Origin of the sequence: Streptomyces sp. NPDC090106 (assembly GCF_044747265.1) — a bacterium.
GTDB lineage: Bacteria > Actinomycetota > Actinomycetes > Streptomycetales > Streptomycetaceae > Streptomyces.
Genome location: NZ_JBIVDS010000002.1, coordinates 622,288 through 851,610 on the forward strand (window position 1 = coordinate 622,288; position 229,323 = coordinate 851,610).

At 71.3% G+C, this 229,323-nt stretch carries 200 protein-coding genes, 5 tRNA genes, 1 pseudogene and 1 riboswitch (2 of these 207 cut by a window edge); of the genes and pseudogenes, 127 read left to right on the top strand and 79 right to left on the bottom strand.

The window, feature by feature from the left end:
* The 4 genes from ACIPSE_RS08370 to ACIPSE_RS08385 form a co-directional block, all read left to right on the top strand.
* Positions 1–25, top strand: partial view of a DUF4166 domain-containing protein gene (locus ACIPSE_RS08370; RefSeq protein ID WP_401658917.1) — the 3' portion only. 656 nt of this gene lie to the left of the window's left edge; only the last 25 of its 681 coding nucleotides appear in the window; its start codon lies beyond the left edge, outside the window; the stop codon is at positions 23–25.
* Positions 22–669: a TetR/AcrR family transcriptional regulator gene (locus tag ACIPSE_RS08375; protein WP_401658920.1), complete on the top strand. Its 648-nt coding sequence runs from the start codon at positions 22–24 to the stop codon at positions 667–669. The genes ACIPSE_RS08370 and ACIPSE_RS08375 overlap by 4 nt, the downstream gene beginning before the upstream one ends.
* A 378-nt stretch (positions 670–1,047) precedes the next feature.
* Positions 1,048–2,832 carry a glycosyltransferase family 2 protein gene (locus tag ACIPSE_RS08380; protein WP_401658923.1) on the top strand — a complete coding sequence of 595 codons (1,785 nt, stop codon included), beginning with the start codon at positions 1,048–1,050 and terminating at the stop codon, positions 2,830–2,832.
* A 3-nt stretch (positions 2,833–2,835) separates the two neighbouring features.
* Positions 2,836–4,791 (top strand): galactose oxidase-like domain-containing protein, encoded by a 1,956-nt coding sequence (locus ACIPSE_RS08385; protein ID WP_401658926.1) that lies wholly within the window; start codon positions 2,836–2,838, stop codon positions 4,789–4,791.
* A gap of 20 nt (positions 4,792–4,811) precedes the next feature.
* On the opposite strand, the gene ACIPSE_RS08390 is transcribed toward ACIPSE_RS08385, so the two are convergent.
* Both ACIPSE_RS08390 and ACIPSE_RS08395 read right to left on the bottom strand, forming a co-directional pair.
* Entirely contained in the window at positions 4,812–5,810 is a 999-nt protein-coding gene (locus ACIPSE_RS08390) for a glycoside hydrolase family 6 protein (RefSeq protein ID WP_401658929.1), read from the bottom strand.
* 69 nt (positions 5,811–5,879) lie between these two features.
* On the bottom strand, positions 5,880–6,878 hold the full coding sequence (locus ACIPSE_RS08395; protein WP_401658932.1) for a DUF5937 family protein: 999 nt from the start codon (positions 6,876–6,878) through the stop codon (positions 5,880–5,882).
* A 92-nt stretch (positions 6,879–6,970) separates the two neighbouring features.
* Here ACIPSE_RS08395 and ACIPSE_RS08400 point away from each other — a divergent pair, with 92 nt between their 5' ends.
* The 3 genes from ACIPSE_RS08400 to ACIPSE_RS08410 all read left to right on the top strand — a co-directional run bounded on the left by ACIPSE_RS08400 (position 6,971) and on the right by ACIPSE_RS08410 (position 9,419).
* On the top strand, positions 6,971–8,242 hold the full coding sequence (locus tag ACIPSE_RS08400; protein ID WP_401658935.1) for an MFS transporter: 1,272 nt from the start codon (positions 6,971–6,973) through the stop codon (positions 8,240–8,242).
* A 22-nt stretch (positions 8,243–8,264) separates the two neighbouring features.
* Positions 8,265–8,774, top strand: coding sequence for a MarR family winged helix-turn-helix transcriptional regulator (locus ACIPSE_RS08405; RefSeq protein ID WP_401658938.1), 510 nt, complete (start codon positions 8,265–8,267; stop codon positions 8,772–8,774).
* Between the two features lie 165 nt (positions 8,775–8,939).
* A complete protein-coding gene (locus tag ACIPSE_RS08410; RefSeq protein WP_401658941.1) occupies positions 8,940–9,419 on the top strand; it encodes a hypothetical protein in 480 nt (159 codons plus the stop codon).
* A 2-nt stretch (positions 9,420–9,421) separates the two neighbouring features.
* Here ACIPSE_RS08410 and ACIPSE_RS08415 read toward each other — a convergent pair whose 3' ends face one another.
* The gene (locus tag ACIPSE_RS08415; protein WP_401658943.1) at positions 9,422–9,763 is read right to left on the bottom strand and encodes a DUF3817 domain-containing protein; all 342 of its coding nucleotides are present in this window, start codon (positions 9,761–9,763) and stop codon (positions 9,422–9,424) included.
* A gap of 65 nt (positions 9,764–9,828) precedes the next feature.
* On the opposite strand from ACIPSE_RS08415, the gene ACIPSE_RS08420 reads away from it, so the two are divergent.
* Positions 9,829–11,529: a methylmalonyl-CoA mutase gene (locus ACIPSE_RS08420; RefSeq protein ID WP_401658946.1), complete on the top strand. Its 1,701-nt coding sequence runs from the start codon at positions 9,829–9,831 to the stop codon at positions 11,527–11,529.
* A 52-nt stretch (positions 11,530–11,581) separates the two neighbouring features.
* On the opposite strand, the gene ACIPSE_RS08425 is transcribed toward ACIPSE_RS08420, so the two are convergent.
* Positions 11,582–12,205 (bottom strand): TetR/AcrR family transcriptional regulator, encoded by a 624-nt coding sequence (locus ACIPSE_RS08425; protein ID WP_401658949.1) that lies wholly within the window; start codon positions 12,203–12,205, stop codon positions 11,582–11,584.
* A 247-nt stretch (positions 12,206–12,452) separates the two neighbouring features.
* Between ACIPSE_RS08425 and ACIPSE_RS08430 the strand changes: the two genes are divergently transcribed.
* The 4 genes from ACIPSE_RS08430 to ACIPSE_RS08445 all read left to right on the top strand — a co-directional run bounded on the left by ACIPSE_RS08430 (position 12,453) and on the right by ACIPSE_RS08445 (position 16,698).
* Positions 12,453–13,433, top strand: a complete 981-nt coding sequence (locus tag ACIPSE_RS08430; RefSeq protein ID WP_401658952.1) for a tetratricopeptide repeat protein — start codon at positions 12,453–12,455, stop codon at positions 13,431–13,433.
* A gap of 650 nt (positions 13,434–14,083) precedes the next feature.
* On the top strand, positions 14,084–14,716 hold the full coding sequence (locus ACIPSE_RS08435; RefSeq protein ID WP_401658955.1) for a DUF6230 family protein: 633 nt from the start codon (positions 14,084–14,086) through the stop codon (positions 14,714–14,716).
* Positions 14,717–14,861: 145 nt separating this feature from the next.
* The gene (locus ACIPSE_RS08440; RefSeq protein ID WP_401658958.1) at positions 14,862–15,431 is read left to right on the top strand and encodes a DUF6114 domain-containing protein; all 570 of its coding nucleotides are present in this window, start codon (positions 14,862–14,864) and stop codon (positions 15,429–15,431) included.
* Positions 15,421–16,698 carry a hypothetical protein gene (locus ACIPSE_RS08445; protein ID WP_401658961.1) on the top strand — a complete coding sequence of 426 codons (1,278 nt, stop codon included), beginning with the start codon at positions 15,421–15,423 and terminating at the stop codon, positions 16,696–16,698. Before ACIPSE_RS08440 ends, ACIPSE_RS08445 begins: the two co-directional genes overlap by 11 nt.
* A 95-nt stretch (positions 16,699–16,793) precedes the next feature.
* On the opposite strand, the gene pyk is transcribed toward ACIPSE_RS08445, so the two are convergent.
* The 3 genes from pyk to pta all read right to left on the bottom strand — a co-directional run bounded on the left by pyk (position 16,794) and on the right by pta (position 21,643).
* Positions 16,794–18,218 carry a pyruvate kinase gene (gene pyk, locus ACIPSE_RS08450; RefSeq protein ID WP_401658963.1) on the bottom strand — a complete coding sequence of 475 codons (1,425 nt, stop codon included), beginning with the start codon at positions 18,216–18,218 and terminating at the stop codon, positions 16,794–16,796.
* A gap of 99 nt (positions 18,219–18,317) precedes the next feature.
* Positions 18,318–19,526 (bottom strand): acetate kinase, encoded by a 1,209-nt coding sequence (locus tag ACIPSE_RS08455; RefSeq protein WP_401658965.1) that lies wholly within the window; start codon positions 19,524–19,526, stop codon positions 18,318–18,320.
* On the bottom strand, positions 19,523–21,643 hold the full coding sequence (gene pta, locus ACIPSE_RS08460) for a phosphate acetyltransferase (RefSeq protein ID WP_401658968.1): 2,121 nt from the start codon (positions 21,641–21,643) through the stop codon (positions 19,523–19,525). Before pta ends, ACIPSE_RS08455 begins: the two co-directional genes overlap by 4 nt.
* Positions 21,644–21,887: 244 nt before the next feature.
* Between pta and ACIPSE_RS08465 the strand changes: the two genes are divergently transcribed.
* Positions 21,888–22,913 (top strand): ATP-dependent 6-phosphofructokinase, encoded by a 1,026-nt coding sequence (locus ACIPSE_RS08465; RefSeq protein ID WP_401658971.1) that lies wholly within the window; start codon positions 21,888–21,890, stop codon positions 22,911–22,913.
* A gap of 43 nt (positions 22,914–22,956) precedes the next feature.
* On the opposite strand, the gene ACIPSE_RS08470 is transcribed toward ACIPSE_RS08465, so the two are convergent.
* Positions 22,957–23,658, bottom strand: a complete 702-nt coding sequence (locus ACIPSE_RS08470) for a helix-turn-helix domain-containing protein (RefSeq protein ID WP_401658973.1) — start codon at positions 23,656–23,658, stop codon at positions 22,957–22,959.
* 520 nt (positions 23,659–24,178) lie between these two features.
* On the opposite strand from ACIPSE_RS08470, the gene ACIPSE_RS08475 reads away from it, so the two are divergent.
* The gene (locus ACIPSE_RS08475; RefSeq protein WP_401658976.1) at positions 24,179–24,523 is read left to right on the top strand and encodes a type II toxin-antitoxin system PemK/MazF family toxin; all 345 of its coding nucleotides are present in this window, start codon (positions 24,179–24,181) and stop codon (positions 24,521–24,523) included.
* Here the strand turns inward: ACIPSE_RS08475 and ACIPSE_RS08480 are convergent.
* From ACIPSE_RS08480 to ACIPSE_RS08490, 3 genes and pseudogenes are all read right to left on the bottom strand, one after another.
* Positions 24,513–24,692, bottom strand: a pseudogene (locus tag ACIPSE_RS08480) (carbohydrate ABC transporter permease); the annotation flags it as partial. The gene ACIPSE_RS08475 and the pseudogene ACIPSE_RS08480 overlap by 11 nt on opposite strands.
* A 4-nt stretch (positions 24,693–24,696) precedes the next feature.
* On the bottom strand, positions 24,697–25,404 hold the full coding sequence (locus tag ACIPSE_RS08485) for a response regulator (RefSeq protein ID WP_401658979.1): 708 nt from the start codon (positions 25,402–25,404) through the stop codon (positions 24,697–24,699).
* Positions 25,401–27,095 (bottom strand): ATP-binding protein, encoded by a 1,695-nt coding sequence (locus ACIPSE_RS08490; RefSeq protein WP_401658982.1) that lies wholly within the window; start codon positions 27,093–27,095, stop codon positions 25,401–25,403. Before ACIPSE_RS08490 ends, ACIPSE_RS08485 begins: the two co-directional genes overlap by 4 nt.
* A gap of 150 nt (positions 27,096–27,245) precedes the next feature.
* On the opposite strand from ACIPSE_RS08490, the gene ACIPSE_RS08495 reads away from it, so the two are divergent.
* Complete coding sequence (locus tag ACIPSE_RS08495; protein ID WP_401658985.1) at positions 27,246–28,619, top strand: cation:dicarboxylate symporter family transporter; 1,374 nt, start codon at positions 27,246–27,248, stop codon at positions 28,617–28,619.
* Between the two features lie 60 nt (positions 28,620–28,679).
* Here the strand turns inward: ACIPSE_RS08495 and ACIPSE_RS08500 are convergent, their stop codons facing one another.
* A complete protein-coding gene (locus ACIPSE_RS08500; protein WP_401658987.1) occupies positions 28,680–29,306 on the bottom strand; it encodes a TetR/AcrR family transcriptional regulator in 627 nt (208 codons plus the stop codon).
* A 135-nt stretch (positions 29,307–29,441) separates the two neighbouring features.
* Between ACIPSE_RS08500 and ACIPSE_RS08505 the strand changes: the two genes are divergently transcribed.
* Positions 29,442–30,233, top strand: a complete 792-nt coding sequence (locus tag ACIPSE_RS08505; RefSeq protein WP_401658989.1) for a DUF2127 domain-containing protein — start codon at positions 29,442–29,444, stop codon at positions 30,231–30,233.
* Positions 30,234–30,347: 114 nt separating this feature from the next.
* Positions 30,348–32,042, top strand: a complete 1,695-nt coding sequence (locus ACIPSE_RS08510) for an AAA family ATPase (RefSeq protein ID WP_401658992.1) — start codon at positions 30,348–30,350, stop codon at positions 32,040–32,042.
* On the opposite strand, the gene ACIPSE_RS08515 is transcribed toward ACIPSE_RS08510, so the two are convergent.
* Positions 32,021–32,965 (bottom strand): NAD-dependent epimerase/dehydratase family protein, encoded by a 945-nt coding sequence (locus tag ACIPSE_RS08515; RefSeq protein WP_401658994.1) that lies wholly within the window; start codon positions 32,963–32,965, stop codon positions 32,021–32,023. The genes ACIPSE_RS08510 and ACIPSE_RS08515 overlap by 22 nt on opposite strands.
* 45 nt (positions 32,966–33,010) lie before the next feature.
* On the opposite strand from ACIPSE_RS08515, the gene ACIPSE_RS08520 reads away from it, so the two are divergent.
* The 4 genes from ACIPSE_RS08520 (at position 33,011) to ACIPSE_RS08535 (ending at position 36,657) form a co-directional block, all read left to right on the top strand.
* Positions 33,011–33,514, top strand: a complete 504-nt coding sequence (locus ACIPSE_RS08520; RefSeq protein WP_401658997.1) for an Lrp/AsnC family transcriptional regulator — start codon at positions 33,011–33,013, stop codon at positions 33,512–33,514.
* A gap of 29 nt (positions 33,515–33,543) precedes the next feature.
* Complete coding sequence (locus ACIPSE_RS08525) at positions 33,544–33,930, top strand: MerR family transcriptional regulator (protein ID WP_401659000.1); 387 nt, start codon at positions 33,544–33,546, stop codon at positions 33,928–33,930.
* On the top strand, positions 33,927–34,259 hold the full coding sequence (locus ACIPSE_RS08530) for a thioredoxin family protein (RefSeq protein ID WP_401659003.1): 333 nt from the start codon (positions 33,927–33,929) through the stop codon (positions 34,257–34,259). Before ACIPSE_RS08525 ends, ACIPSE_RS08530 begins: the two co-directional genes overlap by 4 nt.
* 181 nt (positions 34,260–34,440) lie before the next feature.
* Entirely contained in the window at positions 34,441–36,657 is a 2,217-nt protein-coding gene (locus tag ACIPSE_RS08535) for a HelD family protein (RefSeq protein WP_401659006.1), read from the top strand.
* On the opposite strand, the gene glgB is transcribed toward ACIPSE_RS08535, so the two are convergent.
* The 5 genes from glgB to ACIPSE_RS08560 form a co-directional block, all read right to left on the bottom strand.
* Positions 36,643–39,126, bottom strand: a complete 2,484-nt coding sequence (glgB, locus tag ACIPSE_RS08540) for a 1,4-alpha-glucan branching enzyme (protein WP_401659008.1) — start codon at positions 39,124–39,126, stop codon at positions 36,643–36,645. The two genes, ACIPSE_RS08535 and glgB, sit on opposite strands and share 15 nt — an antisense overlap.
* A 39-nt stretch (positions 39,127–39,165) precedes the next feature.
* Positions 39,166–40,533, bottom strand: a complete 1,368-nt coding sequence (locus ACIPSE_RS08545) for a phosphotransferase (RefSeq protein WP_401659010.1) — start codon at positions 40,531–40,533, stop codon at positions 39,166–39,168.
* An 84-nt stretch (positions 40,534–40,617) separates the two neighbouring features.
* Positions 40,618–42,318 (bottom strand): maltose alpha-D-glucosyltransferase, encoded by a 1,701-nt coding sequence (gene treS, locus ACIPSE_RS08550; RefSeq protein WP_401659012.1) that lies wholly within the window; start codon positions 42,316–42,318, stop codon positions 40,618–40,620.
* On the bottom strand, positions 42,315–44,462 hold the full coding sequence (locus ACIPSE_RS08555) for an alpha-1,4-glucan--maltose-1-phosphate maltosyltransferase (protein WP_401659015.1): 2,148 nt from the start codon (positions 44,460–44,462) through the stop codon (positions 42,315–42,317). The genes treS and ACIPSE_RS08555 overlap by 4 nt, the downstream gene beginning before the upstream one ends.
* 215 nt (positions 44,463–44,677) lie before the next feature.
* On the bottom strand, positions 44,678–45,880 hold the full coding sequence (locus tag ACIPSE_RS08560; protein ID WP_401659017.1) for a S8 family peptidase: 1,203 nt from the start codon (positions 45,878–45,880) through the stop codon (positions 44,678–44,680).
* A 373-nt stretch (positions 45,881–46,253) separates the two neighbouring features.
* On the opposite strand from ACIPSE_RS08560, the gene ACIPSE_RS08565 reads away from it, so the two are divergent.
* Positions 46,254–48,878, top strand: coding sequence for a glycosyltransferase family 1 protein (locus tag ACIPSE_RS08565; RefSeq protein WP_401659020.1), 2,625 nt, complete (start codon positions 46,254–46,256; stop codon positions 48,876–48,878).
* 36 nt (positions 48,879–48,914) lie between these two features.
* Here the strand turns inward: ACIPSE_RS08565 and ACIPSE_RS08570 are convergent, their stop codons facing one another.
* From ACIPSE_RS08570 to ACIPSE_RS08600, 7 genes are all read right to left on the bottom strand, one after another.
* On the bottom strand, positions 48,915–49,430 hold the full coding sequence (locus ACIPSE_RS08570; RefSeq protein ID WP_401659023.1) for a DUF1990 domain-containing protein: 516 nt from the start codon (positions 49,428–49,430) through the stop codon (positions 48,915–48,917).
* Positions 49,431–49,498: 68 nt separating this feature from the next.
* Entirely contained in the window at positions 49,499–51,163 is a 1,665-nt protein-coding gene (locus ACIPSE_RS08575) for a M4 family metallopeptidase (protein ID WP_401659026.1), read from the bottom strand.
* Between the two features lie 308 nt (positions 51,164–51,471).
* Positions 51,472–53,520 carry a M4 family metallopeptidase gene (locus tag ACIPSE_RS08580; protein ID WP_401659029.1) on the bottom strand — a complete coding sequence of 683 codons (2,049 nt, stop codon included), beginning with the start codon at positions 53,518–53,520 and terminating at the stop codon, positions 51,472–51,474.
* 258 nt (positions 53,521–53,778) lie between these two features.
* Complete coding sequence (locus ACIPSE_RS08585) at positions 53,779–55,548, bottom strand: ABC transporter ATP-binding protein (RefSeq protein WP_401659031.1); 1,770 nt, start codon at positions 55,546–55,548, stop codon at positions 53,779–53,781.
* Positions 55,545–57,329, bottom strand: coding sequence for an ABC transporter ATP-binding protein (locus tag ACIPSE_RS08590; RefSeq protein WP_401659034.1), 1,785 nt, complete (start codon positions 57,327–57,329; stop codon positions 55,545–55,547). The genes ACIPSE_RS08585 and ACIPSE_RS08590 overlap by 4 nt, the downstream gene beginning before the upstream one ends.
* Before the next feature lie 124 nt (positions 57,330–57,453).
* A complete protein-coding gene (locus ACIPSE_RS08595; RefSeq protein WP_401659037.1) occupies positions 57,454–59,310 on the bottom strand; it encodes an ABC transporter ATP-binding protein in 1,857 nt (618 codons plus the stop codon).
* A complete protein-coding gene (locus ACIPSE_RS08600; RefSeq protein ID WP_401659041.1) occupies positions 59,307–61,301 on the bottom strand; it encodes an ABC transporter ATP-binding protein in 1,995 nt (664 codons plus the stop codon). The genes ACIPSE_RS08595 and ACIPSE_RS08600 overlap by 4 nt, the downstream gene beginning before the upstream one ends.
* 196 nt (positions 61,302–61,497) lie before the next feature.
* Between ACIPSE_RS08600 and ACIPSE_RS08605 the strand changes: the two genes are divergently transcribed.
* Genes ACIPSE_RS08605 through ACIPSE_RS08620 form a run of 4 tightly spaced genes read left to right on the top strand, consistent with a single transcriptional unit; the run spans position 61,498 to position 65,046 of the window.
* Complete coding sequence (locus ACIPSE_RS08605) at positions 61,498–62,403, top strand: ATP-binding cassette domain-containing protein (RefSeq protein ID WP_401659044.1); 906 nt, start codon at positions 61,498–61,500, stop codon at positions 62,401–62,403.
* Positions 62,400–63,149, top strand: coding sequence for an ABC transporter permease (locus ACIPSE_RS08610; protein ID WP_401659047.1), 750 nt, complete (start codon positions 62,400–62,402; stop codon positions 63,147–63,149). Before ACIPSE_RS08605 ends, ACIPSE_RS08610 begins: the two co-directional genes overlap by 4 nt.
* Positions 63,150–63,173: 24 nt before the next feature.
* The gene (locus tag ACIPSE_RS08615; protein ID WP_401659049.1) at positions 63,174–64,406 is read left to right on the top strand and encodes a sensor histidine kinase; all 1,233 of its coding nucleotides are present in this window, start codon (positions 63,174–63,176) and stop codon (positions 64,404–64,406) included.
* The gene (locus tag ACIPSE_RS08620) at positions 64,399–65,046 is read left to right on the top strand and encodes a response regulator (RefSeq protein WP_401659051.1); all 648 of its coding nucleotides are present in this window, start codon (positions 64,399–64,401) and stop codon (positions 65,044–65,046) included. The genes ACIPSE_RS08615 and ACIPSE_RS08620 overlap by 8 nt, the downstream gene beginning before the upstream one ends.
* Here the strand turns inward: ACIPSE_RS08620 and ACIPSE_RS08625 are convergent.
* Both ACIPSE_RS08625 and glgX read right to left on the bottom strand, forming a co-directional pair.
* Positions 65,043–66,488 carry a sulfatase gene (locus ACIPSE_RS08625; protein ID WP_401659054.1) on the bottom strand — a complete coding sequence of 482 codons (1,446 nt, stop codon included), beginning with the start codon at positions 66,486–66,488 and terminating at the stop codon, positions 65,043–65,045. The genes ACIPSE_RS08620 and ACIPSE_RS08625 overlap by 4 nt on opposite strands.
* Positions 66,489–66,587: 99 nt before the next feature.
* Positions 66,588–68,822, bottom strand: a complete 2,235-nt coding sequence (gene glgX / locus ACIPSE_RS08630; protein WP_401659057.1) for a glycogen debranching protein GlgX — start codon at positions 68,820–68,822, stop codon at positions 66,588–66,590.
* Between the two features lie 149 nt (positions 68,823–68,971).
* On the opposite strand from glgX, the gene ACIPSE_RS08635 reads away from it, so the two are divergent.
* From ACIPSE_RS08635 to ACIPSE_RS08675, 9 genes are all read left to right on the top strand, one after another.
* A complete protein-coding gene (locus tag ACIPSE_RS08635) occupies positions 68,972–70,189 on the top strand; it encodes an Ig-like domain-containing protein (RefSeq protein ID WP_401659060.1) in 1,218 nt (405 codons plus the stop codon).
* A gap of 166 nt (positions 70,190–70,355) precedes the next feature.
* The gene (locus tag ACIPSE_RS08640; RefSeq protein ID WP_401659063.1) at positions 70,356–71,597 is read left to right on the top strand and encodes an Ig-like domain-containing protein; all 1,242 of its coding nucleotides are present in this window, start codon (positions 70,356–70,358) and stop codon (positions 71,595–71,597) included.
* 117 nt (positions 71,598–71,714) lie between these two features.
* The gene (locus ACIPSE_RS08645) at positions 71,715–72,482 is read left to right on the top strand and encodes an enoyl-CoA hydratase/isomerase family protein (RefSeq protein WP_401659066.1); all 768 of its coding nucleotides are present in this window, start codon (positions 71,715–71,717) and stop codon (positions 72,480–72,482) included.
* A gap of 300 nt (positions 72,483–72,782) precedes the next feature.
* On the top strand, positions 72,783–73,289 hold the full coding sequence (locus tag ACIPSE_RS08650) for an ATP-binding protein (protein ID WP_401659069.1): 507 nt from the start codon (positions 72,783–72,785) through the stop codon (positions 73,287–73,289).
* Between the two features lie 85 nt (positions 73,290–73,374).
* Complete coding sequence (locus ACIPSE_RS08655) at positions 73,375–74,136, top strand: polysaccharide deacetylase family protein (protein WP_401659071.1); 762 nt, start codon at positions 73,375–73,377, stop codon at positions 74,134–74,136.
* A complete protein-coding gene (locus ACIPSE_RS08660) occupies positions 74,136–75,332 on the top strand; it encodes a PQQ-binding-like beta-propeller repeat protein (RefSeq protein WP_401659074.1) in 1,197 nt (398 codons plus the stop codon). The genes ACIPSE_RS08655 and ACIPSE_RS08660 overlap by 1 nt, the downstream gene beginning before the upstream one ends.
* A gap of 61 nt (positions 75,333–75,393) precedes the next feature.
* Positions 75,394–75,987 (top strand): ADP-ribosyltransferase, encoded by a 594-nt coding sequence (locus ACIPSE_RS08665; RefSeq protein WP_401659077.1) that lies wholly within the window; start codon positions 75,394–75,396, stop codon positions 75,985–75,987.
* A gap of 79 nt (positions 75,988–76,066) precedes the next feature.
* Positions 76,067–76,981 (top strand): MerR family transcriptional regulator, encoded by a 915-nt coding sequence (locus ACIPSE_RS08670; RefSeq protein WP_401659079.1) that lies wholly within the window; start codon positions 76,067–76,069, stop codon positions 76,979–76,981.
* 49 nt (positions 76,982–77,030) lie between these two features.
* On the top strand, positions 77,031–77,243 hold the full coding sequence (locus tag ACIPSE_RS08675; RefSeq protein WP_401659081.1) for an EF-hand domain-containing protein: 213 nt from the start codon (positions 77,031–77,033) through the stop codon (positions 77,241–77,243).
* A 48-nt stretch (positions 77,244–77,291) separates the two neighbouring features.
* Here the strand turns inward: ACIPSE_RS08675 and ACIPSE_RS08680 are convergent, their stop codons facing one another.
* Both ACIPSE_RS08680 and ACIPSE_RS08685 read right to left on the bottom strand, forming a co-directional pair.
* Positions 77,292–78,104, bottom strand: coding sequence for an ABC transporter ATP-binding protein (locus ACIPSE_RS08680; protein WP_401659084.1), 813 nt, complete (start codon positions 78,102–78,104; stop codon positions 77,292–77,294).
* The gene (locus tag ACIPSE_RS08685) at positions 78,101–79,714 is read right to left on the bottom strand and encodes a 2-isopropylmalate synthase (RefSeq protein ID WP_401659773.1); all 1,614 of its coding nucleotides are present in this window, start codon (positions 79,712–79,714) and stop codon (positions 78,101–78,103) included. Before ACIPSE_RS08685 ends, ACIPSE_RS08680 begins: the two co-directional genes overlap by 4 nt.
* 258 nt (positions 79,715–79,972) lie before the next feature.
* On the opposite strand from ACIPSE_RS08685, the gene ACIPSE_RS08690 reads away from it, so the two are divergent.
* On the top strand, positions 79,973–80,659 hold the full coding sequence (locus ACIPSE_RS08690) for a FadR/GntR family transcriptional regulator (RefSeq protein WP_401659086.1): 687 nt from the start codon (positions 79,973–79,975) through the stop codon (positions 80,657–80,659).
* Between the two features lie 19 nt (positions 80,660–80,678).
* On the opposite strand, the gene ACIPSE_RS08695 is transcribed toward ACIPSE_RS08690, so the two are convergent.
* From ACIPSE_RS08695 to gcvT, 10 genes are all read right to left on the bottom strand, one after another.
* A complete protein-coding gene (locus ACIPSE_RS08695; protein ID WP_401659088.1) occupies positions 80,679–81,221 on the bottom strand; it encodes an MOSC domain-containing protein in 543 nt (180 codons plus the stop codon).
* A gap of 48 nt (positions 81,222–81,269) precedes the next feature.
* Positions 81,270–81,902 carry a LysE family translocator gene (locus ACIPSE_RS08700; protein WP_401659777.1) on the bottom strand — a complete coding sequence of 211 codons (633 nt, stop codon included), beginning with the start codon at positions 81,900–81,902 and terminating at the stop codon, positions 81,270–81,272.
* Between the two features lie 42 nt (positions 81,903–81,944).
* Positions 81,945–82,502: a glycoside hydrolase family 25 protein gene (locus tag ACIPSE_RS08705; protein ID WP_401659091.1), complete on the bottom strand. Its 558-nt coding sequence runs from the start codon at positions 82,500–82,502 to the stop codon at positions 81,945–81,947.
* 568 nt (positions 82,503–83,070) lie between these two features.
* A complete protein-coding gene (locus ACIPSE_RS08710) occupies positions 83,071–83,658 on the bottom strand; it encodes a hypothetical protein (RefSeq protein ID WP_401659094.1) in 588 nt (195 codons plus the stop codon).
* Positions 83,655–84,038 (bottom strand): hypothetical protein, encoded by a 384-nt coding sequence (locus ACIPSE_RS08715; RefSeq protein ID WP_401659097.1) that lies wholly within the window; start codon positions 84,036–84,038, stop codon positions 83,655–83,657. The genes ACIPSE_RS08710 and ACIPSE_RS08715 overlap by 4 nt, the downstream gene beginning before the upstream one ends.
* Positions 84,039–84,448: 410 nt before the next feature.
* Complete coding sequence (locus ACIPSE_RS08720) at positions 84,449–85,000, bottom strand: Uma2 family endonuclease (protein WP_401659100.1); 552 nt, start codon at positions 84,998–85,000, stop codon at positions 84,449–84,451.
* 172 nt (positions 85,001–85,172) lie between these two features.
* Entirely contained in the window at positions 85,173–86,540 is a 1,368-nt protein-coding gene (locus ACIPSE_RS08725; RefSeq protein WP_401659103.1) for an L-serine ammonia-lyase, read from the bottom strand.
* A 56-nt stretch (positions 86,541–86,596) separates the two neighbouring features.
* A complete protein-coding gene (gene glyA / locus ACIPSE_RS08730; protein WP_401659105.1) occupies positions 86,597–87,862 on the bottom strand; it encodes a serine hydroxymethyltransferase in 1,266 nt (421 codons plus the stop codon).
* A 15-nt stretch (positions 87,863–87,877) separates the two neighbouring features.
* Positions 87,878–88,255 (bottom strand): glycine cleavage system protein GcvH, encoded by a 378-nt coding sequence (gene gcvH, locus ACIPSE_RS08735; RefSeq protein WP_401659108.1) that lies wholly within the window; start codon positions 88,253–88,255, stop codon positions 87,878–87,880.
* Positions 88,256–88,353: 98 nt separating this feature from the next.
* Positions 88,354–89,472 (bottom strand): glycine cleavage system aminomethyltransferase GcvT, encoded by a 1,119-nt coding sequence (gene gcvT, locus ACIPSE_RS08740; RefSeq protein WP_401659112.1) that lies wholly within the window; start codon positions 89,470–89,472, stop codon positions 88,354–88,356.
* Between the two features lie 145 nt (positions 89,473–89,617).
* A riboswitch (glycine riboswitch) is annotated at positions 89,618–89,713 on the bottom strand.
* A 190-nt stretch (positions 89,714–89,903) separates the two neighbouring features.
* Here gcvT and ACIPSE_RS08745 point away from each other — a divergent pair.
* The 10 genes from ACIPSE_RS08745 (at position 89,904) to ACIPSE_RS08790 (ending at position 100,831) form a co-directional block, all read left to right on the top strand.
* Positions 89,904–90,572, top strand: a complete 669-nt coding sequence (locus tag ACIPSE_RS08745; protein ID WP_401659115.1) for an AAA family ATPase — start codon at positions 89,904–89,906, stop codon at positions 90,570–90,572.
* 67 nt (positions 90,573–90,639) lie between these two features.
* The gene (locus tag ACIPSE_RS08750) at positions 90,640–91,434 is read left to right on the top strand and encodes an enhanced serine sensitivity protein SseB (RefSeq protein WP_401659118.1); all 795 of its coding nucleotides are present in this window, start codon (positions 90,640–90,642) and stop codon (positions 91,432–91,434) included.
* A 202-nt stretch (positions 91,435–91,636) separates the two neighbouring features.
* Positions 91,637–92,434 (top strand): enhanced serine sensitivity protein SseB C-terminal domain-containing protein, encoded by a 798-nt coding sequence (locus ACIPSE_RS08755; RefSeq protein ID WP_401659121.1) that lies wholly within the window; start codon positions 91,637–91,639, stop codon positions 92,432–92,434.
* A gap of 346 nt (positions 92,435–92,780) precedes the next feature.
* Positions 92,781–93,791, top strand: coding sequence for an ABC transporter permease (locus ACIPSE_RS08760; RefSeq protein ID WP_401659123.1), 1,011 nt, complete (start codon positions 92,781–92,783; stop codon positions 93,789–93,791).
* Between the two features lie 69 nt (positions 93,792–93,860).
* Complete coding sequence (locus ACIPSE_RS08765) at positions 93,861–95,660, top strand: ABC transporter substrate-binding protein (RefSeq protein ID WP_401659126.1); 1,800 nt, start codon at positions 93,861–93,863, stop codon at positions 95,658–95,660.
* A 110-nt stretch (positions 95,661–95,770) separates the two neighbouring features.
* A complete protein-coding gene (locus ACIPSE_RS08770) occupies positions 95,771–96,769 on the top strand; it encodes an ABC transporter permease (protein WP_401659128.1) in 999 nt (332 codons plus the stop codon).
* Complete coding sequence (locus tag ACIPSE_RS08775; RefSeq protein ID WP_401659129.1) at positions 96,766–97,863, top strand: ABC transporter ATP-binding protein; 1,098 nt, start codon at positions 96,766–96,768, stop codon at positions 97,861–97,863. Before ACIPSE_RS08770 ends, ACIPSE_RS08775 begins: the two co-directional genes overlap by 4 nt.
* Before the next feature lie 11 nt (positions 97,864–97,874).
* Entirely contained in the window at positions 97,875–99,170 is a 1,296-nt protein-coding gene (locus ACIPSE_RS08780) for an ABC transporter ATP-binding protein (RefSeq protein ID WP_401659131.1), read from the top strand.
* A 72-nt stretch (positions 99,171–99,242) separates the two neighbouring features.
* On the top strand, positions 99,243–99,899 hold the full coding sequence (locus tag ACIPSE_RS08785) for a trimeric intracellular cation channel family protein (RefSeq protein WP_401659134.1): 657 nt from the start codon (positions 99,243–99,245) through the stop codon (positions 99,897–99,899).
* Positions 99,900–99,976: 77 nt separating this feature from the next.
* Complete coding sequence (locus ACIPSE_RS08790) at positions 99,977–100,831, top strand: thioesterase family protein (protein WP_401659137.1); 855 nt, start codon at positions 99,977–99,979, stop codon at positions 100,829–100,831.
* Between the two features lie 328 nt (positions 100,832–101,159).
* On the opposite strand, the gene ACIPSE_RS08795 is transcribed toward ACIPSE_RS08790, so the two are convergent.
* Both ACIPSE_RS08795 and ACIPSE_RS08800 read right to left on the bottom strand, forming a co-directional pair.
* Complete coding sequence (locus ACIPSE_RS08795; RefSeq protein WP_401659140.1) at positions 101,160–101,285, bottom strand: hypothetical protein; 126 nt, start codon at positions 101,283–101,285, stop codon at positions 101,160–101,162.
* Positions 101,286–101,560: 275 nt separating this feature from the next.
* On the bottom strand, positions 101,561–102,187 hold the full coding sequence (locus ACIPSE_RS08800; RefSeq protein WP_401659143.1) for a TetR family transcriptional regulator: 627 nt from the start codon (positions 102,185–102,187) through the stop codon (positions 101,561–101,563).
* Positions 102,188–102,331: 144 nt separating this feature from the next.
* Here ACIPSE_RS08800 and ACIPSE_RS08805 point away from each other — a divergent pair, with 144 nt between their 5' ends.
* The 4 genes from ACIPSE_RS08805 to ACIPSE_RS08820 all read left to right on the top strand — a co-directional run bounded on the left by ACIPSE_RS08805 (position 102,332) and on the right by ACIPSE_RS08820 (position 105,466).
* Entirely contained in the window at positions 102,332–102,496 is a 165-nt protein-coding gene (locus ACIPSE_RS08805) for a hypothetical protein (RefSeq protein WP_401659146.1), read from the top strand.
* 35 nt (positions 102,497–102,531) lie between these two features.
* Complete coding sequence (locus ACIPSE_RS08810) at positions 102,532–102,816, top strand: DUF4190 domain-containing protein (protein WP_401659149.1); 285 nt, start codon at positions 102,532–102,534, stop codon at positions 102,814–102,816.
* A gap of 124 nt (positions 102,817–102,940) precedes the next feature.
* Positions 102,941–104,104 carry a cysteine desulfurase family protein gene (locus ACIPSE_RS08815; RefSeq protein ID WP_401659152.1) on the top strand — a complete coding sequence of 388 codons (1,164 nt, stop codon included), beginning with the start codon at positions 102,941–102,943 and terminating at the stop codon, positions 104,102–104,104.
* Positions 104,105–104,314: 210 nt separating this feature from the next.
* Positions 104,315–105,466, top strand: coding sequence for an FG-GAP repeat domain-containing protein (locus tag ACIPSE_RS08820; protein WP_401659155.1), 1,152 nt, complete (start codon positions 104,315–104,317; stop codon positions 105,464–105,466).
* Positions 105,467–105,590: 124 nt separating this feature from the next.
* On the opposite strand, the gene ACIPSE_RS08825 is transcribed toward ACIPSE_RS08820, so the two are convergent.
* Together ACIPSE_RS08825 and ACIPSE_RS08830 are read right to left on the bottom strand one after the other, a co-directional pair.
* A complete protein-coding gene (locus tag ACIPSE_RS08825; RefSeq protein ID WP_401659158.1) occupies positions 105,591–107,165 on the bottom strand; it encodes a multicopper oxidase family protein in 1,575 nt (524 codons plus the stop codon).
* Between the two features lie 239 nt (positions 107,166–107,404).
* Positions 107,405–108,097, bottom strand: coding sequence for an N-acetylmuramoyl-L-alanine amidase (locus ACIPSE_RS08830; protein WP_401659161.1), 693 nt, complete (start codon positions 108,095–108,097; stop codon positions 107,405–107,407).
* Between the two features lie 60 nt (positions 108,098–108,157).
* On the opposite strand from ACIPSE_RS08830, the gene mnmA reads away from it, so the two are divergent.
* Complete coding sequence (mnmA, locus tag ACIPSE_RS08835) at positions 108,158–109,279, top strand: tRNA 2-thiouridine(34) synthase MnmA (RefSeq protein WP_401659163.1); 1,122 nt, start codon at positions 108,158–108,160, stop codon at positions 109,277–109,279.
* 3 nt (positions 109,280–109,282) lie between these two features.
* Here mnmA and ACIPSE_RS08840 read toward each other — a convergent pair whose 3' ends face one another.
* Positions 109,283–109,609, bottom strand: a complete 327-nt coding sequence (locus ACIPSE_RS08840) for a DUF427 domain-containing protein (protein WP_401659166.1) — start codon at positions 109,607–109,609, stop codon at positions 109,283–109,285.
* A gap of 50 nt (positions 109,610–109,659) precedes the next feature.
* On the opposite strand from ACIPSE_RS08840, the gene ACIPSE_RS08845 reads away from it, so the two are divergent.
* From ACIPSE_RS08845 to ACIPSE_RS08865, 5 genes are all read left to right on the top strand, one after another.
* A complete protein-coding gene (locus tag ACIPSE_RS08845; protein WP_401659169.1) occupies positions 109,660–110,199 on the top strand; it encodes a TIGR00730 family Rossman fold protein in 540 nt (179 codons plus the stop codon).
* Positions 110,200–110,225: 26 nt separating this feature from the next.
* Positions 110,226–110,915 (top strand): SDR family oxidoreductase, encoded by a 690-nt coding sequence (locus tag ACIPSE_RS08850; RefSeq protein WP_401659172.1) that lies wholly within the window; start codon positions 110,226–110,228, stop codon positions 110,913–110,915.
* A gap of 207 nt (positions 110,916–111,122) precedes the next feature.
* The gene (locus ACIPSE_RS08855) at positions 111,123–112,124 is read left to right on the top strand and encodes a methionine synthase (RefSeq protein WP_401659175.1); all 1,002 of its coding nucleotides are present in this window, start codon (positions 111,123–111,125) and stop codon (positions 112,122–112,124) included.
* 15 nt (positions 112,125–112,139) lie between these two features.
* The gene (gene ligA / locus ACIPSE_RS08860; RefSeq protein ID WP_401659178.1) at positions 112,140–114,332 is read left to right on the top strand and encodes an NAD-dependent DNA ligase LigA; all 2,193 of its coding nucleotides are present in this window, start codon (positions 112,140–112,142) and stop codon (positions 114,330–114,332) included.
* Positions 114,333–114,624: 292 nt separating this feature from the next.
* The gene (locus ACIPSE_RS08865; protein WP_401659181.1) at positions 114,625–116,856 is read left to right on the top strand and encodes a putative bifunctional diguanylate cyclase/phosphodiesterase; all 2,232 of its coding nucleotides are present in this window, start codon (positions 114,625–114,627) and stop codon (positions 116,854–116,856) included.
* Between the two features lie 63 nt (positions 116,857–116,919).
* Here the strand turns inward: ACIPSE_RS08865 and ACIPSE_RS08870 are convergent, their stop codons facing one another.
* Complete coding sequence (locus ACIPSE_RS08870) at positions 116,920–117,504, bottom strand: TetR/AcrR family transcriptional regulator (protein ID WP_401659184.1); 585 nt, start codon at positions 117,502–117,504, stop codon at positions 116,920–116,922.
* Positions 117,505–117,606: 102 nt separating this feature from the next.
* Here ACIPSE_RS08870 and ACIPSE_RS08875 point away from each other — a divergent pair, with 102 nt between their 5' ends.
* The 5 genes from ACIPSE_RS08875 (at position 117,607) to gatB (ending at position 121,630) form a co-directional block, all read left to right on the top strand.
* On the top strand, positions 117,607–117,978 hold the full coding sequence (locus ACIPSE_RS08875) for a DUF4267 domain-containing protein (protein WP_401659187.1): 372 nt from the start codon (positions 117,607–117,609) through the stop codon (positions 117,976–117,978).
* 89 nt (positions 117,979–118,067) lie between these two features.
* Positions 118,068–118,364, top strand: coding sequence for an Asp-tRNA(Asn)/Glu-tRNA(Gln) amidotransferase subunit GatC (gene gatC, locus ACIPSE_RS08880; RefSeq protein WP_031485327.1), 297 nt, complete (start codon positions 118,068–118,070; stop codon positions 118,362–118,364).
* 6 nt (positions 118,365–118,370) lie between these two features.
* A complete protein-coding gene (gatA, locus tag ACIPSE_RS08885; protein ID WP_401659190.1) occupies positions 118,371–119,864 on the top strand; it encodes an Asp-tRNA(Asn)/Glu-tRNA(Gln) amidotransferase subunit GatA in 1,494 nt (497 codons plus the stop codon).
* A complete protein-coding gene (locus ACIPSE_RS08890) occupies positions 119,861–120,100 on the top strand; it encodes a hypothetical protein (RefSeq protein ID WP_401659193.1) in 240 nt (79 codons plus the stop codon). Before gatA ends, ACIPSE_RS08890 begins: the two co-directional genes overlap by 4 nt.
* A gap of 15 nt (positions 120,101–120,115) precedes the next feature.
* Positions 120,116–121,630 carry an Asp-tRNA(Asn)/Glu-tRNA(Gln) amidotransferase subunit GatB gene (gene gatB, locus ACIPSE_RS08895; RefSeq protein WP_401659195.1) on the top strand — a complete coding sequence of 505 codons (1,515 nt, stop codon included), beginning with the start codon at positions 120,116–120,118 and terminating at the stop codon, positions 121,628–121,630.
* Between the two features lie 90 nt (positions 121,631–121,720).
* Here the strand turns inward: gatB and ACIPSE_RS08900 are convergent, their stop codons facing one another.
* Positions 121,721–122,488 (bottom strand): SAM-dependent methyltransferase, encoded by a 768-nt coding sequence (locus ACIPSE_RS08900; protein ID WP_401659197.1) that lies wholly within the window; start codon positions 122,486–122,488, stop codon positions 121,721–121,723.
* A 148-nt stretch (positions 122,489–122,636) separates the two neighbouring features.
* On the opposite strand from ACIPSE_RS08900, the gene ACIPSE_RS08905 reads away from it, so the two are divergent.
* The 7 genes from ACIPSE_RS08905 (at position 122,637) to ACIPSE_RS08935 (ending at position 130,806) form a co-directional block, all read left to right on the top strand.
* Positions 122,637–122,915, top strand: coding sequence for a hypothetical protein (locus ACIPSE_RS08905; protein ID WP_401659199.1), 279 nt, complete (start codon positions 122,637–122,639; stop codon positions 122,913–122,915).
* Between the two features lie 209 nt (positions 122,916–123,124).
* On the top strand, positions 123,125–125,374 hold the full coding sequence (locus ACIPSE_RS08910; protein ID WP_401659201.1) for an MMPL family transporter: 2,250 nt from the start codon (positions 123,125–123,127) through the stop codon (positions 125,372–125,374).
* Positions 125,352–125,924, top strand: a complete 573-nt coding sequence (locus ACIPSE_RS08915) for a GNAT family N-acetyltransferase (RefSeq protein ID WP_401659204.1) — start codon at positions 125,352–125,354, stop codon at positions 125,922–125,924. Before ACIPSE_RS08910 ends, ACIPSE_RS08915 begins: the two co-directional genes overlap by 23 nt.
* 35 nt (positions 125,925–125,959) lie before the next feature.
* Positions 125,960–126,565: a hypothetical protein gene (locus ACIPSE_RS08920; RefSeq protein WP_401659206.1), complete on the top strand. Its 606-nt coding sequence runs from the start codon at positions 125,960–125,962 to the stop codon at positions 126,563–126,565.
* Positions 126,566–126,765: 200 nt separating this feature from the next.
* Entirely contained in the window at positions 126,766–126,981 is a 216-nt protein-coding gene (locus tag ACIPSE_RS08925) for a hypothetical protein (protein WP_401659209.1), read from the top strand.
* 239 nt (positions 126,982–127,220) lie between these two features.
* Complete coding sequence (locus tag ACIPSE_RS08930; protein WP_401659780.1) at positions 127,221–130,490, top strand: AAA family ATPase; 3,270 nt, start codon at positions 127,221–127,223, stop codon at positions 130,488–130,490.
* 55 nt (positions 130,491–130,545) lie between these two features.
* On the top strand, positions 130,546–130,806 hold the full coding sequence (locus ACIPSE_RS08935; protein WP_401659212.1) for a DUF6191 domain-containing protein: 261 nt from the start codon (positions 130,546–130,548) through the stop codon (positions 130,804–130,806).
* Here ACIPSE_RS08935 and ACIPSE_RS08940 read toward each other — a convergent pair.
* Both ACIPSE_RS08940 and ACIPSE_RS08945 read right to left on the bottom strand, forming a co-directional pair.
* Positions 130,803–132,014 carry a PQQ-dependent sugar dehydrogenase gene (locus tag ACIPSE_RS08940; RefSeq protein WP_401659214.1) on the bottom strand — a complete coding sequence of 404 codons (1,212 nt, stop codon included), beginning with the start codon at positions 132,012–132,014 and terminating at the stop codon, positions 130,803–130,805. The genes ACIPSE_RS08935 and ACIPSE_RS08940 overlap by 4 nt on opposite strands.
* A gap of 115 nt (positions 132,015–132,129) precedes the next feature.
* Positions 132,130–133,128 carry an aldo/keto reductase gene (locus ACIPSE_RS08945; RefSeq protein WP_401659217.1) on the bottom strand — a complete coding sequence of 333 codons (999 nt, stop codon included), beginning with the start codon at positions 133,126–133,128 and terminating at the stop codon, positions 132,130–132,132.
* A 77-nt stretch (positions 133,129–133,205) separates the two neighbouring features.
* On the opposite strand from ACIPSE_RS08945, the gene ACIPSE_RS08950 reads away from it, so the two are divergent.
* The 6 genes from ACIPSE_RS08950 to serA all read left to right on the top strand — a co-directional run bounded on the left by ACIPSE_RS08950 (position 133,206) and on the right by serA (position 143,198).
* Positions 133,206–134,159, top strand: coding sequence for a 2-hydroxyacid dehydrogenase (locus ACIPSE_RS08950; protein WP_401659220.1), 954 nt, complete (start codon positions 133,206–133,208; stop codon positions 134,157–134,159).
* A gap of 417 nt (positions 134,160–134,576) precedes the next feature.
* Positions 134,577–137,603: a putative bifunctional diguanylate cyclase/phosphodiesterase gene (locus ACIPSE_RS08955; RefSeq protein WP_401659223.1), complete on the top strand. Its 3,027-nt coding sequence runs from the start codon at positions 134,577–134,579 to the stop codon at positions 137,601–137,603.
* A 231-nt stretch (positions 137,604–137,834) separates the two neighbouring features.
* Positions 137,835–139,679 (top strand): acetolactate synthase large subunit, encoded by a 1,845-nt coding sequence (locus tag ACIPSE_RS08960; RefSeq protein ID WP_401659226.1) that lies wholly within the window; start codon positions 137,835–137,837, stop codon positions 139,677–139,679.
* Positions 139,680–139,714: 35 nt separating this feature from the next.
* Entirely contained in the window at positions 139,715–140,239 is a 525-nt protein-coding gene (ilvN, locus tag ACIPSE_RS08965) for an acetolactate synthase small subunit (RefSeq protein ID WP_401659229.1), read from the top strand.
* 114 nt (positions 140,240–140,353) lie between these two features.
* Positions 140,354–141,352 carry a ketol-acid reductoisomerase gene (gene ilvC / locus ACIPSE_RS08970; protein WP_401659232.1) on the top strand — a complete coding sequence of 333 codons (999 nt, stop codon included), beginning with the start codon at positions 140,354–140,356 and terminating at the stop codon, positions 141,350–141,352.
* 256 nt (positions 141,353–141,608) lie between these two features.
* Positions 141,609–143,198: a phosphoglycerate dehydrogenase gene (gene serA, locus ACIPSE_RS08975; RefSeq protein ID WP_401659235.1), complete on the top strand. Its 1,590-nt coding sequence runs from the start codon at positions 141,609–141,611 to the stop codon at positions 143,196–143,198.
* 83 nt (positions 143,199–143,281) lie between these two features.
* Here serA and ACIPSE_RS08980 read toward each other — a convergent pair whose 3' ends face one another.
* Positions 143,282–144,796: an MFS transporter gene (locus ACIPSE_RS08980; protein ID WP_401659238.1), complete on the bottom strand. Its 1,515-nt coding sequence runs from the start codon at positions 144,794–144,796 to the stop codon at positions 143,282–143,284.
* Positions 144,797–144,882: 86 nt separating this feature from the next.
* Here ACIPSE_RS08980 and ACIPSE_RS08985 point away from each other — a divergent pair, with 86 nt between their 5' ends.
* Positions 144,883–145,461 (top strand): TetR/AcrR family transcriptional regulator, encoded by a 579-nt coding sequence (locus tag ACIPSE_RS08985; RefSeq protein WP_401659241.1) that lies wholly within the window; start codon positions 144,883–144,885, stop codon positions 145,459–145,461.
* Between the two features lie 22 nt (positions 145,462–145,483).
* On the opposite strand, the gene ACIPSE_RS08990 is transcribed toward ACIPSE_RS08985, so the two are convergent.
* Positions 145,484–146,674, bottom strand: a complete 1,191-nt coding sequence (locus ACIPSE_RS08990) for a PucR family transcriptional regulator (RefSeq protein WP_401659244.1) — start codon at positions 146,672–146,674, stop codon at positions 145,484–145,486.
* A gap of 163 nt (positions 146,675–146,837) precedes the next feature.
* Here ACIPSE_RS08990 and ACIPSE_RS08995 point away from each other — a divergent pair, with 163 nt between their 5' ends.
* From ACIPSE_RS08995 to ACIPSE_RS09005, 3 genes are all read left to right on the top strand, one after another.
* Entirely contained in the window at positions 146,838–147,764 is a 927-nt protein-coding gene (locus ACIPSE_RS08995) for a proline dehydrogenase family protein (RefSeq protein ID WP_401659246.1), read from the top strand.
* A 254-nt stretch (positions 147,765–148,018) separates the two neighbouring features.
* Positions 148,019–149,650, top strand: a complete 1,632-nt coding sequence (gene pruA, locus ACIPSE_RS09000; RefSeq protein WP_401659248.1) for an L-glutamate gamma-semialdehyde dehydrogenase — start codon at positions 148,019–148,021, stop codon at positions 149,648–149,650.
* Positions 149,651–149,969: 319 nt separating this feature from the next.
* Positions 149,970–150,101 (top strand): hypothetical protein, encoded by a 132-nt coding sequence (locus tag ACIPSE_RS09005; protein ID WP_020121043.1) that lies wholly within the window; start codon positions 149,970–149,972, stop codon positions 150,099–150,101.
* Positions 150,102–150,155: 54 nt separating this feature from the next.
* Here the strand turns inward: ACIPSE_RS09005 and ACIPSE_RS09010 are convergent, their stop codons facing one another.
* Positions 150,156–151,730, bottom strand: coding sequence for a purple acid phosphatase family protein (locus tag ACIPSE_RS09010; RefSeq protein WP_401659252.1), 1,575 nt, complete (start codon positions 151,728–151,730; stop codon positions 150,156–150,158).
* A gap of 143 nt (positions 151,731–151,873) precedes the next feature.
* Here ACIPSE_RS09010 and ACIPSE_RS09015 point away from each other — a divergent pair, with 143 nt between their 5' ends.
* Positions 151,874–152,917, top strand: a complete 1,044-nt coding sequence (locus ACIPSE_RS09015) for a 3-isopropylmalate dehydrogenase (RefSeq protein ID WP_401659255.1) — start codon at positions 151,874–151,876, stop codon at positions 152,915–152,917.
* Positions 152,918–153,160: 243 nt separating this feature from the next.
* The gene (locus tag ACIPSE_RS09020) at positions 153,161–154,252 is read left to right on the top strand and encodes a branched-chain amino acid aminotransferase (RefSeq protein WP_401659257.1); all 1,092 of its coding nucleotides are present in this window, start codon (positions 153,161–153,163) and stop codon (positions 154,250–154,252) included.
* A 218-nt stretch (positions 154,253–154,470) separates the two neighbouring features.
* On the opposite strand, the gene ACIPSE_RS09025 is transcribed toward ACIPSE_RS09020, so the two are convergent.
* Complete coding sequence (locus ACIPSE_RS09025) at positions 154,471–155,907, bottom strand: cytosine permease (RefSeq protein WP_401659260.1); 1,437 nt, start codon at positions 155,905–155,907, stop codon at positions 154,471–154,473.
* A gap of 123 nt (positions 155,908–156,030) precedes the next feature.
* Between ACIPSE_RS09025 and ureA the strand changes: the two genes are divergently transcribed.
* The 6 genes from ureA to cimA all read left to right on the top strand — a co-directional run bounded on the left by ureA (position 156,031) and on the right by cimA (position 163,364).
* Positions 156,031–156,708 carry an urease subunit gamma gene (ureA, locus tag ACIPSE_RS09030; RefSeq protein ID WP_401659263.1) on the top strand — a complete coding sequence of 226 codons (678 nt, stop codon included), beginning with the start codon at positions 156,031–156,033 and terminating at the stop codon, positions 156,706–156,708.
* Between the two features lies 1 nt (position 156,709).
* Positions 156,710–158,395 (top strand): urease subunit alpha, encoded by a 1,686-nt coding sequence (locus ACIPSE_RS09035; protein WP_401659266.1) that lies wholly within the window; start codon positions 156,710–156,712, stop codon positions 158,393–158,395.
* A gap of 8 nt (positions 158,396–158,403) precedes the next feature.
* Positions 158,404–159,420, top strand: coding sequence for an agmatine/peptidylarginine deiminase (locus tag ACIPSE_RS09040; RefSeq protein WP_401659268.1), 1,017 nt, complete (start codon positions 158,404–158,406; stop codon positions 159,418–159,420).
* Between the two features lie 43 nt (positions 159,421–159,463).
* A complete protein-coding gene (locus tag ACIPSE_RS09045; RefSeq protein WP_401659271.1) occupies positions 159,464–160,063 on the top strand; it encodes a TetR/AcrR family transcriptional regulator in 600 nt (199 codons plus the stop codon).
* 126 nt (positions 160,064–160,189) lie between these two features.
* Entirely contained in the window at positions 160,190–161,449 is a 1,260-nt protein-coding gene (locus tag ACIPSE_RS09050; RefSeq protein WP_401659274.1) for a TolB family protein, read from the top strand.
* Between the two features lie 310 nt (positions 161,450–161,759).
* A complete protein-coding gene (gene cimA / locus ACIPSE_RS09055) occupies positions 161,760–163,364 on the top strand; it encodes a citramalate synthase (protein ID WP_401659277.1) in 1,605 nt (534 codons plus the stop codon).
* Positions 163,365–163,379: 15 nt separating this feature from the next.
* Here the strand turns inward: cimA and ACIPSE_RS09060 are convergent, their stop codons facing one another.
* The 4 genes from ACIPSE_RS09060 to ACIPSE_RS09075 are packed head-to-tail and all read right to left on the bottom strand — an operon-like array spanning position 163,380 to position 164,987.
* The gene (locus ACIPSE_RS09060; RefSeq protein ID WP_401659280.1) at positions 163,380–163,838 is read right to left on the bottom strand and encodes a hypothetical protein; all 459 of its coding nucleotides are present in this window, start codon (positions 163,836–163,838) and stop codon (positions 163,380–163,382) included.
* A complete protein-coding gene (locus ACIPSE_RS09065; RefSeq protein WP_401659283.1) occupies positions 163,835–163,987 on the bottom strand; it encodes a hypothetical protein in 153 nt (50 codons plus the stop codon). The genes ACIPSE_RS09060 and ACIPSE_RS09065 overlap by 4 nt, the downstream gene beginning before the upstream one ends.
* Positions 163,988–163,995: 8 nt before the next feature.
* The gene (locus ACIPSE_RS09070) at positions 163,996–164,184 is read right to left on the bottom strand and encodes a DUF397 domain-containing protein (protein ID WP_401659285.1); all 189 of its coding nucleotides are present in this window, start codon (positions 164,182–164,184) and stop codon (positions 163,996–163,998) included.
* Positions 164,184–164,987: a helix-turn-helix domain-containing protein gene (locus ACIPSE_RS09075; protein WP_401659288.1), complete on the bottom strand. Its 804-nt coding sequence runs from the start codon at positions 164,985–164,987 to the stop codon at positions 164,184–164,186. The genes ACIPSE_RS09070 and ACIPSE_RS09075 overlap by 1 nt, the downstream gene beginning before the upstream one ends.
* Positions 164,988–165,099: 112 nt before the next feature.
* On the opposite strand from ACIPSE_RS09075, the gene ACIPSE_RS09080 reads away from it, so the two are divergent.
* Genes ACIPSE_RS09080 through ACIPSE_RS09090 form a run of 3 tightly spaced genes read left to right on the top strand, consistent with a single transcriptional unit; the run spans position 165,100 to position 170,004 of the window.
* Positions 165,100–165,534 (top strand): ATP-binding protein, encoded by a 435-nt coding sequence (locus ACIPSE_RS09080; RefSeq protein ID WP_401659291.1) that lies wholly within the window; start codon positions 165,100–165,102, stop codon positions 165,532–165,534.
* A 53-nt stretch (positions 165,535–165,587) separates the two neighbouring features.
* The gene (locus ACIPSE_RS09085; protein ID WP_401659294.1) at positions 165,588–168,584 is read left to right on the top strand and encodes a glycoside hydrolase family 3 N-terminal domain-containing protein; all 2,997 of its coding nucleotides are present in this window, start codon (positions 165,588–165,590) and stop codon (positions 168,582–168,584) included.
* A 46-nt stretch (positions 168,585–168,630) separates the two neighbouring features.
* Entirely contained in the window at positions 168,631–170,004 is a 1,374-nt protein-coding gene (locus tag ACIPSE_RS09090) for a hypothetical protein (RefSeq protein WP_401659297.1), read from the top strand.
* An 83-nt stretch (positions 170,005–170,087) separates the two neighbouring features.
* Here the strand turns inward: ACIPSE_RS09090 and ACIPSE_RS09095 are convergent, their stop codons facing one another.
* Positions 170,088–170,693 carry a YceI family protein gene (locus ACIPSE_RS09095; RefSeq protein WP_401659299.1) on the bottom strand — a complete coding sequence of 202 codons (606 nt, stop codon included), beginning with the start codon at positions 170,691–170,693 and terminating at the stop codon, positions 170,088–170,090.
* A gap of 346 nt (positions 170,694–171,039) precedes the next feature.
* On the opposite strand from ACIPSE_RS09095, the gene ACIPSE_RS09100 reads away from it, so the two are divergent.
* From ACIPSE_RS09100 to ACIPSE_RS09115, 4 genes are all read left to right on the top strand, one after another.
* Entirely contained in the window at positions 171,040–172,623 is a 1,584-nt protein-coding gene (locus ACIPSE_RS09100) for an acyl-CoA carboxylase subunit beta (protein ID WP_401659302.1), read from the top strand.
* Positions 172,624–172,669: 46 nt separating this feature from the next.
* Complete coding sequence (locus ACIPSE_RS09105; RefSeq protein ID WP_401659305.1) at positions 172,670–172,861, top strand: acyl-CoA carboxylase subunit epsilon; 192 nt, start codon at positions 172,670–172,672, stop codon at positions 172,859–172,861.
* A 96-nt stretch (positions 172,862–172,957) separates the two neighbouring features.
* The gene (locus ACIPSE_RS09110) at positions 172,958–173,338 is read left to right on the top strand and encodes a hypothetical protein (RefSeq protein WP_401659308.1); all 381 of its coding nucleotides are present in this window, start codon (positions 172,958–172,960) and stop codon (positions 173,336–173,338) included.
* A gap of 28 nt (positions 173,339–173,366) precedes the next feature.
* Complete coding sequence (locus ACIPSE_RS09115; protein ID WP_401659311.1) at positions 173,367–173,876, top strand: hypothetical protein; 510 nt, start codon at positions 173,367–173,369, stop codon at positions 173,874–173,876.
* Between the two features lie 107 nt (positions 173,877–173,983).
* On the opposite strand, the gene ACIPSE_RS09120 is transcribed toward ACIPSE_RS09115, so the two are convergent.
* The 8 genes from ACIPSE_RS09120 to ACIPSE_RS09155 all read right to left on the bottom strand — a co-directional run bounded on the left by ACIPSE_RS09120 (position 173,984) and on the right by ACIPSE_RS09155 (position 184,538).
* The gene (locus ACIPSE_RS09120; protein ID WP_026248371.1) at positions 173,984–174,565 is read right to left on the bottom strand and encodes an ATP/GTP-binding protein; all 582 of its coding nucleotides are present in this window, start codon (positions 174,563–174,565) and stop codon (positions 173,984–173,986) included.
* The gene (locus ACIPSE_RS09125; RefSeq protein WP_401659313.1) at positions 174,546–175,124 is read right to left on the bottom strand and encodes a DUF742 domain-containing protein; all 579 of its coding nucleotides are present in this window, start codon (positions 175,122–175,124) and stop codon (positions 174,546–174,548) included. The genes ACIPSE_RS09120 and ACIPSE_RS09125 overlap by 20 nt, the downstream gene beginning before the upstream one ends.
* Positions 175,125–175,220: 96 nt before the next feature.
* Positions 175,221–175,634, bottom strand: coding sequence for a roadblock/LC7 domain-containing protein (locus ACIPSE_RS09130; RefSeq protein WP_005479603.1), 414 nt, complete (start codon positions 175,632–175,634; stop codon positions 175,221–175,223).
* 10 nt (positions 175,635–175,644) lie between these two features.
* Positions 175,645–178,884: a nitrate- and nitrite sensing domain-containing protein gene (locus ACIPSE_RS09135; protein WP_401659316.1), complete on the bottom strand. Its 3,240-nt coding sequence runs from the start codon at positions 178,882–178,884 to the stop codon at positions 175,645–175,647.
* A 379-nt stretch (positions 178,885–179,263) separates the two neighbouring features.
* Complete coding sequence (locus tag ACIPSE_RS09140) at positions 179,264–179,839, bottom strand: ATP/GTP-binding protein (protein WP_030793795.1); 576 nt, start codon at positions 179,837–179,839, stop codon at positions 179,264–179,266.
* Positions 179,820–180,215: a DUF742 domain-containing protein gene (locus ACIPSE_RS09145; RefSeq protein WP_016432454.1), complete on the bottom strand. Its 396-nt coding sequence runs from the start codon at positions 180,213–180,215 to the stop codon at positions 179,820–179,822. Before ACIPSE_RS09145 ends, ACIPSE_RS09140 begins: the two co-directional genes overlap by 20 nt.
* A gap of 111 nt (positions 180,216–180,326) precedes the next feature.
* Positions 180,327–180,740 carry a roadblock/LC7 domain-containing protein gene (locus ACIPSE_RS09150; protein WP_003993189.1) on the bottom strand — a complete coding sequence of 138 codons (414 nt, stop codon included), beginning with the start codon at positions 180,738–180,740 and terminating at the stop codon, positions 180,327–180,329.
* Positions 180,741–180,749: 9 nt separating this feature from the next.
* Positions 180,750–184,538, bottom strand: a complete 3,789-nt coding sequence (locus ACIPSE_RS09155; protein WP_401659318.1) for a nitrate- and nitrite sensing domain-containing protein — start codon at positions 184,536–184,538, stop codon at positions 180,750–180,752.
* Positions 184,539–185,108: 570 nt separating this feature from the next.
* Here ACIPSE_RS09155 and ACIPSE_RS09160 point away from each other — a divergent pair.
* The 9 genes from ACIPSE_RS09160 to ACIPSE_RS09200 all read left to right on the top strand — a co-directional run bounded on the left by ACIPSE_RS09160 (position 185,109) and on the right by ACIPSE_RS09200 (position 189,075).
* Complete coding sequence (locus ACIPSE_RS09160; protein ID WP_401659321.1) at positions 185,109–185,303, top strand: hypothetical protein; 195 nt, start codon at positions 185,109–185,111, stop codon at positions 185,301–185,303.
* A 92-nt stretch (positions 185,304–185,395) separates the two neighbouring features.
* Entirely contained in the window at positions 185,396–186,181 is a 786-nt protein-coding gene (locus tag ACIPSE_RS09165; RefSeq protein WP_401659323.1) for a fumarylacetoacetate hydrolase family protein, read from the top strand.
* Positions 186,174–187,658: a glutamate--tRNA ligase gene (gene gltX / locus ACIPSE_RS09170; RefSeq protein ID WP_401659326.1), complete on the top strand. Its 1,485-nt coding sequence runs from the start codon at positions 186,174–186,176 to the stop codon at positions 187,656–187,658. Before ACIPSE_RS09165 ends, gltX begins: the two co-directional genes overlap by 8 nt.
* 81 nt (positions 187,659–187,739) lie before the next feature.
* A complete protein-coding gene (locus ACIPSE_RS09175; RefSeq protein WP_401659329.1) occupies positions 187,740–188,474 on the top strand; it encodes an HAD family hydrolase in 735 nt (244 codons plus the stop codon).
* A 92-nt stretch (positions 188,475–188,566) separates the two neighbouring features.
* Positions 188,567–188,638 (top strand) — tRNA-Gln (locus ACIPSE_RS09180).
* A gap of 21 nt (positions 188,639–188,659) precedes the next feature.
* Positions 188,660–188,732 (top strand) — tRNA-Glu (locus ACIPSE_RS09185).
* A gap of 62 nt (positions 188,733–188,794) precedes the next feature.
* Positions 188,795–188,867: transfer RNA gene (locus ACIPSE_RS09190), tRNA-Glu, on the top strand.
* 20 nt (positions 188,868–188,887) lie between these two features.
* Positions 188,888–188,959: transfer RNA gene (locus ACIPSE_RS09195), tRNA-Gln, on the top strand.
* A gap of 43 nt (positions 188,960–189,002) precedes the next feature.
* A tRNA-Glu gene (locus ACIPSE_RS09200) sits at positions 189,003–189,075 on the top strand.
* Positions 189,076–189,138: 63 nt separating this feature from the next.
* Here ACIPSE_RS09200 and ACIPSE_RS09205 read toward each other — a convergent pair.
* Positions 189,139–189,783 (bottom strand): MerR family transcriptional regulator, encoded by a 645-nt coding sequence (locus tag ACIPSE_RS09205; RefSeq protein ID WP_401659332.1) that lies wholly within the window; start codon positions 189,781–189,783, stop codon positions 189,139–189,141.
* Between the two features lie 88 nt (positions 189,784–189,871).
* Here ACIPSE_RS09205 and ACIPSE_RS09210 point away from each other — a divergent pair, with 88 nt between their 5' ends.
* Positions 189,872–190,411, top strand: a complete 540-nt coding sequence (locus ACIPSE_RS09210) for a DUF4188 domain-containing protein (RefSeq protein WP_401659335.1) — start codon at positions 189,872–189,874, stop codon at positions 190,409–190,411.
* A 72-nt stretch (positions 190,412–190,483) separates the two neighbouring features.
* Here the strand turns inward: ACIPSE_RS09210 and ndgR are convergent, their stop codons facing one another.
* Positions 190,484–191,197: an IclR family transcriptional regulator NdgR gene (gene ndgR / locus ACIPSE_RS09215; protein ID WP_401659337.1), complete on the bottom strand. Its 714-nt coding sequence runs from the start codon at positions 191,195–191,197 to the stop codon at positions 190,484–190,486.
* Between the two features lie 190 nt (positions 191,198–191,387).
* On the opposite strand from ndgR, the gene leuC reads away from it, so the two are divergent.
* The 4 genes from leuC (at position 191,388) to ACIPSE_RS09235 (ending at position 194,697) form a co-directional block, all read left to right on the top strand.
* A complete protein-coding gene (gene leuC, locus ACIPSE_RS09220; protein ID WP_401659340.1) occupies positions 191,388–192,812 on the top strand; it encodes a 3-isopropylmalate dehydratase large subunit in 1,425 nt (474 codons plus the stop codon).
* Between the two features lie 5 nt (positions 192,813–192,817).
* Positions 192,818–193,411, top strand: coding sequence for a 3-isopropylmalate dehydratase small subunit (gene leuD, locus ACIPSE_RS09225; protein ID WP_401659343.1), 594 nt, complete (start codon positions 192,818–192,820; stop codon positions 193,409–193,411).
* A 277-nt stretch (positions 193,412–193,688) separates the two neighbouring features.
* Positions 193,689–193,919 carry a hypothetical protein gene (locus tag ACIPSE_RS09230; RefSeq protein ID WP_401659346.1) on the top strand — a complete coding sequence of 77 codons (231 nt, stop codon included), beginning with the start codon at positions 193,689–193,691 and terminating at the stop codon, positions 193,917–193,919.
* A 136-nt stretch (positions 193,920–194,055) separates the two neighbouring features.
* Positions 194,056–194,697: an HU family DNA-binding protein gene (locus ACIPSE_RS09235; protein WP_401659349.1), complete on the top strand. Its 642-nt coding sequence runs from the start codon at positions 194,056–194,058 to the stop codon at positions 194,695–194,697.
* A gap of 99 nt (positions 194,698–194,796) precedes the next feature.
* Here ACIPSE_RS09235 and ACIPSE_RS09240 read toward each other — a convergent pair whose 3' ends face one another.
* Positions 194,797–195,000, bottom strand: a complete 204-nt coding sequence (locus tag ACIPSE_RS09240) for a hypothetical protein (protein ID WP_401659352.1) — start codon at positions 194,998–195,000, stop codon at positions 194,797–194,799.
* Positions 195,001–195,010: 10 nt separating this feature from the next.
* Positions 195,011–195,649: a 2-phospho-L-lactate guanylyltransferase gene (gene cofC / locus ACIPSE_RS09245; RefSeq protein WP_401659355.1), complete on the bottom strand. Its 639-nt coding sequence runs from the start codon at positions 195,647–195,649 to the stop codon at positions 195,011–195,013.
* Between the two features lie 155 nt (positions 195,650–195,804).
* Here cofC and ACIPSE_RS09250 point away from each other — a divergent pair, with 155 nt between their 5' ends.
* The 3 genes from ACIPSE_RS09250 (at position 195,805) to ACIPSE_RS09260 (ending at position 198,845) form a co-directional block, all read left to right on the top strand.
* Entirely contained in the window at positions 195,805–196,593 is a 789-nt protein-coding gene (locus tag ACIPSE_RS09250; RefSeq protein ID WP_401659358.1) for a lysophospholipid acyltransferase family protein, read from the top strand.
* Positions 196,590–197,600, top strand: a complete 1,011-nt coding sequence (locus tag ACIPSE_RS09255; RefSeq protein ID WP_401659360.1) for an NAD(P)H-dependent glycerol-3-phosphate dehydrogenase — start codon at positions 196,590–196,592, stop codon at positions 197,598–197,600. Before ACIPSE_RS09250 ends, ACIPSE_RS09255 begins: the two co-directional genes overlap by 4 nt.
* Before the next feature lie 93 nt (positions 197,601–197,693).
* Positions 197,694–198,845: a D-alanine--D-alanine ligase family protein gene (locus ACIPSE_RS09260; protein ID WP_401659363.1), complete on the top strand. Its 1,152-nt coding sequence runs from the start codon at positions 197,694–197,696 to the stop codon at positions 198,843–198,845.
* Positions 198,846–198,863: 18 nt separating this feature from the next.
* On the opposite strand, the gene ACIPSE_RS09265 is transcribed toward ACIPSE_RS09260, so the two are convergent.
* Together ACIPSE_RS09265 and ACIPSE_RS09270 are read right to left on the bottom strand one after the other, a co-directional pair.
* The gene (locus tag ACIPSE_RS09265) at positions 198,864–199,373 is read right to left on the bottom strand and encodes a DUF3515 domain-containing protein (RefSeq protein WP_401659366.1); all 510 of its coding nucleotides are present in this window, start codon (positions 199,371–199,373) and stop codon (positions 198,864–198,866) included.
* 20 nt (positions 199,374–199,393) lie between these two features.
* Positions 199,394–199,627 carry an Lrp/AsnC family transcriptional regulator gene (locus ACIPSE_RS09270; RefSeq protein ID WP_029384521.1) on the bottom strand — a complete coding sequence of 78 codons (234 nt, stop codon included), beginning with the start codon at positions 199,625–199,627 and terminating at the stop codon, positions 199,394–199,396.
* A gap of 236 nt (positions 199,628–199,863) precedes the next feature.
* Between ACIPSE_RS09270 and ACIPSE_RS09275 the strand changes: the two genes are divergently transcribed.
* Both ACIPSE_RS09275 and thiD read left to right on the top strand, forming a co-directional pair.
* Positions 199,864–200,832 carry a thiamine-phosphate kinase gene (locus ACIPSE_RS09275; protein WP_401659369.1) on the top strand — a complete coding sequence of 323 codons (969 nt, stop codon included), beginning with the start codon at positions 199,864–199,866 and terminating at the stop codon, positions 200,830–200,832.
* Entirely contained in the window at positions 200,829–201,611 is a 783-nt protein-coding gene (thiD, locus tag ACIPSE_RS09280) for a bifunctional hydroxymethylpyrimidine kinase/phosphomethylpyrimidine kinase (RefSeq protein WP_401659372.1), read from the top strand. Before ACIPSE_RS09275 ends, thiD begins: the two co-directional genes overlap by 4 nt.
* A gap of 116 nt (positions 201,612–201,727) precedes the next feature.
* Here the strand turns inward: thiD and rpmB are convergent, their stop codons facing one another.
* Complete coding sequence (gene rpmB, locus ACIPSE_RS09285) at positions 201,728–201,913, bottom strand: 50S ribosomal protein L28 (protein WP_004924906.1); 186 nt, start codon at positions 201,911–201,913, stop codon at positions 201,728–201,730.
* 255 nt (positions 201,914–202,168) lie between these two features.
* Between rpmB and ACIPSE_RS09290 the strand changes: the two genes are divergently transcribed.
* Positions 202,169–203,836: a DAK2 domain-containing protein gene (locus ACIPSE_RS09290; protein ID WP_401659374.1), complete on the top strand. Its 1,668-nt coding sequence runs from the start codon at positions 202,169–202,171 to the stop codon at positions 203,834–203,836.
* A 12-nt stretch (positions 203,837–203,848) separates the two neighbouring features.
* Here ACIPSE_RS09290 and ACIPSE_RS09295 read toward each other — a convergent pair whose 3' ends face one another.
* Both ACIPSE_RS09295 and ACIPSE_RS09300 read right to left on the bottom strand, forming a co-directional pair.
* Positions 203,849–206,794, bottom strand: coding sequence for a tetratricopeptide repeat protein (locus ACIPSE_RS09295; protein ID WP_401659377.1), 2,946 nt, complete (start codon positions 206,792–206,794; stop codon positions 203,849–203,851).
* Positions 206,794–208,611, bottom strand: a complete 1,818-nt coding sequence (locus ACIPSE_RS09300) for an HSP90 family protein (protein WP_401659380.1) — start codon at positions 208,609–208,611, stop codon at positions 206,794–206,796. Before ACIPSE_RS09300 ends, ACIPSE_RS09295 begins: the two co-directional genes overlap by 1 nt.
* Before the next feature lie 167 nt (positions 208,612–208,778).
* Between ACIPSE_RS09300 and recG the strand changes: the two genes are divergently transcribed.
* From recG to mutM, 8 genes are all read left to right on the top strand, one after another.
* Positions 208,779–211,007, top strand: a complete 2,229-nt coding sequence (recG, locus tag ACIPSE_RS09305; protein WP_401659382.1) for an ATP-dependent DNA helicase RecG — start codon at positions 208,779–208,781, stop codon at positions 211,005–211,007.
* A 147-nt stretch (positions 211,008–211,154) separates the two neighbouring features.
* Complete coding sequence (rsmD, locus tag ACIPSE_RS09310) at positions 211,155–211,739, top strand: 16S rRNA (guanine(966)-N(2))-methyltransferase RsmD (protein ID WP_401659385.1); 585 nt, start codon at positions 211,155–211,157, stop codon at positions 211,737–211,739.
* Positions 211,740–211,765: 26 nt separating this feature from the next.
* Complete coding sequence (gene coaD, locus ACIPSE_RS09315; RefSeq protein ID WP_401659783.1) at positions 211,766–212,245, top strand: pantetheine-phosphate adenylyltransferase; 480 nt, start codon at positions 211,766–211,768, stop codon at positions 212,243–212,245.
* Between the two features lie 58 nt (positions 212,246–212,303).
* Positions 212,304–213,371: a cell division initiation protein gene (locus ACIPSE_RS09320; RefSeq protein WP_401659388.1), complete on the top strand. Its 1,068-nt coding sequence runs from the start codon at positions 212,304–212,306 to the stop codon at positions 213,369–213,371.
* A 154-nt stretch (positions 213,372–213,525) separates the two neighbouring features.
* A complete protein-coding gene (locus ACIPSE_RS09325) occupies positions 213,526–214,179 on the top strand; it encodes a YceD family protein (RefSeq protein ID WP_401659390.1) in 654 nt (217 codons plus the stop codon).
* A gap of 2 nt (positions 214,180–214,181) precedes the next feature.
* On the top strand, positions 214,182–214,355 hold the full coding sequence (gene rpmF / locus ACIPSE_RS09330; protein WP_007493396.1) for a 50S ribosomal protein L32: 174 nt from the start codon (positions 214,182–214,184) through the stop codon (positions 214,353–214,355).
* A gap of 7 nt (positions 214,356–214,362) precedes the next feature.
* Positions 214,363–215,160, top strand: a complete 798-nt coding sequence (gene rnc / locus ACIPSE_RS09335) for a ribonuclease III (RefSeq protein WP_401659392.1) — start codon at positions 214,363–214,365, stop codon at positions 215,158–215,160.
* Positions 215,161–215,244: 84 nt separating this feature from the next.
* On the top strand, positions 215,245–216,105 hold the full coding sequence (gene mutM / locus ACIPSE_RS09340; protein WP_401659395.1) for a bifunctional DNA-formamidopyrimidine glycosylase/DNA-(apurinic or apyrimidinic site) lyase: 861 nt from the start codon (positions 215,245–215,247) through the stop codon (positions 216,103–216,105).
* On the opposite strand, the gene ACIPSE_RS09345 is transcribed toward mutM, so the two are convergent.
* Together ACIPSE_RS09345 and ACIPSE_RS09350 are read right to left on the bottom strand one after the other, a co-directional pair.
* Complete coding sequence (locus tag ACIPSE_RS09345) at positions 216,078–216,485, bottom strand: winged helix-turn-helix transcriptional regulator (RefSeq protein ID WP_401659398.1); 408 nt, start codon at positions 216,483–216,485, stop codon at positions 216,078–216,080. The genes mutM and ACIPSE_RS09345 overlap by 28 nt on opposite strands.
* A 97-nt stretch (positions 216,486–216,582) precedes the next feature.
* Complete coding sequence (locus tag ACIPSE_RS09350) at positions 216,583–217,707, bottom strand: CAP domain-containing protein (protein ID WP_401659401.1); 1,125 nt, start codon at positions 217,705–217,707, stop codon at positions 216,583–216,585.
* A 171-nt stretch (positions 217,708–217,878) separates the two neighbouring features.
* Here ACIPSE_RS09350 and ACIPSE_RS09355 point away from each other — a divergent pair, with 171 nt between their 5' ends.
* From ACIPSE_RS09355 to ACIPSE_RS09370, 4 genes are all read left to right on the top strand, one after another.
* On the top strand, positions 217,879–218,160 hold the full coding sequence (locus ACIPSE_RS09355; RefSeq protein ID WP_401659404.1) for an acylphosphatase: 282 nt from the start codon (positions 217,879–217,881) through the stop codon (positions 218,158–218,160).
* 379 nt (positions 218,161–218,539) lie between these two features.
* Positions 218,540–218,743: a hypothetical protein gene (locus ACIPSE_RS09360; RefSeq protein ID WP_037649730.1), complete on the top strand. Its 204-nt coding sequence runs from the start codon at positions 218,540–218,542 to the stop codon at positions 218,741–218,743.
* Between the two features lie 254 nt (positions 218,744–218,997).
* Positions 218,998–222,552: a chromosome segregation protein SMC gene (gene smc, locus ACIPSE_RS09365; protein WP_401659407.1), complete on the top strand. Its 3,555-nt coding sequence runs from the start codon at positions 218,998–219,000 to the stop codon at positions 222,550–222,552.
* A 218-nt stretch (positions 222,553–222,770) separates the two neighbouring features.
* Entirely contained in the window at positions 222,771–224,186 is a 1,416-nt protein-coding gene (locus ACIPSE_RS09370; protein WP_401659410.1) for a sugar porter family MFS transporter, read from the top strand.
* 138 nt (positions 224,187–224,324) lie between these two features.
* On the opposite strand, the gene ACIPSE_RS09375 is transcribed toward ACIPSE_RS09370, so the two are convergent.
* Together ACIPSE_RS09375 and ACIPSE_RS09380 are read right to left on the bottom strand one after the other, a co-directional pair.
* Positions 224,325–224,702: a hypothetical protein gene (locus ACIPSE_RS09375; RefSeq protein ID WP_401659413.1), complete on the bottom strand. Its 378-nt coding sequence runs from the start codon at positions 224,700–224,702 to the stop codon at positions 224,325–224,327.
* A 62-nt stretch (positions 224,703–224,764) separates the two neighbouring features.
* Positions 224,765–225,736, bottom strand: coding sequence for an LLM class flavin-dependent oxidoreductase (locus tag ACIPSE_RS09380; RefSeq protein WP_401659415.1), 972 nt, complete (start codon positions 225,734–225,736; stop codon positions 224,765–224,767).
* A 222-nt stretch (positions 225,737–225,958) separates the two neighbouring features.
* Between ACIPSE_RS09380 and ftsY the strand changes: the two genes are divergently transcribed.
* A complete protein-coding gene (ftsY, locus tag ACIPSE_RS09385; RefSeq protein ID WP_401659418.1) occupies positions 225,959–227,161 on the top strand; it encodes a signal recognition particle-docking protein FtsY in 1,203 nt (400 codons plus the stop codon).
* 116 nt (positions 227,162–227,277) lie between these two features.
* On the opposite strand, the gene ACIPSE_RS09390 is transcribed toward ftsY, so the two are convergent.
* The gene (locus tag ACIPSE_RS09390) at positions 227,278–227,943 is read right to left on the bottom strand and encodes a bifunctional DNA primase/polymerase (RefSeq protein ID WP_401659421.1); all 666 of its coding nucleotides are present in this window, start codon (positions 227,941–227,943) and stop codon (positions 227,278–227,280) included.
* Between the two features lie 433 nt (positions 227,944–228,376).
* On the opposite strand from ACIPSE_RS09390, the gene ACIPSE_RS09395 reads away from it, so the two are divergent.
* A protein-coding gene (locus ACIPSE_RS09395) for a hypothetical protein (RefSeq protein WP_401659424.1) crosses the window boundary here: on the top strand, positions 228,377–229,323 show its 5' portion. The gene runs 532 nt beyond the window's last position; 947 of the gene's 1,479 nt are visible here — the first part of the coding sequence; the start codon lies at positions 228,377–228,379; the stop codon falls past the right edge of the window.

The following is a 229,323-nucleotide window of genomic DNA, read 5'->3' on the forward strand; positions in this document are numbered from 1 at the left end:
CGTCCGCGAGGAGTCGCGCGCGTGAGCCCCGAGACGGCGAAGTCCCTGGAGACCAAGACCAAACTCCTGGAAGGCGCTCTGCGCACCCTCACCGAACAGGGCATCGCCAAGACCTCGGCCCGCTCGGTGGCGGCGACCGCCGGGGTCAACCAGGCCCTGGTCTTCTACCACTTCGGCTCGGTCGACGAACTCCTTGCCGCGGCCTGCCGGTACGGCACCGAACAACGTGTGGCCCGCTACCGGGAACGCCTGGACGCGGTCGACTCCCTGGCCGAACTCCTCTCCTTCGGCAGGGAGATGCACGAAGAGGAGAAACAGCAGGGTCATGTGGCGGTACTGGGCCAACTCCTGGCAGGAGCCCAGACCCACCCGCCCCTGGCCCCCGCCACGGCGGCAGGCCTGGACCTCTGGATCGAGGAGATCGAGAAGGTCCTCACCCGGGTACTGCCCCGCACCCCGTTCGGCGAGTTCGTCGACCCCACGGGCCTGTCACGGGCGGTGGCGGCGTCCTTCGTGGGGATGGAGCTCTACGAGGGAGTGGACGCCCAGGGCGCGGGAGCGGCCCTGGACGCCCTGGCCCAACTGGGCCGGCTGATCTCGGCCTTGGAAGACCTGGGCCCGGTGGCGCAGAGGGCGATCCGCCACCACCTCCGCAGATCGGGCCGCTAGGGGGTGAGGCGAAAGCCCCGCACAGCACCCGCGGCGCGGGACTTTCGCCACACCCCCTGGCCCCCGGGCAGGACCGGTGGCGCAACGGCGACGAGAGGACGTGCCGGGGGTGTCCGCCCGCGGTGTCGGGTGTCGCACACCGGGTGCCTGTCCCTCTGAGGTCGTCGCCCGACCGGGGACGGACACCTCCCCGGCACGCCCCCGCTCCCCGGCGAAGGGCGGAGCGCGACAGAACGTCCCACGAGGGTCGGCGGGCCGCCGCGGGCAGAGGCATCGAGCCGCACCCCGGTACCCCCCACCTGGACGCCCCCAGTTCGACACGCCCGGAATTCTCCACTTGTGTGTGGGTATCGAGTCGTTCGATCACTGGAGGGCGCTGTGCGGCCGGAGGGCTACCACTACGACACCCACAGCCGGCTGGCCGGACCGCTCACCGAGCCGCCCGCCGAGCCGTACCGGGTGCAGTACACCTCGCTCCTCTCGCGTGAGCCGCACCGCATACGCGCCGTCCTGCTGATGACGCTCGCGCCGCTGCTGACCGGGGTCCTCCTGGTGTACCTCGTGTGGCCGACCCACTGGGTGGAGCGCGAGGGCGGCGAGCGGTGGATGGTCTGGCTGGACGTCACGATGCTCATAGCCATCGGCCTGATCGAGCTGTTCATGGTGGTCAACGTGGCGTCGGTGGCCCACGCGACCCTGGTGGCCCGGGACCCGGTCCCGGTGACCCCGCAGTCCGGTACCCGCGTCGCGTTCCTGACGACGTACGTGCCGGGCAAGGAGCCCCTCTCGATGGTCCGGGAGACCCTCGAGGGAGCGATGAGGATCACCCACACCGGCCCGCTGGACGTATGGCTGCTGGACGAGGGTGACGACGAGCAGGCGAAGGCGCTCTGCGCGGAGCTGGGCGTGAGGCACTTCACCCGCCACGGCGTCCCGGAGTGGAACCGCCCCAAGGGCGTCCACAAGACGCGGACCAAGCACGGCAACTACAACGCGTGGATCGCGATGCACGGCGACGCGTACGAGTTCTTCGCGTCCGTCGACACCGATCACGTCCCGCAGCCCAACTTCCTTGAGCGGATGATGGGTTACTTCCGGGACCCGGACGTGGCGTTCGTGGTCGGCCCGCAGGTGTACGGGAACTACCACAACCCCGTGACCAAGGCGGCGGAGTCGCAGCAGTTCCTCTTCCACGCGCTGATCCAGCGCGCGGGCAACCGCTACCGCGCGCCGATGTTCGTCGGCACGAACAACGTCGTCCGCATCGCGGCGGTCAAGCAGATCGGCGGCCTGTACGACTCCATCACGGAGGACATGGCGACGGGCTTCGAGCTGCACCGCCGCCGCAACCCGCTCACGCGCCGGCACTGGAGGTCGGTGTACACGCCGGACGTGCTGGCGGTGGGGGAGGGCCCGGCGTCGTGGACGGACTTCTTCACCCAGCAGATGCGCTGGTCGCGAGGGACGTACGAGACGTTGTTCAAGCAGTACTGGAAGGCGCCGTTCTCGATGCCGCCGGGCAGGCTGTTCTCGTACAGCCTCATGCTCGTCTACTACCCGATGACGGCGGTCAACTGGTTCCTGGGCATCCTCAGCTGCACGCTGTTCCTCTGGTTCGGAGCCTCCGGCACGCAGGTCGCGGCATCGGTCTGGCTGATGCTGTACAGCGACGCGGCGGCGCTCCAGATCGGCCTGTACCTCTGGAACAGACGGCACAACGTCTCGCCGCACGAGCCGGAGGGATCGGGCGGTCTGGCGGGCATGGCGATGTCGGCGCTGTCGGCGCCGATCTACCTGAAGTCGTTCGGTGAGGCGCTGATCCGCCGCCCGAGCAGGTTCGTCGTCACCCCGAAGGGCGGCGACGCCAGCCCGGACCGCCTGCTCACCTTCCGCATCCACCTGTTCTGGGCGACGCTCCTGGCCACGTCCCTCGCGGCGTCGGTGATCCTCGACCACACGCATGTGGCCATGCGTACCTGGGCGGTTCTGGCGATGGCGATCGCCCTGGCGCCGGTGGGCGTGTGGGTCCACACGCTGCTGAAGGAACGCCGCGAGCGCCGCTCGATCCTCTCCACCGCCCGTTCCGTCGACGGCGCCGAGCCCGCGCTCGCCACGAGCGGCGCGTCCGCCCCCGTCTCAGGATCCTCGACAGGAGGCAACTAGGCCATGGCCTACCAGCCGTCCCAGAAGACGAAGAAGACCGTGCTCGGCATCGGCGGCATCGCCATCCTCGCGAGTCTCAACGCCCCGGCCGCGCTGGACTTCGCCGCCGAGAAGTACCACGCGTACGAGATCGCGCAGCCGGAGTACCGGGCGAAGTACGGGAGTTGGAGCACGGTCGACATCCCGGAGGAGTACCGCACCAACGCGATCCACGCGGCGCTGCTGCACACCGGCAAGGTGCTGATCGTCGCGGGTTCGGGCAACGAGCAGAAGAAGTTCGACGAGGGGTCCTTCGACACGATCCTGTGGGACCCGAGGACGGACACGTTCAAGAAGATCGCCACGCCGGACGATTTCTTCTGCTCGGGACACGCCCAACTCCCCGACGGCCGCCTGCTGGTGGCGGGCGGCACGGCCCGCTACGAGCTGCTCGACGGCGAGGTGGACCGGGCGGGCGGCGGGATGCGGGTGAAGAACGAGAACCCGGACAAGGCGATGGTCCTGAAGAAGGGCACCCGGTTCCGTTCGCCGGCGGGCGTCGAGTACGTCACGAGGTTCGACGTGACGATCCCTAAGGCCAGGAAGAAGTTCCAGATCTCCTACAACGCCCGCGGTGTGATGCAGCCGTGGAAGACGCGGGTCACCGCGGGCGAGGCGCGGGTGTTCGTGGAGGCGGCCGAGCAGGGGCCGATGTCGGTGACGCAGAAGCAGGCCCAGTACGAGATCGTGGGTCTGAAGGGCAAGGACGCGGACAACACGTACGGGCTGAGCGAGAAGATCACCCTGGACAAGCAGGACTTCCAAGGCATCAGAGCGGCCTACGAGTTCGACCCGGTCGCCGAGAAGTACATCCCGGTCGACCCGATGGACAAGGCCCGCTGGTACCCGACGCTCGTCGGCCTCGACGACGGCCGTGTCCTCGCCGTCTCGGGCCTGGACGACGTGGGGATGATCGACCCGGGCGACAACGAGATCTACGACCCGAAGACGAAGAAGTGGTCGCCGGGCCCCAAGCGGTACTTCCCGACCTACCCGGCGCTGTTCCTCACCAAGGGCGGCAAGCTCTTCTACCCGGCGTCCAACGCCGGTTACGGTCCCGCGGACAAGGGGCGCGAGCCGGGTCTGTGGGACCTGGAGAAGAACACCTTCCAGAAGGTGCCGGGGCTGCGGGACGCGGACGAGACGGAGACGTCGTCCTCGCTGCTGCTGCCGCCCGCGCAGGACCAGAAGGTGATGATCCTGGGCGGTGGCGGGGTGGGCGAGTCGAAGAAGTCGACGCCGCGCACGGCCGTCGTCGACCTCACCAAGGAGAACCCGGTCTTCGAGGACGGCCCCAACCTCCCGCAGGGCACGCGCTATCTGAACAGCGTGATCATGCCGGACGACACGGTGTTCACGTCGAACGGGGCCGAGGACTACCGGGGCCGCAGCGCCAGCAACATCCTCAAGGCGCAGTTCTACGACCCCAAGGGCAACTCCTTCACCGAGGCCGCGTCCCCGACGGTGGGCCGCAACTACCACTCCGAGGCGCTGCTGCTGCCCGACGGCCGGGTCGCCACCTTCGGCTCGGACCCGCTCTTCGACGACCAGCAGAACACCAAGCTGGGCCACTTCGAGCAGCGCATGGAGGTCTTCACCCCGCCCGGGCTGCACAGGGCGGGTACCGACAGGCCCGTCCTCAAGGCGGGTTCGGAGCTGCTGGCCGCGGACCGCAGGGCGACGTACCGCACCGATCACCCCGAACGGATCGTCAAGGCACGGCTGATGAGGCCGAGCGCGGTCACGCACACCACGGACGTCGAGCAGCGTTCCATCGCGCTGGGCCTGACGAAGGACGCGCACTCGGTCACCGTCGAGGTGCCGGACGACCCCGCGCTGGTGCCGCCCGGCTGGTACATGCTGTTCGTGTCGGACGCGGACGGCACGACGTCCGAGGCGAAGTGGATCCAGGTGAAGTAGCCGCCGAACGAACGGAGCCGTCAGCCCTGGGAGTTGCGAGCCAGCCCCAGGGCGTACTCCGGCCACCACTGCCCGGCGTCGGGCCCGCCCTCGCAGGTGCCGTCCGACTCGCCGGGCCGCTTGACCCACAGATAGGCGTCGAGGGCGGCTTCGCCGGTGTCGGTGGTGGGCGGGGTGCCGAGGGCCCGGCCGGGCGGATTGCACCACGCGCCCGGCAGGGGCCCTTTGCCGTTGCGGCTGCTGTCGACGACGAAGTGCTTGCCGCCCAGCTCCTTGGAGAGCCCCAGTCCGTAGGTCCTGGTGGCGGCGTCGGTCTGGAAGTTGGAGACGTTGAGGGAGAACCCGTCGGCCCGCTCGACGCCGGCCCGCCGCAGCGGCTCGACGAGTTTGTCCGGCTCCCTGATCCAGGACGGGTTGCCCGCGTCGAGGTAGACCTTGGTGTGCGGCTGCCGCTTGAGCCGGTCGATGGCCTCGCCGAGCAACTGCTCGCGCTCACCGTGGTATTCGCCGGGCGTGCAGCCGTCCACGATGTGCGCGACGGCGTCGGGTTCCAGCACGACGAGCGCCTCGGCGTCGCCGAGGGCGTCGGCGAACTTCCCGATCCAGCTCCGGTAGGTGTCCGCGTCGGCGGCCCCGCCCGCGGAGTGCTGACCGCAGTCCCGGTGCGGGATGTTGTACGCGACGAACAGCGCCGTACGGTTCTCCGCCGTCGCCGAGGACGTCGCCGCCCGGACCGTCGGGGTGGGGTCGATCTCCCCGGCGGGCCAGAGCGCGGCGGGCTGGTCGGCGATCTTCCGCAGCAGGTCGGCGTCCTGGGTGCGGCCCTCCCGCCGCCACAGTTCGATCTGCTCGGCGGCGGGGCTGGCCGGGTCGACCCAGAACGGCGACGCCGCGCCCGGGCTCGCCTTCCTGCTGGCCGCGCCGGCGACGGAGGCCTCGTCGACGTCGGTCGCGGACGAACAGCCCGCCGCGAGCCCGAGCGCCGCGAGTACCGCGAGGGTGTGGGTCAGCCGGGACATGCTGCTCCCTTGCGCGAGAGGGACATCATGTGACCATTCGTCACAATCTGTCACTCATCGTGACATGGGTCAGTTGCCGGTGCCGGGTGCGACACCGGGGGCCAGCGCCATCCCGAGCGGCGTCCGCTCGTACAGCACCTGATGGCCGTAGCGCCGTGACGTCAGCAGGCCCGCGTCCCGCAGGACCGTCAGATGTGCCGAGACCGACGAGGGCGCGAGCCCGAGCCGGTGGGCGAGCGCGCCGGTGCCGGCGGGCTCGTCGAGCGCGGTGAGCACGGCCGCCCGCCCGCGTCCCAGCAGCCGGACCAGGGAATCGGGGGCGCGGCCGGCCGGCTCGGCCCACAGGCCGCCGATCCCGCGCGCCGGGTACACCACCATGGACTGCCAGGGCGGGTCGAAGGAGCTGACGACGTCCGGCCAGACGAAGACGCTCGGCATCAGCACCAGGCCCCGCCCGTCGAGACGCCGCTCGTGCAGGCCCCGGGACTCGACGGTCAGCGTGCCCGCGTCCCAGCCGAACCGCCGGCTGATCTCCGGGAGCAGTCCGCCGAGCCCCACCTCGGCCAGCCGCCGCGAATGGAACGCCACGTCCGCCTCCAGCAGGGCGCGCAGCCGGGGCCAGTCCGGGGCGATCAGCGTGCGCCAGGCCAGCTCCAGGGCGTCCGCCAGCTCACGGACCATCCGCTCCGGATCGGCCAGCCAGGCCCTCCCGTACGACGACTCCAGCGCACCCGGTGTGTCCGCGAGCGACTTCGCGGTGTCCGCGCGGGCCGCCTCCGGGTCGCTCGCGCGCACCGCGGCGATCTCCTCCTCGAACGTCACCGCGGGACCGGTCGGCGGCGGGCTCAGCCAGTCCGGCGAGTGACCGCGCCGCGGCATCAGCAGCCACAGCGGGGTCAGGTCGAGGGTGGCGGCGGTCGCCCGGATGCGGCGCAGCCACGGCACCTGGTAGCCCTGCCGCTCGGGCCGCTTGAGCGTGCGCACCGCGTCCTGCGTCTCCCACAGCGGCGACACCGCGAACCGGCAGCGGAGGAAGTCGTCCTCCCCGAAGTGCAGCCGGGACGGCATGTCCGCCTCCTCCGTCATCGGTCACGGCCCGAAGATTCGGCCGTAGCCGAAACTCTACGCCGCGGGCCCGCTTCCCCCGCACGCTGCTGCCCATGCCCGAACCCGAATCCGAAGCCGACCCCACCCGCTACGGCCGTGTCCTCGCCGTACGCGAGTTCCGCGCCGTCTTCGCCGCGCACACCCTCTCCCTGCTGGGCGTCGTCGTCAGCGAGATCGCGCTCTCCGTCCTCGTCTACGACCTGACCGGCTCCCCCCTGGTCAGCGCCCTGACCTTCGCCCTCGGGTTCCTGCCCTACGTGGTCGGCGGCACCCTGCTCGCCGGGGTCGCCGACCGGTTCCCGGCCCGGCGGGTGCTGGTGGTGTGCGACCTGGTGTGCGCGGTGTGCGTGGCGCTGATGGTGGTCCCGGGCACGCACATCGCGGTGCTGCTCGCGCTGCGCTGCTGCCTCGCGGTCGTCTCACCGGTGTTCACCGGGACCCGGATGGCCACGCTCGCCGACATCCTCGGCGACGGCGACCTGTTCGTCCTCGGACGTTCGCTGCTGCGGATCGTGTCCCAGAGCGCGCTGCTGATGGGGTACGGGCTCGGCGGTCTGCTGCTGACGGTGGTGGCGCCCCGGCACGCGCTGGTGATCACGGTGGGGACGTTCTGCGCGTCGGCCCTGCTGCTGCGGTTCGGCACCGTGCGGCGGCCCGCGCGGGCGACCGGGGGGAGCGCCCTGGTGACGGACTCCCTGAAGGGGGCCCGGGAGGTGTTCCGGGACCGCAGGGTGCGGGTGCTGATGCTGCTGTTCTGGCTGCCGGCGATGTTCGCGGTCGTGCCGGAGGCGCTGGCGGCGCCGTACGCCGACGACCTGGGCGCGGGGTCGGTCGGGCTGGGGCTGCTGATGTGCGCGCTGCCGGTGGGCACGATCACCGGGGAGCTGTGGGCGGGCGCCCGGTTGCGTCCCGCCGCGCGGGAACGGATCGCGCTGCCGCTGGTGTGCCTGACGCTCCTCCCCTATATGGGGTACGCGCTGCGCCCCGGTCTCGGGGTCTCGCTCCTCCTGCTCCTGCTGTCCGGCGCGGGGGCGGCGTACACGCTGGGTCTCGACCAGTGGTTCGTGCGGGCGGTGCCGGAGGAGCTGCGGGGCCGGGCCATGACCTTGCTCACGGCGGGGCTGATGACCATCCAGGGGGTGGGGATGGCGCTGGCGGGCGTCGCGGCGGAGTTCGCGGGCGTGCCGTGGACGGTCGCGGGGGCCGGGATCCTGGGGGCGGTGTGCTGTGCGCTGCTGGCGCTGGAGGCCCGCAGGACCCAGGGGGAACGGGGCCGGGAGACGGTCGGAGGACCGAATGACAAGACGGGGCTGACCGCCATGTGACCGGCGGGTAAGGTCTTGTGCCGTGCCGAAGCCCCTCAGCCTTCCCTTCGATCCCATCGCCCGCGCCGACGATCTCTGGAAGCAGCGCTGGGGAAACGTGCCGTCGATGGGCGCGATCACCTCGATCATGCGCGCCCACCAGATCCTGCTGGCCGAGGTCGACGCGGTCGTCAAGCCCTACGGCCTCACCTTCGCGCGGTACGAGGCGCTGGTCCTGCTCACCTTCTCCAAGGCCGGCGAGCTGACCATGTCCAAGATCGGGGAACGCCTGATGGTCCACCCCACGTCGGTCACCAACACGGTCGACCGCCTGGTCAAGTCGGGCCTCGTCGACAAGAGGCCCAACCCCAACGACGGCCGCGGCACCCTCGCCGTCATCACCGACAAGGGCCGCGAGGTCGTCGAGTCCGCCACCCGCGACCTGATGGCCATGGACTTCGGCCTGGGCGTCTACGACGCGGAGGAATGCGCGGAGATCTTCGCCCTCCTCCGCCCCCTGCGCGTAGCGGCCCACGACTTCGACGAGTCCTGACCCGGGGCCCGGTCAAGGCCCGGCACCGAGTTCGCACCCCGGGGTGAATCCACCCGCGCAAGATCGATTCGGCGGCGTCGGCCGACGGTTTTCCCTGCGATCTTCTTGAGCGCACCGTGATCCGGACGAACGGCGTCCGGGTCCTTGGACGTAGGGAAGATCCTCGTGCTCAAGCTTCGCAACGCCGCCCGCCGCTTAGCCACCGCGGGATGTGCCGCCGCGATCGTCGTGGCCGCAGGTCTGGGTGCCGGGGGAACGGCTCAGGCCAGCGCCACCGGTACGACCCCGATCGGGACCTTCGAGTACGACCTGCACGGCCTTGCCGTGAAGGTCCCGGTGGGCTGCTTCTTCACGCACTCCGTCGAAGGCTCGGGCAAGCGGATCAGCAGCCAGCTGGCCGGGGTGGACTGCATGGGCATCGCCGCGACGTTCTCCCAGTTCTGCAACTGGCGGATCGACTTCACCTACGCGGACACCGACAACCGCAGGTACCGGACCTCACGCGGCAGGACGCACACGGAGTGCAAGGGGAATCCCCTGCGGCGCAACGCGGCGCAGACCCTGCCGAGGTACGGCAAGGCCTGCGCGAGGTTCTACGTGAACGGCAAGCTGCGCGCCACGCAGTGCCACTTCATCACGAAGTGAGATCAGGCCGCGGCGGCCTTGGCGGTCGTGCCCTCGGCGATGAGCGGCGCGACCTCCCGGGTCACCTTGCGCTCCACGAAGAAGGCCGCGGTCGGGACCGTGCCGGCCAGCAGGACCCAGGCGAGACGGCCCAGCGGCATCTTCGCCTTGGTGCCCAGGTCGAAGGCGAAGACCAGGTAGACGACGTACAGCCAGCCGTGGGCGAAGCCCACGCCGGTGACGAAACCGTCGAACCCGTCCAGGCCCAGGACCCGCTTCGCGATCACGCCGATCGTCAGCAGGACGAGCAGAACGGCGGTGACGTAGGCCATCACCCGGTACCGGGTCAGGACGCTCTTCTTCATGCCGTCGAGAGTAACGGGTGGCGTGTCATCGACATTTACTAGGACGTCCTAGTAAATTCGGAGGCATGGACGCTGACGCCATCGAAGAGGGCCGCCGACGGTGGCAGGCCCGGTTTGACGCCTCTCGGGTGCGGGAGGCCGACTTCACCACGCTCTCCGGGGACGCCGTGGAGCCGGTGTACGGGCCGCGGGCGGGGGACCGGTACGACGGGTTCGAGCGGATCGGGTGGCCGGGGGAGTACCCCTACACCCGGGGGCTGTACGCGACCGGGTACCGGGGGCGGACCTGGACGATCCGGCAGTTCGCCGGGTTCGGGAACGCCGAGCAGACCAACGAGCGGTACAAGATGATCCTCCGGAACGGAGGTGGTGGGCTCTCCGTCGCCTTCGACATGCCTACCCTCATGGGGCGGGACTCCGACGATCCGCGCTCGCTCGGCGAGGTCGGGCACTGCGGGGTCGCCATCGACTCCGCCGCCGACATGGAGGTGCTGTTCGGGGACATCCCGCTCGGGGACGTCACCACCTCCATGACCATCAGCGGGCCCGCCGTACCCGTCTTCTGCATGTACCTCGTCGCCGCCGAGCGGCAGGGCGTCGATCCGTCCGTGCTCAACGGGACGCTCCAGACCGACATCTTCAAGGAGTACATCGCCCAGAAGGAGTGGCTCTTCCAGCCCGAGCCCCATCTGCGGCTCATCGGCGACCTGATGGAGTACTGCGCCGCCGGCATCCCCGCCTACAAGCCGCTGTCCGTCTCCGGGTATCACATCCGGGAGGCGGGTTCCACGGCCGCCCAGGAGCTCGCGTACACCCTCGCCGACGGGTTCGGGTACGTGGAACTCGGGCTCAGCCGCGGGCTCGACGTGGACGTCTTCGCACCCGGGCTCTCCTTCTTCTTCGACGCGCACGTCGATTTCTTCGAGGAGATCGCCAAGTTCCGCGCCGCCCGCAGGATCTGGGCCCGGTGGATGCGGGACGTGTACGGCGCGCGGAGCGACAAGGCCCAGTGGCTGCGGTTCCACACCCAGACCGCCGGTGTCTCCCTCACCGCCCAGCAGCCGTACAACAACGTCGTCCGCACCGCCGTCGAGGCGCTCGCCGCCGTGCTCGGCGGGACCAACTCGCTGCACACCAACGCCCTCGACGAGACGCTCGCGCTCCCCAGCGAGCAGGCCGCCGAGATCGCGCTCCGCACCCAGCAGGTGCTGATGGAGGAGACCGGCGTCGCCAACGTCGCCGATCCGCTGGGCGGTTCCTGGTACGTCGAGCAGCTCACCGACCGGATCGAGGCCGACGCCGAGAAGATCTTCGAGCAGATCAGGGAGCGGGGGCTCAGGGCCCACCCGGACGGGCGGCACCCCATCGGGCCGATCACCTCCGGCATCCTGCGCGGGATCGAGGACGGCTGGTTCACCGGCGAGATCGCGGAGTCCGCGTTCCAGTACCAGCGCTCCCTGGAGAAGGGCGACAAGCGGGTCGTCGGCGTCAACGTGCACACCGGGTCGGTCACCGGGGACCTGGAGATCCTGCGCGTCAGCCACGAGGTCGAGCGCGAGCAGGTGCGGGCGCTGAGCGGTCGCAAGGCCGCGCGGGACGACGCCGCGGTGCGGACCGCGCTCGACGCGATGCTCGCCGCCGCCCGGGACGGGTCCAACATGATCGGGCCCATGCTCGACGCCGTACGCGCCGAGGCGACCCTCGGTGAGATCTGCGGGGTCCTGCGGGAGGAGTGGGGGGTCTACACCGAACCCGCCGGGTTCTGAGCCGACGGGGCCGCCGCGTTCCGAGCCCGCGCTCCGCGTTCCGGAACGGGCCTCAGGGCGCCGCGCCCGCCAGGCCGAGGAGCAGCACGCGCGTGAAGCTGTGCACCCATGCCTCGTCGGCGGGCTCGGCGCTGACGAGGGTGCGGTGCACCACCGCGCCCGCCACCACGTCGAAGATCAGGTCGACCGTCCGGGCGGCCTCCGCCGGGTCGGACTCCAGGGGGAGTTCGCCCCGGGCCTCCGCGCGCGCCCGGCCCGCCAGGACCAGCCGCTTCTGGCGTTCCACGATCGAGCAGCGGATGCGCTCGCGCAGGGCGTCGTCCCGTGTCGCCTCCGCGACGACCGCCATCAGACCGCTCTTGGCCTCCGGGCGGGCCAGGATGCGCGCGAACTGAAGGACCACGCCCTCGATGTCGGCGGCCAGGGTGCCGCGGTCGGGGAGTTCGAGCGCGTCGAAGAGTTCCGCGACCGCGTCGACGACCAGTTCGTTCTTGCCCGCCCAGCGGCGGTAGAGCGTCGTCTTCGCGACCCCGGCCCGGGTCGCCACGTCGCCCAGGGTCAGCTTGGACCAGCCCAGCTCCACGAGCGCCTCCCGCGTGGCCGCGAGGATCGCGGCGTCGGCCTCGGCGCTGCGCGGGCGTCCGGAGGCACGGGGGGCGGGGCTGCGGCTCTGCATCCCACGACCATAACCGGCGGGTCGTGTGAGGCCGTGAGGGAGATCACCGGGGAACGGGCGCGCGGGAGCGGGCGATGCCATTACGCTACGACTCGTAGCGAAACCACTGGCGTGGGGTGGGGACCCGGCGCCGAACACGCGGAACCGGCACGAAGAACGCTCTTCGGCCACTTGCCGACCGGTACAGAGCCTGACCGGCTTTCATGATGCTTTTCGCCTGAGCGCGCGGACGGGGGAGGATGGACGCATGCAGCCACGGAACATGTCCATGAGCGGAGTCGTCGACCTCGCCGCGGTGAAGGCGGCCCAGGAGGCCAAGGCGAAGGCGGAGCAGGCGCGCGCCGAAGCGGCCCGTCAGGGCGGCGGCACGGGAGCCGTCTCCCCGGCCGATCTCGTCATCGACGTCGACGAGGCCGGCTTCGAGAGCGAAGTCCTCCAGCGGTCCACCGAGGTGCCCGTCGTCCTCGACTTCTGGGCCGAGTGGTGCCAGCCCTGCAAGCAGCTGAGCCCGGTCCTGGAGCGGCTCGCGGTCGAGTACAACGGGCGCTTCGTCCTCGCCAAGATCGACGTCGACGCCAATCAGATGCTGATGCAGCAGTTCGGGATCCAGGGCATCCCGGCCGTCTTCGCGGTGGTCGCCGGACAGGCGCTGCCGCTCTTTCAGGGTGCCGCGGGCGAGGAGCAGATCCGCGGGACCCTGGACCAGCTCGTCCAGGTCGCCGAGCAGCGCTTCGGTCTGACCGGCCTGGTCGTGGACCCGGAGGCCGAGCCCGGCGCCCCCGCGGCCCAGGCCCCCGAGGCGCCGGCCGGTCCGCACGACGCGCTGCTGGAGGCCGCCGTACAGGCCCTGGACGCGGGCGACTTCGGCGGTGCGGTGCAGGCGTACCGGAACGTGCTCGCGGACGACCCGGGCAACAGCGAGGCCGAACTGGGTCTCGCGCAGGCCGAGCTGCTCCACCGGGTGCAGGCGCTGGACCCGCAGAAGGTGCGCCAGGACGCGGCCGAGAAGCCGGGGGACGCCGAGGCGCAGATCGCCGCGGCCGACCTGGACCTGGTCGGCGGCCATGTGGACGACGCGTTCGGGCGGCTCATCCAGACCGTGCAGCGCACGGCGGGCGACGACCGCAACGCCGTACGGGTGCGGCTGCTGGAGCTCTTCGAGGTCGTCGGGCCCGACGACCCCCGGGTGGTCGCGGCGCGCAGGGCGCTCGCGCGCGCTCTGTTCTGACCGGGGCGAGAGCCCCGTTCTGAGCAGCTCCTAAACACTCCGCCCTGTGGTGCCGGAGTGAAAGATTTGCCGACGAGACGTCACTGCGGCCGCGCTTTACCAAATCTTGGTAATCGCGGCCGCTGTTACTTGCAGTAAGTTGCGGGCGTTGAACTGTCGGATTCTGTCCGCCTGTGGACCACTTTGCACCCCCCTCACAGGGCACCCAGAGTCGTCGGCCGAGACCGGCGGGTCGTTGTTCGGTTATCCGGCCGTTACTACCGAGTAACGAAGCCCCTTGTGCGGGCGGCGAGAATGCACCACGATCGGCGACGCTCGGTCCATTCCCGTACCCCGACAGCCGGTCGGGCGGGCGGGAAACCCTGGGTCCCCACCGAGCAGAGCGGGCGGCGATGTCGCCGGCTCTTGGACAGGGGGGTCTTCGCCCACCGGGTGGAGCCTGTCCAGCAAGGTTGTGCGTGATGCGTGTCAGGCGCGACCAGTGGTTGTCGCTCGGGGGTGATCGCCGGTGATCGGTGCGCGGTACGCGCCTCCGACCTCGGGCGCTCCCCTTCCCGAGGACGTAGCACTTCTCCCATCCCTGCCCGGCTGAGCCGTCGAGTCAGAGGCCCAGTAGGGGGCAGGAGATGTACGTCCGAGAAGGAGGAAATATGGAGTCCCAGGTGCGTGGCGGGACCAGATGGAAGCGGTTCGCCGTCGTGATGGTGCCCAGCGTGGCCGCCACGGCCGCGATAGGTGTCGCCCTCGCGCAGGGCGCTCTCGCCGCGTCGTTCAGCGTGTCCGGTCAGTCGTTCAAGGTGACGACGGACCAGCTCGACGGCACCGGCTTCGTCCAGTACGGAGCCATCGACTCGGGTTACACGCTCGACGGCAAGAAGACGGCTCACCCCGTCGCGGTCTCGGCCTTCAAGTCGGCGACCATCAAGAACCTGTGCCAGTCGGTTGTCACCCCTGACATCCCGCTGCTCGGTTCGGTCAGCCTCATCCTGAAGGCCGGCGGTGGCGACACCCCGGTCGAGGCCGAGAACCTGTACATCGACGTCGAGGACCTCAGCGCCGACGCCACCTTCCGTGGCATCGACATCGGCGTCGCGGCCAAGGACGCCGCGAAGGGCCCCGGCATCGCCAAGGGCGACACCGCGAACCCGTACGGATTCGCGCAGCAGGCCGACTCGGTCACGCTGAAGAACGTGAAGCAGACGGCGTGGGCCACCACCGCCGGAACCTTCAAGCTCAGCGGTCTGAAGATGTCGCTGGCCAGCGGTGTCAAGGAGTGCTACTAAGCACTCCATGACGGGCGGGGGAGCCGACGGCGCCCCCGCCCGTCCACTCCCAGGCCGCTGCTCGCACCTTCCCCACCTGCGGTCGCACGCTTCTCAGCACCACAACTCACCACCACAGCAACGCCGTTACAGGGAGCTGTTTTCCATGAGCGCCGAGACTCCTGCCGTACCCGGCCGCGATGAGCACTACATCCGGGTCGCCAAGCGGAAGTTCCGCGTCTGGCGGGGTGACCGGCCGTTCTGGGCCGGCCTGTTCGTCATTCTCGGCGGCATCCCCATCGCCTACTTCCCGTACGCGAACCTTCAGATCGGTCATCTGACGCTGGCGATGGCCACGACGGCGGGTGCGGGGTCCCTGATCATCGGTGTGCTGCTGGTCGTCCTCGGTGTCAGCCTCTGGTTCCAGAAGCACGTCCGCACCTTCGCGGGCGTCGCGGCGATCCTGCTGGCCCTGGTGTCCATCCCGGTCTCCAACCTCGGCGGCTTCCTCATCGGCTTCCTCCTCGCCCTCGTGGGCGGAGCGATGGCGGTGGCGTGGGCGCCGGGCGCGCCGCCCGAGGCGCAGCCGGCCCAGCACACCACCGCGAGCGAGGGTGACGCGCCCCAGGGCACCGTCCCCACCCTCTCGAAGGACGCCTACGACGTCGGTGAGCCGAACGATCTGTCAGGAACGAGCCCGGCGAACGGGGCGAACGGGAGGCACAGTGCCGGCTGACAAGGTGACACACGGGACTGATGTGGAGGAGTCCCGTGTGAGAACCGGGCCGCGGCATGCGGCACCCAAGAAGCCGCTCTTCACCCGGTTCCACATGCCGGCGGGCAAGGCGATAGCCCTGGCGGCGATGCCGACGGCGGTGCTCATGGGGATGGGCTTCACGCCGACGCTCGCCAACGCCGAGGACAACCCGGCGCAGAGCCTCACCATCGACGAGTACAAGGACTGCGTCGCGGCCCTGGAGGACGACGCGTCCGCGTCCGCCTCGCCGTCCGCGAGCGCGTCGGAGGCCGAGGCGACGCCGACGCCCTCCGCGTCGGAGTCCTCCTCCGGTACGGACTCCTCGGGCGGTGACTCCTCGTCGGATTCAGGTTCCGACGACGAGGCCGAGCCCACGCCGTCCGCCACCGCGTCGGAGAGTGCCGCCGGCGAGGAGCAGTCCGCCACCACGGCCACGCCGACGCCGTCGGCCTCCGAGAGCAAGAACGTGCTGGAGGAGCTCGGCGACGCCATCACGGGCATCTTCACCGGCGGCGAGACCGCGACCGCGACGGCCTCGCCCAGCGCGAGCGCCAGCCCGTCGGCGTCCGCGAGCGCCTCCGAGGAGAGCGCGGACGACGCCGCCGCCGACACCGCCAAGGACACCACCGAGAAGGTCACCGACACGGTCGAGGACACCGTGAAGGACACGACCGACGCGGCGTCCGAGGCGGCGGAGGACACCACCGACGCCGTCGAGGAGGCTGCCGAGGAGGCGACGGCGAGCCCGTCCGCGAGCGCCACCACGGACGTCGACGACTGCCCGGTCGCCACGGACGAGGAGAGCGGTGTCGACAACACCGTCCCGCTGCCGGACGACCCCTGGTACCTGGACGCCAGCTCGCTGCTGCTGAAGGGCGCCGACTACCAGGGCATCGTGAAGGTGAAGACGGCCAACGGCACCACCAAGGACGTGCTGAAGTACGTCATCTCCGACGGCACCGACATCGGCGACCTGCACCAGACGGTCCAGGACGAGCAGTCCGGCAAGACGTACCACGTGCAGGCCGGCAAGGGCACGACGTCGACCATCCGCGACGGCGACACCGTGATGTACACGGAATCCATCTCCGGCAAGCTGTTCGGTCTGATCCCGATCACGTTCGACCCGGAGAACCCGCCGCCGCTCAACATCCCGCTCATCTACTTCACCGACGTGAAGGTCGTGCAGGCCGGCCAGTTCGGCGGGACCCTGTACATCCCCGGGCTGCATCAGTACATCGACTGAGCACCCCCGCGAACCCGTTCCGGGAGCCGCACAAGCGCTGAGGGCGCCCCCTTTCCCAGGGGGCGCCCTCAGCGTCGTACGGTCCGCCGCGCGTGCTACTTCTCGCCGCCCAGGTGGTGGACGCGGACCATGTTGGTGGTGCCGGGGACGCCGGGGGGCGAGCCGGCGGTGATGATGAGGACGTCGCCGTCGCTGAAGCGGTTCAGCTTGGAGACCTCGCCGTCGACCAGGTCGACCATCTCGTCGGTGCTGTTGACGAACGGCACGACGTGCGACTCCACGCCCCAGCTCAGCGTGAGCTGGTTGCGGGTGCCCTCGTCGGTGGTGAAGGCGATGATCGGCTGGGCCGCGCGGTAGCGGCACAGACGGCGGGCCGTGTCACCGGACTTGGTGAAGGCGATCAGGCCCTTGCCGCCGAGGAAGTCGGCGATCTCGCAGGCGGCACGGGCGACCGAACCGCCCTGCGTGCGCGGCTTCTTGCCGGGGACCAGGGGCTGGAGGCCCTTGCTGAGCAGCTCCTCCTCGGCCGCCGTGACGATCTTCGACATCGTCTTGACGGTCTCGATCGGGTACGCGCCCACGCTGGACTCGGCGGACAGCATGACCGCGTCCGCGCCGTCCAGGATCGCGTTGGCCACGTCGGAGGCCTCGGCGCGGGTGGGACGGGAGTTGGTGATCATCGACTCCATCATCTGGGTCGCCACGATCACCGGCTTGGCGTTGCGGCGGCACAGCTCGATGAGGCGCTTCTGCACCATCGGGACCTTCTCGAGCGGGTACTCGACGGCGAGGTCACCGCGGGCGACCATCACGGCGTCGAAGGCCAGCACGACGGCCTCCATGTTCGCCACCGCCTGCGGCTTCTCCACCTTGGCGATGACGGGGACCCGGCGGCCCTCCTCGTCCATGACCTTGTGCACGTCCTGCACGTCGTTCGCGTCCCGGACGAAGGACAGGGCGACCATGTCGCAGCCCATGCGGAGCGCGAAGCGGAGGTCCTCGATGTCCTTCTCGCTGAGCGCGGGCACGTTGACGGCCGCGCCGGGCAGGTTGATGCCCTTGTGGTCGGAGACGACGCCGCCCTCGATGACGATCGTCTTGACCCGGGGGCCCTCGACGTCCAGGACCTTCAGCTCGACGTTGCCGTCGTTGATGAGGATCTGGTCGCCGCGCGAGACGTCGCCCGGCAGGCCCTTGTAGGTCGTCCCGCAGATGGACTTGTCGCCCGGGACGTCCTCGGTGGTGATGACGAACTCGTCACCGCGCTCCAGCTCGACCGGACCCTCGGCGAAGGTCTCCAGACGGATCTTGGGGCCCTGGAGGTCGGCGAGGACACCGACGGCCTTGCCGGTCTCCTTGGCGGCGGCCCGGACCCGGTCGTACCGGCCCTGGTGCTCGGCGTGGGAGCCGTGGCTGAAGTTGAAGCGGGCCACATTCATGCCGGCCTCGATCAGCGACACCAACTGCTCGTGGGAGTCGACCGCGGGGCCGAGAGTACAGACGATTTTCGAACGGCGCATGGGGCGATCCTATCGGTTTGTTTCGCAACGGAATATTCCGTCTGGCGGAAGATACAAATGGGCGCCTGCATGCTCAGGCGTGTTACTCCCGTGTATTTCTCACTGCTTTCTCCCGACCAGCGCGTAAGTCTGTGTCGCGATCTCCAGTTCCTCGTCGGTGGGTACGACGGCGACCGCCACGCGCGCGTTTCCGGGCGAGATCAGACGCGGCTCGTCGCTGCGTACGGCGTTCAACTCGCCGTCCACGGCGAGCCCCAGCTCCCCCAGGCCGGCCAGGGCAGCTTCCCGCACCGGGCTCGCGTTCTCCCCGACTCCGGCTGTGAACGCGACCGCGTCCACATGGCCGAGCACCGCGTAATAGGCGCCGATGTACTTCTTCAGACGGTGAATGTAGATGTCGAAGGCGAGCGCGGCCCGTTCGTCGCCCTCGTCCACCCGGCGGCGGATCTCCCGCATGTCGTTGTCCCCGCACAGCCCGACGAGACCGCTCTTCTTGTTGAGAAGAGTGTCGATCTCGTCCGTGGACATTCCGCCAACACGCGTCAAATGGAAGATGACGGCCGGATCCAGGTCACCCGAGCGGGTGCCCATCACCAGCCCCTCCAGCGGTGTCAGACCCATCGAGGTGTCCACGCACCGGCCGCCCCGCACCGCGGACGCCGAGGCGCCGTTGCCGAGGTGCAGCACGATGACGTTGACGTCCTCCGGCGCCTTCCCGAGGAGCTTCGCCGTCGCCCGGGAGACGTAGGCGTGCGAGGTGCCGTGGAAGCCGTAGCGCCGGATGCGGTGGGCGTCGGCGGTCTCGACGTCGATCGCGTAGCGCGCCGCCGACTCCGGCATCGTCGTGTGGAACGCGGTGTCGAACACGGCGACCTGCGGCACGTCGGGGCGCAGCGCCCGGGCGGTGCGGATACCGGTGAGGTTGGCCGGGTTGTGCAGCGGGGCGACCGGGATGAGCCGCTCGATCTCGGCGAGCACCACGTCGTCGACGACGGTCGGCGCGGTGAAGGTCTGCCCGCCGTGCACCACCCGGTGCCCGATGGCGGCCAGTTCGGGGGAGTCGAGGCCGAGACCGTCCGCGGCCAGCTCCTCCGCCACGGCCTTCAGCGCGGCCTCGTGGTCGGCGATCGGCCCGGTCCGCTCGCGGGCGGCCCCGCGGCCCGCGGCCGAGTGCCGCAGCCGTGAGGTCTCCTCGCCGATGCGCTCGACGAGCCCCATGGCCAGCCGGCTGCCGTCGCCCATGTCGAGCAGCTGGTACTTCACCGACGAGGAGCCGGAGTTGAGGACGAGGACACGGGTGGGGCTCACGGGGCGGTCGCCTTCTGGGTCGGGGCCGCGGGGACGGCGGCGGGTTCCGGGGACTGGGCCTGGATGGCGGTGATGGCGACGGTGTTGACGATGTCCTGGACCAGGGCGCCCCGGGACAGGTCGTTGACCGGCTTGCGCAGGCCCTGGAGCACCGGCCCGACGGCGATCGCGCCGGCCGAGCGCTGCACGGCCTTGTAGGTGTTGTTGCCCGTGTTGAGGTCGGGGAAGATCAGCACCGTCGCCTGCCCGGCCACCTCCGACTCCGGCAGCTTCGTCGCCGCGACGCTCGGCTCGACCGCCGCGTCGTACTGGATGGGCCCCTCGATCCGCAGGTCGGGGCGGCGCAGCCGGACCAGTTCGGTGGCCTCGCGGACCTTGTCGACGTCGGCGCCCGAGCCGGAGGTGCCCGTCGAGTACGACAGCATCGCGATCCGCGGCTCGACGCCGAAGCGGGCGGCGGTCGCGGCGGACTGGACAGCGATGTCGGCGAGCTGCTCGGCGTCCGGGTCGGGGTTGACGGCGCAGTCGCCGTAGACGAGGACCCGGTCGGCCAGGCACATGAAGAACACGGACGAGACGATGTCGGCGTCCGGCTTCGTCTTGATGATCTCGAAGGCGGGCCGGATGGTGGCCGCCGTGGAGTGCACGGACCCCGACACCATGCCGTCGGCGAGACCCTCCTGGACCATCAGGGTGCCGAAGTAGTTCACGTCGGAGACCACGTCGTAGGCCAGTTCCACCGTGACGCCCTTGTGGGCGCGGAAGGCGGCGTAGCGCTCGGCGAAGGAGTCGCGCAGCTCGGAGGTGGCCGGGTCGATCAGCCGGCAGCCGCTGACGTCGATGCCGAGGTCGGCGGCCTTCTTGCGGATCTGGTCGACCGGCCCGAGCAGGATCAGCTCGCACACGCCGCGGCGCATCAGGACCTCGGCGGCGTGCAGGACCCGGGGTTCGGTGCCCTCGGGCAGGACGACCCGGCGCAGGTCGGAGCGGGCCTGTTCGAGGAGCTTGTGCTCGAACATCATCGGCGTGACGCGGTCGCTGCTCGGGGCGCTGACCCGCTTCAGGAGGTCGCCGGTGTCGACGTACCGCTCGAACAGGCCGAGCGCGGTCTCCGCCTTGCGCGGGGTGGCCGCGTTCAACTTCCCCTCCAGGGAGAAGAGTCGCTCGGCGGTGGGGAAGCTGTTGCCGGGCACCGACAGGACCGGGGTGCCGGGGGCGAGGCGGGCGGCGAGGGTGAGGACGTCGTCGCTGGGCGCCTCGCCGAGGGTGAGCAGCACCCCGGCGATCGGCGGGGTGCCGGCGCTGTGCGCGGCCAGCGAGCCGACGACCAGGTCGGCCCGGTCGCCCGGGGTCACGACCAGGCAGCCCGGGGTCAGGGCGGGCAGGAAGTGGGGCAGCATGGCCCCGCCGAAGACGAAGTCCAGGGCGTCCCGGGCCAGTCCGGAGTCGTCGCCGAGCAGCACCCGCGCGCCGAGCGCCTGGGCGATCTGGGAGACCGTCGGGGCGGCCAGCGCGGGCTCGTCGGGCAGCACCCAGCAGGGCACCGGCAGCCGTGATCCCGCCAGCCGTTCGGCGATCAGGTCCCGGTCCTCGCGGTCGACGCGGTTCGCCACCATCGCCAGCACGTCGCAGCCCAGGCCGTCGTAGGCCCGGTAGGCGTTGCGGGTCTCGGCGAGCACCGACTCGGCGGACTGCCTGCGCCCGCCGACGACGGGTATGACGGACGCGCCGAACTCGTTGGCGAGCCGGGCGTTCAGGGAGAGTTCGTCGGGGAGCTGCGTGTCGGCGAAGTCGGTCCCCAGGACGAGGACGACGTCGTACTCCCGCGCGACGAGATGGAACCGGTCCACGAGGGTGGAGACCAGCTCGTCCGTCCCCCGTTCGGCCTGAAGGGCGGACGCCTCGTGGTAGTCCATGCCGTAGACCGTGGCCGGGTCCTGGGAGAGGCGGTAGCGGGCCCGCAGCAGTTCGAACAGACGGTCGGGGCTGTGGTGGACGAGGGGCCGGAACACACCCACCCGGTCGACCTGCCGGGTCAGCAGTTCCATGACCCCCAGCTCGACGACCTGGCGGCCGTCGCCGCGGTCGATACCGGTCACGTACACGCTGCGCGTCACGCCGAGCACTCCTTAGTCGCGGGTCCCCCGTGGTCACGGGTTCCCCCAGTGTCCCGGTACCCCGGTGTCATAAAAATCGCCCACCGAGGTGAGCGGGACGCTCTTGACAATACCCCCAGAGAGGGATAAGGCGCCCGTCAGGGTCGGATGCGGCGGCCCGCTGGGGGACGTGGAACAATCGGACACGGCTCACCGGTATCCACGGGTATTACAGGTATCAACAGCGAGCAGGAGACACAGCACGATGCGCATCGGAGTACTCACCGCAGGCGGCGACTGCCCCGGCTTGAACGCAGTGATCCGGTCGGTCGTGCACCGAGCCGTCACACAGTACGGCGACGAGGTGATCGGCTTCGAGGACGGCTACGCCGGTCTCCTCGACGGGCACTACCGACCCCTCGACCTCGACGCCGTGAGCGGCATCCTGGCCCGCGGCGGCACCATCCTCGGCTCCTCCCGCCTGGAGCGCGACCGGCTGCGCGAGGCCTGCGAGAACGCGCTCGACATCGCCCGCGACTTCGGCATCGACGCGCTCATCCCGATCGGCGGCGAGGGCACGCTGACGGCGGCCCGCATGCTGAGCGACGCGGGACTGCCGGTGGTCGGCGTCCCGAAGACCATCGACAACGACATCTCGTCGACGGACCGCACGTTCGGCTTCGACACGGCGGTCGGCGTCGCGACCGAGGCGATGGACCGCCTCAAGACCACCGCCGAGTCCCACCAGCGCGTGATGGTCGTCGAGGTCATGGGCCGCCACGCGGGCTGGATCGCCCTGGAGTCCGGCATGGCCGCCGGCGCCCACGGCATCTGCCTGCCCGAACGCCCCTTCGACCCCGCCGATCTGGTGAAGATGGTCGAGGAACGCTTCTCGCGCGGCAAGAGGTTCGCGGTGATCTGCGTCGCCGAGGGTGCGCACCCCGCCGAGGGTTCGATGGACTACGGCAAGGGCGACATCGACCAGTTCGGCCACGAACGCTTCCAGGGCATCGGCACGGCGCTCGCGTACGAGCTGGAACGGCGGCTCGGCAAGGAGTCCAAGCCGGTCATCCTCGGCCATGTGCAGCGCGGCGGCGTCCCCACGGCCTACGACAGGGTCCTGGCGACGCGCTTCGGCTGGCACGCCGTGGAGGCGGCGCACCGGGGCGAGTTCGGGCGGATGACGGCCCTGCGCGGGACGGACATCGTGATGGTGCCGCTGGCGCAGGCGGTGACCGAGCTGAAGACGGTCCCCAAGGACCGGATGGACGAGGCGGAGTCGGTCTTCTAGACCGGGCCGGTCGCCGTGCGGGGTGTGGGCGACGGCCGTCGGCTCACTCCGTCGTCAGCTGGACCTGGGCCCAGAAGTTGTCGACGATGCGGTCCAGGAACTCCTGACCCGCCTCGCCCGTCACGCTGTTGCCCCAGCTGAGAGTGGCGGCCATGTGCCCCTGGTACTCCCGGTGCAGCTCCTGGAGCACGTCCTCCAGGAGCCGCCGGTCCAGGGGCACGATCTTGTTCACCGGCCGCACGTACGCCTGCCAGCGCGTCGTCACGGCGCTGCGCAGGTGGTCGGCGAGACGGGGCTCGCGTCCCGTGACGGTGATGAAGTCCGGCAGGGCCAGGCTCAGCAGCTCGGCCAGGATCGCCGACTGGCGCTCCGTGCCCCGCCACTCGTCGTTCTCCTCCATGTGCAGATACGCGAGCAGTTCGAGGCCCAGCGTGTGCGCCACGTAGTCCGGGGCCAGCCCGCAGCTGACGCGATGCTCCCGCAACGTCCGCGGCCTCCCGATGAGTTCACCCGGGGAACACCACAGCACCGCGGCGAGCGCGGTGAGTTCAGGACTGGACGGCGAGACCGTGCCCCGCTCCCACGCGACGACGAGATCCGGGGTCACATAGGGGAACCCGTACGACGCCCGCATCCCGTACGCCACTTGCTCAGGACCCATGTTCAGGGCGGTCCGCAGGCGGCGCGCGGCGGGGGCGTTGAAGGGAGGACCTGGCTGGTTCGGCAGAGCGGGGGGTCGGCGCACGGCCACAACGTAGGGGCGCCCGCGTGCTGTGACTACGGTCTGTTCGGCCAGGATCACGGATTGTGCGAACGTACGGTTCCGGCCGTCCGGGACGGTGGTGCGGGGTGTCTCCGGGCGCCGGGCGCGTGCCCCGCGGCGGGCGCCGCCAGGTGCGTGGCGGGAAGGTGGCCGCTCCATGCAGGGCGTGAACGGCAAGGTGGAGCGGCATATTCGCTCGCGTTTCCCGGCCGGGGCTCTGGGGCGTCAGGGGTGATGGGGGTGGGTGGTGCGGGTCGGGTTTCGCCCGTTCGGGCAGGGCGCGAAGGGGAGCGCGGTGCGGGGGGTGGGGTGATCGGGGGTGAGGGGGCGTGAAAGGGCGGCGCGATTTGTTCGGTTGCCCTTGGGGGAGCCCCGGGAGTCAGGGGGAGATGGCCGGCTTCGCCGGCCGCTGCGACCGCTGGACTGGTTGGATGGCGGTCGGCAGCGAGGTGTTCGGTCCGGGGCGTGCGAGGTTCCCCGCGATCCCGCGTCGGGAGGTCACATGCAGCGCGGTGAGGTCTGGTGGGCGGACTTCGGCGAACGGCGGCCGGTGGTGCTGCTGTCAGGAGACGAGGCGTCCGGGTTCCGGGCCATGCAGGTCGTCGCTCCCGCGGGGACCGGGATCAGCGGTGTGGCCGTCGAGGTCGCCGTGGGGGCACCCGAAGGGCTGCCTCTCGAGGGCGTCCTCCGCGTGGCGCTGCCACGTCCCGGTCTCGTCCCGTGCACGTGGCTGGTCACGCTGGCCCGGGAGGACCTGGCCGAGCGGGTGGGGGTCGTGTCGTCGGCGAAGCTCGGCGAGATCGAGGACGCCCTCCGCGCCGGTGGACTCGACGCCCTCACCCCTTGACCGCCCCGCCCGACGCGAACCCACCTCCCCACCGCCCGGCGACCAGCACGTACAGCAGGATCACCGGTGTCGAGCAGATGACCGAGAACGCGGCCGGCCGGCCGTGGACAGCCGTCCCCCGGTTCCCGAAGGACTCGTCGATGCTCACCGCCGCCGGCATCTGGGGCGGCCGTTCACCGGCTGACCCAGCGGTACTGGAGCTCCGGGCGGCCGACCGTCCCGTACTGCGGGCTGCGGGCGGCGCGGCCCGCGTCGACCAGGTGCTCCAGGTAACGGCGGGCCGTGATGCGGGAGATGCCCACGACCTCCGCGAGGCCCGTCGCCGTCAGGCCCTCCGTGTTGTCGCGCAACGCGACCGTCACCCGCTCCAGCGTCGGTGCGCTCAGCCCTTTCGGGAGGGCCGCGGGGCCCGGTGCGCGCAGGGTGGCCAGGGCCCGGTCGACCTCGTCCTGGCCGCTCGCCTCGCCCGCCGCGCCACGGAACTCGGCGTAGCGCACGAGGCGGTCGCGGAGGGTGGCGAAGGTGAACGGCTTGAGGACGTACTGGACGACGCCCAGCGACACCCCCTCCCGGACGACCGTCAGGTCACGCGCCGAGGTCACCGCTATCACGTCGGCCTGATGGCCCGCCGCGCGCAGGGAGCGGGCGAACTGGAGGCCGTGCACGTCCGGGAGGTGGAGGTCCAGGAGCAGCAGGTCCACGGGGGTGCGGTCCAGGACGCGCCGCGCCTCCGCGCCCGTGTGCGCCTTGCCCACGGCCGTGAAACCCGGCACCCGGCCCACGTACAGGACGTGCGCGTCGGCGGCGACGGGGTCGTCCTCGACCACCAGGACGCGAATGGTCCCTCCGCCGGTCTGCCCGCCGGTCTGTCCGGTCGTCATCTCGTGCCTCCCGCGGCGGACTCGTGGGCCGAAGCCGAAGCCGACGGCGAAGCCAAATCCGGCGCCGCCACCGCTGTCGTGACCGTGCGCAGCGGCATGCGTGCCTCGAACTCGGCTCCGCCCCCGGCGGCCCCGGTCACCCGCAGCGTCCCCTCGTGCCGGTTCACCGCCTGGCGGACCAGGGACAGGCCGAGGCCCCGTCCGCCCGGCCCCGCCGGCTTGGTCGAGAAGCCCCGCTCGAACACGGCCTCCGTGTGCGCGGGGCTCACGCCCTCGCCCGTGTCGGCGACGCGCAGCACCAGCTCGCCGTCCGCCGTGTACGCCGTGACCGTCACCCGGGCCCGGACGCTGCCCTGGGCCGCGTCCACCGCGTTGTCGATCAGGTTGCCGAGGATCGTGACGAGATCCCGGGCGGGCAGGGAGTCGGGCAGGAGCCCGTCGTCGAGACGGCTGTCCTCCGAGACCACCAGCTCCACACCCCGTTCGTTGGCCTGTGCCGTCTTGCCCAGCAGCAGCGCCGCCAGCACCGGTTCGCTCACCGCGGCCACCACCTGGTCCGTCAGCGCCTGCGCCAGCTCCAGTTCGGCCGTGGCGAAGTCCACCGCCTCCTCCGCGCGCCCGAGTTCGATCAGCGAGACGACCGTGTGCAGCCGGTTCGCCGCCTCGTGCGCCTGTGAGCGCAGCGCCATGGTGAAGCCGCGCTCGCTGCTCAACTCGCCCATCAGGGACTGGAGTTCGGTGACATCGCGGAGCGTCACCACCGTCCCGCGCCGTTCGCCGCCGGACACCGGCGAGGTGTTCACCACCAGCACCCGGTCCGCCGTCAGATGCACCTCGTCCACGCGCGGCTCCGACGACAGCAGCGCACCCGTCAGCGGGGTCGGCAGCCCCAGGTCCGCCACCGAGCGGCCGACCACGTCGTCCGAGGCGCCGACGCCGAGCAGCTCCCGGCCGCCGTCGTTGATCAGCGCCACCCGGTACTGGCCGTCCAGCATCAGCAGGCCCTCCCGCACCGCGTGCAGCGCCGCCTGGTGGTAGTCGTGCATGTGGCTGAGCTCGGCCGCGTTCATGCCGTGGGTGTGGCGGCGCAGGCGGGCGTTGATGACGTACGTGCCGATCGCGCCCAGGGCGAGCGCGCCGCCCGCCGCGCCGAGCAGCGCGGTGAGCTGGCCCTGGACGCGTTTGCTGATCGCCTCGACCTTGATGCCGGCGCTGACCAGTCCCACGACCGTCCCGTCCGCCGTCCCGTCGTCCGTGATCGGGGTGACCGCGCGGACCGAGCGGCCGAGCGTACCGGTGTAGACCTCGGTGAACGAGTCCCCGGCCACCGCGCGGTCGATGTGGCCGAGGAACCTGCGGCCGATCTCCGACTCGGTCGGATGGGTCCAGCGGATGCCCTCGGGGTTCATGATCGTGACGAAGTCGACCTCCGCGTCGGCGACCACGCGCAGGGCGTACGGCTGGAGCCGCGCCGAGGGGTCGGACGTCGTGATCGCCTCGCGCACCGACGGCGCGTCCGCCACCGTACGGGCCACCGCCATGGCCTGGCGGCGGGCGGCCTCCTCGGCCTGGTTGCGGTCGCTGACGTAGGTGAAGAGCGCGTATCCGGCCACGAGCACGGCTATCAGCACGGCCTGCATCGCGAAGAGCTGGGCCGCCAGGCTGCGTGGTCGGGGGACGGGGATGCGCATGTCGTCAGTCTGCCTCCTTGGCCGATTGTGAACTAAATGAACGGAAGGGTGACCGCCCTCACACGAAGGGAGATAGTCACCCCATTCCTCAATCGCCCGGACGTGAGCCGCACGCCGGTCAGACCGACGAAGACGTCAAGGAGGGCAGCCGTGGCCGCCAGTACCCCCGAAACGGCACCCGTAGTGAAGAAGGACCGCACTCACTACCTGTACATCGCGGTGATCGTCGCGGTCGCGCTCGGCATTCTGGTCGGCATGGTCGCCCCCGACTTCGCCGTCGAGCTGAAGCCGATCGGTACCGGGTTCGTCAACCTGATCAAGATGATGATCTCGCCGATCATCTTCTGCACGATCGTGCTCGGTATCGGGTCCGTGCGGAAGGCCGCGAAGGTCGGTGCCGTCGGCGGTATCGCGCTCGTCTACTTCACGATCATGTCGCTGGTCGCCCTGGGCATCGGCCTGGTCGTCGGCAACATCCTCGACCCGGGCACGGGCCTCGCGGTCACGGACGCCGTCAAGGACGTGGGCCACGCGCAGGTCGACGCGGAGGCCAAGGACACCACCGAGTTCCTGCTCGGCATCATCCCGACGACCTTCGTCTCCGCCTTCACCGAGGGCGAGGTCCTCCAGACCCTGGTCATCGCCCTGCTCGCGGGCTTCGCGCTGCAGGCCATGGGCTCCACCGGCCAGCCGATCCTGCGCGGTGTCGAGCACATCCAGCGGCTCGTCTTCCGCATCCTCGCGATGGTGATGTGGGCCGCCCCGATCGGCGCCTTCGGTGCGATGGCCGCCGTCGTCGGGTCCGCCGGTGTGGACGCCCTCAAGGACCTCGCGCTCCTCATGGTGGGCTTCTACCTCACCTGCTTCCTCTTCGTCTTCATCGTGCTCGGCGCGCTGCTGCGGGTGATCGCGGGCCTCAACATCCTCACGCTCTTCAAGTACCTGGGCCGTGAGTTCCTGCTGATCCTGTCCACCTCCTCCTCCGAGTCCGCGCTGCCGCGGCTCATCGCGAAGATGGAGCACCTGGGCATCAGCAAGCCCGTCGTCGGCATCACCGTCCCGACCGGCTACTCCTTCAACCTCGACGGCACCATGATCTACATGACCATGGCGTCCCTGTTCATCGCCGACGCCATGGGCTCCCCGATGTCGATCGGCGAGCAGATCCCGCTGCTGCTGTTCCTGTTCGTCGCCTCCAAGGGCGCCGCCGGTGTCACCGGCGCCGGTCTGGCCACGCTGGCCGGCGGTCTCCAGTCGCACAAGCCGGCCCTGGTGGACGGTCTCGGCCTGATCGTCGGCATCGACCGCTTCATGAGCGAGGCCCGCGCCCTGACCAACTTCGCGGGCAACGCGGTCGCCACCGTCCTCATCGGCACCTGGACCAAGGAGATCGACCGGGGCCGGGTCGACCAGGTCCTCGCAGGTCATCTGCCCTTCGACGAGAAGACCCTGCTCGACGACGGCGACGAGGTCCAGGCGGAGCTGCCCGAGCAGGGCGGCGAGAAGGAACTCGCGAAGGCCTGAACCGGCCCGCGTGAACTCCGGACGGCCGAGTCACTCCCCCCGTAGCTCGGCCGTCCGGGCTCAGCACTCCTGGACGTGCGCTTTCGCCACCAGCTCGGTGGCCCGTGAGGCGGGTACGCCCGTCGCGGTCAGCACCATGACCGCGGCGGCGCTGCCCGCCTCCCGCGCTGCCACGAGCCCGTCGTTCACGGCCTCCATCAGCGCGAACAGCATCTGCTCATGCACATGGGCCAGGGCCTTCTCCGGCAGCGGCGAGGCGAGGACGCCCTCGTCCAGGCCGCGCCGCAGCAGCTCCGCGCACGCCTCGCGCACCGGTGCGAGCCGCTCCCGGACGCCCTGCACGGTGACCGTGCGCTGGGCCAGCGCGACCAGGAGGCGGTAGCGGTCGGCGATCGGCCACACCGCCAGCACCGAGCGCGCGATCGCCTCGGCCGGGTCCGCCACACCCTCCCGGCCCGCCGCGTGCGCGGCCGTCACCATGGCCACCGCCTCGTCGACGAGCGTGCCGATCAGCGCCTCGCGGTTCGGGAAGTGCCCGTACACCGTCCGCCGTACGACTCCGGCCGCCCGCGCGATCTGGTCCATCGACGCGTCGGGGTCCCGCAGCAGCTCGGTGAGGGCGACGTCGAGGATCCGGCGGCGGTTGGCGTCGGCACGGCTGGTGTTACCGGTGGTCATGGACGCCATTCTGCCTTCCGGCCCACCCGCTTGCACAGGAATGTGCAACGGCAGCCCTCACCGGACTCTTACCCGCCTCCACTAGCCTGCCGGGCCGGTTCGGTTCGGCAGGCGTAGGCACGGCGGTGCGGAGGTTCGGGGGACATGGCCATCGACTGGGATCGGCGCACCTGCGCGCGGCGCGGCCATGTGACGTACGCGCCGCTGGAGCCCGGGCTGCGGGTGCGGCTGCACGCGGAGACCGCGCTCGGTTCCGCCTGGCGGTGCCTGCGCTGCGGCGACTTCGCGCTCGGCGAGCCGCACGGCTCGGGTCCGGCGGACGAGGCGCCGCTCGTGCCCCGGGGCGCGGTGCTGCGGGACCTGTTCGTGCTGCGCTTCCTCGCTGTCGAGCGGGCGGTGCGCGGCGTGTTCATCGTGCTGGCCGCGGTGGCCGTGTGGAAGTTCAGCAACAGCCAGGACGCGGTGCGGCGCCTCTTCGACGAGTACCTCGACGTCCTGCGCCCGGTGTTCCGGCACTTCCACTACGACCTCGACCACTCGCCCGTCGTCGACACCCTCCGGAACACCTTCGGCTACCGCCATCAGACCCTGCTCCTGGTCGCCGCGCTGCTGCTGGCGTACGCGCTCGTCGAACTCGTCGAGGCGGTCGGCCTCTGGTACGCCCGGCGCTGGGCGGAGTACCTGACCGTCGTCGCGACGGCCGCGTTCCTCCCGCTGGAGATCTACGAACTCACCGAGCGCGTCAGCTGGTTGAAGATCGCCACGCTGGTGCTGAACGTCCTCGCCGTCCTCTACATCCTCCTCACCAAGCGGCTGTTCGGCCTGCGGGGCGGCCACCGCGCCTTCGAGGCGGAGCGGCGGAGCGCGTCGCTTCTGGAGGTGGAGGAGTCGGCGTCGGTCCCGCCGGAGGCCGAGGAGGTCCCGGCTCCCCGATGACACACCTCTGCCCCTTTCCTGGCTCTTCGCGACCACTTGCCCGAAATGCTTTGACCTGTCGCCCTCCTGCCCCCAGGCTGGGGAGCCTCGGCAGAACGGCAAGCGGAGGTGGACATGGGGGACGCGGGCACGGGCGCCGCCGGCACGCAGGATTCCGGCACGGGGGGACCCGGCAGGGTCGAGATTCTCGGCGCTGAGCAGTACCGGCGGACGTACGGCGCCGACCGGCAGCCCTCGCCGCTGCCGCTGGACCGGATCAGCGAGCTCTTCTGGGACTTCCTCAGCGCGGTGGCCCACCCCAAGCGCCCCGAGGACGACGCCCGCGACCTCTCCCGGCGGCTGCGCGCGCACCTGGGCTCCGACCCGTCCGCGTGGCCGGTGGTCAAGGCCGCCTTCCCGCCGTTCGACCTGCCCAACGTCCATCTGGCACTGGAGCGCTGGTTCACCGCCGAGGGCCGCACCCATGAACTGGTCGGGCTGCGCGGCTCCCGGTACCGCGACGACATGGGCCTCGGCGACATCATCGAATCCGCCGAGCGGCACGAGGCGTTCACCGTCGGCGCCGTCGACTACGCGCAGCTGCCCATCGCCCCCGACACCGAACTCGCCTGCGTCTCCTGCGGGTTCTACCTCGGCGAGGCGGACGGCGAACCGTTCGCGGTGCTGCTGCGCGGTCCGGCCGACGAGTACGGGCGCAACAAGGTCGAGGTCGAGGTCATCGCCCGGGAGAAGGAGTTCTCGGACCGGCTGCTCGCCGAGGTCGACGCGCTCGTGCGCGAGCACAACATCTTCCGCGGCCAGGTCCTCTCCTTCGAGGGCGGCGACTTCGGCCACGGCCTCGGCCCGTTCCGCTTCCACCGCCGCCCCGACGTCACCCGCGAGGGCATCGTCCTGCCCGACGGACTCCTGGAGCGTGTCGAACGCCAGGTCATGGGCGTGGCCCGGCGCCGCGAACAGCTCCTCGCGGCCGGCCAGCACCTGCGCCGCGGACTCCTCCTGTACGGCCCGCCCGGCACTGGCAAGACCCACACGATCCGCTATCTGCTCTCCCACCTCCCGCGGTTCACGATCGTGCTCCTGTCCGGCACCGGCATCGAGGCCGTCGGCCCGGCCTGCTCACTGGCCCGGATGCTCCAGCCCGCCCTGGTCGTCCTGGAGGACTGCGACCTGATCGCCGAGGCCCGCGACCACGGCGGCGGCGAACAGCCCCTGCTCTTCCAGGTGCTCAACGAGATGGACGGCCTCGGGGACGACGCCGACGTCGCCTTCCTGCTCACCACCAACCGCGCCGACCTCCTCGAACCCGCCCTCGCCCAGCGCCCCGGCCGCGTCGACCTCGCCGTCGAGATCCCCCTCCCGGACGCCGAGGGCCGCGCCCGCCTCCTCGGCCTGTACGGCGCCGGGCTCGCCCTGGACGAGGAGATCACCGCCGAGGTGGTGACCCGCACGGAGGGCACCACCGCCTCCTTCGCCAAGGAACTCGTGCGGCGCTCCGTCCTCATCGCCGCCGAACGCGCATCGGCGCGCACCGAGGCACGGGACGTCCGGGAGGCCCTGGACGAACTCCTCTCCGACCACGACCGCCTCACCCGCCGCCTCCTCGGCGTACGCGGCGGCGAGGACCTGGAGGACGAGGACTGGCTGACGGACGAGGACGAGGACGGGGGCGAGGACTACGAGGACGACGGCGACAGCGGGCCGCACTTCTACGGCGGCGTGCACCCCGCCCCCGGCCCCCGTCCGGGTCCCCGCCCCGGACGGCGTCCGCCGGGCACACCCCCGGGGCGCTATCTGCCCCCGCTGTCCTGACCGATCGCCTCCGCCACCACTCCCGGCAGCCACTCCCGGACCGTGCCGAAGCGGAAACCGAGGCCGGTGGCGCGGGAGTTGTCCATGCCGTACGAGCGGCGGAAGGCGAACGGGGAGACCTCGCCGCTCTCCACGGTCTGGTACACCACCTCGCCCCCGGGCAGCCCCGCGGCCACCGCCTCGCACAACTCCCCGGTGGTCAGCGTCCCGTGGGAGTTCGCGTTGACCGGACCGGTGAAGTCGGTACCGGCCGTCCAGGCCATGAAGTCGGCGATCTCCTCGACATGGATGTAGGTGGCCGGCCGGTCGGTGACGGGCACGCTGATCGGCTCGCCGTCGCGGACCCGGGTCACGTAGTGGTCCAGGCGTCCGGTGAAGTCGTCCTCGCCGCCCAGCACATGGGCCACCCGCACGGTCACGTACGGGAGGCCGTCCGGGGCCGCCGCGAACACCGCCTCCGCCTGCCGCTTGCCCTCACCGTAGTGGCTGTCGAGGAACTCCGGATCGGTCCAGGGGAGTTCCGGATCGACGGTGACCTTCGACAGGTCGAGCGCGGACTCCGGCAGGGGCGTGGGCCGGTCCTCGTTCCCGTACACCTCGATCGTCGAGGTCATCACATAGCGCCGGGTGCGGCCCGTGAACACGCGGCGGGCGACGGCCGCCTGGCGCGGGGTGTAGCAGACCTGGTCGACGACGACGTCGAAGGTGCGCGAGCCGAGCGCGTCCGTCAGGGACCGTTCGTCGTCGCGGTCGGCGATCAGCCGCTCGGCCCCGGGCGGGGGCGGTGACGAGCCGCGGTTCAGGACCGTCACCCGGTCCCCGGCCGCCAGCAGCCGGGTGATGAGCCGCTTGCCGAAGTAGCGGCTGCCGCCGATGACGAGTACCTCGCGTGCCTTGTCCATGACCAGGACTCTCCCTTCCATGACCATAATTCTCCCGGCGTCACCGCAGGTCATGAAGGGGGAACCATGGGAGTTCGGGGCATCGGGCCGAAAGAACCTCGGCCGCGTCGGGCCGCCGCCGAGGAAACGATGTTCGACGTGCTCGACCGGCAGATCCTCGAACTGCTCCAGACCGACGGGCGCATCAAACTGAGCGAGCTGGGCCGCCGGGTGCGGCTGAGCCCGGCCGCGGTCACCGAGCGGGTGCGGCGGCTGGAGAACGCCGGAGTGATCAGCGGCTACGGCGCGCACGTCGTCCCGGCCCGGCTCGGCTACGGCATCCAGGCCTTCGTCCGGGTCAGCCCGCACGGCGGGTACACCCTCCGGCACCCCAGGACCCTGGAGCTGCTGGCCCGCCCCGAGATCGTCGAGGCGCATCACGCGGTCGGCGAGGACTGCTGGATCCTCAAGGCCGCCGTCCGGGACACCGTCCACCTGGAGGAGGTGCTGGAGCAGATCTCGGCGCTGGGCCGCACGACGACGTCGATCGTGCTCACCTCCCCGGTCGAGCGCAAACCGCTGTTGCCTTGACGCCGACGTCAAGGCTTACCGTCGAGGACATGCGAATCGGCGAGCTGGCCGCACGGGCCGGGACCACGACCCGGACGCTGCGCTACTACGAGTCGCGCGGGCTGCTGCCCGCGCGACGCGGCGAGAACGGGTACCGGACGTACGACGAGAGCGACCTGAGACTGCTCCGGCAGATCAGGACGCTCCAGGACTCCGGGTTCGACCTGGAGGAGACACGGCCCTTCGTGGACTGCCTGCGGGCCGGGCACGCGGAGGGCGACACCTGTCCCGCCTCGCTGGACGTCTACCGGCGCAAGCTGGCGGAGCTGGACGAGCTGATCGGGGAACTCCAGGCGGTACGGGCGAAGATCGGGCTGCGCCTCGCGCTGGCCGACGGCGAACCGCCGCTCTGCGAACTCGGAGGAGAAGGCGAATGATCAAGGCGGCGGGTGTGGCCGAGGTGACGGACGCGGATTTCGCGGCGGAGGTGATCGGATCACGGGTGCCGGTACTGGTGGAGTTCACCGCCGACTGGTGCCCGCCGTGCCGGCAGATGGGGCCCGTGCTCACGGCTCTCGCGGCCGAGGAGGGCGAGCGGCTGAAGGTCGTCCAGCTGGACGTGGACACCAACCCGGAGACCACCAACGCCTACCGGGTGCTGTCCATGCCGACCTTCATGGTCTTCCGCGACGGTGAACCGGTGCGGTCGATGGTGGGGGCACGGCCCAAGCGGCGCCTGCTGGAGGAGATCGCCGACGCGCTCTGAAGCCGGCCGCGCACCGGGCCCGAATACGAAGAAATCCCTCAAGCAATTGTGCTTGGGGGATTTCGCTGCGTATATTGAGTGGTTCGTGACTTCACGGAAAGCAAGTCACAAAGAACTGCACTGAACGCAGTATATCCGGGCGGGAGTGGAATTGTCAAACAGCGAATTTCCGGACGATGAAATGCGCCGTGAGCAGGAATTCATCGACGGGCTGTACGCCCGCGTGGACGCCCTGCGCGGCCACACCGAGGCCTCGGTCACGGACGCGCTGGCCCAGGGCAACACGCCCATGCAGGCGCGCCTGGAGCGGGACATCCTGGTCGCCGAGCGGTCCGGGCTGCTCGCCGCGCTCGACGCGGTGGACGGCTCGCTCTGCTTCGGCCGCATCGACCTGACCTCCGGCACGACCCACCACATCGGCCGCATCGGGCTGCGCACCGACGACGCCGAGCGACGGCCGGTCCTGATCGACTGGCGCGCCGACGTCGCCCGCCCCTTCTACCTGGCCACCGGCCACACCCCGATGGGGCTGCGGCGACGGCGGCACCTCAGCACCGACGGCCGCCGGGTCACCGCCCTGCACGACGAGATCCTCGACCTCGGCGACCACGAGCGCACCGGCCACGAGGACCCCACCAGCGACGCGGTGCTGCTCGCCGCGCTCGACGCCGCGCGCACCGGCCGGATGCACGACATCGTGCGGACCATCCAGGCCGAGCAGGACGAGATCATCCGCGCCCCGCACCGCGGCGTGCTGGTCGTCGAGGGCGGCCCCGGCACCGGCAAGACGGCCGTCGCCCTGCACCGCGCCGCCTACCTGCTGTACGAGCACCGCGAACTGCTAGCCAAACGGGCCGTGCTGATCGTCGGCCCCAACCCCGCCTTCCTCGGCTACATCGGCGAGGTGCTGCCCGCGCTCGGCGAGACCGGCGTCCTGCTCGCCACGGTCGGGGAGCTGTTCCCCGGCGTGCGGGCGAAGGCGGCCGACACCCGCGCGGCGGCCGAGGTCAAGGGCCGCGCCGACATGGCGGACGTCCTCGCCGACGTCGTGCGCGACTGGCAGGCGCTGCCCGACCCGGTGATCGCCGTCGAGCACGACCGGGAGGTCCTGATGCTCGACGACGGGCTGGTGGCGGTGGCCCGGGAGAAGGCCCGCTCGACCGGACTGCCGCACAACGCGGCCCGCGAGCACTTCGAGGGCCACATCCTCAACACCCTCACCGAGCTGTACGCCGAGCGCGTCGGCACCGACCCGTACGACGGCACCAGCCTCCTCGACCCGAGCGACATCACCCAGATCCGCGACGAGATCGCCGAGAACCCCGAGGTGTGGGCCGCCGTCGACCAGTTGTGGCCCCGGCTGACCCCGCAGCGCCTGGTCGCGGACTTCCTCGCCGACCCCCAGGGATACGTCAGCGACGAGGACGCCGACGCCATCCGCCGCCCGGTGACCCGCGCCTGGACCGTCGCCGACGTCCCCCTCCTCGACGAGGCCGCCGAACTCCTCGGCGAGGACGACCGGTTGACGCGGGCCAGGGCGGAACGCGAGCGGGAGACCCAGGTCGCCTACGCGCAGGGCGTGCTGGACGTGTCGTACGCCTCCCGGACCTACGAGTTCGAGGACCAGGACGACGAGGACTCCGAGGTGCTGTCCGCGCACGACATCATCGACGCCGAGCGGTTCGCCGAACGGCAGGAGGAGGACGACCACCGCAGCGCCGCCGAGCGTGCCGCGGCCGACCGCACCTGGGCGTTCGGACACATCATCGTCGACGAGGCGCAGGAACTCTCCCCGATGGCCTGGCGGTTGCTCATGCGGCGCAGCCCCACCCGGTCGATGACCCTCGTCGGCGACCCGGCGCAGACCGCCGAGGCGGCGGGCGTCGGCTCCTGGGAGAAGATCCTCGAACCGTACGTCGAGGACCGCTGGGAGCACACCCGGCTCGGCGTCAACTACCGCACCCCCGCCGAGATCATGGACCTCGCGGCGGCCGTGGTGCGCGCGGAGAACCCCGACTTCGAACCGCCGAGCTCGGTCCGCTCGACCGGGGTCCGCCCCTGGATCAGGGCCACCGACGACCTGCCCGGCGCCGTCGCCGAGGCCGTCGGCGAACTCACCCCCGCCGAGGGCCGGCTCGCGGTCATCGCCCCGGGCCATCTCCACCGCCGCATCGCCGCCCGGCTCGACGGCGTCACGGCGGGTGCCCAGCCCGACCTGACCCGGACCGTCGTCCTCCTGGACCCCCGCCAGTCCAAGGGCCTGGAATTCGACTCGGTCCTGGTGGTCGAGCCGGGCCTGTACGGCACGAGCGACCTGTACGTGGCACTGACCCGGGCGACACAGCGACTGGGGGTGCTGCACACGGGCCGGCTGCCCAAGGCGCTACGCGGGGCGTAGCCAGACGGTGGCCAGGGGCGGCAGCGTCAGCCGGACGCTCACCGGGCGCCCGTGCCACGGGGTCGCCTCCGGTTTGGCGGTGTCCGGGTTGGTGACGTCGCTGCCGCCGTACTTGCCGAGGTCGGTGTTGAGGGTCTCCTGCCAGGCGGGGACGTCGTCGGGGACGCCGAGCCGGTAGTCGTGGCGGACGACGGGGGAGAGGTTGGAGACGGCCAGCAGCGGGGCGCCGTCCGCGTCCAGCCGGAGGAACGCGAAGACGTTGTCGTCGGCGGCGTCGCCCACGATCCACCGGAACCCGTCGGGCGCCGTGTCCCGCTGCCACAGCGCCGGGGTGTGCCGGTACACGGTGTTGAGGTCACGGACCAGGTCGCGGACGCCCCGGTGGTCGGGCTCGGCGCCGTACGCCGGGTCGAGCAGCCACCAGTCCGGACCGTGCGCCTCGGACCATTCGGCGCCCTGGGCGAACTCCTGCCCCATGAAGAGGAGCTGCTTGCCGGGGTGCGCCCACATGAAGGCCAGATAGGCGCGCAACCCGGCCCGCTGCTGCCACCAGTCGCCGGGCATCTTCGACACCAACGACTTCTTCCCGTGCACGACTTCGTCGTGCGAGATGGGCAGCACGTAGTTCTCGCTGTACGCGTACACCATCGAGAACGTCATCTCGTGGTGGTGGAACCTGCGGTGCACCGGCTCGTGCGCCATGTAGCCCAGCGAGTCGTGCATCCAGCCCATGTTCCACTTCAGCCCGAACCCCAGACCGCCGAAGCCGCCGGGACCGGTGTGGTGCGTGGCCCGGGTGACGCCGTCCCAGGCCGTGGACTCCTCGGCGATGGTCACCACGCCCGGCACCCTGCGGTACACGGTCGCGTTCATCTCCTGGAGGAATTCCACGGCGTCCAGGTTCTCCCGGCCGCCGTGCGCGTTCGGCACCCACTGACCCGGCTCGCGCGAGTAGTCGAGGTAGAGCATCGAGGCGACGGCGTCCACCCGCAGCCCGTCGATGTGGAACTCCTCGCACCAGTACACGGCGTTCGCCACCAGGAAGTTGCGCACCTCGCGGCGGCCGAAGTCGAACTCCAGGGTGCCCCAGTCGGGGTGCGCGGCCCGCAGCGGATCCTCGTGCTCGTACAGCGGGCGGCCGTCGAACTCCGCCAACGCCCAGTCGTCGCGCGGGAAATGGGCCGGGACCCAGTCCATCAGCACGCCGATCCCGGCCTGGTGCAGGGCGTCCACGAGGTACTTGAAGTCGTCCGGTGTGCCCATGCGGGCGGTGGGCGCGTAGAAGCCGGTGACCTGGTAGCCCCAGGAGCCGCCGAAGGGATGCTCGGCGACCGGCATCAGCTCGACATGCGTGAACCCCAGATCCCGCACGTACGCGGGGAGCTGCTCGGCCAGCTGGCGGTACGTCAGACCCGGCCGCCAGGACGCGAGATGCACCTCGTACACGGAGAACGGGCCCTCGTGCGCCGGGACCCGGCCCCGCTGCTCCAGCCAACCCCCGTCCCGCCACACGTGGTGCGAGGCGTGCACGATGGACGACGTGTTCGGCGGCACCTCGGTGCGGCGTGCCATCGGGTCGGCGCGCAGCGTCCGCGAACCGTCCGGGCGGGTGATCGCGAACTTGTACAGCTCGCCCTCGCCGATCCCCGGCACGAACAGCTCCCACACCCCGGACGAGCCCAGCGAGCGCATCGGGTACCCGGTGCCGTCCCAGAAGTTGAACGTCCCCGCCAGCGCCACCCCGCGCGCGTTCGGCGCCCACACCGTGAACCGGGTGCCGGTCACACCCTCGTGGACCATCGGCTCGGCGCCCAGCGCCCGCCACAGCTCCTCGTGCCGCCCCTCGTTGATGAGGTGCAGGTCCAGCTCGCCGAGCGCGGGCAGGAAACGGTACGCGTCCTCGACCTCCTGCACGGACTCGTCGTAGGTCACCAGGAGCCGGTACGGGGGGACTTCGGTGAGCGGGAGGAGGGCGGAGAAGAACCCGTCGCCGTCGTCGTGGAGGTCGGCCCGCAGCTCGCCCGCCACGACGGTCACCGTCAGCGCGTACGGCTTGAAGACCCGGAAGGCCGTACCGCCGCCGGGCAGCGGGTGCGCGCCGAGCACGGAGTGCGGGTCGTGATGGGTGCCGGACAGGAGACGGGCGCGGTCGTCGGGGTGGGGAGCGGGGGAGACGGGGGGCAGGGGCACCGGGGCCGGGGCCGGGGCCGGGGCGGGGGCCGGGGCGGGCTCGGGTGCCTTGGCGGCGGCCTTCTTCGCTGTCTGCTTCTTCGGCGTGGCCTTCTTGGCCGCCGTCTTCTTCGCCGCGGCCTTCTTCGTCACGGCCTTGTCCGCGGTGGCCTTCTTCGTGCTCTTGGCGTTCTTGGCGTTCTTGGTGCTCTTCACGGCCTTCTCGGCCGCCTTCGGGGTGGCCTTCCTGGCCGGCTTCTCGGGTTCGGAACCGCTGTCGGGGGTGGGGCGGGGGGTCACGAGCGGAGCCTCCTCGGCGAAGGTGCGGGCGGTGCTGGGTCACATGCCATGCGTCACGTACCGCTCGATCGCGGCCAGCGGCACGGCCAGCCAGTCCGGCCGGTGCCGTGCCTCGTAGACGACCTCGTAGATCGCCTTGTCCGTCTCGTACGCCCGCAGCAGCACCGGGTCGGTCCGCGGATCGCCGCCGCCGGCCTCGGCGTACCCGGAGCAGTAGGCGGCCCGGCAGGCGCGCGCCCAGCCCGGTGCGGGCCGGCCGGCCGAGTGGGCGGCGTAGTCGAAGGAGCGGAGCATCCCGGCGACGTCCCGGACCGTGGGCTGCGGCAGCCGCCGTTCGGCCAGCGGCTTCGACGGCTCGCCCTCGAAGTCGATCAGCGACCAGTGCCCGGCCGGTGAGCGCAGGCACTGGCCGAGATGCAGATCGCCGTGGACGCGCTGAGCGGTCCAGGTGCGGCCCTCGGCGGCGAGGTCGGCCAGCGCGGTGAACGCCGAGCGCAGCCCGGGCGCGTACGGCCGCAGCGCGGGCACCACCTGGGCGGCCACGTCGAGGCGGTCGATCATGCCGTCGACGAGGACGCGCAGTTGGGCGGCGCCGAGCGTCACCGTCGGCAGCGCGCGGGCGAGCGCCGTGTGCACCTCGGCGGTGGCCCGCCCCAGGGCCCGCGCCTCCGCGGTGAAGTCCTCGCCCTTGGCCAGCTCGCGCAGCGCCAGCTCCCACCCGTCGGCGGCGCCCTGCACGAACGGCTGCATCACCCCGAGGACGTACGACTCCCCGGCCAGCTCCGCCCGCAGCCAGGCCGTGGGGGCCGGTACCCGGGGGCAGCCCTCGCGGGCCAGCGCGAGCGGCAGCTCCAGGTCCGGGTTGACGCCGGGCAGGATCCGCCGGAAGAGCTTCAGGATGAACGTATCTCCGTATACGACGGAGGTGTTGGACTGCTCGGCCGTCATCACCCGGGGCACCAGCGTCGGCCGGATCTCCTGCCCCGGGGCGCGGTCGAAGCGCAGCCCGCCGATCCGGGCCCGGGTGCGCAGTGCCTCCAGGAGCAGTTCGGCGGGCCGGGTGTCGAACAGGGCCTCGTACGCGGTGAGTCCGGCGAGCGGGCCCTCGGTGACGTGGCCGATCAGCGCGGGCGCCAGCCGGGGCGGCAGGGCCTCGCGCACGCCTATGAGGAGCTGGTAGCAGTCGCCGGGGCCGGACGGCTGATGGGCCTGGAGGAGCAGGTGGTACAGGCCCGGCCCGCCCTCGCCCGGCAGCAGCCGGGTCGCCTCGACCAGGGTGAACCCGGTGACCGGACGTCCCTTGCCCGCGAACCAGCGCCGGCGGGGCAGCCATTCGCGCAGGAGCGGATCAAGTGACGCGAGCAGGTGCGGACTTGTCGTCGCGCTGCGGACGACTGCTTCGGACATGGGCGCCTCCCCGGGTCGTCGGGGTGTTACTGATGCGTGCCCAGGGCGGGGCGAGGGAAACCGGCCACTCGCCCCGCCGGGGCTCTAGACGGCGTCCTTGCGGAGCCGGAACCAGTAGAAGCCGTGCCCCGCCAGCGTCAGCAAGTACGGCAACTCCCCGATGGCCGGGAACCGTACCCCGCCGAACAGCTCCACCGGGTTACGCCCGGTGAACCGTCGCAGGTCCAACTCGGTCGGCTGCGCGAACCGGGAGAAGTTGTGGACACACAGCACGAGGTCGTCCTCGTACTCGCGCAGGAAGGCGATCACGGCGGCGTTGGAGGACGGGAGTTCGGTGTACGTGCCGAGTCCGAAGGCCGGGTTCTGCTTGCGGATCTCGATCATCCGGCGGGTCCAGTGCAGCAGCGAGGAGGGCGACGACATGGACGCCTCGACGTTGGTGACCTGGTAGCCGTGGACGGGGTCCATGATCGTGGGGAGGTAGAGGCGTCCGGGGTCGCAGGAGGAGAAGCCGGCGTTGCGGTCGGGGGTCCATTGCATGGGGGTGCGGACGGCGTCGCGGTCGCCGAGCCAGATGTTGTCGCCCATGCCGATCTCGTCGCCGTAGTAGAGGATCGGTGAGCCGGGCAGGGAGAGCAGGAGGGCGGTGAAGAGTTCGATCTGGTTGCGGTCGTTGTCGAGGAGGGGGGCGAGGCGGCGGCGGATGCCGATGTTGGCGCGCATGCGCGGGTCTTTGGCGTATTCCGCGTACATGTAGTCGCGTTCTTCGTCGGTGACCATTTCGAGGGTGAGCTCGTCGTGGTTGCGCAGGAAGATGCCCCACTGGCAGTTGGCGGGGATGGCGGGTGTCTTGGCGAGGATCTCGGAGACGGGGTAGCGCGATTCGCGGCGGACGGCCATGAAGATGCGGGGCATGACGGGGAAGTGGAAGGCCATGTGGCATTCGTCGCCGCCGGAGGCGTAGTCGCCGAAGTAGTCGACGACGTCCTCGGGCCACTGGTTCGCCTCGGCCAGGATCACCGTGTCCGGGTAGTGCGCGTCGATCTCCTTGCGGACCCGCTTCAGGAACTCGTGGGTTGCCGGAAGGTTTTCGCAGTTGGTGCCTTCCTGCTGGTACAGGTACGGCACGGCGTCGAGCCGGAATCCGTCGATGCCCAGGTCCAGCCAGAAACGCAGGGCCGAGACCATCTCCTCCTGGACCGCCGGGTTCTCGTAGTTGAGGTCCGGCTGGTGGGAGAAGAAGCGGTGCCAGTAGTACTGCTTGCGCACCGGGTCGAAGGTCCAGTTGGAGGCCTCGGTGTCGACGAAGATGATCCGCGCGTCCGGGAACTGCTTGTCGTCGTCCGCCCAGACGTAGTAATCGCCGTACGGGCCGTCCGGGTGGGCGCGGGACTCCTGGAACCACGGGTGCTGGTCGCTGGTGTGGTTCATCACGAAGTCGATGATCACGCGCATGCCGCGCTGGTGGGCGGCGTCCACGAACTCGACGAAGTCGGCGAGGTCACCGAACTCGGGCAGGACGGCGGTGTAGTCGGAGACGTCGTAACCGCCGTCCCGGAGCGGGGACTTGAAGAACGGTGGCAGCCACAGGCAGTCGATGCCCAGCCATTGCAGGTAGTCGAGCTTGGCCGTGAGGCCCTTGAGGTCGCCGACGCCGTCTCCGTTGCTGTCCTGGAAGGAACGGACGAGCACCTCGTAGAAGACGGCGCGCTTGAACCAATCCGGGTCCCGGTCCTTGGCCGGAGTGTCCTCGAAGGTGTCCGGGACGGGCTCGTTGACGATCATATTGTGGGTGACCCTCCGGTCTGCGGGGTGGACGGTCGCAGGACGGTGAGGATGTGCGCCGGCCGGGTGCCCGGTTCCAGGCGCACGTAGTTGGCCCTGCCCCAGTGATAGGTCTCACCGGTGAGCTCGTCGCGCACCGGAACCGACTCGTGCCATGCGAGGCCGAGTTGTGGCATGTCCAACGAGACCGTGGCTTCCTGGGTGTGGTGAGGGTCGAGGTTGGCCACCACCAGAACCGTGTTCGAACCGCTGCGCTTCGAGTAGACGATGACCGCTTCCTGGTCGGCGTGATGGAAGTGGATGTCGCGCAACTGGCGGAGGGCGGGGCTCTCCCGGCGGATGGCGTTGAGCCGGGTGATGAGGGGTGCGATGGTGTCCTGGGTGTGCCAGTCGCGGGGTTTGAGCTGGTATTTCTCGGAGTCGAGGTATTCCTCGGTGCCGGTGCGCAGGGGGGTGTTCTCGCAGAGTTCGTAGCCGCTGTAGATGCCCCAGGTGGGGGAGAGGGTGGCGGCGAGGACGGCGCGGACCTCGAAGGCGGGGCGGGCGCCGTGCTGGAGGTAGGCGTGGAGGATGTCGGGGGTGTTGGCGAAGAAGTTGGGCCGCATGTAGGCGGCGGCCTCGCCTGCCAACTCGGTGACGTAGTCGGTGAGTTCCTGTTTGGTGGTGCGCCAGGTGAAGTAGGTGTAGGACTGCTGGAAGCCGATCTGGCCCAGGGTGTGCATCATGGCGGGGCGGGTGAAGGCCTCGGCCAGGAAGATCACGTCGGGGTCGGTGGTGTTGACCGCGGCGATGACGCGCTGCCAGAAGACGACGGGTTTGGTGTGGGGGTTGTCGACCCGGAAGATCCGTACGCCGTGGTCCGTCCAGTGCCGCAGGACGCGGACGGTCTCGGTGACGAGGCCGTCGAGGTCGGCGTCGAAGGCGATGGGGTAGATGTCCTGGTATTTCTTGGGCGGGTTCTCGGCGTAGGCGATGGTGCCGTCGGGGCGGTGGTGGAACCACTCGGGGTGTTTGTCGACCCAGGGGTGGTCGGGGGAGCACTGGAGGGCGAAGTCGAGGGCGATCTCCAGGCCGAGTTCGCGGGCCCGGTTCACGAAGTCGTCGAAGTCGTCCAGGGTGCCCAGGCGGGGGTGGACGGCGTCGTGGCCGCCTTCGGGTGAGCCGATGGCCCAGGGCACGCCGACGTCGTCGGGGCCGGGGGAGAGGGTGTTGTTGCGGCCTTTGCGGTACGTCGTGCCGATCGGGTGGATCGGGGGGAGGTAGACGACGTCGAAGCCCATCGCGGCGATCGCGGGCAGCCTGCGCGCGGCCGTCGCGAACGTGCCGTGCGGCTCCTGCGGTGTGCCCTCGGAGCGGGGGAAGAACTCGTACCACGACCCGAACAACGCCCGCTCCCGCTCCACCAGCAGCGGCAGTTCCTCGGAGGCCGTGACGAACTCCCGCAGCGGGCGGGCCGCGAGGACCGCGTCGACCTCCGGGGTGAGCGCGGCGGCCAGGCGGGCGGAGGCGGGGCGGGTCTCGTCCCGCAGCGCCGCGACGGTGGCGCGGAGCGCCCCGGGACGTGAACCGCCCTCGGCCGCCCGCTCGTGGAGGAGCGCGCCTTCCTCCAGCACCAGGTCCGTGTCCATCCCCGCCGGGATCTTGATCTGCGCGTGATGGCGCCAGGTGGCGATCGGGTCGCCCCACGCCTCGACCCGGTACGTCCAGTCACCGGGCCGGTCGGGGGTGACGTCGGCGCCCCAGCGGTCGGTGCCGGGGGCGAGTTCACGCATCGGGGTCCACGGGCCGGGACGGCCCTCGGGGTCCGTGAGGACGACGTTCGCGGCGACCGCGTCATGCCCCTCGCGGAACACGGTGGCCGAGACCTGGAACGTCTCGCCGGTGACGGCTTTGGCGGGGCGGCGGCCCTGCTGGACGACCGGCCGGACGTCGAGGACGGGGATGCGGCCCACGCCGGGGGTGTCGTCCGCGGAGGGTCGCTCCGTGACGGCGGGCGCCGCGGGCTCGGCGGGCTCGGCGGGCTCGGCGGCGGGCGTGGGAGTGGGCGTGGGTGTGGGGGTGGGTGTGCCGGGGGGTCCCGGGGTGTCGGGGGGTGATCCGGGCGTGCTCGTCGGGGGTGCTGACGTGTGGTGCTTGGCGGGCATGACCGCTCCTGTCCGCGTCAACTGGGGGTGGGCGGATGGCTGTGGGGAGGTTGGTCCTGCGTGGGGTTCCCATGGTGTGGCCGGGAGCTGTACCGGTGGAGCCTTCCCACCCTATTCGGGTGAGCAATCCGGCACTTTGTTAACTACTCACGCGTATGTCCACACACAAGTCCGGCCCCGTTCGCGGTGAACGGGGCCGGGCTGCTGATTCCGGCCTACGATCCCGGCACCTGGAGCAGTTCGTCCGGGGAGCCGGGGCCGCGGGCGGAGACTCTTCCGTGGACCGCCTCCGCGACGAGGGCGGCCGAGACCTGCGCGGGCGTCGCCTTGCGGTGATCGGCCAGATAGAGCGCCGCCGCGCCCGCCACGTGCGGGCTCGCCATCGACGTGCCCGAGTAGGTGGCCTTGGCGGTGTCGCTGGTGTTGGAGGCGGACGTGATGGACACGCCCGGGGCGAACAGGTCCAGCGCGGGACCGAAGTTGGAGAAGTCCGCCTTCGCGTCCTTCCGGTCGGTCGCGCCGACGGTCAGGGCCTGCTTGACGTCCGCGGGGGAGTAGAGCGAGGCCGGCAGCCCGTCGTTGCCCGCCGCGACCGCGTACGTCACACCGGACTTGATCGATTTGCGTACGGCGGCGTCGAGTTGGGCGTTGTGATAGCCGCCCAGGCTGACGTTGGCGACCGCGGGCTTCCTCGCGTGCCGGGTGACCCAGTCGATGCCCGCGATCACCCGGGACGTCGTACCGGCGCCCGAGCTGTCGAGGACGCGCACCGAGACGACCTTGGCCTTCTTGGCGACGCCGTACCCGGCGCCCGCGATCGTGCCCGCGACATGGGTGCCGTGGCCGTGGCCGTCGCTTGCGACCCGGTCGCCCCCGACGAAGTCCCAGCCGTAGCTCGCCCGGGTGCCGAAGTCCTTGTGCGTGATCCGGATGCCCGTGTCGATGACGTACACCGTGACCCCCGCCCCCGCGGACTCCGGCCAGGTGTAGCTCCTGTCCAGCGGCAGGCCCGGCTGGTCGACCCGGTCCAGCCCCCAGGACGGCGGGTCGGACTGCGTGTGCTCCAGTGTCACCCGGGTGTCCTGGACGACGGAGGCCACACGGGAGTCGGCCGCCAGACGCCGGGCCTGTCTCTCGGTGGCCTCGATCGCGTACCCGTTCAGTACCGTGCCGTAGGTATGGCTTATTTTCGCCCCGTACGTCTCGGCGAGGCGCTGTCCCGCCGCCGACGGAGCCCGTGTGTCCCCCTTGAGCGTCACCAGGTAGCTTCCGCCGACGGAGCCGGGCTGTCCGGCGCCGAGTATCCGGCCCTCCGGTACGGCGTGCGCGGGCAGGGTGATGGCCGAAAGCGCGGCGGCACAGGTCACCGCGGTCAAGCCCCCCGCCCAGCGCAGACGCCGTGGTCGCGTCCGTGCCATGGTGTGAGTTCCCCTCCTCGACTCGGCGCGCCGGAGTCTCTTTCCATCGGGAGTCGGCCGACGTGACCGGTACGCCACTTGCAGCCTCTCGTGGGGTACGAAGTCACCACAAGGACGCCTGCGGGGGCGGAATCGGCCATATCGGCCGACAGGTGTGCGTGGTTGCGGGACGAGGGTTGCGGCGATTTCCGGACGGTTCGTCTTCTGCTCGGCCCCTGATCGTCCTGTGTCCGGCCGCTGATCGCCCGCCGATCGTCTTCCGGGCGGTGTCCGAGGCGCCGTGGTGAGGACGCCGCTCCCGCCGCTAACGTCGTCGGTGACGACGAGACGCACACCGGCGTGTGTCTGCCGGCGACCCCGCGCTGAGGTGGCAATGAAGGCTATCCGTCGATTCACCGTCCGACCCGTGCTGCCCGAGCCGCTGCTGCCCCTGAGTGACCTGGCGCGCAATCTGCGCTGGTCCTGGCATGCGGACACCCGTGATCTGTTCCAGTCCGTCGACCCCGACCGGTGGGCCGCCTGCGGGGAGGACCCCGTGCGGCTGCTCGGCACCGTTCCCACCAGGCGCCTGGCCGAACTGGCGGAGGACCGCCGGTTCCTGCGGCGGCTGCGCGAGGTCGCCGACGACCTCGACGACTACGTGACCGGCCACCGCTGGTACCAGGCCCAGGGCGGCGGACTCCCCGCCGCCGTCGCCTACTTCTCACCCGAGTTCGGCGTCACCGCCGCCCTTCCGCAGTACTCCGGCGGCCTGGGCATCCTGGCGGGCGACCATCTCAAGGCGGCCAGCGACCTCGGCGTCCCGCTGATCGGGGTCGGACTGCTGTACCGCCACGGCTACTTCCGCCAGTCGCTGTCCCGCGACGGCTGGCAGCAGGAGCACTATCCGGTGCTCGACCCGAACGAACTCCCGGTGGCCCTGCTGAAGGAGGCCGACGGCACGCCCGCGCAGGTGGCGCTGGCACTGCCCGGAGGCAGGCGGCTGCACGCCAGGATCTGGCTCGCCCAGGTCGGCCGGGTCCCGCTGCTGATGCTCGACTCGGACGTCGAGGAGAACGACCTCGGCGAACGCGGCGTCACCGACCGGCTCTACGGCGGCGGCAGCGAACACCGGCTGCTCCAGGAGATGCTGCTCGGCATCGGCGGGGTACGGGCGGTGCGCACGTACTGCCGTCTCACCGGCCACCCGGCACCCGAGGTGTTCCACACCAACGAGGGCCACGCGGGCTTCCTCGGCCTGGAACGGATCGCCGAACTCTGCGCCGGAGAGGCCGCCTTGGACTTCGACGCGGCCCTGGAGTCGGTCCGCGCGGGCACGGTCTTCACCACCCACACCCCCGTCCCGGCCGGCATCGACCGCTTCGACCGGGAGCTGGTCGCCCATCACTTCGGCCAGGACGCCGAGCTGCCCGGCATCGACGTCCAGCACATCCTGCGGCTGGGGATGGAGACCTACCCGGGCGGCGAGCCCAACCTGTTCAACATGGCCGTGATGGGCCTGCGGCTCGGCCAACGCGCCAACGGCGTCTCGCTGTTGCACGGCCAGGTCAGCCGGGAGATGTTCTCGGGCCTGTGGCCGGGCTTCGACCCGGAGGAGGTGCCGATCACCTCCGTCACCAACGGGGTGCACGCCCCGACCTGGGTCGCGCCCGAGGTGTTCCGCCTCGGCGCCCGGCAGATCGGCGCGCAGCGCACGGAGGACGCCCTCACCGTCGGCGGCTCGGACCGCTGGGACGCGGTGGGCGACATCGCCGACCAGGACATCTGGGACCTGCGCCGGGTGCTGCGCGAGCAGCTGGTCGTCGAGGTGCGGGAGCGGCTGCGCGCCTCCTGGCGGCAACGCGGCGCGGGCAGCGCCGAGCTGGGCTGGATCGACGGGGTGCTCGACCCGGACGTGCTGACCATCGGATTCGCGCGCCGGGTCCCGTCGTACAAGCGGCTGACGCTGATGCTGCGCGACCGGGACCGGCTGATGGACCTGCTGCTGCACCCCGAACACCCCGTCCAGATCGTGGTGGCGGGCAAGGCGCACCCGGCGGACGACGGCGGCAAGCGGCTGGTCCAGGAACTGGTCCGGTTCGCCGACGACCCGCGGGTCCGGCACCGGATCGTGTTCCTGCCGGACTACGGCATGGCGATGGCGCAGAAGCTGTACCCCGGGTGCGACATCTGGCTCAACAACCCCCTGCGCCCGCTGGAGGCCTGCGGCACCTCGGGGATGAAGGCCGCCCTCAACGGCTGCCTCAACCTGTCGGTCCTGGACGGCTGGTGGGACGAATGGTTCCAGCCCGACTTCGGCTGGGCGATCCCCACGGCCGACGGCACGGGCACCGACCCGGACCACCGTGACGCCGTCGAGGCGGCGGCCCTCTACGACCTGCTGGAGCAGCGGGTGACGCCGCGCTTCTACGAACGCGGCCAGGGCGGACTGCCCGACCGCTGGATCGAGATGGTCCGCCAGACCCTCACCCTGCTGGGCCCGAAGGTGCTGGCCGGGCGCATGGTCCGCGAGTACGTGGAACGCCTCTACACCCCGGCCGCGCACGCCCACCGTGCCCTGGACCCGTCCGCGGCACGGGAGCTGGCCGCCTGGAAGAGCCGTGTCCGCGCCGCCTGGCACGCGGTGACGGTCGACCACGTGGAGACCTCGGTGACCTCCGCCACCGCGGAACTCGGCAGCACGCTCGCCCTCCGGGTCCACGTCGGCCTGGGCGCGCTCACCCCGGAGGACGTCGACGTCCAGGCCGTCTCCGGCCGGGTCGACGAGGAGGACCGCATCGCCGACGCGCTGTCCGTCCCCCTCAAGCCGGTCGGCGGTCCCGACCCCGACGGACGCTGGCTCTACGAGGGCCCGCTGTCCCTGGACCGCACCGGCCCCTTCGGCTACACGGTCCGCATCCTGCCGTCCCACCGGCTCCTCGCCTCCGGCTCCGAACTGGGGCTGGTGACGGTCCCGCCGCAGGACGTGGTCGAGGGCGCGGGGGTGCTCATGCGGTGACGGCGCGGGGCGCTGACGCGGTGACCGGGACGGGCTCTACTCCTCGAACGGCCCGCACAGCGCCCGCAGCACCGTTCCGCAGCGGCGGGCGTACGCGTGCTGGAGGCCCCGGGCCGCCGGGCCGGCCGCGCGGGAGTACCACTTGGCGGCGCGGCTGAAGGCGGAGACGGTGAGCCAGACCGTGCCGTCGCCGGTGCGGTCGACGACGAAGGACTCCTCGCCGCATTCGGGATGGCCGGAAAGGGTGCCGTAGGCCCAGCCGGCGCGGCGGTGCTCCTCGACGGTCCACACGACGCGGCAGGGCGCCTTGATGAGGCCGCCGAGGGTGACCGTGACGTTCACGTCCGGTGCCGCGCGGTCCGCGCCGACGTCCATGCCGACGCCCATCGCCCGGTGCATCTCCCAGGTCAGCACGGCTTCCGAGGCACGGGCGAAGACGCCGTTGCCCTCGCCTATGCGGGTGCGGACATGGAGCGGGTGGAAGCCGGGCGGGCAGAATCCGGCTCGGCGGGTCGCACCCACCTCGTCGTACGTGAAGTCCTTTTCAGACATGGGACACAAGAGTAGGGCGGCACCCGGAAGATGTTCCTCCCGGGTGCCGCCCGTCACTCGTGTCCGGGCTAGCTCACGTTGACCGCGGACCAGGCCGCGGCGACCGTCGCGTACTCGGTGCTGCTGCTGCCGTACAGGGCCGACGCCGCGCTCAGGGTCGCCGTGCGGGCGCCCGAGTAGGTCGTGGTGGAGGTCATGTACGTGGTCAGCGCCTTGTACCAGATCTGGGAGGCCTTGGCCCGGCCGATGCCCGTGATGGTGGAGCTGTTGTACGTCGGGGAGTTGTACGACACCCCGTTGATGGTCCTCGAACCGCTGCCCTCGGACAGGAGGAAGAAGAAGTGGTTCGCGGGACCGGACGAGTAGTGCACGTCCAGGTTCTTCAGCGACGACGACCAGTAGTTGGCCGACGCGCCGTCCTTGCTCGGCTGGTCCATGTAGCGCAGCGGCGTGCCGTCGCCGTTGATGTCGATCTTCTCGCCGATGAGGTAGTCGCCGACGTCGGAGGAGTTGGCCGCGTAGAACTCGACGGCCGTGCCGAAGATGTCGGAGGTCGCCTCGTTCAACCCGCCGGACTCACCCGAGTAGTTGAGACCCGCGGTGTTGGAGGTGACGCCGTGGGTCATCTCGTGACCGGCCACGTCCAGCGAGGTGAGGGGGCTGGTGTTGCCCTCGCCGTCGCCGTACGTCATGCAGAAGCAGCTGTCGTCCCAGAAGGCGTTGACGTACTGGTTGCCGTAGTGGACGCGGGAGTACGCGGCGACGCCGTTGTTCTTGATGCCGCTGCGGCCGAAGGTGTTCTTGTAGAAGTCCCAGGTGACCTGCGCGCCGTAGGCGGCGTCGACGGCCGCGGTCTGGTCGGTGGTCGAGCTGGAGGCCGCGCCGGTGCCCCAGGTGTCGTCCGCGTCGGTGAACAGGGTGCCCGCCGAGGAGGACGTGCCGTGGGACTTGTTGTACGTCTTGTGGCCGCCGCGCGAGGTGTCGTACAGCTGGTACGTCGAGCCGGACAGGTACGTGCCCAGCGTCACGGTGCCGGAGTAGAGGCTCTTGCCGGTGCCGGTCTCGATGCCCTGGTACTCGTAGAGCTTCTTGCCGGTCGCGGCGTCGGTGATGACGTGCAGCTCGTTGGGGGTGCCGTCCTCCTGGAGGCCGCCCACGACGGTCTCGTAGGCGAGGGTCGGCGCGCTGCCGTTGCCCGCCCAGACGACCTTGCGGGGCGCCTCGGAGGCCTCGGTGGACTCCGAGCCCGCGGCCTTCGCGAGGGACACGGCCTGCTTCTCGGCCTTGCCGGCGGTGACGCCCGCCTTCAGCGACGCGACCTTGATGGTCTTCTTCGTCGCCTTGGTGACGCCCTCGGTCGAACCGGACTTGCTCTCGTGGACCACGAGGTCGCCGCCGAGGACGGGCAGGCCCGCGTAGGTGCGCTCGTAGCGCGTGTGCACCGTGCCGTCGGCGTCCTTGACGACGTCTCTGACGACGAGCGCCTCCTTGGTGCCGAGGCCTATCTCCTGGGCCGTGCCGGCCGCCGCGTCCTGCTGCTTCTGGATCAGCGCGGTGCGGGCGGTCGAGGTGAGCGCCACGGGGGAGGCCGCGAGCGTCGTACGGGTGCTCTCCGCCGGGGTCTGGGCGGCAGCGGTACCGGTGGTCAGACCGGTGGTGAGGAGGGCTCCGGCCGCGACCGCGGTGGCGATGGCCAGGGTGGTGCGCTTGTGACGCGCGTAGAGGGGGGTCACACAAGCTCCTTCGTGGGGGAGCCGGAACCGGCAGTGGGGCGGCCGGCCCGGAGTGGTTGTGAAGTTGTGCGGCGGGTGTGAGGAAGAGTGGCACTTGGGGCGCGTACATGTCATGACCCTCACGTGATGTTGGCCGAAAATAGGCCAGCGGGTGAACATTGCCGCTGTGTAAAAGCACGTGACCTCGGCAAAGCCCCAACAACCCGTCGGTATGCAGCTGGCAAAAAGGCAATGGCGAAGGGCGCCGCTCCGGGGAGGCCTGCCTCCGGAGCGGCGCCCGGTATCGGCGCCGGATCGTGCGAACCGGTCTACGGGAAGGTGAGCTTCCAGCTGTTGATGTAGCCGGTGTCCACCGCCGCGTTGTCCTGAACCCTCAACAGCCAGGTCCCGTTGGCGACTTCGGAGGACGCGTTCACCGTGTAGGTGGTGTTGATGTTGTCGGTGCTGCCGCCCGTGCCGTACGCCTTCAGCGTGTACGCCGAGCCGTCGGGCGCGACGAGCTGCACCTGGAGGTCACCGATGTAGGTGTGCACGATGTCGACCGCGACCGCGAGGTTGGAGGGCGCGTTGCCCGTCCGCCCGGAGACCGTGATCGGCGATGTCACCGCGGCGCCGTTGTCCGGAATCGATACGTCGGCGGTGTTCTCGAACGAGGTGCCGCCACCGCCGCCCCCGCCGGAGCGCGAACCGACCGCGACACCCGCCCACGCGTCCTGCACGGCCTTGTACTCGGCGGACGTGGTGCCGTACAGCTCACCGGTCGCGGCCAGGGTGCCGGTGCGGGCGCCCGCGTAGTTGGTCGTGGAGGTGAACTTCGTGGTCAGCGCGCGGAACCAGATCTTCTCCGCCTTGTCCCGGCCGATGCCGGTGACCGCGAGGCCGTCCGCGGTCGACGAGTTGTAGGTGACACCGTTGATCGTCTTGGTGCCGCTGCCCTCGGACAGGAGGTAGAAGAAGTGGTTCGCCGGGCCCGAGGAGTAGTGCACGTCGACGGAGCCGATCCCGGAGTACCAGGAGTCCTTGGACGCGCCGTCCTTGCTCGGCTTGTCCATGTACCGCAACGGTGTGCCGTTGCCGTTGATGTCGATCTCCTCGCCGATGAGGTAGTCACCGACGTCGGAGGAGTTGTTGGCGTAGAACTCGACGGCCGTGCCGAAGATGTCGGAGGTCGCCTCGTTCAGCCCGCCGGACTCACCGCTGTAGTTGAGCCCGGCCGTGTTCGACGTGACGCCGTGGGTCATCTCGTGCCCGGCCACGTCGATCGACGTCAGCGGGTGCGTGTTGCCCGAGCCGTCGCCGTACGTCATGCAGAAGCAGCTGTCGGACCAGAACGCGTTGACGTAGTTGTTGCCGTAGTGGACCCGGGAGTACGCCCCGACGCCGTCACCGCGGATGCCCGAACGCCCCTGCACGTTCTTGTAGTAGTCCCACGTCAGCGCGGCCCCGTAGTGCGCGTCGGCGCCCGCGGTCTCCAGGTTGGAGGGGCTGCCGTTGCCCCACACGTCGTCGGAGCCGGAGAAGAGGGTGCCGGTGCCGGAGGTGCCGCGGTTGAGGTTGTACGTCTTGTGGCTGCCGCGCGCGCCGTCGGTGAGGTTGTACGTCGAGCCCGACTGGGTCGTGCCGAGTGTCACCGTGCCGCTGTACATGGTGTTGCCGGTGCCGGTCTCGATGCCCTGGTACTCGTAGAGCTTCTCGCCGGTGGCCGCGTCGGTGACGACATGCAGTTCGTTGGGGGTCCCGTCGTGCTGGAGGCCGCCCACGACCGTTTCGTACGCCAGGGTCGGGGTGCCGTTCGCCGCCCAGATCACCTTGCGCGGGGCGCGGTTGACGTCCGCGCTCTCGGCCGCGTCGGCCTTCGCCGCGCTCAGCGCCTGTTTCTCGGCCTTGGCGGCGGAGAGCTGCGGCGTCACGGTGGCGACCTCGATCGCGGCCCGGGTCGCCTTGCGGACGGCCGCGGTCGCGTCGCTCTTCGTGCTGTCGACGACCAGGTCGCCGCCGAGGACGGGCAGTCCGTCGTAGGTGCGCTCGTAGCGGGTGTGGACCGTGCCGTTGCCGTCCTTGACGACGTCACGGACGACCAGCTTCTCCTTGGCGCCCAGGCCGAGTTCGGCGGCGGTGGCCGCCTTGCCGGCGTTGGCGGTGCGCAGCAGCTCGGCCCGCTGGGCCGGGGTGAGCTTGACGGACTCGGCGCCCGGGAGGACCTTGCCGGCGGCGGCCGGTGCCCGCTCCGGGGCGGCGGTGGCGGCGCCCGACTGCACGGCTGCCGCGACGAGGGCGGACACACCGATCAGGGCGACGGAGGCCGCCCGGCGACGCGAGATGTGGGAGGTGCGTCTGTGGGAGGAACTCTCTCTCAACACTGACTCCTTCTGCGGGCCGCGGGTCGCGCGGCCGGGGGAGACCGGAGGGCTGGTGGGCCGTCCGGGCAGAACGGGGCGTGCACGTGCGGGAGTTCTGCCGCGCCGCAGCCGGCGATCCTGTGCCGAAGCTGTGGGGTTGCTGTGACTCGGCCGTGGGAAGAGTGGCAGGGGATCGCGGTTTCTGTCAGGACCGCGTCAGGAGTTTGGCCGAAAATCGTCCGTTGCCCGGACTGTCATGTTCGGTGAGCGGACAGTTCACCCGGCGTTCGGCTCGGTCGGGGTTCGGTCCCGGTCCCCGTGCCACGAGCGCCACAGCGCCGCGTACGCCCCGTCCGCCGCCACCAGCTCCTCGTGCGGGCCGAGTTCGGTCAGCAGGCCGTTCTCCATCACGGCGACCCGGTCCGCGTCGTGCGCGGTGTGCAGCCGGTGGGCGATCGCGATCACGGTCCGCCCCCGCAGTACGGCGGCCAGCGCCCGCTCGGTGTGCCGGGCCGTCGTGGGGTCCAGCAACGCCGTCGCCTCGTCCAGGATCAGGGTGTGCGGGTCGGCCAGCACCACCCGGGCCAGGGCGAGTTGCTGGGCCTGGGAACCGTCGGTCGGGCATCCCCCGTCCCCGAGGCGGGCGTCGAGACCGCCGGGGAGGTCCCGCACCCAGCCGTCCGCGCCGACCGCCGCGAGCGCGTCCCACAACCGCGGGTCACCGGCGGCGGGTTCGGCGACGCGGAGATTGTCACGGACCGAACCGAGGAACACATGGTGCTCCTGGGTGACCAGCACCACCTGGCGGCGCAGCCGCTCCGGGCCCAGCGCCACCACCGGTACCCCGCCCACCGTCACCGTCCCCTCGCTCGGCGCGTCGACGCCCGCCAGGAGCCGGCTCAGCGTGGTCTTCCCGGCGCCGGACGGCCCGACCACCGCGATCCGCTCCCCGGGGCGCACGGTCAGGTCGACGCCGCGCAGCACCTCGCCGCCCCGGTCGTAGGAGTAGCGCGCCCCCGCCACGTCGATCCGGTCGTCCGCCGGAGCCGGGCTCTCCCCGTCCGCCGCCCGGGGCGCGCCCGCCAGGCCCTCCACCCGGGCGAACGAGGCGCTGCTGGCCTGGAGCTGCTCCACCCGCATCAGGATCTGGTCGAGCGGGTTGACCAGCTGCTGGAGATACAGGGCGGCGGCCACCACCGCGCCCAGGCTCATCGCCCCGCGCGCGTGCAGCATCCCGCCGATCACCAGGATCCCGGCCAGCGGCAGGACGTACGACACCTCCACCGCGGGGAAGAACACACTGCGCAGGCGGAGGGTGTGCAAGCGGGTGCGGCGGGCCGTCTCGATCGCGTCCCCGCCGGCCGCGATCCGCCGGTCCGCCAGCCGCAGCGCCTCCACCGTGCGCGCGCCCGCCGCCGTCGCCGCGACGATCTCCGCGACCTCCGAGGTGGCCGCGCCCTCCGCGAGGTAGCCGTCCCGGGCCCGGCGCAGATACCAGCGCAGCGCGTACCGGATCGGGGTGAGCCCGAGGACGCCGATCAGGCCGAGGACCGGATCGAGGAGGAAGATCGCGACCAGGCCGAACAGACACCGGACGCCGTTGATGAGCAGATCGGGACCGGCGTCCCGGAGCGTGGTCCCGACCGTCGCCACGTCCGCCGTGCCGCGCGCGGTCAGATCGCCCGTCCCGGCCCGCTCGACCGTGGACGCGGGCAGCGCGAGCGTGCGGTCCACGAACTCCTCGCGCACCCGGGCCAGTGTCCGCTCCCCGAACCGGTGCCCCACGAAGCGGGCCCAGCGCGCGACCAGCAACTCCACGAGCGAGCACACGACAAGGGCCAGCGCGAGACGGTCCACCGCGCCGACGCCGCTGCCCGCGCGGACCTCGTCGATGATCCGGCCCAGCAGCCAGGGGCCGCCCAGGCCCGCGACCGCCGCGAGCGCGTTGAGGGCGAGGGCCCCCGTGAAGGCCCGCCGGTCCCCGCGGACGATCCTGAGCGCGGCCCGGCGCACGTCCGCCGGTTCGGCGATCGGCAGCCGGCTCATCGGACCGCCTCCTCGGCGTCGTCCCTCGACACGAGGGCCCGGTAGCCCGGCACGGTGTCGAGGAGCCGCCGGTGGGTGCCGGCCGCCTCGGCCTTGCCGTCGACCAGGTACACGACGGTGTCCGCCCGGTCGAGGACCAGCGGCGAGGTGGTGGCGACGACGGTCGTACGGCCTGCCCGGGCGTCCTTGAGGCGCTCGGCGACACGGGCCTCGGTGTGGGCGTCCAGCGCCGAAGTGGGCTCCACGGCCAGGAGGATGTCCGGATCGAAGGCCAGAGCCCTTGCCAGCCGGACGCGTTGGCGCTGACCGCCCGAGAGATTGCGGGCGTGCGCGTCCAGTTCGGAGTCGAGACCGTCGGGAAGGGCCTGGACCACGTCCTCGGCCGCCGCGGCGCGGAGAGCGCGGACGAGGCGGGCGTCCGGTGGTTCCGGGGCGGACCGGCGACCGTCCGGTGGTTGCGGGGCGGGTTCCGTGGCGGGTGGTCGGGCGTACGCCGCACCCTTGCCGGAGGGCGTGAGGGTCGTGCGGAGCCGCTCCGCGAACAGGTCCGCCTCGTGGTCCGCCACCAGGACGCGGTCCCTGATCTGCCCCAGCTCGATCTCGTCCAGCGGTGTGCCGCCCCAGGTGGCCCGCGACGGCACGTACCGCCCGAGCCGGTCCACCACCGTCGCCGCGTCCGCGGGGCGCGCGCCCACCAGCGCCGTCAGCCGGCCTGGGAGGACGTGGACGCCCGACTCCGGGTCGTACAGGGGCGCAGGGCGCGCCGGGGCGTCCCGGGTGCCGGTGTCCCGCAGCGGTTCCAGGGCCAGGAACCGCACGACCCGGCGGGCGGCCACGACACCCCGGTTGAGCATGTACCCGCACTCGACCCAGAAGGCGACCGGGCCGACGAGGACGGCGACATAGCCGTACACCGAGACCAGCTCGCCCACGGTGATGTGCCCTTGGGCGGCGAGCCGGGCCGCCAGCCAGGTGACGACGGCGAGGAAGAGCGTGGGCAGCCCGACGCCCAGCGCCTGGACCCAGCTGGTCACGGCGCCCACCCGGTAGCCCTGCTCGCGCAGCCGCCGCGAGTCGGAGCGGAACGCGTCGGCGAACAGGCCCTTGCCGCCCAGGCCGTTGAGGACGCGGAGCCCGCCCGCGAGGTCGGCGATCCGCGCGGTGAGGACGCCCTGGCGTTCGCGGTACTCGGACTCCGCGCCCTGGAGCCGGGTCAGCAGCGGACCGCACACGCCGATGATCAGGGGCATGCCCAGCAGCACGACCACGGCGATCACCGGGGAGATCGACAACAGGAGCCCCGCCACCACCAGATAGGCCAGAACCGCCCCGACCCCGGGCCCGACCACCGTCAGGGCACCGGCGATCGTCTGCACGTCGCCCACCCCGATCGTGACGACCTCCCCGGCGTCCGCGCGCCGGGAGAGGGCCGCGCCCAGCCGGGCGGCGTGCGCCACGACCACCTTCACCGTGCGGAAGTTGGCGTCCATCCGGACCCGGGTCATCGTGCGGTGCCGCATGATGCTCAGCCACGCGTTGAACGACCCCACGAGGAAGAGCACCCCGGCCCAGAGCGCCAACGGGCCGGGGCGCCCCGGCTCCAGGCCCTCGTCGACGGCTTTCGCCATCAGGTACGGAGTCGCCGCCAGCAGCACCATCCACACCGTGGCGATCACCGCGCCGAGCGCGCACCGCCCCGGCTGGCAGCGCACCAGCCACCACAGGTACCACCAGCCGCCCCGGCGCTCGGGCGTCCCCGGATCCGCGTACGCGTCGATCAATGTTCCCCCGAACGTAGATGCGTTCCTGCCGAGCCGAGCCGAGCCGAGCCGAGCTTGGCTGGGCCAAGCCAAGTTGAGCCAAGCCGAGTTGAGTCCTGCCGAGCCGGACCGGGCCCGTCCGCCCCTAGGCCAGGCTGTCCCGCCAGGCCCGGTGCAGGGCGCTGAAGCGGCCCGTTCCCGCGATGAGATCGGCCGGGGTGCCGTCCTCGACGACGGCCCCGTGCTCCATCACGAGGACCCGGTCGGCGATCTCCACCGTGGAGAGCCGGTGGGCGATGACGACGGCGGTGCGGCCGTCCAGGACCGTCGTCATCGCGCGCTGCACGGCCCGTTCGCCCGGGATGTCCAGCGAGCTGGTCGCCTCGTCCAGGATCAGCACCGCCGGATCGGCGAGCAACGCCCGCGCGAACGCGACGAGTTGGCGCTGCCCCGCCGAGATGCGACCGCCCCGCTTGCGGACGTCGGTGTCGTAGCCGTCGGGCAGCGCGCTGATGAACTCGTGGGCGCCGATCTCCTTCGCCGCCTGCTCGATCTCCTCGCGGCCGGCGTCGGGCCGGCCGATGGCGATGTTGTCGGCGACCGTCCCGGAGAACAGGAACGCCTCCTGCGTCACCATGACGACCCCGCGCCGCAGTTCGGGCACCGACAGCTCCCGCAGGTCCACGCCGTCGAGCAGGACCTGCCCCTCGGTGGGGTCGTAGAAGCGGGCGAGCAGCTTGGCGAGCGTCGACTTGCCCGCGCCCGTCGAACCGACGACGGCGACCGTCTGCCCGGCCGGGAGGGTCAGGTCGAAGCGGGGCAGGACCTCGCCGCCGGTGCGGTAGGAGAACCGGACGCCGTCGAAGACGACCTCACGGCCGGGGTGTTCGGACTCCAGGGGCGGCAGCTCGCGCGGTGTCGCGGGCTCGGGCACCGACGGGGTCTGGGCGAGCAGCCCGGCGATCTTCTCCAGCGACGCCGCCGCCGACTGGTAGGAGTTCAGGAACATCCCGAGCCGGTCGATCGGGTCGTACAGCCGGCGCAGGTACAGCACCGCCGCCGCCAGCACACCGAGCGCGAGGGTGTCGTCCGCGACCCGGTAGGCGCCCCACAGCACGGTCAGCGCGACCGCCGTGTTGGCGATCAGCCGGGAGCCGATGACATAGCGGGCCATCTCCAGCAGCGCGTCGCCGTTGGTGCGCTCGTGGCGCCGGTTGAGGACGGCGAAGTCGGCCTCGTTGGCCGCCTCCCGCCGGAAGGCGCGCACCGGGCGGATGCCGTTCATCGTCTCGACGAACTTCACGATGACGGCGGCGATCGCCGTCGAGCGGAGCGTGTACACGCGGCCCGCGCGCCGCTGGTAGAGACGGACGAGGGCGTACAGCGGGACCAGGGACGCCAGCGCCACCGTGCCGAGTCCGAGGTCCAGCCAGAGCAGCATCGCCAGGATGTAGAACGACGACAGGACGACCATGATCAGCTCTTGGAGGCCCTCGTTGAGCAGTTCGCGCAGCGACTCGACGTCCGTGGTGGAGCGGGAGATGAGCCGGCCCGAGGTGTAGCGCTCGTGGAAGTCGACGCTGAGGGCCTGGGCGTGGCGGAAGATCCGGCCGCGCAGATCGAGCAGCACGTCCTGGTTGATCCGGGCCGCGACCCGGACGAACACCAGTTGCAGCACGCCGGAGGCCACCGCGCACAGCAGATACGCCACGGCGACCGCGATCAGCGGTCCGTGCCGGTCGTCGCGGAACGCGGGCACCGCGCTGTCGATCGCGTACGCCACCAGCAGCGGGCCCGCCTGCACCGCCGCCTGCTGGACCAGCAGGAGCAGCGCGGTGAGGGCGACGCGCGCCTTCATCGGGGCGAGCAGCGAGCGCAGCAGGGTGGCGGTCGCGCGGGGCGGGGTGGGCAGGACGTCCCGGTCGAAGGGGTCACCGGCGGTCCTCGGGACGTCCGGTTCCTCCTCGGCGGTGGCGGGCGCGGTCGTCGTCGGCGCCGTCATCGGGCGGCCTCCTCTTCGAGAGCGGTCCCGGCGGTGTCCTTGGCGGTGTTCTCGGCGGTGCCCCCGGCGGACGGCTCGGCGGCGTCCCCGGCATCGCGAACGGCATCGCGAACGGCATCGCGAACGGCATCGCGAACGGCGTCGCGAACGGCATCGTGACCCGCACCGTGACCGGCATCGTGTCCGGCGGAGTCCTCGGCGCCGGACATGAGATGGGCGTACTCGGCGTTCGTGCGCAGCAGTTCGTGATGCGTGCCGACGGCGGTGACCCGGCCCCGGGACAGCAGCGCGACCCGGTCCGCGAGCAGCACCGTCGAGGGGCGGTGGGCGACGATCAGCGCGGTCGTCTCCGCGAGCACCTCCCGCAGGGCGGCCTCCACGGCGGCCTCCGTGTGCACGTCCAGCGCGGAGAGCGGGTCGTCGAGGACCAGGAACCGGGGTCTGCCGACGACCGCGCGGGCCAGCGCGAGCCGTTGCCGCTGCCCGCCGGAGAGACTGAGCCCCTGTTCGCCGATCCGGGTCCCGGTGCCCTCGGGCAAGGTGTGCGCGAAGCCGGCCTGGGCGATGGACAGCGCACGGTCCAGCTCCTCCTGCCCGGCGCCCGCGGGCTCCTCCTGCCCGGCGCCCGCCGGCTCCCGCTCCCCGGCGCCCATGAGCACGTTCTCACCGACGCTCGCCGAGAACAGCGTGGGCTCCTCGAACGCCATGGCGACCTTCGCGCGCAGCTCCTCGCGGGGCATGGCGGTGATGTCCTCGCCGTCCAGCGTGATCCGCCCGGACGTCAGCTCGTGCAGCCGGGGCACGAGCGCGGTGAGCGTGGTCTTGCCGCTGCCGGTCGCGCCGACCAGGGCCATGGACTCGCCGGGGCGGATGTGCAGGTCCACACGTTCCAGGACGGGCGGGGAACCGGCGGGCGCGTCGGGGTAGCGGAACGCGACGTTCTCGAACCGCAGCCCCCTGTCCCCGTCACCGGGGGTGTCCGTGCGCACGGCCGGGTCCTCGGGCCGCTCGTCCATCACCTCGAAGTAGCGTTCCGTCGCGCTGGCCGCGTCCTGGCTCATCGCCAGCAGGAACCCGATGGAGTCCACCGGCCAGCGCAGCGCCAGCGCCGTCGACAGGAACGCCACCAGCGTGCCCGCCGACAGCTCGCCGTCCGCGACCTGCACACAGCCCAGCACCAGCGCCGCGCCGATGGCGACCTCGGGGAGCGTGACGATGACACCCCAGATCGTCGACAGCAGCCCCGCCTTGCGCAGTTCGGTCCCGCGCAGGGTGCGGGACAGGTCCCGGAAGGCGCGCGCCTGGCTGCGGTGCCGGCCGAACCCCTTGATGATGCGGACGCCGAGGACGCTCTCCTCGACCACCGTCGTCAGATCGCCCACCTGGTCCTGCGCGAGCCGCGCCACCTTGGAGTACCGCCGCTCGAACACCACGCACGTGACGATCACCGGGATCGCGGGCCCCAGGATCACCAGCCCCAGCGTCCAGTCCTGAAGCAGCATGATGATCACGCCGACCAGGATCGTCACCCCGTTGACCAGCAGGAACGTCAGCGGGAAGGCCAGGAACATCCGCAGCAGCATCAGATCGGTCGTGGCCCGCGACAGCAACTGCCCCGACGCCCACCGGTCGTGGAAGGCCACCGGCAGCCGTTGCAGATGCCGGTACAGGTCCGCCCGCATCTCCGCCTCGACATGCGACAGCGGGCGCGCCACCAGCCACCGCCGCAGCCCGAACAGCAGCGCCTCCCCGACACCGAGCAGCAGCAGGTACAGCGCGCCGAGCCACACCCCCGCCGGGTCCCGGTCCGCCACCGGACCGTCGACCAGCCACTTCAGGACGAGCGGGATCACCAGCCCCAGACAGGAGGCGAGGACCGCGACGAACGCGGCGGTGAACAGCCGCGCCCGCACGGGCCTCACATACGGCCAAAGGCGCAGCAGCGTGCGGACGGCGGAGCGTTTCCCGGTGGGTGCGTGTGTAGTGGGCATCAACAGCGAGCCTACGGATCGCCACTGACAACGCCCACCGAGTTTTGGCCGGACCGCGCTCCGCCCCCGCTCCCGCGACCTGCGCGTTCGGCCCGCCGCACGGGCCTGTCGTATCCCGGGGTCAACCGATCGGCTGATGCCGCTTCGAGCGCGACGGCCGATGCGGAAGCCCCGCGCGGCCCGCGACGCTGGAGCCATGTCCGTCATCGAAGTCAGCGAACTGCGCAAGTCCTACGGCGGCCGGCCCGTCGTCGACGGTGTCTCCTTCACCGTCGAGGAGGGCGAGATCTTCGGCGTCCTCGGCCCGAACGGGGCCGGCAAGACCACCACCGTCGAATGCGTCGAGGGACTGCGCGTCCCCGACGCCGGCCGGGTCCGGGTCACCGGGCTCGACCCCGTCGCCGACCACGCGCGCGTGGCCCGCGTCCTCGGCGCCCAGCTCCAGGAGAGCGAACTCCAGGCCAAGCTGACCGTGCGTGAGGCGCTGGAGCTGTACGCCTCCTTCCACGAGCACCCCGCCGACTGGCGGCCCCTCGCCGAACGCCTCGGACTCACCGGCCGCCTCGGCACCCGGTTCGCGAAGCTCTCCGGCGGCCAGAAGCAGCGCCTGTTCATCGCGCTCGCCCTCGTCGGCACCCCCCGGATCGTCGTCCTCGACGAGCTGACCACCGGCCTCGACCCGCGTGCCCGCCGTGACACCTGGGAACTCATCGAGGACGTCCGCGCGGGCGGGGTCACCGTCCTGCTCGTCACCCATTTCATGGAGGAGGCGCAGCGGCTCTGCGACCGCGTCGCCGTCATCGACAAGGGCCGGGTCGCCGCCCTGGACACCCCGGCCGGGCTGATCCGCCGCTCCGCCGGGGCCACCGTCATCAGCTTCACGCCGTCCGCGCCGCTGGACGAGAGCGACCTGTGCGCGCTGCCCGCCCTCGCGTCGGTCGAGCACAAGGACGGCCGCGTCACCCTCTCCGGCACCGACGACACCGTCAACGCCGTCATCACGCTGCTCGCCCGCAGCCGTGTCACCGCCCACCAGCTCCGCGTCACCGAGGCCACCCTCGACGACGCGTTCCTGGACCTGACCAAGGAGGTCACGGCATGAGCGCGAACACCGCCCCGCTCGCCGTGCTGCGCACCGAGATCCGGCTCTTCCGCCGCGAACCCGGCGCCGTCTTCTGGATCCTGCTCTTCCCGACGCTGATCCTCGTCGTCCTCGGCTCGATCCCGTCGTTCCGCACCCCCGATCCCGACCTCGGGGGCCTGCGGACCATCGACGTGTACGTCCCCGTCACCGTCCTCCTCGGGCTGATCGTCGGTGGCCTCCAGGCGATGCCGCAGACCCTCACCGGCTACCGCGAACGCGGCATCCTGCGCCGCATGGCCACCACCCCGGTCCGGCCCTCCGCGCTGCTGACCGCGCAGATGCTTGTGTTCGGCGGCGCCGCCCTCGCCTCCGCGCTGCTCGCCCTGGCCGTCGGCCGCCTCGCCTTCGACGTCCGCCTGCCTGAGCAGCCCTTCGGCTACCTCTTCGCCCTCGTCCTGACCGTCCTGGTGGCCCTCGCCCTGGGCTCGGTGGTCTGCGCGCTGTCCCGGACCACGAAGATCGCCGGCGCCGTCGGGTCCGTGGTCTTCTTCCCGGCGATGTTCTGCGCGGGCCTGTGGGCGCCGGTGCAGACCATGCCGGACGGGCTCGCCCGGGCCGTCGGGTACACCCCGTTCGGCGCGGCGGCCCGCGCGCTGAACGAGGCCGCCGCCGGGGACTGGCCCGGCTGGGGCCACGTGGGCGTGCTGGCGGTGTGGACGGTGCTGCTGACGGCCGCCGCCGCGCGCTGGTTCCGCTGGGAGTAGGCGGCCCACGTGCACACTGGGGACATGACCGCGTCCGACGCAGCGATCGAACGGCGCTGGGACCAGTTCCACACCTGGGGCCCCTACGGGCTCCTCGCCATCGGCACCTTCCTGTCCGCCGCCACCGCCGGGGAGGTCATGTCGGGCCCCGGCGAGTGGTACGCGGCGGCGGCCCTCGTGGCCGTCGCGCTCTGCCTCCAGCTGTGGCACGGACCGCGCCGGGGCCGTCGTACGCCGTCCCGGCGCGGGGTCCTCTACTACGCCGTCCGCTGGGCCCTGGCCTTCGCGCTCACCTGGCTCAACCCGTTCTTCGCGTTCTACGCCGTCGTCGGCTACTTCGACTCCGACGAACTGCTGCCCGGGACGCGGTGGCAGCGGCTCGGACTGTTCGCCACGTCCGTCGTCGTCGCGGGCTCGCAGTCCGGCGGGCTGCCGTTCCGCAACGGGGGCCAGGTGGCCGTGTTCTGCGGGCTGCTCGTCGCCAACAACGCGCTGCTGATGGCCGTCGCGCATCTGACCTACCAGGAGGAGCAGCGCTCCCGGGAGCGCGCCGAGACCATCGAGGCGCTGCGGCAGGCGCTCGACGAGAACGCCGCCCTTCACTCCCAACTCCTCGTCCAGGCACGGGAGGCGGGGGTGGCCGACGAGCGGCGCCGGCTCGCCGCGGAGATCCACGACACCATCGCCCAGGGCCTGACCGGGATCATCGCCCAGCTCCAGGTCGTCGCGAACGCCCCCGACCTGGAGGTGGCCCGCCGTCATCTGGGCCGCGCCTCCGACCTGGCCCGGCACAGCCTCGGCGAGGCCCGCCGCTCCGTCCACAACCTCGCCCCCGTCGCCCTGGAGAACGCGGGGCTGCCCCAGGCGCTGCGGGAGACCGTCGCCGAGTGGGGCGAACGCACCGGGGTCCGGGCCGAGTTCACCGTCACCGGCACCGCCGAGGAACTCCACGACGAGGTCGCGGCGACCCTGCTGAGGATCGCCCAGGAGGCGCTGTCCAACGCCGCCCGCCACGCCGGGGCCGACCGCGTCGGCGTCACCCTGTCCTACCTGGTCGACGAGGTGGCCCTCGACATCCGCGACGACGGGCGGGGCTTCGACGCCGGGTGCGTTCCCGAACGCACCAGCACCGGCGGCTTCGGCCTCGACGGGATGCGGGCCCGCGCGGAGCGCATCGCGGGCGCCCTCACCGTCGAGTCCGAGCCCGGGCACGGCACGGCGCTGTCGGCTCGCGTACCGTTGGTACGCCATGAGTGACCAGGTGTCCGTACTGATCGTCGACGACCATCCCGTCGTACGGGACGGGCTGCGCGGCATGTTCGAGTCGGCGCCCGGCTTCCGGGTGCTCGGCGAGGCGTCCGACGGGATCGAGGCGCTGGAACGGACCGCTGCCCTGGACCCGGACGTCGTCCTGATGGACCTGCGCATGCCCGGAGGCGGGGGAGTGGCCGCGATCCGCGAGCTGACCCGCCGGGGCGCCCGCGCGAAGGTCCTCGTCCTGACGACGTACGACACCGACTCCGACACGCTGCCCGCCATCGAGGCGGGCGCGACCGGTTACCTCCTCAAGGACGCCCCGCGCGAGGAGCTGTTCACGGCGGTCCGTGCCGCCGCCGAGGGCCGTACGGTCCTGTCCCCGGCCGTCGCCTCCCGGCTGGTCTCGGCGGTCCGCGCCCCCGGCAACGAGCCGCTGTCCGCGCGCGAACGCGAGGTGCTGGCCCTGGTCGCCAGGGGCACGTCCAACCGGGAGATCGCCCGGGAGCTGTTCATCAGCGAGGCGACCGTGAAGACCCATCTCACCCACCTGTACGCCAAGCTGGGCGTCAACGACCGCGCGGCGGCGGTCGCGACGGCGTACCAGCGGGGCATCCTCGGCGCGTCGGGGCACACCCCCTAACCCGGGTACGGCAGCAGGGTGTCGTCGATCCGCTCCCAGGACGCCTTCAGTTCGGCCAGCAGCTCCGGTTCGTCGGCGGCGAGGTCGGCCTGTTCGCGCTGGTCGGCGGTGAGACGGAACAGGTGGTCCGTCCCCTCGGCGTCCTGGTAGTACTTCCAGCCGCCGCGCCGCAGCGCCCGGTTGCCGCGCACCCGCCAGAACAGGTCGCGTTCCGGGAGCCGTTCGCCGCGCAGCAGATATCCGGCGAGGCTCGTACCGTCCAGCGGATGGGCCGGGTCGGGCCGGGCGCCGCCCAGTTCGAGCAGGGTGGCCGTCCAGTCGGGGGAGAAGACCGGCTCGTCGCTGACCTGGCGGCCGTCGAGCCGGGCGGGCCAGCGCACGATGGTCGGCACCCGGATGCCGCCTTCGAGCAGGGAGGCCTTCTCGCCGCTCAACGGCCACTGGTACGACCAGCGTTCGCCGCCGTTGTCGCTGGCGAACACCACGATCGTGTCGTCCTCCTGGCCGGAGCGGCGCAGCGCGGTCAGCACCTCGCCGACGGCGGCGTCCAGGCTCTGCACCATCTCGGTGTACTTCTCGACCGAGCCGCCGTCATTGTGCAGCAGGGCGGCCACGACCTGCCCCGCGTTCCGGGCGGAGCGGACCTTCTCCGCGATCTCCGCGCCGGTCTCCGCGTCGCCCTCGGCGAGCCAGGGCCAGTGCGGGGTGGTGAAGTTGAGGTTCAGCAGCCACGGCCGGTCGTGCTCGCGCCGGATGTAGTCGACGGCGCGCTCGGTGACGACCTCGGTGTAGTAGCGCAGGTCCTTGTACTCGGCGTCGCCCTCGTAGAGGTCGTACTCGCCGAGCTGGCCGAGCTTGGAGAAGTACTCCAGCACACCGCCGAAGTTCCCGAAGAACTCGTCCCAGCCGGACTTGGTGGGGCTGTGGTCGGGCAGCCAGCCGCAGTGCCATTTCCCGATCAGCGCGGTGTCGTACCCGGCCTTCTTCAGCAGCGAGGCGAGGGTGGGATGGTTCGGGTCGAGTCCCTGCGTGCGGTTGCCGATCGGCTCGGCGAGCCCGCCCGCCGTCCGCCCCGGGTAGCGCCCCGTGTAGAGGCTGAACCGGGTCGGGGAGCAGGTCGCCGACCCCGAGTACGCGTGCGTGAACCGCACCCCCTGCCGGGCCAGCCGGTCCAGGTGGGGGGTCTTGATGTGCGGGGCGCCGTAGGAGGAGAGGTCGGCCCAGCCGAGGTCGTCACCGAGGATGAACAGGATGTTGGGCCGCCGCCCGGAACCGGCGGAGGAACGGGCCGCGAAGGGCCGCTCGGCGGCATCGGCGGCCTGTGCGTTCCGTGCGGCCTCAGAGGCTTCGGCGGCTTCGGCGGCGGTGCCCGTGGCGGCCACGGCACCCACCGCCCCGCCACCGACGAGACCACCGAACGTACGACGGGAAATCTCAGACATGCGCAGCAGTCGACCAGCCCCGACCGGCCCGTGACCAGGAATCACAGCGGGAGTTCACGGGCCTGCAATGGTCGGGCCCCGCCGCCGCCCCCGTCGCGCCTACACCGCCCGCAGCAGCAGGACCGTGCGTGCGGGCACGCTGATGGCCGTACCCTCCGGATGCACCTCCCCGGGCGCCTCGTCCTGGGCCTCGCGGGAGGTGTCGACGACCGTCTCGTAGCGGTCGGCCCAGGGGGAGCCCGGGAGGGTGAACCGGGTCTCGCCGTCACCGGTGTGCAGGACGGCGAGGAAGCTGTCGTCGAGGATCGGCGCCCCCTGCTCGTCGCGGCCCGGGATGTCACGGCCGGAGAGGTACATGCCGAGGGTTGCGGCGGGCGCGTACCAGTCGCCCTCGGTCATCTCGGTGCCCTGGGGAGTGAACCAGGCCAGGTCCCGCAGCCCGTCGGCGGAGTGGGCCCGCCCGGAGAAGAACGCCCGCCGCCGCAGCACGGGATGCGCGTGACGCAGCCCGATCAGACGGGAGGTCAGGTCGAACAGCGCCCGCCAGCCCGGCTGTTCCAGCAGTCCCCAGTCCAGCCAGCTGATCTCGTTGTCCTGGCAGTAGGCGTTGTTGTTGCCGCGCTGCGTGCGCCCCAGCTCGTCGCCCGCGACCAGCATCGGCACACCCGTGGAGAGCAGCAGTGTGGTGAGCAGGTTGCGCAACTGCCGCCGCCGCAGCGCCAGTACGCGCTCGTCGTCCGTCTCGCCCTCGGCCCCGCAGTTCCAGGACCGGTTGTCGCCCGAGCCGTCCCGGTTGCCCTCCCCGTTGGCCTCGTTGTGCTTGCGCTCGTACGACACGAGGTCCCGCAGCGTGTAACCGTCGTGCGCGGTCACGAAGTTGACGGACGCGTACGGCCGCCGCCCGCCCCACGCGTACAGGTCGCTCGACCCCGACAGCCGGTACCCCAGGTCCCGTACGTCGGGCAGCGCGCCCCGCCAGAAGTCCCGCACGGCGCCCCGGTACCGGTCGTTCCACTCGGTCCACAGCGGCGGGAAGGCCCCCACCTGGTAGCCGCCGGAACCGACGTCCCAGGGCTCCGCGATCAGCTTCACCCGGCGCAGCACCGGGTCCTGCGCGATCACCGCGAGGAACGGCGACAGCATGTCCACGTCGTGCATCGAGCGGGCCAGCGCCGCCGCCAGGTCGAAGCGGAAGCCGTCGACGCCCATCTCGGTGACCCAGTAGCGCAGCGAGTCGGTGATGAGCCGCAGCACCTGCGGCTGGACGACGTGCAGTGTGTTCCCGCAGCCCGTGTAGTCCGCGTACCGCCGCGCGTCCCCCTGGAGCCGGTAGTACCCCCGGTTGTCGACGCCCTTCAGCGACAGCGTCGGGCCCAGCTCGCCCGCCTCCGCGGTGTGGTTGTAGACCACGTCGAGGATGACCTCGATCCCGGCCGCGTGCAGCGCCCGCACCATCCGCTTGAACTCGCCCACCTGCTGCCCCGTCGTCCCGGAGGCGGCGTACGCGGCGTGCGGGGCGAAATAGCCGATCGAGTTGTAGCCCCAGTAGTTCCTCAGCCCCCGCCGCAGCAGATGGTCCTCGTGCGCGAACTGGTGCACCGGCAGCAGCTCCACCGCCGTCACGCCGAGCCGCACGAGGTGCTCGACCGCTGCCGGGTGCGCGAGCCCCGCGTAGGTGCCGCGCAGCTCCTCGGGGATGTCCGGGTGCAGCTTGGTGAAGCCGCGCACGTGCAGCTCGTAGATCACCGAGTCCGCCCACGGCGTCTTGGGACGGCGGTCGTCGGCCCAGTCGTCGTCATCGTGGACGACGACCCCTTTCGGGACGTACGGCGCCGAGTCCCGGTCGTCGCGGACGGTGTCGGCGACATGCTGCTGCGGCCAGTCCCGCACATGCCCGTACACCTCGGGCGGCAGCCCGAAGTCGCCGTCCACCGCCCGCGCGTACGGGTCCAGGAGCAGCTTCGCCGGGTTCCAGCGTGCGCCGGTCCACGGGTCCCAGCGCCCGTGCACCCGGTAGCCGTACCGCTGCCCGGGCCGCACGCCCGGCACGAACCCGTGCCAGATCTCGTGCGTCAGCTCCGTCAGCCGCGCCCGGGTCTCCCGCCCCGACGCGTCGAACAGGCACAGCTCCACGCCCTCCGCGCCGCCCGCCCACAGGGCGAAGTTGGTGCCCGCGACCCCGTCCGGGCCCACCCGGAACCGGGCCCCGAGCGGGGTCGGCGCACCGGGCCGTACGGGCACCGGCGGCGGGGGCGCCGCCCGCCGTGCCCCGTTGACGACGACGGCCGGCCGCCGTTCCCCGGTCACCGCCTCCTGCTCGGCTGCGCTGGACACCTCAGGCCTCCCACGGCTCGCGGAACGACCCGGGGGAAGGGTGTACGGCGTCCCGACCGTGACCCCCTCCAGGCGTCCTCCCCACTGTTCTGCCCAGAGCTTGCGTCGCACTCACGTTTCCCATGACCGTGCACCGTCGTTGGGTCTGCGTGAGGCATGCACATGGGCGCGCGCGGCGCGTGGGGGCCGCTCTGGCCGCCGTACTGACCTGGGCAGGACTGCTCGCCGGATGTACGTCCGGCGGGGGCGGGATCGAGCTCGGCGGGCTGGGCAAGCCGCCGTCCCCGGAGGACGTCATCCGGGTGGTCCCGGACGACGGCAGCAAGGGGGTCGGGCCGGACAGCCGCATCCAGGTGCGGGTGCCGAGCGGACGGCTGGAGTCGGTGACCGTCGTCAAGGCGCAGGACGCGCAGGAGACCCCGGTGCCGGGGCACATCTCCGAGGACGGGCTGCGCTGGGAGCCGGACGAGTCACGGCTCGCGCTCGCCGCGAAGTACACGGTCGACGCCGTCGCCCTCGACGGGCACGGCCGGCGCTCGGCACGGCACACCACGTTCACGACGTACGTCCCCGACGAGCGGTTCATCGGGTACGTCAGCCCGGAGAACCGTTCCACGGTCGGCACCGGGATGATCGTCTCCCTGGAGTTCAACCGGGAGATCGAGGACCGCGCGGCCGTCGAACGGGCCGTGCACGTCACCTCGAAGCCGCCCGTCGAGATCCGGCCCCACTGGTTCGGCAAGGGCCGGCTCGACTTCCGGCCCGAGCGGTACTGGAAGCCCGGCACCCGGGTCACGGTGTCGCTGCGGCTGCGGGACATCGAGGGCGCGTCCGGGGTCTACGGCCTCCAGCACAAGACGTTCTCCTTCACCGTCGGCCGCAGTCAGGTCTCCCTCGTCGACGCGCGCAAGCACACCATGCAGGTCAGGCGGGACGACGAGCTTCTCGCGACGGTCCCGATCACGGCGGGCGCCCCGAGGACGACGACGTACAACGGCAAGATGGTCGTCACCGAGATGCTCGAAGTGACCCGGATGAACAGCCGCACCGTCGGCTTCGGCGGCGAGTACGACATCCCGGACGTTCCGCACGCCATGCGGCTCACCGACTCCGGCACCTTCCTGCACGGCAACTACTGGGCCCCGGACGCCCCCGGGAAGGTCAATGTCAGCCACGGCTGCGTGGGTCTGAGGGACGTCAAGGGCGGTGGTTCGGACACTCCGGCGGGCTGGTTCTTCGACCGCAGCCTCGTCGGGGACGTCATCGAGGTCGTCCACAGTGATGACAAGAAGGTCGCTCCCGACAACGGGCTCGGCGGGTGGAACATGGGTTGGAAGGCGTGGAGGGCGGGCAGTGCGCTGAAGTGAGCAGGTGGGGGGAGGCGCCAGGGGCCGGGGGCGGCCGGTGCGGTTGGGACCGAACGGTGACAATCGCACCCCGTCCGGTGGCCTGATCTTGTGGTTAATATCGCCGGACGCGCGGGACGCGCGGGGGTTCTGGGCCTGGACCGGGCCCTGCGAGGGGAGAACGGACTTGAACGTGCGACCGATATCGGGGGCTTCGGTTGGCGCACGCGCGCGACTGCGGGTTTCGGCGGTGATGGTGGCAGGGCTGCTCATGACCGTCGCCGCGTGCGGCGGGGGCGGCGGGGACTCGGACGGCAAGGCCGCCGAGGGCAAGGGCAAGGACGCGAGTGCCGCGGCGGAGAGCAAGCAGTCCGTGGCCGTCGTCTCCATAGCCCCGAAGGACGGCGCCGAGTCCGTCGAGACGAGCGGCGCGCTCAAGGTGAGCGCCGCGAAGGGCAAGCTCAGCGAGGTCGAGGTCACCACCGCCAAGGGCGCGAAGGTCGACGGCGAGATATCCGCCGACGGCGCCTCCTGGACCCCGGCGACCCACCTGGCCGCCTCCACCACCTACAAGGTGCACGCGGTCGCCAAGGACTCCGACGGCCGGGAGGCCGCGGAGGACTCCAGCTTCACCACCCTGACGCCCAAGAACACGTTCGTCGGCAACTTCACGCCGGAGGACGGGTCCAAGGTCGGCGTCGGGATGCCGTTCTCGATCCGCTTCACCCGGGGCATCACCAGCCCCGAGGACGTCGAGAAGGCCATCACGATCAAGACCGAGCCGGCCGTCGAGGTCGAGGGCCACTGGTTCGGCAACGACCGCCTCGACTTCCGTCCCGAGGAGTACTGGGCCGAGGGCACCAAGGTCACCGTCGACCTCAACCTCGACGGTGTCGAGGGCCGCGACGGCGTCTACGGCAAGCAGTCCAAGTCCGTGTCCTTCACCATCGGCCGCAACCAGGTCTCCGTCGTGGACGCCAAGAAGCACACGATGAAGGTCATGCAGGACGGCAAGGTCGTCAAGACCATCCCGGTCACCACCGGCAAGCCCGGCTACGACACCTGGAACGGCCAGATGGTCATCAGCGAGCGGCTGCGGGTGACCCGGATGAACGGCGAGACGGTCGGCTACGGCGGCGAGTACGACATCAAGGACGTGCCCGACGCGATGCGCCTGACCAACTCCGGCACCTTCATCCACGGCAACTACTGGGGCGGCGACGCCTTCGGCAACTACAACGCCAGCCACGGCTGCGTGGGCCTGCGCGACAACCGCGGCGGCGGCGACCGCTCCGCCCCGGCCGCCTGGTTCTTCGACCACTCGATCATCGGTGACGTGGTCGTCGTCAAGCACTCCGACGACGCGACGGTCGCCGCGGACAACGGTCTCAACGGCTGGAACATGTCGTGGGCGGAGTGGAAGAAGTAGCTTCGCGGAGGTGACTCCCGTCGACTGCCGGCCCCGGTGCGAGCCTTCGCACCGGGGCCTTCCCGTTGTGACCGACCGCACCGCCCCACCTCCGTTAGCCCCCGTTAACCTGCCTCCATGACCGTGACTCTCGAAGTGGCCGACGGCGTCGGCACGATCCGGCTCGACCGTCCGCCGATGAACGCGCTGGACGTCGCCACCCAGGACCGTCTCAAGGAACTCGCCGAGGAGGCGACGCGGCGCGAGGACGTGCGGGCCGTGGTGATCTACGGCGGGGAGAAGGTGTTCGCGGCGGGCGCGGACATCAAGGAGATGCAGATCATGGACCACGCGGCCATGGTCCTGCGCTCCCGCGCCCTCCAGGACTCGTTCACGGCGGTGGCCCGCATCCCCAAGCCGGTGGTCGCGGCCGTCACCGGCTACGCGCTGGGCGGCGGCTGCGAGCTGGCCCTGTGCGCGGACTTCCGGATCGCCGCCGACAACGCCAAGCTGGGCCAGCCCGAGATCCTGCTCGGTTTGATCCCGGGCGCCGGCGGGACGCAGCGCCTCGCGCGGCTCGTCGGGCCGTCGAAGGCGAAGGACCTGATCTTCACCGGCCGGATGGTCAAGGCGGCCGAGGCCGAGCGGATCGGGCTGGTGGACCGGGTCGTCCCGGCCGCCGACGTGTACACCGAGGCGCACGCCTGGGCGGCCCGGCTCGCGCAGGGGCCCGCGCTCGCGCTGCGCGCCGCGAAGGAGTCGGTCGACACCGGTCTGGAGACCGACATCGACACCGGGCTCGCCGTCGAACGCACCTGGTTCGCGGGCCTGTTCGCCACGGCCGACCGGGAGACCGGCATGCGCAGCTTCGTCGAGGAGGGCCCCGGCAAGGCCACGTTCCGGTGAAGAATCTCCCCGTCCTGGGACGGGGGAACTTCCCGGGAACCGCTTGCAATTGACGGGAAGTCTGATTCGAGTCCCTCGATGGGGCGGTTTATGGCAGCCTTAACGCAGCCTTAAGTCTGCCTTGTCGAGGGAGCCTGTCGATTGCCTTCTGCCGAGCCCGAGCCGCAGGTCAGCAAGGGTGCGGAGGATACCGAACTGCCTCTGGCATATGCCGATCGGAACCGGCGGAATCATGGATTCCGGAGGGCGTATTCGACAGGAACGCCCCCGGAGGGCGCCCGCGCCGTCCATGATGGGGGCATGGCGGGGCTGGAAGGTATCGAACAGCCGCGGGGACCGAGCCGTGCTACAGGCGCGTCGCGCTGGTCGCCCACGGTCGAGGACGAACACGCACTGAAAGCACTGGAGTTGTTCGGCAACCCGACGGAGGCCGAGGTTCCGCTCCCGTCCCGTCCCGAGTCCGCCGCCGTCGCCCGCCGGCTCGCCCAGGTGGTCGTCCTGCGGCAGTGGGGGCTCAGCCCCAAGATGACCGAGGACGCCGTGCTCCTCGTCTCCGAACTCGTCGGCAACGCCGTACGGCACACCGGCGCCCGCGTCTTCGGCCTCCGGATGCGCCGCCGCCGCGGCTGGATCCGCGTCGAGGTCCGCGACCCGTCCCGCGGACTGCCCTGTCTCATGCCGGTGCAGGAGACGGACGTCAGCGGGCGCGGACTGTTCCTCGTCGACAAGCTCTCCGACCGCTGGGGCGTCGACCTGCTCCCGCGCGGCAAGACCACCTGGTTCGAGATGCGCGTCGCCGACCGCTGACCGCGCCGCCCCCGGCGCCCGTCCGATAGGGCCGTCGATCGGGTGAATCGGCGGTTTTCCCCGCGAACCCCCCTTAAATGGTCCGGTGACCACGACCGACCGCCGTACGGTGCTGCGCCTCGGCGCGGGGCTCGTCACCGCAGGCGCGTTCACCGAAGGCTGTGCCACGAGCGGCGCCGCAGCCCACCCCGCCCCCTCGTCCTCCGGCGCGGCGTCCGAGCCGCCCGCCCCCCGGCGCCTGCCCGGCCGCGCCGGCCAGCTCATCCACGGCCCCCGCACCCGCCCCAGGGTCGCCCTCACCTTCCACGGCAACGGCGACCCGGCCACCGCGAAGGCCCTGCTGACCGAAGCCGAACGGCACGGCGCCCGCGTCACCGTGCTCGCCGTCGGCACCTGGCTCGACGCGCACCCCGAGATGGCCCGCCGCGTCCTCGACGGCGGCCACGACCTCGGCAACCACACCCTCCACCACCTCGGCGTCAACGACATGTCCGAGGCCGACGCCCTCGCCGAGATCGAGGGCTGCGCCGACCGGCTGCGCCGCCTCACCGGCTCCATCGGCACCTGGTTCCGGCCCTCCCGGGCCGCCCGCGCCTCCCCGCTCGTCGAGCGGCTGGCCCGCCGCGTCGGCTACCCGCACGTGCTGTCGTACGACGTCGACTCCCTCGACTTCACCTCGCCGGGACCGGACGCGATCGGCCGCAAGGTGCTGGGCGAGGTGCGGGCCGGTTCCGTCGTGAGCCTGCACTTCGGGTACGCCGACACGGTCGCCGCCCTCCCCGCCGTCCTGGAAGAACTCGACCGCCGCGGTCTGGCCGCGGTGACCACCACGGAGTTGTTCACCTGATGCGCCACCGCACCCTCGTCACCCACGCCCTCGCCGCGGGCGTCCTGCTCGCCTCCCTCGCCTCCCTCGCCGCCTGCGGCACCGAGAGCACCGGCCACCGCGCCGGGGAGGCCCGGACCACCAAGGCCGCGGCCGTGCCCGCCCCGGCGAAGAAGAGGACCGTCCAGGGGCTGCCGGGCATGCCGCCGGTCCTCGACCCGAAGGACGTCTACGCCGCCGACCGCCCGAACCGGCTCTCCCCGGTCGTCAAGGACTTCCCCTCCCGGGTCTACGTCCCCAACACCGAGTCCGACACGGTCTCGGTGATCGACCCTCGCACGTACAAGATCGTCGAGACCCTCCACGTCGGCCGGCAGCCCCAGCACGTCGTGCCCTCCTGGGACATGAAGACCCTGTGGGTCAACAACAACCGCGGCCACACCCTCACCCCGATCGACCCGAGGACGGGGGAGGCGGGCAAGCCGGTCGACGTGCACGACCCGTACAACCTCTACTTCACGCCCAACGGCCGGTACGCCGTCGTCATGGCCTCCCTCGACCGTGAACTCGTCTTCCGCGACCCGCACACCATGGAGCGGAAGAAGACGGTCCCCGTCTCCTGCTACGGCGTGAACCACGCCGACTTCTCCCTCGACGGCCGGTACTTCATCGTGTCCTGCGAGTTCAGCGGTGAACTGCTGAAGGTCGACACGGAGCGGATGAAGGTCGTCGGACAGCAGAAGCTCCCCTTCGACGGGGCGATGCCGCAGGACGTCAAGATCTCCCCGGACGGGAAGAAGTTCTACGTCGCCGACATGATGGCCGACGGCATGTGGGTGCTGGACGGCGCGACCTTCTCCAAGCCGAAGCTGATCCCCACCGGCAAGGGCACCCACGGGCTGTACGTCAGCCGCGACTCACGCGAGATGTACGTCTCCAACCGGGGTGAGGGGACCGTCTCCGTCTGGGACTTCGCCGCGGACGAGGTGACCAGGAAGTGGCGGCTGCCCGACGGCGGCAGCCCCGACATGGGCGGCGTCTCCGCCGACGGCAAGGTGCTGTGGCTGTCCGGCCGGTACGACGCCGAGGTGTACGCCATCGACACCCGCACCGGCAAGCAGCTGGCCCGGGTCAAGGTCGGCAGCGGCCCGCACGGTCTGGCCGTCTACCCGCAGCCCGGGCGCTACTCCCTCGGCCACACGGGCATCTTCCGCTGACACGCCGTCGTACGAGTGAAGATCCACAACGCGCCGCCGCGGACCCGGGATTGTGCCTCTCATGATCACCACTCATCTGCGGCGGCGCGCCGTCGCCGTCGTCCTGTCCCTGGCCGCCGTCCTCGGTACGACCGCGGCGACCGCCCCCGCGAAGGCGCCCCAACGGCCCGACTGCCGGGTCCAGTTCGACGACCGGATCAAGGCCGCCGCGGACCGCGGCGTCGACGTCGGCCGCATCACCCCCGAGCCGGTCTGGCGCCGGACCTGCGAGACGCTCTACCGCAGCGACGGCCGGGGCCCCGAGATCGTCTTCGCGGAGGGCTTCAAGCCCCGTGACGTCGTGAACGGCCAGTACGACATCGAGAAGTACGTCCTGGTCAACCAGCCCTCGCCGTACGTGTCGACGACGTACGACCACGACCTGTACAAGACCTGGTGGAAGTCGGGCTACAACTACTACATCGACGCCCCCGGCGGGGTCGACGTCAACAGGACCATCGGTGACACCCACAAGTGGGCCGACCAGGTCGAGGTCGCCTTCCCGGGTGGCATCGACCGCAAGTACGTCATCGGCGTCTGCCCCGTGAACAAGACCACCAAGACCGAGATTATGAGCGCCTGTCAGAGCAACCCGCACTTCGAGGCCTGGCACTGAGCCGTGGTCCGGGGGCCGGTGACCGGCCCCCGGACCGGGCCTTGAGTCTCCACCCGCTGGAAGGGCCACACTCGACGACATGATCGACGACGGCACCGCACCGTTCACCATCGGGGAGCTGGCCCGGGCCACCGGACTGACCGTGCGGACGATCCGCTACTGGTCGGACGAGGGGGTCCTCGCGCCGGTGGCGCGGTCGGCCGGGGGCTACCGGCTGTACGACACCGCGTCCGTGGCCCGCCTCGAACTGATCCGGACCCTGCGGGAGCTGGGGCTCGGGCTGGACGACGTGCGCGAGGTGCTGGCGGGGGAGCGGACCGTCGCGGAGGTCGCGGCGGCGCACGTGGTGGCCCTGGACGCGCGGATCCGGTCGCTGCGGGTGACCCGTGCGGTGCTGTCGACCGTCGCGAGACGCGGCTCGACCGCGGAGGAGATGACACTCATGAACAGACTGGCACGGCTGTCGGCGGCCGAACGGGACCGGATCGTCGAGGACTTCACACGGGAGATCTTCGACGGGCTCGACACCGCCGACCCCGACATCCGCAAGCGGCTGCGGTTCGCCCCGGCCGACCTGCCCGACGAGCCCACCCCCGAGCAGGTCGACGCCTGGGTGGAGATGGCCGAGATGATGCAGGACCCCGCGTTCCGGGCCCAGATGCGGGAGATGATCGAGTTCAACGCGGCGGACCGCGGCCCGGACGTCCCCGCGGGCACCTCGCTGTGGTTCATGAGCCGCCTGGTGCACCTCGCCGGGGAGGCTCTGGAGCGGGGCGTCGCCCCCGGGGACCCCGAGGCCGACGAGCTGCTGGGCGGGCTCCTCGGCGACGCCGACCGGGCCGAGGTGCTCAGGCGCCTGGAGGCCGGATCCAACCACCGGATCGCCCGCTACCGCCAGTTGTGGGCGACGGTGAAGGGGATCGGCCCGCAGTCGGCACACGAACCGGAGTTCGCCTGGGTGGTCGCCGCACTGCGGGCTCGGACGGCCGGTTAATCTGACCTGCGACAGTACGACCAGTTGTATGAGAAAAAGGGGCGGATCGGTGGCGAACATCGACGATGCACGCAAGCAGTTCGAGCGGATCGACACGGACGGTGACGGCTTCATCACCGCCGCCGAGTTCAAGACCGCCCTGGCCCAGGGAGGCGACTGGAACGTCACCGAGTCCGTCGCCGAGGTCGTCATCAAGACCCGTGACCTCAACGGCGACAAGGTGCTGTCCTTCGACGAGTTCTGGGCGTACCTGAGCAAGTGACGTGCGCGGGCGAAGGGGGCGTCTCCCGGCGGGAGACGCCCCCTTTCCTCACCGCCTGCGCAGCGCCCGCACGCTCCAGCGGCCGTCCCGCCGCTCCAGGTCCAGCGGCAGGTCGAAGCACTTGCCGACCAGATCGCCGGTCAGCACCTCCGCCGCCGGGCCCTGGCCGAGGACCCGCCCGTCCCGCAGCAGCATCGCGTGGGTCGTCCCGGCGGGCAGCTCCTCCAGATGATGGGTGACGAGCACCGTCGCCAGCCCCGGATGCTCCCGCCGCAACTCGTCGAGCGCCGCCAGCAGATGCTCGCGTCCCGGCAGATCGAGGCCGGTCGCCGGCTCGTCCAGCAGCAGCAGCCTCGGCTCCGGCATCAGCGCCCGCGCGATCAGCGTCCGCCCCCGCTGCCCCTGGGACAGCGTCGGCCAGCGCGCGTCACGGTGCGCGGTCAGCCCCAGCGTGCCGATCAACCGCTCGGCCCGCTCCTCCTGTTCGGCGGTGGGACGCCAACGCGGCTGCGGGGCGACCGAGTTGGTGAGCCCCGTCATGACCACGTCCCGCACCCGCAGCGCCTCGCCCAGCGGATGCCGCGGGTCGACATGGCCCACCAGCGCCCGCAGCTCCCGCAGATCCACCCGCCCCAGGCGGCGCCCCAGCACCTCCACCGAGCCCCGCGTCGGATGCACCCGCGCGCCCAGCAGCCCCAGCAGCGTGGACTTGCCCGCCCCGTTGGCGCCCAGCAGCGCCCAGTGCTCACCGGCCCGGACGGTCAGGGACACCTCCTGGAGCAGGGGCCGCCCGTCCCGCACGACATGGACGTCCTCGGCCCGCAGCACCGTCGCCGGAGCCGCCGTCCCGGCCGCCGTCATCGCGCCGCCCGGTTCACCGCGGAGAGGACGGCCTGAACCGGCCCCTCGCCCGCGCCCCAGGCGGTGACGCCGCCGACCCGGCACTCCGCGTAGGCGAGCCGGCCGTCCTCGTGGAAGTCGAGCACGGCCGCCTCGTAGCCGGCCGCCGCCAGCGCGTCGACGAACGCGGACGCAGGTCCGGTGCCCGTGCCCTCGTAGTCGCCGCTGCGGTCGTCGGCGGTGCGCAGGGTGCAGACGAAGCGGGTCCCGGCGCCCTCGGGACGCACGGACCAGGCCTCCAGGCCCACCTCGCCGTCCGGGACGACATATGTCGAGTGGAACACGTCGTACAGCTCCTTCGGTGTCATCTCCCGGCCGCTGTCGTCCGTCCTGTGCTGGACCACCCGGGAGAAGTCGGGGCGCATGCGCGCGGGGAGGTCGAGACCGTGGCGGGTCCGCAGCAGATACGCCGTCCCGCCCTTGCCCGACTGGGAGTTGACGCGGATCACCGCCTCGTAGCTGCGTCCGATGTCGGCCGGGTCGATCGGCAGGTACGGCACCTGCCAGGGCTCGTCCGGGTGGTGGGCCCGATGGGCGAACCCCTTGCTGATCGCGTCCTGGTGGGTGCCCGAGAACGCGGTGTGGACGAGCTCGCCGGCGTAGGGGTGACGGGGGTGCACGGGCAGCCGGTTGCACTCCTCGACGGTCTCCTTGACCCGGTCGATGTCGCTGAAGTCGACCATGGGGTCCACCCCTTGGGCGTACAGGTTCATCGCCAGGGTCACCAGGTCGACGTTCCCCGTCCGCTCGCCGTTGCCGAACAGGCAGCCCTCCACGCGCTGCGCGCCCGCCAGGACGGCGAGTTCGGCGCAGGCGACGCCGGTGCCGCGGTCGTTGTGGGGGTGGACGGAGAGGATCACGGCGTCACGGCGGGCCAGGTGCCGGTGGAAGTACTCGATCTGGTCGGCGTAGACGTTCGGCGTCGCGATCTCCACCGTCGCCGGGAGGTTGTGGGTGACCGGGCGGTCCGGGCTCGCGTCCCACACCTCGGTGAGCAGGTCGCACAGTTCCAGGACGAAGTCGGGTTCGGTGAGGTTGAAGGTCTCGGGGGAGAACTGGAAACGGACGCCGGGGTGCCGGGCCGCGTTGCGGGCCATCCGCTCGGCGGCCTCGCGCACGGTGCGGCGCACGGCGTCCCGGTCCCGGCGCAGGACCACGTCCCGCCACACCGGCGCGGTCGCGATGTACAGATGGACGACGGCGCGCGGCATCCCCTCGATCGACTCGAAGGTCCGGTCGATGAGGTCGGCCCGGGCCGGGGTGAAGACGACGGGGGTGACGTCGTCGGGGACCGCGTCCGCGGTGACCAGATGCCGTACGAAGTCGAAGTCGGTGCGGCTGGCGGACGGGTAGCCGACCTCGATCTCCTTGTAGCCGACGGCGACCAGCAGGTCGTGGAAGCGGCGCTTGCGGGCGGTGTCCATCGGCTCGGCCAGCGCCTGGTTGCCGTCGCGCAGGTCGACGGGGACCCAGAGCGGGGCCCGCTCCAGCCGGGCGGAGGGCCAGGCGCGGTCCTGGCCGACGGGGACGTGCACGCGCTGCTCGTAGGGGCGGTAGCGGTGGTACGGCATCGGGCCGGGCCGTTGCGGGTTCCAGTAGGGCGCCGGGGCCGGAGCGGGGGACGAGGCGGTGGGTGGCACGGTGACTGACACGGTGGCTGACTTCCTTCATCTGCCGAGAGGGGGAACCGGCAGCACGGCGACCCGCGGCGGGGTGCCGGTCGCGTCAGGCCCCGCCGCGGCAGCCGAGAAGAAGGAGACCACGGAAGATCATGGGGGTACGCTATCCACTCCTCAGCTCCTCAGACAAGTGGGAATCGGGATTCACTGATGTCGTCCTCGCCACTGGGCCCCCTGCGCCCCAGCCCCCTGGTGGAACAGGCCGCCGCACGGCTGCGCGCGCAGATCGCCGACGGCCACTGGCCGGTCGGCACCCGGCTGCCCGGCGAGACCACCCTCGCCAAGGAGCTGGGCGTGGGCCGCTCCACCGTCCGCGAGGCGCTGCGCGCCCTGGCCGGCGCCGGGCTGGTCCGGGCCCGGCAGGGCGCCGGGGTGTTCGTCCTCGCCACGGAACCCCTCGCGGACTGGCCGACCCGGCTGCGCCGCGCCGCGGTGACGGACGTCTACGAGGTGCGGATGGGCATCGAGGTGCACGCCGCCCGGCTGGCCGCACGGCGGCGCACCCCTGAGGACGTGGCCGCGCTGGAGCGGGCCCTGGAGGGCCGCCGGGCCGCGTCCGCCGCCGACGACACGGCGTTCGTGGACGCCGACATCGCCTTCCACGCGGCGGTCGTCGCCGCGGCCCACAACCCCGTACTGGCCGATCTGTTCGCCGAGTTCGTCCCCGTGCTGCGGCAGGGACTGACCGAACTCCTCACCCTCACCGGGCTGCGCGCCGACGACCCCGGCACCGGCGACGAGGCCCACGCCGCGCTGGTGCGCGCGGTCGCGGACGGGGACGCGGAGACGGCGGCCGAGGTCGTCCGCGCCGAGCTGGAGGACCCCTTCGCGGGCTGAGCCCCGCGCCGGGCCGGACTCAGACGATCTCCAGCGGCACGTGCGGCCCCTCGGGCAGCTCCACCCCGATCGGGTCGCCGGGGCGCACGAGCCCGCCCTCCAGGACGACGCCCATGATCCCGCCCCGCAGCCGCAGCGTCCCGTCCGCGTCACGCCGGACGACCTGCTTGAGCAGCCCCTGCCGGAAGTTGTCGATCTGGAGGCAGGGGTTGCGCAGCCCGGTCACCTCGACCACGGCCCGGTCCCCGAGCCGTAGCAGGGTGCCGACCGGCAGCCCCAGCAGGTCGACGCCCCGGGTCGTCACGTTCTCCCCGAGCTCCCCCGCGGCCACCTCGAACCCGGCGCCGCGGACCTCGTCGAACAGCTCCTCGTGGAGGAGGTGCACCTGCCGCAGATTCGGCTGCGAGGGGTCCCGCGCCACCCGGGAACGGTGCTTGACGGTCACCCCCGCGTGGACGTCCCCCTCCACCCCGAGCCCGGCGAGCAGCGTGATGTCCGCCCGGTTCGGTTTGGTGAAGGAGTACACGCCGTTGCTGCTGACCGCCGTGATCGTGCCGCCCATAGGTGCCTCCCGGTCGAGTGTCGTGTCAGGTCTCATCAGCCGTGGCGCTCAGTCTCCGAGCGCGAGCCGCACGCCGAACGCCGCGACGACCGTGCCCGTGACCCGGTCGAGGACGAGGCGCGCCCGGGGCCTGCGCAGCCAGCCGTGCAGCACCCGGGCGAAGCCGATGAGCGCGGCCGACCACACCAGACCCAGGACGATGTGCACCGCCGTCAGCAGCAGCCCCATGGCGAAGTGGTTCGAGCCCGGGGGCAGGAACTGCGGCAGGACGGCGACGTAGAAGGCGCCCATCTTCGGGTTGAGGAGATTGGTGAGCGTGCCCTGCCGCCAGCCGCCGGTGAACGTGTCCTCACCGGCGGCCGGGTCGGGCGCGGCGGGGCCGTCCGACGACGTCCCGCGGAAGGTGTCCCGGAGCATGCGGAGGCCCATCCACACCAGGTAGGCCGCGCCGGCCCAGCGCAACGTCACATAGGCGAGGTGCGAGGCCGTCAGCAGCGCGGTGACGCCCAGCGAGGTGAGCGCGCCCCACACCAGGGTGCCGGACTGGATGCCGAGGACGACACCCCAGGCCCGTCTGCGCCGGCCGAGGGCCGAGGTGCGCAGGATCAGCGCGGTGTCGAGGCCGGGCGTCAGCGTGAGAAGCCCCACGACGAGGGCGAAGGACCACAGCGAAGTACTCATAGCCACGAATGGCCAGCCTACGGCACACGCGTGAATGAACGGTCAGGCGTTCGATGCCCATGCCCGGAGCGCGGCCCGCGACGAGAAGTCCGCCACGTTCTTGTCCAGCGGATCGTCCGTGTACTGGTGGAAGAGCCACTTCGCCTTGATGCGGGGCTCGCCCGCGGTGACGTAGTCGGCGATCCAGAGCCCGTCACCGGCGTACGACGTGGTGTCGATGTTCAGCCAGTAGTTCCGGTTGGTGTAGAGCACGACCCGGTGGTCCGGCCGCAGCTCCTTCACCTTCCGGATGAAGCGGTCCTTCTCCGCGTTGCTCGCGTGCGTGCCGTCCCCCGTCGTCTCCCAGTCCACCGCGAGGATCTCCCCCGCCCGTTCCGGAGCCTTGCCGACGAAGTACTCGGCCTGCGCGGTCAGGTTGCCCGGCCACAGGAAGTGGTAGTACCCGACGACCAGTCCGGCGTCCCGCGCGGTCTTCGTCTGGGCGGCGAGCTTGGGGTTGGTGTACGTACGGCCCTCGGTCGCCTTGATGAAGACGAAGGAGATGTTCTCCGTGCCGTACGAGGACGACTGGTACGCGCTGACGTCTATGCCTCGGAGCATGTGGGGTGATCCTTGACCGGAGGGGAGTGGGGGGCGGGTGTCGACGACTCCCCACACCTGCCCCGCGCCCGCCCCGCACATGCCTCACGAACGGGTGGCGGCACGCGGAGTTCCATCGACGACGGTGACTCCACCTCAGTGCTGATCCGCTTTGAAGACGGCTGCTCGGCCACTGTGCGGAGCGGCGAAACCGAAGGCGAGACCGTCCCCCTGGGCCACGCAGGAGGGCGAAAACCAGGTGCTGATGCGTGGTGCCGACCCGGTGTTCGTGCGTGTGGACCATCTCAACGGCCACGACACACCCGATCCGGAGGTGGCTCTGCGCCGGTCTCATCGCGGGTGCCTGAGCGAGTCCCCTGCCACCGCGGCTCCGCGTGGGTCACCGGAACACCGTCCGAGCTCGCCGCCCGTCTCGGTGGCGCGCAGCGACTCTCCGCCACCGGTGCGTTCCACGCGATACGGGAATCGCCCCGAGGCGGACTTGGCAGTCTTGCCGGGTTCTCGGGCAAGGAGCTCGATTCCTGGAATTGGCCGATGACGTGGGTGGCGTCGGCGTTGAGGCTGGTCGTCATACCGGTACCTCCGCCCGCTCGGACTCGGTCCGGTCCAGAAGGCGGGTGAGCGTGTCCCACACCTGGTCGGGGTCTCCGGTCTCCAGGATCATCCCGGCTGCCACGTCCAGGACCTTGTCGATACGCCCGCCGTTTTTCTCCTTCTCTATGTCCATGGCGCGCAGTACGCGGACAACGTGGGGGCGGGCCGCCGCATGCGCGGCGGGCAGCCGGTCGGTGGCGTCCGCCAGGTCCCAGCCGGCCGGAATCTCGTAGGCGGCCGGGCTGTCGAAGGTGACGACGCGGGGAGTGCCTCCGCGGCAGCCCAGGAAGACGTTCAGGCGGAGCCGGGACGCTTCCCGGAACAGGGCGGTGATGTCCGGGCCCATGCCGTCGAGGGTCACCTCACGGACGGCGTACCCGTGCTGGCGCAGCATGATGCGGGCGAGCCAGACGGCGGTGCCGGGGTGGGTGAGGTGCCTGTCGTAGATGAGGGTGGCGGTGCTGTCGGCGGGGCTGAGGTCGCGGAGGTCGGCGGCCTTGCCCGAGGAGGTGGTTCCGCGTCGGACCGTGAGGGTGAGGTCGAGGGGGATCGTGGCGGTCACAGCGTCACCTCGGACTGCTCGGTGGGGATACGGATCGTGATGAACGGCGTCGGCAGCTCAGGCACTGGCACTCCGAGCGCCTGGGCGAGCAGGTACCGGGCGACGACGTCGTGCTCCAGTTCGCTGCGCCCGGTCGGCAAGGTGAGCCGCAGCTCACCTGTCCTGCGCCGGACGAGGACGGCGCCGCAGAATTCCCGGTCGGCGATCGAGGAGTCGGCGAGGGTGGCGCCCAGCTCGTCGATGAGCACGGGCAGAGGGGTGTCCATCAGGTAGTCGGCGGACGGCTTCGTGACGGAGGCGGAGGCGGAGGCTTTGTCGGAGTCGGACGAGGTCTGCTTGGTGACGCCGAGGGGAGCAGTGCTTGTCGCTGATTTCGCCATGGTCTTGCTCCTTCACTACAGGAGTTGGGTCCAGGCCTCGGGACCGGTGGCCCAACCACCGGGCGAGAGCGTGCTGCCTTTCGGTGGTAGTCGCCCTGGCGAGGGCGGAACAGGCGTCCTTCTCCGTTCGGGGGATGTTGCCCCCGAGATCGATTACCGCCCGCTACCAAGCGCGTAAAGTAGGCCTCTTTTGGACGTCGACCGTTGCGGCCGCGATGAGCTCGACCATGAGGCGCGGGGCGCAGGCCCGTATCGAGACGGGGCGAGGCCGTGGGCGTTGGAGATGTGGGTGACGGCGCGCTCGCCACGGTCGGTGCGGCGAACCCGGTCGGCGGCGCGCTTGGACTCGCGGGCGGCGGCCTTGATCTGCTCGACCGGGGGATTTCTCTGGGGGGGGGGGCTTCGCGGACTCAGTGCGTGTCGGGCGCCGGGTCCGGCAGGGGGAGTTCGTCGAGGTCGAGCGTGAAGGTGCGGCCGTCGGTCAGGGGGATGGGGAGCTTGCCTGTGCCGTATGCGCGGGTGTGGGCGGTGCTGTAGCCGCTGGAGGTGGGCTCGGTGTGCAGGACGACTTCCCGGGCGTAGGGGTCCACGATGAGGTAGACGGGGATGCCGTAGCGGCCGTATTTCGCGGTGCAGTCGTCGTAGTCCTTGCGTGCCGAGGAGGTGGAGACGACCTCCGAGATCAGCAGGACGTCCTCGAAGCTGTAGCGCTTGCCCTCCTTGCGCGCGTCCTCGCGCAGGATGGCCAGGTCGGGGGCGGAGTTCTCATCGGCGGGGAAGTCGATGTAGACGTCCGAGGTGACCTTCGCGTGACGGCCGAGAGCGAGAGAGTCGATCTGCATCGACCTGATCGTGCTGGAGTGCTCTTCGCTCTGCGGGGTCATGATGATCTTTCCGTCGACGCCGAAGAACACCACATATCCCGCGGGGAACTCGGTCTGCGTGATCGCGTCGACACTCATGGACGGTGCTCCTTCCCGTGTGCCGTCATGATACGGCGGACAGAGCCGTCCCACGGGTGGACGTCCGTGACGCGGGGCGTGAGCTGGGCATCCTGATGACGGTCGGCGCTACGGGCGCACCGGAACGGAGATCGAGGAGGTCACGAACCGCCAGGTCAGGCCTCCTGCCCGCCTAGCACTCGATGATGTTGACCGCGAGCCCGCCCCGCGCCGTCTCCTTGTACTTGACGGACATGTCCGCGCCGGTCTCCTTCATGGTCTTGATGACCTTGTCCAGGGAGACCATGTGGGAGCCGTCGCCGCGCATCGACATCCGGGCGGCCGTGACCGCCTTCACCGCGGCCATGCCGTTGCGTTCGATGCAGGGGATCTGGACGAGACCGCCGACCGGGTCGCAGGTGAGGCCGAGGTTGTGCTCCATGCCGATCTCGGCCGCGTTCTCGACCTGTTCGGGGGAGCCGCCGAGGACCTCCGCCAGGGCGCCCGCCGCCATCGAGCAGGCGGAGCCCACCTCGCCCTGGCAGCCGACCTCGGCGCCGGAGATGGAGGCGTTCTCCTTGAACAGCATGCCGATCGCGCCCGCCGCCAGCAGGAAGCGGACCACGCCGTCCTCGTCGGCACCCGGCACGAAGGTGATGTAGTAGTGCAGGACGGCGGGGATGATGCCGGCGGCGCCGTTCGTCGGGGCCGTCACGACCCGTCCGCCCGCCGCGTTCTCCTCGTTCACCGCCATCGCGTAGAGCGTGATCCACTCCATGGCGTGCGCCAACGGGTCGCCCTCGGCGCGGAGCTGACGGGCGGAGAGGGCCGCCCTGCGCCGCACCCGGAGCCCACCGGGCAGGATGCCCTCCCGGGACATGCCGCGGGTCACGCACGCCTGCATCACCCGCCAGATGTCCAGGAGCCCCTCGCGGATCTCCTCCTCCGTGCGCCAGGCCCGCTCGTTCTCCAGCATCAGCGAGGAGATCGACAGACCGGTCTCCTTCGTCAGCCGCAGCAGCTCGTCGCCCGTGCGGAAGGGGTACTTCAGGAGCGTGTCGTCGAGCTTGATGCGGTCCGCGCCGACCGCGTCCTCGTCGACGACGAAACCGCCGCCCACCGAGTAGTACGTCTTGGACAGCAGCTCCGCGCCCGACGCGTCGTACGCCCAGAGGGTCATCCCGTTCGCGTGGTACGGCAGGGCCTTGCGGCGGTGCAGGACCAGGTCGTCGTCGAAGGAGAACGCGATCTCGTGCTCGCCCAGCAGGTTCAGCCGCCCCTCGGCCCTGATCGCCTCCACCCGCTCGTCCGCCGACTCCACGTCGACCGTGCGCGGGGAGGAACCCTCCAGACCGAGCAGGACGGCCTTGGGGGTCCCGTGGCCGTGGCCGGTCGCGCCGAGCGAGCCGTACAGCTCGCAGCGGACGGCCGCGACCGGGGTCAGCAGGCCCTCGTTGCGCAGCCGCCGGGCGAACATACGGGCCGCGCGCATCGGGCCGACCGTGTGCGAGCTCGACGGGCCGATGCCGATCGAGAACAGGTCGAAGACCGAGATGGCCACGGGAACTCCTTCAACAGGGGTGGGGGCACACGGCGTCGGGTGCCCCCACCGTGGAACTACTTGTTCAGGCCGGGGTACAGCGGGTGCTTGCCGGCCAGGGCCTCGACCCGGGCCCGGAGCGACACCGCGTCGAAGTCCGGCTTCAGCGTCTCGGCGATGACGTCCGCGACCTCGGCGAAGTCCTCCGCCGAGAAGCCGCGCGTGGCCAGCGCCGGCGTACCGATCCGCAGACCGGACGTGACCATCGGCGGGCGCGGGTCGTTCGGGACGGCGTTGCGGTTGACCGTGATGCCGACCTCGTGGAGACGGTCCTCGGCCTGCTGGCCGTCCAGCTCCGACTCGCGCAGGTCGACGAGGATCAGGTGCACGTCCGTGCCGCCGGAGAGCACGTTGACCCCGGCCGCACGGGCGTCCGCGGCCGTCAGACGCTCGGCGAGGATGCGCGCACCCTCCACCGTACGCCGCTGGCGCTCGGCGAACTCCTCACCGGCCGCGACCTTGAAGGAGACCGCCTTCGCCGCGATCACGTGCTCCAGGGGACCGCCCTGGAAGCCCGGGAAGACGGACGAGTTCAGCTTCTTCGCGAACTCCTGCTTCGCCAGGATGATGCCGCCGCGCGGACCGCCCAGCGTCTTGTGGGTGGTGGAGGTGACCACGTGCGCGTGCTCGACCGGGTTCGGGTGCAGCCCCGCGGCCACCAGGCCCGCGAAGTGCGCCATGTCGACCCACAGGTACGCCTCGACCTCGTCGGCGATCCGGCGGAACTCCGCGAAGTCCAGCTGACGCGGGTAGGCGGACCAGCCCGCGATGATCACTTTGGGGCGGTGCTCCCTGGCGAGCTTCTCCACCTCGGCCATGTCGACCAGACCGGTGGCCGGGTCCACGTGGTACGCGACCACGTCGAACTGCTTGCCGGAGAAGTTCAGGCGCATGCCGTGGGTCAGGTGACCGCCGTGCGCGAGGTCCAGGCCGAGGATCGTGTCGCCGGGCTTGGCCAGCGCGAACAGCGCCGCCTGGTTCGCGGAGGCACCGGAGTGGGGCTGGACGTTGGCGTACTCGGCGCCGAACAGCTCCTTGATCCGGTCGATCGCGATCTGCTCGGTGACGTCGACGTGCTCGCAGCCGCCGTAGTAGCGGCGGCCCGGGTAGCCCTCGGCGTACTTGTTGGTCAGGACCGAGCCCTGCGCCTCCATGACGGCGAGCGGCGCGAAGTTCTCGCTCGCGATCATCTCCAGCGTGGACTGCTGACGGTGCAGCTCGGCGTCGATCGCGGCGGCGACCTCCGGGTCGAGCTCGTGCAGGGGCGTGTTCAGGACGGACATCAGATGTACGACTCCTCAGCCGGCGGAAAAGGCGGTGTACTCGTCGGCGGAGAGGAGATCGGCCGGCTCCTCCGCGACGCGTACCTTGAACAGCCAGCCGCCCCCGAAGGGAGCGGAGTTCACCAGCGCCGGGTCGTCGACGACATCCTGGTTGATCTCGGTGACCTCACCGGAGACCGGGGAGTACAGGTCGCTGACCGACTTGGTCGACTCCAGCTCGCCACAGGTCTCGCCCGCGGTGACCGTGTCACCGACCTCGGGGAGCTGGACGAAGACGACATCGCCGAGCGCGTTGGCCGCGTGCTCCGTGATGCCGACCGCCGAGACGCCGTCCGCGGCGTCCGACAGCCACTCGTGCTCCTTGCTGTAACGAAGCTGCTGGGGGTTGCTCATGGCCTGAATTCTCCTGTACGCGGGGGAGTGCTGATGAAGGGGGGAGCGCCGGAGGCGTGCGTGAGCAGCGCCTATGTGCCCAGCATCACCCAGGACGGCTACTTCTGGCGCTTGTAGAACGGCAGCGCCACGACCTCGTACGGCTCGTGCGTGCCCCGGATGTCCACGCCGACCCCGGCGGTGCCCGGAGCGGCGTGCGCGGCGTCGACGTACGCCATCGCGATCGGCTTGCCCAGCGTGGGCGAGGGCGCGCCGGAGGTGACCTCGCCGATCACCTCGCCGCCCGCCACGACCTGGTACCCGGAGCGCGGGACGCGGCGGCCCTCGGCGACCAGGCCGACGAGGACGCGCGGCGGGTCGGCCTGGGCGAGGGCGGCGGCCTTCTCCAGGGCCTCGCGGCCCACGAAGTCGCCGTCCTTCTCGAACTTCACGACCCGGCCGAGCCCGGCGTCGAAGGGGGTGAGGGCGGTGGACAGCTCGTTGCCGTACAGCGGCATGCCCGCCTCCAGGCGCAGGGTGTCCCGGCAGGACAGCCCGCAGGGGACCAGGCCGACGCCCGCGCCGGCCTCGGTGAGCGCCTGCCACAGCCCGACCGCGTCGGCGGGCTTCACGAACAGCTCGAAGCCGTCCTCGCCGGTGTAGCCGGTCCGGGCGATGAGGGCGGGCACCCCGGCGACCGTGCCGGGCAGGCCCGCGTAGTACTTCAGCCCGTCGAGGTCGGCGTCGGTCAGCGACTTCAGGATGCCCGGGGACTCGGGCCCCTGGACGGCGAGCAGCGCGTACGCGTCGCGGTCGTCACGGACCTCGGCGTCGAAGCCGTCCGCCCGCTCCACGAGCGCGTCCAGCACGACCTGGGCGTTGGAGGCGTTGGCGACGACCATGTACTCGGTCTCCGCCAGGCGGTAGACGATCAGGTCGTCCAGGATGCCGCCGTCGGCCCGGCAGATCATGGTGTAGCGGGCGCGGCCGACCCCGACGGAGCCGATGTTCCCGACGAGCGCGAAGTCGAGCAGCCGCGCCGCGTCCGGCCCGGTCACGGTGATCTCGCCCATGTGCGAGAGGTCGAAGAGCCCGGCCCGGGTGCGGACGGCGGTGTGCTCGTCGCGCTCGGAGCCGTAGCGCAGGGGCATGTCCCAGCCGGCGAAGTCGGTCATCGTCGCGCCGAGCGAACGATGCAGGGCATCGAGCGCGGTACGGCGGGGTGAGGTGCTGCTCATCGGACGTAGGTCTCCCAAGGCATGACGGCGAGGTCGTTCCTCCCCATCTGTCATCGGAACCTGAGAGGTTCGCCATGACCGCGGAGGGGACATGGCTTGCACCTTGGGTGGAGCCACCGGAGAGCGGCTCGCTTTTCAGATGTGCCTCGCCCGCGCGGTAACGGGGCCTGAGAGATTCAAGGGAGGGACTTGCTCCTTCGGCGCCCCGACCAGTGGTCGAGGACTCTCCCGCGCGGATTCGAACGGCCGGTATGCAGTTGGCGCCGACATCATTGCACGCATCCGCGACGGGCGGCAGACCGGACCTCGACCGTCCTTTGTGACGGGCCTGTGGCAGAGCGATCACGAAAACGCGAGACCAGCGGATTACCTTCTCTTTACACTCGACGGGGAGGGGAACTCGTGACCCACCCCAGGGGAGGACGATCACGATGAACAGGACGACCACGGCGTACGCGACGACCACCACGGCCGTCGCCCTGCCCGCGCAGCCGAGCGCAGCGGCCCGGGAGCGCCGCGCGTCGCAGCCGGTCGTCCGCGACCTGCGCGAGCGCTCCGGTCACAGCCCGCACGCCCTGCTCTTCGCGCCGAAGGACCTGGTCGTGATCACCGGCCTGCCCGGCAGCGGCAAGTCCACGCTGATGAAGCGGGCGGTCGAGGCCCCGCGCATCGACTCCCAGGACACCCGCGACCGCTGGGACGCCCGCGCGCCCCGCTTCCTGCCCTACGCCGTCTACCGGCCGCTCGTCCGGCTCGCCCACTACTGGGGCCTGCACCGCGCGCTGCGCTCGGGCCAGGGTGTCGTCGTGCACGACTGCGGCACCCAGTCCTGGGTGCGCGGCTGGCTGGCCCGCGAGGCCCGGCGCCGTGGCGGCACCCTGCATCTGCTGCTCCTCGACGTCACCGCGGACACCGCCCTGGCCGGTCAGCGCGAGCGGGGCCGGGGCGTCTCGCGCTACGCGTTCCTGCGGCACCGCTCGGCGGCGGCCCGGCTGATCGGCTCCGTCGAGCGGGGCGAACTGCCCCAGGGCATCGGCTCGACGGTCCTCCTGGACCGGGCCGCGGCGGACACCCTGCGCCGGATCGGCTTCACGGGCTGACCGCGAGGGGCCCGGCACCCGTTAGCCTTTCAGCCACACCAGCGGTACTCGGCAGGCGGTCACACAGATGGACTTCCCGGCACAGGACTTCCCGGCGCAGGGCTTCCCGGAACAGGCGCACCCCCACGGCGGGGGATGGCCAGGCAACGAACTGGAGGAGGTGCTCTCCGCCTCCCTGGGCGTCCCCTCCGCGGGCGGGCGCATCCTGGAAGCCCTCGGGCGCAGTTTCGTCTGGGTCCCGCTGCCCAACGGCGGCGGCCCGGGCAGCGGCCCCCTCGACCTGCCGACCGTGGACATCGGCGGCCAGGCGTTCGTCCCGGTCTTCAGCTCCGAGGAGCAGTTCCGCCAGGTCACCGGCTCCCACATGGCGTTCACCATCGCGCCCGCCGTGGAGTTCGCCCGCGGTCTGCCCCCGCAGGTCGGCATCGCCCTCAACCCGGACGGCGTGGTCGGCATCCCCCTGCCGCCGCCCGCCGTCGCCGAGCTGTGCCGCCAGGGCCGCTCCCCGCTCGACGGCTTCACCACCGGGGGCCGGGTCAAGCTCTACGAGCCCGACTGGCAGGAGGAGCCGGTGGACTTCCTCGCCGCGGCCTCCGCCGAGTTCGCGGCGACCGGGGTGGTCCTCACCGCCCGCCGCTGCCTCGCCGCCATCGAGACCGCCGACCCCGTGATGTTCGTGGGCGTCGAACTCTCCCAGTGGGAGGGCGACTTGCGTACCCTGCCGATGGACGCCCTGGGCCGCGCGCTGGGCCGGGTCCCGGTGCCCTGGCAGGTCAACCTGGTCCTGATGGACGTGGCGGACGACCCGGTGGCCCACTGGCTGAGGGAACGGGTCCGCCCCTTCCACCAGCGGGACGTGTAGCGGTTCTCAGGGGCGCGGGGAACCGCGCGACAAGCCCCACGGCCCGCACTCCGGGACCCACCGCAAGAGGCACCGAACCCAGGGGCGCGGGGAACTGCGCGACCAGCCCTCACCGACCCGCACCCGGACGACAACCGCAAGCCCCACCCCGTCACGGCTTAAGCTGTCGGCAGACACACGCATCGTTTCTCCGGAGGGACACGTGAGCGCGAGCGGCACCGCCGCGACCGGCCAGGTCGAGCACATGCTGCGCCAAGTGACACCGGGGCGCTACGACGCCTACGAGGCACTCCTCCGCGCCCTCGCGACCCCTTCCTCCGGCCAGATCTGGATGCTGCTGTGGCACGGCCAGTCCGGCTCCCCCGACGCCCAGTACGGAAACATGGAGGTCGAGGGCCTCGGTTACGCGCCCTGCGTGACCTCCGCCCAGGAACTGAGCGCCAGCGGCTGGAACCGGTCGTACGAGGTCGTCGACGGCATCGACGTGGCCCGGACCCTGTACCCGGACCACTTCGGGCTCTGGCTCAACCCGCACGCGCCCGGCGGCGGGGTCGGCATCCCGTGGCTGGACCTGCGGCGGATCGCCACCGGTCTGGAGCGCCAGCCCGCCGGTCCGCTGCGGCTCTCCGATCCCGCGATCGAGATCCCGCAGTTCTACGCCGTGATCGCGCAGAACGCCCACCGCACGCCCGCCGTGCGCTCGCTGCGCCGCGCGTGGGTCCAGCCGGCCCTCGGGGCGCCGTACCTGGCCATCGGGCTCGACGTCTACGACACCAGCCCGCCGGCCGTCGACTCGGTGCGGGCGATGATGCAGCAGTCGATCGGCGCGGTCCCGGACGGACTGCCCGTGTCGACCGTCGCCATGTCGGACGAGTACGACCCGATCGCGATGTGGATGCGGGCCGGCGCCCGCCCGTTCTACGACCGTGAGGCCCACGCGGCCCCGGCTCAGGCCCCCGTGGCGGGGTACGGCTACCCGCCCGCCCCCGGCGGCTACTAGGCCGGGACCGGGCGGATGGCACGAGGCGTTCCACCGAGCAAGACGACTCGTGTTGCGGGAGTGTTTCTTCGCGCGTAGATCGGGGCGGAAGGTCCCGATGGGACACCGATGTCCGAACTTGCCCCCGTCCGGGGGGCGTTACCCACTGTCCGGATAACGGAACCCTCCTAGCCTCATCACGTTTATGCATCCATTCATCGCCAAGTCTGGCAACAGATCGCCAAAGCGTTGAAGACTCCCGCTCCAGGGGTGGACTTAGCCCCCCTTTAAGTACGACGGACTGAATCACGCCGCTACAGCGGCAAGTGCGGGCCGGCTACCGCCGGTTGAGAGGGGTCCCTGCCAGATGACGGCACCATTGCACGAGCCGACCGCGGAAGCGGCCCCGAGCGCGGCCGAGGAAGCGGCGGCGAGCAGCGCCGGCGCCAAGGCCGTCCAGGGGCGTTCCCTGGGCCGGATCGCCTGGGAGCGCCTGAAGCGGGACAAGCTCGCTCTCGCGGGCGGCATAGTCGTGCTCTTCCTCATCGTGGTCGCCCTGCTCGCGCCGGTGATCACCAGCCTGTACGGGCAGGACCCGACCACGTACCACGACAAGGACCTGATCGACCCGCTGTTCGGCACCCCCAAGGGGGCCTTCGGCGGCATCAGCGGCGACCACTGGCTGGGCGTCGAACCGGTCAACGGCCGCGACATCTTCGCCCGCATCGTCTACGGCGCCCGGATCTCCCTGCTCGTCGGCTTCCTGTCCGCGATCGTCGCCGTCATCCTCGGCACGGTCCTCGGCATCCTGGCCGGCTTCTTCGGTGGCTGGGTCGACTCCGCCATCAGCCGGGTCATGGACGGCCTCCTGGCCTTCCCGCAGCTGCTGTTCATCATCGCGCTGGTCTCCGTCATGCCGAACGAGATGCTGGGCCTGACCGGCACGGGCGTGCGCCTGTTCGTGATGATCCTGGTCATCGGGTTCTTCGGCTGGCCCTACATCGGACGCGTGGTGCGCGGCCAGACGCTCTCGCTGCGTGAGCGCGAGTACGTCGAGGCGGCCCGCTCGCTGGGCGCCGGGCGGTTCTACATCCTGTTCAAGGAGCTGCTGCCCAACCTGGTCGCGCCGATCATCGTCTACACGACGATGATGATCCCCACCAACATCCTCACCGAGGCGGCGCTCAGCTTCCTGGGCGTGGGCGTCAAGCCCCCCACGGCCTCCTGGGGGCAGATGCTCTCGAACGCGATCGACTACTACAAGTCGGACCCCACGTACATGGTGGTTCCGGGTGTGGCGATCTTCATCACCGTTCTTGCCTTCAACCTCTTCGGCGACGGCGTGCGTGACGCGCTGGACCCGAAGGGCTCCCGCTGAACTGCCGTACCCCAAGCGTCCCGTGGCATCTACACGGGGTCTCTCATCAAATCCGGAGGATCCGAGATCGTGACTACCCAACGCACCACAGGGCGGCGGAAGCAGGCATTTGCCGCTGTCGCCGCGGTCGCCGCGCTGCTGACCACGGCGGCGTGCGGCGGCGGTGACAGCGACGACGGCAACGGCGGCTCGACGACGGGCGCGGCCGGCTACAACGCCGCGAACAACAAGGTCGCCCAGGCCTCGCTGGCCAAGAAGGGCGGCGAGCTGAAGTTCGCCGGTGCCCAGGACGCCGACTCGTGGGACACCACGCGTGGCTACTACGGCTTCATGTGGAACTTCGCGCGCTACTACAGCCGTCAGCTCGTCACGAGCGCCACCGAGCCGGGTGCCAAGGGCGCCGCGCTCGCCCCGGACCTCGCCACCGGTCTCGCCAAGGTCACCGACGACGGCAAGACCTACACGTACACCCTGCGTGACGGCATCACGTGGGAGGACGGCCAGGCGATCACGTCCAAGGACGTCAAGTACGGCATCGAGCGCGTCTGGGCGCAGGACGTGCTGTCCGGCGGCCCGGTGTACCTGAAGGACGTCCTCGACCCCAAGGGCGAGTACAAGGGCCCCTACAAGGACACCTCCGCCGACAAGCTCGGCCTCAAGGCGATAGACACCCCGGACGACAAGACCATCGTCTTCCACCTGCCCGAGGCCAACGCCGACTTCGAGGAGATCCTCGCCCTGGTCTCGGCGTCCCCGGTCCGCCAGGACAAGGACACCAAGTCCAAGTACGGCCTGAAGCCGTTCTCCTCCGGCCCGTACAAGTTCGAGTCGTACAGCCCGGGCAAGGACCTCGTCCTCGTCCGCAACGACAAGTGGAGCCAGGCCTCGGACCCGATCCGCAAGGCCTACCCGGACAAGATCTCGGTCAAGTTCTTCTCGAACGCCAACGACCTGGACGCCCGTCTGATCGCCGGTGACTACGACCTGGACATCAACCAGACCGGTCTGTCCCCGCAGGGCCGCACCACCGCCCTTCAGGAGCACAAGGCCAACCTGGACAACCCGGTCTCCGGCTACATCCGCTACGCCGTCTTCCCGCAGAGCGTGAAGCCGTTCGACAACGAGCACTGCCGCAAGGCCGTGATCTACGGTGCCGACCACGTCTCGCTGCAGACCGCGCGCGGTGGCCCGGTCGCCGGTGGTGACATCGGCACCAACATGCTGCCCCCGACCGTCCCCGGTTCCGAGGGCCAGTCGTACGACCCGTACGAGCTCGCCGGCGCCAACAAGAACGGCAACGTCGCCAAGGCCAAGGAAGAGCTGAAGGCCTGCGGTCAGCCGAACGGCTTCAAGACCACCATCGCCGTCCGTAACAACAAGCCGGTCGAGGTGGCCACCGCCGAGTCCCTGCAGGCGTCGCTGAAGAAGATCGGCATCGACGTCAGCATCGACCAGTACGACGGTTCGCAGACCTCCGGCATCATCGGCAGCCCCTCGAACGTGAAGAAGAAGGGCTACGGCATCATCATCATGGGCTGGGGCGCCGACTTCGGTTCGGTCCAGGGCTTCGGTCTGCCGCTGTGGGACGGCAAGTACATCCTCGAGAGCGGCAACAACAACTTCGCCCTGATCGACGACAAGAAGATCAACGGCCTCTTCGACACCTACGTGGAGACGCAGGACGGCGCGGCCAAGCTCTCGATCGCCAAGGACATCAACCACGCGGTCATGGACGGCGGCTACTACCTGCCGTTCGTCTTCGAGAAGTTCGTCAACTGGCGCGGTGACCGACTCGCGAACGTCTACACGTCGGACGCCTACAGCGGCATGTACGACTTCGTCAACCTCGGTCTGAAGTCCTCGAAGTAATCCCGGCACACCCGCCGAACGGCACGAAAGGCAGGTGAAGGCCGGCGACGCGGGAACGCGGGCCACCGGACGACCTCCGGTGGCCCGCGGCCCGCGGCGGGCCGAGAGCTGTGCTCGCTTACCTCATCAGGCGGCTGTTCGCCGCCGCAGTGATGCTCGTGGTCATCATCATGGTGGTCTTCGGCATCTTCTTCCTCGTCCCCAAGTGGGCGGGCGTCGACGTCGCCTTGAGCTTCGTGGGCAAGCAGGCCGACCCCGCCGCCGTCGAGGGCGTGCGGCAGAAGCTCGGACTGAGCGACCCGATCTACGCTCAGGTCTGGGAGTTCTTCAAGGGCATCTTCGCGGGCCGCACCTACGTGGGCGGTGGCGACACCGTGCACTGCGCCGCGCCGTGCTTCGGCTACTCCTTCCGCAGCGAGCAGGCCATCTGGCCGGTGATCACGGACCGCTTCCCGGTGACCCTGGGTCTGGCGCTCGGTGCCGCCGTGCTGTGGCTGATCTTCGGTATCGCCGCCGGTGTGCTCTCCGCCCTCAAGCGGGGCAGCCTCTGGGACCGCGGTGCCATGCTCGTCGCGCTGTCGGGTGTCTCCCTCCCCATCTACTTCACCGGTCTGCTGTCGGTCGCGATCTTCGACATCGGGCTCGGCTGGATCGACGCCGAGTACGTCCCGCTGACCGAGAGCTTCGGCGGCTACTTCGCGTCCATGCTGCTCCCCTGGGCGACCCTCGCGTTCCTCTACGCCGCGATGTACGCCCGGATCACCCGCGCCACCATGATGGAGATCCTCGGTGAGGACTACATCCGCACGGCGCGGGCCAAGGGCCTCAAGGAGAAGGTCGTCATCCGCAAGCACGCCATGCGGTCGACCCTCACGCCCATCCTGACCATGCTCGGCATGGACCTCGGCGCCCTCATCGGCGGCGCGATCCTGACCGAGACCACGTTCAGCCTGCCCGGCCTCGGCCAGGCGGTGCTCAACGGCATCAAGACCCAGGACCTGCCCGTCATTCTGGGCGTCACCCTGATCACTTCTCTCGCGGTGCTGATCGCCAACCTCGCGGTGGACATCCTTTATGCCGTGATCGACCCCCGAGTGAGGCTCGCATGACCGAACTCAGCAAGAGCGGAGCGGCCGTGGGCGAGCCCACCCCTGCCTCGCCCGCGCCGACCTCGTTCCTCGAAGTGCGCGACCTCAAGGTGCACTTCCCCACCGACGACGGCCTCGTCAAGTCCGTCGACGGCCTCTCCTTCAAGCTGGAGAAGGGCAAGACCCTCGGCATCGTGGGCGAGTCCGGCTCCGGCAAGTCGGTGACCTCGCTGGGCATCATGGGCCTGCACACCGCCGGCCAGTACGGCAAGCGCAAGGCCCGGATCTCCGGCGAGATCTGGCTCAACGGCACCGAACTGCTCACCGCCGACCCGGACCACGTGCGCAAGCTGCGGGGCCGCGAGATGGCGATGATCTTCCAGGACCCGCTGTCCGCCCTGCACCCGTACTACACGATCGGCCAGCAGATCGTGGAGGCGTACCGCATCCACCACAACGTGGACAAGAAGACCGCGAAGAGGCGCGCGGTCGAGATGCTCGACCGGGTCGGCATCCCGCAGCCCGACAAGCGCGTGGACAGCTACCCGCACGAGTTCTCCGGCGGTATGCGCCAGCGCGCGATGATCGCGATGTCGCTGGTCAACAACCCCGAGCTGCTGATCGCGGACGAGCCGACGACCGCCCTGGACGTGACCGTCCAGGCGCAGATCCTCGACCTGATCCGGGACCTGCAGAAGGAGTTCGGCTCCGCGGTCATCGTCATCACCCACGACCTGGGCGTCGTCGCCGAACTCGCCGACGACATCCTGGTGATGTACGGCGGGCGCTGCGTCGAGCGGGGCCCCGCCGACAAGGTGTTCTACGAGCCCCGCCACCCCTACACCTGGGGCCTGCTCGGCTCGATGCCACGCCTGGACCGTGACCAGCAGGAGCGCCTGATCCCGGTCAAGGGCTCCCCGCCCTCGCTGATCAACATCCCGTCCGGCTGCGCCTTCAACCCGCGCTGCCCGTACGCGGACGTCCCCAAGGACAACGTCACCCGCACGGTCCGCCCGGAGCTCGCCGAGGTCGGCAGCCAGCACTGGGCCGCCTGCCACATGACGCAGGAGCAGCGGGAGCGGATCTGGACCGAAGAGATTGCGCCGAAGCTGTGAGCGAGGACAAAGTGAGCATCCCTGCGCAGAGCGACGGCACGCTCGTCACCAAGGCGGACGCCGCCCCCGGTGAGACCCTGCTCAAGGTGACCGGGCTCAAGAAGCACTTCCCGATCCGCAAGGGCCTGCTCCAGCGCCAGGTCGGCGCCGTGCACGCGGTCGACGGTCTCGACTTCGAGGTCAAGGCCGGCGAGACCCTCGGTGTCGTGGGCGAGTCGGGCTGCGGCAAGTCGACGATGGGCCGGCTGATCACCCGGCTGCTCGAACCGACCGGCGGCAGCATCGAGTTCGAGGGCAAGGACATCACGCACCTCGGTGTGGGCGGTATGCGTCCGCTCCGCCGCGACGTGCAGATGATCTTCCAGGACCCGTACTCGTCGCTGAACCCGCGCCACACCATCGGCACGATCGTCGGCGCCCCCTTCAAGCTCCAGGGCGTCACGCCCGAGGGCGGCATCAAGGCGGAGGTCCAGCGCCTGCTGTCGGTGGTCGGTCTCAACCCCGAGCACTACAACCGCTATCCGCACGAGTTCTCCGGCGGTCAGCGCCAGCGCATCGGCATCGCCCGCGCGCTGGCCCTGAACCCGAAGCTGGTCGTGGCCGACGAGCCGGTCTCCGCGCTCGACGTGTCGATCCAGGCCCAGGTCGTGAACCTGCTGGACGACCTCCAGCAGGAACTCGGTCTGACGTACGTGATCATCGCGCACGACCTCTCGGTCGTCCGGCACGTCTCGGACCGGATCGCGGTGATGTACCTCGGCAAGATCGTCGAGCTGGCGGACCGTGAGTCGCTGTACAAGGCGCCCATGCACCCGTACACCAAGGCGCTCATGTCGGCGGTGCCGATCCCGGACCCGCGCCGCAAGAACGCCAAGAGCGAACGCATCCTGCTCAAGGGCGACGTCCCCTCGCCGATCTCCCCGCCGAGCGGCTGCCGGTTCCACACCCGGTGCTGGAAGGCCACGGAGATCTGCAAGACGAAGGAGCCGGCGCTCGTCGAGCTGAAGCCCGGTCAGCAGGTCGCCTGCCACCACCCGGAGAACTTCGAGGACCAGGCTCCGCAGGACACCGTCCTGCTGACGGTCGCGCGGGAGGCGGCCGAACTGGTCGCCGACGAGGTGCTGGCGGAGAGCGCGGAGACGTCGGCCGCGGTGGCGGCGGAGGTCGCCGAGCTCACGGAGACCGCGGAGACCACGGAGACGGCGGAGACGTCGGCGACCACGGAGCCCGCCGAAGCGGAGACGGCCGCGGCCGAGACCACCGCCGACACGCCGGACGAGCCGGAGGCTCCCGCCAAGGAGAAGTGAGTTCCCGTTCCATCAGCGAGCCCTCGCCTTCATTTGTAAGGCGAGGGCTCACTGCTGGGCGAGAATGTGCGGGTGATCCAGGAACTGTTCACCCCCTCCGTCCAGCACACGCTCGATCTGATCGGCATCTTCGTCTTCGCCATCTCCGGCGCCCTGCTGGCCGTACGCAAGAACTTCGACGTCTTCGGCATCGCCGTCCTCGCCGAGGTGACGGCCCTGGGCGGCGGGCTGTTCCGGGACCTGATCATCGGAGCCGTGCCGCCCGCCGCCTTCACCGACCTCGGCTACTTCACCACCCCGCTGCTCGCCGCCCTCCTGGTCTTCTTCCTGCACCCCCAGGTGGAGCGCATCCAGCTCGGCGTGAACATCTTCGACGCGGCGGGCCTCGGCCTGTTCTGCGTGACCGGCACGACCAAGGCGTACGACTACGGGCTCGGCCTCACCCAGTCCGCCGCGCTGGGGCTGGCCACGGCGGTCGGCGGGGGCGTGCTGCGGGACGTGCTCGCCAACGAGGTGCCCTCCCTGCTGCGCTGGGACCGCGACCTGTACGCGGTCCCGGCGATCGTCGGCGCCACGATGGCCGTGCTGTGCCTGCGCTACGGCGTGCTGAACCCGTTCACCACCGGCCTCGCCGTCGTCACGGCCTTCGTGCTGCGCTTGCTCGCCATGCGGTACCACTGGCGAGCGCCGCGGGCGTGGAACCGGCGGTCGACCGTGCGCGAGGAGTAGTGACGGGTGGTGGGTGACGGGTGGTGGGTGACCGAAGAAAGCTACCGCTTAGTAATGGGTTGTTGTATCGTTCAGCCATGCCAGACGCAGCCTCCGCCACGCGCGCCGCCATCGGCGACAGCGAGTTCGACCGGGACACCGCGCTCACCCGCCGTGCCCCCGGCGTCTACGACATCGACCTCTCCGCCGGCTGGACGATCATCAGCGCCGTCAACGGCGGCTACCTGCTGGCCGTCCTGGGCCGCGCCCTCGCGGACGCCCTGCCGCACGCCGACCCGTTCACCGTCTCCGCGCACTACCTGACCGCCTCCCGGCCGGGCCCGGCGGTCGTCCGCACGGAGGTCGTGCGCACCGGCCGCACCCTCTCCACCGGCCAGGCCTCGCTCCTCCAGTACGACGAGCAGGGCAACGAGGTCGAACGCATCCGCGTCCTCGCCTCGTACGGCGACCTGGATTCCCTCCCGGACGACGTCCGCACGGCGGCGACCCCGCCCGCGATCCCGCCGATGGACCAGTGCTTCGGCCCCGAGGACGGACCCGCCCCCGTCGAGGGCAGCTCGGCGATCACCGACCGGCTGATGCTCAAGCTCGACCCCTCGACGCTCGGCTGGGCCCTCGGCGCGCCGTCCGGAAAGGGGGAGATGCGGGCCTGGTTCGGGCTCGCGGACGGCCGGGACGCGGACCCCCTCTCGCTGCTCCTGGCGGTGGACGCGCTGCCGCCCACGGCCTTCGAGATCGGCCTCAAGGGCTGGGTCCCCACGGTCGAGCTGACGGTCCATGTCCGCTCCCGTCCGGCCCCCGGGCCGCTGCGCGTCTCGATCACCACCCGCAACCTCGCCGGCGGCTTCCTGGAGGAGGACGCCGAGGTCTGGGACAGCGCGGACCGACTCGTCGCCCAGTCACGCCAGTTGGCGCGCGTCAGGCTCGGCTAGCCGGTCCCGCCGCGCCGGGTTCTGTCACGGGCGTGTACCAGCGGGTAGCTGATGAGGGCGGAGAAACACGCAGGTCAAGTGGGGTGCTTTAGAACGGCTTTGCCGGACGCACAGGTGTGGGACAGCGCGGGCCCAAGGAAGCCCTAAGACGCGTTGATTGAGTTCGCGCCTCAAGAACTCCCTCATATTTCCTGGAGTCGTTTCTCATGAAGCGTGTGCGTCTCATTCCCGCAGTGGCCCTGCTGGCGCTCTCGCCCCTCGCCCTGGTGGCCTGTGGCTCGGGCGATTCCTCGTCCTCCTCGAACAGCGGTGACTCCGGGCAGTCGTGTCAGCAGCCCTCGGGCATGCCGAGCGGTGCCCCGTCCGGGATGCCCAGCGGCGCCCCCTCGGGCGCTCCCACGGCGAACGGCACGAACCAGCCCTCGGGCATGCCCTCCGGTGCCCCCTCGGGCATGCCGAGCGGGCAGCCGGGCGGCGGTCAGGGTGGCCCTGGCGGCGGCCAGGGCGGCGGCTGCGGCGGTCCTGGCGGCGGTGCCGGCGGCGCCCCGAGCGGCGCCCCCAGCGGTGCGCCGAGCGCGGCGGCCTCGGCGACCGGGAGCTGACCGTCCGCAGGCGAGCCGCGTAAGGCGGGCGGGGCGGGTACGGCAGGGGCGGCACTCCCGGTGAACGGGGGTGCCGCCCCTGGGCGTTGCGGTCCTGGTCGAGCCGGCGCGGTGCGGCCGAGGCGGTTCAGTCGAGCCAGTGCAGGCGGCCGATGGTGATCAGCCGCATCTGCCGGGTCGCCACCTGGGCCACCCGGTCCCGCTCCGCCTCGCCCGCCTCCTGGGCCTCCAGGAACAGCGACGCCGTGATCAGCATCTGGTCCACGTAGAGGTTGGCCAGCATCAGCAGATCGTCCCCGGCCCACCCGGCCGCCTCGGGGTCCTTGGCCAGTTCGTCCCGCACCTCGACGCCGAACCGGGCGAGCTGGTCCCGGATCGCCTCGCGCACCGGCGCCACCCCGCCGTGCCGCTCACGGGCGATGAAACGGATGTGCGCCGGGTACGTCTCGACGTGGCGGGCGGTCAGTTCCACGGCGCGGGCTATGCGTTCCTCGCTGGAGACCGCCGCCGTGACCGTCGTGCGGATCATCGGGTGCAGGCTGCCGAGGGCTTCCTCGACGAGGGCCACGCCCAGGTCCTCGGTGGAGCGGAAGTGCCGGTAGAAGGCGGTGGGGGCGACGCCGACGGCCCGGGTGACCTCGCGCAGGCCCAGACTGCTCAGGCTCTGGTCCTCCAGCAGCCCGAGCGCCGCGTCCAGGAGCGCCTGCCGGGTCTTCTGCTTCTGGATCTGCCGGATGCCGAGGGTGTGACTCATGCCATGCAGTAAACAACTGTTCTCTGGAATTGAGAAGCCGTCCGACGCGCTAGACTCTTTAGTCAGTGAACAACTGTTACTACAACTGTTCACCGAAATGTCACGAGAGGCAACCCGTCAGCATCTCGGAGGGGGATTCCATCCATGCTGTTCCTCGTCGCCGCGCTCCTGCTCTTCGGCGCCGTGCTGGGCACCGTCGCCCACGCGCCGTTCACCTTCACCGCCGTGGCCGCCGCCGGCATCGCCGTCTGGCTCGGGATCTTCGCGCTCCGTGAGCGCCACGCCCGCCGCCACGCCTCGACGCACTGACCCGCCCCACCCACCGATCAGGGGGAGTGATCACCATGCAGCTCACCGCACCGGCCGACACCACCGCCACCGCCGCGCGCCGTACCGGCGTCCGGGACGCCGACGGCATGGCCGTGGCCTCCTTCATCCTCGGCCTGCTCGGCCTTCTCGTCCTCAACCTCTTCCTCGGCCCCGTCGCCATCGCCCTCGCCGCGGCGGCCCTGTGGCGCGGCACCGCCCGCCGCGGACGCGCCTTCCTCGGCCTCGCCCTCGGCGTCGCCGACCTGCTGGTGCTGGTCGCGGTCATGCAGCTGGACAGCACGGTGTCCTGGAGCTTCTAGCGGGCACGCGCGGGCTTCTAGCGGGCACGCGCGTGCTTCCGGCGGGCGTGTGCGTGCCCCGGCCCCGCCCTCAAGGCGGCCTCGACCAGGGGCCTGTGCGACCGGCCCGTAGAATCGACGCACCATGGCTTACCTCGACCACGCCGCGACCACCCCGATGCTTCCCGAGGCGGTCGAGGCACTCACCGCGCAGCTCGCCGTCACGGGCAACGCCTCCTCCCTCCACGCGTCCGGCCGTCGGGCGCGGCGCACCGTCGAGGAGGCCCGCGAGACCCTCGCCGAGTCCCTCGGCGCCCGCCCCAGCGAGGTGGTGTTCACCTCCGGCGGCACCGAGGCCGACAACCTCGCCGTGAAGGGCCTGTACTGGTCCCGCCGCGACGCCGACCCGGCCCGCACCCGGGTGCTCGCCAGCCCCGTGGAGCACCACGCCGTCCTGGACGCCGTCCACTGGCTCGGCGAACACGAGGGCGCCACCGTCGAGTACCTCCCCGTCGACCGGTACGGCCGGGTCCACCCCGACGCCCTGCGCGAGGCCCTCGCCCGCGACCCTGGCGGCGTGGCCCTGGTGACGGTCATGTGGGCGAACAACGAGATCGGCACGGTCATGCCGGTCCGTGAACTCGCCGACGTCTGCGCCGAGTTCGACGTCCCGCTGCACGCCGACGCCGTCCAGGCCTACGGCCAGGTCCCCGTCGACTTCGCCGCCTCAGGGCTCGCCGCGATGACGGTCTCCGGCCACAAGGTCGGCGGCCCCTACGGCATCGGCGCGCTGCTGCTGGGCCGCGACCGGAACCCCGTGCCCGTCCTGCACGGCGGCGGCCAGGAGCGGAACGTGCGCTCGGGGACCCTCGACGTGCCCGCCGTCGCCTCCTTCGCGGTCGCCGGCCGCCTCGCCGCCGAACAGCGCGCGTGGTTCGCCCGCGAGATCGGCGCCCTGCGCGACTCCCTCGTCGACGCGGTCCGTACGGCCGTCCCGGACGCGCTCCTCGGCGGTGACCCGGTCGACCGGCTCCCCGCCAACGCCCACTTCACCTTCCCCGGCTGCGAGGGCGACTCCCTGCTCCTGCTGCTGGACGCGCAGGGCATCGAGTGCTCCACCGGCTCCGCCTGCACGGCCGGGGTCGCCCAGCCCAGCCATGTCCTCCTCGCCACCGGCACCGACCCCGACCTGGCCCGCGGCACCCTGCGCTTCTCCCTCGGGCACACCTCCACCGAGGCCGACGTGGAGGCCGTGGCCAAGGCCATCGGCCCGGCGGTGGAGCGGGCGCGGGCGGCGGGCCTGACGTAGGGCCCGCCCGGAGGGCCGTGCCCCGGGCGGGGCCGGCGCGCCTCGCCTGGCACGCGTCACTCGGTGCGCGTCGCCCGGCCGTCGAGTGTCGACAGGCGGCCGGAATTCCGGGGTTCCGGCAGTAAATTCGGGCTAGCTGTCGACAGTTGACGAGGTGTTGGTCTACCTTCTGGTGTCGCCACCCCCCTCCTGTCGACAGAAGGCCGCCTCATGACCGCCGAGCCCTCGTCCGACCACCGCGCCGCCCGGCGGACCGGTGAAGTCCTCGTCGCCGCGCTGCTCCTGACGGCCGGCCCCGCCGCCGGGGCGAGCGCGGACACCACCTCCTGCACCCCCGTCTACGCCCAGCCGGACGCCTCGGCCGAGGCGTCCACCAACACCCGCCATGTCGTCGTCGCCGACCTCGACGGCGACGGCGTCCAGGACGTCGCCGCCGCCAACCTCGACGCGGACTCCGTGACCGTCCTGCTCGGCGACGGCGACGGCACCTTCGCCGCCGGGACCACCTACGCCGTCGGCACCCGCCCGTACCAGACCGTGGCCGCCGACTTTGACGGCGACGGCGTACTCGACCTCGCCACCGCCGACTTCGGGGGCGCGCAGGTCAGCGTGCTGCTCGGCGCGGGCGACGGCACCTTCGGCGCGGCCTCGGCGATCGACGTCTCCGGGTCGCCGCGCGCGCTGGCCACCGGGGACCTCGACGGCGACGGCACCCCCGACCTGGTGGTCGCGGAGCAGCAGACCAGCACCGTACGGGTGCTGCTCGGCGACGGCGACGGGACCTTCACCGACGCGGGCCGGACCGCCACCGGCAGCCAGCCGCACGGCGTCGTCGTCGGCGACCTCGACGGGGACGGCACCGCCGACGTGGCCACCGCCAGCGTGGGCAGCGCCGGGATCAGCGTCCTGCTCGGTGACGGGGACGGCGGCCTCGGTGCCGCGACCCCGTACCCGGCCACCTCCCGCCTCTACTCTCTCGCCCAGGGCGACTTCGACGGCGACGGCGACCTCGACCTGGCCGCCGTCAGCAACGGGACCGCGGCACTCGACGTGCTGCTCGGCGCGGGTGACGGCACCTTCGGCGCGGCGACGACGTACGCGACCTCCGCGCTGCCCGTCGCGGTGGGCGCCGCCGACCTCGACGGCGACGGCCGCACCGACCTGCTCGTCTCCTCGCTGCGCGGCAACTCCGTCACCCTGTTCCAGGGGGCCGCGGACGGTGGGCTCACCCTCCTCGCCGAGCTGCCGGCGACCGGCGCCTACGACGCCGCGGCGGCCGACCTCGACGGCGACGGAGTCCAGGACCTCGCGGTGGCGAACAGCACCGGGGGACAGGTGGACGTCTTCCGGGGAACCTGCTGACGGCCCAGGCCACGGCCGTCGCCCCGGGCCCGGTCCGCCCACGCGCGGTGGGCCGGGGGCTGCCGCCGGCACTTCCACTGCCGGCGGCAGCCCGCTCATCGGGCCGGACCGCGCTGCCGGGAGGTCAGCTCTCCATGACCATCAGGCTCGCCATCATGCCCTCGTCCTCGTGCTGGAGCAGATGGCAGTGGAGCATGTACATGTAGGTGTCGTCGGCGAAGTCGCTGAACTTCATCGCGATCTTGATGGAGCCGCCGCCGACCACCTCGTAGGTGTCGAACCAGCCGAGATCGACCCCGGCCGGCTCCTCCCCGTTGATCTCGACGAGCTGGAACGGCACGTCGTGCAGATGGAACGAGTGCTCCAGCTGGGTGCTGTTGACGATCGTCCAGACCTCCTCCGCGTCCAGGGTCGTCATGATCGTCGCCATCGCGGCCATCGTCGTGCCGACGGAACCGTTGACGGTCATGTTCAGGCCGCTCTGCCCGAGGGTGATCGTGCGGGCGGCGAAGTCCGCCGTGTCGTAGCGGGTGATGGTGGCGAGGGTGCCGGGCAGGTCGTCGGGGGAGTCGGAGGCGTCCGGCGTCACGGTCAGGAAGTCGTACGTGCCGCTGCCGCCGCGCACCCAGCCGGTGGTGACGATCGCCTGGAGCGTCACCGCGTCGCTCAGGTCGAGGACGAACTCGGCCCGCGCGCCCGCCACCAGCCGGATCCCGGTCACCTCGGCCGGCTCGGTGAGATAGCCCTGGTCGGTGGCGATCTGGGTGAGGGTGCCGCCGTCGCCGCGCTGGACGGTCAGGATGTCGGACGGGGAGGCGTTGAGCACCCGGAACCGGGTGCGGGTCCTCGTCGCGGTGAACCCGAGCGTGGTGTCGTCGACGTTGGCGCCGTTGCACAGCAGCGGGAAGTTCAGATCGCCGCCGAGATATCCGGTCAGGTCGTACTTGATGTCGCCCTCGTCGTCGACGGCCAGGCACTGGAGGACGAGCGGGACGTCGTCGACGCCGTACTCGGTCGGCAGAGCGTCCGAGACGGTCGAGGCGTCGTCCACGATGATCATCCCGGCCAGTCCGTGGACCACCTGCTCCGCCGTGGTGCCCAGCGCGTGCGGGTGGTACCAGAGGGTCTTGGCCTCGTCGAGGACCTCGAAGGTGGGCGACCAGGTCTCGCCGTCGGCGAAGGCGTTCTGCGGGCCGCCGTCCATCTCGGCGGGGACATGGGCGCCGTGGAAGTGGACGGTGGTGTCGTCGCCGAGGCTGTTGGTGATGTTCACCAGGACCGTGTCACCGGTGGTCCATTTCATCGTCGGACCGAGGAACGCCCCGTTGTAGCCGGCGGTGGTGCTGGTGACGCCGCCGAGCACCTCCGCGGTGCCGGTCCGCGCCTCCAGGGTGAAGGTGTGGACGCCGTCGGAGGCGGTGCCCTCCAGCAGCTCCGGCACGGGCAGGGTGCCGTCCGCCGCCGCGGCTCTGTTGCCGTTGCCGTCGGTGAGCAGGGAGAAGAGCGCGCCGGCCACGCCGACGGACGCCAGTCCCGCTCCCGCCATGCCGCCGAGGAACGTCCGCCGGTGCAGTCCCTTGCCGCCCCGGCTCCCCTTGCCGTGCTCGCTCTTGACGCCCCGCTCTCTCCTCGCGTGGACGCCCTTGCCCTGCTGTTCCGCCCGCCCCGAGTCGGGAGCGGGATCAGTGGTGTGTGTCATGGCCGTGGAGCCTCGGCCGCGGCGCTGAGCGTGGGCTGGGCCGAAACCAGGAGCGAGCCAGGAAGCCTGTGAACGATGAGGAAGCCCTTTCGAAGGTCAACTCCCTTGAAAAAAAGCCAAGTTGGCTCGGCGCAGGTCAGCTTCGGCGGCGGGGACACATCGGGCGGGCCGATCTCATGGATTGCTCACGATGATGACAATGAGTGACCTGCATCACATCGGGTTGGTGTCCGTCCGCGTCACGCCCGGCCGGAGTCGAGAGCGGTCCGCGCCCGCCGCACCAGTTTCATGTACCGGTCCCAGTCCCAGTGTTCGCCCGGATCGGTGTGATCCGTTCCCGGCACCTCCACATGCCCGATGACGTGCTCCCGGTCCACGGGGATGTCGTAGCGCGCGCAGATCCCCGCCGTCAGCCGCGCCGACGCCTCGTACATCGCGTCCGTGAAGTCCTCGGGATGGTCCACGAAACCCTCGTGCTCGATGCCGACGCTGCGTTCGTTGTAGGAGCGGTTGCCCGCGTGGTACGCCACGTCCAGCTCGCGGATCATCTGGGTGATCCGGCCGTCCTGGCCCACGATGTAGTGCGCGGCGGCCTGATGGCCCGGGTCCTGGAACGCCTTGACCGCGCTCGCGAAGCTGCCCTGGGTGACATGGACGATCACCCTGTCTATGCCGTAGTCGTCCGGCCGGTCCGCGCGCCGCCAGTTCGCGTCCGAGGCCGCGACCCACTTCGCGCTCGCGTAGTCGACCTCGCCCTCCTTGCGGGGCTTCTCGACGCCCGGCACCCGCCACCACAGCCGCGCCAGCTCGTCCCTGGCCAGCACGCCCGCGCCCACGGCCGTCGCCGCCCCGCCGATCAGCAGCGCGCGCCGCCCGATGCGCCGGTCCGCGTCACCCGCCGCCCGTCCCGTGGAATCCCGTCTCGCCCCCATGTGATCGTCAACGGATACTCGTGGGCTTCGGTTCCCGCGCCCCCGTACTCTTGAAGGGTTATGACTGAGACCTCGCCGCGCCCCCTTCGCGTTCTTGCCGCCATGTCCGGAGGAGTGGACTCCGCCGTCGCCGCCGCCCGCGCCGCCGAAGCGGGCCACGACGTGACCGGCGTCCACCTCGCCCTCTCGGCGAACCCGCAATCCTTCCGCACGGGCGCGCGGGGCTGTTGCACCATCGAGGACTCCCGCGACGCCCGCCGCGCCGCCGACGTCATCGGCATCCCGTTCTACGTCTGGGACCTCGCCGACCGCTTCCGCGAGGACGTCGTCGAGGACTTCGTCGCCGAGTACGAGGCGGGCCGCACCCCCAACCCCTGCCTGCGCTGCAACGAGAAGATCAAGTTCGCCGCGCTGCTCGACAAGGCCCTCGCCCTCGGCTTCGACGCCGTCTGCACCGGCCACTACGCCCAGGTGATCCTCCGCGAGGACGGCACCCGCGAACTGCACCGCGCCTCCGACATGGCCAAGGACCAGTCCTACGTCCTCGGCGTCCTGGACGACCGCCAGCTCGCCCACGCCCTGTTCCCGCTCGGCGACACGGTCACCACCAAGGACGAGATCCGCGCCGAGGCCGAGCGCCGGGGCCTCGCGGTCGCCAAGAAGCCCGACTCGCACGACATCTGCTTCATCGCCGACGGCGACACCCAGGGCTTCCTCGCCCGCCGCCTCGGCAAGGCGGAGGGCGACATCGTCGACGAGTCCGGCGAGAAGCTCGGCACCCACGAGGGCGCCTACGGCTTCACCATCGGCCAGCGCAAGGGCCTGCGCATCGGCACCCCGGCCGCCGACGGCAAGCCGCGCTACGTCCTCGACATCTCCCCGGTCGACAACACGGTGACGGTCGGCCCGGCCGCCGCCCTCGACGTGACCGGGCTGCGCGCGATCAAGCCCCGCTGGTGCGGCGCCGCCCCCGTCGGCCCCGGCACCTACACCGCCCAGCTCCGCGCCCACGGCGGCGAGACCGAGGTGCGCGCGGACCTGGTCGACGGCGAGCTGGAGGTCTCCTTCACCGAGCCGGTCCGCGGGGTCGCCCCCGGCCAGGCGATCGTGCTGTACGACGGCACGCGCGTGGTGGGCTCCGCGACGATCGCGACGACCACGCGCGCGACGGCGGGCGTCTAGGGCCTAGTCCGTCACCTCCACCGTGTAGAAGCACAGGTGGTCCTTGATCTGGGCCACGTCCGCCTTCGGGTCGGGGTAGTACCAGACGAGGTCGGGCGCGTCCGGCAGGGACCAGTAGGAGGCCTGCCCCTTGAACGGACAGTAGGTCTGCGTGTCCGAGGGCGTCAGCAGGTCCAGCCGGACGTCCTCGGGCGGCAGGTAGTAGCGCGGCGGGCAGCCCGTCTCCTTGAGGACCAGCGGGCGGGCGCTGTCCGCCAGCACCTGTCCGTCATGGATCGCCCGCACCCGTCCGGTGCCCTGCTCGATCGTGATCGTGTGTCCATCAGCCATACCGGGACAGCGCCCGCCGGCCGCCGGTTCTTCCCGCGTACGGTTGCGTCATGCGAATCTGTGTCTTCCTCTCCGCCGCCGACCTCGACGACCGTTACACCCGACCCGCGCGCGAGTTCGCGGAACTGCTGGGCAAGGGAGGGCACACGCTGGTGTGGGGCGGCTCCGACGTCGGTCTGATGAAGGTCGTCGCCGACGGCGTGCAGGAGACGGGCGGCAAGCTGGTCGGCGTCTCCGTGGAGTTCCTCGCCGCGAAGGCCCGCCCCGGCGTCGACGAGATGGTCGTCGCCAAGGACCTCGCCGAGCGCAAGGCGCTGCTGCTGGAGAAGGCCGACGCGGTCGTCGTCATGGTCGGCGGCACCGGAACCCTCGACGAGGCCACCGAGATCCTGGAACTGAAGAAGCACGGCCACACCACCAAGCCCGTCGTCCTGCTCAACACCGCGGGCTTCTACGACGGCCTCAAGCAGCAGTTCCGGCGCATGGAGGACGAGGGCTTCCTGCCCGTCCCCCTCACCGAGCTCGTGTTCTTCGCCGAGGAGCCGGTGGGCGCGCTCGCCCACATCGAGGAGAACCTCGGCGTCGTGTGACCCCCGGGTGATGCGAGCATGGCGGCATGGCTACACATGTGATCACCGGTGCCGGGTCCGGCATCGGCGCCGCCGTCGCCCGTCGGCTGCACGCGCGCGGGGACGACCTCGTGCTCCACGCGCGGGACGCGGCGCGGGCGAAGGAACTGGCGGCGGAGTACCCCGGTGCGCGGACCCTCGTCGGGGACCTCGCCGATCCCGACAAGCTCAGCTGGGCCTTCTCCCACCAGAGCCTGCCCGACCGGGTGGACTCCCTGCTGCACATCGCGGGCGTCGTCGATCTGGGCCCCGTCGGTGACCTCACCCCCAAGTCCTGGCGCCACCAGCTCAACGTCAACCTGGTCTCGCCGGCCGAGCTGACCCGGCACTTCCTGCCGCAGCTGCGGGTCGCGCGCGGGCACGTGGTGTTCGTCAACTCCGGGGCGGGGCTGCGGGCGCACGCCGACTGGTCCGCGTACGCGGCGTCCAAGCACGGGCTGAAGGCGCTGGCGGACTCGCTCCGGGACGAGGAGCACGCGAACGGGGTCCGGGTGACGTCGGTGTACCCCGGCCGGACGGCCAGTCCCATGCAGGCCAAGGTCCATCAGCAGGAGGGCAAGGAGTACGACCCCTCCCGGTGGATCGACCCCGAGTCCGTCGCGACGACGATCCTCACGGCGATCGACCTCCCGCGCGACGCGGAGATCAACGACCTGACGGTCCGCCCGGGCCGCTGACGGGCCTGTTCCGCCCCCGCCGCCCCGTCCCGTTCCCGTCCCATGGGGCGCCGCCCCCTGGACCCCCGCTCCTCAGACGCCGGAGGGGGCTGAAGTACAGGTTTTTTCAGCCCGTCCGGCGTCTGAGGACAAAGGGGGTCTGGGGGCGCAGCCCCCAGGGTCGGGACGGGTAGGGGCGGCGGGGGCGGGAAACGTAGGGTTCGGGGTGTGAGCGTTGAGAATCGTTTTGCACCCGCCACCGGCGTCGGTTCGCTGCCGGGAGGCGACGCCCGGGAGGCCGCGAAGGCCAGCACCGGGTCCTTCGAGGACTTCCCGTTCCTCGCCGAACTGCCCGCACGCGGCCCCGGCGCCGACATGATCGGCCGCACCGCCGGCATGCTCGTCGAACTGTTCGCCCGCGTCGAACCCAGCGGCTGGCGCCTCGGCGACCACCCGGGCCGCGACACCAAGCGGGCCAGGTCCTGGCTGGGCGAGGACCTCGACGCGATCGAGGAGTTCACCCAGGGGTACGAGGGCCTCCTCAAGGTGCAGGCCGTCGGCCCGTGGACGCTCGCCGCCGCCCTGGAGCTGAGGAACGGAGAGTCCGCGCTCTCCGACGCAGGCGCCTGCCGCGACCTCACCGCCTCCCTCGCCGAAGGCCTCCGCGTCCACCTCGCCGAGGTGCAGCGACGGGTGCCCGGCGCCCGGCTGGTCCTGCAACTCGACGAACCGTCCCTCATCGCCGTCCTGCGCGGGCAGGTGAGGACGGCCAGCGGCTACCGCACCCACCGCGCCGCCGACCGGCAGCTCGTCGAGGCCGCGCTGCGCGAGGTCGTCGGGGTTCACGGCGACGGTCCCGTCGTGGTCCACTCGTGCGCACCGGACGTCCCGTTCGCCCTGCTGCGCCGGGCGGGCGCCGCGGCGGTCTCCTTCGACTTCAGCCTCCTCACCGAGCGTGACGACGACGCCATCGGCGAGGCGGTGGAAGCCGGCACGCGACTGTTCGCCGGTGTCGTGCCGGGCACGGACGGCCGATTGTCGGACCCTGCCGGTAGCGTCATGGGTGTCAGGACGCTGTGGCGCAGGCTGGGGCTGCAACCGGGGCTTCTCGCGGAGGCGGTCACCATCACCCCGTCGTGCGGGCTCGCGGGGGCCTCTCCCGAGTACGCGCGCAAGGCGCTCGCCCACTGCGTCCAGGCGGCGAGATCCCTCGCGGACAACCCTGAGTAACGGGAGGACCACACGGTGGCCGGCGACAAGCAAGCGGAGACGACGGTGCCCGCCGAGGCACGGGAGCAGCACGCGCAGCTCGCTGAGCAGATCGAGGAGCACCGCTTCCGGTACTACGTGAACGACGCCCCCGTCGTCAGTGACGCGGAGTTCGACCGGCAATTGCGCGCCCTCGAAGCCTTGGAGGAGCGCTTCCCCGAGCTGCGCACGCCCGATTCCCCGACCCAGAAGGTCGCGGGCGCCTACGCGACCGAGTTCACCTCGGTCCAGCACCGCTCCCGGATGCTCTCCCTCGACAACGCCTTCGACGACGAGGAGTTGGCCGCCTGGGCCGAGCGGGTCGCCAAGGACGTCGGCTCCTCCGGCTACCACCTGCTGTGCGAGCTGAAGGTCGACGGCCTCGCCGTGAACCTCACCTACGAGCACGGCAGGCTCACCCGGGCCGCCACCCGCGGCGACGGCCGTACCGGCGAGGACATCACGCCGAACGTGCGCACGATCGCCGAGATCCCCGACCGGCTCACCGGCGACCGTGTCCCCGATCTCGTCGAGATCCGCGGCGAGGTCTACTTCCCGATGGAGAAGTTCGAGGAGCTCAACGCCCGCCTGGTCGAGGCCGGCGACAAGCCCTTCGCCAATCCCCGCAACGCGGCGGCCGGTTCGCTGCGCCAGAAGGACCCGCGCGTCACCGCCGGCCGCCCCCTGCACATGGTCGTCCACGGCATCGGCGCCCTGGAGGGGTACGAGGGCCTGACCCGGCTGTCCGAGGCGTACGACCTGCTCAAGTCCTGGGGGCTGCCGACCGCTCAGCACAACCGGGTGGTCGACGACCTCGACGGCGTACGGGAGTTCATCGCCCACTTCGGCGAGAACCGCCACTCCGTCGAGCACGAGATCGACGGCGCCGTCATCAAGCTGGACGAGATCCCGCTCCAGGGCCGCCTTGGCTCCACCTCCCGCGCGCCCCGCTGGGCCATCGCCTGGAAGTACGCGCCCGAGGAGGTCAACACCAAGCTCGTCAACATCCGCGTGGGCGTGGGCCGTACGGGCCGTGTCACGCCCTACGCGCAGGTCGAGCCGGTCACCGTCGCCGGCTCCGAGGTCGAGTTCGCCACCCTGCACAACCAGGACGTCGTCAAGCTCAAGGGCGTCCTCATCGGCGACACGGTGGTGCTCCGCAAGGCCGGTGACGTCATCCCGGAGATCCTCGGCCCGGTCGTCGACCTGCGGGACGGCACCGAGCGGGAGTTCGTGATGCCCGCCGAGTGCCCCGAGTGCGGGACGCCGCTCAGGCCCATGAAGGAGGGCGACGTCGACCTGCGCTGCCCCAACGCCCGCAGCTGCCCGGCCCAGTTGCGCGAGCGGCTCTTCTATCTCGCGGGCCGCAAGAGCCTGGACATCGAGCACTTCGGATACGTCGCCGCCGCGGCCCTCACCAAGCCGCTGGAGCCCTCCGAGCCGCCGCTCCTCGACGAGGGCGACCTGTTCGACCTCACGATCGAGCAACTGCTCCCGATCAAGGCGTACGTTCTCGACCAGGACAGCGGGCTGCCCAAGCGGGACCCGAAGACCGGCGAGGAGAAGGTCGCCACGTTCTTCGCCAACCAGCAGGGCGAGCCCAGGAAGAACGCCCTGTCCATGCTGGAGAACATCGCGGCGGCCAAGGACCGCCCGCTCGCCCGTGTCCTCACCGGTCTGTCGATCCGCCATGTCGGCCCGGTCGCCGCCGAGGCGCTCGCCCGTGAGTTCCGCTCCATCGAGCGCATCGAACAGGCCACGGAGGAGGAGCTGTCCGCGACCGAGGGCGTCGGCGGGATCATCGCCAAGTCGCTCAAGGAGTGGTTCGCCGAGGAGTGGCACCAGGAGATCCTCCGCAAGTGGCGGGCCGCCGGCGTGCGGATGGAGGAGGAGGGCTCCGGCGAGGACGAGGGACCGCGCCCGCTCGAAGGGCTCACCGTCGTCGTCACCGGCACCCTGGAGCACTTCACCCGCGACGGCGCGAAGGACGCCCTCCAGTCCCGTGGCGCCAAGGTCACCGGTTCGGTTTCGAAGAAGACGTCCTTCGTCGTCGTGGGGGACAATCCCGGTTCGAAGTACGACAAGGCGATGCAGCTCAAGGTGCCCGTGCTGAACGAGGACGGCTTCGGCGTCCTGCTGGAACAGGGCCCGGAGGCCGCCGCCGGCGTCGCGCTTCCGAACGAGGAGTAGACGGGCGGCAGGCGATCAGGAGAGCGGAACGGCGGTTGAAGGCCACCCGATCGGCGCATACCAGATGCATACGGGTGGCCGGGGCGCATTCGGGCAACCGTCGACGACCGCTGCCCGTGGAAGCCTTCCGCGGCCTACTGTTGAGACGTGCGCCTTCCGTGCCCGGCTGCGGTGGGGGCGTCCGCGTGCTCCGGCGGAGCACGGGGAAGGGTTTTCCACCACGGCGCCGTGGAGGGTTCGCAGGGCAACGGGCCGCGTGGCGCCAGCACCGCCGGCTGTGAGAGGGACGGGAATGGAACCGACCGAGAGCGCCGCCCCGTACTCACGGCTGCGCCGGATGGCCGGCACCTGGCGGGGGCGCAGACCCACGGGGGCCACGGAACGCCCGGGTGACGCCGGCCGGGCGGCCGTCATGGAGGCACGTGCCGTCGTACCCCTGACGCCCGACCCCGCCACCGGGCTGCTGCCCGGGGCCGATCCGGACCGGCATCTGACCTGGCCCGCGCTGCCCGCGGCGGTCGTCGCGGCGGCCGGGTTCGTCCTCGGCGCCGGTTTCTACCGGGCGTTCAGCGGCAGCCACGCGCTCTTCCCGTCCGGCACCGCGGGCTGGGCGCTCGCCGTGCTGACCGGCGTCATCGTCGGCCATCTCGTCGCGCTCGGCCGCGCCCGCTGGTGGGGCGGCACCGGCTCCGGCGCCGCCCTGACCCTGGCCGTGCTGATGCTGTACGGCTGGGTGCCGGCCGGGATGGTCAGCCTCACCGTCGTCGTGCTGGTCGGGATAGCCAGGCGCCACCGCTGGCGGCAGGGCATCCTGCACGGCGCGGTGGACATCCTCGGCATCGCCGCCGGAGCCCTCGTCCTCGCCGCGTTCGGCCGGGTGCCGTCCGTCGAGGCCCCCTGGAACCCCGACACCTGGTCGGTCTACACCGCCCCCGAGGTCATCCTCGTCGCGGCGACCTATCTCGCGGTCACCCGCGGCCTGCTCTGGTACCTGCACGCGCCCCGCAGCGGCGGACTGCCCACCGTCGCCCGCACCGCCCTGGCCAGACAGGGCCTGGTCGCCGTCGCGCTGCTCGGCATCGCCCCGCTGGTCTGTGTCGTCGCCGTGGCCAAGCCCGTGCTGCTCCCGCTCTTCGCGATCCCGCTGATCGCCCTCGACTCCACCCTGTGGATGGCCCGCGCCCGCGCCGAGGAACAGCTGCGCGACCCGCTGACCGGTCTGCCCAACCGGCAGTGGCTGCTGGAACGTATCTGGACCGCGCTGGACGACGCCGAGCGCATCGGCGCCCGCTCCGCCCTGATGCTCATCGACCTCGACCGCTTCCGGTCGGTCAACGACACCCTGGGCCATCTCGCCGGTGACCGGCTGCTCCTGCAGATAGCCGACCGGCTCCAGCAGGCCCTGCCGCGTGGTGCGGAGGCCGCGCGGCTCGGCGGCGACGAGTTCGCCGTCCTGCTGCCGGTCGCCGACTCCACGACGTCCGCCACCCGCGTCGCCCGCGCCCTGGTGTCCGCCCTCAGTTCGCCGCTCGATCTCGACGGGCTCACCCTCGTGCTGGAGGCCAGCGCGGGGGTCGCCGTCTTCCCGGACCACGCCCTGGACGCCGAGGGGCTGCTGCGCCGGGCGGACGTGGCGATGTACCAGGCCAAGCGGGACCGCACGGGCGTCGAGGTCTACGAGTCCAAGCGGGACTCCAACACCCCCGACCGGCTGGGCCTGCTGGGCGACCTGCGGCGGGCGCTCGACGCGCACGAGGTGCAGCTCCACTACCAGCCCAAGGTCCGCTTCGACGGTCAGGTCGCGGGCCTGGAGGCGCTGGTGCGGTGGGTGCATCCGGAGCGCGGGAAGGTACCGCCGGACGAGTTCATCGCGATCGCCGAGTCGTCCGGGCTGATGCCGTACCTGACGGAGTACGTCCTCGACACGGCGCTCGCCCAGGTCGCCCAGTGGCGGGCGCAGGGGCTGCACGTCCCGGTCGCGGTCAACGTCTCGCCGCGGGACGTCCACACCCCCGGCTTCGCGGGCTCGGTCGCCGCCCGGCTGGCCCGGCACGGCGTCCCGGCGGGCTCCCTGCAGCTGGAGATAACCGAGCACGTGCTCCTGGAGGACCCGCAGCGGGCCGCCGACACCCTCGCCGGGCTGACCGGCCACGGCGTGAAGATGTCCCTCGACGACTTCGGCACCGGTTACTCCTCCCTCGTCCATCTGCGCAGCCTCCCCGTCAGCGAGCTGAAGATCGACCGCTCGTTCGTGGCCCGTCTCGCGGTGGACACCGAGGACGCCGAGATCGTCCGCTGCACGGTGGACCTGGCCCATTCGCTGGGCCTGCTCGTCGTCGCGGAGGGCGTCGAGGACGACGAGACCTGGGAGCGGCTGCGCGACCTGGGCTGTGACGCCGTACAGGGCTGGCTGGTCGCGGCGGCCATGCCGCCGGAGGAGACGACGGCCTGGCTGCGGGCGCGCGGTTCACGCGGCTGGCAGCGCCCGCGGGCGGCCCTGCCCGCGGCCGCCACGGACGAGTGAGCCGCGCGTCGGCGGACGGGTGAGGCGCGCGCGTCAGTCCCGGCCCGCCGTGACAGCCGCGCGTCAGTCCCGGCCCGCCGTGAAGTGACCGATCAGCAGGGCGAGGCGCTCCTGGTGCGCGGCCTCCGGCAGGCGCCCGCTGCGCATCAGCGTCACCAGGCCGTGCAGGCCCGCCCAGAACGTCTCCGCCAGCAGACCGGGGTCCTCGCCCTGTGCCGCGACGGGTTCGACGGCGCCCAGTAGCTCGTTGAAGGCCGCCCACAGCGCGGCCGGGGCCTCAGGGGTGGCGAACGGCAGGTCCACGCGGTGGGTGAACATCGCGTCGTACAGGGCGGGGCGCCGCAGCGCGAACGCCGTGTAGGCCCCGCCGACCGCCGCGAGCGTCTCCCGCGCGCCGGACGCCGCCGCGCGGGCCGCCCGCATCTCGTCGCCCAGCTCCTCGATGCCCTGCACCGCGACGGCCGTCATGATCGCGTCCTTGCCCTTGAAGTGGCTGTACAGGACGGGCTGGCTGTACTCGATCTCGGCGGCCAGCCGGCGTGTGGTCACCGCGTCCCAGCCCTCCGCCTCGGCCAGTTCCCGGGCGGCCGTGACGATCAGCCGCTCCCGCTCCGCACGTTCGCGCTCCCGGCGCGTCTGAATCGACATGCCCCGGATTCTAGCAGCGCTAGCCAATCTGTCGACGCTCTGCTAGCTTCGCTCTCACTACTAGCGCTGCTAGAAAACAGTCGTCAGTGAGGAGAACCGACCATGACCGCGACCGCGTACACCCTGGCCGTCCTGCTCAACCTGTTCTGCCTGTTCCTCGGCTACCGGTTCCTGCTCCAGCCCGCCTCCGCCGCCACCGGCTACGGCGTCCCCGCCCGCCCCGACGGAGACGCCGGCGCGTACCTCTCCGTCAAGGGCCTCAGGGACGGCACCTTCGGCGTCGTCGGCCTCGCGCTGCTGGCCTTCGCCGGGGCCCGCGCGGAGGCCTGGTTCATGCTCTGCGTCGCGCTCGTCCCGCTCGTCGACACGGTGATCGTGCTGCGCCACGGCGGGCCCAGGGCGACCGCCTTCGGAGTCCACTTCGCCACCGCCGTGATCGTCCTGATCAGCGCCGCGCTGCTCTTCGCGGTCTGACGGACACGAAACCGCGTGACGACCGGCTGCTCCCGCCCCATAGGATTGGCCCCAAACCACACACACTCACCACCCCAGAGGATCGCTGCATGCCTGGCATCACGCGCGAGGAGGTCGCGCACCTCGCTCGGCTGGCGCGTCTGGAGCTGAAGCCCGAAGAGCTTGAACACTTCGCCGGCCAGCTGGACGACATCATCGGCGCGGTCGCCCGCGTCAGCGAGGTCGCCGACCAAGACGTACCGCCGACCTCGCACCCGCTCCCGCTGACGAACGTCATGCGCGTGGACGAGGTCCGTCCGTCGCTCACCCCCGAGCAGGCGCTCTCCGGCGCCCCGGCCCAGGAGCAGCAGCGTTTCAAGGTGCCGCAGATCCTGGGGGAGGACTAAGAAGTCATGACGGACATCATCAAGCTCACCGCCGCCGAGACCGCCGCGAGGATCGCCTCCGGCGAGCTGACGGCCGTCCAGGTCACCGAGGCCCACCTCGCCCGGATCGAGGCCGTCGACGAGAAGGTGCACGCCTTCCTGCACGTCGACCGCGAGGGCGCCCTCGCCCAGGCGCGTGCCGTGGACGCCAAGCGGGAGGCCGGCGAGAAGCTCGGCCCGCTCGCCGGTGTGCCCCTCGCGCTGAAGGACATCTTCACCACCGAGGGCATCCCGACGACCGTCGGCTCCAAGATCCTCGAAGGCTGGATCCCGCCGTACGACGCCACGCTCACCAAGCGTCTGAAGGCCGCCGACGTCGTCATCCTCGGCAAGACCAACATGGACGAGTTCGCCATGGGGTCCTCCACCGAGAACAGCGCCTACGGCCCGACCGGCAACCCCTGGGACCTCACCAAGATCCCCGGCGGCTCCGGCGGCGGTTCCTCCGCCGCGCTCGCCTCCTTCCAGGCGCCCCTCGCCATCGGCACCGACACCGGCGGCTCCATCCGCCAGCCGGCCGCCGTCACCGGCACGGTGGGCGTCAAGCCGACCTACGGGGCCGTGTCCCGGTACGGCATGGTCGCCTTCTCCTCCTCCCTCGACCAGGGCGGCCCCTGCGCCCGCACGGTCCTGGACGCGGCCCTGCTGCACGAGGTCATCGCCGGGCACGACCCGCTCGACTCCACCTCCATCGACGCGCCCGTCCCGCCGGTCGTCGAGGCCGCCCGCAACGGCAGCGTCGAGGGCATGCGCGTCGGCGTCGTCAAGCAGTTCCGCGGCGAGGGCTACCAGGCCGGCGTCATCCATCGGTTCGACGAGTCCGTCGCCCTCCTCAAGGAGCTGGGCGCCGAGATCGTCGAACTGGACTGCCCGTCCTTCGACCTCGCCCTGTCGGCGTACTACCTCATCGCGCCCTCCGAGTGCTCCTCCAACCTCGCCCGCTTCGACGGCCTGCGCTACGGCCGCCGCACCGGCGACGACGGCACGCACTCCGCCGAGGAGGTCACCTCCCTCACCCGTGAGGCGGGCTTCGGCCCCGAGGTCAAGCGCCGGATCATGCTCGGCACGTACGCGCTGAGCAGCGGCTACTACGACGCCTACTACGGCTCCGCCCAGAAGGTGCGCACGCTCATCACGCGCGACTTCGAGAAGGCCTTCGAGTCGGTGGACGTGATCGTGTCGCCCACCACGCCCACCACCGCCTTCGCGATCGGCGAGCGCGCCGACGACCCGATGGCGATGTACCTGGCCGACCTCTGCACCATCCCGACCAACCTCGCGGGCAACGCGGCCATGTCGCTGCCGTGCGGTCTGGCACCCGAGGACAACCTCCCCGTGGGGCTCCAGATCATCGCCCCGGCCCTGAAGGACGACCGGCTGTACAAGGTCGGCGCCGCCGTCGAGGCCGCCTTCGTGGAAAGGTGGGGGCACCCGCTCCTGGAGGAGGCACCGTCGCTGTGAGCAAGCTGACCAAGGCGAAGGACTTCAAGAAGTCCAAGTCCGGTACGTACCTGTCGATGGCCACCACCGCGTTCGGCGCGCTGGGTGTCGCCAAGCAGATCAAGAAGGCCCGCACCGAGCAGGACACGCTCCGGCTGGTCGACGCCACCGTCTCCGCGGTCGCGATCGTCACCGGTCTCGCCATCCTGTACCGCGAGCTGAAGCGGCTGGGCGACGACGACGTCCTGCTGGGCTGAGAGGGAAGTTTCACCGTGACCACCACGACCGACCTGGAGTCGTACGAGGACGCTCTCGCGTCGTACGACCCCGTCATGGGCCTTGAGGTCCATGTCGAACTCGGCACCAAGACCAAGATGTTCTGCGGCTGTTCGACCGAACTCGGTCAGGACGCCAACACGCAGACCTGCCCCACCTGCCTCGGCCTGCCCGGCGCGCTCCCGGTCGTCAACGCGACCGGCGTCGAGTCGGCGATCAAGATCGGTCTCGCGCTGAACTGCGAGATCGCCGAGTGGTGCCGCTTCGCCCGGAAGAACTACTTCTATCCGGACATGCCGAAGAACTTCCAGACCTCCCAGTACGACGAGCCGATCGCCTTCAACGGCTACCTCGACGTCCAGCTGGAGGACGGCGAGACCTTCCGTGTGGAGATCGAGCGCGCCCACATGGAGGAGGACACCGGCAAGTCGACCCACGTGGGCGGCGCGACGGGCCGTATCCACGGCGCCTCGCACTCCCTGCTGGACTACAACCGCGCCGGCATCCCGCTCATCGAGATCGTCACCAAGCCGATCGAGGGAGCGGGCGAGCGCGCCCCCGAGGTCGCGCGGGCGTACGTGCGGGAGCTGCGCGAGGTCATCCGGGCCCTCGGTGTGTCCGAGGCGCGGATGGAGATGGGCCAGATGCGCTGCGACGTGAACCTGTCGCTGCGCCCGCACGGCCGCGAGAAGTTCGGCACCCGCAGCGAGACGAAGAACGTCAACTCGCTGCGCTCCGTGGAGCGTGCCGCCCGCTTCGAGATCCAGCGGCACGCCGCGGTCCTCAACAGCGGCGGCACGATCATCCAGGAGACCCGCCACTTCCACGAGGACACCGGGTCCACGACCTCGGGCCGGGTGAAGGAGGAGGCCGAGGACTACCGGTACTTCCCGGAGCCCGACCTCGTCCCGGTCGCCCCGTCCCGTGCGTGGGTCGAGGAGATCCGCGTGGCGCTCCCGGAGCTGCCGCTGGCCCGCCGTACCCGGCTGCTCGCCGAGTGGGGCATCACCGCGCTCGACATGCAGGCGATCACCAACGCCGCCGCGCTGGACCTGATCGTCGCCACGATCGACGCCGGTGCCGACGCGGCGTCCGCCCGCAAGTGGTGGATGGGTGAACTGGCCCGCAGCGCCAACGAGTCGGGCACCTCGCTCGACGAGCTGGCCATCACGCCGGAGCAGGTCGCCCGGGTCACCGAGCTGGTCTCCAAGGGCGACCTCAACGACAAGCTGGCCCGCCAGGTCATCGAGGGCGTCCTCGCCGGCGAGGGCACCCCGGACGAGGTCGTCGACAAGCGCGGTCTGAAGGTCGTCTCCGACGAGGGTGCCCTCGGCACCGCCGTCGACGAGGCCATCGCCGGCAACCCGGGCATCGCCGACAAGATCCGCTCCGGGAAGGTCGCCGCGGCCGGCGCCCTGGTCGGCGCGGTCATGAAGGCGACCCGCGGTCAGGCCGACGCGGCCCGCGTCAAGGAACTGATCCTGGAGAAGCTGGGCGTCAGCGAGGGCTGAGCCCCGCGTTCCTCCCGAGGGGGACGGGCCACTTCGGTGGCGCGTCCCCCTCGGTGCGTCCGCCTGAGGCGGCCGGCGGGAAACGGTTCGCTAGAGGCGGCGACCGACGACCCGGACGAAGCCCAGGGCGCGGCCCTCGTCCGCGCGGAGCATCTCGGCGACCTCGCGGGCCGCCGTGCGGTGGAACTCCTCGGGGCTCTCCTCGGCGACCACCTCGCACCAGCGCAGCCAGTCCCGCCAGCCGTCCGGCTGCCAGTCGGCCGTCTCCACCTCCACGGCCCCGCTGCGGGCCCAGTGCCGGCGCCACCAGTCGGCGGAGTGGAAGCACCAGTACTCCGCCCGCCACCAGGGCGCCAGATGCGCCGGCGGCTCGCTGCCCTCGCTCTCCGCCCGCAGCGCCGGTACGACGATCCCGATCCGGCCGCCGGGCTTCAGCAGCCGCGTCAGGGAGGGCAGATAGAGGTCGTTCGTGCCGAAGTACTGGTAGGCGTCGATGCTCACGATCGCGTCGAAGCCGCCCTCGGCGAACGGCAGGTCGTGCGCCTCGGCGTGCACCGGCTGGACCCGCTCGGTGAATCCCGCCTCGGCGATCCGTTTCGCGTTGTCGTCCGGCCTGACCCACAGGTCGGCGGCGGTGACCTGGGCGTCGTACTCCCTGGCCAGGAAGACCGAGGTCAGCGCCCGGCCGCAGCCCAGGTCCAGGACGCGGGCGCAGGGGCGCAGGGTGTCGAGGCCCAGCGCGGGGGCGAGCCACTCCAGCAGCCACAGGGCGTTGGGGCCCATCTGGTTCTCGACGACCCAGCGGGCGTCGTAGCCGTTGCTGCGCGGATAGCGGGCGGGGGCGGTGATGTCTGGCATCGGTGGACGGGCTCCTTGAGTCCGGGACGGCGGATAGGGATACGAAGGAGCGGGGCCGCCTGCTCAAGCGAGGGGTGTTCCCGCTCGCGGGCGGGCGCCCGCGGCATCGGACCGGCGTTCTCAGGGGGACGCGCTACGCTCGCCCGCCATGAGCGGACCTGTTGATTCCGAGACCGGCATACCGGAGGCGCGAAGAGCCCGTTGGACGGCTCTCGGCAGCGGGGCGCTGCTGGCACTCGCGGGTGTCGCCGCCGCGGTGCTCCGCCTCACCGGCCCGGCACCCTCCCTGGTCTGCGCCGCCTACGCGTCCGGCGCGGCGGTGTGCGCGCTCGCGGCGGTCCTCGGCGCCCGGGGACGCACCCGGTGGGCGCTGTGGCTGCTGATCATCGGCGTGATGGTGATGGCGCTGGGCGACCAGTTCGACTGACGTGACAGAGCGGCCGTTACTGTCCTGTGATCTGGCTCCCACTCCTGTGAATAACGCCACGAACGGCATAAACGATCAATTTCGCCTGCGAGAGTGGGCGGCGCATTGCTCATACGTTCCTTTTGCTCATGCGTTCTTTGCGGGCCGTTCACCTCGTGAACCACCAGTTCCCGGTCAAAGATCCACCGACAGCCCCCGGGAGCACGTTCGTGGCAGCCCTCGCACGCTGGTGTGTCCAGCGCCGCCTCGTCGCCGTACTGCTGTGGCTCCTCGCCTTCGGCGGGGTGACCGCGGGCGCCGCCGTCGCGGGCTCGGCCTACTCCAACGACTACGAGGTCCCCGGCACCGAGTCGGGCCGCGCGACCCAGCTGCTCCAGGCCGGCTTCCCGGACCTCGGCGGCGACAGCGACACCGTCGTCTGGCACACCCCCGCCGGCACCACCGTCCGCTCCGCCGCCGTCGAACAGACCATGAACCGGACCCTGGAGGAGATCGCCGGCCTCCCCGGAATCGCCTCCGTGACCGGCCCCTACGGCGACGACGGCTCGGCCCGCATCAGCGCCGACGGACGCACCGCCTACGCCGTCGTCACCTTCGAGGACCGCGCCGAGGACATCTCCCCGGCCGAGGCACAGACGGTCGTCGACGTCGCCGCGTCCGCCCGGGGCGACGGCCTCCAGGTCGAGCTGGGCGGCAGCGCCATCGCGCTCACCGAGTCCTCCGGAGGCCATGTCGCCGAGGCCGTCGGCGTGGTCGTCGCCGCCGTCGTGCTCTTCCTCGCCTTCGGGTCGCTCGCCGCCTCCCTGCTGCCCATCGCGACCGCCCTGGTGAGCGTCGGCACCGCCTACTTCGGCATCGAGCTGCTCGGGCACGCCATGACCGTCGCCGACTTCGCCCCCATGCTCGGGATGCTGATCGGCCTCGGCGTCGGCATCGACTACGCCCTGTTCATCGTCACCCGGCACCGGCGCGGCCTCAAACGCGGCCTGGACGTCACCGAGTCGATCACCAACGCCGTCGCGACGACCGGACGGGCCGTCGTCTTCGCGGGTGCCACGGTGTGCATAGCGCTGCTGGGGATGCTGATCCTGCGGCTCGGCTTCCTCAACGGCGTCGCCATCGCCGCCTCGCTGACCGTCGTCCTCACCGTCGCCGCGTCCGTGACCCTCCTGCCCGCCCTGCTCTCCTTCATCGGCCCGCGCGCCCTGAGCCGCCGCGAACGGCGCCGCCTGGCCGAGCACGGACCCGAGCCGGAGCTGCCGACCGGGTTCGCGGCCCGCTGGTCGGCCTTCGTGGAACGCCACCCCAAGCTGCTGGGCGCCCTCGCCCTCGCCGTCGTCACCGTCCTTGCCCTGCCCACCCTGGGCCTGCGCCTGGGCACCTCCGACCAGGGCAACAACCCCGAGTCGTCCACCACCCGCCAGGCCTACGACCTGCTCGCCGACGGGTTCGGCGACGGCGTCAACGGCCCGCTCACCCTCGTCACCCCGGTGAGCGGCGCCGAGGACCGGCTCGCCCTGGACAACCTGGACGCCACCCTCCGCACCACCGAGGGCGTCGCGTCCGTGACCCCGGTGACCTACGACGCGGCCGGCGACACCGGGTACCTCACCGTCGTCCCCACCTCCGCGCCCCAGTCGCGGCAGACCAGCGACCTCGTCGACCGGCTCCGCCAGGAGGTGCTGCCGCGCGCCGAGACCGGCACCTCCCTGGACCTCCGCGTCGGCGGGGTGACCGCCTCCTACGACGACTTCGCCGAGGTCATCGTCGGCAAGCTGCCCCTGTTCGTCGGTGTCGTCATCGGCCTGGGCTGCGTCCTGCTGCTGCTCGCCTTCCGGTCCGTCGGCATCCCCCTGAAGGCCGCCGCGATGAACGTGGCCGCGGTCGCCGCCGCCTTCGGCGTGGTCGTCGCGATCTTCCAGTGGGGCTGGGGGAGCGAACTGCTCGGCCTCGGCCGCGCGGGCCCGATCGAACCCTTCCTCCCGGTCATCATGGTGTCCGTCCTCTTCGGCCTCTCCATGGACTACCAGGTGTTCCTGGTCAGCCGGATGTACGAGGAGTGGCTGGAGACCGGCGACAACCGGCGGGCCGTGCGCCTCGGCCTCGCCGAGACCAGCCGCGTGATCAACTCGGCCGCGGTCATCATGATCTCGGTGTTCCTCGCCTTCGTGCTCTCCGGCGACCGGGTCATCGCCATGTTCGGCATCGCCCTCGCCGCCGCCGTCGCCCTCGACGCCTTCGTCCTGCGCACCCTCCTCGTCCCCGCCCTCATGCATCTGCTCGGCGGCGCCAACTGGTGGCTGCCCGGCTGGCTGGACCGCCGCCTGCCCCGCATCAGCATCGAGCCGCCCGAGTGCCGCGCCCAGCATGAAAGGCTGGATCAGCTGGTCGGCCGGGTCCCCGGCCAGGCCACCGAGGGACGCGGAAAGGGAGCGGATGTACGCGATATCGCTGGGTGAGGACGCCGAGCTGCGGCCGTTGGAGCCGTGGCACGCCGAGGAGTTCCTGGCCAACCTGGAGCGCGGCCGGGAGTTCATCGGGCAGTACATCGCCTTCGGCTCACAGGTCGTCGACGTCGACACCGCCCGCGAGACCCTCCAGCGGTACGCCCGGATGCGCGCCGAGGACACCGGCGGCTACCACGGCATCTGGCTCGACGGAAAGCTCGTCGGCGGGGTCCTCACGCTGAACTTCGACGCCGCGACCGGCAACTGCGAGGTCGGCTGCTGGCTGGAACCCGGCGCGACCGGCCGCGGGCTCGTCGGCCGGGCCATGCGCGTCCTCATCGACTGGGCCGTCGAGGAACGCGGCATCCACCGCGTCGAATGGGTCGCGGCCTCGGGGAACACCCCCAGCCTGAACGTGGCCCGCCGCCTCGGCATGACCCGCGATGGCGTCCGGCGCGAGGCACACCCCTATGGTGGCTTGAGGCACGACCTGGAGGTGTGGTCGATCCTCGCCCCCGAATGGCGCGCAGCACGCGCGCGTGCCGCCCGTAGCGATCATTAAGACCCCTCTCAGACAGGATCCGTACGGTGCCCAGCATGGGAAGCAAGACAGTTGACGAGACCGGTGCCGAGACGGGCACCGAGGCCACGACCGACGAGACCGCGGTGGACGTCACCAAGGCCGACGAGGTGACCGCGGCCGAGGAGACGGCGACCGCGGTGAACGAGGACGCCGAGGCATCCGAGGACGCCGACGACTTCGAGGACGACGAGCTGGACGCCGCCGCGGCCGTCGAGGACGAGAGCCCCACCGGGGCAGGCCAGGGCGCGGGCGCCATCGTGTCCGCCGCGCTCGGCCTGATCTCGCTCTCCGGCAGCTGGGTCGGCACCGTCGGCTCCGCGCGCGAGGCCCTCATCGGGCAGCTCCAGACGTCGTCCTCCTCGGACGTCGCCACCCTGGTCAAGGAGGGCTATGGCGACGCCTGGAACGCGACCGCGCTGTGGGGCGGCGTCTTCGCCCTCGTCGCCCTGCTCGTCGGCGTCGTCGTGCTGGCCCGGCCCGCCTTCGGCACCCCCGGCAGGCCGCAGCCGGTCTGGATCAAGTCGGTCGCCTGGGCGGGTGTCACGCTCGGCGTCATCGGCCTGCTTCTGGCCGTTCTCAAGTACACCGACATCCTGCTCGGTCTGCCCTCCACGAGCTGAGGAACCGCAGGTCCGGAAGGGGCCTTAGCCGCGCCATGAGCACCTTAGGCGCCGGCTGAGGCCCCTTACGCGCGTCTAAGGCCCCTCGGGGGAGCCCAAGATGCGGCACTCTCCCGATGTGGCGGACCCCCCTCGGAGACGAAGGTTGAGGCATCGCAGAAAGCGAGCCGCACCACTCCGCTCCGAGGTCAGGACACCCCATGCACGAGTACGAGCTCTCCCGTCTCCGTTCCGCCGAACTGCTCCGCCAGGCCGACCACGAGCGCCTCGTCCGCGAGGCGCTGCGAGGCCGCCGCGCCGCCCGCCGGGAGGCCGCCCGCCGTGAGGCCGCCCGCCGTGAGGAGGCAGGCCCCGCCACCGAGAGCGAGTCGCATACCGGGCGTCCTCGCCGGCTCCGGTTCCCGCGCGCCGCGTGAGCGCCCCGCGGGCAGCCGGTCCACCGCGGACCGGCGCCCGGCTCCCACCGCTGTCCGACGCCGTCCCGACGACCGGGGCGGCGTCGGTGCGCGTGACCACCGCGACCGCGACCGCGACCGCGACCGCCGCCACCGTCCCTCCCGCCACCGTCCCTCCCGCCGCCGCCTCTCCCGCCAACGCCCCCTCCACAGTTGACGCCTCCTCGAAAACCGGTGCCCTCGTGCCGGACGCGCGTGCGATGCTCGGGGCCGTGGAGACCAGGTCCGTCAGTCCCGTCTTCGTCGGTCGCGCCGACGAGCTCGCCGTGCTGGACGAGGCGCTCGGCCGGGCCGCCGCGGCCACGCCCCGCGCCCCCGGCACCGGGGGAGAGCCCCAGGCGCTGCTCATCGGCGGCGAGGCAGGCGTCGGCAAGACCCGGCTCGTCGAGGAGTTCGCCGCCGCCGCGCGCCGCACGGGCGCCGTCGTCGCGATCGGCGGCTGCGTCGAGATAGGCGCCGACGGACTGCCCTTCGCCCCCTTCTCGACCGCCCTGCGCGCCCTGCGCCGCGCCCTCCCGGACGAACTGGCCGAGGCCGCCGCCGGACAGGAGGAGGAACTCGCCCGGCTGCTGCCCGAACTCGGCGAGGCCCCCACCGCACGCCACGACGAGGAGGGCATGGCCCGCCTCTTCGAACTCACCGCCCGCCTCCTCGAACGGGTCGCCGCCGACCGCACCGTCGTCGTCGCCCTGGAGGACCTCCACTGGTCCGACGCCTCCACCCGCCACCTCCTGGCCTACCTGCTGCGCACCCTGCGCACCGGCCGCCTCCTCGTCCTCGCCACCTACCGCTCGGACGACATCCACCGCCGCCATCCGCTGCGCCCCCTGCTCGCCGAACTCGACCGGCTGCGCACCGTCCACCGCCTCGACCTCGCCCGCTTCAACCGCACCGAGGTCGGCCGGCAGATCGCCGGCATCCTCGCCCAGGAACCCGACCCGGCCCAGGTCGACGAGATCTACGCCCGCTCCGACGGCAACGCCTTCTTCGTCGAGGAACTCGCCGTCGCCGCCCACGAGGGCTGCCGCACCGGCCTCACCGACTCTCTGCGCGACCTGCTCCTGGTCCGGGTGGAGGGGCTGCCCGAGACCGCCCAGCGGATCGCCCGGGCCGTCGCCGAGGGCGGCGCCACCGTCGAGCACCGGCTGCTCGCCGCCGTCGCCGGTCTCTGCGAGGACGACCTCATCGAGGCGCTGCGCGCCGCTGTCGGCGCCAACATCCTGCACCCCGCGCCCGACGGCGACGGCTACCGCTTCCGGCACTCCCTGGTCCGCGAGGCCGTCAGCGACGACCTGCTCCCCGGCGAGCGCTCCCGCCTCAACCGCCGCTACGCCCAGGCCCTGGAGACCGACCCGACGCTCGTCCCCGCCGACGAACGCGTCCTGCGACTGGCCAGCTACTGGTACCACGCCCACGACGCCGCCAAGGCCCTGCCCGCCGTCCTCGACGCCTCCGTCACCGCCCGCCGCCGGCACGCCCACGCCGAGCAGCTCCGGCTCCTGGAACGCGCGATGGAGCTGTGGGACACCGCCCCCGAGGACGTCCGCGCCGCCCTGCGCCCCGTCGACTACGCCGAGGTCTACCCTCCCTGCGGCTGCGACCCCGCCACCACCCCGCTGCGCTATCTCGACCTGATGGCCGAGGCCGCCGTGGCCGGCCGGCTCTGCGGTGAACGCGAACGCGCCCTGAAGATCACCAAGCGGGCGCTGCACCTCGTCCAGGACGAGGACGACCCGCTGCGCGCCGCCTGGTTCTGGGTGCAGCGCTCGCGGCTGATCCGGAACCTGGCCCGCGGTGACGGCCGGGCCGAACTGGCCGCCGCCGAGGACCTCGTGCGCGGACTGCCGCCCAGCGAGGTGCACGCCGAGGTCCTCGTCCACGTCGCCAACTGGTCCCTGCTCAACGCCCCGGGACCCGACACCTTCGAGGCCGCCGAACGCGCCGTCGGCTACGCCCGGATGGTCGGCGCCCGCGAGGTCGAACTGGAGGCCCGGCAGATCCTCGGCGTCCTGATGTCCGGCGCCGGACACATCGAGTCCGGCCTCGCGGAACTCCACGAGGTCAAGGAACGGGCCCTGGCCGAGAACATCCCGCAGGCCGCGCTCAGCGCCTACGTCAACCTGCCCTCCGAACTCGAAGCGGTCGGCCGCTCCCGGGAAGCCGTCTCGATCCTGGAGGAGGGCACCACCTTCGCCAAACGGCACGGACTGCCCGACACCACCGCCTGGGTCTGGGGCAACCTCGCCGAATCCCTCTTCTCCCTGGGCCGTTGGGAGGAGGCGGACCACGCCGTCGCCTCCATGGGACGGACCGGACAGGCCGCCGTCAGCCGCGGCTTCCACGCTCTGCTGCGCACCGAACTCGCGCTCGCCCGGGGCGACCTGGCCGCCGCCGAGCAGCAACTCGAGGTCGCACGGCAGCACTTCGGCGCCCACGAGGGGGTACCCCAGGACCGGCTGCCGCTGGCCCGGCTCGCCATCGCCGTCGCGGCCGGGCAGGGACGGCTGTCCGACGCCCGCGCCGAACTCCACCGCGTCCTCGACGGCGGCTTCCCGCCCGGCACCCATCGCTACGCCTGGCGGCTCCTGCTCACCGCCGCCACCGCCGAGGCCGACGCCCTCGGCCGGCCCGACACCGGACCCGGTCGCGCCGAGACCCTCGACCGCATCCGCCGGGCCGCCAAGCCCCTGCCCACCCACGTCCCCGTCTGGCACGCCCACGAGCGCTGGCTCCACGCCGAACTGCTGCGCGCCGCGGGCACCGCCGACCCCGGCTCCTGGAACGCCGTCACCACCGCCTTCGAAGCCCTCGACCGCCCCTACGACCTCGCCCGCGTACGGCTGCGGCTCGCGGAGGTGCTGCTGGGCACGGCGGACGCGAAGCGTGGACAGGGCGACGGGAACGGACGGGGCGACGGGAACGGACGGGGCGGCGAGAGCGGTGTGGGCGGCGAGAGCGGTGCGGGCGGCGGAGGCTGCCGGGCCGACAGGGGCGGTGGGGGCGAGCGGGACCGTGCCACGGAACTGCTGTGGCTCGTCCGTGCCGTCGCCGAGCACCTCGGTGCCCGGCCGCTCGCCGACACCGTGCGCGGCCTCGCCCAGCGGGCCCGGCTTCCCCTGACCCGCGCCCTGCCCCCGGGCCCGGCCTCCGCCGCACCCCGTCCCGGTGACGACCTGCGGCTCACCGGCCGGGAGCGCGACGTCCTGCGGCTCGTCTGCGCCGGTCGCAGCAACCGTCAGATCGCCGAGGAGCTGTTCATCTCCCCGAAGACGGCCAGCGTCCATGTATCGAACATCCTCGCGAAGCTCGGTGTCTCCGGCCGCGGCGAGGCGGCGGCCCTGGCCCATCGGCTGGGGCTCTTCGCCCCGGAGCCGGAACCGGAGTCGGAACCGGAGCCGGAACCGGAGTCGGAACCGGAGTCGGCACGGGAACCGGAGCCGCAGTACGAGGATCGAACGGGAGCGCGATAATGGACGCCGTTGTGCCGCTCGCCGCCACCGCAGGCCGGCCCCGGAAGGAGGAGCCATGTTCAACGCCTTCGAGGAACTGTTCTCCCCGGGCCGCAAGCACACCCACGACGAGGAGAACCGGCTCGAACTGACCCGGGAGGACGTCGGTGACGCCGACCCCGGACGCGGGCCGATCGACCTCGCGTCCGGCAAGGTGGTGGTCCGGCCACCGAAGCCCGAGGCGGCCGACGTGGCCGAGACCGACGGGGACGAGGCCGGCGACGCCGACGCCGACGACGCGGGTGGCCCTGACCAGCCGGGCGGCGCGGTCGGCTAGGTCACCTGGAGTTCCAGGACGCGGTCGTCGCCGTCCTTCGGGTCGCCCCGGCCGTCCGTGTTGCTGGTGATCAGCCACAGCTTGTCGCCGCCCGCCGAGGCGACGGTGCGCAGCCGGCCGTACTCGCCCTCCAGGAAGGCCTGGGGGTCGGCGGAGGCCGCCGTGCCGTCCAGCGGGACCCGCCACAGGCGTGTGCCCTTGAGGCCCGCCATCCAGATCGAGCCCTCGGCGTAGGCGATGCCGCTGGGGGAGGCGTCGTCCGTGGCCCACTGGGCTATCGGGTCCTGGAAGGCGGCGTTGTCGCCCTTGCCCTCGGCGTCCGGCCAGCCGTAGTCGGCACCCGGCTTGATCGCGTTCAGCTCGTCCCAGGTGTCCTGGCCGAATTCGGAGGCGAACAGACGCTGCTCGGAGTCCCAGGCCAGGCCCTGCACATTGCGGTGGCCGTAGGAGTACACGGGGGAGTCGGGGAACGGGTTGCCCGGGGCGGGCTCGCCCTCCGGGGTGAGACGGAGGATCTTGCCGCCCAGGGAGTCCTTGTCCTGGGAGAGCCCGGTGTTGCCGCTCTCGCCCGTGCCCGCGTAGAGCATGCCGTCCGGGCCGAAGGCGATGCGCCCGCCGTTGTGGATGTAGCCCTTGGGGATGCCCTTGAAGACGGTGTCGGGCGCGCCGAGCTGATCGCCGGCCGGCCTGTCCTGCTGGTAGAGCATCCGCACGACGCGATTGTCGGAGGCCGAGGTGAAGTAGGCGTACACCATGTGGTCCGAGGCGTAGTCCGGCGACAGGGCGAGGCCCATCAGACCGCCCTCACCGGCCGGGGAGACCCCGGGGACCTCGCCCAGCACGGTCTTCTTCCCGGTTTCCCCGTCGATCCGGGTGATCGTCGCCTCGTCCCGTGAGGAGACCAGCAGATCGCCCTCGGGGAGCGGGGCCAGGCCCCAGGGGGTGTCCAGGCCGGTCGCGACGGTCCGCACGACCTTCACCGTCCCCTTGGCCGGGGGTGTCCGCGCGGTGGACTGCGCGCCGGGGGAGGTGGCCGCCCCTCCCGTACCACCGGACGAGGCGCTCTCCTTGCCCGCGGGCGTTCCCCTCCCTGCCCCGTCGGAGGAGCAACCGGCCGTCAGCAGGAGCGCAGTCGCGGCCAACACGGCCGACACAGCTCGACGTTGCACGATCCCAGTCCCTTCGACGCGACGATCTCTACCTGTCATACACCGCCCGCGCCCCGGAGGTTCCCGATCCCGGGTACCCGATTCCCGGGCCCCGGTTTCCCGGGCGTGCTCTCCCGTCCCCTGCTCCCAGGGTCCCTGTTGCCCCCGATCCCCGTCACTCCCAGGATCCCCGTGCCCCCGGCAGCCCCGCCAGTTCCGTCAGGTCCTGCGCCGTCAGGCGGAGCGCCGGCGCCGCGGCGTTCTCCGTCACCCAGCGTTCCCGCTTCGCGCCCGGGATCGGGACGACGTGGGGCCCCTGGGCGAGAACCCAGGCCAGGGCGACCTGGGCCGGGGTCGTGGTCTCGGAGTGACGGGCGGCGACCCGGCGCAGGCCGGCGACGATGGGCTGGTTGGCGGCCATCATCTCGGCGGTGAAGCGGGGGTGGCGGGCGCGCAGGTCGTCCGGTTCGAAGCCCTCGCCGGGCGTCAGCGTCCCGGTGAGGAAGCCGTTGCCCAGCGGCATCGCGGCGACGAAACCGACACCGCGGGCCTCGCACCACGGCAGCAGCCCTTCCAGTGCCTCGCGCGACCAGAGCGACAGCTCCGCCTCCACGGCGCTCACCGGGAACACCTGCTGCACCCGCCGGAGCTGCTTGATCGTCGCGTCGTGCAGCCCGGCCCCGGCCCGCCGGCCGCCCCGCGCGCCCATCGCGCACAGCCCCAGCGCCCGCACCTTCCCGGCCTGCACCAGCTCCGCCATCGCCCCCCAGGTCTCCTCGACCGGGACCTCGGGGTCCGCGCGGTGGAGCTGGTAGAGGTCGATCACATCCGTCTGAAGCCGTCTCAGGGAGGCGTCGCACGCCCGTCTCACATAGCCGGGGCGGCCGTTGGCCACGATGTGCTGCTCGCCCACCAGCAGACCGACCTTCGTCGACACGAAGGCCTCGTCCCGGCGCTCCTTCAACACCCGCCCCACCAACAGCTCATTGGTGAACGGGCCGTACATATCGGCCGTGTCCAGCAGCGTCGAGCCCAGGTCCAGGGCCCGTTCCAGGGTCCTGAGCGACTCCTCGCCCCGCTGCCGCGACCCGCTGTACGCCCAGCTCATCGGCATGCAGCCGAGTCCGACGGCCCCCGTCGCGAGCGCCCCCGCACCGATCGTCCTGCGCTCCACCTGCTCGTAACCCTCCCTCTTCCGGCACCCCACAACCTAACCTCTGCGCACCCACGGCTCTGGCATAGCCTCAGCACATGACCGCTGCTGACGTGTGGCTCCCCATTCCGCCCGACGAGATCGAAGGGCTCCCCGAGGGGCTGAACTACCGTTTCTGGAACGGTGAACCGGACTTCCCCGCGGACCCGGCCGACTGCGCCTACTACGTCGTCCCCTACATGAAGCCCGCGGAGATCGCGGTACGCCCTCTGCCCGTGCTGAGCTCGGTCCGGGTCGTCCAGACGCTGTCCGCCGGCATCGACAACATCCAGGGCGGGCTGGCCGGTCTGCGGCCCGGCGTCCAGGTGTGCAACGCCCGCGGAGTGCACGAGGCGAGCACCGCCGAACTCGCCCTCACCCTGATCCTCGCCTCGCTGCGCGGCGTCCCCGACTTCGTGCGCGGCCAGGACGCCGAGGAGTGGCGCGGCGGCTTCCGGCCCGCGCTCGCCGACAAGAACGTCCTCATCGTGGGGTACGGCTCGATCGGATCAGCGATCGAGGACCGGCTCGTCCCGTTCGAGGTCGCGCGGGTGGCGCGCGTCGCGCGCTCGGAGCGCACCACGGCGCGCGGCCCGGTGCGCCCGCTCACCGAACTGCCCGCCCTGCTGTCCGAGGCGGACGTCGTCGTCCTCATCACCCCGCTCACCGAGTCCACCCGGCATCTCGCCGACGCCGACTTCCTCGCCCGCATGAAGGACGGCGCCCTGCTGGTGAACGTCGCGCGCGGTCCCGTCGTCGACACCAAGGCGCTGCTCGCCGAGCTGGAGACCGGCCGGCTCACCGCGGCCCTGGACGTCACCGATCCCGAACCGCTGCCCCAGGGGCACCCGTTGTGGCACGCGCCGGGCGTGCTGATCAGTCCGCACGTCGGCGGTCCCACGTCCGCGTTCCTGCCGCGCGCCAAGCGGCTCCTGGTGGACCAGTTGGGACGTTTCGTGAACCGGGAGCCGCTCGGCAACGTGATCCTGACGACGGGACCCGTCGGCGGCTGACCCCGCCCGGCGGCAAGCGCGCCGTCCGCTTTCGGTACCCTCCGCAACCTTCCGGACGCGGGCCGTGCCCGCATCCCCGCTGGTCGTCACGGAGCGTAGAGGAACTATGTCCCTGAGTGACGAGACTGGTGTATCGTCCCGACAGGGGCTGCGCCGCGCACCGTTCGGCGCCGGGGATGGACACGTGAGACTGTGAGGGGGGCGACGGGCGATGCACGGCCTATGGACGAACGATCCGACGCGGCGGAGCAGCCGGCGGCGACCCTGGCGCACCGCGGCGCCCAGACGCGGTCGCCACGGCGGCCACAACTGCCGTCACAGCCACCACCACCGCAGGCATCACAGCCGCAAGAGGCACACGCACCCAGCGGCCCGGGAGTCGCTGGACCCCGGAGCGCGGCGGACCTGGAGGGTCCGGTGAGCTCCCCGCCGCCTCCCACGACCACCCTCAACGGAGCGCTGCGCGCCGAGACTTCACCGAGGGCGTCCTCGTCAGGGGTGCCGTTGCCCCGCCCGCCCGCACCGGGCGGAATGACGAGCCTGGTCCACCAGCTCGTCCTCGCCCTGGTCTGCGCGGGATACGCCGTCGGTTCCGCGCTCGGCTGGGGTTCGGCGGAACTCGCCCTGATCATGGGCGACTTCGGACTCAGCGCCGCGGCCGGCCTGGCCGCCGTGTCCTGCTTCCTCTACGCCCGTCGCCGCCGTGTCCGGTTTCGGCCGGCCTGGCTGCTGTTCGCCCTCTCCTCCACCATGGCCTCCCTCGGCAACCTCATCTGGGGCTGGTACGAGGTGGTCCTCAAGGAGCCGGTGCCCAGCCCGAGTTACGCCGACGGGTTCTTCCTGTGCTTCGCGCCGCCCGCCATCGTGGGCCTGCTGGTCCTCGCCAAACGGCCGGTGACCAAGGCGGGTTGGGTCTGTCTCGGCCTCGACGCCTGGCTGATCGGCGGCTCCCTGCTCACACTGTCGTGGAGCCTCGCTCTCGCCCAGGCCGCCAAGGCCGACTCCGGTGCCGGGGCGAGCGTCTCGCACACCGCGCTGTCGCTGGCGTACCCGCTGCTGGACATCGCGCTCGTCTCCATGGTGCTCGCGCTGCACTTCCGGCGCTCGGCGGTCAACCGGTCCGCGGTGAACACCGCGATCGGCGCGCTCGCCCTGACCGTGATGTGCGACGCCCTGTTCACCTCGCCGCTGCTGCACAACAACTACCGCTCCGGCCAGCTCCTGGACGCGGGCTGGTTCGCGGGCTCCCTGCTCCTCGCCTACGCCCCCTGGGTCGCCCCGCGCCACGGGCCCGCCGACGAGGAGCACCGCTCGCCCACGCGCGTGGTCCACGAACACCTGCCGAGGCAGCGCGGCATCCAGCACCAGCAGCCCGCGCAGGGGGCCGATCACGGCCGGTCCCCGGTCGCCCGGCCCATCGCCGGTTCGCTGGCCGCCCTGACGCCCTATCTCGCCGCCGCCGTCTGCACGTTGGGCATCCTCTACAACGTCCTCAACGGCCGCAGTGTCGACCGGGTCGTCCTCATCACGTGCGGCACCGTCGTCCTCGCCCTCGTGGTGCGCCAGGGCATCATGCTGCTCGACAACATCACCCTCACCCAGGAACTGGCGCAGAAGGAGAACCACTTCCGCTCCCTGGTGCAGGGCTCCAGCGACGTCATCATGATCGCCGCGCCCAACGGCATGCTCCGCTACGTCTCCCCGGCCGCCGCCGGCGTCTACGGACGGTCCGCCGAGGAACTGGTGGGCACCGAGCTGGCCCACCTCATCCACCCGGAGGACCTGGGCTGCGTGGTGCACGAGGTGCGCCGCTTCCTCGCCGCCAGCCCGCCGGAGGAACCGACGACCCGGATCGAGTGCCGCTTCAAGTCCGGTGACGGCGGCTGGCTCAACGTCGAGTCCACCGTCAACCGCCACCACGGCGGCCTCATCTTCAACAGCCGGGACGTCACCGAGCGGGTGCGCCTCCAGGCGCAGCTCCAGCACAACGCCGAGCACGACCCGCTCACCGACCTGCCCAACCGCGCCCTGTTCACCCGGCGCGTCCAGCAGGCCCTGTCCGGACGCCGCGCCTCCGACCGGGGCACCGCCGTCCTCTTCATCGACCTCGACGGCTTCAAGGCCGTCAACGACACGATCGGGCACCAGGCCGGGGACGAACTGCTCGTCCAGGCCGCCCGCAGACTCCAGGACGCGGTCCGTCACGGCGACACCGCCTCCCGGCTCGGCGGCGACGAGTTCGCGGCGCTGATCGTCGGCGACGGCACCCGGGACCGCTCCGCGCGCGAGCGGCACATAGTGGAACTGGCCGACCGGCTCAGGATCACCCTCTCCCAGCCCTACCTCATCGACGGCAACGATGTCCGGGTCGCCGCCTCCATCGGCGTCGCGTTCTCCGAGCCGGGCCTCGGCGCGGGCGAGATCCTGCGCAACGCCGACCTCGCGATGTACCGCGCCAAGTCCGCCGGAAAGGGCCGCGTCGAGCTGTACGCGCCGCAGATGCAGCAGGACGTCGTGCGCAAGGCGGAACTCGCCACGCGTCTGCGGGCCGCGCTGCACGACGGCGAGTTCGCGCTGCTGCACCAGCCGGTGGTGTGCCTCCAGGACGGCCGGATCTCGTCGGTCTCCGCCCAGGCGCGCTGGCGGTCCTCGCAGGGAGTCCTGTTCACGCCCGCGGAGTTCCTGCGGGTCGCCGAGGACAACGACAGGACGCAGGAACTCGGCCGCTGGATCCTCGAAGAGGCCGTCGAGCGGGCCGCCGAGCGCACCGCCACCGGGCTCGCCGTCCCCGTGACGGTCCGGATGAGCGCCCGGCGGATGCTGGACCGCTCGCTGCCCCTCGGCTCGGTCGAGGCCCTGCTGACCCGGCACGGACTGCCGTCCGGCTCGCTGGTGATCGAGCTGTCCGACACCGACCCCCGGGTCTCCCTGGACGAGCTGGAGCGCCGGCTGGCGGCCCTGCGCCGGCTCGGCGTACGGATCGCGCTCGACGGCTTCGGCAGCGGTTACGCCGCGATCACGGCGCTGCGCAGACTCCCCGTGGACGTCCTCAGACTCGACCGCGGTCTGGTCGAGGGCGTGGTGGAGTCGGCGCGGCTGCACAAGATCACCAGCGGGCTGCTGAGGATCGCCTCGGACCTCGGGCTCCAGTCCGTGGCGGACGGGGTGGATCTGCCCGAGCAGGTCGTCGCGCTGCGGGAGATGGGCTGCACGCACGGCCTCGGCATGGCCTTCTCCGGTCCGCTGGACGAGTACCGGCTGCGCCGGGCGCTGGCCCTCGGCCGCTATCCCGTACCTGACACAGACGCGGAGCCGGCGTTCGCGGGGGGTGGCCCCGGGGTGTACACAAGTGGTGTCCCCGCCGTCCTGGGAGGCGGCACCGCTGTTCTCGGAGGCGGCAGTGCCCTGCGTTCACATAATGAGACTCCCGTCCCACCCACTTGACACGTGGTGCGCGCCGGGGGGAGGGTCAGTGCCATGCGCACCCGAATTCTCGTACTTGGAAAGCGCGTCGGCTGAAGCTGAGCCCTCGACCGCTCAGCGACCACCTCCGGCGCGCTCCCCTCGCTTGCCTTATGGCACGAGGGGTTTTTTGTTGCACTAGCTCCGCTAGAGCGACAGAAGAAGACCGTTCAAACCTCGCAAAAAACCCTCAGCATCGAGAAGAGACTGACGATGACCGAGCAGGCCACCGGGGCCCATCCGCAGCCGCGGCCCCGATCCGGAGGACAGCAGTCCGCCCCCGAGAGCGTCACGGGCGCGAAGTCGCTCATCCGTTCGCTTGAGGAGGTCGGGGTCGACACGGTATTCGGCATCCCCGGCGGCACGATCCTGCCGGCGTACGACCCGATGATGGACTCCACCCGGGTGCGTCACGTCCTGGTCCGCCACGAGCAGGGCGCTGGTCACGCCGCCACCGGTTACGCGCAGGCCACCGGGAAGGTCGGCGTCTGCATGGCCACCTCGGGCCCGGGCGCGACCAACCTGGTCACCCCGATCGCGGACGCCAACATGGACTCGGTGCCGCTGGTCGCGATCACCGGCCAGGTGGTCTCCAAGGCCATCGGCACGGACGCCTTCCAGGAGGCGGACATCGTCGGCATCACCATGCCGATCACCAAGCACAGCTTCCTGGTCACCAAGGCCGAGGACATCCCGCGGATCATCGCGCAGGCGTTCCACATCGCCTCCACCGGCCGCCCGGGCCCGGTCCTGGTGGACATCCCCAAGGACATCCTCCAGGCGCAGACGACGTTCTCCTGGCCCCCGGTCATGGACCTGCCCGGCTACCGCCCGGTGACCAAGCCGCACGCCAAGCAGATCCGCGAGGCCGCGAAGCTCATCACCTCCGCCAAGCGGCCCGTCCTCTACGTCGGCGGCGGTGTCATCAAGGCACACGCCACCGCCGAGCTCAAGGTCCTCGCCGAGCTCACCGGAGCGCCCGTCACCACCACCCTGATGGCGCTCGGCGCATTCCCCGACAGCCACCCGCTGCACGTGGGAATGCCGGGCATGCACGGTGCGGTCACCGCCGTCACCGCGCTGCAGAAGGCCGACCTGATCGTCGCCCTCGGAGCCCGCTTCGACGACCGCGTCACCGGCAAGCTGGACAGCTTCGCCCCGCACGCCAAGATCGTCCACGCCGACATCGACCCCGCGGAGATCGGCAAGAACCGTGTCGCGGACGTGCCGATCGTCGGTGACGCCCGCGAGGTCATCGCCGACCTCGTCCAGGCGGTCCAGAAGGAGCACAGCGAGGGCCACCAGGGCGACTACACCGCCTGGTGGAAGGACCTCAACCGCTGGCGCGAGACGTACCCGCTGGGCTACGAGAAGCCGGACAACGGCCAGCTCTCCCCGCAGCAGGTCATCCAGCGCATCGGCCAGCTCGCACCCGAGGGCACGATCTTCGCCGCGGGTGTCGGCCAGCACCAGATGTGGGCCGCGCACTACATCGAGTACGAGAAGCCCGCGACCTGGCTGAACTCCGGCGGCGCCGGGACGATGGGCTACGCGGTCCCGGCCGCGATGGGCGCCAAGGCCGGTGCCCCGGACCAGACGGTCTGGGCGGTCGACGGCGACGGCTGCTTCCAGATGACCAACCAGGAACTCACCACCTGCGCCCTGAACAACATCCCGATCAAGGTCGCCGTCATCAACAACGGCGCCCTCGGGATGGTCCGCCAGTGGCAGACCCTCTTCTACAACCAGCGGTACTCCAACACCGTGCTCCACAGCGGCCCGGACGACGTCAACCCCGACGCCCGCGGCACCCGCGTGCCCGACTTCGTGAAGCTGTCGGAGGCCATGGGCTGCTACGCGATCCGCTGCGAGGACCCCGCCGACCTCGACAAGGTCATCGAAGAGGCGAACTCCATCAACGACCGCCCCGTCGTCGTCGACTTCATCGTCCACGAGGACGCCATGGTGTGGCCGATGGTCGCCGCCGGCACCTCCAACGACGAGATCCTCGCCGCCCGGGACGTCCGCCCCGACTTCGGCGACAGCGAAGACGACTGAGAGCCGTCAGGACTTTCAAGCAGAGGAAGCACACCATGTCCAAGCACACGCTCTCCGTCCTGGTGGAGAACAAGCCGGGCATCCTCGCCCGCATCGCCGCGCTGTTCTCCCGCCGCGGCTTCAACATCGACTCGCTCGCCGTCGGAGTCACCGAGCACGCCGACATCTCCCGCATCACGATCGTGGTGAGCGTCGAGGCGCTGCCCCTCGAACAGGTCACCAAGCAGCTCAACAAGCTCGTCGAGGTGCTCAAGATCGTCGAGCTGGAGCCGTCCCACGCGGTGCAGCGCGAACTCGTTCTGGTGAAGGTGCGCGCCGACAACGAGACGCGCTCGCAGATCGTCGAGATCGTCCAGCTGTTCCGCGCCAAGACGGTCGACGTCTCCCCGGAGGCCGTCACCATCGAGGCCACCGGCTCCAGCGACAAGCTGGAGGCCATGCTGAAGATGCTGGAGCCCTTCGGCATCAAGGAGCTCGTCCAGTCCGGCACCATCGCCATCGGCCGCGGCGCGCGCTCGATCACGGACCGTTCGCTGCGCGCACTCGACCGGAGCGCGTAAGGCTGTAGGGGCGTCGGCCCAGGCCGGCGCCCGTATGGCGAGACCCCGAAACTTCCCTTCCGCCCGCCGTCATACGGTGGGACGCAACACCTGCACTCAAGGAGAGAACCCAAAGTGGCCGAGCTGTTCTACGACGCCGACGCCGACCTGTCCATCATCCAGGGCCGCAAGGTCGCGGTCATCGGTTACGGCAGCCAGGGCCACGCCCACGCGCTGTCGCTGCGCGACTCGGGTGTCGACGTCCGTGTCGGTCTGCACGAGGGCTCCAAGTCCAAGGCCAAGGCCGAGGAGCAGGGCCTGCGCGTGGTGACCCCGGCCGAGGCCGCCGCCGAGGCCGACGTGATCATGATCCTGGTGCCGGACCCGATCCAGGCCCAGGTCTACGAGGAGTCCATCAAGGACAACCTCAAGGACGGCGACGCGCTGTTCTTCGGGCACGGCCTGAACATCCGCTTCGACTTCATCAAGCCCCCGGCCGGCGTCGACGTCTGCATGGTCGCCCCCAAGGGCCCGGGCCACCTCGTCCGCCGCCAGTACGAGGAAGGCCGCGGCGTGCCCTGCATCGCCGCCGTCGAGCAGGACGCCACGGGCAACGCCTTCGCGCTCGCCCTGTCGTACGCCAAGGGCATCGGCGGCACCCGCGCGGGCGTCATCAAGACGACCTTCACCGAGGAGACCGAGACCGACCTGTTCGGTGAGCAGGCCGTCCTCTGCGGTGGCACCGCCGCCCTGGTCAAGGCCGGTTTCGAGACGCTGACCGAGGCCGGCTACCAGCCGGAGATCGCGTACTTCGAGTGCCTGCACGAGCTGAAGCTGATCGTCGACCTCATGTACGAGGGCGGCCTGGAGAAGATGCGCTGGTCGATCTCCGAGACCGCCGAGTGGGGCGACTACGTCACCGGCCCGCGCATCATCACGGACGCCACCAAGGCCGAGATGAAGAAGGTCCTCGCCGAGATCCAGGACGGCACCTTCGCCCGTGAGTGGATGGCCGAGTACCACGGCGGTCTGAAGAAGTACAACGAGTACAAGCAGCAGGACTCCGAGCACCTCCTGGAGACCACCGGCAAGCAGCTGCGCAAGCTGATGAGCTGGGTGAACGAGGAGGCGTAAGCCCTCGTACAACAGGGCCGGAGCACATCGCTCCGGCCCTGTTGTCCAACCTGTCCGGCCACGGACGGGTGATCCTTCCGCGGAGGCGTAAAGCGGCTCATGCGGCGCCACTACACTGCTGCACTACATACGCGTCAGGCCCACAGCGTCGTGCGTCTTCCACGCGGCTCAAGCGGCCCCCTGCGCCGCGACACCCCTCCACCGCATGCGGCCGTCGGGACGGCCGTCCGCACGCATTGGACTTGTGAGGACTCACGTGAGCTCGAAACCCGTCGTACTCATCGCTGAAGAGCTGTCGCCCGCGACCGTCGACGCGCTCGGCCCCGACTTCGAGATCCGGCACTGCAACGGCGCGGACCGCGCCGAGCTGCTGCCCGCGATCGCCGAGGTCGACGCGATCCTGATCCGGTCGGCCACCAAGGTCGACGCCGAGGCGATCGCCGCGGCGAACAAGCTGAAGGTCGTCGCACGAGCCGGCGTCGGCCTGGACAACGTGGACGTCTCCGCCGCCACCAAGGCCGGCGTGATGGTCGTCAACGCCCCGACCTCCAACATCGTGACCGCCGCCGAGCTGGCCTGCGGTCTGCTGCTGGCCACCGCGCGCCACATCCCGCAGGCCAACACCGCCCTGAAGAACGGCGAGTGGAAGCGCAGCAAGTACACGGGTGTCGAGCTGGCCGAGAAGACCCTCGGTGTCGTCGGCCTCGGCCGCATCGGCGCGCTCGTCGCCCAGCGCATGTCCGCCTTCGGCATGAAGGTCGTCGCCTACGACCCCTACGTGCAGCCCGCGCGCGCCGCGCAGATGGGCGTGAAGGTCCTGTCGCTTGACGAGCTGCTCGAAGTCTCCGACTTCATCACCGTCCACCTGCCGAAGACCCCCGAGACCCTCGGTCTCATCGGCGACGAGGCGCTGCACAAGGTCAAGCCGAGCGTGCGGATCGTCAACGCCGCGCGCGGCGGCATCGTCGACGAGGCGGCGCTGTTCTCGGCGCTGAAGGAGGGCCGCGTCGCCGGCGCCGGCCTCGACGTGTACGCGAAGGAGCCCTGCACGGACTCCCCGCTGTTCCAGCTCGACGAGGTCGTCTGCACCCCGCACCTGGGCGCGTCCACGGACGAGGCGCAGGAGAAGGCCGGTATCGCGGTCGCCCGATCGGTGCGGCTCGCGCTCGCCGGTGAGCTGGTCCCGGACGCGGTCAACGTCCAGGGCGGTGTCATCGCCGAGGACGTCAAGCCGGGCCTGCCGCTCGCCGAGCGCCTCGGCCGCATCTTCACCGCCCTCGCGGGCGAGGTCGCGGTCCGTCTCGACGTCGAGGTGTACGGCGAGATCACCCAGCACGACGTGAAGGTGCTGGAGCTGTCCGCCCTCAAGGGTGTCTTCGAGGACGTCGTCGACGAGACCGTCTCGTACGTCAACGCCCCGCTGTTCGCGCAGGAGCGCGGCGTCGAGGTGCGGCTGACGACGAGCTCCGAGTCGAGCGACCACCGCAACGTCGTGACCGTGCGCGGCACGCTGTCCAGCGGTGAGGAGGTCGCGGTCTCCGGCACGCTGGCCGGCCCCAAGCACCTCCAGAAGATCGTGGCCGTCGGCGACTACGACGTGGACCTGGCGCTCGCCGACCACATGGTCGTCCTGCGCTACGAGGACCGTCCCGGTGTCGTCGGCACCGTCGGCCGGATCTTCGGCGAGGCCGGCATCAACATCGCCGGCATGCAGGTCGCCCGCGCGGCGGCCGGCGGCGAGGCGCTGGCCGTGCTGACCGTGGACGACACGGTCGCCGCGGGTGTGCTCACCGAGGTCGCCGCCGAGATCGGCGCCACGTCGGCCCGCGCGGTGAACCTGGTCTGACGCCGGGCGTCCGACACGCCTGACCGACAGGGGCGGGGCGGACCGAGGAACTCCCTCGGTCCGCCCCGCCCCTGTCGCGTCCGTCACGCGCACACCTTCGCGGCCTCCTCGCCCGCGGCGGGTTCGCGCACCTCCACGCCCCGCAGCGTGAGCGCGGCCAGGACCGCCGCCCCCGCCAGGACGACCGCCCCGGCGATCGCCGCGCCCTGCATCCCGCTGGTGAACGCCGCCCGCGCGGCCGTGGCGAGGCCCGGCACCCGGTCGGCGACGGCCAGCGCCCCGCCGAGGGTCTCGCGGGCCACGCCGGGCGCCGTGTCCGGCATGTCGTGGCGGTAGACGGCCGTACCGATCGAGCCGAGGAGCGCCATGCCCAGCGCGCCGCCGAACTCGGAGCCGGTCTCCATCAGGGAGGACGCGGTGCCGGCCCGTTCCACGGGGGCGGTGCCCAGGGCGAGGTCCATGATCTGGGACATCACGACGACCGCGCCGACGGCCAGGACGGCGCACGCGCTCAGCACCAGCCACAGCGAGTCCGTACCGGCGAGGGAGAGCAGGGCGAAGCCGCCCGAGGCGATCGCGAACCCCGCGGTGACGACGTGCGCGCGGTCCACGCCCCTGCCGACGAGCGCGGTCGCCACCGGCGCCGCCGCACCGATCGGCACCGACGGCAGCAGCGCCCACAGGGCCGCCTCCAGCGCGCTTTTGCCGAGCACCGACTGGAGGTACTGCGTGGTGAAGTACGCCGACCCCATGATCCCGAACGCGGACACCAGGTTCAGGGCGACGGACGGCGCGAAGCCCCGGCCGCGGAACAGGGCCGGGTCGATCATCGGTGCCGCGGTGGTGCGCTGGCGGTGCACGAACAGGGTCGCGAAGAGCAGCCCGACGGTGATCGAGACGACGTACCGGACGTTCCAGCCCTCGGAGGGGATCTCCTTGAGGCCGTAGACCACGGGGAGCACGGCGGCCATCGACAGCGGGACGCTCACCCAGTCGAAGCGTCCGGCCCGCGGGGTGCGCGACTCGGGCAGCAGAACCGGACCGAGGGCCAGCAGCAGGGCCATCGCGGGCAGGTTGACCAGGAAGACCGAGCCCCACCAGAAGAACTCGACGAGGACGCCGCTCATCACCGAGCCGAGCGCGATGCCGGCCGTCATCACGCCGGACCACACCCCGATCGCCTTGGCGCGCTGGCCGGGGTCGGTGAACATCGTGCGCAGCAGGGCCATCGTGGACGGCATCAGGGTCGCGCCGCCGACGCCGAGGACCGCGCGGGCCGCGATCAGGGTCTCGGCGCTGTTCGCGAAGGCGGCGACCAGGGACGCGGCGCCGAAGGCGGCGGCCCCGACCAGCAGGAGCCTGCGGTGGCCGACGCGGTCGCCGATCGAGCCCATCGTCATCAGCAGGCCGGCCAGGACGAACGCGTAGATGTCGAAGATCCAGAGCTGCTGGGTGCCGCTCGGCTCCAGGTCCGCGCTGATCGCCGGGACGGCGAAGTAGAGGACCGAGACATCCATCGAGACGAGCAGCAGCGGAAGCATCAGCACGCCGAGAGCGGTCCATTCACGGCGCCCGGCACGGGGCGGGTTCGTTGTCATGTCGGCGAATGTACAAGCGTCTTAAACGACTGTCTAGTACGGGCGTATAGGACGGTTGTATGGATCTGGTTGTAGGGTGGGGCGGCATGGGACACCGTGAGGATCTGCTCGAAGGCGCGAAGCGCTGCCTGCGCGCCAAGGGGTTCGCGCGCACGACCGCACGCGACATCGTCAAGGAGTCGGGGACCAACCTCGCCTCGATCGGCTACCACTACGGCTCGAAGGACAAGCTCCTCGCCGAGGCCTATGTCGCCCTGGTCGGCGATGTATCCGAGGACTGGGAGCCGACCGACGCCTTCCAGACCCCCGCCGGCTCCTTCGAGCGGTTCCAGGAGGTCTGGTCGGGCATCATCCGCACCATGCGCGAGCCCGACTCCATCTGGCACCTCAGCATGGAGATCATCGCCATGGGGGATCAACTGCCCGAGGTGCGCGACCACTTGGCGCACGCCCAGCGCGAGGCCGCCCGCGGACTCCTGCCGCTGTTCCTCGGCGGCCGGGAGGAGGACGTCACGGACGAGGACGTCGACTCCGCCGGCCAGCTCTACAACACCCTGATGACCGGGCTCATCGCCCAGTGGACCTTCGACCCGAAGACCGCGCCCGGCGCGGAGCAGCTCACCGCGGGACTGCGCCGGGTCGTCGAGGCCACCGACCGCACCTGACGCGGCCCGCACCGGCGGGCCGTCAGGCCAGCCGGGCGCCCTTCAGTGCCATGTGCAGCAGCAGACGGTGCTCGCCGTCGTCGAGGTCGAGGCCGGTGAGCTGCTCCACACGCGAGAGCCGGTAGTAGAGCGTCTGGCGGTGGATGCCGAGCGCGGCGGCCGTGCGGGCGGCCTGGCCCGCGCAGTCGAGGTACGTCTCGGCGGTCCGGGCGAGTTCGCGGTGCGCGGGGGAGAGCAGGGGGCGCACGGCGGGGTCGGGGTCGCCGTCCGCCGGCAGCGAGGTCAGCAGCCGGTACGGACCGATCGCCGACCACTCCGCGACCGGCCCGAGCGACGGTTCGGCGAGCGCCGCGCGGGCCGCCGCCGACGCCTCCTGCCAGGCCCCGGCGAGGTCGGTGAGGCCGTCGCGCGGGGTGCCGGCACCGACGGCCCGGGCGCCCGGGGCGACGGACAGCAGGCGCTGCGCCGCCGCGAGCGCGGGCGCGTGGACGTCCGGCGCGCGCAGCCGGACCAGCACCGCCAGACACCGGGACGTCCCGTTCCACGGCAGCGTGCACAGAGCCGTCGTGTGCGGCACCGTACGGGCGGACGGGGCGTCGTCCGGATCGGCGGCCGGCCAGGGGGCGACGCACAGCACGGTGTGGGGACCGTCGGCGCGCGGGCCGAGCGCGGTGCGGAACGCGGCCAGCGCCATGTCGCCCTGCCAGCCCCGCCCGGCGGTCAGCACCGCGCGCAGCTCCCGGCTCAGATCCGCTCCGTGCTGCGCCTCGTCCGCGAGCAGCGCGCCGATCCGGTCGGTGACCCGCATGGCCGCCGCCAGTTGGGGGTCGGTGGGCCCGGGGTCGTCGTCCAGCAGCCAGACGTAGCCGAGGACGACCCCCTTGTGCCGTACCGGCAGACAGATCCGCCCCCGGTACACGCCCGCCTCCGGGGTCGGCGGGATGCGGACGGGCCCGGTGGCCCGGGTGATGCCGAAGCCCTCGAACCAGGTCCTGACCGCCGCCGTGGAGCGCCGGGTGAGGATCGACCGGGTGCGCACCGGGTCCAGCGCGGTCGGATCGAGGTCGCCCTCGCTGTCGTACGCGCCGAACGCGATCAGTTCGAAGTCGCGGTTCTCCAGGGTCGCCGGGGCGCCGAGCAGCTCGGAGAGCTCGTCGACGAGTTCCTGGTAGTCACCCTTGTGGTCGGTCGGCACCCGGCCATTCTCCCGCATGATTCCGGCCTCTTCATACATCTGTCTGAGATCCGGCGCACGGATGCGTGACAGGTGTCGATGGCTCACGATCGGAGAGATCCCTAGGTTTCACGGTGGTTCCCCGTGCCGTTCCCGTACCGCTGGGTACCGGCCCGTTCCCGCTGGTTTGTGGAGGTGCCCCGTGCTGGGTCCCGTGATTCTTGCCGCGTCGCGCAGCGACCGGATGCGCCGCCTGATCTCGGCCGCCCCGGTGACCAAGCAGGTCGTGGACCGGTTCATCCCCGGTGAGACCGTCGGCGACATCGTGCCGATCATCGAGGAGCTCACCGGCAAGGGCCTGGAGCTCACCATGGACGTGGTGGGCGAGGACATCACCCGCCCCGAGCAGGCCGCCGCCGCCCGCGACGCCTACCTCGCCCTCGTCGACCGCCTCAAGGAGCTCGACCTCGGCCCCCGCGTCGAGATGTCCGTGAAGCTGTCCATGTTCGGGCAGGCGCTGGAGGGCGGCCACGAGCTCGCCCTCGCCAACGTCCGGCCGGTCGTCGAGGCCGCCGCGGCCATCGGGACGACCGTCACGCTCGACGCCGAGGACCACACCACCCTCGACTCGATGTTCGCCATCCACGACACCCTGCGTGAGGACTTCCCGCAGACCGGCTGCGTGATCCAGGCCTACCTGTTCCGCACCGAGGCCGACGCCCGCCGCCTCGCCGCGAACGGAAGCCGGGTGCGCCTGGTCAAGGGCGCCTACAAGGAGCCCGCCGAGGTCGCCTACCAGCAGAAGAACGAGATCGACAAGGCGTACGTCCGCGTCCTCAGGATCCTGATGGAGGGCGAGGGCTACCCGATGATCGGCTCCCACGACCCGCGGCTGATCTCCGTCGCGCAGGAGCTGGCACGGCGAGCCGGGCGCAAGCTGGACGAGTACGAGTTCCAGATGCTGTACGGCATCCGCGGCGACGAGCACCTGCGGCTCGCCGCGGAGGGCCACCGCATGCGCGTCTACACCGCCTACGGCACCGACTGGTACGGCTACTTCATGCGCCGCCTCGCCGAGAAGCCGGCCAACCTGCGCTTCTTCCTGCGCTCGATGATCAGCAAGGGGTGAGTCGCCGGGTGAGCGACGGCTGTCGGTCGCCGATGAGACTCGGAAACCGGCAGCCGCCGCTCCGCAGCCGGCTGAGCCGACCCAGATCCGAAGTCCGAAGGAGTTACGGATCTCGTGACTCCGCCCCCGAAGAGGCTTCTCACGTGCTTGCCGTGGCGAGTCCGTGATGGTCAAGCCCTGACCGCCGCTCACCCTACGCAACCGCCTCAGTCTCCCCCGGATGAAGCCCGGGAATCACTCGGAAGAGGTACCCCATGGACGCTGTGACCCAGGTCCCCACTCCCGTCAACGAGCCGGTGCACGGCTACGCCCCCGGCTCTCCCGAGCGTGCCCGGCTGGAGGCCAGGCTCAAGGAGCTGGCCGACAACCCGATCGACCTGCCGATGACGATCGGCGGCGAGAAGCGCCTCGGCGGCGGCGACGCCTTCCAGGTCGTGCAGCCCCACAACCACCGGGCGGTGCTGGGCACGTACCGCAACGCCACGCAGGCGGACGCCCAGGACGCCATCGACGCCGCCCTCGCCGCCGCCCCGGCCTGGCGCGCGCTGTCCTTCGACGACCGCGCCGCGATCATCCTGCGCGCCGCCGAACTCCTCGCCGGTCCCTGGCGCGAGACGCTGGCCGCGTCCACCATGCTGGGCCAGTCCAAGACCGCCCAGCAGGCCGAGATCGACACGCCCTGCGAGCTCGTCGACTTCTGGCGCTTCAACGTCCACTACGCCCGTCAGATCCTGGCCGAGCAGCCCCCGGCCAACTCCCCGGGCGTGTGGAACCGCATGGACCACCGCCCGCTGGAGGGCTTCGTCTACGCGATCACGCCGTTCAACTTCACGGCCATCGCGGGCAACCTGCCGACCGCCCCGGCCCTCATGGGCAACGTCGTCGTCTGGAAGCCGTCCCCGACACAGACCCACGCCGCCGTGCTGCTGATGCAGCTGCTGGAAGAGGCCGGTCTGCCGAAGGGCGTCATCAACCTCGTCACCGGCGACGGCATCGAGGTCTCCAAGGTCGCCCTGGAACACCGCGACCTGGCCGGCATCCACTTCACCGGCTCGACCAAGACCTTCCAGCACCTGTGGAAGACGGTCGGCAACAACATCGAGAAGTACCGCACTTACCCGCGTCTGGTCGGCGAGACCGGCGGCAAGGACTTCGTCGTCGCCCACCCGAGCGCCGACCGCGCGGTCCTCAAGACCGCCCTGACCCGCGGCTCCTTCGAGTACCAGGGCCAGAAGTGCTCCGCCAGCTCCCGCGCGTACATCCCGGCGTCCATCTGGAACGACGGTTTCCGCGAGGAGTTCGCCGCCGAGGTCGACGGCATCACCATGGGTGACGTCACCGACCTGTCGCACTTCATCGGCGCCCTCATCGACGACCGCTCGTTCGCCAAGAACAAGGCCGCGATCGACCGCGCCAAGGACGACGCGTCCTGCACGATCGTCGCGGGCGGCACGTACGACGACTCGGTCGGCTGGTTCGTCCGCCCGACCGTCATCGAGTGCACCGACCCGGCAAACGAGGTCTTCACGACCGAGTACTTCGGCCCGATCCTGGCCGTGCACGTCTACGAGGACGATCAGTACGACGCCGTGCTGGAGCAGATGGAGTCGGTCTCCGACTACGCGCTCACCGGCTCGGTCATCGCGGGCGACCGTGCCGCCGCCGCGTACACGATGGAGAAGCTCCGCTACGCCGCGGGCAACTTCTACATCAACGACAAGTCCACCGGCGCCGTCGTCGGCCAGCAGCCCTTCGGCGGCGGCCGTGCCTCCGGCACCAACGACAAGGCCGGTGCCCCGCAGAACCTGATGCGCTGGACCCTGACCCGCGCCATCAAGGAGACCCTGGTCCCGCCGACCGAGTACGGCTACCCGCACCAGGGCTGATCCACCGTCGCACCAAGAGAAGGGCCGGGCGTCTCGCCCGGCCCTTCTCGGTTTCCGCAGACGGCGGTCGACGGTGAAACCGCAGGTCGGAGCCGTGTGACCCATTCCACCGTCTCAGATAGTAGGAAGTCCGAGTAATTATGGAGACAGCGCGGCCGTCCTCACCTAGCTTGGTAGGAGCCGAACGTCTCGCTCGATCCAGCGAATGGCGGTCGTGAGCCGGGCCCCGTGCAGGCAACCCCTGCGGCCCCCGCTCCCCGCCCTCCGGCGTCTCGCAACCCCCCTGTGCACTCCAGGAATCCGAAGGAGTCGATTCCCCATGGCCGAGACGACCGCACGCCGCCGAGTCCGTCACACCTCCCGCACGAGCGAGTCCGACCGCAAGAACGCCGCGGCGGCCCTCCAGCGCGCCCTCGACCGCCGCGACAACGGCGGCTCGACCGGCCACTGAGCCGCAGCCGCACCCCCGTACCGGGAGCCGCACCCGCCGGGGTGCGGCGCGGCCTCATGCGCCGCGCCGCACCTCGAAATGGTCGATGCGGTCGCCGTCCTGGGCGAGCGCCGACACCGTGAGCCGTGCCGCCGTACCGCTCTCCACCCGCACCGACAGCAGCGAGAAGCCCCGGTAGCGCACCCGCGACCACTCCACCGCCTCCGTCTTCGCGGCCCGCGACCTGGTCCAGGAGAAGGTGTCCACCGCGTCCTCGTCGCGCACGTGCCCCTCGTAGCTCTCCCGGACGCCCGTCGGGAAGCCGTACAGGTCCTTGCCGCCGCCGCCCGCGGTGACGTACACCGTGCCGTCCCGTGTCGGGTCCGTCGACCCGCCGACCGGCACCCGCCGCCCCACCGTGCCGTCGCCCTTCACGGCGTCGGTCCGCTCGTACACATGGTTGTGGCCGTTGATCACCAGATCCACCTGGTGCTCGTCGAACAGCGGCAGCCACTCCTCGCGCACCCCGCCGTCCGAGGCGTGCGACGACGTCGAGTAGGCGCAGTGGTGGAAGAAGACGACCACGAAGTCGACGGCCGGGTCCGCGCGCAGCGCCGCCAGCCGCTCACCGAGCCACGCCGTCTGCTTCCCGCCGGTGTACCCGAGGTTGGCGGGGATCTCGTACGACACGTCGTTCGCGTCCAGGGCGACGAACGCGGCGTTGCCGTAGACGAAGGAGTACACGCCCGGCGCGGTCCGTGCGTCGAAGCCGGAGTCCGGCAGGGACCAGCGGGCGAGCTGGCCGCCGTAGCCGTCGGGGGAGTACCAGGCCTCCATGTCGTGGTTGCCGGTCGTCACCATCCACGGCACGGTCCGCGCCACCTGCTCGTTCTGCTTCAGGAACAGGTCCCAGTACGCGGGGTCGTAGCCGTCGGACTCGGCGCCCCGGCCGTTGACGTCGGCGTAGCAGATGTCGCCGGCGTGCAGATGGAAGGCGGGCTTCTGCTTCAGGACGAGATCGTCGCTCGCCGCCGCGGCCTTGCTCACGCCCTGGTCGCCGAAGGCGGTGAAGACGAACGAGGACGGGTTCGCGGGCGCCGTGCGGAACGAGGCGATGGTCCCGCGGTGCTCCGCCGCGGCCGGGTCGAAGCCGTCGTGGCCCACGCCGTAGTAGTACGTCGTGCCCGGCAGGAGGCGGTCCAGCGCCACGTGCACGTAGTACTGGTCGAGCGCCGCGCGGATGCCGTCGGTGCCCGGGGTGTGCAGGGCGCGGATCTCGGCGGCGGTCTTCTCGCCCAGCTCGTCGGGGCGGGTGCCGATCCGGACGTACGGGGCCCGCACCGCGGCCGGGACCTGCCAGGAGATCCGCATCTGGGTGCGCGGGTCGGCGCCGAAGGCGAGATGGCGGCCGAACGGGGCGACCGCCGAGCCGGGCGCGGTGGTGGCGGGGGAGGCCGGGCCCGGCGTACGGGACGGGGAACCGCCCGGGGAGGAGCCGTCCGAGCATCCCGTCAGGAGACCGCCCGCCACCGCGCCCGCCGTCACCAGGGCGCGGCGGCGGGTCAGCCTGGTGCGCAGGTACTCGTGCTGTTCCGCCATGCTCATCCGGCGGGCGAGCTGCGCGGGGATGCCGAAGTCGGGAAGGTCCATGCCGCTGAACTTCCCAGCGAACGCCAACAGCCGCCACTCGTACGGGTGAACGCCGGTCGAAGGGCAGGTGCCCGGACCGCCGGACTCGTCCACATCGCGGACAGGGCGTGTCATCCCATGGGACGAGGAGTAGGGTCTCGGGCATGTCTCGCAGCATCAATCTCGCAGTGATCCCCGGTGACGGCATCGGCCAGGAGGTCGTGGCCGAAGGTCTGAAGGTCCTCTCCGCCGTCCTTCCGCAGGATGTGAAGCTGGAGACCAAGGAGTACGACTTCGGCGCCCGGCGCTACCACGCCACCGGTGAGACCCTCACCGACGCCGACGCGGACGCCCTCAAGCAGCACGACGCGATCCTGCTCGGCGCGATCGGTGACCCGAGCGTTCCCTCCGGCGTGCTGGAGCGCGGCTTCCTGCTCAAGCTCCGCTTCCTCTTCGACCACCACGTCAACCTGCGTCCGTCGAAGCTCCTCCCGGGTGTCGCCACCCCGCTGGCCGGCGAGCCGGAGATCGACTTCGTCGTCGTCCGCGAGGGCACCGAGGGCCCCTACACCGGCAACGGCGGCACCATCCGCAAGGGCACCCCGCACGAGGTCGCCACCGAGGTCTCCGTGAACACGGCCTTCGGTGTCGAGCGCGTGGTCCGGGACGCCTTCGCCCGCGCCCAGGCCCGCCCCCGCAAGAAGCTCACGCTGGTCCACAAGAACAACGTGCTGTCCTTCGCGGGTCACCTGTGGACGAACGTCTTCAACCAGGTCGCCACGGAGTTCCCCGAGGTCACCACCGACTACATCCACGTCGACGCGGCGACCATCTACCTGGTCACCGACCCGGCGCGGTTCGACGTCATCGTCACCGACAACCTCTTCGGCGACATCATCACCGACCTCGCCGCGGCCGTCTCCGGCGGCATCGGCGTCGCGGCGAGCGGCAACATCAACCCCTCCCGCGAGTTCCCCTCGATGTTCGAGCCGGTCCACGGTTCCGCGCCCGACATCGCCGGCCAGGGCAAGGCCGACCCCACCGCCACGGTCCTGTCCGTCGCCCTGCTGCTGCGTCACCTCGGCTACGACGCGGAGGCCGACCGTATCGACGAGGCGGTCACCGCCGACCTCACCGAGCGTGCCGGCAAGCCCGCCCGCTCCACCTCCGAGATCGGCGACGCCCTCTCCGTACGAGTAGCCGGCTGACCCGCCGCGCACTTCGAAGCCGCCGGGTCGCACACGCACCCGGCGGCTTCCGTATGTCCCCCGCCGGGTGACACCATCAACCCCTGGGTCGCATTCACGCCGTTTTCTTCCACGGCGCCCCGCGCGCGATAATCGAACGCGGAGCCGCGGTATGAGGGAATGCTCGGACGTCCTAACACTGGCCACTGGCTGTAGAGGGCGTGAGCGCGGCCCGTCACTACAACCGGTGAAGGACAACCACTCATGACGACGCCCACGATCGAGCTCAAGCCCTCGGCCTCGCCACTCTCCGACGCGCAGCGCGCGGCGATCCTGGCCGAGCCCGGCTTCGGCCGCCACTTCACCGACCACATGGTCACCATCAAGTGGACCGAGGGCCGCGGCTGGCACGACGGTCAGCTCGTCCCGTACGCGCCGCTCTCCCTCGACCCGGCGACCATGGTCCTGCACTACGCGCAGGAGATCTTCGAGGGTCTCAAGGCCTACCGTCAGCCCGACGGCTCCGTCGCCACGTTCCGCCCCGAGAAGAACGCGCTGCGCTTCGCCGCCTCCGCCCGCCGCCTCGGCATGCCCGAGCTGCCGGTCGAGACGTTCATCGAGGCCTGCGACGCCCTGGTCGCGCAGGACGAGTCCTGGGTCCCGGCGCACGGCGGCGAGGAGTCCCTCTACCTCCGCCCGTTCATGATCGCCACCGAGGTCGGTCTCGGTGTGAAGCCCGCCAACGAGTACCTCTTCCTGGTCATCGCCTCCCCGGCCGGCGCCTACTTCCCCGGCGGCGTCAAGCCCGTCTCCATCTGGGTCTCCGAGGACCACGTCCGCGCCGTCCCCGGCGGCATGGGCGACGCCAAGACCGGCGGCAACTACGCCGCCTCCCTCCTCGCCCAGGCCGAGGCCGCCGAACAGGGCTGCGCCCAGGTCTGCTACCTCGACGCGGTCGAGCGCACCTGGGTCGAGGAACTCGGCGGCATGAACCTGTACTTCGTCTACGGCGACCGGATCGTCACGCCGACGCTCACCGGCTCCATCCTGGAGGGCGTCACCCGCGACTCCCTCCTCGCCGTCGCCCGTGACCTCGGCTACACGGCCGAGGAGGGCCGCGTCTCCGTCGACCAGTGGCAGCGCGACTCCGAGAACGGCACCCTCACCGAGGTCTTCGCCTGCGGCACCGCGGCCGTCATCACCCCCGTCGGCACCGTCAAGCGCACCGGTGCCCAGTGGCAGCAGGGCACCACCGGCGAACCCGGCGAGGTCACGCTCAGGCTCCGCCAGGCCCTGCTGGACATCCAGCGCGGCACGGCCGAGGACCACCACGGCTGGATGCACAAGCTGGGCTAGGCCGTCTTCCGCGAGGTCCCGCCCGCCCCGCCGGGCGGACAGCGGGACTTCGCGGACATGTCCCAGGTCCTCCCCGGTCCTCCTCGACGCGAGCCGGGCCCCACGGGGCCCGGTGGCGGTGGGGACGCCGGCCCCGGCCGCGCCGTCCGCCGGGGCGGCGGCCGGTTTCGGGTGCGGGTCGTGGAGGTCGTCCCGTGGTGGGAGTCGGAGGCGTGTCGTCAACTGTCGGCCGGTACCGGGACGGCCGGGTCGGGCTCCGTGGCCGTGGCGGCTTTCGCGGGGGCCGGGGCCAGGACGAGGTACGCGGCGCCGCCGACCAGTCCCGACAGCAGGAAGCTGCAGTCCACGCCGCCCGTCCACGCCAGCAGCGGACCCTGGTACGAGGGCAGCGAGACGGCGAGCAGGCCGACCGCCGCGCCCAGCGCCCACGCGACCGTCGCCGGGACGTTCCAGCCCCTGCGGAACCAGTAGACCCCGCCCCGCGCGCGGCGGTTGAAGACCTGGAGGGCCTCCGCGTCGTAGTCGCCGCGGCAGCGCCGGAAACCGATCAGCGTGATGACCGCCCAGGGCGTGCCGATGGCGGTGAGCAGCAGCACGAACGACGTCATCGCGTCCTGGGCCGTCGAGGCGTAGTGGCCCACGAACACACAGGCCGTCGCCACCACCGCCACCGCGCAGGTCGCCTGCGCCCGGGACGCGCGCGGCAGGATCGCGTCCAGGTCCAGGCCCATCGAGTACAGCATCAGCCCCGCGTTGCCGACCGACCCCGCGGACGCCGCCACCAGCAACGGGACCAGGTACCAGCCGGGCGAGGCCGACACCAGGGGCCCCGCGTAGTCCAGCGCCGCGCGCGCCGCGTACGCCGTGAAGGTGCCGAAGAGCTGCGGCACCAGCAGCCCGACGAGCAGCCCCAGCCAGGTCGCGCGCAGCACCCGGCGCGCGGAGTGGCGTACCGGCGAGATGTAGCGGGTGTAGTCGCCGAGCAGGGTGATGAAGGCGACCGGCCCCGAGAGGCCCGCGGCCACCGTCGCCAGGAGCCACGTCGGCCAGAAGCCGCCGAGCAGATAGCCGCCCGCCTCCGGCAGCGCCGCCGTGGTGAAGTCCGGGGCGTAGGCCGCCACGCCGAGCACGAGCAGCGCCGTCATGCCGATCGCCAGGACCCGGGACATCGCCAGCAGCACCCGGTAGCCGTACACCGCGCCCGCCACCGTCGCCGCCGCGAGCAGCCCGTAGACCACGGCGTACGACAGTCCGCTCGCCGGCAGGCCGACCAGCCGGCCCAGCACGCCCACCATCACGTCGCCGCCGATCCAGACGGTCAGCGCGGTGTAGCCGAGCGCCAGGAGCAGGCCCACCACCGAGCCGACCAGCCTGCCCCGGACGCCGAACTGGGCGCCGGAGGAGGTGGACAGGTTCGTCGCCGTGCGCAGGGAGACCAGGGCGAGCGGGGCCGTGAACGCCGTTCCGATCACGGTCCCGGCCACGATCGAGGTCACCGACGCCCACCAGCCCAGGCCGAACGACGGCGGCAGCCAGCCGAAGACGATCACGCCCAGGCAGAGGTTGGAGCCGAGCAGGATCGAGACGAGGTCGCGCGGCCCGCTGGTGCGTTCCCCGTCCGGGATGGTGTCGACTCCGCGCAGTTCCCTCGGCATACCTGGTCTCCTTCGGACGGCACTTAGAACGACACTCAATGTGAAGGCTCTCCATGTCGCCGTCAAGACTTCCTCTTTCCGGAACTGTTAATTAGAGTGACGTTCTAAACGAACGGAGGCGACATGCGGCTCACCCCCACCGAACGCGACCGGCTGCTGCTCTTCGGGGCCGCCGAACTGGCGCGGGCGCGGCGCGCCCGAGGGCTTCGGCTGAACGTGCCGGAGGCCACCGCGCTGATCGCGGACACGGTCTGCGAGGCGGCCCGCGACGGCGCCCGGCTCGCCGAGGCGATCGACCGCGCCCGCGCGGTCCTCGGCCCGGACGACGTGCTGCCCGGGGTCGCCGACGTCGTCACCGAAGTGCATGTCGAGGCCGTCTTCGACGACGGGTCACGGCTCGCGGTGGTCTCCGACCCCATCGGGGGCGGCCGACTCGGGGAAGCGGGTCCGGGCGCGCTGCTGCCGGGGCCCGCGCATCCCGAGACGGCGCCGGCCGACCGGCTGACGGTCACCAACACCGCGACCGTCCCCGTCTCCGTCACCTCCCACTTCCACTTCTTCGAGGCCAACCCGCGCCTCGACTTCGTCCGCGAGCGGGCCTACGGCATGCGCCTCGCCGTGCCCGCCGGGTCGTCGGTGCGGTTCGGGCCGGGGGAGAGCGTCGAGGTCGGGCTCGTGCCCCTCGGGGGCGAGCGGATCGCCATCGGCTTCGCCGGGCTCGTCGACGGGCCGCTGGACGCGCCGGGCGCGAAGGAAGAGGCCCTGCGCCGGGCCGCCGCCTGCGGATACCTGGGAGCTTGAGATGGACCCGTACGCATACGCCGCCACCCACGGGCCGCGCGCCGGCGACCGGATCCGGCTCGGTGACTCCGGTCTCGTCGTCCGGGTCGAGGACGACTCCCAGCGCTACGGCGACGAGTTCCTCGCCGGGTTCGGCAAGACCGCCCGCGACGGACTGCACCTCAAGGCCGCCGCCGTCCGCGAGACCTGCGACGTCGTCATCAGCAACGTCGTGGTGATCGACGCCGAGCTGGGCATCAGGAAGGTGTCCATCGGCATCCGCGAGGGGCGGATCTCCGCGATCGGCCGGGCCGGGAACCCGGACACCCTCGACGGGGTGGACGTCGTCGTCGGCACCGGGACGACCATCGTCTCCGGCGAAGGGCTCATCGCCACCGCCGGAGCCGTCGACCCCCACGTCCATCTGCTCTCGCCGCGGATCATGGAGGCGTCGCTGGCCTCCGGGGTGACCACGATCATCGGCCAGGAGTTCGGACCGGTCTGGGGCGTCGGCGTCAACTCGCCCTGGGCGCTGCGGCACGCGTTCAACGCCTTCGACGCCTGGCCCGTCAACATCGGCTTCCTGGGCCGGGGTTCGTCCTCCCACGGCGCCCCGCTGGTGGAGGCGCTGGCGGAGGGCGGCGCCTGCGGCTTCAAGGTCCACGAGGACATGGGCGCCCACACCCGCGCGCTGGACACCGCGTTGCGGGTCGCCGAGGAGCACGACGTCCAAGTCGCCCTGCACAGCGACGGGCTGAACGAGTGCCTGTCCGTCGAGGACACCCTCGCGGTCCTCGAAGGGCGCACCATCCACGCCTTCCACATCGAGGGCTGCGGCGGCGGCCACGTCCCCAACGTGCTGAAGATGGCGGGCGTCCCGAACGTCATCGGCTCCTCCACCAACCCCACGCTGCCCTTCGGGCGGGACGCCGTCGCCGAGCACTACGGCATGATCGTCTCCGTCCACGACCTGAAGACCGACCTGCCCGGCGACGCCGCCATGGCCCGCGACCGCGTCCGCGCCGGGACCATGGGCGCCGAGGACGTGCTGCACGACCTGGGCGCGATCGGCATCACCTCCTCCGACGCCCAGGGCATGGGCCGCGCGGGCGAGACCGTCCGCCGCACCTTCGCCATGGCCGGGAAGATGAAGGCCGAACTGGGCACCCTGGACGGCGGCTCCGACCCCGGCCACGACAACGAACGCGTCCTGCGCTACATGGCCAAGCTGACCATCAACCCCGCCCTCGCCCACGGCATCTCGCACGAGGTCGGCTCCATCGAGACGGGCAAGCTCGCCGACATCGTGCTGTGGCGGCCGGAGTACTTCGGCGCCAAGCCGCAGCTCGTCCTGAAGGCCGGCTTCCCCGCGTACGGCGTGGTCGGCGACCCCAACGCGGCCACCGACACCTGCGAACCCCTCGTCCTGGGACCGCAGTTCGGCGCGTACGGCGCCACCGCCGCCGACCTCTCCGTGGCCTTCGTCGCCCGGGCCGCCCTCGACCAGGGCGACGACCTGATGCCGACCCGGCGCCGCAGGGTCGCCGTCCGCGGCACCCGCGGCATCGGCCCCGCCGACCTGCGGCTCAACTCCCGTACGGGGGCCGTCGACGTGGACCAGCGCACGGGACTGGTGACCCTGGACGGGGAGCCGCTGCGCTCCGAGCCCGCGGACTCCGTCTCCCTCAACCGCCTGTACTTCCTCTAGGACCCGCCATGACCTACCGCATGCCCCCCGAGTGGGCCCCGCACGAACGCACCTGGATGGCCTGGCCCGGCCCCAACCCCACCTTCACCGGCGACGAGGAACTCGCCGAGGCCCGTACCGCCTGGGCCGCCGTGGCCCGCGCCGTGCGCCGCTTCGAGCCGGTGACGATGGTGCACGGCCCCGGACAGGGCGCGTCGGCGCGTGAACTGCTCGGCCCCGACATCGAGTTGGTCGAGCGGGACCTCGACGACGCCTGGATGCGCGACATCGGCCCGACCTTCGTCACCGACGGTCGGCGACTGGCCGCCGTCGACTGGGTGTTCAACGGCTGGGGCGCCCAGGACTGGGCCCGCTGGGAGCACGACGCGAAGATCGCCCGGCAGGTCGCCGGCCTCACCGGCGTCCCGGTCCTGAGCAGCACCCTCGTCAACGAGGGCGGCGGCATCCACGTCGACGGCGAGGGCACGGTCCTGCTGACCGAGACCGTGCAGCTCGGCGCCGGACGCAACCCCGGCCGGACGCGCGAGGAGGTCGAGACGGAGATCCACGCCCAGCTCGGCACCACCAAGGCGATCTGGCTCCCGCACGGCCTGGCCGGCGACTACGGCACCTACGGCACCCAGGGCCACGTGGACATCGTCGCCGCCTTCGCCCGGCCCGGCACCGTCCTCGTGCACAGCCAGCGCGACCCCGCCCACCCCGACCACGCCCGCTCCCAGGAATACGTGCGCATCCTGAGCGCCGCGACCGACGCGCGGGGGCGCCGTCTGGAGGTCGTGGAGATACCCGCCCCCACGGTCCTGACCGACGACGACGGCGACTGGGTCGACTACTCCTACATCAACCACTACCTCTGCAACGACGGCGTGGTCCTGTGCGCCTTCGACGACCCCAACGACGAGGTGGCGGCGGACATCCTGCGCGGACTGTTCCCCGGGCGGACGGTGACGCTCGTGGACGCACGTACGATCTTTGCCGCCGGTGGCGGTGTCCACTGCGTGACACAGCAGCAGCCGAGGATCTGAGGCGGGCGAGGATCTGAGGCGACAGGAGCGACGGGAGCAGCGGATGGCCGGTGGGCGCAGACAGGCGCCGCCCCGTGAGGACGTCCTCGCGGCGGCCATGGAGATGATCGCCGAACTCGGCCTGGAGAAGCTCACGATGGCCGCGCTCGGCCGCCAGGTCGGGATGAGCAGCGGCCACCTCCTCTACTACTTCCGCTCCAAGGACGAGCTGCTGCTGCGGACCCTGGAGTGGAGCGAGGGCAGGCTCGGCGCCGAGCGCGGACGGCTCCTCACCCGCACGGGACCGTGCCGGGAACGGCTCGACGCATACGTCGACCTGTACGTCCCCGACGGCCACCGCGACCCCCACTGGACACTCTGGCTGGAGGTCTGGAACCGCTCGCAGAACGCCGACGACGACGCCCGCGAACGGCAGGCCGCGATCGAGGGCGCCTGGCACCGCGACCTGGTCGCCCTGCTCGCGCAAGGGGTGTCGCGGGGCGAGTTCCGCGCCGTCGACCCGGACCGTTTCGCCTCCCGGCTCCGGGCGCTGCTCGACGGCTTCTCCATCCATGTCGCCATCGGTCTGCGCGGCACCGATCGGGCGCAGGTTCTCGGCCACGTCCGGGAGTTCCTCGACGACGCGCTCCTCGCGGACGCGTGACCCGCGGCCCGGGTTGTACGCAATTCGGGGGATTGCGGTGGACTGTGGGATGCGATTGCCTCGTGGGAAGCCCTCGGCGCGGGCCGGGGGAGAAGCGTCACCACGGGGGAAACGATGTCAGGAGCTTTGCGGAGCACGGCCGTCGCGCTGATCGCGGGCGCGGTGGCGGTGACGACCGTGACGGTCGCCTCGGCGGCGCCCGGGCGCGGCGAGACGCGGCGGGTCAGTGCGTCCGCCGCGGGGGAACAGGCGACGGGGGACTCGCGCACCCCGTCGATCAGCGGGGACGGCCGGTTCGTCGTCTTCGAGTCGGACGCGGACGGCCTGGTGCCGGGCGACGACGACCACGCGACCGACGTGTTCCTGCGCGACCTGCGCGAGGGCACCGTCGAACAGGTCAGCGTGCGGGACGACGGGGGCGCGTACGGGCTGGCCTTCGACGGCGGGATCAGCGCCGACGGCCGGTACGTCGTCTTCCAGGGCGGCACGGGATCGGTGGAGGCGGGCGACTGGTTCTCCGGGATCTTCCTCTGGGACCGGATCGAGGACCGCACCGAGGTGGTCGGCCTCACCGACGACGAGCGGCCGGTGTACGCGACCGACCCCGTGATCAGCCGGGACGGCCGGTACATCGCGTTCCTCTCCACGCTCGCCGACCACGGCGACACCGGCACCCGCGTGGGGGCCGGCGTCTACGTCCGCGACCGCGCGCGGGGCACGACGCGGCTCGTCAGCGTCACCGAGCCGCCGGCCACCGGTGACGGGTACTCCTGGATCGTGGGCGCCCCCACCATGAGCGCCGACGGCAGCCGCGTCGCGTACACGATGAACCAGGCCAGGCCCGGGCTCCAGGGCGCCACCTACACCTGGGACCGGCGCACCGGCCTCAAGGAACGGTTCGACCGCGCCGACGGGCGCACGGGCCGCCCGACGTTCAGCGGGAACGGCCGGTACGCCGCCTTCTCCTCCGCCGCCCCCGACCTCGTGCCCGGGGACACCAACGGCACGGAGGACGTCTTCGTCCGGGACATGGTGAAGGGCACCGTCGCGCGGATCTCGCTCGGCGCGACCGGCGCACAGGTCGACGCCCGCTCCTACGAGCCGGTGATCAGCGAGGACGGCCACCGGGTCGCCTTCGTCTCCGGCGCCACCGATCTCGTCGCGGGCGACACCGCGCGCGGCCCCCTCTTCTCCCGCGACCTGCGCACCGGCCTCACCCAGCGGGTGACCGTCGCCCGGGGCGGCGGCGAGAGCGACTACCAGGGCTGGCCGGACACGGCGGTGAGCCGCGACGGCAAGGTGGTCGCCTTCGACTCCTGGGCCACGAACCTGGTGTCCGGCGACACCAACGACACCCGGGACGTGTTCGTACGGCGGCTGCGATGACCGGCACCGCGCTCGCATTCTGAGACGGGCGGGGAGCGCGGGGGCGACGTGTGCCAGACTGCCCCCGTGCTCTCGTTCGCCATGATTATTGGCAGCAGGCGCGCCGGTCCGCAGTGACCGCCTCGTACGACCAGGTACGGGCGGACACCGTCGTCCTCGACCCGCGCGCAGACCTCTCGCACCCGCGAGGGGTTTTTCGCTTTTCTGGCCCACCCGCAGCCGGAGGCGAGAGCGTGAGGGACCATGTGGGGACGGTGGAGCCGGTCATTCCGGTACAGACCGAGATCCAATCCTCAGGAGCCTTGACACCATGACCGCAACCAGCGAGCTCGACGATTCGTTCCACGTCTTCGACACCACCCTGCGCGACGGCGCGCAGCGAGAGGGCATCAACCTCACCGTCGCGGACAAGCTGGCCATCGCACGGCACCTGGACGACTTCGGCGTGGGCTTCATCGAGGGCGGCTGGCCCGGCGCGAACCCGCGCGACACGGAGTTCTTCGCCCGTGCCCAGCAGGAGATCGACTTCAAGCACGCCCAGCTGGTCGCCTTCGGCGCGACGCGCCGGGCGGGCGCGAAGGCGGCGGAGGACCCGCAGGTCAAGGCACTCCTGGACGCGGGCGCCCCGGTGATCACGCTGGTCGCCAAGTCCCACGACCGGCATGTCGAACTGGCGCTGCGCACCACCCTGGACGAGAACCTGGAGATGGTCCGCGACACGGTGTCCCACCTGGTCGCCCAGGGCCGCCGCGTCTTCGTCGACTGCGAGCACTTCTTCGACGGCTACCGCGCCAACCCCGAGTACGCGAAGGCGGTCGTCCGTGCCGCCTCGGAGGCCGGCGCGTCCGTCGTCATCCTCTGCGACACCAACGGCGGCATGCTCCCCGCGCAGGTCCAGGCGGTCGTCTCCACCGTCCTCGCCGACACCGGCGCCCGCCTCGGCATCCACGCCCAGGACGACACCGGCTGCGCGGTCGCCAACACCCTCGCCGCGGTCGACGCGGGCGCGACCCATGTCCAGTGCACCGCCAACGGCTACGGCGAGCGCGTCGGCAACGCCAACCTCTTCCCGGTCGTCGCCGCGCTGGAGCTGAAGTACGGCAAGAAGGTCCTGCCCGAGGGCAAGCTGCGCGAGATGACGCGGATCTCCCACGCGATCGCCGAGGTCGTCAACCTCACCCCCTCCACGCACCAGCCGTACGTGGGCGTCTCGGCCTTCGCCCACAAGGCCGGCCTGCACGCCTCCGCCATCAAGGTCGACCCGGACCTCTACCAGCACATCGACCCCGAGCAGGTCGGCAACACCATGCGCATGCTGGTCTCCGACATGGCGGGCCGCGCCTCGGTCGAGCTCAAGGGCAAGGAACTCGGCGTCGACCTCGGCGGCGACCGCGAGCTGGTCGGCCGGGTCGTCGAGCGGGTCAAGGAGCGCGAGCTCAAGGGCTACACGTACGAGGCGGCCGACGCGTCCTTCGAGCTCCTCCTGCGCGCCGAGGTCGAGGGCAAGCCCCTCAAGTACTTCCAGGTCGAGTCCTGGCGCGCGATCGTCGAGGACCGCCCCGACGGCAGCCACGCCAACGAGGCCACGGTGAAGCTCTTCGCCAAGGGCGAGCGCATCGTCGCCACGGCGGAGGGCAACGGCCCGGTCAACGCCCTGGACCGCGCCCTGCGGGTCGCCCTGGAGAAGATCTACCCCCAGCTCGCCCAGCTGGAGCTCGTCGACTACAAGGTCCGCATCCTGGAGGGCGTCCACGGCACCCAGTCCACGACGCGGGTACTGATCTCCACCTCCGACGGCACCGGCGAATGGTCGACGGTGGGCGTAGCGGAGAACGTGATCGCGGCGTCCTGGCAGGCGCTGGAGGACGCTTACACGTACGGGCTGCTGCGCGCGGGCGTGGAACCGGCGCAGTAGGCCCTCCGCCCAGGGTCATCCACGGGCGGGAAGCCGTTCCAGCCTCCAGATCCGGCGCAGCTCGTCCAGGACGCCGCGTGCTCCGTGCGGTGACAGGGGCAGTTCCTGGCGGGCCCTGGCGAGGAGTTCGAGGTCCCCGTCGGGGCGGCCGGTGGCCGTGAGACGTCCGGAGAAGTCGTCTCCACCGAAGATCTCCAGCACGGTCAGACCGAAGCAGACATGGACGGCGGCCTCTTCGACGAGCACACGTGGCTCGTCGGACAGGCCGCCGGTCTCGTAGCCCGCGAAGTCGGTCAGGTCCGCCAGGCGCCGGCCGTAACGGACCAGGTCACGCGGCATGCCGGCCGACAGGCCGTGGGCCAGCAGGGCGTACTGATCGTCGATCACGCTCGTCCGCGTCCGCAGGATCTCCTTGGACTCCCCGAGCGAGCACGGGGGCACATGCAGTACGTCGTCCAGGCTGCTGTCGGTCACACTCCGGTGCGGCAGACCGCGTCGGAGGAAGGGGACGGATCGCTCCGGCGGAGGCGCGTCAGATTCTCGTCGTCCAGGCACGCACGGACGAGACGTTTGTAGAGCGACTTCTCCGCCTCGCTCTGCCAGACGTACCCCCCGTCGCTCATACGCGCCTCTAGTCGTCCCCGCCCCGCCGGGCCAGGCCGAGGAACGCGGACCAGCAGCCAGGGGCGACGGTCAGGGTCGGGCCGGTGTTCTTGGAGTCACGGATGCGGACGGTGGCGGGGCCGGCGGAGACCTCTACGCAGTTGCCACCCTCGTTGCTGCTGTAGCTGGACTTGAACCACTGGAGTGCCGTGCTCATCAGTCTCCTAGCAAATCCTGCAGACAACGCATGCTCTCGCCTGTGGAGAGGGCCTGCGACCGCAGCATTCCATACTTCAGCTGATACTCCATGACGTCATCAGGATCCTCCACGAGGTAGCTCGCGCGCTGCACTTCCAAGTAGACGAGGGGCACGTGGTCAGGCGTTTCGAGCAGGGTCATCGGGCCTGCGAGCCCGGCGTGGGGCATGCGGTCCATCGGCATGATCTGAAAGCTCATATGGACCGGCGTGGTGTACTCCAGAATCTGGCGCAACTGATCGCGCATCACCTGCTCGTTCCCGACCCGGCGGCGCAGGATGCTCTCTTCCAGGATGAAGTGGCCCACGGGAGGCTTTTCCCGTTGCCAGATCAACTGCCGTTCCATGCGGGCGTTCACCCATTGCTCCGACTTCTCGCTGCCCAGCGCCGGATAGCGGGAGTCGAAGGTCGCCAGACAGTACTCCCTGGTCTGGAGAAGTCCGGGCACCAGCTGGGTCTCGTAGGAGAGCAAGGAGAGAGCCTCCTGTTCATGCCCCACCAACGACTGCGCGAACTGCACCACCTTCTCCCGCACCGGCATCTGATCCACCAGCACGGCCAACGCCCCGCCCGTGCCCAGCAGTTCGTCGAACTGATCCGCCCGGTCCGGCTGTAGTGCCAGCCTTCCCTGCTCGACCGAGGCCACCGTGTCCACGCTGATGCTCGCCCGCTCGGCGAGCTGTTCCTGTGTCAGACGGGCCCGCTTGCGAAAGTGGGCCACGAGCGTCCCGACCGCCTGCCACGAACCGACCTTCTTCGCCATGGCCAACCTCTTCCCCCGGCCGTACCCCGAGTCCTCGTAGTGAGGTCGTAGTGATCAGAACTACGACCTCACTCACTGCCTCACCGTAGTCACTATCTGTGACATTCGTCCGGTGAACACCGAAGCCCCGCTCCTTCACGCCCGCACCGCCCTCTACCCCCGAGACCGCAGGTCGGTGGCCGCGGCCAGGGCGCTGGCCCGTGCCGCCCTCGCCGACTGGGGTCTGACCCGCCGGAGCGACGACGTACTGCTCTGTGTGAGCGAACTCGCCACGAACGCGGTGCTGCACGGCGTTCCGCCCGGTCGTCGCTTCCGGCTGGGGCTGTCCGTCGGGGGTGAGGGGACGCTCCGGGTGGAGGTGAGCGACAGCGGGGCGGGCGAGCCTCGCGGCCGTGAGCCCGGGGCGGGCGACGAGCACGGGCGAGGGCTGTTGCTCGTGGCCGGGACGGCGGACCGGTGGGGCGTCGAGGAGCAGGATCCCGGCAAGACCGTGTGGTGTGAATTCGCGCTGCCGGATGCCTTGACTGCCTCCAGGGGCGCCAGTTAACTCACGCCGTGATCTAAGTCGAAAGTGGAGTATGAGAGCCGAAGGGACGTTCCATGCGAAGAACCGCCCTGTTAGCCTCCGCCACCCTGCTCGCCGCGTTGGTCCCGCTGTCGACGGCCGCCCGCGCCGCCGACGATCCCGCGCCCACCCCCGTCGACCGCTTCGAGGGCGAGGTCCCCTTCGCCGCGCAGCCCGCCGAGGGCATCTTCACCTGGGGCGGCGACAGTGACGATCCACCCGCCCTCGCCCTCACCGCCAGACCGGACGCCCCCGAGGGCGAGAAGGTCCTGACCGGCACCTACGACATCAGCGGCTACGGCGGATTCACCCACGACTACGCCGCCGCCGAGCCCGCCCACGACTGGTCCGGCCACCAGGGCATCCGCTTCTGGTGGGACGGTCGTGGCAACGGGAAGAAGATCGCCTTCGAGATCAAGGACGGCGGTGCCCACGGCGAGGCGTCCGAACTCTGGACGACGTCCTTCACCGACGACTTCACCGGCTGGAAGCAGATCGAGATCCCGTTCACGGACTTCGCCTACCGCACCGACTACCAGCCCGTCGGCGGCATCGACCAGGTCCTCGGGCTGACGCAGATGTGGGGGTACGCGCTCACCCTCCCCGTCGGCTCGCCCGGTGACTTCGCCATGGACGGCGTCGAGTTGTACGGCAGGGCCGATCAATCCCTGCGCGCCGCGGTCACCACCGACGCGGCCGTCCACCCCGTCGACGAGGGCGGCACGGCGACCGTGAAGGTCACCCTCGCCACCACCGGCTCCGCCCCCGTCGACGAACCGGTGACCGTCGCCTACGAGACGGCCGGCGGCACCGCCTCCGCCTCCGACTACACCGCCGTCAAGGGGGAGTTCACCTTCCCCGCGGGCACCGCCTCCGGCACCACGCGCACCATCCGGGTCCACACCCTCAAGGACAAGACGGCCGAGTCCGCCGAGACGATCCCGCTCAAGCTCACGGTCACCGGCGCCAAACCGCCCGCGGAGACCCCGCAGGTCGTCATCGACGCGCACGGACTGCCGTATCTGAACGCCAAGTTGCCGGTCAAGAAGCGGGTCGCGGATCTGCTGTCGCGGATGTCGCTCGCGGAGAAGGCCGGGCAGATGACCCAGGCCGAGCGCGGCGCGGTCGGCACCGGCGCCGACGTCGCCGCCTACGACCTCGGCTCCCTGCTCTCCGGCGGCGGTTCGACGCCCACGCCCAACACCGCCGAAGCCTGGGCCAGGATGATCGACGGCTTCCAGCTCCGGGCGCAGGCGACCCGCTTCCAGATCCCGTTGATCTACGGCGTGGACGCCGTCCACGGCCACAACAACCTCGTCGGCGCCACGGTCCTGCCGCACAACATCGGCATCGGAGCCACCCGTGATCCCCAACTCGCCTACCAGGCGGGCGCGGTGACCGCCGCCGAGGTCCGCGCCACCGGCATCCCCTGGGACTTCGCCCCCTGCCTGTGCGTCACCCGTGACGAACGCTGGGGCCGCTCCTACGAGTCGTTCGGCGAGGACCCGGCGCTCGTCGAGTCCATGGCGACCGTCATCCAGGGCCTCCAGGGCGCCCCCGACGGCAAGGACCTGAAGCGCGACGACAAGGTCCTCGCCACCGCCAAGCACTTCGTCGGCGACGGCGGCACCGAGTACGGCTCCTCCACCACCGGCAGCTACACCATCGACCAGGGCGTCACCAAGGTCACCCGCGAGCAGCTGGAGGCCGTCCACCTGGCCCCGTACCAGGACGCGGTGGACCGGGGCGTCGGCACGGTCATGCCGTCCTACTCCTCCCTCGACGTCCTCGGCGACGGCCAGGGCCCGGTCAAGATGCACGCCCGCGCCGACATGATCAACGGCGTGCTCAAGGGCCGGATGGGCTTCGACGGCTTCGTCATCAGCGACTGGAACGGCATCGACCAGATCCCCGGCGACTACACCTCCGACGTCCGCACTTCCGTCAACGCGGGCGTCGACATGGTCATGGCCCCCTACTCGTACAAGGAGTTCCACTCCGCGCTCGTCGCCGAGGCGACCGCCGGGCGGATCACCGGGGCGCGGATCGACGACGCCGTCTCCCGCGTCCTCACCCAGAAGTTCAAGCTGGGCCTGTTCGAGAAGCCGTACGCCGACACCAGCGGCGCCGACGGCATCGGCTCCGCCGCGCACCGCGCCGTGGCCAGGAAGGCGGCGGCCGAGTCGCAGGTCCTGCTGAAGAACGCCGGCGGCGTACTGCCGCTGAAGAAGTCCCAGAAGGTGTACGTCGCCGGGTCCAACGCCGACGACATCGGCAACCAGGCCGGCGGTTGGACCGTCACCTGGCAGGGCTCCTCCGGCGACATCGTCCCCGGCACGACGATCCTGGAGGCGATGCGCGAGAACACGCCCGGACTGACGTACTCCAAGGACGCCTCCGCGCCGACCGACGGCTATGACGTGGGTGTCGTGGTCGTCGGCGAGACCCCCTACGCCGAGGGCGTCGGCGACGTCGGCAACGGCAACGACCTCGTCCTGAGCCCCGCGGACAAGGCGGCCGTCGACACGGTGTGCGCGGCGATGAAGTGCGCCGTGCTCGTCGTCTCCGGTCGCCCGCAGCTCATCGGCGACCAGCTCGGCTCCATCGACGCCCTGGTGGCGTCCTGGCTGCCCGGCACCGAGGGCGGCGGCGTCGCCGACGTGCTGTACGGCAAGCGCCCCTTCACCGGACAGCTCCCCGTCACCTGGCCCAGGTCGGAGGCCCAGCTGCCGATCAACGTCGGCGACACGGCGTACGACCCGCAGTTCCCGTACGGCTGGGGCCTGACCACCCTGACGAAGATCCCGGACGCGGGAACGCTGAAGGCGCTCGGGGTCGCCGCGACGCTCGCCGAGCGGACCGGCAGCGACGAGGCCGGCCGGGCGATCGTCGGGAAGGCGCGGCTCATCGTCCAGCAGAAAGGCGTCGGCGCCGGGCTCGCCAAGCCCTTCGCCGAGGCCGACCACCTGCTGCTCACCGGCAGGTACGGAAAGGCGGTGCAGAAGCTCATCGAGGCGTACAAGGCGGGCTGACCTGCACTGATCTGCTGCTTCGGGAGGCTTCGGGTAGTTTCGGGGTATGACGTCCGTACCCCGGATCCGGAGCCTCCCCGGGCTGCTTGCCGCCCTGGTCATCGGCTTCCTCGCCGTGACCGCGCCCCAGGCACGGGCGGCCACCGACCTCTCCACGATCGCCGAGGCGCTGCGCGACAGCCCGGTGTACGTCGATCCTGCGGCCTCCGACCAGTTGTCGCGGGCCGACGCGGACGACCTGGCCCAGAAGATCAAGGACGCCGACAAACCCCTGTTCATCGCCGTCCTGCCCGCCGGCTACCCGACCGCGGACCTCTTCACCGACCTGCGCACCGCCACCGGCGTCACCGGCCTGTACGGCGTCCGCCTCGGCGACCGGTTCGACGCCCGCGCCGACTCCGCGGTCATGTCCGCGACCGCCCGGCAGAACCTCGTCCGCAGCGTCCAGGGCGAGGACGCCAAGGCGCAGCTCACCGACTTCACCGACCGCGCCCTGGCCAACATGGGCGGCTCGGCTCCCGCGAGCTGGGGCTCCTCGTCCGGCGGGGACGACGTCCCGGCCGGCGCGCTGATCGGCGTGGGCGCCGTCGTGGTGGCCGGGGGAGCGGGCGCGTACGCCGTCGTCCGCCGCAACCGGCGCCGCCGCGAGGAGGAGCAGAGGGCCGCGCTGGACAAGCTCAGGGTGGTCGTCGACGAGGACATCACGGCCTTCGGCGAGGAACTGGACCGCCTCGACTTCCACCCGTCCGAGGCGGGCGCCGACGACGCCATGCGCGCGGACTACGAACGCGCCCTGGACGCCTACGAGCAGGCGAAGTCGTCCATGGCGGCGGCCGGCCGGCCCGAGGACGTCCGCGCCGTCACCCAGGCCCTGGAGGACGGCCGCTTCTCGCTGGCCCGGCTCGCCGCCCGCCGCGAGGGCCGCCCGCTGCCCGAACGCCGCCCGCCCTGCTTCTTCGACCCCCGCCACGGCCCCTCGGTCACCGACGCCGCCTGGACCCCGCCCGGCGGCGCCCCGCGCGAGGTCCCCGTCTGCGCGGCCGACGCGACCCGGCTCGCCGACGGCCGCGACCCCGTCATGCGCGAGGTCGACACCGACCAGGGCCGCCGCCCCTACTGGGACGCCGGACCCGCGTACGGCCCCTGGGCGGGCGGCTACTTCGGCGGCGGCATCCTGCCCGGCCTCCTGATCGGCACCGTGCTCGGCGGCATGATGGCCACCCCGTCCTACGCCTCCGACTACGGCACCGGCTACGGCGACTTCGGCGGAGCCGCCGGCTACCAGGGCGGCGACGTCTCCGGCGCGGACTTCGACACCGACGACTTCACGGGCGGCTTCGGCGACGGCGGGGGCGGCGGGGACTTCGGCGGGGGAGGGGACTTCGGAGGCGGAGGCGGCGACTTCGGCGGAGGCTTCTGAGCAGCCCGGCACAGCCACCGGAAACGGCGAAGCGCCGGTGAGCCAGGGGAGGACTCACCGGCGCCGACGCCACCGCACAAGGGTCACGCGTTCTTGATGGCGGAGATGTCGAAGTTCAGCTTGATCTTGTCGGAGACGAGGACGCCGCCGGTCTCCAGCGCGGCGTTCCAGGTCAGGCCCCACTCGGAGCGGAGGATCTCCGCCTTGCCCTCGAAGCCGACGCGCTCGTTGCCGAACGGGTCCTTCGCGGCACCGTTGAACTCGAGGTCGATGGTGAGGGGCTTGGTGGTGCCGAGGATGGTCAGGTCACCGGTGATGCGGTAGTCGTCGCCGCCGAGGGCCTCCGCCTTGGTGGAGCGGAAGGTCATCGTGGGGTGCTCGTCGGTCTTGAAGAAGTCCGCGCTCTTGAGGTGGCCGTCACGGTCGGCGGAACCGGTGTCGATGCTGTCCATCTTGACGTCGAGGGTGGCCGTCGACGCGGACGGGTCGGAGCCGTCCAGGTGGAGGGCACCGCTGAAGTCCAGGAATTTGCCCTTGACGTTCGTGACCATGGCGTGGCGGGCGACGAAACCGAGCGTCGTGTGGGACGCGTCGATCGTGTAGTCACCGGTCAGGGCGGCCAGGTCCGGGTTCACAGCGGCGGGGGCGGCGGTGGTCTCGGTGGTGTCCTTGCGGCCGAAGATGCCCATGACGTGCTCCTAGAGGTGGTTGATGTTCAACATTCAACTAACCGAACAAGGACCACCGTAGACCTATTCCATTCAACTTTCAACATCATCCGCAGAGTGTCGGCGCGACTACGCCCGGACCGCCGTCCGCGCCCCCGCGTCACTCCGGGGAGGGCATGTGCGCCACGTGAATGTGAGGTGTCTCTCGACCGACGTCTTTGTGCGACCTCTACAAGCGCGACGCCCTCTGAGCAGTCGGAAGGCCTGCATCCTGTTGAGGTTCTGTTCAGGGGTACCAGGAAAACGGTCCGGAGACTGTACGGAGTCGACGGACCGCTTTCCTTGCTGTGCTTCGTAAGGTCACTACATGACCGTTTTGGATGACGTGCCGGGCGAGCCGACGGACGCACGCGGGCGAGTGGCCGAACTGCACGAGATCCGTGCGCAGGCGATCGCCGGCCCGAGCGAGAAGGCGACCACGGCACAGCACGCCAAGGGCAAGCTGACCGCCCGGGAGCGCATCGAGCTGCTCCTCGACCCCGGCTCCTTCCAGGAGGTCGAGCAGCTGCGCCGGCACCGCGCGACCGGCTTCGGCCTGGAGGCCAAGAAGCCCTACAGCGACGGTGTCATCACCGGCTGGGGCACGGTCGAGGGCCGGACGGTCTTCGTGTACGCGCACGACTTCCGCATCTTCGGCGGTGCGCTGGGCGAGGCCCACGCCACGAAGATCCACAAGATCATGGACATGGCCATCGCGGCCGGCGCGCCCCTGGTCTCCCTCAACGACGGTGCGGGTGCCCGGATCCAGGAGGGCGTCTCCGCGCTCGCCGGGTACGGCGGCATCTTCCAGCGCAACACCAAGGCGTCCGGGGTCATCCCGCAGATCTCCGTGATGCTCGGCCCGTGCGCGGGCGGCGCGGCCTACAGCCCGGCGCTCACCGACTTCGTGTTCATGGTGCGCGAGACCTCGCAGATGTTCATCACCGGCCCCGACGTCGTCAAGGCGGTGACCGGCGAGGAGATCACGCAGAACGGCCTCGGCGGCGCCGACGTCCACGCCGAGACCTCCGGCGTCTGCCACTTCGCGTACGACGACGAGGAGACCTGCATCGCGGAGGTCCGCTACCTCCTGTCGATGCTGCCGCAGAACAACCGTGAGAACCCGCCCCGCGTGGAGTCCACGGACGCGGCGGACCGCCGCGGCGACGTCCTGCTCGACCTCGTCCCCGCGGACGGCAACCGTCCGTACGACATGACGAAGGTCATCGAGGAGATCGTCGACGACGGCGACTACCTGGAGGTACACGAGCGCTGGGCCCGCAACATCATCTGTGCCCTGGGGCGGCTCGACGGCCAGGTCGTCGGCATCGTCGCCAACCAGCCGCAGTCCCTCGCGGGCGTCCTGGACATCGAGGCCTCGGAAAAAGCTGCGCGCTTTGTCCAGATGTGTGACGCTTTTAACATCCCGATCATCACCTTCCTGGACGTGCCCGGGTTCCTCCCGGGTGTCGACCAGGAACACGGCGGAATCATCCGGCACGGCGCCAAGCTGCTCTACGCCTACTGCAACGCGACCGTGCCCCGTATTTCGCTCATCCTCCGCAAGGCGTACGGAGGCGCGTACATCGTCATGGACAGCCAGTCCATCGGCGCCGACCTCACCTACGCGTGGCCGACCAACGAGATCGCCGTGATGGGCGCCGAAGGTGCCGCCAACGTCATCTTCCGGCGACAGATCGCCGAGGCCGAGGACCCCGAGGCCATGCGGCAGAAGATGGTCAAGGAGTACAAGGCCGAGCTCATGCACCCGTACTACGCGGCGGAGCGCGGCCTGGTCGACGACGTGATCGACCCCGCGGAGACCCGCGAGGTGCTGATCAAGTCCCTGGCGATGCTGCAGAGCAAGCACGCCGACCTGCCGTCCCGCAAGCACGGCAACCCCCCGCAGTAACCCACCGGTACCGCTGCGGAAACCTCTCTCACGGAGACTGTGACCTATGAGCACCCCTGACATCCGAGTCGAGAAGGGCCACGCCGGGCCCGAGGAAGTCGCCGCCATCACGGCCATCCTCCTCGCCCGTGCCGCCGCCCGTCCCACGGACCAGGCACACCCCACCACGACCCCCCGGGCCGGCTGGCGCCGCCTGGAGCGCGAGGGCGGCTTCCGCGCCCCGCACAGCTGGCACTGACAGCCTCCTCGAAGGCCCCGTCCCCCTCGGTGGGGGACGGGGCCTTCGGCGTGGGTGGGCGCGTCCCCGGCACCGGCCGTCTGGAAGGATCTGCGCATGCGACCTCACACCGGGCTGTTCCGTACACCAACAGCCCGGTGGGCGGTGGCAGTTGCGTGTACCGCCGTCCTGCTGGCCGGTTGCTCGTCGGACCGCCCGGCACACGCCGAGGAGTGGCAGCAGGACTACTGCGCCCGGCTGGGCGACTGGCAGCGGGCCGAGCACGCCGGAACGACCGGCGAGACGGACGACGAGCTCGCCGAGTCACTGGGACGATCGGCGGTCAGGGCCGCCCGAAGGCTCGACCGGGCCGGCCTGGAACTCGGCGGCACCCGTATCCTCGACGACACCGTCGACGCGGTCCGCGGCGCCACCGACGCGGAGGGCCGCGCCGTCTCCTACTGCGACAGCGCGGGCTTCGAGACCCTGGTCCGCTAGGACCCGTCCCCTCCGACAGGAAGAACTCATGGGCGTACCAAGTGACTTGGCGCGTACGGTCGCGCGGATCGACGCGCGGCTCGCGCCCCTCGTGAACCGGCCCGTGGACATCTCCGACCCCGACTGGGCGGAGAAGCTGCGTGCCGCGCCCAGTCCGTTGGACGAGGCCGGGGTCCGGGCCGAAGCCGAGGGCGCGCTGGGGGAGTTGCTCGACCTCTACGGGCGCGGCGACCCGGGCACCCTGACCGCCGTACGCCGACTCCTCGGCGCGCACCGGTACTTCACCGGGGCGACCGGCGTGCAGGGCGGCACGGCCCCCGAGGACTTCCGCCGGGAGCTGCTCTGGCTCTCCGCCCGGGACCAGGCCTGTGACGTCCGCGACGAACTGCTCCTGCTCGACGACCTGTGCCGGCGGGCCCGGGACGCGCGCATCGACCTCACGCCCCTGCTCCAGGAGGCAGCCGAACTCTCCAGCGACGAGGACCGGTTCGGGATGGGCTCCCTCCGCTTCCTGCTGCTGCTGCGCGCCGCCGGCTGAACCACAGCGTGAAGGCCGTAAAGGCGAAGGCCGCAGAGCGAAGGACACAGCACAACGGCCCCTGTGCTTCCCGGAGGAAGCGCAGGGGCCGTCGACGTGTCGGAGACCTACCGCAGGCGCGCCATCAGGGCGTGCTCGACCAGCGTGATCAGCGCCGACTTGGCGTCCGCGCGGTGGCGGGCGTCGGTCGTGATGATCGGGGTGTCGGGGCCGATCTGGAGCGCCTCGCGCACCTCGTCCGGGTTGTACGGCTGGTTGCCGTCGAAGCCGTTGAGGGCGATCACGAAGGGAAGACCGCTGTTCTCGAAGTAGTCGACCGCGGGGAAGCAGTCGGCGAGACGGCGGGTGTCGACCAGCACGATCGCGCCGATCGCGCCGCGCACCAGGTCGTCCCACATGAACCAGAACCGGTCCTGACCGGGCGTACCGAACAGGTACAGGATCAGGTCCTGGTCCAGGGTGATACGACCGAAGTCCATCGCGACCGTCGTGGTCGTCTTGTCCCCGGTGTGGGTGAGGTCGTCGATGCCGGCCGACGCGGACGTCATCACGGCCTCTGTGCGCAGCGGGTTGATCTCCGAAACGGCCCCGACGAACGTGGTCTTGCCCACGCCGAAGCCACCCGCCACCACGATCTTCGCTGAGGTGGTGGAGCGGGAAGGACCGCCGCTAGAGCTTGCGAAGTCCACTGAGCACCCTTTCGAGCAGTGTCACGTCTGGCTGGCCGCCGGCGTTCTCGTCGCCGCCGGGCTGATGGATCGCGACCAGTCCCGCCTCCGCCAAGTCGGCGACGAGGATCCTGGCCACGCCGAGAGGGATGGTCAGCAGAGCCGAGATCTCGGCTACCGACTTGATCTCCCGGCAGAGGTTGCAGATCCGCTGATGCTCGGGCAACTGGCCCTGCATCTGATGCGGCTGCGCGGTGGTGTGCACCAGCGCCTCGATGGCGAGCTGGTAGCGGGGGCGCGTCCGTCCGCCGGTCATGGCGTACGGGCGCACCAAGGGGTTGTTCGACGCCCCTGCGGGCGCCGGCTCAGGGGCGCGTCGATGCGGCTGCACCGGCTGGATGCGCGGTGCGGGCGGCTGGTCGTACGGCGAGGGCCCGGGGCCCTGCGGGGCGTACGGCTGCCGCTGGCTGGGGGTGGAGGGGAAGTTGTAACGGTTCGGGTTCTGGGCACCGTCGTGCTGTCCCTGTCCGGGACCGTACGACCAGTTGCCCGATGATGAACCGCTTGGGGGTGTTGCCACTCTCTCTCCTCCTCCGATGTGCCGGGCACCGCATCACTGTGGAGCCGCGTCCCGAAACCTTACGGCCCCGGGACGCCAAAACGCACCGACTGTCTGTTAGTTGAGAAGGCTTCCTTGGAGCTCCGCACGCAGATCGGGCGTCAGGACCGTGCCGGCACGGTCCACCAGAAGGGCCATCTCGTACCCGATGAGGCCGATGTCCGCCTCCGGATGTGCGAGAACTGCGAGCGAGGAACCGTCCGAGACGGACATGATGAAGAGGAATCCCCGCTCCATCTCCACAACCGTCTGGTTCACGCTGCCGCCTTCGAAGATGCGCGAGGCACCGGCGGTCAGCGAGGTCAGACCGGAGGCGACGGCCGCGAGCTGGTCCGCGCGGTCACGCGGAAACCCCTCGGACATCGCGAGAAGGAGTCCGTCGGCGGAGACCACCACCGTGTGAGACACCCCGGGGGTGTTGTCCACGAAATTGGTGATCAACCAGTTCAGGTTCTGCGCCGCCTGGCTCATCGGGCTCACACTAACGCTCCTGGTTGTAGGTGCTGTCAGGACCGAAGCCCTGGCCGTTCGTTTCACTTCCTGCGCTACGACCCCGCTGGACACCGCGGCGCAGGTTGCTCAGCCTGCCCCGGACGTCCTCGGGAGCGCGGGAGACCTGTGGGCCCCCCTGGGGGGTGGTTTCGGCGGCCCCCGAGACCAGGTTGGCCTTGGGTACCCGCCGCGGCAGACCGGAGGAGGTGACCCCGCCCGCCTTGGGCTTACGGAGCGCCGAAGCCTGCTGCCAACGTTCGTCGTTGGCCGAGCGCCAGTCGTCGGTGCCGTTGCTCGCCGGTGCGGAGGACGCCGCCGGGGGCTCCTGGCCCACCGGACGCGTGCCGTTCGCACCGCCGCCGTTCACGTTGCTCGCGCCGCCCGCCGCACCGCGGCGGGGAAGCCCGGCGTCGGTCACGTCGTGGGGGGCCGAGGGGCCCGGTCCCGGACGGTCGAAGCCTACGCGGTCGCGCTCACCGGCGTCAGCGGCCTGTGTCGACTGCGCCTCGGGAGCGTACTGGTCCGCGTACCCGTTCTGGTAGCCGTCCTGCTGCGGAGTCTGCTGCGGCCAGTCGTCCTGGTAGCGGCGCTCCTCGAACGCGGGGAAGGCCTCCGGGGCGGAGCCGTGCGCGGCGGCGGGCTCCTCCTGGACCGGCTCCTGGTACGTCGGCTCGGGGTAGCCCCCGTTGGACGAGAACGTGTCGTTCTGCGGCAGCCCGCCGTTCGGAGCGAAGTACTGCTCGTCGTACGACGGCTGCTGCGGCTCGGTGTACGCCGCCTGCTGCTGCTCCTCGTACGAGGGCTCGGTGTAGCCGCCGTTCTCGTACGCGGCCTGGCGGGCGTCGAACTCCTCGCCGTAGGCCGCCGCCGCGGAGTTCTCCTGGCCGTTGGTGGTCTGCGCCTCCAGGGCCGCGCGGCGCTCCTCGCGCATCAGGGAGCGGCCCACCGGGTCCAGCTCACGGATGTCGTCGGGGATCTCCGCGGCGTAGCGGCTGTCGTCGAAGCCCAGCTCGGCGGCCGTCCGCATCGGCAGACCGTTGTTGAAGTCCTCGCCCTGGTACTGCTGCTGCTCCGGGATGATCTGCGAGACGGTGAACTCGTCGACCGGCGCCTGCTGCTCGCCACCGCCACCGTGGGTGATGGCGTCGGGCAGCATGACCAGCGAGGTCGTGCCCGCCTGTTCGCCGGAGGGGCGCAGCTGGACGCGGATGCCGTGCCGGTCGGACAGCCGGCCGACCACGAACAGGCCCATGCGCTGCGAGATCGCGGCGTCCACGGTCGGCGGGTTGGCCAGCTTGTGGTTGATGTCCGCGAAGTCCTCGGCGGTGAGGCCGATGCCCTTGTCGTGGATCTCGATCATGATGCGGCCGTCGGGCAGCCGGGTCGCGGTGACGCGGACCTTGGTCTGCGGGGAGGAGAACGTGGTGGCGTTCTCCAGCAGCTCGGCCAGCAGGTGCACGAGGTCGGTCACGGCGCGGCCGTGGATCTCGGCCTCCGGGACGCCGGAGAGCTCGATGCGCTCGTACTGCTCCACCTCGGAGGAGGCGGCGCGCAGCACGTCGACCAGCGGGACCGGCTGGTCCCAGCGGCGGCCCGGCTCCTCGCCGGCGAGGACCAGGAGGTTCTCGCCGTTGCGGCGCATACGGGTCGCGAGGTGGTCCAGGCGGAAGAGGTTCTCCAGCTGGTCCGGGTCGGCCTCGTTGTTCTCCAGGTCGGTGATCAGGGTCAGCTGGCCCTCGATCAGCGACTGGTTGCGGCGCGACAGGTTGGTGAAGATCGCGTTGATGTTGCCCCGCAGCAGGGCCTGCTCGGCGGCGAGCCGGACCGCCTCGCGGTGGACCTGGTCGAAGGCGCGGGCGACTTCGCCGATCTCGTCCGTGGTGGTGATCGGGATCGGCTGCACCCGGGTGTCGACGCGGCCGGGGTCGGTGCGCGAGAGCTGGTCGACCAGCATCGGCAGGCGCTGCTCGGCGATACCGAAGGCGGCGTTGCGCAGCTGGCGCATCGAGCGGGACATCTGGCGGGCCACCATGCCGGCCAGGATGAACGCGGCGAGCAGGGCGACGACCACGGCGGCACCGGTGATGAAGGCGTCCCGCTTGGCGTCGTCGGCGATGCCGGTGGCCTCGGTCACCGCGGCCACGGACATGTCGGACTCGATGGTCCGGTAGACCTTGTACTTGAGGGTGTTGACCGCCCACCAGTTCTCGGCGGTGACGCCCTGGGTGGCCAGCGCGACACGCGCCGACTCGTCGGTGGTGGTCATCGCGCCGACGGCCCGGACCATGTCGGTCGGGTCGGACGGCGGAGCGACGTAGTCGGCGTTCTGCTGCTTGGCCTGCTTGGCCATCGCGGCGCCGTCGGCCGTGGCCTGCTTCTGCAGGGTCTCCAGCTTCTGCGCGTCGGCCTCGGTGCCACCGCCGACGTACTCCTCGATGGCGATGCCCTCGAGGTAGGCGTACGAGGTGAGGGCGACCCGCTGCTTGGCCAGGTCCGTGTCCTCGGGACCCGGCTTGACCAGCATGTGCATGCCGATGGCCCGTTCCAGGGACAGCGACGCCTTGGTGAGCGAGATCGCGTAGACCGTACGGCCGTAGCTGGTGATGTTTCCGGTGCCCAGACCGAGCTCGTTGGCGAACTCCATCAGGGGGTGCGCGATGGCGACGTAGCCCTCTTCGGTCTGCACACCCTTGAGCTTGGTGGTGTACGCGGCCGTGCGGAGGGCCTCGAGCTTGGGCTCCTCGGCGCGGAAGAGTTCCAGACGGCGTTTGAGGCCGGCCGTCTGCGGCATTCCCTCGGCCGCCTGGTCGAACGCGTCCGCCGCGGCGTCGGTGGCCTTGCGGGCGGCGACGACCGTCTTGTCGTCCTCGCCCTTGCCTTCGAGCAGCGGGGCGGCGGTCGTGTCGCGCTCGGTGTAGAGGGCGTCGCCGTAGGTCAGGGAGGCCTGCACCAGACGTGCGGTCTTCGCCGCGTCCTCGGCCTGCTGCCAGGTGTCGATCGAGCTCTTGACCTGGAAGCCGCCCATGACGAGGCCGACCAGCACGGGTATGAGCAGGATCGCGTTCAGCCGGGTCGGCACCCGCCAGTTGCGGGGGGACAGCCGGCCGCCGCTGGGCGCCGGTGCCGGGGTTGGTTCCGATCCGGGCACAGAGCCGGGCGCCGCTCCGCGCGGCGGCGGGGTGAAGTTGCCCCGGGCCGTCGGCTCGGGACCGTTCTTGCTTCGCCTCACTCGACCAACAACCTCTCGGAGGGGTCGGCACCTCTACTTGTGCCGCAGTCTCTCAGAGCCCAGCGCGCCAACGACTGTGAGTACGTCTTTGACTATTGGGCAGTTCAGGCATTCCAGCACGTGGGCCGCCGCTCCTCCAAACATGGAGGAGCGGCGGTCTGTGTGCTTGTAAGTCCTAGATAAAACGGTCATAAAGAGCGAGCCCCGTCAAAAGACGGGGCCTTCGTGCGCGCAGTGAGACCGGTCGAACGCGTCGAGTGGCCGTACCACCCGAACTCTCTGCCGAAACGTTATGAACACCGGAGCCGACCGTGTCAAAGGCCACAGTCGGCTCCGGCATATCTACGACAACTGCCGTACGCGAGCGCAGATTTGATCTTTAGCGCAGGCGGGCCATCAGTGCGTGCTCGACCAGCGTGATCAGCGCACTCTTGGCATCCGAGCGGTGCCGCGCGTCGGTCGTGATGATGGGGGTGTCGGGCCCGATCTGGAGCGCCTCGCGCACCTCTTCGGGCTGGTAGGGCTGCTGGCCGTCGAAGCCGTTGAGGGCGACGACGAACGGCAGGCCGCTGTTCTCGAAGTAGTCGACCGCGGGGAAGCAGTCGGCGAGACGGCGGGTGTCCACCAGGACGACCGCGCCGATCGCGCCGCGCACCAGGTCGTCCCACATGAACCAGAAGCGGTCCTGGCCCGGCGTACCGAAGAGGTACAGGATCAGGTCCTGGTCGAGCGTGATGCGGCCGAAGTCCATGGCCACCGTGGTGGTGGTCTTGTCCCCGGTGTGGGTCAGGTCGTCGATGCCCGCCGAGGCGGACGTCATGACGGCCTCGGTGCGCAGCGGATTGATCTCGGAGACGGCACCCACGAACGTGGTCTTGCCGACGCCGAAGCCGCCGGCCACCACGATCTTCGCGGAGGTGGTCGCCCGGCCTCCGTCAGAGCTTGCGAAGTCCACTGAGCACCCTTTCGAGCAGTGTCACGTCCGGAGCGCCGGTGGTCTCGTCGCCGCCCGGCTGGTGAATGGCGACAAGACCGGCCTCGGCGAGGTCCGCGACGAGAATGCGGGCCACACCCAGCGGCATGGCCAGCAGAGCCGACACCTCCGCGACCGACTTCACCTCACGGCACAGGTGGCAGATGCGCTGGTGCTCCGGGAGCAGGCCCATGAGCGCTGCCGGGTCGGCCGTGGTGCTGATCAGGGCCTCTATGGCGAGCTGGTAGCGCGGCCGGGTCCGGCCGCCGGTCATCGCGTAAGGACGTACCAGCGGCTGGTCGCCCTCATCCTCGTACGGCTCCGCGTACGGATCATGAGAGGCGGTGGGCGGGGTCATGAATCCTCCGGGCGGGACAGCAAGTCGGTCAGTCAAGCCGTCTGGTGGGGGCCGGTGGGGGGATTGTGGCGGCCGGACGGTGATTTGGTGAGACGGGTGGATCCGGGGCCGTCAGTGAAGCAGACTGCCCTGTAGTTCGGCGCGGAGATCGGGCGTGAGCACCGCACCCGCGCGGTCGACGAGCAGTGCCATCTCGTAGCCCACCAGGCCGATGTCGCACTCGGGGTGTGCGAGAACGGCGAGGGAAGAGCCGTCGGAGACGGACATCAGGAAGAGGAAGCCTCGTTCCATCTCGACGACGGTCTGCGCGACGCTGCCGCCCTCGAAGATCCGGGACGCCCCGGCCGTGAGAGAGGTGAGTCCGGACGCGACGGCCGCCAGCTGGTCGGCACGGTCGCGCGGGAAGCCCTCGGACATCGCCAGCAGCAGACCGTCGGCGGACACGACGACGGTGTGGGACACCCCGGGGGTGTTGTCCACGAAGTTGGTGATCAACCAGTTGAGATTTTGTGCCGCCTGGCTCATCTGGCTCAACTAACGCTCCTGCTGGTGAGTGGGGCTCGGGAAACTGCCCGTCTGGCCGTTGCCGGCCTGACGACCTTGCGCGATACCCCGACGGAGATTGGTCAGACGTCCACGCACGTCGTCAGGCGCACGCGAGACGGCCGGACCGGATTGGTGCTGTTGCTGCTGCGCCGCTGTGCCCGGGACGAGGTTCGCCCTGGGTACCCGGCGCGGCAGACCGGAGGTGGTGACACCGCCCGCTGCCGGCTGCCTGACCCGCTCGGCCTGCCGGACGAGATCGTCGTTGGGCGAGCTGCGCCAGGAGGCGGAGGCGGGACGCTGAGCCGGAGCGGCCGGAGGCTGCTGCGGCTGCGGGGGAACCTGCGGGGGCACGTTGCCGTTGCCGTTGGCACCGGCGGCGGGCTGACCCTGCTGGCCGTGGAACCAGTTGGTTTCCAACGTGTCGTACAGAGGCGTACGACCATCACCCGGACCCGGGGCCGGAGGCAGTGCCTCGGGCTCCTGACGGACCGGACGCTGTGGTGCGTGCGGCGGAACCGGGGGACGCTGCACGCCGAAGTCGGCGGGACCGCGCCCGGCACCCGGCTGGGGCCGCTCGAACTGACCTGTGTTCTGCGCCGGGTTGGACGGCGCCTGACGGCCCTGGACCGGGAACTGGCCCGTGGAGCCGTTGTCGTAGCCCTGCGGAGCAGCGAACTGGCCCGTCGTGGACGAGGTGTTGGGCGCCGGAGTGCCGAACACGTCCGGACGGACGAACGAACCCGTGTTGTTCTGACCGGAGTTCGGGTCCGCGGGGCGCTGGTAGCCCTGGGGACCGGCCGCGTCGGGTCGGCCGTACTGGCCCGTGTTCTGCGGGGCGTCGAAGTCCGGGCGGGGGAACTCACCGGTGGAGCCGGGGCCGTGCCGGTCGTCGCGGCCGATCACCGGCATCTGGGCCGTGGAGGCCGGGCCGTGCCGGTCGTCGATGCGCGGCATGGGCGACGTCTGCGAGGGGTCCCGCTCGTCGTGACCGCGCGGGGCGTCCAGCGAGGCGCGCGAGAGCTGGGGCTGGGCGTTCTCGTCGCTCCAGCTCGGCCGCGGCTGCTGCTGGTTGCCGCCGGGCAGCTCGGCCCGGGGACCACCGCGGCCCGGGAGCTGCGGGGACCGGCCGCGCCGGCCGCCGCCCTGCTCACGGTTGCCGCCGAACGCGTCCTGCGCACCGAAGGCGTCCTGCGCACCGAACGCGTCCTGGGAGCCGAAGGCGTCCTGGGAGCCGAAGGCGTCCTGGCCGCCGTTGCCGGAGGACTGAAGACCCTGCGGGGAACCCGGAGCCTGACCGCCGAAGCCCGCGCCGGCACCGGCCGGGGCCGGCCTGCCCTGCGGGGGACCGGACGGGGGCTGAGGTCCGCGCGGGCCGCCCGGCCCACCGGGACGGCCACCGCTGTTGCCCGTGCCGGGCAGCGCGGCCCGCGGGCCCTGGCCTGCGGTGAGCCGGCCGCCGGTGGGAGCACCGGCACCGAGCGCGCCGCCACCCGCGGAGGCACCGGCGCCCACGGCGCCACCGCCCCGGCGGGCCGCCGCCATACCGGCGACCGCGGCCGCGGCACCCGAGCCACCACCGGTCGGGGCGCCGCCCTGACCGGGCTTGACCTGAGGCTTCTTGCCGCCCTGGGCGACATCGACGGGCAGCATGACCAGCGCGGTCGTACCACCGGAGTCGGAGGGGCGCAGCTGGATACGGATGCCGTGACGCTGCGACAGACGGCCGACCACGAACAGACCCATGCGGCGCGAGACCGAGACGTCCACGGTGGGCGGCGAGGCGAGCCGCTCGTTGATCGCGGCGAGGTCCTCGGGGGACAGGCCGATACCGGTGTCGTGGATCTCGATCAGCACCCGGCCGTCGGGCAGGGCGTGACCGGTGACCTTGACCTTGGTCTGCGGCGAGGAGAACGAGGTCGCGTTCTCCAGCAGCTCCGCGAGCAGGTGGACGAGGTCGTTGACCACGCGGCCGGCGACCTCGGTCGTCGGCACGGCGGCCAGTTCGATGCGCTCGTACTGCTCCACCTCGGAGGCGGCGGCGCGGAGCACGTCGACCAGCGGGACCGGGCGGGTCCAGCGGCGGCCGGGCTCTTCACCGGCGAGGACCAGGAGGTTCTCACCGTTACGGCGCATGCGGGTCGCGAGGTGGTCGAGCTTGAACAGAGAGGACAGCTGGTCCGGGTCGGCCTCGCGGGACTCCAGCTCGGAGATGAGCGAGAGCTGACGCTGGATGAGGCCCTGGGAGCGGCGCGAGAGGTTGGTGAACATCGCGTTGACGTTGCCCCGCAGCAGGGCCTGCTCGGCGGCGAGACGGACCGCCTCGCGGTGCACGTCGTCGAAGGCCGCGGCCACCTTGCCGATCTCGTCCCGGGAGTGCACACCGACCGACTCGACGGAGGTGTCGACGTCCTGCGGGTCCGACTCGGAGAGCTGCTTGACCAGCTCGGGCAGACGGTCGGTGGCGACCTTGGTCGCGGTCTCCTCCAGGCGCCGCAGCGACCGGATCATGGACCGGGCCACGACGAAGGCGCCGACGAGCGAGATGCCCAGCACGAGCAGGATCAGCGCACCGGAGATGATCGCTTCGCTCTCCGACGCGTTGCGCAGCTCACGCGCCTTCTGCTCCATCTCCTCCAGGAGCGTGTGCTCGATCTTGCCCATCTGCTCGATCTTGGTCGAGCTGTCGTCCAGCCAGTCCTTGTACGAGCGCTTGTCGAGGTTCTCCAGGCCGTCCGCGGAGTTCAGCGCGCGGCTGGCGTAGGTGTCGCTGGAGAGGATCGTCGCGTTGTCGTCGCCGATCGGCTCCAGCATCTCGACGGCGCTGGTCTTGCCGTAGATGGACTGGAAACTCTTGAGTTCGGCTTCCTCGGAGCTGAGCGCCGACTGCGCGTACAGCCGGTCGTTCTCGGAGAGGTCGCCGTAGACGCTCTTGGTCTCGGGCAGGGCCGCCGCGAGGACCGCGCGCTGGACGGAGGCGTACTCCTTGGCGGCGGAGAAGGCGGCCAGGGCTCGCGTCCGCTGGATCATGTCGGGGTTGCTGGTGGCCTGCGCCATGTCCTGCGAGAGGTCCAGCAGCTGCGTGATCAGGCGGTGATAGGACTCCACGGTCTGGGTGGAGTTCTTCGTGTCGTCGTAGGAGGTGCTGCGGATCTTCTCGATCGTGCGCAGGTTGCCGACCAGGAGGACCACGTTCTCGCGGATGCCCTGGAGGTTGCTGTCGCCGGTGTCGATCTCCTCCGACGCGTCGATGAAGTCCTCACGCGCGCGGTCGGTCTTGTCCCGCAGACCCTTGATCGTGTAGTCGGTCGCGCTGGAGCCGTGCGCCAGCGGGCCGGCCGACTCGTCGCGCTCCGCCTGCAGGGCCGCGGCCAGCGCGGTCGCCTGCTTGGTCATGTCGGTCAGCAGCTTCATGTTCTCGAGCTGCTGGATCTCGTCCATGCTGTCGCTGATGCGCAGGGCACCGAGCGACGTGGCCGCGACCACGGGGAGCGCGAGCAGCGACACCAGGCGCGTGGAGATACGCCAGTTGCGCAGTGCTATTCGGGAGCCCGGACCGCTCGGACCCCTGGAGGTCCGCACCGTCGGGGCAGCCGGGTTCTGGGGGCCGGAGGACGACGTGCCGGGGCGCCCTGAGCGCTCACCGCCATCGCCGGGTGCACCTGCCTGGCCCGGGTTCTGGGCGTGCTGGGGCGAGGAGCTGCCATTGCTGGGGGCAGTCCCGCCGTGCGGCTCCGGCTCGGCCGAAGCACTGCCATCCCTCTTGAAACGTCCCTGCACTAGCGTCGCAACCTCTGGACCAGGCGCCCCTCCGGATGAACGGAAAGGCACGGTGTCGGCGTATAAGGGAGCGCCCTGAACGCGCCCCCCAGGTGGTCGTGAGTGACCGGCGCTGGCTCCCCCTGTCTCGCCGCCACTCGGCGCTCGTTAGCGCCCCCTGTGCGCCGGCTCGATCCTGCGGCGGTCCGTGGCATTCCAGCACAGTGCGGGATCTCCAACAAGGTTCGAGTGTCATGCCGTGACCTACGTGACAGCTTGTGAGCGCCGGGTCACGGGACGTGGAAGGGAATCTCCCTGATATCGGACATACGTCCGCGAGTTACCCGGCGTGGATCGGTGTCCCAGTCGCCATGATCAGGAGCGGAATGATTGCTTCAGGGGTGGAATGCCGTTTTCGTCCGACTGAAGGGCTGGTCCGAATTGACCTGTTTGGCCTCGCCTCAGTGAGCAAACTCACATACCGATCAAGGCCTCTTCACGGCTTCGCGCGGGAATCGCATGTTTAGCCTGACGCTTTACAAGGTGTAGCAAAATGCCAACCGGTAACCGACGACAGGGTCCAGTAGAACCGTGAAGACGACGATGATGTTCCGCAACACAGCCAATCCGCGGCGCACGACGCTGGCCCACCTCGCGGACGCCGGCGAACTGCGCACCCCGGAGCTGCCGGAGCACTCCGTCGACCTCCCCGCCCAGACCGCGAACCCCCGGCGCACCGTCCTCGACGAGATCCCGGTCCCGGCCGCCGCCGTCGCCGAGCAGTAGACCGGGCGGTAATCCGCGCGGTGCCCCTGCCCCCCTCGCGTTAGCCTGGAGCGTCAGACTCCAGCCAGCTCAGTGAGGGGCGCAGGAATCCCGTGCGCATCGCCAGATTCTCCATCGACGGGAACGTCGCCTTCGGCGCGGTCGAGGGCGACAGGCCGGACGAGCTCGTCCTCGACATCATCAAGGGCATCCCGTTCGCGGACTTCGAACTCTCCGGAACGAAGGTCCCGCTGAGCAAGGTCAGGCTGCTGCCGCCGGTGCTCCCCAACAAGGTCGTGGCGTACGGCCGCAACTACGCCGACCACGCCAGGGAACTGGGCAACGAGGTCCCGGACGTCCCGTTCGCCTTCTTCAAGCCCTCCACCTCGGTGATCGGCCCCGGCGACGCCATCCAGTACCCCGCCTTCTCCGAGGAACTCCACCACGAGGCCGAACTGGCCGTGGTCATCGGCCGCATGTGCCGAGAGGTCCCGCGCGAGCGAGCCGCCGACGTCATCTTCGGCTACACCTGCGCCAACGACGTCACCGCACGCGACGTGCAGCGGCGCGAGAAGCAGTGGGCCCGGGCCAAGGGCTTCGACACCTCCTGCCCGCTCGGCCCCTGGGTCGAGACCGACCTGGACCTCGCCACCGCGTCCGACCTCACGGTCCAGCTCACGGTCAACGGCGAGCAACGCCAGCTCGGCCGCACCAGCGAGATGATCCACTCCATCGCGGATCTGATCGTCAACATCACCGAGGCCATGACGCTGCTCCCCGGCGACGTGATCCTCACGGGCACCCCGGCCGGCGTCGGGCCGCTCACCGTCGGCGACGAGGTCGCCGTCACCATCGAAGGCATCGGCACTCTCACCAACAAGGTTGTCAAGCGTGGCTAGCGCACCCGGCTCCCCCGTTCGCGTCCGTTTCTGTCCCTCGCCCACCGGTAACCCCCATGTGGGCCTGGTCCGCACCGCCCTGTTCAACTGGGCCTTCGCCCGGCACCACCAGGGCACCCTGGTCTTCCGCATCGAGGACACCGACGCGGCCCGCGACTCGGAGGAGTCCTACAACCAGCTGCTCGACGCGATGCGCTGGCTGGGCTTCGACTGGGACGAGGGCCCCGAGGTCGGCGGCCCGCACGCCCCGTACCGCCAGTCGCAGCGCATGGACCTCTACAAGGACGTCGCCGCCAAGCTCCTGGACGCCGGGCACGCCTACCGCTGCTACTGCTCCCAGACCGAGCTGGACGAGCGCCGCGAGGCGGCCCGCGCGGCCGGCCGGCCCTCCGGCTACGACGGCCACTGCCGCGAGCTGACCGACGAGCAGGTCGCCGCGTACGTCGCCGAGGGCCGCGAGCCCATCGTCCGCTTCCGGATGCCCGACGAGACGATCACCTTCACCGACCTGGTCCGCGGCGAGCTGACCTTCACCCCGGAGAACGTGCCCGACTACGGCATCGTCCGGGCCAACGGCGCCCCGCTCTACACCCTCGTCAACCCGGTCGACGACGCCCTGATGGAGATCACCCACGTCCTGCGCGGCGAGGACCTGCTCTCCTCCACCCCCCGCCAGATCGCCCTGTACAAGGCGCTGATCGAGCTGGGCGTGGCCAAGGAGATCCCCTCCTTCGGGCACCTCCCGTACGTGATGGGCGAGGGCAACAAGAAGCTCTCCAAGCGCGACCCGGAGTCCTCGCTCAACCTCTACCGCGAGCGCGGCTTCCTCCCCGAGGGACTGCTCAACTACCTGTCCCTGCTGGGCTGGTCGCTCAGCGCGGACCAGGACATCTTCTCCGTCGAGGAGATGGTCGCGGCCTTCGACATCAAGGACGTCCAGCCCAACCCGGCCCGCTTCGACCTGAAGAAGTGCGAGTCGATCAACGGCGACCACATCCGCATGCTCGACGTGAAGGACTTCACCGAGCGCTGCGCCCCGTGGCTGAAGGCCCCGTTCGCGCCCTGGACCCCGGAGGAGTTCGACGAGGCGAAGTGGCAGGCGATCGCCCCGCACGCCCAGACCCGTCTGAAGGTCCTCTCCGAGATCACGGACAACGTCGACTTCCTCTTCCTCGCCGAGCCGGTGGCCGACGAGGCGAGCTGGGCGAAGGCCATGAAGGAGGGCTCGGACGCCCTCCTGGTCACCGCCCGCGAGAAGCTGGAGGCGGCCGACTGGACCTCTCCGGAGTCCCTCAAGGAGGCCGTCCTGACCGCCGGTGAGGCCCACGGCCTCAAGCTAGGCAAGGCCCAGGCCCCGGTCCGCGTCGCCGTCACCGGCCGCACGGTGGGCCTGCCGCTCTTCGAGTCCCTGGAGGTCCTGGGCAGGGAGACGACCCTGGCCCGGATCGACGCGGCGCTCGCGAAGCTGGCCGCGTAAGCCGTACGCACGCGTGAGGGCGGTACCCGGAGGTGTCCGGGTACCGCCCTCACGCGTTCCCGCCCCGGATACCGTCGGGGCATGAGCATTCGAGCCGTGGTCTGGGACGTGGACGACACCCTCTTCGACTACACCGGCGCCGACCGCGCCGGAATGCGGCTGCACCTGGCGGCGGAAGGGCTGCTGGACGGCCACGAGACCGTCGAGCAGGCCCTCGCCCGGTGGCGGGCGGTGACCGACACCCAGTGGGCGCGGTTCGCCGCCGGCGAGGTGTCCTTCGAGGGACAGCGCCGGGACCGGGTGCGGGTGTTCCTGGGGGAGGAGCTGGGCGACGCGGAGGCGGACGCCTGGTTCCGGCGGTACATCGGGCACTACGAGACCGTCTGGGCGCTGTTCCCGGACGTCCTGCCGGTCCTGGACGTCCTCGCCGCCAGCCACCGGCACGCGGTGCTCTCCAACTCCAGCATCCACGTCCAGGACCACAAGCTCCGCGTCCTCGGCGTGCACGACCGCTTCGAGTCCATCCTGTGCGCCGCCGAGCTGGGCGTCTCCAAGCCCGAGGCCGCCGCCTTCCTCGCCGCCTGCGACGCACTCGACCTCGCCCCGCACCAAGTCGCCTACGTCGGCGACCATCCGGAGATCGACGGACGGGGCGCCGCCGACGCCGGGCTGCTGTCGGTCTGGATCGACCGCGACGGCTCCGTGCACGCCGACGCCGGTGCTCCCGCCGGTCCGCACCGGATCGCGAGCCTCGCCGAACTCCCCGCGCTGCTCGGCGCGGATACCCGTTTTGGAGCCCCGTCCACCTTCGGGTAATGTTCTTCCTGCGCCGCCGGAGAGCGGGCCGAAAGGCCGAAACCCCGGGGGAGCGAACTAGAACAAAATCCCCTCAGGGGCTTGCGTTCCAGTGGCCTATGGTGTAATTGGCAGCACGACTGATTCTGGTTCAGTTAGTCTTGGTTCGAGTCCAGGTAGGCCAGCTCGCAGAGCTCATCTGCAAAGCCCCCGTTGTGTAGCGGCCTAGCACGCTGCCCTCTCAAGGCAGTAGCGCCGGTTCGAATCCGGTCGGGGGTACAGATCCTTCCCGGAGGGTCAGTCAGGGTCGCTCCCGCTGACACTCACGCAGGATCGCTAGGGCCCCCGTTGTGTAGCGGCCTAGCACGCCGCCCTCTCAAGGCGGTAGCGCCGGTTCGAATCCGGTCGGGGGTACAAACTGGTCTAAACCACATTGGTCTATGGTGTAATTGGCAGCACGACTGATTCTGGTTCAGTTAGTCTTGGTTCGAGTCCAGGTAGACCAGCTCGGATCTGCGGCGTCGTGTTCTCGACGCTCGCAAGATCCTCGCCCCCGTTGTGTAGCGGCCTAGCACGCCGCCCTCTCAAGGCGGTAGCGCCGGTTCGAATCCGGTCGGGGGTACGCAGTCGAAAGGCCCTCCACTCCGGTGGAGGGCCTTTCGCGTTGCCCACCCGCTCCTGGCCGCTACGCGTAGCCGTACCGCCGGGCCGTCTCCTCCTCCTGTGCCAGCCGGTGCAGCGCCCGGAGCATCGGCTCGACCAGCACCACGCCCAGCACGGCGACCTCCGCCTTCTCCGCCTCGGAGACGTGCGACTCCATGAACTCCATGTCCAGCTCGGCGACTTGGCGCATCAGCCGGGCGTAGGGGAGGAGCGTCTCGACGGGCCACTCGTAGCCGAGTCTGCGCAGCGCGGCCGTCGCCACCACGAGCGAGCGGAACGACGGCGACACCGCCGCCATCTCCCGCGCGTGCGTCCACCCGAGCGTCCCGAGCAGCTCCTCCATCGCGGAGCGCGCGCCCCGTACGAACTCGTCGTCGGCGTCCGGCTCCGGGGTCTGCGGCAGGGCCCAGACCGATGCTCCCAGGCGCAGTGCGCGGGGCAGGGAGTCGTCGTCGACGTGCGAGAGGACCTCCTTGATCGTGGCCACCGGCACCCGGCCGACCTGGATCATCGCGCGGACCAGCCGCAGCCGGCGCAGATGCTCCTCGTCGTACTCCGCGGTGGTGGTGTTGATCTGGTGGCCGGGCGCCAACAGCCCCTCGCGCAGGTAGTACTTGATCGTCGCGGTGGACACCCCGCTGCGCTCGCTCAGCTCCGCCAGTCGCATGCCTTGCGCCTTCCCTTGGGCAGTGCCACTATCCAAGCACTGCCGAGAAGGATAGCGCCGCTATCCGATGGCTGTCCGATGCCGAACCATGGGGGAAGCCGTGTTCGCGAAGCCGGTGCCGGGGCGTACGACCGCCGATACCGAGGGCGATGTGGTCGTCCTGCTCATCGGGATGCGCGTCAACCACTTCTGGGCGGTGCACCAGTGGGGTCCCGTGATGCGCTCGATGTTCCGGATGCTGGCGGAGCTGGAGAAGGACCGGAGCCAGGGCCTGCTGGGCAAGGTCCTGCTCACGGCGTCGCCGCGGACGTACTACGTCGTCCAGTACTGGGAGTCCAAGGAGCGGCTCTACGCCTACGCGCACGCCCCCGAGAGGCTCCACCATCCGGCCTGGGCGCTCCTCAACCGCAAGGAGCGGGAGGGCAAGGTGCGCGGGCACGTGGGGCTGTGGCACGAGGCGTACGTGGTGCCGGAGGGGTCCTACGAGGCGATCTACGCCGACATGCCCGCGTTCGGGCTGGCGGCGGCGCACGGGCAGGTTCCGCTGGAGCGGCGCGGACGCTCCGCGAGGGACCGGTACGCGTACCGGTCGAAGGCCGCGGCCGAGGCGGTCGAGGAAGCCGGCTGACGGGGGGATCGGAGGACGGGGAGGGTCTGCCGCGGCGTTGAGGCGGGCCCTCCCCGGCGTCGTCCGTGGGCGTCAGCCGCGGCGCAGCGCCTCGGAGAGGCGGGCGGCGGCGTCGATGACCGCCTGGGCGTGCATACGGCCCGGGTGGCGCGTCAGGCGCTCGATGGGGCCGGAGACCGACACGGCGGCGACCACGCGGTTGGAGGGCCCGCGGACGGGGGCGGAGACGGACGCGACGCCCGGCTCCCGCTCGCCGATGGACTGGGCCCAGCCGCGGCGCCGGACACCCGACAGGGCCGTCGCCGTGAAGCGGGCGCCCTGGAGGCCGCGGTGGAGGCGCTCGGGCTCCTCCCAGGCCATCAGGATCTGGGCCGAGGAGCCCGCCTTCATCGTGAGCGTCGAGCCGACCGGGACGGTGTCCCTGAGGCCGGACAGCCGCTCCGCCGCGGCGACGCAGATCCGCATGTCGCCCTGGCGGCGGTAGAGCTGCGCGCTCTCGCCCGTGATGTCCCGCAGATGCGTGAGCACCGGGCCCGCCGTCGCGAGGAGGCGGTCCTCGCCGGCCGCCGCGGCCAGCTCGGCCAGGCGCGGGCCGAGGATGAACCGGCCCTGCATGTCGCGCGCCACCATACGGTGGTGTTCCAGAGCCACGGCCAGCCGGTGGGCCGTGGGTCGTGCCAGTCCGGTCGCCGCGACCAAGCCCGCGAGGGTGGCCGGACCGGACTCCAGGGCGCTCAGGACAAGGGCTGCCTTGTCCAGAACGCCGACGCCGCTACTGTTGTCCATGCAACGATACTCACGTCTCACTCTGTGAAACGCAAGTTCCTTTTTTCGTGAGACGCGCAACCCTTGGATGCACAGCGGCCCGACGACCAACGGGCCCGGCGGCGGCTGCCCGGGAAACCAGGGGTGAGGGCGTCGTCTCCGAAGAATCTCTAGTTGGGCCGGCGCACCTTTGCCGGCCGGAGGGAAAGCGATGGGTAGGACACTCGCGGAGAAGGTCTGGGACGACCACGTCGTCCGGCGCGCCGAGGGCGAGCCCGACCTCCTCTTCATCGATCTGCATCTGCTGCACGAGGTGACCAGCCCGCAGGCCTTCGACGGCCTCCGCAAGAGCGGTCGCCCGGTGCGTCGTCTCGACCTCACCATCGCGACCGAGGACCACAACACCCCCACCCTCGACATCGACAAGCCCATCGCCGACCCGGTCTCCCGGGTCCAGCTGGAGACGCTGCGCAAGAACGCCGCCGAGTTCGGCGTGCGGCTGCACCCGCTGGGCGACGTCGAGCAGGGTGTCGTGCACGTCGTCGGCCCGCAGCTGGGCCTGACCCAGCCCGGTATGACGGTGGTCTGCGGCGACTCGCACACCTCCACCCACGGCGCCTTCGGCGGCCTGGCGTTCGGCATCGGCACCTCCCAGGTGGAGCACGTGCTGGCCACCCAGACGCTGCCGCTGGCCCGCCCCAAGACCATGGCCATCACGGTCGACGGCGAACTGCCCGAGGGCGTCACCGCCAAGGACCTGATCCTCGCGATCATCGCCCGCATCGGCACCGGCGGCGGCCAGGGCTACATCCTGGAGTACCGCGGCTCCGCCATCGAGAAGCTCTCGATGGAAGCCCGCATGACCATCTGCAACATGTCGATCGAGGCCGGCGCCCGCGCGGGCATGATCGCCCCCGACCAGACCACCTTCGACTACCTCGAGGGCCGGGTGCACGCCCCCAAGGGCGAGGACTGGGACGCCGCGGTCGCGTACTGGAAGACGCTCAGGACCGACGACGACGCCGAGTTCGACGCCGAGGTCGTCATCAAGGCCGAGGAACTGTCGCCGTTCGTCACCTGGGGCACCAACCCCGGCCAGGGTGCGCCGCTTTCGGCGAACGTCCCCGACCCTGCTTCGTACGAAGACGCTTCGGAGCGCCTCGCCGCCGAAAAGGCCCTGGAATACATGGGGTTGGAGGCCGGTCAGCCGCTGGGCTCCATCAAGGTGGACACCGTCTTCGTAGGCTCCTGCACCAACGGCCGCATCGAGGACCTGCGCGCGGCGGCCGACCTGCTCAAGGGCCGCAAAGTCGCCGACGGCGTACGGATGCTGGTCGTCCCGGGCTCCGCGCGGGTCGGTCTGCAGGCCGTCTCCGAGGGTCTGGACGTCGTCTTCAAGGACGCCGGCGCCGAATGGCGGCACGCGGGCTGCTCGATGTGTCTGGGCATGAACCCCGACCAGCTGGCCCCCGGTGAGCGCTCCGCCTCCACGTCCAACCGCAACTTCGAGGGCAGGCAGGGCAAGGGCGGCCGGACGCACCTGGTCTCGCCGCAGGTCGCCGCCGCGACCGCCGTGCTGGGCCACCTGGCCTCGCCCGCCGACCTGTCCGACGCCCCTGTGCCCGCTGGAGTCTGAGAGTCATGGAAGCATTCACCACGCACACCGGCCGGGCCGTTCCGCTGCGCCGCTCCAACGTCGACACCGACCAGATCATCCCTGCTCACTGGCTCAAGAAGGTGACCCGGGACGGGTTCGAGGACGGACTGTTCGAGGCCTGGCGCAAGGACGGGAAATTCATCCTCAACCAGCCCGAGCGCGCGGGCGCGACCGTGCTGGTCGCCGGCCCCGACTTCGGCACCGGCTCCTCCCGTGAGCACGCGGTCTGGGCCCTGCAGAACTACGGCTTCAAGGCCGTGATCTCCTCCCGCTTCGCCGACATCTTCCGCGGCAACTCGCTGAAGAACGGTCTGCTCACGGTCGTTCTGGACCAGAAGATCGTGGAAGCCCTCCAGGAGCTGAGCGAGAAGGACCCCGAGGCCGAGATCACCGTCGACCTGGAGGCCCGCGAGGTGCGCGCCGAGGGCGTCACCGCGAGCTTCGAGCTGGACGAGAACTCCCGCTGGCGGCTGCTGAACGGGCTGGACGACATCTCCATCACCCTCCAGAACGAGGCCGACATCGCCGCCTACGAGGCCAAGCGCCCCTCGTTCAAGCCCCGGACGCTCGAGGTCTGACCCCGAACGCCCCGCGGAACAACCGAACAGGTCGAGTTTCGGCCACCGAACACCCCCAGCCGTACCCCCGATCAGCCCGATCGGGGGTACGGCTGTGTCTGTACCCGAACGGCCCTGCGCGGCGTCGACGGGAGCGTCAACTCCCCATGTTAGACACGGTGTTGACGGGGTACGCGAGGGTTGTGGCGGTGTCTTCCGACGGCCCCCGGAAGCCCGTTTGAGGGGGCAGTTGCACCCTGAGCGGGCGACAACTCGCCCCAGATGGCACAATCTGTGCATGGAACACGACGGCCAACTCAAGCTCTATGCGGCAGTCGCGGACCAACTCAAGGAAGCGCACACAACAGTGCGCGCACTGCAAGTCCCGGAGGGCGTACGGATGGCGCTGACCCGGAAGCTGCTGGTCATTACGGCCGCGGCCAAGCACGATCTCGCCGATGCGGCAAGGCGTCTGGAGGCCTTCTCGGCGGACCTCGACGCGGGTCGATTCCCCGAAGAGGAACGCTGAACAGTCCTGGAGAGCCGAAACCGTTGCGGCACAAGGGTGATAAGCCCGTTTCGTGTTTGATTTGCGGTATATATCTGCCTAACGTGCGAAAAAGCCTGAACAGTTTCGTTCCGGCGATGTCTCCGAAGGGGAAGACGTGAACAAGGCGCAGCTCGTAGAAGCGATTGCCGACAAGGTCGGTGGCCGTCAGCAGGCCGCCGAGGCCGTGGACGCGGTCCTGGACGCCATCGTCCGCGCGGTCGTCGCGGGTGACCGGGTGTCGGTGACCGGCTTCGGTTCGTTCGAGAAGGTCGACCGTCCGGCCCGCTACGCCCGCAACCCCCAGACGGGCGAGCGGGTTCGGGTCAAGAAGACCTCCGTGCCGCGCTTCCGTGCCGGACAGGGCTTCAAGGACCTGGTCAGCGGCTCGAAGAAGCTCCCGAAGAACGACGTCGCCGTCAAGAAGGCCCCCAAGGGCAGCCTGACCGGCGGTGCTTCCGCCACGGTCAAGAAGGCCGCCGCGAAGAAGGCCGCCCCGGCGAAGAAGGCCACCGCCGCCGCGAAGAAGACCACGGCGAAGAAGACGACGGCCAAGAAGACCACGGCCGCCGCCGCGAAGAAGACCACCGCCAAGACCACGGCGGCCAAGAAGACCACGACCGCCAAGAAGGCCACCACGGCCAAGAAGGCGACGGCGAAGAAGGCCCCCGCGAAGAAGGCCACCGCCAAGAAGGCCCCGGCCAAGAAGACGACGGCCCGCAAGACCACCGCCAAGAAGGTCACCGCCCGAAAGAAGTAAGGGCCGCAGAGGTATCTCACGCGCCGGGCCGGACTCCCCATCGGAGTCCGGCCCGCGGCGTGTTCCGGGAAGGCTCCGGCGCGGCCCCTCGGCGGCGGCTCAGAGCGTCTGGAGGGTCACCAGCGTGATCCGGGGGCTGTCCTGCGCGCCCTCCACCTCGATCCGCACCCGCTGCCCCGGCCGCAGCAGCCGCAGCCCGCCCGCGTCGAACGCCGCCGCGTCGAAGGGCACCGGGGTGCCGTCGTCGAGCAGCACACTGCCGCTGCGCGTGCCGGAGTCGTAGGTGTACGCGGTCGCCTGCATGGGCGGCAGCCTACTGCCAGGGGGCCGGCAGCCGGGCGACGGCCGACTTCGTGCGCGGGCCCACGCCCAGGGTCAGCGCGGCGCGCAGATCGGCGCCGGTGTCGACGTCCTGCCGTACGGAATCCACGTCCGCGAGGACGAGTTCCACCGCGCCCGAGGCGCGATGGCGGGCGCGGGAATCCGTGCCGAAGAGCGGGCGCAATTCCACGCCCCCGCGGGCGGCCAGCAAGGTGGTGCCCATTGCGGCCGCGTCCGGGAGAAAAGCACGGGGGAATTCGGCGGCCCCGTCGAGGACCCGCGCCAATTCCAGGGGGCGCAGTGCGGGCAGATCGGCGTTCAGGGCCGCCAGGGAGCTTTCCGGCCGCTCCCGCCGTACCAGCTCCGTAGCGTGCCTCAGGGCGGCGTTGAGGCCCGCTCCAGGCCGGTCGGGGACGACGCGGGCGCCCAGCGGGGTCAGCTCGCGCGTGGCGAGGACGTCGTCCGTGACGACCACCACATCCGCCACCGAAGGGCAGGCCAGCGCCCCCGCCACGGTGTCCTGGGCGAAGGCCAGCGCGAGGCCCGGCCGCAGCCCGTCGTGGGCGGTGTCCGAGAGCCTGCTCTTGGCCAGCGCCAGCGGTTTCAGGGGTATGACCAGGGTCCACTGCACCGGGATTCCGTCCCTCTCTTGTCGCGCTCATTGTCACTCAGGCTTCACACCGCCCATCTGGCGGTCGACGCGGCGAGGCGTACGGTGTTCTCGACAGACGGACGGCCTGGGGCGACACTTGTGCGGCCCCCCAGGTCCTAGAGGAAGGTGCTCGTGTGCCCCGCCGCAGAATCGGCTTCTGGTACCGCTTGGCAGCGGTGATCGCCAAACCGCCGCTGGTGGTTCTGATCAAGCGGGACTGGCGCGGAATGGAGCACATTCCGGCCGAGGGCGGATTTATCACCGCGGTGAACCACAATTCGCACGTCGATCCCTTCGCCTACGCGCACTTTCAGTACAACACCGGCCGTGTTCCGCGATTCCTCGCGAAGAGCGGCCTTTTCAAGAAGGGATTCGTCGGAGCCGTGATGCGCGGCACCGGCCAGATCCCCGTCTACCGGGAGACCACCGACGCGCTCAGCGCCTTCCGGGCCGCGATCGACGCCGTGGAGCGCGGTGAGTGCGTCGCGTTCTATCCCGAGGGCACCATCACCCGGGACCCGGACCAGTGGCCCATGACCGGCAAGACCGGCGCGGCACGCGTGGCCCTCCAGACGAAGGTCCCGGTGATCCCGGTCGCGCAGTGGGGCGCCAACGAACTGCTGCCGCCCTACGCCAAGAAGCTCAACGTCCTTCCGCGCAAGACCTCGCACGTCCTCGCGGGCCCGCCGGTGGACCTGTCGCGCTTCTACGGCAAGGAGATGACCCCGGAGGTCCTGAAGGAGGCGACGGAGACCATCATGGCCGCCGTCACCCGCCTCCTGGAGGAGATCCGTGGCGAGAAGGCCCCCGCCACCGCCTACGATCCGCGTCAGGAACGGATCGAGCAGCGGCGCAGGAGTCAGGCCGACAACGGCCGCGAGGGCCAGGCCGGCAACGGCCTCGAGGGAGAGAACGCGAAGTGAGCAAGCCCGTCAAAGCGGCCGTGTTCGGCACCGGATCGTGGGGTACCGCCTTCGGCGTGGTGCTCGCGGACGCGGGCTGCGAGGTCACCCTGTGGGGCCGCCGCCCCGAACTCGCGCAAGCGGTCAACTCCACGCGGACCAACCCGGACTACCTGCCCGGCGTCGAACTCCCGGTGAACCTGCGGGCGACGACCGACCCCGCGGAGGCGGCGCACGACGCCGACTTCACCGTCCTGGCCGTCCCCTCGCAGACCCTGCGCGGCAACCTCGCCGACTGGGTACCGGTGTTGGCGCCCGGCACGGTCCTCGTCTCCCTGATGAAGGGGGTCGAACTCGGCTCCGCCATGCGGATGAGTGAGGTGATCGAGGACGTCGCGAAGGTCGGTCAGGACCGTATCGCCGTCGTCACGGGACCCAACCTCGCCCGGGAGATCGCCGCCCGGATGCCGGCCGCCGCGGTCGTCGCGTGCACGGACGAGTCGGTGGCCCGGCGGCTCCAGGCGGCCTGCCACACCCCGTACTTCAGGCCGTACACCGAGACGGACGTCGTGGGCTGTGAGTTGGGCGGCGCCGTGAAGAACGTCATCGGTCTGGCCGTGGGCATCGCGGACGGCATGGGGCTCGGCGACAACGCCAAGGGCTCGCTCATCACGCGCGGCCTCGCCGAGACGGCCCGCCTCGGGGTGGCGCTCGGCGCCGACCCGCTCACCTTCGCCGGACTCGCGGGCCTCGGCGACCTGGTGGCGACCTGCTCCTCGCCGCTGTCACGCAACCACACCTTCGGCACCAACCTCGGCAAGGGCATGACCCTCCAGGAGACCATCGCGGTCACCAAGCAGACCGCCGAGGGCGTCAAGTCCTGCGAGTCCGTGCTGGATCTGGCCCGCCGGCACGGCGTCGACATGCCGATCACCGAGACGGTCGTCGCGATCGTCCACGAGGGCAAGCCCCCGGTGGTCGCCGTGAAGGAACTGATGTCGCGCAGCGCGAAGCCCGAACGACGCTGAGCGAGCCCCTCTCCGCGCTCCTTCCCCTCGGGGGCGAGTCGGTGTCGGGGCACGCTGTGTCATGGCTCTGGCTACGGGTACTCTCAAGCCGATATGAGCACCGAGAACCTCTCCCAGAGCCCTGAGCAGCCGTCTCGCAAGCCGCGTGTGGCCGTCGTGTTCGGCGGGCGCAGCTCCGAACACGGGATCTCCGTGGTCACCGCGGGCGCCGTCCTGAAGGCCATCGACCGGTCCAAGTACGAGGTGCTGCCGATCGGCATCACCCGGGACGGCCGCTGGGCCCTCACCGCCGACGAGCCCGACCGCATGGCGATCACCGACCGCCGCACGCCCGAGGTCGAGGACGTCGCCGAGGCCGGCCAGGGCGACGTGGTGCTCCCGCTCGACCCGAACAACCGCGAAGTCGTCGTCAGCGAGCCGGGATCGGTGCCCAAGGCGCTCGGTGACATCGACGTCGTCTTCCCCGTCCTGCACGGCCCCTACGGCGAGGACGGCACCCTCCAGGGCATGCTCGACCTCGCCGGGATCCCGTACGTGGGCTCCGGTGTGCTCGCCTCGGCCGTAGGCCAGGACAAGGAGTACATGAAGCGGGTGTTCACCTCCTTCGGGCTCAAGGTCGGCCCCTACGTGGTGATCAGGGCCCGGGAGTGGGAGCAGGACGAGTCCGCCGCCCGCAAGAAGATCGTCGACCTCGCGGGCGACCACGGCTGGCCGCTGTTCGTGAAGCCCGCGCGCGCGGGTTCGTCGATCGGCATCACCAAGGTCGAGGACCTGTCCGGGCTCGACGAGGCGATCGCCGAGGCCCGCCGGCACGACCCGAAGTTCCTCGTCGAGGCGGCGCTCGTGGGGCGCGAGATCGAGTGCGGGGTGCTGGAGTTCGAGGACGGCCCGCGCGCCTCGGTGCCCGCGGAGATCCCGAGCACGCACGCGTACTACGACTTCGAGTCCAAGTACATCGACTCGGTGCCCGGGATCGTCCCCGCCCCGCTGACCGAGGAGCAGACCGCCGAGGTCCGGCGGCTGGCCCTGGACGCCTTCGAGGCCGCCTCCTGCGAGGGACTGGTCCGCGCCGACTTCTTCCTCACCGAGGACGGCGAGTTCGTGATCAACGAGATCAACACGATGCCCGGCTTCACGCCGATCTCGATGTACCCGGCGATGTGGCAGGCGACCGGGATCGCGTACCCGGAGCTGGTGGACCGCCTGGTGCAGGCCGCGCTGCGGCGCTCCACCGGACTGCGGTAGTCCGCCGCGTCGGGCGGATCAGTCGGCGATCCCCTCGGGGATCGCCTTCTTCACGGCGGGCGCCAGACCGGTCAGCACGCCCGCGGTGTCGAGGTCCGCGGGAACCGTCACCTGGACGTAGGCCCTGCGGCTCGCCGTGGTGAACCGGGTGGAGCCGTCGTCCTGCTTCTCCATCAGCCACTGCACGCCGTTGACCTCGCCGCCTATCGCGTCGGGGTCGTCACCCGTGGCCACCTTGGGGTCGATCATCTTGGGCGGTCGGCTCACACCGCAGCGCAGTATGATCTCCGGGCCTCCCCAGCCCGCCGTCAGCGCGGAGGCGGGCTCGGGATCGTTGCGGCCGAGGCCGTCGACCTCGGCCGGCAGGACACCGTCCAGGTCCCGGCACAGCTTCGCGACCTTCGCGCCGGGGCTGGGAACCGCCACCGGGCCGCTGTCGTCTGCTGAGGAGCAGCCCGCGGCGACGACCAGCACGGCGAGCGCGGGCAGGGCGGCGAGGGGACGGCGTCGGTGACGGAGAAAGTGCACCGGCCAAGGGTAGACGGGGGCTACAGATGGACGACCGGGCAGGTCAGGGTTCGCGTGATGCCGTCCACCTGCTGGACCTTGGCGACCACCATCCGGCCCAGGTCGTCCACGGTGTCCGCCTGGGCGCGCACGATCACGTCATAAGGTCCTGTCACGTCCTCGGCCTGGATCACTCCAGGAATCTTGCCGATCGTCTCGGCGACGGTCGACGCTTTGCCGACCTCCGTCTGGATCAGGATGTACGCCTGTACCACGGAACCTCCAGGGCGGCCACGAGGATCATGTGGGGAAAAGGAACGCCACGGTATCGCGTCGCCGCTCGCCGCGGGGAGACCTGCGGGACCCGCGACCCCCGAGCCGGGGTGCGGGCACGACATGAGGTGACGCCGGTGCCGCCCTGGGCGGGGGCGTCGACGGTCCCCTCGACCGTATCGAGGACACTGGTCGGGCGCGACCGGGCAGGGCACGGCACAGAAGGGGCCATAGGGAAATGAAGGGCACTGTCGGTGAGCTGGGCGAGTTCGGGCTCATCAGGGAGCTCACCTCCCGTCTCACGACCACTCCGTCGGTCCGGGTCGGCCCCGGTGACGACGCCGCGGTGGTCGCCGCTCCCGACCGCCGGGTCGTGGCCAGCACCGACATCCTGCTGGAGGGCCGGCACTTCCGCCGCGACTGGTCCACCGCCTACGACGTGGGCCGCAAGGCCGCGGCCCAGAACCTCGCGGACATCGCCGCCATGGGCGCCGTGCCGACCGCGCTGCTCCTCGGCCTCGTCGTCCCCGCCGAACTCCCGGTGACCTGGCCCTCGGAGCTCATGGACGGGATCCGGGACGAGTGCCAGGTCGCCGGCGCCTCGGTGGTCGGCGGCGACGTCGTGCGCGGCGACACGATCATGGTGTCGATCACCGCGCTCGGTGATCTGCGCAACCAGGAGCCCGTCACCCGGGCCGGCGCGCAGCCCGGCGACCTGGTTGCGGTGACCGGGTGGCTCGGCTGGTCCGCGGCCGGGTTCGCCGTGCTGTCCCGCGGCTTCCGCTCGCCGCGCGCGTTCGTCGAGGCGCACCGGCGTCCCGAACCGCCGTACCACGCGGGCCCCGCGGCGGCCGGTCTCGGCGCCACCGCCATGTGCGACGTGAGCGACGGCCTGATCGCCGACCTCGGGCACATCGCCGAGGCCAGCAAGGTCCGGATCGACATCCGCTCCGGCGCGATCGACATCCCCTCCCAGATGAACGACATCGGCCAGGCCGTCGGCGTCGACCCCATGCAGTGGGTGCTGACCGGGGGAGAGGACCACGCGATCGTGGCGACCTTCCCGCAGGACGTGAAACTGCCCGCGCGCTGGAAGGTGATCGGCGAGGTCCTCAACCCCTCGGCGCTGCCCCAGGTGACGGTCGACGGGGCGCCGTGGACGAGCAAGGGCGGCTGGGACCACTTCGGCGGGGACATCGAGTCGTGATACCCAGGGTGCTCACCGTGGCCGGCTCGGACTCCGGCGGCGGCGCCGGGATCCAGGCCGACCTGAAGACGATGCTCGCGCTCGGCGTGCACGGCATGAGCGTCGTCACCGCGATCACCGCGCAGAACTCCCTCGGCGTGCAGGGCGCCTGGCCGCTCCCCGTCGAGACCGTGCGGGCCCAGTACCGCAGTGTCGTCGACGACATCGGCGTCCAGGCCGTGAAGACCGGGATGCTCGCCTCGGCCGAACTCGTCGAGGAGGTCGCCGCACTGATCGGCGCCACGGACGCGCCGGCGGTCGTCGACCCGGTCGGGGTGTCCAAGCACGGGGACCCGCTGCTGGCCCAGTCGGCGCTCGCGTCGGTGCGCGAACGCCTCCTGCCCGTGGCCACGGTGGCGACCCCCAACCTCGACGAGGTGACCCAGCTCACCGGAGTACGGGTGGTGTCCGAGGAGCAGCTCCCCGAGGCCGCCGCGGCGATCCTGGCGTACGGGCCGCGCTGGGTGCTGATCAAGGGCGGCCATCTCGCCGGGGACGCCGTCGACCTGCTCACCGACGGCTCCGAGGAGCACTGGCTGCGCGCGCCCCGTCACGACAACCGGCACACGCACGGCACCGGCTGCACGCTCGCCTCCGCCATCGCCTCGGAACTGGCGAAGGGACGGTCCGTGCCGGAGGCGGTGACGGAGGCGAAGGCGTACGTCACGGGGGCGATCCGGGCCGGGTTCTCGCTCGGCGGCGGCATCGGACCGGTCGATCACGGGTGGCGGCTGCGCTAGTCGTTGACGCCGACGGTTGACGCCACCGGCGTCAGGGCACGGCAAAAAGCCGGTCCACCGTGAGGTGGACCGGCTTTGAGCAGCGAACCAGCAGTGGCCGCGCGCTTAGCTCTGCGTCAGCGCGAGACCTTGCCGGCCTTGATGCACGAGGTGCAAGCGTTCACGCGCTTCGGCGTCCCGCCGACCACAGTACGAACGCGCTGGATGTTCGGGTTCCAGCGACGCGGCGTACGGCGGTGAGAGTGCGAGATGTTGTTGCCGAAGCCCGGCCCCTTGCCGCAGACGTCGCAGTTGGCAGCCACGGGTCACTCCAAAGACTTCAGATGCACTTACGGATTCAATCCCGGCGTGCCGGGATCGAGATCGCAGGATCAGAGATCTGAGTGGCTTGCCAGGGAACGGCCCGATTCGGATCGGGCAACCGGAGCAGCATACAACGACTGCGCCAGTAGAACGAAACTACCATGGCTGCTCAGGGGCCTGCTCCCGGCCCTCTTCCGGCGGGCACCCGCTCTGGGTCTACGCTGCGTCCACGTCAGCAGTCCGAGGAGGCGCAGGTGGCGCAGGTGCCGCAGACATTCTTCGATGCTCTCGCGGTGCGCACCTGGTGCTCTCTCGCGCTGGAGGCGCTGGGCCGGGCGCGCGAGGAGATCGACGCGATCAACGTCTACCCCGTCGCCGACGGGGACACCGGCACCAACCTGTATCTGACCGTCGAGTCCGCCGTGGCCGCCGTGGAGGCCGTCTTCGCCGCCTACGACGACGGCAAGGGCACCCCCTCGCTCGCCGACGCCGCGCGCGCGATGGCGCACGGCGCGCTCATAGGCGCCCGCGGCAACTCCGGCACGATCCTCTCCCAGCTCCTGCGCGGCATGGTCCAGGTGCTCGCCGCCGACCGTGGCACACCCCACACCGACGGCGCCGGTCTGCGGCTCGCCCTGCGCCGCGCCGCCGACTCCGCGCGCGAGGCCGTGGCCCACCCGGTCGAGGGCACCGTCCTGTCCGTCGCCACGGCCGCCGCCGACGCCGCGGAACGGACGAACGGCGACTGCGGGGCGGTCGCCCGCGCGGCCCACGAAGGCGCGCGCGCGGCGCTGGAGGCCACGCCGCGGCAGCTCGCCGTCCTGGAGCGGGCCGGGGTCGTCGACGCGGGCGGACGGGGCCTCGTGGCGGTCCTCGCGGCCCTCGTGGAGACGTTCACCGGGGAGTCGCCCGGCGCGGTGCTCGGCGCGCGGGCCCGGGCGGCGCACGCACGCGTGGACGTCGAGGAGTGCGCCGACGACGTCCTCGAGGAGGGCGGGCCCGCCTTCGAGGTGATCTACCTCCTGGAGGCCGAGGACACCGCCGTGGCCCGGCTGCGGACCCGGCTCGACGCCCTCGGCGACTCCCTCGTCGTCGTCGGCGGCGACGGCCTGTGGAACGTCCATGTGCACGTCGACGACGCCGGTGCCGCCGTGGAGGCGGGCGTCGAGGCGGGACGCCCGTACCGGATCCGGATCACGCACTTCGCCGTCGGGGACGTCCACACGCGCGGCGGCGCCGAACGGCCCGTGCGCGAGCGGGCGCAGCGGGCCGTCGTCGCGGTCGTGCCGGGCGAAGGGCTGGCCGGGCTGTACACCGAGGCCGGCGCGACGACCGTGCTCGCCCGCCCCGGGGAGCCGCCCGCCAGCGGCGAACTGGTCGAGGCCGTACGCCGGGCCCACGCGCGCGAGATCGTCCTGCTGCCCAACGACGCCGACCTGCGGCACACCGCCGCCGCCGCGGCCGAGCAGGCCCGCGCCGAGGGCATCCGCGTCGCCCTCATCCCCACCCGCTCCGCCGTCCAGGGCATCGCCGCGCTCGCCGTGCACGAGCCCGGACGCCGCTTCGACGAGGACGTCGTGTCGATGACCTCCGCGGCCGGCGCGACCCGCTACGCCGAGGTCACCGTCGCCGAACGGCAGTCCTGGACCATGGCCGGCATCTGCCAGGCCGGGGACGTCCTCGGCCTCGTCGACGGCGACGTCGTCGTGATCGGCGCCGATGTCACGGCCGCCGCCGAGACCGTCCTGGACCGCATGCTCTCGGCGGGCGGCGAACTCGTCACGCTCGTCCTCGGCGACGACGCCCCCGAGGCCATCGCGGACCATCTGGAGGCCCGCGTGCGGGAGTCGTACCTCGCCGTCGACACGGTGGTCTACCGGGGTGGACGGCAGGGCACGCTGCTGCTCATCGGCGTGGAGTAGGCGCGGTCGGCGCTACTCGGCCTCCGTCACGACCTCCAGCATCTGTTCGGCCTCCGCCCGCCGGGCCCGCGCCGTCTCGTCGCCGCCGTCCTCGCCCTCCGCGCCGGGGCCCGCGTGGCCCTCGTACGCGGCGAGCACCGCACGCGCGCGTGCCGCCGCCCGGTCCGGGCGGCTGAGGTCGGCCTCCAGCCAGCCCGCGGCGAGTTCGGCCCCGGTACGGCTGTGCACGGCGCCCCCGCCGAGCGACCCGAAGACCACGATGGCCTCGGTGATCTGGGCGAGCGCGTCCTCCAGGGCGGCCTGGATCGAGTCGTCCTCGGCGTCCTCCGAGGCGGAGCGGGCGAGCAGATCGCCGTACTGCCGGTGGGTGTGCCCGAGTTCGGCGACGAGCTGCTGACGGGCCTCCTCGTCCAGGGCCTCCGTGCCCAGCGCCTCCTCGCACTCCCGCACCGCGTCGGCCATCAGCGCGCGGGCGTCGTCGACGCCGTCCTCCCTGCGCAGCGAGAGCCAGGCACGCGCGCGAAGGGCCCGCACCAGACCGTGCACATCACCGAGCGCGCGCCACAGGTCGCCCGCGCGGCTGTACGCCCGGTCCGCGTCGGCCGGCAGCCCCGCCTGGCCGAGGGACTCACCGGCGAGATGCGCGAGCGTCGCGTGGTCCTGCTGCTCGGGCCAGTGCCGGGCGATCTCGGCTGCCTCCAGACGGCGCTCGGCGGCCTCCTGGTGCTCGCCCAGCGCGCTGAGACAGTCGCCGAGCCACCACTGCGTCTGGACGACGGCCCCGTCGCCGTGGGTCTCGGCGGACAGGTCGGGCAGCGCCGACTCCAGCACCTCGGCCGCCTCGGCCCACCGGCCCTGCCGCAGCAGGAACCCGCCGAGCAGATGCCGCGCCCACGCCCCGAGCGTCGGCCCGGCCCCGGCCTCGTCGGCCCAGTGCGCCGCCTCCAGGGCGTGCTCCGCGGCCTCCTCGGGCGCGCCCCGGCCGCCCAGCACCTCGGCGAGCTGGAGGTGCAGCTGGGCCCGGCCGGGCGGCTCCAGATACGGTCCGCCGTGCTCCAGGGCGGCCCGCAGCGCCCGCTCGGCCTCGGCGGTGTCGCCCAGGTGGTGCGCGAGCCCCGCGAGCCGGGCCTCGTACTCCACCGCGAACCAGGGCAGCCCCGCCCCGGCGAACTCCGCCGCCGCGCGCGCGAACAGCTCCGCGGACCTCGGCAGGTCCGCGGCGTGCGCCGCCAGCTCCGCGAGCATCGCCTGCGACTCCGCCGCCCGCGAGGCCAGCCGTACGTCGTCCCCGGTCCGCCCGTCGACCAGCGCGAGGACCTCCCGTACGGCCGCCTCGGCGCGGTTGAGGAGCGACGCGTCCAGGGCGCCGTGCTCCTCCGCCGCCTGCACGTTCTGCATCAGGACGCGCGCCCGTGCCATCAGCACCGACGCGGTCTGCCGCACCCCGGTGCCGCCCTCGGCGTACAGGGCGAGGACCTCGTCGTAGGGCCCGGTGACGGCGGCCAGCGCTTGCTGGACCTCGCCGGAGAGCGCCCGCACGAACGCCGCACGCGCGCGTGCCGCCAGCGCCTCCCCAGGGTCGTCCGCCTCCGCGTACAGCTCGGCGGCGCGCTCGAACAGGTCGAGACCGGACGGGCCGAGGTCCATCGCCCGGTGGTCGGCGATCTCGGCGCGGTCGCGCGCGGCGAGCTCGACGCCCTCCGCGGCCCGGGAGACGGCCGCCCACGCCTCCACGGCATGGGGCCGCAGACCGTCGGACAGCTCCCGCGCCTCGGCGATCAGGGACGCCAGATCGGCCCCCTCGGCGGGCGGCGGGACCGGGGAGGCCACCGCGGTCGCCGGCCGCATCGACCGCACCCCCAGCGGCAGCCGCTCCACCAGGGGCTCCTGCGCCATCCGCGCGCGGGCCCGCTCGCTGACATGCGCGGTGCCGTTGCGGCGGTCGAACCGGTCCGCCAGTTCGAGGGCCTCCGCGCGCGCGTGCTCGGCCAGTTCACCGGCCGTCCACAGCCTGCCCGCCGGCCCCGGCACCTGCCGCCTGCCGAGCCCCAGCGCGGTCATCCGGTCCATCAGGAGCGCCACCACGCCGAGGAACTCCAGCCGGCTGCGCGGATGCCCGGTGTCGGTGAAGTACGCCGGGCGCTCCGCGAGCAGCTCCAGCGCGCGGGCCTCGTTGCCGGTCAGCACGCAGAACTCCACATGGTCGGCGTAGGCGGTCCGCATGCTCTCCATGGGCCGCACCAGCCGGAAGCCGCGCAGATGGTTGGCGCGCGCCTCCTCGACCCGCCCCAGACGCAGCAGCGGCAGCAGCGAGCACGCGAGGACCGTGTGCGGCTCGTGCGCGCACGTGAACTCGCCCTCCAGGACCGGCGCCCACAGCCGCAGCGCCTCCTCGTCCCGGCCCCGCTCCGCCCGCCACCAGCCCTGTCCGTTCAGCTCGCACGCGTGGCAGTCGGCCATCCGGTCCCGGTCGGCCGACAGCCACGCGGAGAACGCCTTCTCCGCGCGCGGGACGTCACCCACATGCGCGGCGACGGTGAACTCGACGCCGCGCACCGCCCGTTCGGAGTGGCCCGCGAGCCGGTAGCGGTGCTCCATCTCGCCGAGCCACTTCTCTATGGAGGCCAGCGGGATGTGCGGCTGGTCGAGCATCCCGGACGACATCCACTTGAACGTCCAGTGCAGCGAGTGCGTCTCGTACTCGTCGAAGTCCTCGGGCCGCTCGTCCCACAGGCGCAGCAGGCGCGCGAAGGGGACGAACATCTTGTCCTTCTCGGAGCTGTAGTTGTAGACCTTCAGCTGATGCCCGAGCGCCTCGATCACGGCCAGCGGGATGTTCAGCCGCTCCGCCTCCACCAGCAGCTCCTCCGCGCGCGCGTTGCGGGCGGGGCCTTCCGGCCGCTCACCGTTCTCCGCCATCGCCCGGCGGAGCTCGTCGAAGTCGTCGATCCCACCCATCAGCGCCCCTCCTCGCGGTGCGTGGCCCACTCCAGCAGACCGATGAAGGCCCGGTTCAGCAGCGCCGAGTCGGCGGGCCTCAGCGGGCGCTGCGCCATCAGCAGCGCCTGCCCGTACAGGGACTCCACGGCGGTGCCGATCAGCTCCGGCCGGTCCAGCGAACCGAGCCGCCGGATCAGCGGGTTGAGGTGGTTGAGCACCAGACGCGCGCGGGGCGCGCCGCCCCGCAGCGATCCCAGGATGCCCGCCCACAGGTCGTCCGCCTGCGCCTCGGCGTCCGCCCGCGCCTGCTCATGGCGGGCCGCGCGGTCGTCCAGGTGCAGGGCGGGCACGGTCAGCGGGCGGAAGGCACGCAGGACGACGTCACAGCCCAGCGGGTCCAGCGCGGTCCGCGCCGCCGCGAGGAAGTCCGACAGCGCCAGCTCCTCCGCCGGGTCCACCGCGTCCAGATGCGCGGTCACCGTCTCCGCGTCCAGCTCCGCCACCACGGTCCCCGGCCGCACCGACGGCAGCGCCTCGACCAGCTCGCTGTCGTAGGTGTAACCGCCGTTGACGACCCCGACGCCCTGCGCCGACGCGATCGGCGCGACCTGCCGGTACTCCTCCACGGTCCGCGTGAAGTGCACCACGGTGTGCCGCTGCGCGAACTCCTCCAGGGACAGCCGCCCGTCGGTCGTCTCGAAGGGCAGCCACGGCAGCATCGTCCGCAGCATCTCCTTGTCGTGCCGGGCCAGCGACTTCACCCCGAGGTGGTGCACGGCCAGGAACGCCGCCAGCCGTTCCGGATCGCCCACCGCGAGTCCCGTCAACCAGGCCCGAATCCTTTCGCCCAGCGCCTCCCGTACGGCCGCCAGCGTCTCGTCCTCGTACAGCGCCTCGCGGGAGGCCGTCGGGCGCAGACTGTCCGTGTCGAGCACGCAGCGCACGAAGAACGCCCAGTCCGGCAGCAGCTGTTCGGCCCGCTCGGTCAGCAGCATCCCCTTCAGATGCACCCGGTGCGTGGCCCGCTGCGCCGGACTCACCGCCGACGGCAGCACGTACGCCACCCCGCGGACCCCCGCCAGCGGCACGTCCAGCTCGATCGAGTCCAGCGGGGTGAACCCGAACAGGTCGTGACAGTGCCGCGCCAGCGCCACCCGCCGGGTCGCGGGGGAGGGGTAGGGACGGTTCCAGGGCGCCGGCAGATCGGTGACCGGCTCCTCGCCCACCCGCACGTCGTACGGCAGCAGCGAGCCGAAGTCCCGCGCCAGTTCCAGCACCCGCGCCGCGTCCAGCCACTCGGCGGCGCCGGGCCGGGCGACCAGCTCCACGGTGGTACCGGGTTCGGGACGCGCCCCGGAGGGCAGGGTCCGCACGGTGTACGAACCGTCGTCGCGCGCCGTCCACTCCACGGGTGCCGCGTCCGGCGTACGCGCGCTGCGGCTGACGACCCGGATCCGCTCGGCCACCACGAAACAGGCGAGCAGCCCGATGCCGAACTGGCCGAGGAACTCCGAACGGGCCGCCTGGAGTCCGTCCGCGCGCTTGGAGCTGCGCCCGATCGTCGCCAGCAGCTCGTGCACGTCCGCCTCGGTGAGCCCCACGCCGGAGTCCTCGACCCGCAGGGTGCCGCCCTCGGCGCGCAGCCGCACCCGGGCCGGGCAGTCGGCCTGTTCCGCGCGCCGGGCGGTGATGGCGTCCACGGCGTTCTGGAGCAGCTCGCGCAGGTAGACCCGGGGACTGGAGTAGAGGTGATGGGAGAGCAGGTCCACCAGACCACGCAGGTCGACCTGGAAGGTATGGGGTGCCGGTGATGTCTGTGAGGTCTGGGAGTCCATCGCAGCAGCGCCGCGGGTGGGGGACGTCGACGGCGCGGGGTCGGGCGGTCCCGGTGGGGCGGTGACCGCGGAGGGATGACCGGAGCGCGCCATCCTAGAGCCCGAACAGCGCGCCTGACCAGGGCTTTCCCAAGACGTATACGGCAATGTCAGTGTCGTGGTGTGCAATGGATCTCGTGCCCGCACCGGAAGAACCACTGAAGCAGCCACTGAAATCCGTGCTCGGACCACCTACCGCGAAGGTGATGGCCGAGCATCTCGGCCTGCACACCGTCGGCGACCTGCTGCACCACTACCCGCGCAGATACGAGGAGCGCGGCCAGCTCACGCACCTCGCCGACCTCCCGATGGACGAGCACGTCACGGTGGTCGCCCAGGTGGCCGACGCCCGCCTGCACACCTTCGCCTCCGCCAGGGCACCCCGGGGCAAGGGCCAGCGCCTCGAAGTCACCATCACCGACGGCAACGGCCGCCTCCAGCTCGTCTTCTTCGGCAACGGCGTCCACAAGCCCCACAAGGACCTCCTGCCGGGCACCAGCGCGATGTTCGCGGGCAAGGTCTCCCTCTTCAACCGCCGCCTCCAACTCGCCCACCCGGCGTACGAACTGCTGCGCGGTGACACCGAGGAGGCGGTCGAGACCTGGGCGGGCGCCCTGATCCCCATCTACCCGGCCACCGCCAAGCTGGAGTCCTGGAAGATCGGCAAGGCCCTGCAGCTGGTCCTGCCGAGCGCCCAGGACGCCATCGACCCGCTGCCCGACAGCCTCCGCGACGGCCGGGGCCTGGTCTCCCTGCCCGAGGCCCTCCTCAAGATCCACCGCCCCCACACCAAGGCCGACATCGAGGACGCCCGCTCCCGCCTGAAGTGGGACGAGGCCTTCGTCCTCCAGGTCGCCCTCGCCCGCCGCCGCCACGCCGACGCCCAGCTCCCCGCCGTCCCCCGCCGCCCCCTGCCCGACGGCCTGCTCACCGCCTTCGACGACCGCCTCCCCTTCACCCTCACGGACGGCCAGCAGAAGGTCTCCAAGGAGATCTTCGACGACCTGGCGACGGACCACCCGATGCACCGGCTCCTCCAGGGCGAGGTCGGTTCGGGAAAGACGATGGTGGCCCTGCGCGCCATGCTCGCCACCGTCGACGCCGGAGGCCAGGCCGCGATGCTCGCGCCGACCGAGGTCCTCGCCCAGCAGCACCACCGGTCGGTCGTGGAGATGATGGGCGAGCTGGCCGAGGGCGGAATGCTCGGCGGGGTGGAGCACGCGACGAAGGTCGTCGTCCTGACCGGTTCGATGGGCACGGCGGCCCGCCGCCAGGCACTCCTCGACCTGGTCACCGGAGAGGCCGGCATCGTCATCGGCACCCACGCGCTGATCGAGGACAAGGTCCAGTTCCACGACCTGGGTCTGGTCGTCGTCGACGAACAGCACCGCTTCGGCGTCGAACAGCGCGACGCCCTGCGCGGCAAGGGCAAGCAGCCCCCGCACCTCCTGGTCATGACCGCGACCCCCATCCCGCGCACGGTCGCGATGACGGTCTTCGGCGACCTGGAGACCTCGGTCCTCGACCAGCTCCCGGCCGGCCGCTCGCCCATCGCCAGCCATGTCGTCCCGGCCGCCGACAAGCCCCACTTCCTCGCCCGCGCCTGGGAACGCGTGCGCGAGGAGGTCGAGAACGGCCATCAGGCGTACGTCGTCTGCCCCCGCATCGGCGACGAGGAGGACGACCCGAAGAAGGCCGCGAAGAAGAAGGCCGCCGAGGCCGCCGGCGACGACGCCGAGAAGCGCCCCGCGCTGGCCGTCCTGGAGGTCGCCGACCACCTGGCCAAGGGACCGCTCCAGGGCCTGCGGGTGGAGGTCCTGCACGGCAGGATGCACCCGGACGACAAGGACGCGGTCATGCGCCGCTTCGCCGCCGGTGAGACCCAGGTCCTGGTCGCCACCACCGTCATCGAGGTCGGCGTCAACGTCCCCAACGCCACCGCCATGGTCATCATGGACGCCGACCGCTTCGGCGTCTCCCAGCTCCACCAGCTGCGCGGCCGGGTGGGCCGTGGCTCCGCCGCCGGTCTCTGCCTCCTGGTCACCGAGATGCCGGAGGCGAGCCCCGCCCGCCAGCGCCTGAACGCGGTGGCCTCCACCCTCGACGGCTTCGAACTCTCCCGCATCGACCTGGAGCAGCGCCGAGAGGGCGACGTCCTCGGCCAGGCGCAGTCCGGCGCGCGCACCTCCTTGAAGGTCCTCGCGGTCATCGAGGACGAGGAGATCATCGCCGAGGCGAGGGAGGAGGCGACGACCCTGGTGGCGACGGACCCCGACCTCCAGGCCCTCCCCGGCCTCCGCACCGCCCTGGACGCCCTCCTGGACGAGGAGAGAGAGCAGTACCTGGAAAAGGGCTGACGCCCACCCCCCAGGGCCGCGGGGATACGGATGACGCCCCCCCCAGGGCCACGGGAACAAGGGTGACGCCCACCCCCCCAGGGGCGCGGGGAACTGCGCGACCAGCCACACTGAGACCTGTAGCCGCCCACCGAACAAGGACCACAGATGACCCGCGTAATCGCCGGCACCGCCGGCGGTCGCCGCCTAGCCGTCCCGCCAGGGTCCGGCACGCGCCCCACCTCCGACCGCGCACGCGAAGGTCTCTTCTCCACCTGGCAGTCCCTCCTGGGCGGCCCGCTGCGAGGCGAACGCGTCCTGGACCTGTACGCCGGTTCCGGCGCGGTGGGCCTGGAGGCGCTCTCCCGGGGCGCGGGCCACACCCTCCTCGTGGAGGCCGACGCCCGCGCGGCCCGCGTGATCCGGGAGAACGTGAAGAGCGTCGGCCTGCCCGGAGCCGAGGTCAGGCCCGGCAAGGCCGAGCAGGTCGCCCGCACGGCACCGGCGGCGCCCTACGAGATCGTCTTCCTGGACCCTCCCTATGCGGTCACAGATCACGATCTTCGGGAGATTCTGCTCACACTGTGCGCCGGGGGCTGGCTCGCGCCCGAGGCGCTCGTCACCGTGGAGCGCAGCACCAGAGGCGGTGCGTTCCCGTGGCCGGAGGGCTTCGACGCGCTCCGGTCCCGTCGCTACGGCGAGGGAACGTTTTGGTACGGTCGCGCCGCCTCTACGTGCGAAGACGCACGATGACCGGACCGGAGAGCGAGGGATCTCAAGTGCGCCGCGCCGTCTGTCCCGGGTCGTTCGACCCGATCACCAATGGACACCTCGACATCATTTCGCGTGCCTCGCGTCTGTACGACGAGGTCTATGTCGCCGTCATGATCAACAAGTCCAAGAGGGGCCTGTTCGAGATCGACGAGCGGATCGACCTGATCCGCCAGGTCACCGCCGAGTACGGCAACGTACGGGTCGAGGCCTTCCACGGCCTCCTCGTCGACTACTGCAAGCAGCGCGACATCCCCGCGATCGTCAAGGGCCTGCGCGCCGTCAGCGACTTCGACTACGAGCTGCAGATGGCCCAGATGAACAACGGTCTGTCGGGCGTGGAGACCCTCTTCGTCCCCACGAACCCCACCTACAGCTTCCTCTCCTCCTCTCTGGTCAAGGAGGTCGCCACATGGGGCGGCGACATCGCCCACCTGGTGCCGCCGGTGGTCCTGGAGGCCCTCAACGGACGCCTGCGCAAGGACTGATGGGGCTACAGTCGTCCCGTCCGTCTCCAACACATCGGTAGAGAGTGGCGAGCACACGGTGGACGTGCAGATGAAGCTCGACGAGATCGTCACGGCGGTCTCCGGCGCCCGGTCGATGCCCATGTCGGCCTCGGTGATGGTCAACCGCGCCGAACTGCTCGCGATGCTGGAGGAGGTGCGGGCCGCGCTGCCCGACTCCCTCGCCCAGGCCCAGGAACTGATCGGCGACCGTGAGCAGATGGTCGAGCAGGCCCGCCTGGAGGCCGACCGGATCATCTCCACCGCGCACGCCGAACGCGGTTCGCTGATCTCCGACACCGAGGTCGCCCGCCGTTCCCAGGCCGAGGGCGACCGCATCCTGTCCGAGGCCCGCCAGGAGGCCGAGGAGGTCCGCGCGGAGGCCGACGACTACGTCGACTCCAAGCTCGCCAACTTCGAGGTCGTCCTCACCAAGACCCTCGGCTCCGTCGGCCGCGGCCGCGAGAAGCTGCTCGGCACCGGCCCCGGCCTCGACGAGCAGGGCTACGAGGACGAGGACGCCCCCGAGCGCAGCCAGGACCCCGAGACCCTGCGCCGCAGCGCCGACGACTACGTCGACCTCAAGCTCGGCGCCTTCGAGGCGGTCCTCGCCAAGACCCTGGAGGCCGTCGGCAAGGGCCGCGCCAAGCTGCACGGCCGCCTCGCCTCCGACGACCTCGGCGCCCTCGCCGACGACGACACCACCGTCCGGCACTCCAGCGACGCCGACTACCTCGCCGACCTCGCGGCCCTGGCCGAGCAGGACAGCCAGGCCGCCGCCGCGTCCCTGCCGCAGCAACAGCAGCAGTCGCCGTACGAGCAGCAGCAGCCGGCCGAGGTGTACGGCTACCAGCAGCAGAACGACGCCTACGCCGGTTATCAGCAGCAGGGCTACGCCCAGCAGCAGGACCCCTACGGCTACCAGCAGGCCGACCCCTACGCGTATCAGGGCTACGACGCCCAGCAGCAGCCCGCCTACGACCAGCACGGGCAGCAGCAGGCCCAGCAGGCCCAGCAGGCGTACGCCCTGGACGAGACCAGCCTCTTCGACACCGGCATGATCACGCCGGAGCAGCTGAGGGCGTACGAGCAGGGTCGCGGCCAGTAGGAACCGGTCGCGGACCGGTTCCCGACCACCGGATTGGGCCGTGAGCGAAAGGTCCAGTATCCTGGCTCTTCGGTCGCGCGTACGTCCGCGATCAACGCTGCCCGGGGAACACCGATGGGCGGCGTCCCTCTGAGTTCGAAGATCGAAAGCAGGAATGGCTTCCAACGCTCGCCTCGACCACCGCAACCCTCTTGTGTTCGACACACACGAGCTGGGGCGGCGTCCTGGCGCGCTGCAGCGCCTGACCCGTGAGATCGACGCCCCCAAGGATCTCGGGATCCAGGGAGTGATCGGAGTGCCGGAAGGCGCCCCGTTGGAGCTCGGACTCCGCCTTGAGTCGGTCATGGAAGGGGTGCTTGTCACAGGCACCGCCCGTGCACAGGCCAAGGGGGAGTGCGTAAGGTGTCTGGAGCCGCTCGAGCTCGCTCTCGAAGCGGACTTCCAGGAGATGTTCTCGTACCCTGACGCCGACGAGCGGGGCCGCGTGAAAACCGCGGAGCCCGACGACGACGCCGAGGACGACGAGGACAGGCTCTTCATCGAGGACGGCATGTTCGACCTCGAACCTGTGCTGCGTGACGCGGTGGTGCTTGCCCTGCCGATGCAGCCGGTGTGCCAGGACGACTGTCTGGGCCTGTGTTCCGCATGCGGAGCGCGGCTCACGGACGACCCGGACCACCACCACGACGCCGTCGACATCCGTTGGGCGGCACTGCAGGGACTCGCCGGTTCACTCGAAGACGGCGAGAAGGACGAGATGAGCGGCGCCGAAGCGGAAGCGGGCGTCGACGAGAAGCAGGAGAAGTAGCCGTGGCTGTTCCGAAGCGGAAGATGTCGCGCAGCAACACGCGCCACCGCCGGTCGCAGTGGAAGGCTGCGGTCCCCACCCTGGTTGCGTGCGAGCGCTGCCACGAGCCCAAGCTGCAGCACATCGCGTGCCCGTCTTGCGGCACGTACAACAAGCGCCAGGTCCTCGAGGTCTGAGCGGCTGGTGAGAGGCACTGTGTCCACGCCGAAGAAGAACTCTGCGGAGACCACGGCCTCGTCCCACACGCTGTTGGAAGGGCGGCTCGGGTACACACTCGAGTCCGCCCTTCTTGTGCGTGCGCTGACCCACCGGTCCTACGCGTACGAGAACGGTGGGCTGCCCACCAACGAGCGCCTGGAGTTCCTCGGGGACTCCGTACTCGGCCTCGTGGTGACGGACACGCTCTACCGGACCCACCCCGACCTGCCCGAAGGCCAACTGGCCAAGTTGCGGGCCGCGGTGGTCAACTCACGTGCGCTGGCGGAGGTCGGTCGCGGGCTCGACCTGGGCTCCTTCATCCGGCTCGGCCGGGGTGAAGAGGGCACGGGCGGCCGGGACAAGGCGTCCATCCTCGCCGACACCCTTGAAGCGGTGATCGGCGCTGTCTATCTGGACCAGGGTCTGGACGCGGCGGGCGAACTCGTCCACCGTCTCTTCGACCCGCTGATCGAGAAGTCCTCCAACCTCGGAGCCGGCCTGGACTGGAAGACCAGTCTCCAGGAGCTCACCGCGACCGAAGGGCTCGGCGTCCCCGAGTACCAGGTCTCGGAGACCGGCCCCGACCACGAGAAGACCTTCACTGCTGCCGCCCGCGTCGGAGGCGTCTCGTACGGCACCGGCACCGGCCGCAGCAAGAAGGAGGCGGAGCAGCAGGCTGCCGAATCGGCCTGGCGCTCCATCCGCGCCGCAGCGGACGAACGCGCCAAGGAGGCCGCCAAGGCCGCCGAGGAAGAAGCCGACGACACTCCCGCCTCCGCGTAACACAACAGAGCAGAACAGAGCAGTCCAGAGCGCCCGTTCCCGTCGTACCGGGGCGGGCGCTCGACTCGTCCCCCGGGGGTCGCCATGCCCGAGTTGCCCGAAGTCGAGGTCGTCCGCCGAGGTCTGGAGCGGTGGGTCGCCCATCGTGCCGTCGCCGAGGCCGAGGTGCTGCACCCGCGTGCGGTGCGCCGCCATACCGCCGGAGCCGACGACTTCACGCACCGCCTCAAGGGGCACAGGGTCGGTGTCCCCAGCCGGCGCGGCAAGTACCTGTGGCTTCCCCTGGAGGACACCGGTCAGGCGATTCTGGCCCATCTCGGGATGAGCGGGCAGCTCTTGGTGCAGCCGCACGAGAGCCCCGACGAGAAGCATCTGCGCATCCGCGTCCGGTTCGCCGACGGGCTCGGCACCGAACTGCGGTTCGTCGACCAACGCACCTTCGGCGGGCTGTCGTTGCACGACACCACCGAGGACGGGCTGCCGGACGTCATCGGGCACATCGCCCGCGATCCCCTCGACCCGCTCTTCGACGACGAGGCGTTCCACGGGGCGCTGCGCCGCAAGCGCACCACCATTAAACGGGCCCTGCTGGACCAGTCGTTGATCAGCGGAGTCGGCAACATCTACGCGGACGAGGCCCTGTGGCGCTCGCGCGTGCACTACGAGCGCCCCACGGCCGGCTTCACCCGCCCGCGCACCGCCGAACTCCTCGGCCATGTCCGGGATGTGATGAACTCGGCCCTCTCCCAGGGCGGCACGAGCTTCGACAGTCTGTACGTCAACGTCAACGGCGAATCGGGCTACTTCGACCGCTCGCTCGACGCGTACGGACGCGAGGGTCTGCCGTGCGGGCGCTGCGCGACGCCGATGCGCCGCGAGCCGTGGATGAACCGGTCCAGCTACTTCTGCCCCAAGTGTCAGAGGGCGCCGCGGGTTTCGTCGTAGACCCGGCGGGCGGCGAGCACCTCGTCCATGCGGCCCTCGACGAAGTCGACCAGGGACACGAGGCGTTCGGTGACACCCCGTCCCAGCGCGGTCAGTTCGTAGTCCACGCGGGGCGGGTTGGTCGGCTGGGCCTCGCGGTGGACCAGGCCGTCGCGCTCCAGGGCGTGCAGGGTCTGGGAGAGCATCTTCTCGCTGACCCCGTCGACCCGGCGGCGCAGCTCGTTGAAGCGGAGGGAGCCCTCGGCCAGCGCGCAGAGCGTCAGCCCGCCCCAGCGTCCCGTCACATGTTCCAGGGTGCCGCGCGAGGGACAGGCCCGCGCGAAGACGCTGTACGCGAGCCCGGCGAGGTCCGCCGGCTCCTGTTCCTGCGTGATGTCCATACCGCCAGCGTACGGGAGCACAGCGCTGACGCACAGAGGGCGCTAACTCACGGTTAGCGCCCTCTGGGGGTCGGCCCTCCGGGGCCGGCGCCGGTGCTCAGTAGCCGAAGTCCTGCGTCCACCACGGGCCGCCGGAGCCGAAGTGCACACCGACCCCCAGCGTCTTGAAGTCGCAGTTCAGGATGTTGGCCTTGTGGCCGGGGCTGTTCATCCAGGCCTCCATGACCGCTTCGGCGGTGGCCTGTCCCCGGGCTATGTTCTCGCCGCCCAGGTTCGTTATGCCGAGGGCCTCGGCCCGGTCCCACGGGGTGTTCCCGTCGGGGTCGGTGTGGTCGAAGAAGTCCTGCTCGGCCATCGCCACGCTGAAGTCCTCGGCGAGCCCGGCCAGCGCGCTGCTCGCGGAGACCGCGCTGCACCCGACCTTGGCCCGCTCCTCGTTCACCAGCTTCAGCACCTCGGCCTCGGCCTGGGCCTCCGCGGAGACCGTGATCGGGGCGGAGGTCTGCGAGGGCTCCTTCGTCGCCGTGCGCGTGGGCTCCGCGCTCGGCTCCTCGCTGGTCTCCTCGGACGGCTCGGCCGTGGGCGTCTTGGTCGGCGCGGCCGTCGAGGCGGACACGGACGGCGACGGGGACGCCGAACGCTGGCCGCCCCGGCTCGCCGACTCGTCCTCGCGCGCCTCGGCGCTGCCGGAGGTGCCGCCCTGCTCGGTCGCCGAGTTGGTCGGCGAGGTCGCGGCCTGCACCTTGTCGGAGCTGTTGCCGCCGCCGAGCTTGTAGTTCTCCAGGCCCGGCACCACACCGGTGGCGACGGCGACGGTGCCGATCGCCACGGCGGCGGTCGCGCCGAGCAGGCCGGTCCTGACCGGGGTCACGACCTTCTTCTTGCGGCGCCGGTGCGCTGCTCCGCGCCGCGGGCCGTCGTCCGGTGAGAAGCCGTCGCTCGCGAACACGGCGGTGCCCGTGGTGTGGGCGTAGTCGTCGTCCGTGGCGTAGAGGTAGGCGTCGCTGCGGGTGTGTGCCTCGGGATGCAGATACGGCGCGATCCCCGCGGCGGGGTACCCGGCCGTGTGCCCGCCCCGGACGACCGGGTCGTAGTCCTGGTCGTCGAAGCTGTACGAGTGCTGCGGGTCGTAGCCGCTCGTGTACGAGCCGTCTGTTTCCGTGACCCCCGTGGCGCGGCCCGTGGCGGCGCGGCCGGCGGCGGAGCGTCGGTGGCGTCCCATGTCTTGGCCTTCCTCGTCCTTGTTGGCCGACACATTCACTGCTGTCGGGCCGGACACACAAAACTCACACGATCGAGTGAGTTTCGTATGAGATTCATTGGCAGGGGACGGTACCGCATGGCGCCAGGGGACGGAGAGTCCTGAGAGGCATTGGTTGGTTAGGTTGCACCCATGAGCGAGGATGTACGACTGGTTGCCTGGGTGCGCGGACGCGTGCAGGGCGTGGGTTTCCGCTGGTTCACCCGGGCGAAGGCCCTGGAGCTCGGCGCGCTGAGTGGTTTTGCTCTCAATCTGGACGACGGACGGGTCCAGGTCGTCGCCGAGGGCCCCCGGGGACGGGCCGAAGGGTTGCTGGAGTGGCTCCGGAGTGACGACACGCCCGGGCGCGTGGACGGTGTCACCGAGATCTGGGACACACCCCGCGGCGGGTACGACGGCTTCGCGATCCGCTGACCCCTCCGGGTACGGCAGCCCCCGCGCGGGCGCGGGGGTATGCCATCGGTAGCTGCCCGAACGGGAAAGCCCCAGGTGGTTGCCAAGAACAGCCTGCCGTGGCAGGCTCCCCACCTAAGAATGATCGCCACGCCCTGACGTCCACGGGAGTCGCAGCGCCGCCCTTCCCGGGCCGCGCGCCCCCGTCCGGCCCGCCAATACGGGGCGTGATCGTGTTGACCGTCAAACTTTTTGGTGAGACGCTGAAAACCCCGCGCACCTTAGCTGTTTGGCATGGATGAACGGCAGCACAAACCCAGCAGTGTCAAACACCGCGGGTGCGATTCCCTCACGACCCACACCGCTTCGGTCGGTCACTCAGTGTGGAGGACCATCCATCATGGCAAAGGCGCTTCTCGGTTACGTCGGCGGCTCCGACCCGCGACTCATTGCCGAGATGCGACGGCTCCAGCAGCGCGTCCAGGACCTCGAATCCGAGCTCGTACGGATCCAGGCCGAGAACGACGCGCTCGCGGCTGCCGCTTCTCACGACTCGCTTCTGGAGAGCATCGACGCACACCAGGCGGAGCCTGCGCTCACCTGATCACTGCATCGCCCATGACGACACAGGCAGTGGTCGGGCGGCCCGTATCCAACCGCTTCAGTTGTCACGATCACTAAGCTGTCAGAGTTGCAAGGGACGCTTCGGCGTCCCTTCTTTCTTTCCCCCGCGGCCACTCTCCCGTGCGGCCTCCCGCCTTCTTTAACGTCTGATGTGCCCTGCACGTTCATGGGTGAAACCGCGGGAAACAGCACGTTCATGGAGTGAGACAACCCCGGAAGGTAGAGTCCAGCGGCGTGCACCTCAAGGCCCTGACCCTCCGCGGGTTCAAGTCGTTCGCCTCGGCGACCACACTCCGGTTCGAGCCGGGCATCACGTGCGTCGTCGGACCGAACGGCTCGGGCAAGTCCAACGTCGTCGACGCCCTCAGCTGGGTCATGGGCGAACAGGGCGCCAAGTCGCTGCGCGGCGGCAAGATGGAGGATGTCATCTTCGCCGGCACCACAGGGCGTCCGCCGCTGGGCCGCGCCGAGGTGTCGCTGACCATCGACAACTCCGACGGGGCGCTGCCCATCGAGTACGCCGAGGTCACCATCACGCGGATCATGTTCCGCAACGGCGGCAGCGAGTACCAGATCAACGGCGAGACCTGCCGCCTCCTCGACATCCAGGAACTGCTCTCCGACTCCGGCATCGGCCGCGAGATGCACGTCATCGTCGGCCAGGGCCAGCTCGACTCCGTCCTGCACGCCGATCCCATGGGGCGCCGCGCCTTCATCGAGGAGGCCGCCGGCGTCCTCAAGCACCGCAAGCGCAAGGAAAAGGCGCTGCGCAAGCTCGACGCGATGCAGGCCAACCTCGCCCGCGTGCAGGACCTCACCGACGAACTGCGCAGACAGCTCAAGCCACTTGGCCGGCAGGCCGCCGTCGCCCGCAGGGCCGTGGTCATCCAGGCCGACCTCCGCGACGCCCGGCTGCGCCTGCTCGCCGACGACCTCGTACGGCTGCGCAACGCGCTGCGGACCGAGGTCGCCGACGAGGCCGCGCTGAAGGAGCGCAAGGAGAGCGCCGAGCAGGAGCTGAAGAAGGCGCTCCAGCGCGAGGCGCTCCTGGAGGACGAGGTGCGGCAGCTCACCCCGCGCCTCCAGCGCGCCCAGCAGACCTGGTACGAACTGTCCCAGCTCGCCGAACGGGTGCGCGGCACCGTCTCGCTCGCCGACGCCCGGGTGAAGAGCGCGACCTCCGCGCCGCCCGAGGAACGCCGGGGCCGTGACCCCGAGGACATGGAGCGCGAGGCCGCCCGCATCCGGGAGCAGGAGGCCGAACTGGAGGCCGCCCTGGAAGCGGCCGAGCGCGCGCTGGAGGACACCGTCGCCCACCGCAGCGAGCTGGAACGCGAACTGGTGCAGGAGGAACGGCGCCTCAAGGACGTCGCCCGCGCCATCGCCGACCGCCGCGAGGGGCTCGCCCGGCTCAACGGGCAGGTCAACGCCGCCCGTTCGCGCGCCGCCTCCGCCCAGGCCGAGATCGACCGGCTGGCGTCCGCCCGCGACGAGGCGCAGGAACGGGCCTTCGCCGCCCAGGAGGAGTACGAGACCCTGAAGGCCGAGGTCGACGGCCTCGACGCCGGCGACGAGGAACTCGCCGGCCGGCACGACGCGGCGAAGCGCGCCCTGGCCGAGTCCGAGGCCGCGCTCACCGCCGCCCGCGAGGCGGCCACGGCGGCCGAACGCAGGCGCGCCGCGACCCAGGCCCGCCACGAGGCGCTCGCGCTGGGCCTGCGCCGCAAGGACGGCACGGGCGCCCTGCTCGGCGCCAAGGACCGGCTCGGCGGACTGCTGGGCCCGGCGGCGGAACTGCTCACCGTGACACCGGGCCACGAGGTCGCCCTGGCCGCGGCGTTCGGCGCCGCCGCGGACGCCCTCGCGGTCACGACGCCCTCGGCCGCCGCCGACGCCATCCGGCTGCTGCGCAAGCAGGACGCGGGCCGGGCGGCCCTGCTGCTCAGCGGCGCCCCCGAGGAGGAGCCGCGGGAGACACGGGACGGGGGAGCGCCGTACGCCGCCGATCTCGTCCGGGGGCCCGCCGAACTGATGCCCGCCGTACGGCGCCTGCTGCGCGGGATCGTCGTGGTGGGCACCCTGGAGGACGCCGAGGACCTCGTCTACGCCCACCCCCGGCTCACCGCCGTGACCGCCGAGGGCGACCTGCTGGGCGCCCACTTCGCGCACGGCGGCTCCGCGGGCGCGCCCAGCCTCCTGGAGGTGCAGGCCTCCGTGGACGAGGCCGCCGCCGAGCTGGAGGAGCTGGCCGTCCGGTGCGAGGAGCTGGCCGGGGTCCAGCAGGCGGCGGGGGAGCGGCGCAAGGAGAGCGCCGCGCTCGTCGAGGAGCTGGGGGAGCGGCGCCGGGCCGCCGACCGGGAGAAGTCGGCCGTCGCCCAGCAGCTCGGGCGGCTCGCCGGGCAGGCGCGGGGCGCGGCCGGGGAGGCCGAGCGGTCCGTGGCCGCCGCCGCGCGGGCGCAGGAGGCGCTGGAGAAGGCCGTCGACGATGTCGAGGAGCTGGCCGAACGGCTCGCCGTCGCCGAGGAGATGCCGGTCGAGGAGGAGCCCGACACCTCGGTGCGGGACCGGCTCGCCGCGGACGGGGCCAACGCCCGGCAGACCGAGATGGAGGCACGCCTCCAGGCCCGTACGCACGAGGAGCGGGTGAAGGGGCTCGCGGGCCGCGCCGAGTCGCTGGACCGTGCCGCGCGGGCGGAGCGCGACGCACGCGCGCGTGCCGAGCAGCGGCGGGCCCGGCTGCGGCACGAGGCGGCCGTCGCGGAGGCCGTCGCCTCGGGTGCGCGGCAGCTGCTGGCGCACGTCGAGGTCTCCCTGGGCCGGGCGGACCGGGAGCGCACCGCGGCCGACGCGGCCAAGGCGACCCGGGAGCGGGAGCTGGCCGCCGCCCGCACCACGGGCCGGGACCTCAAGTCCGAGCTGGACAAGCTCACCGACTCGGTGCACCGGGGCGAGGTGCTGGGCGCCGAGAAGCGGATGCGGATCGAGCAGCTGGAGACCAAGGCGCTGGAGGAGCTGGGCGTCGAGCCCGCGGGGCTGGTCGACGAGTACGGGCCCGACCAGCTCGTCCCGCCGTCCCCGCCCGCCGAGGGCGAGGAACTGCCGGAGGACCCGGAGCATCCGCGCAACCAGCCCAGGACGTTCCACCGCGCCGAGCAGGAGAAGCGGCTCAAGGCGGCCGAACGGGCGTACCAGCAGCTGGGGAAGGTGAATCCGCTCGCGCTGGAGGAGTTCGCGGCGCTGGAGGAGCGGCACAAGTTCCTCAGCGAGCAGCTGGAGGACCTGAAGAAGACCCGGACCGATCTGCTTCAGGTGGTGAAGGAGGTCGACGAGCGCGTCGAGCAGGTCTTCACCGAGGCGTTCCGGGACACCGCCCGGGAGTTCGAGGGTGTCTTCGGCCGGCTCTTCCCGGGCGGTGACGGGCGGCTGATCCTGACCGATCCCGACAACATGCTCACCACCGGGGTGGACGTGGAGGCGCGTCCGCCGGGCAAGAAGGTCAAGCGGCTGTCCCTGCTGTCGGGCGGTGAGCGGTCGCTGACGGCCGTGGCGATGCTGGTGTCCATCTTCAAGGCCCGGCCGAGCCCGTTCTATGTGATGGACGAGGTCGAGGCGGCTCTCGACGACACCAACCTCCAGCGGCTGATCCGGATCATGCAGGAGCTCCAAGAGGCCTCGCAGCTCATCGTCATCACCCACCAGAAGCGGACGATGGAGGTCGCCGACGCGCTGTACGGCGTCTCCATGCAGGGGGACGGCGTGTCGAAGGTGATCTCGCAGCGGCTTCGCTAGCCCGCCTTCACATCTTCAAGACTTGAACGCACCATCTCCTTCACTATGGGCGCGTTGTGCCTCTTTTCTCACACTCCTCGGGCTGTTGACTTCGAAACTTGAAGGCATAACCTCTGACACGTTGCTTTTACCTTCAGGTGGTGGGCGGCGGCAAGCTATGCGCCACTGGAAGGGTCGCCCCCCACCCGGCAGCGCTGCCGGTGGCCCGAGGAGTACATGTGACCAATACCGCGGCACCCAGGCCAGGAGCCTCGACGGCTCATCCCGATCATCTCGGGCATGTCATCTTCATCGCGGCCGCCGCCGCGATGGGCGGTTTCCTCTTCGGTTACGACAGCTCCGTGATCAACGGCGCGGTCGAGGCGATCCGGGACCGCTACGACATCGGTTCCGCGGCGCTGGCCCAGGTCATCGCCATCGCGCTCATCGGCTGCGCCATCGGCGCGGCGACCGCCGGACGCATCGCCGACCGCATCGGCCGTATCCGCTGCATGCAGATCTCGGCCGTCCTGTTCACCGTCAGCGCCGTGGGGTCGGCGCTGCCCTTCGCGCTCTGGGACCTCGCCTTCTGGCGGATCGTCGGCGGCTTCGCGATCGGCATGGCGTCCGTGATCGGCCCCGCCTACATCGCCGAGGTCGCCCCTCCGGCCTATCGCGGCCGGCTCGGTTCCTTCCAGCAGGCGGCGATCGTCATCGGCATCGCCATCTCGCAGCTCGTCAACTGGGGACTGCTGAACGCGGCCGGCGGCGACCAGCGCGGCACGCTGATGGGGATCGAGGCCTGGCAGGTCATGCTCGGCGTCATGGTGGTCCCGGCCATCCTCTACGGGCTGCTCTCCTTCGCGATCCCCGAGTCCCCGCGCTTCCTCATCTCGGTGGGCAAGCACGAGCGCGCCCGCGAGATCCTCAAGGAGGTCGAGGGCGACAGGATCGACCTGGACGCCCGGGTCGGCGAGATCGAGCAGGCCATGCGCAGCGAGCACAAGTCCACCTTCAAGGACCTGCTCGGCGGCAGCTTCTTCTTCAAGCCGATCGTCTGGGTCGGTATCGGCCTGTCGGTGTTCCAGCAGTTCGTCGGCATCAACGTGGCGTTCTACTACTCCTCGACGCTGTGGCAGTCGGTCGGCGTCGACCCGACGGACTCGTTCTTCTACTCGTTCACGACGTCGATCATCAACATCGTCGGCACCGTGATCGCCATGATCTTCGTGGACCGGATCGGCCGTAAGCCGCTGGCCCTCATCGGCTCCGTCGGCATGGTCATCGGCCTCGGCCTGGAGGCCTGGGCGTTCAGCTTCGACCTGGTCGACGGCAAGCTGCCCGCCGCGCAGGGCTGGACCGCGCTGATCGCGGCCCACGTCTTCGTCCTCTTCTTCGCCCTGTCGTGGGGTGTCGTCGTCTGGGTCTTCCTCGGCGAGATGTTCCCCAACCGGATCCGCGCCGCCGCCCTCGGCGTCGCCGCCTCCGCGCAGTGGATCGCCAACTGGGCCATCACTGCGAGCTTCCCGTCGCTGGCCGACTGGAACCTCTCCGCGACCTACGTGATCTACACCGTCTTCGCCGCGCTCTCCATCCCCTTCGTCCTCAAGTACGTCAAGGAGACCAAGGGCAAGGCGCTGGAGGAGATGGGCTGAGGCCCCTTTGGGCCCCGCAGACCCGGGGGGAAGGGCCAAGTCCCCGCTGCCCCTCTCCCCGTGACCACCGCCGCCCCCGGCCCGGCACCGCCCGAGCCGGGGGCGGCGGCGTGCTGTCCCGGCACCGGACCGCGGACCTCACCAGATCAGGACACCGGCCCCCTGTTCCCGCGCCCGCAGCGCGGCGGCCTCGATGATGTCCACCCGTTCCGCGATCCCGTCCCGGTGCTCCGGGAGTCCGCGAGGGCGTTCCGTCCCCGTCGCGACCGGCTCCAGGTTCGCCCGCAGCAGCGCGACCTCCGCGAGGAACCCCGTCACGTCCTCCGCCTCGACGTGCAGATCGCCCGTCGCCGGCACCGGCAGGAACCGGGCACCCGGCGCGCGCACCGTCTCCGACCCCCGTACGGTCGTACGCCACCGCTCGAAACCGGCCGAGTCCTGACACCCCTCGGGAACGTCGAGGACCCGGCGTCCGCCGTCCTCGTCGCGCACGAACACATCCACGCACAGGCTCATGGGCCCAGGGGGCCATCCCGGGGGCGGGCGGGGCACGCGGTTTCTCCCGCGGACCCCGCGCCTCAGTCGTGCAGTTCCGGGATCACCCGTTCCGCGAACAGGCGCAGACTCCGCCAGCCCTCCTCCACCGGCATGCCCCCGGCCAGCGGATGCAGGACGTAGTTGGCGTGGCCCAGTTCCACGCACTCGTCCGGGGTCACGATCCGGTACACGCCCTCGGCGCGCAGCTCGTCGACACCGGTCGCCGCCGACCTCACCGCGGAGCGGATGTCCCCCGACTGCCAGGAGGCGTACGTCCGCGCCTCGTGCAGGAAGTGCGCGCCGTAGCGGGACCAGGCCTCGTCCGGGTTCTCGGCGATGTGCAGGAGAGGCGTCTCGGCCGCCGGCATCATGGTCCAGCCCTCGGTGCCGTACTCGACCAGGCGTTCCTTGTAGTACGCCTCCAGCTCGGGCAGATGGGCGCTGGGGAAGAACGGCAGCCCCAGGCGGGCGGCCCGGCGCGCGGCGGCCCTGGACGAGCCGCCGACCAGCAGCAGCGGGTGCGGGTCGGTGCAGGGGCGCGGGGTGACCCGTACCGTGCGGCCCCGGTACTCGAAGGGCTCGCCGGTCCATGCCTTCAGCAGGGTCTCCAGCAGCTCGTCCTGGAGCCTGCCCCGCTGCTTCCAGTCGACGTCGAACTGGGCGTACTCCTCGGGGCGGTACCCGATGCCCGCGACCGTCACCAGCCGGCCGCCGCTCAGCAGGTCCAGTACGGCGATCTCCTCGGCCAGCCGGAGCGGGTCGTACAGGGGGCCGATCACCGCCGACACCGTCACCGCGATCCGCCGGGTCGCGCCGAACACCGCGGCGGCGAAGGCGAAGGGGGAGGGGAGCCAGTTGTTCGCGACGCCGTGGTGCTCCTCCGTCTGCACGGTGGTCACGCCGTGTCCGTCGGCGTACGCGGACATCTCCAGCGCGGCCCGGTAGCGGTCGCGCAGCGAGGCGGGGCGGGCGTCGGGTTCGACGAGGTTGAAGCGTACGACCGTGACGGGCATGGCTGGTCCCCCTTCACGCGGGCTCGGTGGAGGGGGACGTTAGCTGACGCACCGTCAGATGGCCATGGTGCCGGTGGACCCGCCCGGGGCGAACCCGGGGGCCCGGGGGCCGGCCCGTGCCGCCCGGCCGACGGGCGGTGTCCGTGACAGGGGCATGCCCGGCGCGCGGCCCCGGGTGGGCAGCGGTCCCGTGCGGAGGGGGTCGCGCATACTGGACGCGTTATGGAAACCGTCATCCTTGCTGTAGTCATCGCCGTGGTCGTGCTCGGTGTGCTCGGCGGGCTCGTCGTCGGCAGCCGGCGCAAGAAGACGCTGCCCCCGCCGCCTCCCGCCGCCCCCGACATCACCGCCCCTCCGGCCGAGCCGCATGTCGGCGACGAGGCCGAGACACCGCGCGACGAACCGCGCCGGACGATAGAGGAGGTGGATCTTCCCGACGGCTCGGCGCCGGCCGCCGTCGAGGAGCCGCTTGCTCCGGACGTCCCCGAGATCGAGGTCCCCGAGCCGGCCGAGGGCCGTCTCGTCCGCCTCCGTGCCCGCCTCTCCCGCTCCCAGAACGCCCTCGGCAAGGGCCTGCTCACGCTGCTGTCGCGCGAGCACCTGGACGACGACACCTGGGAGGAGATCGAGGACACGCTGCTCACCGCCGACGTCGGCGTGATGCCCACCCAGGAACTGGTCGACGGCCTGCGCGAGCGGGTGAAGGTGCTCGGCACCCGCACCCCCGACGAGCTGCGCGGACTGCTCCGCGACGAGCTGCTCAAGCTGGTCGGCACCGAGGTCGACCGTACGGTGCGGACCGAGCCCGAGGGCCGCAAGCCGGGTGTCGTGATGGTCGTCGGCGTCAACGGCACCGGCAAGACCACCACCACCGGCAAGCTCGCGCGCGTCCTCGTCGCCGACGGCCGCACCGTCGTCCTCGGTGCCGCCGACACCTTCCGGGCCGCCGCCGCCGACCAGCTCCAGACCTGGGGCGAGCGCGTCGGCGCCCACACCGTGCGCGGGCCCGAGGGCGGCGACCCCGCCTCCATCGCCTTCGACGCGGTCAAGGAGGGCAAGGAGATCGGTGTCGACGTCGTGCTCATCGACACCGCCGGCCGCCTCCACACCAAGACCGGCCTCATGGACGAGCTCGGCAAGGTCAAGCGGGTCGTCGAGAAGCAGGCCCCGCTGGACGAGGTCCTGCTGGTGCTCGACGCGACGACCGGGCAGAACGGTCTCGTGCAGGCCCGTGTCTTCGCCGAGGTCGTCGACATCACCGGCATCGTCCTGACCAAGCTGGACGGCACCGCCAAGGGCGGCATCGTGATCGCCGTCCAGCGGGAGCTGGGCGTACCGGTCAAGCTGGTCGGTCTCGGCGAGGGCGCCGACGACCTGGCGCCGTTCGAGCCCGAGGCGTTCGTGGACGCGCTCATCGGGGAGTGACCCGGACCGCCGGCTCCACGCAGCCGTCGAAGAAGCGCCCGCCCCCCGAGGTGCAGTCGGGGAGCGGGCGCTTCGCTGTGTACGCCGGGGGCGGCGGGCCGTGCCGTGCCGGGGTGTCAGGCCCGTGACCGGTGGGCCACGTACGCCAGCGTCCCCAGCAGCAGGCGCGCCGCGGGCGGTTTCGTCGCCGTGTCCAGGGAGGGGGCGCGCAGCCAGCGCACCGGGCCGAGGCCGCCCCGGTCCGACGGCGGAGCCGTGATGTGCGTACCCGGGCCGAGGCCGCGCAGATCGAGGGCGCCGGGGTCGTCCCAGCCCATCCGGTAGAGCAGCTCGGGCAGTTCGGCCGCGGCGCCCGGCGCGACGAGGAAGTGGGCGCGGCCGTCCGGGGTGGCGGCGACCGGGCCGAGGGGCAGGCCCATGCGCTCCAGGCGGATCAGGGCGCGGCGCCCGGCGGGCTCGGCGACCTCGATCACGTCGAACGCGCGGCCCACCGGCAGCATCACGGCGGCGCCGGGGAACTCGGCCCAGGCGCCGGTGACTTCGTCGAGTGTCGCCCCGGCGGGCACCTCGGGGGCGAAGCCGAGCGGATGCGCGCCGGGGGTGCGGCAGTCGCCGCGCCCGCAGGAGCACGCGCCCGCGGCGGCCCGGGCGCCCGGGACGACGTCCCAGCCCCAGAGCCCGGTGTACTCGGCCACGGCGGTGCACTCCGACGAGCGGCCGCGGCGGCGCGAGGAGGGGCGGATGTCCCGGATCCCCCGACTGGTGCCGATCGTGAAGCCCATGCCCCCTCCAACGGGTCCGGCGCACCGGTGGTTACGAGACGGGCACGGATAGTGACCTGGGCGGTGCCGTGAACGCCTCTTCGGCGCCCGGTTGCGCTCCGGGTGGTGCACCCGGCATCGTGCGCCCCTGAGTGCTCCGCTCCGCCCACTCCCGGTCGTCCTCTGTCAAGTCAATCGCGCGGGGGCGACCGTGAGTTCATTCGAAGGGGTGGCGAATGGTGGCGTTTCCGGGATCGCCATGGCTGGAGGGGTGATCGTAGGATTACTTTGAGTGCACGAGTCCTGAGGGCACATGCGCTTGTGGGTATGCCGGAGGCAACTCGGTATCCCGTTCGAAGGGTGAGAAGTACCGGACGGGAAGCCGTATTTACCGGCATTCTGATAGGCCTTGGCGCACTCGGCGACAAGTGGTCTCAGGGATGGGGGCGTTCCAGTGAGCGGCACCGGCGGAAGCGGCACGAACGCTGACAAGCGCCCGAACGAACTGCTCACGTCCTGGTTCGTGCGCAGCGGCTGGTCCAAGGGCGAGCTCGCCCGTCAGGTCAACCGCAGGGCGCGCCAGTTGGGCGCCAACCACATCTCCACCGACACCTCCCGGGTCCGCCGCTGGCTGGACGGCGAGAACCCCCGTGAACCGATCCCCAGGATCCTGTCGGAGCTGTTCTCCGAGCGGTTCGGCTGTGTGGTCTCCGTGGAGGACCTCGGCCTGCGCGCCGCCCGCCAGTCACCGTCCGTGTCCGGGGTCGACCTGCCCTGGACGGGCCCGCAGACCGTGGCCCTGCTCAGCGAGTTCTCGCGCAGCGACCTCATGCTGGCGCGGCGCGGCTTCCTCGGGGCCTCGCTGGCCCTCTCCGCGGGTCCGTCCCTCATCGAGCCCTTGCAGCGCTGGCTCGTGCCCACCCCGGTCGCCGGCGGGCCGCGCGAGGCCGAACCGCCCGCCTCGGCGCGCCGGGCCGGCCGGCTCTCCCAGCCCGAGCTGGAGCTCCTGGAGTCCACCACGGTGATGTTCCGCCAGTGGGACGCCCAGTGCGGCGGCGGACTGCGCCGCAAGGCCGTCGTCGGCCAGCTGCACGAGGTCACCGACCTGCTCCAGGAACCCCAGCCCGAGTCCACCACCCGCAAGTTGTTCAAGGTCGCCGCCGAACTCGCCGAGCTCGCGGGCTGGATGTCGTACGACGTGGGGCTCCAGCCCACCGCGCAGAAGTACTTCGTCCTCGCGCTGCACGCCGCGAAGGAGGCCGGTGACCGGCCGCTGGGCTCGTACGTCCTCTCCAGCATGAGCCGCCAGATGATCCACCTCGGGCGGCCCGACGACGCCCTGGAGCTGATCCACCTCGCGCAGTACGGCAGCCGGGACTGCGCGAGTCCGCGGACCCAGTC

Coding starts and splice junctions, on each gene's coding strand:
- ACIPSE_RS08385 (WP_401658926.1), top strand. CDS start 2,836: ATGGCCTACCAGCCGTCCCAGAAGACGAAGAAGACCGTGCTCGGCATC.
- ACIPSE_RS08390 (WP_401658929.1), bottom strand. CDS start 5,810: ATGTCCCGGCTGACCCACACCCTCGCGGTACTCGCGGCGCTCGGGCTC.
- ACIPSE_RS08395 (WP_401658932.1), bottom strand. CDS start 6,878: ATGCCGTCCCGGCTGCACTTCGGGGAGGACGACTTCCTCCGCTGCCGG.
- ACIPSE_RS08400 (WP_401658935.1), top strand. CDS start 6,971: ATGCCCGAACCCGAATCCGAAGCCGACCCCACCCGCTACGGCCGTGTC.
- ACIPSE_RS08415 (WP_401658943.1), bottom strand. CDS start 9,763: ATGAAGAAGAGCGTCCTGACCCGGTACCGGGTGATGGCCTACGTCACC.
- ACIPSE_RS08420 (WP_401658946.1), top strand. CDS start 9,829: ATGGACGCTGACGCCATCGAAGAGGGCCGCCGACGGTGGCAGGCCCGG.
- ACIPSE_RS08425 (WP_401658949.1), bottom strand. CDS start 12,205: ATGCAGAGCCGCAGCCCCGCCCCCCGTGCCTCCGGACGCCCGCGCAGC.
- ACIPSE_RS08430 (WP_401658952.1), top strand. CDS start 12,453: ATGCAGCCACGGAACATGTCCATGAGCGGAGTCGTCGACCTCGCCGCG.
- ACIPSE_RS08435 (WP_401658955.1), top strand. CDS start 14,084: ATGGAGTCCCAGGTGCGTGGCGGGACCAGATGGAAGCGGTTCGCCGTC.
- ACIPSE_RS08440 (WP_401658958.1), top strand. CDS start 14,862: ATGAGCGCCGAGACTCCTGCCGTACCCGGCCGCGATGAGCACTACATC.
- pyk (WP_401658963.1), bottom strand. CDS start 18,218: ATGCGCCGTTCGAAAATCGTCTGTACTCTCGGCCCCGCGGTCGACTCC.
- ACIPSE_RS08465 (WP_401658971.1), top strand. CDS start 21,888: ATGCGCATCGGAGTACTCACCGCAGGCGGCGACTGCCCCGGCTTGAAC.
- ACIPSE_RS08475 (WP_401658976.1), top strand. CDS start 24,179: ATGCAGCGCGGTGAGGTCTGGTGGGCGGACTTCGGCGAACGGCGGCCG.
- ACIPSE_RS08485 (WP_401658979.1), bottom strand. CDS start 25,404: ATGACGACCGGACAGACCGGCGGGCAGACCGGCGGAGGGACCATTCGC.
- ACIPSE_RS08490 (WP_401658982.1), bottom strand. CDS start 27,095: ATGCGCATCCCCGTCCCCCGACCACGCAGCCTGGCGGCCCAGCTCTTC.
- ACIPSE_RS08500 (WP_401658987.1), bottom strand. CDS start 29,306: ATGGCGTCCATGACCACCGGTAACACCAGCCGTGCCGACGCCAACCGC.
- ACIPSE_RS08505 (WP_401658989.1), top strand. CDS start 29,442: ATGGCCATCGACTGGGATCGGCGCACCTGCGCGCGGCGCGGCCATGTG.
- ACIPSE_RS08510 (WP_401658992.1), top strand. CDS start 30,348: ATGGGGGACGCGGGCACGGGCGCCGCCGGCACGCAGGATTCCGGCACG.
- ACIPSE_RS08515 (WP_401658994.1), bottom strand. CDS start 32,965: ATGGAAGGGAGAGTCCTGGTCATGGACAAGGCACGCGAGGTACTCGTC.
- ACIPSE_RS08520 (WP_401658997.1), top strand. CDS start 33,011: ATGGGAGTTCGGGGCATCGGGCCGAAAGAACCTCGGCCGCGTCGGGCC.
- ACIPSE_RS08525 (WP_401659000.1), top strand. CDS start 33,544: ATGCGAATCGGCGAGCTGGCCGCACGGGCCGGGACCACGACCCGGACG.
- ACIPSE_RS08530 (WP_401659003.1), top strand. CDS start 33,927: ATGATCAAGGCGGCGGGTGTGGCCGAGGTGACGGACGCGGATTTCGCG.
- ACIPSE_RS08535 (WP_401659006.1), top strand. CDS start 34,441: ATGCGCCGTGAGCAGGAATTCATCGACGGGCTGTACGCCCGCGTGGAC.
- ACIPSE_RS08545 (WP_401659010.1), bottom strand. CDS start 40,533: ATGTCCGAAGCAGTCGTCCGCAGCGCGACGACAAGTCCGCACCTGCTC.
- treS (WP_401659012.1), bottom strand. CDS start 42,318: ATGATCGTCAACGAGCCCGTCCCGGACACCTTCGAGGACACTCCGGCC.
- ACIPSE_RS08555 (WP_401659015.1), bottom strand. CDS start 44,462: ATGCCCGCCAAGCACCACACGTCAGCACCCCCGACGAGCACGCCCGGA.
- ACIPSE_RS08560 (WP_401659017.1), bottom strand. CDS start 45,880: ATGGCACGGACGCGACCACGGCGTCTGCGCTGGGCGGGGGGCTTGACC.
- ACIPSE_RS08565 (WP_401659020.1), top strand. CDS start 46,254: ATGAAGGCTATCCGTCGATTCACCGTCCGACCCGTGCTGCCCGAGCCG.
- ACIPSE_RS08570 (WP_401659023.1), bottom strand. CDS start 49,430: ATGTCTGAAAAGGACTTCACGTACGACGAGGTGGGTGCGACCCGCCGA.
- ACIPSE_RS08585 (WP_401659031.1), bottom strand. CDS start 55,548: ATGAGCCGGCTGCCGATCGCCGAACCGGCGGACGTGCGCCGGGCCGCG.
- ACIPSE_RS08595 (WP_401659037.1), bottom strand. CDS start 59,310: ATGACGGCGCCGACGACGACCGCGCCCGCCACCGCCGAGGAGGAACCG.
- ACIPSE_RS08600 (WP_401659041.1), bottom strand. CDS start 61,301: ATGCCCACTACACACGCACCCACCGGGAAACGCTCCGCCGTCCGCACG.
- ACIPSE_RS08605 (WP_401659044.1), top strand. CDS start 61,498: ATGTCCGTCATCGAAGTCAGCGAACTGCGCAAGTCCTACGGCGGCCGG.
- ACIPSE_RS08610 (WP_401659047.1), top strand. CDS start 62,400: ATGAGCGCGAACACCGCCCCGCTCGCCGTGCTGCGCACCGAGATCCGG.
- ACIPSE_RS08615 (WP_401659049.1), top strand. CDS start 63,174: ATGACCGCGTCCGACGCAGCGATCGAACGGCGCTGGGACCAGTTCCAC.
- ACIPSE_RS08620 (WP_401659051.1), top strand. CDS start 64,399: ATGAGTGACCAGGTGTCCGTACTGATCGTCGACGACCATCCCGTCGTA.
- ACIPSE_RS08625 (WP_401659054.1), bottom strand. CDS start 66,488: ATGTCTGAGATTTCCCGTCGTACGTTCGGTGGTCTCGTCGGTGGCGGG.
- ACIPSE_RS08645 (WP_401659066.1), top strand. CDS start 71,715: ATGACCGTGACTCTCGAAGTGGCCGACGGCGTCGGCACGATCCGGCTC.
- ACIPSE_RS08650 (WP_401659069.1), top strand. CDS start 72,783: ATGGCGGGGCTGGAAGGTATCGAACAGCCGCGGGGACCGAGCCGTGCT.
- ACIPSE_RS08660 (WP_401659074.1), top strand. CDS start 74,136: ATGCGCCACCGCACCCTCGTCACCCACGCCCTCGCCGCGGGCGTCCTG.
- ACIPSE_RS08665 (WP_401659077.1), top strand. CDS start 75,394: ATGATCACCACTCATCTGCGGCGGCGCGCCGTCGCCGTCGTCCTGTCC.
- ACIPSE_RS08670 (WP_401659079.1), top strand. CDS start 76,067: ATGATCGACGACGGCACCGCACCGTTCACCATCGGGGAGCTGGCCCGG.
- ACIPSE_RS08680 (WP_401659084.1), bottom strand. CDS start 78,104: ATGACGGCGGCCGGGACGGCGGCTCCGGCGACGGTGCTGCGGGCCGAG.
- ACIPSE_RS08685 (WP_401659773.1), bottom strand. CDS start 79,714: ATGCCGTACCACCGCTACCGCCCCTACGAGCAGCGCGTGCACGTCCCC.
- ACIPSE_RS08690 (WP_401659086.1), top strand. CDS start 79,973: ATGTCGTCCTCGCCACTGGGCCCCCTGCGCCCCAGCCCCCTGGTGGAA.
- ACIPSE_RS08695 (WP_401659088.1), bottom strand. CDS start 81,221: ATGGGCGGCACGATCACGGCGGTCAGCAGCAACGGCGTGTACTCCTTC.
- ACIPSE_RS08700 (WP_401659777.1), bottom strand. CDS start 81,902: ATGAGTACTTCGCTGTGGTCCTTCGCCCTCGTCGTGGGGCTTCTCACG.
- ACIPSE_RS08705 (WP_401659091.1), bottom strand. CDS start 82,502: ATGCTCCGAGGCATAGACGTCAGCGCGTACCAGTCGTCCTCGTACGGC.
- ACIPSE_RS08715 (WP_401659097.1), bottom strand. CDS start 84,038: ATGGCGAAATCAGCGACAAGCACTGCTCCCCTCGGCGTCACCAAGCAG.
- ACIPSE_RS08720 (WP_401659100.1), bottom strand. CDS start 85,000: ATGAGTGTCGACGCGATCACGCAGACCGAGTTCCCCGCGGGATATGTG.
- glyA (WP_401659105.1), bottom strand. CDS start 87,862: ATGTCCGTCCTGAACACGCCCCTGCACGAGCTCGACCCGGAGGTCGCC.
- gcvH (WP_401659108.1), bottom strand. CDS start 88,255: ATGAGCAACCCCCAGCAGCTTCGTTACAGCAAGGAGCACGAGTGGCTG.
- gcvT (WP_401659112.1), bottom strand. CDS start 89,472: ATGAGCAGCACCTCACCCCGCCGTACCGCGCTCGATGCCCTGCATCGT.
- ACIPSE_RS08745 (WP_401659115.1), top strand. CDS start 89,904: ATGAACAGGACGACCACGGCGTACGCGACGACCACCACGGCCGTCGCC.
- ACIPSE_RS08750 (WP_401659118.1), top strand. CDS start 90,640: ATGGACTTCCCGGCACAGGACTTCCCGGCGCAGGGCTTCCCGGAACAG.
- ACIPSE_RS08760 (WP_401659123.1), top strand. CDS start 92,781: ATGACGGCACCATTGCACGAGCCGACCGCGGAAGCGGCCCCGAGCGCG.
- ACIPSE_RS08775 (WP_401659129.1), top strand. CDS start 96,766: ATGACCGAACTCAGCAAGAGCGGAGCGGCCGTGGGCGAGCCCACCCCT.
- ACIPSE_RS08790 (WP_401659137.1), top strand. CDS start 99,977: ATGCCAGACGCAGCCTCCGCCACGCGCGCCGCCATCGGCGACAGCGAG.
- ACIPSE_RS08795 (WP_401659140.1), bottom strand. CDS start 101,285: ATGCCCGAGGGGGCACCGGAGGGCATGCCCGAGGGCTGGTTCGTGCCG.
- ACIPSE_RS08800 (WP_401659143.1), bottom strand. CDS start 102,187: ATGAGTCACACCCTCGGCATCCGGCAGATCCAGAAGCAGAAGACCCGG.
- ACIPSE_RS08805 (WP_401659146.1), top strand. CDS start 102,332: ATGCTGTTCCTCGTCGCCGCGCTCCTGCTCTTCGGCGCCGTGCTGGGC.
- ACIPSE_RS08810 (WP_401659149.1), top strand. CDS start 102,532: ATGCAGCTCACCGCACCGGCCGACACCACCGCCACCGCCGCGCGCCGT.
- ACIPSE_RS08815 (WP_401659152.1), top strand. CDS start 102,941: ATGGCTTACCTCGACCACGCCGCGACCACCCCGATGCTTCCCGAGGCG.
- ACIPSE_RS08820 (WP_401659155.1), top strand. CDS start 104,315: ATGACCGCCGAGCCCTCGTCCGACCACCGCGCCGCCCGGCGGACCGGT.
- ACIPSE_RS08825 (WP_401659158.1), bottom strand. CDS start 107,165: ATGACACACACCACTGATCCCGCTCCCGACTCGGGGCGGGCGGAACAG.
- ACIPSE_RS08830 (WP_401659161.1), bottom strand. CDS start 108,097: ATGGGGGCGAGACGGGATTCCACGGGACGGGCGGCGGGTGACGCGGAC.
- mnmA (WP_401659163.1), top strand. CDS start 108,158: ATGACTGAGACCTCGCCGCGCCCCCTTCGCGTTCTTGCCGCCATGTCC.
- ACIPSE_RS08840 (WP_401659166.1), bottom strand. CDS start 109,609: ATGGCTGATGGACACACGATCACGATCGAGCAGGGCACCGGACGGGTG.
- ACIPSE_RS08845 (WP_401659169.1), top strand. CDS start 109,660: ATGCGAATCTGTGTCTTCCTCTCCGCCGCCGACCTCGACGACCGTTAC.
- ACIPSE_RS08850 (WP_401659172.1), top strand. CDS start 110,226: ATGGCTACACATGTGATCACCGGTGCCGGGTCCGGCATCGGCGCCGCC.
- ACIPSE_RS08865 (WP_401659181.1), top strand. CDS start 114,625: ATGGAACCGACCGAGAGCGCCGCCCCGTACTCACGGCTGCGCCGGATG.
- ACIPSE_RS08870 (WP_401659184.1), bottom strand. CDS start 117,504: ATGTCGATTCAGACGCGCCGGGAGCGCGAACGTGCGGAGCGGGAGCGG.
- ACIPSE_RS08875 (WP_401659187.1), top strand. CDS start 117,607: ATGACCGCGACCGCGTACACCCTGGCCGTCCTGCTCAACCTGTTCTGC.
- gatC (WP_031485327.1), top strand. CDS start 118,068: ATGCCTGGCATCACGCGCGAGGAGGTCGCGCACCTCGCTCGGCTGGCG.
- gatA (WP_401659190.1), top strand. CDS start 118,371: ATGACGGACATCATCAAGCTCACCGCCGCCGAGACCGCCGCGAGGATC.
- ACIPSE_RS08900 (WP_401659197.1), bottom strand. CDS start 122,488: ATGCCAGACATCACCGCCCCCGCCCGCTATCCGCGCAGCAACGGCTAC.
- ACIPSE_RS08905 (WP_401659199.1), top strand. CDS start 122,637: ATGAGCGGACCTGTTGATTCCGAGACCGGCATACCGGAGGCGCGAAGA.
- ACIPSE_RS08915 (WP_401659204.1), top strand. CDS start 125,352: ATGTACGCGATATCGCTGGGTGAGGACGCCGAGCTGCGGCCGTTGGAG.
- ACIPSE_RS08920 (WP_401659206.1), top strand. CDS start 125,960: ATGGGAAGCAAGACAGTTGACGAGACCGGTGCCGAGACGGGCACCGAG.
- ACIPSE_RS08925 (WP_401659209.1), top strand. CDS start 126,766: ATGCACGAGTACGAGCTCTCCCGTCTCCGTTCCGCCGAACTGCTCCGC.
- ACIPSE_RS08930 (WP_401659780.1), top strand. CDS start 127,221: ATGCTCGGGGCCGTGGAGACCAGGTCCGTCAGTCCCGTCTTCGTCGGT.
- ACIPSE_RS08935 (WP_401659212.1), top strand. CDS start 130,546: ATGTTCAACGCCTTCGAGGAACTGTTCTCCCCGGGCCGCAAGCACACC.
- ACIPSE_RS08940 (WP_401659214.1), bottom strand. CDS start 132,014: ATGACAGGTAGAGATCGTCGCGTCGAAGGGACTGGGATCGTGCAACGT.
- ACIPSE_RS08950 (WP_401659220.1), top strand. CDS start 133,206: ATGACCGCTGCTGACGTGTGGCTCCCCATTCCGCCCGACGAGATCGAA.
- ACIPSE_RS08960 (WP_401659226.1), top strand. CDS start 137,835: ATGACCGAGCAGGCCACCGGGGCCCATCCGCAGCCGCGGCCCCGATCC.
- ilvN (WP_401659229.1), top strand. CDS start 139,715: ATGTCCAAGCACACGCTCTCCGTCCTGGTGGAGAACAAGCCGGGCATC.
- ACIPSE_RS08980 (WP_401659238.1), bottom strand. CDS start 144,796: ATGACAACGAACCCGCCCCGTGCCGGGCGCCGTGAATGGACCGCTCTC.
- ACIPSE_RS08985 (WP_401659241.1), top strand. CDS start 144,883: ATGGGACACCGTGAGGATCTGCTCGAAGGCGCGAAGCGCTGCCTGCGC.
- ACIPSE_RS08990 (WP_401659244.1), bottom strand. CDS start 146,674: ATGCGGGAGAATGGCCGGGTGCCGACCGACCACAAGGGTGACTACCAG.
- pruA (WP_401659248.1), top strand. CDS start 148,019: ATGGACGCTGTGACCCAGGTCCCCACTCCCGTCAACGAGCCGGTGCAC.
- ACIPSE_RS09005 (WP_020121043.1), top strand. CDS start 149,970: ATGGCCGAGACGACCGCACGCCGCCGAGTCCGTCACACCTCCCGCACG.
- ACIPSE_RS09010 (WP_401659252.1), bottom strand. CDS start 151,730: ATGGACCTTCCCGACTTCGGCATCCCCGCGCAGCTCGCCCGCCGGATG.
- ACIPSE_RS09015 (WP_401659255.1), top strand. CDS start 151,874: ATGTCTCGCAGCATCAATCTCGCAGTGATCCCCGGTGACGGCATCGGC.
- ACIPSE_RS09020 (WP_401659257.1), top strand. CDS start 153,161: ATGACGACGCCCACGATCGAGCTCAAGCCCTCGGCCTCGCCACTCTCC.
- ACIPSE_RS09025 (WP_401659260.1), bottom strand. CDS start 155,907: ATGCCGAGGGAACTGCGCGGAGTCGACACCATCCCGGACGGGGAACGC.
- ureA (WP_401659263.1), top strand. CDS start 156,031: ATGCGGCTCACCCCCACCGAACGCGACCGGCTGCTGCTCTTCGGGGCC.
- ACIPSE_RS09035 (WP_401659266.1), top strand. CDS start 156,710: ATGGACCCGTACGCATACGCCGCCACCCACGGGCCGCGCGCCGGCGAC.
- ACIPSE_RS09040 (WP_401659268.1), top strand. CDS start 158,404: ATGACCTACCGCATGCCCCCCGAGTGGGCCCCGCACGAACGCACCTGG.
- ACIPSE_RS09045 (WP_401659271.1), top strand. CDS start 159,464: ATGGCCGGTGGGCGCAGACAGGCGCCGCCCCGTGAGGACGTCCTCGCG.
- cimA (WP_401659277.1), top strand. CDS start 161,760: ATGACCGCAACCAGCGAGCTCGACGATTCGTTCCACGTCTTCGACACC.
- ACIPSE_RS09065 (WP_401659283.1), bottom strand. CDS start 163,987: ATGAGCGACGGGGGGTACGTCTGGCAGAGCGAGGCGGAGAAGTCGCTC.
- ACIPSE_RS09070 (WP_401659285.1), bottom strand. CDS start 164,184: ATGAGCACGGCACTCCAGTGGTTCAAGTCCAGCTACAGCAGCAACGAG.
- ACIPSE_RS09075 (WP_401659288.1), bottom strand. CDS start 164,987: ATGGCGAAGAAGGTCGGTTCGTGGCAGGCGGTCGGGACGCTCGTGGCC.
- ACIPSE_RS09085 (WP_401659294.1), top strand. CDS start 165,588: ATGCGAAGAACCGCCCTGTTAGCCTCCGCCACCCTGCTCGCCGCGTTG.
- ACIPSE_RS09090 (WP_401659297.1), top strand. CDS start 168,631: ATGACGTCCGTACCCCGGATCCGGAGCCTCCCCGGGCTGCTTGCCGCC.
- ACIPSE_RS09095 (WP_401659299.1), bottom strand. CDS start 170,693: ATGGGCATCTTCGGCCGCAAGGACACCACCGAGACCACCGCCGCCCCC.
- ACIPSE_RS09100 (WP_401659302.1), top strand. CDS start 171,040: ATGACCGTTTTGGATGACGTGCCGGGCGAGCCGACGGACGCACGCGGG.
- ACIPSE_RS09105 (WP_401659305.1), top strand. CDS start 172,670: ATGAGCACCCCTGACATCCGAGTCGAGAAGGGCCACGCCGGGCCCGAG.
- ACIPSE_RS09110 (WP_401659308.1), top strand. CDS start 172,958: ATGCGACCTCACACCGGGCTGTTCCGTACACCAACAGCCCGGTGGGCG.
- ACIPSE_RS09115 (WP_401659311.1), top strand. CDS start 173,367: ATGGGCGTACCAAGTGACTTGGCGCGTACGGTCGCGCGGATCGACGCG.
- ACIPSE_RS09130 (WP_005479603.1), bottom strand. CDS start 175,634: ATGAGCCAGGCGGCGCAGAACCTGAACTGGTTGATCACCAATTTCGTG.
- ACIPSE_RS09145 (WP_016432454.1), bottom strand. CDS start 180,215: ATGACCCCGCCCACCGCCTCTCATGATCCGTACGCGGAGCCGTACGAG.
- ACIPSE_RS09150 (WP_003993189.1), bottom strand. CDS start 180,740: ATGAGCCAGGCGGCACAAAATCTCAACTGGTTGATCACCAACTTCGTG.
- ACIPSE_RS09175 (WP_401659329.1), top strand. CDS start 187,740: ATGAGCATTCGAGCCGTGGTCTGGGACGTGGACGACACCCTCTTCGAC.
- ACIPSE_RS09205 (WP_401659332.1), bottom strand. CDS start 189,783: ATGCGACTGGCGGAGCTGAGCGAGCGCAGCGGGGTGTCCACCGCGACG.
- ACIPSE_RS09210 (WP_401659335.1), top strand. CDS start 189,872: ATGGGGGAAGCCGTGTTCGCGAAGCCGGTGCCGGGGCGTACGACCGCC.
- ndgR (WP_401659337.1), bottom strand. CDS start 191,197: ATGGACAACAGTAGCGGCGTCGGCGTTCTGGACAAGGCAGCCCTTGTC.
- leuC (WP_401659340.1), top strand. CDS start 191,388: ATGGGTAGGACACTCGCGGAGAAGGTCTGGGACGACCACGTCGTCCGG.
- leuD (WP_401659343.1), top strand. CDS start 192,818: ATGGAAGCATTCACCACGCACACCGGCCGGGCCGTTCCGCTGCGCCGC.
- ACIPSE_RS09230 (WP_401659346.1), top strand. CDS start 193,689: ATGGAACACGACGGCCAACTCAAGCTCTATGCGGCAGTCGCGGACCAA.
- ACIPSE_RS09240 (WP_401659352.1), bottom strand. CDS start 195,000: ATGCAGGCGACCGCGTACACCTACGACTCCGGCACGCGCAGCGGCAGT.
- ACIPSE_RS09260 (WP_401659363.1), top strand. CDS start 197,694: ATGAGCACCGAGAACCTCTCCCAGAGCCCTGAGCAGCCGTCTCGCAAG.
- ACIPSE_RS09275 (WP_401659369.1), top strand. CDS start 199,864: ATGAAGGGCACTGTCGGTGAGCTGGGCGAGTTCGGGCTCATCAGGGAG.
- ACIPSE_RS09295 (WP_401659377.1), bottom strand. CDS start 206,794: ATGGGTGGGATCGACGACTTCGACGAGCTCCGCCGGGCGATGGCGGAG.
- ACIPSE_RS09300 (WP_401659380.1), bottom strand. CDS start 208,611: ATGGACTCCCAGACCTCACAGACATCACCGGCACCCCATACCTTCCAG.
- recG (WP_401659382.1), top strand. CDS start 208,779: ATGGATCTCGTGCCCGCACCGGAAGAACCACTGAAGCAGCCACTGAAA.
- rsmD (WP_401659385.1), top strand. CDS start 211,155: ATGACCCGCGTAATCGCCGGCACCGCCGGCGGTCGCCGCCTAGCCGTC.
- ACIPSE_RS09325 (WP_401659390.1), top strand. CDS start 213,526: ATGGCTTCCAACGCTCGCCTCGACCACCGCAACCCTCTTGTGTTCGAC.
- mutM (WP_401659395.1), top strand. CDS start 215,245: ATGCCCGAGTTGCCCGAAGTCGAGGTCGTCCGCCGAGGTCTGGAGCGG.
- ACIPSE_RS09345 (WP_401659398.1), bottom strand. CDS start 216,485: ATGGACATCACGCAGGAACAGGAGCCGGCGGACCTCGCCGGGCTCGCG.
- ACIPSE_RS09350 (WP_401659401.1), bottom strand. CDS start 217,707: ATGGGACGCCACCGACGCTCCGCCGCCGGCCGCGCCGCCACGGGCCGC.
- ACIPSE_RS09355 (WP_401659404.1), top strand. CDS start 217,879: ATGAGCGAGGATGTACGACTGGTTGCCTGGGTGCGCGGACGCGTGCAG.
- ACIPSE_RS09360 (WP_037649730.1), top strand. CDS start 218,540: ATGGCAAAGGCGCTTCTCGGTTACGTCGGCGGCTCCGACCCGCGACTC.
- ACIPSE_RS09375 (WP_401659413.1), bottom strand. CDS start 224,702: ATGAGCCTGTGCGTGGATGTGTTCGTGCGCGACGAGGACGGCGGACGC.
- ACIPSE_RS09380 (WP_401659415.1), bottom strand. CDS start 225,736: ATGCCCGTCACGGTCGTACGCTTCAACCTCGTCGAACCCGACGCCCGC.
- ftsY (WP_401659418.1), top strand. CDS start 225,959: ATGGAAACCGTCATCCTTGCTGTAGTCATCGCCGTGGTCGTGCTCGGT.
- ACIPSE_RS09390 (WP_401659421.1), bottom strand. CDS start 227,943: ATGGGCTTCACGATCGGCACCAGTCGGGGGATCCGGGACATCCGCCCC.